182 protein-coding genes, 1 tRNA gene and 3 pseudogenes (2 of these 186 only partly in view) are annotated in these 230686 nt (G+C 60.1%); 98 read left to right on the top strand and 88 right to left on the bottom strand.

What is annotated here, in order from left to right; translation table 11 throughout:
* The 3 genes in view from CKW21_RS12580 to CKW21_RS12570 are tightly spaced (at most 1 nt apart) and all read left to right on the top strand, a layout consistent with a single transcriptional unit that may run on beyond the window.
* Positions 1-525 carry the 3' end of an efflux RND transporter periplasmic adaptor subunit gene (locus CKW21_RS12580; protein WP_095194290.1) on the top strand. Its footprint begins 696 nt before the window's first position, so the window shows 525 of its 1221 coding nt (coding positions 697-1221); its start codon lies beyond the left edge, outside the window; it ends in the stop codon at positions 523-525.
* A complete protein-coding gene (locus CKW21_RS12575) occupies positions 522-3719 on the top strand; it encodes an efflux RND transporter permease subunit (protein ID WP_095194289.1) in 3198 nt (1065 codons plus the stop codon). Before CKW21_RS12580 ends, CKW21_RS12575 begins: the two co-directional genes overlap by 4 nt.
* 1 nt (position 3720) lies before the next feature.
* Positions 3721-5142: an efflux transporter outer membrane subunit gene (locus tag CKW21_RS12570; protein ID WP_095194288.1), complete on the top strand. Its 1422-nt coding sequence runs from the start codon at positions 3721-3723 to the stop codon at positions 5140-5142.
* A 134-nt stretch (positions 5143-5276) separates the two neighbouring features.
* Here the strand turns inward: CKW21_RS12570 and CKW21_RS12565 are convergent, their stop codons facing one another.
* The 4 genes from CKW21_RS12565 to arcD (CKW21_RS12550) form a co-directional block, all read right to left on the bottom strand.
* Entirely contained in the window at positions 5277-7058 is a 1782-nt protein-coding gene (locus CKW21_RS12565; protein ID WP_095194287.1) for a SulP family inorganic anion transporter, read from the bottom strand.
* Positions 7059-7100: 42 nt separating this feature from the next.
* Positions 7101-7922, bottom strand: a complete 822-nt coding sequence (gene ppk2, locus CKW21_RS12560) for a polyphosphate kinase 2 (protein WP_095194286.1) — start codon at positions 7920-7922, stop codon at positions 7101-7103.
* Between the two features lie 86 nt (positions 7923-8008).
* Positions 8009-8668: a hypothetical protein gene (locus tag CKW21_RS12555; protein ID WP_095194285.1), complete on the bottom strand. Its 660-nt coding sequence runs from the start codon at positions 8666-8668 to the stop codon at positions 8009-8011.
* A gap of 129 nt (positions 8669-8797) precedes the next feature.
* Positions 8798-10225, bottom strand: a complete 1428-nt coding sequence (gene arcD / locus CKW21_RS12550; protein WP_095194284.1) for an arginine-ornithine antiporter — start codon at positions 10223-10225, stop codon at positions 8798-8800.
* A gap of 420 nt (positions 10226-10645) precedes the next feature.
* Between arcD (CKW21_RS12550) and arcD (CKW21_RS12545) the strand changes: the two genes are divergently transcribed.
* From arcD (CKW21_RS12545) to CKW21_RS12525, 5 genes are all read left to right on the top strand, one after another.
* On the top strand, positions 10646-12073 hold the full coding sequence (gene arcD / locus CKW21_RS12545) for an arginine-ornithine antiporter (RefSeq protein WP_095194283.1): 1428 nt from the start codon (positions 10646-10648) through the stop codon (positions 12071-12073).
* A 31-nt stretch (positions 12074-12104) separates the two neighbouring features.
* Complete coding sequence (gene arcA, locus CKW21_RS12540) at positions 12105-13361, top strand: arginine deiminase (protein WP_095194282.1); 1257 nt, start codon at positions 12105-12107, stop codon at positions 13359-13361.
* Positions 13362-13386: 25 nt separating this feature from the next.
* Positions 13387-14397 (top strand): ornithine carbamoyltransferase, encoded by a 1011-nt coding sequence (locus CKW21_RS12535; protein ID WP_095194281.1) that lies wholly within the window; start codon positions 13387-13389, stop codon positions 14395-14397.
* A gap of 156 nt (positions 14398-14553) precedes the next feature.
* Positions 14554-15483 (top strand): carbamate kinase, encoded by a 930-nt coding sequence (gene arcC, locus CKW21_RS12530; protein WP_095194280.1) that lies wholly within the window; start codon positions 14554-14556, stop codon positions 15481-15483.
* A gap of 65 nt (positions 15484-15548) precedes the next feature.
* Positions 15549-15911, top strand: a complete 363-nt coding sequence (locus tag CKW21_RS12525; RefSeq protein WP_095194279.1) for a DUF5064 family protein — start codon at positions 15549-15551, stop codon at positions 15909-15911.
* A gap of 116 nt (positions 15912-16027) precedes the next feature.
* Here CKW21_RS12525 and CKW21_RS12520 read toward each other — a convergent pair whose 3' ends face one another.
* From CKW21_RS12520 to CKW21_RS12490, 7 genes are all read right to left on the bottom strand, one after another.
* Positions 16028-17674, bottom strand: coding sequence for a fatty acid--CoA ligase (locus CKW21_RS12520; protein WP_095194278.1), 1647 nt, complete (start codon positions 17672-17674; stop codon positions 16028-16030).
* A gap of 171 nt (positions 17675-17845) precedes the next feature.
* On the bottom strand, positions 17846-19624 hold the full coding sequence (locus CKW21_RS12515; protein WP_095194277.1) for an acyl-CoA dehydrogenase C-terminal domain-containing protein: 1779 nt from the start codon (positions 19622-19624) through the stop codon (positions 17846-17848).
* A gap of 76 nt (positions 19625-19700) precedes the next feature.
* Positions 19701-22190 carry an RND family transporter gene (locus CKW21_RS12510; RefSeq protein WP_095194276.1) on the bottom strand — a complete coding sequence of 830 codons (2490 nt, stop codon included), beginning with the start codon at positions 22188-22190 and terminating at the stop codon, positions 19701-19703.
* 30 nt (positions 22191-22220) lie between these two features.
* A complete protein-coding gene (locus CKW21_RS12505; RefSeq protein WP_095194275.1) occupies positions 22221-23294 on the bottom strand; it encodes a YCF48-related protein in 1074 nt (357 codons plus the stop codon).
* 65 nt (positions 23295-23359) lie between these two features.
* On the bottom strand, positions 23360-24718 hold the full coding sequence (locus CKW21_RS12500; RefSeq protein ID WP_095194274.1) for a DUF1329 domain-containing protein: 1359 nt from the start codon (positions 24716-24718) through the stop codon (positions 23360-23362).
* Positions 24719-24757: 39 nt separating this feature from the next.
* Positions 24758-26773 (bottom strand): DUF1302 domain-containing protein, encoded by a 2016-nt coding sequence (locus CKW21_RS12495; protein WP_095194273.1) that lies wholly within the window; start codon positions 26771-26773, stop codon positions 24758-24760.
* Between the two features lie 110 nt (positions 26774-26883).
* Complete coding sequence (locus tag CKW21_RS12490) at positions 26884-27450, bottom strand: alpha/beta hydrolase (protein ID WP_095194272.1); 567 nt, start codon at positions 27448-27450, stop codon at positions 26884-26886.
* A 258-nt stretch (positions 27451-27708) separates the two neighbouring features.
* Here CKW21_RS12490 and CKW21_RS12485 point away from each other — a divergent pair, with 258 nt between their 5' ends.
* Positions 27709-28764: an AraC family transcriptional regulator gene (locus CKW21_RS12485; RefSeq protein ID WP_095194271.1), complete on the top strand. Its 1056-nt coding sequence runs from the start codon at positions 27709-27711 to the stop codon at positions 28762-28764.
* A 1137-nt stretch (positions 28765-29901) separates the two neighbouring features.
* Here the strand turns inward: CKW21_RS12485 and CKW21_RS12480 are convergent.
* The 7 genes from CKW21_RS12480 to CKW21_RS12450 form a co-directional block, all read right to left on the bottom strand.
* The gene (locus CKW21_RS12480) at positions 29902-30912 is read right to left on the bottom strand and encodes a YeiH family protein (RefSeq protein WP_095194270.1); all 1011 of its coding nucleotides are present in this window, start codon (positions 30910-30912) and stop codon (positions 29902-29904) included.
* A complete protein-coding gene (locus CKW21_RS12475) occupies positions 30909-31235 on the bottom strand; it encodes a Rieske 2Fe-2S domain-containing protein (protein WP_095194269.1) in 327 nt (108 codons plus the stop codon). Before CKW21_RS12475 ends, CKW21_RS12480 begins: the two co-directional genes overlap by 4 nt.
* The gene (locus CKW21_RS12470) at positions 31232-31894 is read right to left on the bottom strand and encodes a DsbA family oxidoreductase (RefSeq protein WP_095194268.1); all 663 of its coding nucleotides are present in this window, start codon (positions 31892-31894) and stop codon (positions 31232-31234) included. The genes CKW21_RS12475 and CKW21_RS12470 overlap by 4 nt, the downstream gene beginning before the upstream one ends.
* Positions 31891-33219 carry an MFS transporter gene (locus tag CKW21_RS12465; RefSeq protein WP_095194267.1) on the bottom strand — a complete coding sequence of 443 codons (1329 nt, stop codon included), beginning with the start codon at positions 33217-33219 and terminating at the stop codon, positions 31891-31893. The genes CKW21_RS12470 and CKW21_RS12465 overlap by 4 nt, the downstream gene beginning before the upstream one ends.
* A 90-nt stretch (positions 33220-33309) precedes the next feature.
* Positions 33310-34362 carry a 3-keto-5-aminohexanoate cleavage protein gene (locus CKW21_RS12460; RefSeq protein WP_095194266.1) on the bottom strand — a complete coding sequence of 351 codons (1053 nt, stop codon included), beginning with the start codon at positions 34360-34362 and terminating at the stop codon, positions 33310-33312.
* An 86-nt stretch (positions 34363-34448) separates the two neighbouring features.
* Entirely contained in the window at positions 34449-35297 is an 849-nt protein-coding gene (locus CKW21_RS12455; protein ID WP_095194265.1) for a TauD/TfdA family dioxygenase, read from the bottom strand.
* Between the two features lie 14 nt (positions 35298-35311).
* A complete protein-coding gene (locus CKW21_RS12450; RefSeq protein ID WP_095194264.1) occupies positions 35312-36292 on the bottom strand; it encodes a quinone oxidoreductase in 981 nt (326 codons plus the stop codon).
* A gap of 253 nt (positions 36293-36545) precedes the next feature.
* Here CKW21_RS12450 and CKW21_RS12445 point away from each other — a divergent pair, with 253 nt between their 5' ends.
* The 3 genes from CKW21_RS12445 to CKW21_RS12435 all read left to right on the top strand — a co-directional run bounded on the left by CKW21_RS12445 (position 36546) and on the right by CKW21_RS12435 (position 40526).
* Positions 36546-38045, top strand: coding sequence for a PLP-dependent aminotransferase family protein (locus tag CKW21_RS12445; RefSeq protein ID WP_095194263.1), 1500 nt, complete (start codon positions 36546-36548; stop codon positions 38043-38045).
* Between the two features lie 122 nt (positions 38046-38167).
* Positions 38168-39226, top strand: coding sequence for a sugar phosphate isomerase/epimerase (locus CKW21_RS12440; RefSeq protein ID WP_095194262.1), 1059 nt, complete (start codon positions 38168-38170; stop codon positions 39224-39226).
* Positions 39227-39260: 34 nt separating this feature from the next.
* Positions 39261-40526, top strand: coding sequence for an MFS transporter (locus tag CKW21_RS12435; protein WP_095194261.1), 1266 nt, complete (start codon positions 39261-39263; stop codon positions 40524-40526).
* A 60-nt stretch (positions 40527-40586) separates the two neighbouring features.
* Here the strand turns inward: CKW21_RS12435 and CKW21_RS12430 are convergent, their stop codons facing one another.
* Positions 40587-41531: a DMT family transporter gene (locus CKW21_RS12430; RefSeq protein WP_095194260.1), complete on the bottom strand. Its 945-nt coding sequence runs from the start codon at positions 41529-41531 to the stop codon at positions 40587-40589.
* A 133-nt stretch (positions 41532-41664) separates the two neighbouring features.
* Here CKW21_RS12430 and CKW21_RS12425 point away from each other — a divergent pair, with 133 nt between their 5' ends.
* A complete protein-coding gene (locus CKW21_RS12425; protein WP_095194259.1) occupies positions 41665-42546 on the top strand; it encodes a LysR family transcriptional regulator in 882 nt (293 codons plus the stop codon).
* On the opposite strand, the gene CKW21_RS12420 is transcribed toward CKW21_RS12425, so the two are convergent.
* Together CKW21_RS12420 and CKW21_RS12415 are read right to left on the bottom strand one after the other, a co-directional pair.
* On the bottom strand, positions 42524-42988 hold the full coding sequence (locus CKW21_RS12420; RefSeq protein WP_095194258.1) for a MaoC family dehydratase: 465 nt from the start codon (positions 42986-42988) through the stop codon (positions 42524-42526). The genes CKW21_RS12425 and CKW21_RS12420 overlap by 23 nt on opposite strands.
* Positions 42989-43060: 72 nt before the next feature.
* A complete protein-coding gene (locus CKW21_RS12415) occupies positions 43061-44137 on the bottom strand; it encodes an AI-2E family transporter (protein WP_095194257.1) in 1077 nt (358 codons plus the stop codon).
* A 177-nt stretch (positions 44138-44314) separates the two neighbouring features.
* Between CKW21_RS12415 and CKW21_RS12410 the strand changes: the two genes are divergently transcribed.
* Positions 44315-45649: an OprD family porin gene (locus CKW21_RS12410; RefSeq protein ID WP_095194256.1), complete on the top strand. Its 1335-nt coding sequence runs from the start codon at positions 44315-44317 to the stop codon at positions 45647-45649.
* A 1306-nt stretch (positions 45650-46955) separates the two neighbouring features.
* On the opposite strand, the gene CKW21_RS12400 is transcribed toward CKW21_RS12410, so the two are convergent.
* The 7 genes from CKW21_RS12400 to fdnG form a co-directional block, all read right to left on the bottom strand.
* Positions 46956-47051: transfer RNA gene (locus CKW21_RS12400), tRNA-Sec, on the bottom strand.
* A gap of 6 nt (positions 47052-47057) precedes the next feature.
* Positions 47058-48965 (bottom strand): selenocysteine-specific translation elongation factor, encoded by a 1908-nt coding sequence (selB, locus tag CKW21_RS12395; RefSeq protein ID WP_095194255.1) that lies wholly within the window; start codon positions 48963-48965, stop codon positions 47058-47060.
* Positions 48962-50392, bottom strand: coding sequence for an L-seryl-tRNA(Sec) selenium transferase (gene selA, locus CKW21_RS12390; RefSeq protein ID WP_095194254.1), 1431 nt, complete (start codon positions 50390-50392; stop codon positions 48962-48964). Before selA ends, selB begins: the two co-directional genes overlap by 4 nt.
* A 118-nt stretch (positions 50393-50510) precedes the next feature.
* Positions 50511-51452: a formate dehydrogenase accessory protein FdhE gene (gene fdhE / locus CKW21_RS12385; protein ID WP_095194253.1), complete on the bottom strand. Its 942-nt coding sequence runs from the start codon at positions 51450-51452 to the stop codon at positions 50511-50513.
* 4 nt (positions 51453-51456) lie between these two features.
* Positions 51457-52125 carry a formate dehydrogenase subunit gamma gene (locus CKW21_RS12380; RefSeq protein ID WP_095194252.1) on the bottom strand — a complete coding sequence of 223 codons (669 nt, stop codon included), beginning with the start codon at positions 52123-52125 and terminating at the stop codon, positions 51457-51459.
* Positions 52122-53069, bottom strand: a complete 948-nt coding sequence (gene fdxH, locus CKW21_RS12375; protein ID WP_095194251.1) for a formate dehydrogenase subunit beta — start codon at positions 53067-53069, stop codon at positions 52122-52124. Before fdxH ends, CKW21_RS12380 begins: the two co-directional genes overlap by 4 nt.
* The gene (fdnG, locus tag CKW21_RS12370; RefSeq protein WP_141232950.1) at positions 53070-56135 is read right to left on the bottom strand and encodes a formate dehydrogenase-N subunit alpha; all 3066 of its coding nucleotides are present in this window, start codon (positions 56133-56135) and stop codon (positions 53070-53072) included.
* A 335-nt stretch (positions 56136-56470) separates the two neighbouring features.
* On the opposite strand from fdnG, the gene CKW21_RS12360 reads away from it, so the two are divergent.
* The 3 genes from CKW21_RS12360 to CKW21_RS12350 all read left to right on the top strand — a co-directional run bounded on the left by CKW21_RS12360 (position 56471) and on the right by CKW21_RS12350 (position 60313).
* Positions 56471-57625: a MalY/PatB family protein gene (locus CKW21_RS12360; protein ID WP_095194248.1), complete on the top strand. Its 1155-nt coding sequence runs from the start codon at positions 56471-56473 to the stop codon at positions 57623-57625.
* 228 nt (positions 57626-57853) lie between these two features.
* Positions 57854-58711: an SDR family oxidoreductase gene (locus CKW21_RS12355; RefSeq protein ID WP_095194247.1), complete on the top strand. Its 858-nt coding sequence runs from the start codon at positions 57854-57856 to the stop codon at positions 58709-58711.
* A 237-nt stretch (positions 58712-58948) separates the two neighbouring features.
* A complete protein-coding gene (locus CKW21_RS12350; protein ID WP_095194246.1) occupies positions 58949-60313 on the top strand; it encodes a sodium:proton antiporter in 1365 nt (454 codons plus the stop codon).
* On the opposite strand, the gene CKW21_RS12345 is transcribed toward CKW21_RS12350, so the two are convergent.
* The 3 genes from CKW21_RS12345 to CKW21_RS12335 all read right to left on the bottom strand — a co-directional run bounded on the left by CKW21_RS12345 (position 60291) and on the right by CKW21_RS12335 (position 66241).
* Positions 60291-62213: a PAS domain-containing sensor histidine kinase gene (locus CKW21_RS12345; RefSeq protein ID WP_095194245.1), complete on the bottom strand. Its 1923-nt coding sequence runs from the start codon at positions 62211-62213 to the stop codon at positions 60291-60293. The genes CKW21_RS12350 and CKW21_RS12345 overlap by 23 nt on opposite strands.
* A 96-nt stretch (positions 62214-62309) precedes the next feature.
* Entirely contained in the window at positions 62310-64577 is a 2268-nt protein-coding gene (locus CKW21_RS12340) for an ATP-dependent DNA helicase (protein WP_095194357.1), read from the bottom strand.
* Positions 64574-66241, bottom strand: coding sequence for a VRR-NUC domain-containing protein (locus CKW21_RS12335; RefSeq protein WP_095194244.1), 1668 nt, complete (start codon positions 66239-66241; stop codon positions 64574-64576). Before CKW21_RS12335 ends, CKW21_RS12340 begins: the two co-directional genes overlap by 4 nt.
* 195 nt (positions 66242-66436) lie before the next feature.
* Between CKW21_RS12335 and CKW21_RS12330 the strand changes: the two genes are divergently transcribed.
* Entirely contained in the window at positions 66437-66661 is a 225-nt protein-coding gene (locus CKW21_RS12330; protein ID WP_095194243.1) for a YgdI/YgdR family lipoprotein, read from the top strand.
* Between the two features lie 109 nt (positions 66662-66770).
* On the opposite strand, the gene CKW21_RS12325 is transcribed toward CKW21_RS12330, so the two are convergent.
* From CKW21_RS12325 to CKW21_RS12295, 7 genes are all read right to left on the bottom strand, one after another.
* Positions 66771-68624, bottom strand: coding sequence for a polyurethanase (locus CKW21_RS12325; RefSeq protein WP_095194242.1), 1854 nt, complete (start codon positions 68622-68624; stop codon positions 66771-66773).
* Positions 68625-68729: 105 nt separating this feature from the next.
* On the bottom strand, positions 68730-70430 hold the full coding sequence (locus CKW21_RS12320; protein ID WP_095194241.1) for a polyurethanase: 1701 nt from the start codon (positions 70428-70430) through the stop codon (positions 68730-68732).
* Between the two features lie 52 nt (positions 70431-70482).
* Positions 70483-71850 carry a TolC family outer membrane protein gene (locus tag CKW21_RS12315; RefSeq protein ID WP_095194240.1) on the bottom strand — a complete coding sequence of 456 codons (1368 nt, stop codon included), beginning with the start codon at positions 71848-71850 and terminating at the stop codon, positions 70483-70485.
* Positions 71851-71852: 2 nt separating this feature from the next.
* The gene (locus tag CKW21_RS12310) at positions 71853-73202 is read right to left on the bottom strand and encodes an HlyD family type I secretion periplasmic adaptor subunit (RefSeq protein WP_095194239.1); all 1350 of its coding nucleotides are present in this window, start codon (positions 73200-73202) and stop codon (positions 71853-71855) included.
* Positions 73199-74974, bottom strand: a complete 1776-nt coding sequence (locus CKW21_RS12305; protein WP_095194238.1) for a type I secretion system permease/ATPase — start codon at positions 74972-74974, stop codon at positions 73199-73201. The genes CKW21_RS12310 and CKW21_RS12305 overlap by 4 nt, the downstream gene beginning before the upstream one ends.
* Positions 74975-75124: 150 nt before the next feature.
* Entirely contained in the window at positions 75125-75538 is a 414-nt protein-coding gene (locus CKW21_RS12300; RefSeq protein ID WP_095194237.1) for an AprI/Inh family metalloprotease inhibitor, read from the bottom strand.
* A 72-nt stretch (positions 75539-75610) separates the two neighbouring features.
* Positions 75611-77068, bottom strand: coding sequence for a serralysin family metalloprotease (locus CKW21_RS12295; RefSeq protein ID WP_095194236.1), 1458 nt, complete (start codon positions 77066-77068; stop codon positions 75611-75613).
* 583 nt (positions 77069-77651) lie between these two features.
* Between CKW21_RS12295 and CKW21_RS12290 the strand changes: the two genes are divergently transcribed.
* Complete coding sequence (locus CKW21_RS12290) at positions 77652-78308, top strand: hypothetical protein (protein WP_095194235.1); 657 nt, start codon at positions 77652-77654, stop codon at positions 78306-78308.
* Positions 78309-78351: 43 nt separating this feature from the next.
* Here the strand turns inward: CKW21_RS12290 and CKW21_RS12285 are convergent, their stop codons facing one another.
* From CKW21_RS12285 to CKW21_RS12270, 4 genes are read right to left on the bottom strand one after another with little or no spacing between them, the layout of a single operon-like run.
* Positions 78352-79437, bottom strand: coding sequence for a polyamine ABC transporter substrate-binding protein (locus tag CKW21_RS12285; protein WP_095194234.1), 1086 nt, complete (start codon positions 79435-79437; stop codon positions 78352-78354).
* Positions 79438-79483: 46 nt separating this feature from the next.
* On the bottom strand, positions 79484-79825 hold the full coding sequence (locus CKW21_RS12280) for a cupin domain-containing protein (RefSeq protein WP_095194233.1): 342 nt from the start codon (positions 79823-79825) through the stop codon (positions 79484-79486).
* A 43-nt stretch (positions 79826-79868) separates the two neighbouring features.
* Positions 79869-81275, bottom strand: coding sequence for an FAD-binding oxidoreductase (locus tag CKW21_RS12275; protein ID WP_095194232.1), 1407 nt, complete (start codon positions 81273-81275; stop codon positions 79869-79871).
* A gap of 50 nt (positions 81276-81325) precedes the next feature.
* Entirely contained in the window at positions 81326-82141 is an 816-nt protein-coding gene (locus tag CKW21_RS12270) for an AraC family transcriptional regulator (RefSeq protein ID WP_095194231.1), read from the bottom strand.
* 252 nt (positions 82142-82393) lie between these two features.
* Here CKW21_RS12270 and CKW21_RS12265 point away from each other — a divergent pair, with 252 nt between their 5' ends.
* Positions 82394-82666 carry a DUF1652 domain-containing protein gene (locus CKW21_RS12265; RefSeq protein WP_095194230.1) on the top strand — a complete coding sequence of 91 codons (273 nt, stop codon included), beginning with the start codon at positions 82394-82396 and terminating at the stop codon, positions 82664-82666.
* Between the two features lie 223 nt (positions 82667-82889).
* On the opposite strand, the gene CKW21_RS12260 is transcribed toward CKW21_RS12265, so the two are convergent.
* A complete protein-coding gene (locus CKW21_RS12260; RefSeq protein WP_095194229.1) occupies positions 82890-85364 on the bottom strand; it encodes a UvrD-helicase domain-containing protein in 2475 nt (824 codons plus the stop codon).
* 279 nt (positions 85365-85643) lie between these two features.
* On the opposite strand from CKW21_RS12260, the gene CKW21_RS12255 reads away from it, so the two are divergent.
* Positions 85644-86339, top strand: a complete 696-nt coding sequence (locus CKW21_RS12255) for a pirin family protein (protein WP_095194228.1) — start codon at positions 85644-85646, stop codon at positions 86337-86339.
* 208 nt (positions 86340-86547) lie between these two features.
* Here CKW21_RS12255 and pgm read toward each other — a convergent pair whose 3' ends face one another.
* The 4 genes from pgm to CKW21_RS12235 all read right to left on the bottom strand — a co-directional run bounded on the left by pgm (position 86548) and on the right by CKW21_RS12235 (position 92865).
* Positions 86548-88194: a phosphoglucomutase (alpha-D-glucose-1,6-bisphosphate-dependent) gene (gene pgm, locus CKW21_RS12250; protein ID WP_095194227.1), complete on the bottom strand. Its 1647-nt coding sequence runs from the start codon at positions 88192-88194 to the stop codon at positions 86548-86550.
* Between the two features lie 125 nt (positions 88195-88319).
* On the bottom strand, positions 88320-89720 hold the full coding sequence (locus CKW21_RS12245; RefSeq protein WP_095194226.1) for a PLP-dependent aminotransferase family protein: 1401 nt from the start codon (positions 89718-89720) through the stop codon (positions 88320-88322).
* 58 nt (positions 89721-89778) lie between these two features.
* Positions 89779-91269 (bottom strand): hypothetical protein, encoded by a 1491-nt coding sequence (locus tag CKW21_RS12240; protein ID WP_256590204.1) that lies wholly within the window; start codon positions 91267-91269, stop codon positions 89779-89781.
* 573 nt (positions 91270-91842) lie between these two features.
* On the bottom strand, positions 91843-92865 hold the full coding sequence (locus tag CKW21_RS12235) for a zinc-dependent alcohol dehydrogenase family protein (RefSeq protein ID WP_095194225.1): 1023 nt from the start codon (positions 92863-92865) through the stop codon (positions 91843-91845).
* A gap of 269 nt (positions 92866-93134) precedes the next feature.
* Between CKW21_RS12235 and CKW21_RS12230 the strand changes: the two genes are divergently transcribed.
* The 6 genes from CKW21_RS12230 to CKW21_RS12205 all read left to right on the top strand — a co-directional run bounded on the left by CKW21_RS12230 (position 93135) and on the right by CKW21_RS12205 (position 101182).
* A complete protein-coding gene (locus CKW21_RS12230) occupies positions 93135-94052 on the top strand; it encodes a LysR family transcriptional regulator (RefSeq protein ID WP_095194224.1) in 918 nt (305 codons plus the stop codon).
* Between the two features lie 91 nt (positions 94053-94143).
* Positions 94144-94314 carry a YhfG family protein gene (locus CKW21_RS12225; RefSeq protein ID WP_095194223.1) on the top strand — a complete coding sequence of 57 codons (171 nt, stop codon included), beginning with the start codon at positions 94144-94146 and terminating at the stop codon, positions 94312-94314.
* A complete protein-coding gene (locus CKW21_RS12220) occupies positions 94311-94922 on the top strand; it encodes a Fic family protein (protein WP_095194222.1) in 612 nt (203 codons plus the stop codon). The genes CKW21_RS12225 and CKW21_RS12220 overlap by 4 nt, the downstream gene beginning before the upstream one ends.
* A 381-nt stretch (positions 94923-95303) precedes the next feature.
* Entirely contained in the window at positions 95304-96557 is a 1254-nt protein-coding gene (gene mexE / locus CKW21_RS12215) for a multidrug efflux RND transporter periplasmic adaptor subunit MexE (RefSeq protein WP_095194221.1), read from the top strand.
* A gap of 15 nt (positions 96558-96572) precedes the next feature.
* On the top strand, positions 96573-99761 hold the full coding sequence (locus CKW21_RS12210) for an efflux RND transporter permease subunit (protein WP_095194220.1): 3189 nt from the start codon (positions 96573-96575) through the stop codon (positions 99759-99761).
* Positions 99761-101182 (top strand): efflux transporter outer membrane subunit, encoded by a 1422-nt coding sequence (locus CKW21_RS12205; RefSeq protein WP_095194219.1) that lies wholly within the window; start codon positions 99761-99763, stop codon positions 101180-101182. The genes CKW21_RS12210 and CKW21_RS12205 overlap by 1 nt, the downstream gene beginning before the upstream one ends.
* Before the next feature lie 597 nt (positions 101183-101779).
* On the opposite strand, the gene CKW21_RS12195 is transcribed toward CKW21_RS12205, so the two are convergent.
* Genes CKW21_RS12195 through CKW21_RS12185 form a run of 3 tightly spaced genes read right to left on the bottom strand, consistent with a single transcriptional unit; the run spans position 101780 to position 105075 of the window.
* Positions 101780-102745: an HlyD family secretion protein gene (locus CKW21_RS12195; RefSeq protein WP_095194218.1), complete on the bottom strand. Its 966-nt coding sequence runs from the start codon at positions 102743-102745 to the stop codon at positions 101780-101782.
* Between the two features lie 4 nt (positions 102746-102749).
* Complete coding sequence (locus CKW21_RS12190; protein ID WP_095194217.1) at positions 102750-102950, bottom strand: DUF1656 domain-containing protein; 201 nt, start codon at positions 102948-102950, stop codon at positions 102750-102752.
* Positions 102940-105075: an FUSC family protein gene (locus tag CKW21_RS12185; protein ID WP_095194216.1), complete on the bottom strand. Its 2136-nt coding sequence runs from the start codon at positions 105073-105075 to the stop codon at positions 102940-102942. Before CKW21_RS12185 ends, CKW21_RS12190 begins: the two co-directional genes overlap by 11 nt.
* A 214-nt stretch (positions 105076-105289) precedes the next feature.
* On the opposite strand from CKW21_RS12185, the gene CKW21_RS12180 reads away from it, so the two are divergent.
* The 4 genes and pseudogenes from CKW21_RS12180 (at position 105290) to CKW21_RS12170 (ending at position 109743) form a co-directional block, all read left to right on the top strand.
* Entirely contained in the window at positions 105290-106345 is a 1056-nt protein-coding gene (locus tag CKW21_RS12180) for a lipopolysaccharide assembly protein LapB (RefSeq protein WP_095194215.1), read from the top strand.
* A gap of 22 nt (positions 106346-106367) precedes the next feature.
* Positions 106368-106445, top strand: a pseudogene (locus tag CKW21_RS31770) (outer membrane lipoprotein carrier protein LolA); the annotation flags it as partial.
* A gap of 128 nt (positions 106446-106573) precedes the next feature.
* The gene (locus tag CKW21_RS12175) at positions 106574-108076 is read left to right on the top strand and encodes an ATPase domain-containing protein (protein WP_095194214.1); all 1503 of its coding nucleotides are present in this window, start codon (positions 106574-106576) and stop codon (positions 108074-108076) included.
* A complete protein-coding gene (locus CKW21_RS12170; protein WP_371917521.1) occupies positions 108076-109743 on the top strand; it encodes a response regulator in 1668 nt (555 codons plus the stop codon). Before CKW21_RS12175 ends, CKW21_RS12170 begins: the two co-directional genes overlap by 1 nt.
* A gap of 140 nt (positions 109744-109883) precedes the next feature.
* Here the strand turns inward: CKW21_RS12170 and CKW21_RS12165 are convergent, their stop codons facing one another.
* The 5 genes from CKW21_RS12165 to CKW21_RS12145 form a co-directional block, all read right to left on the bottom strand.
* Positions 109884-110261: a response regulator gene (locus CKW21_RS12165; protein WP_095194212.1), complete on the bottom strand. Its 378-nt coding sequence runs from the start codon at positions 110259-110261 to the stop codon at positions 109884-109886.
* 77 nt (positions 110262-110338) lie between these two features.
* Complete coding sequence (locus CKW21_RS12160) at positions 110339-111520, bottom strand: hybrid sensor histidine kinase/response regulator (RefSeq protein WP_095194211.1); 1182 nt, start codon at positions 111518-111520, stop codon at positions 110339-110341.
* Positions 111514-112107, bottom strand: coding sequence for a chemotaxis protein CheB (locus CKW21_RS12155; protein WP_095194210.1), 594 nt, complete (start codon positions 112105-112107; stop codon positions 111514-111516). The genes CKW21_RS12160 and CKW21_RS12155 overlap by 7 nt, the downstream gene beginning before the upstream one ends.
* Positions 112104-112937 (bottom strand): protein-glutamate O-methyltransferase CheR, encoded by an 834-nt coding sequence (locus tag CKW21_RS12150; RefSeq protein ID WP_095194209.1) that lies wholly within the window; start codon positions 112935-112937, stop codon positions 112104-112106. Before CKW21_RS12150 ends, CKW21_RS12155 begins: the two co-directional genes overlap by 4 nt.
* Positions 112937-116428, bottom strand: a complete 3492-nt coding sequence (locus tag CKW21_RS12145) for a response regulator (RefSeq protein WP_095194208.1) — start codon at positions 116426-116428, stop codon at positions 112937-112939. The genes CKW21_RS12150 and CKW21_RS12145 overlap by 1 nt, the downstream gene beginning before the upstream one ends.
* 249 nt (positions 116429-116677) lie before the next feature.
* On the opposite strand from CKW21_RS12145, the gene CKW21_RS12140 reads away from it, so the two are divergent.
* The 10 genes from CKW21_RS12140 to CKW21_RS12095 all read left to right on the top strand — a co-directional run bounded on the left by CKW21_RS12140 (position 116678) and on the right by CKW21_RS12095 (position 128462).
* Positions 116678-117043 (top strand): response regulator, encoded by a 366-nt coding sequence (locus tag CKW21_RS12140; protein ID WP_095194207.1) that lies wholly within the window; start codon positions 116678-116680, stop codon positions 117041-117043.
* Between the two features lie 67 nt (positions 117044-117110).
* Positions 117111-118400 carry a glycosyltransferase gene (locus tag CKW21_RS12135; RefSeq protein WP_095194206.1) on the top strand — a complete coding sequence of 430 codons (1290 nt, stop codon included), beginning with the start codon at positions 117111-117113 and terminating at the stop codon, positions 118398-118400.
* A 174-nt stretch (positions 118401-118574) separates the two neighbouring features.
* Complete coding sequence (locus CKW21_RS12130; protein WP_095194205.1) at positions 118575-119480, top strand: AraC family transcriptional regulator; 906 nt, start codon at positions 118575-118577, stop codon at positions 119478-119480.
* 343 nt (positions 119481-119823) lie between these two features.
* Positions 119824-121134 carry a sugar ABC transporter substrate-binding protein gene (locus CKW21_RS12125; RefSeq protein ID WP_095194204.1) on the top strand — a complete coding sequence of 437 codons (1311 nt, stop codon included), beginning with the start codon at positions 119824-119826 and terminating at the stop codon, positions 121132-121134.
* 250 nt (positions 121135-121384) lie between these two features.
* Positions 121385-122284: a carbohydrate ABC transporter permease gene (locus tag CKW21_RS12120; RefSeq protein WP_256590212.1), complete on the top strand. Its 900-nt coding sequence runs from the start codon at positions 121385-121387 to the stop codon at positions 122282-122284.
* 10 nt (positions 122285-122294) lie between these two features.
* Positions 122295-123125, top strand: a complete 831-nt coding sequence (locus CKW21_RS12115; RefSeq protein WP_095194202.1) for a carbohydrate ABC transporter permease — start codon at positions 122295-122297, stop codon at positions 123123-123125.
* Positions 123126-123282: 157 nt separating this feature from the next.
* Entirely contained in the window at positions 123283-124386 is a 1104-nt protein-coding gene (locus CKW21_RS12110; RefSeq protein WP_095194201.1) for an ABC transporter ATP-binding protein, read from the top strand.
* 17 nt (positions 124387-124403) lie between these two features.
* Positions 124404-125876 carry a mannitol dehydrogenase family protein gene (locus tag CKW21_RS12105; RefSeq protein WP_095194200.1) on the top strand — a complete coding sequence of 491 codons (1473 nt, stop codon included), beginning with the start codon at positions 124404-124406 and terminating at the stop codon, positions 125874-125876.
* A gap of 131 nt (positions 125877-126007) precedes the next feature.
* Positions 126008-127504 (top strand): xylulokinase, encoded by a 1497-nt coding sequence (gene xylB, locus CKW21_RS12100; RefSeq protein WP_095194199.1) that lies wholly within the window; start codon positions 126008-126010, stop codon positions 127502-127504.
* Positions 127505-127517: 13 nt separating this feature from the next.
* Positions 127518-128462 carry a carbohydrate kinase gene (locus CKW21_RS12095; protein WP_095194198.1) on the top strand — a complete coding sequence of 315 codons (945 nt, stop codon included), beginning with the start codon at positions 127518-127520 and terminating at the stop codon, positions 128460-128462.
* 102 nt (positions 128463-128564) lie between these two features.
* On the opposite strand, the gene CKW21_RS12090 is transcribed toward CKW21_RS12095, so the two are convergent.
* Positions 128565-129866 (bottom strand): OprD family porin, encoded by a 1302-nt coding sequence (locus CKW21_RS12090; protein WP_095194197.1) that lies wholly within the window; start codon positions 129864-129866, stop codon positions 128565-128567.
* Positions 129867-130311: 445 nt separating this feature from the next.
* Here CKW21_RS12090 and CKW21_RS12085 point away from each other — a divergent pair, with 445 nt between their 5' ends.
* Together CKW21_RS12085 and CKW21_RS12080 are read left to right on the top strand one after the other, a co-directional pair.
* Positions 130312-130584: a DUF2790 domain-containing protein gene (locus tag CKW21_RS12085; RefSeq protein WP_095194196.1), complete on the top strand. Its 273-nt coding sequence runs from the start codon at positions 130312-130314 to the stop codon at positions 130582-130584.
* An 87-nt stretch (positions 130585-130671) separates the two neighbouring features.
* Positions 130672-131067: a hypothetical protein gene (locus CKW21_RS12080; RefSeq protein WP_095194195.1), complete on the top strand. Its 396-nt coding sequence runs from the start codon at positions 130672-130674 to the stop codon at positions 131065-131067.
* Here the strand turns inward: CKW21_RS12080 and CKW21_RS12075 are convergent.
* Positions 131064-131336 carry a DUF1652 domain-containing protein gene (locus CKW21_RS12075; protein WP_095194194.1) on the bottom strand — a complete coding sequence of 91 codons (273 nt, stop codon included), beginning with the start codon at positions 131334-131336 and terminating at the stop codon, positions 131064-131066. The genes CKW21_RS12080 and CKW21_RS12075 overlap by 4 nt on opposite strands.
* A 347-nt stretch (positions 131337-131683) precedes the next feature.
* A complete protein-coding gene (ilvA, locus tag CKW21_RS12070) occupies positions 131684-132694 on the bottom strand; it encodes a threonine ammonia-lyase, biosynthetic (protein WP_095194193.1) in 1011 nt (336 codons plus the stop codon).
* A 247-nt stretch (positions 132695-132941) separates the two neighbouring features.
* Here ilvA and CKW21_RS12065 point away from each other — a divergent pair, with 247 nt between their 5' ends.
* Positions 132942-133277: a DUF2834 domain-containing protein gene (locus CKW21_RS12065; protein WP_095194192.1), complete on the top strand. Its 336-nt coding sequence runs from the start codon at positions 132942-132944 to the stop codon at positions 133275-133277.
* A gap of 124 nt (positions 133278-133401) precedes the next feature.
* Here the strand turns inward: CKW21_RS12065 and CKW21_RS12060 are convergent, their stop codons facing one another.
* Together CKW21_RS12060 and CKW21_RS12055 are read right to left on the bottom strand one after the other, a co-directional pair.
* Positions 133402-134325, bottom strand: a complete 924-nt coding sequence (locus CKW21_RS12060; protein ID WP_095194191.1) for a magnesium transporter CorA family protein — start codon at positions 134323-134325, stop codon at positions 133402-133404.
* 7 nt (positions 134326-134332) lie between these two features.
* Positions 134333-135907 carry a RimK family protein gene (locus CKW21_RS12055; protein ID WP_095194190.1) on the bottom strand — a complete coding sequence of 525 codons (1575 nt, stop codon included), beginning with the start codon at positions 135905-135907 and terminating at the stop codon, positions 134333-134335.
* Between the two features lie 92 nt (positions 135908-135999).
* Here CKW21_RS12055 and rimI point away from each other — a divergent pair.
* Positions 136000-136449 (top strand): annotated as a pseudogene (rimI, locus tag CKW21_RS12050) (ribosomal protein S18-alanine N-acetyltransferase); the annotation flags it as partial.
* A gap of 142 nt (positions 136450-136591) precedes the next feature.
* Here the strand turns inward: rimI and CKW21_RS12045 are convergent.
* Positions 136592-137743: a PQQ-dependent sugar dehydrogenase gene (locus tag CKW21_RS12045; RefSeq protein WP_095194189.1), complete on the bottom strand. Its 1152-nt coding sequence runs from the start codon at positions 137741-137743 to the stop codon at positions 136592-136594.
* A gap of 28 nt (positions 137744-137771) precedes the next feature.
* Positions 137772-138128: a hypothetical protein gene (locus CKW21_RS12040; RefSeq protein ID WP_095194188.1), complete on the bottom strand. Its 357-nt coding sequence runs from the start codon at positions 138126-138128 to the stop codon at positions 137772-137774.
* A 191-nt stretch (positions 138129-138319) separates the two neighbouring features.
* Between CKW21_RS12040 and CKW21_RS12035 the strand changes: the two genes are divergently transcribed.
* Positions 138320-139180, top strand: coding sequence for a Ku protein (locus tag CKW21_RS12035; protein WP_095194187.1), 861 nt, complete (start codon positions 138320-138322; stop codon positions 139178-139180).
* Positions 139181-139283: 103 nt separating this feature from the next.
* On the opposite strand, the gene lpxO is transcribed toward CKW21_RS12035, so the two are convergent.
* Positions 139284-140183 (bottom strand): lipid A hydroxylase LpxO, encoded by a 900-nt coding sequence (lpxO, locus tag CKW21_RS12030; RefSeq protein WP_095194355.1) that lies wholly within the window; start codon positions 140181-140183, stop codon positions 139284-139286.
* A gap of 383 nt (positions 140184-140566) precedes the next feature.
* Here lpxO and CKW21_RS12025 point away from each other — a divergent pair, with 383 nt between their 5' ends.
* Positions 140567-142153 carry an ABC-F family ATPase gene (locus tag CKW21_RS12025; RefSeq protein ID WP_095194186.1) on the top strand — a complete coding sequence of 529 codons (1587 nt, stop codon included), beginning with the start codon at positions 140567-140569 and terminating at the stop codon, positions 142151-142153.
* Between the two features lie 275 nt (positions 142154-142428).
* The gene (locus tag CKW21_RS12020; protein WP_095194185.1) at positions 142429-143616 is read left to right on the top strand and encodes an MFS transporter; all 1188 of its coding nucleotides are present in this window, start codon (positions 142429-142431) and stop codon (positions 143614-143616) included.
* 25 nt (positions 143617-143641) lie between these two features.
* Here CKW21_RS12020 and CKW21_RS12015 read toward each other — a convergent pair whose 3' ends face one another.
* Both CKW21_RS12015 and CKW21_RS12010 read right to left on the bottom strand, forming a co-directional pair.
* On the bottom strand, positions 143642-144679 hold the full coding sequence (locus tag CKW21_RS12015) for a dienelactone hydrolase (protein WP_095194184.1): 1038 nt from the start codon (positions 144677-144679) through the stop codon (positions 143642-143644).
* A 176-nt stretch (positions 144680-144855) separates the two neighbouring features.
* The gene (locus CKW21_RS12010) at positions 144856-145467 is read right to left on the bottom strand and encodes an FMN-dependent NADH-azoreductase (protein ID WP_095194183.1); all 612 of its coding nucleotides are present in this window, start codon (positions 145465-145467) and stop codon (positions 144856-144858) included.
* A 540-nt stretch (positions 145468-146007) separates the two neighbouring features.
* On the opposite strand from CKW21_RS12010, the gene CKW21_RS12005 reads away from it, so the two are divergent.
* From CKW21_RS12005 to CKW21_RS11980, 6 genes are read left to right on the top strand one after another with little or no spacing between them, the layout of a single operon-like run.
* On the top strand, positions 146008-146430 hold the full coding sequence (locus tag CKW21_RS12005; protein WP_095194182.1) for a nuclear transport factor 2 family protein: 423 nt from the start codon (positions 146008-146010) through the stop codon (positions 146428-146430).
* Entirely contained in the window at positions 146427-147188 is a 762-nt protein-coding gene (locus CKW21_RS12000; RefSeq protein WP_095194181.1) for an SDR family oxidoreductase, read from the top strand. Before CKW21_RS12005 ends, CKW21_RS12000 begins: the two co-directional genes overlap by 4 nt.
* Positions 147185-148432: an NAD(P)/FAD-dependent oxidoreductase gene (locus CKW21_RS11995; protein ID WP_095194180.1), complete on the top strand. Its 1248-nt coding sequence runs from the start codon at positions 147185-147187 to the stop codon at positions 148430-148432. Before CKW21_RS12000 ends, CKW21_RS11995 begins: the two co-directional genes overlap by 4 nt.
* Positions 148429-149220, top strand: a complete 792-nt coding sequence (locus CKW21_RS11990; RefSeq protein WP_095194179.1) for a DUF1365 domain-containing protein — start codon at positions 148429-148431, stop codon at positions 149218-149220. The genes CKW21_RS11995 and CKW21_RS11990 overlap by 4 nt, the downstream gene beginning before the upstream one ends.
* Positions 149221-149230: 10 nt before the next feature.
* On the top strand, positions 149231-150472 hold the full coding sequence (locus CKW21_RS11985; RefSeq protein ID WP_371917520.1) for a class I SAM-dependent methyltransferase: 1242 nt from the start codon (positions 149231-149233) through the stop codon (positions 150470-150472).
* A gap of 2 nt (positions 150473-150474) precedes the next feature.
* On the top strand, positions 150475-150972 hold the full coding sequence (locus CKW21_RS11980; RefSeq protein ID WP_095194177.1) for a DUF2878 domain-containing protein: 498 nt from the start codon (positions 150475-150477) through the stop codon (positions 150970-150972).
* Between the two features lies 1 nt (position 150973).
* Here the strand turns inward: CKW21_RS11980 and CKW21_RS11975 are convergent, their stop codons facing one another.
* The 3 genes from CKW21_RS11975 to CKW21_RS11965 all read right to left on the bottom strand — a co-directional run bounded on the left by CKW21_RS11975 (position 150974) and on the right by CKW21_RS11965 (position 153349).
* Positions 150974-151498: a DUF3833 domain-containing protein gene (locus CKW21_RS11975; protein WP_095194176.1), complete on the bottom strand. Its 525-nt coding sequence runs from the start codon at positions 151496-151498 to the stop codon at positions 150974-150976.
* 19 nt (positions 151499-151517) lie between these two features.
* The gene (locus CKW21_RS11970; RefSeq protein WP_095194175.1) at positions 151518-152069 is read right to left on the bottom strand and encodes a chalcone isomerase family protein; all 552 of its coding nucleotides are present in this window, start codon (positions 152067-152069) and stop codon (positions 151518-151520) included.
* Between the two features lie 329 nt (positions 152070-152398).
* Positions 152399-153349: a LysR substrate-binding domain-containing protein gene (locus CKW21_RS11965; RefSeq protein ID WP_095194174.1), complete on the bottom strand. Its 951-nt coding sequence runs from the start codon at positions 153347-153349 to the stop codon at positions 152399-152401.
* A 233-nt stretch (positions 153350-153582) separates the two neighbouring features.
* Between CKW21_RS11965 and CKW21_RS11960 the strand changes: the two genes are divergently transcribed.
* Positions 153583-153942: an MmcQ/YjbR family DNA-binding protein gene (locus CKW21_RS11960; protein WP_095194173.1), complete on the top strand. Its 360-nt coding sequence runs from the start codon at positions 153583-153585 to the stop codon at positions 153940-153942.
* Positions 153943-154094: 152 nt separating this feature from the next.
* Here CKW21_RS11960 and CKW21_RS11955 read toward each other — a convergent pair whose 3' ends face one another.
* Entirely contained in the window at positions 154095-154523 is a 429-nt protein-coding gene (locus tag CKW21_RS11955; RefSeq protein ID WP_095194172.1) for a DUF1294 domain-containing protein, read from the bottom strand.
* The gene (locus tag CKW21_RS11950; protein ID WP_095194171.1) at positions 154520-155350 is read right to left on the bottom strand and encodes an undecaprenyl-diphosphate phosphatase; all 831 of its coding nucleotides are present in this window, start codon (positions 155348-155350) and stop codon (positions 154520-154522) included. The genes CKW21_RS11955 and CKW21_RS11950 overlap by 4 nt, the downstream gene beginning before the upstream one ends.
* A 205-nt stretch (positions 155351-155555) precedes the next feature.
* Here CKW21_RS11950 and CKW21_RS32310 point away from each other — a divergent pair.
* From CKW21_RS32310 to CKW21_RS11905, 10 genes and pseudogenes are all read left to right on the top strand, one after another.
* A pseudogene (locus CKW21_RS32310) lies at positions 155556-156344 on the top strand (cache domain-containing protein); the annotation flags it as partial.
* A 171-nt stretch (positions 156345-156515) separates the two neighbouring features.
* On the top strand, positions 156516-157250 hold the full coding sequence (locus CKW21_RS32305) for a methyl-accepting chemotaxis protein (protein WP_371917519.1): 735 nt from the start codon (positions 156516-156518) through the stop codon (positions 157248-157250).
* Between the two features lie 172 nt (positions 157251-157422).
* Complete coding sequence (pnuC, locus tag CKW21_RS11940) at positions 157423-157986, top strand: nicotinamide riboside transporter PnuC (RefSeq protein WP_095194170.1); 564 nt, start codon at positions 157423-157425, stop codon at positions 157984-157986.
* Positions 157983-158507, top strand: coding sequence for an AAA family ATPase (locus CKW21_RS11935; protein ID WP_095194353.1), 525 nt, complete (start codon positions 157983-157985; stop codon positions 158505-158507). The genes pnuC and CKW21_RS11935 overlap by 4 nt, the downstream gene beginning before the upstream one ends.
* A gap of 326 nt (positions 158508-158833) precedes the next feature.
* Positions 158834-159274, top strand: coding sequence for a hypothetical protein (locus CKW21_RS11930; RefSeq protein ID WP_095194169.1), 441 nt, complete (start codon positions 158834-158836; stop codon positions 159272-159274).
* A gap of 1 nt (position 159275) precedes the next feature.
* Positions 159276-159848, top strand: a complete 573-nt coding sequence (locus CKW21_RS11925) for an adhesin (RefSeq protein WP_095194168.1) — start codon at positions 159276-159278, stop codon at positions 159846-159848.
* 52 nt (positions 159849-159900) lie between these two features.
* Positions 159901-161382 (top strand): heme utilization protein, encoded by a 1482-nt coding sequence (locus CKW21_RS11920; protein ID WP_095194167.1) that lies wholly within the window; start codon positions 159901-159903, stop codon positions 161380-161382.
* A gap of 62 nt (positions 161383-161444) precedes the next feature.
* Positions 161445-162125: a C39 family peptidase gene (locus CKW21_RS11915; protein ID WP_095194166.1), complete on the top strand. Its 681-nt coding sequence runs from the start codon at positions 161445-161447 to the stop codon at positions 162123-162125.
* Positions 162126-162172: 47 nt separating this feature from the next.
* Entirely contained in the window at positions 162173-162919 is a 747-nt protein-coding gene (locus CKW21_RS11910; protein WP_095194165.1) for a hypothetical protein, read from the top strand.
* Positions 162920-162965: 46 nt separating this feature from the next.
* Positions 162966-164246, top strand: a complete 1281-nt coding sequence (locus CKW21_RS11905; RefSeq protein ID WP_095194164.1) for a hypothetical protein — start codon at positions 162966-162968, stop codon at positions 164244-164246.
* Between the two features lie 151 nt (positions 164247-164397).
* Here CKW21_RS11905 and CKW21_RS11900 read toward each other — a convergent pair whose 3' ends face one another.
* Positions 164398-165723, bottom strand: a complete 1326-nt coding sequence (locus CKW21_RS11900; protein WP_095194163.1) for a sigma-54 dependent transcriptional regulator — start codon at positions 165721-165723, stop codon at positions 164398-164400.
* Positions 165724-166066: 343 nt separating this feature from the next.
* Between CKW21_RS11900 and CKW21_RS11895 the strand changes: the two genes are divergently transcribed.
* The 3 genes from CKW21_RS11895 (at position 166067) to nhaB (ending at position 169485) form a co-directional block, all read left to right on the top strand.
* On the top strand, positions 166067-166333 hold the full coding sequence (locus CKW21_RS11895; protein WP_095194162.1) for a hypothetical protein: 267 nt from the start codon (positions 166067-166069) through the stop codon (positions 166331-166333).
* Between the two features lie 281 nt (positions 166334-166614).
* Positions 166615-167904 carry a hypothetical protein gene (locus CKW21_RS11890; protein ID WP_095194161.1) on the top strand — a complete coding sequence of 430 codons (1290 nt, stop codon included), beginning with the start codon at positions 166615-166617 and terminating at the stop codon, positions 167902-167904.
* A 78-nt stretch (positions 167905-167982) separates the two neighbouring features.
* Positions 167983-169485 (top strand): sodium/proton antiporter NhaB, encoded by a 1503-nt coding sequence (gene nhaB, locus CKW21_RS11885; protein ID WP_095194160.1) that lies wholly within the window; start codon positions 167983-167985, stop codon positions 169483-169485.
* A 123-nt stretch (positions 169486-169608) separates the two neighbouring features.
* Here nhaB and CKW21_RS11880 read toward each other — a convergent pair whose 3' ends face one another.
* The 3 genes from CKW21_RS11880 to gnd are packed head-to-tail and all read right to left on the bottom strand — an operon-like array spanning position 169609 to position 172927.
* The gene (locus tag CKW21_RS11880) at positions 169609-170430 is read right to left on the bottom strand and encodes an HAD family hydrolase (RefSeq protein WP_095194159.1); all 822 of its coding nucleotides are present in this window, start codon (positions 170428-170430) and stop codon (positions 169609-169611) included.
* Entirely contained in the window at positions 170427-171950 is a 1524-nt protein-coding gene (gene zwf / locus CKW21_RS11875; protein WP_095194158.1) for a glucose-6-phosphate dehydrogenase, read from the bottom strand. Before zwf ends, CKW21_RS11880 begins: the two co-directional genes overlap by 4 nt.
* A complete protein-coding gene (gene gnd / locus CKW21_RS11870; RefSeq protein WP_095194157.1) occupies positions 171947-172927 on the bottom strand; it encodes a phosphogluconate dehydrogenase (NAD(+)-dependent, decarboxylating) in 981 nt (326 codons plus the stop codon). The genes zwf and gnd overlap by 4 nt, the downstream gene beginning before the upstream one ends.
* A 272-nt stretch (positions 172928-173199) precedes the next feature.
* Between gnd and CKW21_RS31500 the strand changes: the two genes are divergently transcribed.
* The 4 genes from CKW21_RS31500 to CKW21_RS11855 all read left to right on the top strand — a co-directional run bounded on the left by CKW21_RS31500 (position 173200) and on the right by CKW21_RS11855 (position 178123).
* Entirely contained in the window at positions 173200-173376 is a 177-nt protein-coding gene (locus CKW21_RS31500) for a DUF6026 family protein (protein ID WP_170948657.1), read from the top strand.
* 200 nt (positions 173377-173576) lie between these two features.
* The gene (locus CKW21_RS11865; RefSeq protein ID WP_095194156.1) at positions 173577-175322 is read left to right on the top strand and encodes a phosphoethanolamine transferase CptA; all 1746 of its coding nucleotides are present in this window, start codon (positions 173577-173579) and stop codon (positions 175320-175322) included.
* Between the two features lie 237 nt (positions 175323-175559).
* Positions 175560-177800, top strand: a complete 2241-nt coding sequence (locus tag CKW21_RS11860) for a TonB-dependent siderophore receptor (protein ID WP_095194155.1) — start codon at positions 175560-175562, stop codon at positions 177798-177800.
* 107 nt (positions 177801-177907) lie between these two features.
* Positions 177908-178123, top strand: a complete 216-nt coding sequence (locus CKW21_RS11855; RefSeq protein ID WP_095194154.1) for a hypothetical protein — start codon at positions 177908-177910, stop codon at positions 178121-178123.
* Positions 178124-178203: 80 nt separating this feature from the next.
* On the opposite strand, the gene CKW21_RS11850 is transcribed toward CKW21_RS11855, so the two are convergent.
* The 5 genes from CKW21_RS11850 to CKW21_RS11830 form a co-directional block, all read right to left on the bottom strand.
* Positions 178204-178695, bottom strand: a complete 492-nt coding sequence (locus CKW21_RS11850) for a GNAT family N-acetyltransferase (protein ID WP_095194352.1) — start codon at positions 178693-178695, stop codon at positions 178204-178206.
* Positions 178696-178959: 264 nt separating this feature from the next.
* Positions 178960-179541, bottom strand: a complete 582-nt coding sequence (locus tag CKW21_RS11845; RefSeq protein ID WP_095194153.1) for a DinB family protein — start codon at positions 179539-179541, stop codon at positions 178960-178962.
* Positions 179542-179575: 34 nt separating this feature from the next.
* Entirely contained in the window at positions 179576-180694 is a 1119-nt protein-coding gene (zapE, locus tag CKW21_RS11840) for a cell division protein ZapE (RefSeq protein WP_095194152.1), read from the bottom strand.
* Positions 180695-180724: 30 nt separating this feature from the next.
* Positions 180725-181066: a nuclear transport factor 2 family protein gene (locus tag CKW21_RS11835; protein ID WP_095194151.1), complete on the bottom strand. Its 342-nt coding sequence runs from the start codon at positions 181064-181066 to the stop codon at positions 180725-180727.
* A gap of 51 nt (positions 181067-181117) precedes the next feature.
* Positions 181118-181834, bottom strand: coding sequence for a YafY family protein (locus CKW21_RS11830; RefSeq protein ID WP_095194150.1), 717 nt, complete (start codon positions 181832-181834; stop codon positions 181118-181120).
* A gap of 339 nt (positions 181835-182173) precedes the next feature.
* On the opposite strand from CKW21_RS11830, the gene CKW21_RS11825 reads away from it, so the two are divergent.
* The gene (locus CKW21_RS11825) at positions 182174-183226 is read left to right on the top strand and encodes an aldo/keto reductase (protein WP_095194149.1); all 1053 of its coding nucleotides are present in this window, start codon (positions 182174-182176) and stop codon (positions 183224-183226) included.
* 163 nt (positions 183227-183389) lie between these two features.
* Here CKW21_RS11825 and speB read toward each other — a convergent pair whose 3' ends face one another.
* Together speB and CKW21_RS11815 are read right to left on the bottom strand one after the other, a co-directional pair.
* Positions 183390-184349, bottom strand: a complete 960-nt coding sequence (gene speB, locus CKW21_RS11820; protein ID WP_095194148.1) for an agmatinase — start codon at positions 184347-184349, stop codon at positions 183390-183392.
* 13 nt (positions 184350-184362) lie between these two features.
* Positions 184363-185454, bottom strand: a complete 1092-nt coding sequence (locus CKW21_RS11815; protein WP_095194147.1) for a polyamine ABC transporter substrate-binding protein — start codon at positions 185452-185454, stop codon at positions 184363-184365.
* Positions 185455-185555: 101 nt separating this feature from the next.
* Between CKW21_RS11815 and CKW21_RS11810 the strand changes: the two genes are divergently transcribed.
* The 3 genes from CKW21_RS11810 (at position 185556) to CKW21_RS11800 (ending at position 188905) form a co-directional block, all read left to right on the top strand.
* Positions 185556-186449, top strand: coding sequence for a LysR family transcriptional regulator (locus CKW21_RS11810; RefSeq protein ID WP_095194146.1), 894 nt, complete (start codon positions 185556-185558; stop codon positions 186447-186449).
* A gap of 207 nt (positions 186450-186656) precedes the next feature.
* Positions 186657-188129 carry a nucleobase:cation symporter-2 family protein gene (locus CKW21_RS11805; RefSeq protein ID WP_095194145.1) on the top strand — a complete coding sequence of 491 codons (1473 nt, stop codon included), beginning with the start codon at positions 186657-186659 and terminating at the stop codon, positions 188127-188129.
* A gap of 230 nt (positions 188130-188359) precedes the next feature.
* A complete protein-coding gene (locus CKW21_RS11800; RefSeq protein ID WP_095194144.1) occupies positions 188360-188905 on the top strand; it encodes a GNAT family N-acetyltransferase in 546 nt (181 codons plus the stop codon).
* 135 nt (positions 188906-189040) lie between these two features.
* Here the strand turns inward: CKW21_RS11800 and CKW21_RS11795 are convergent, their stop codons facing one another.
* Entirely contained in the window at positions 189041-189964 is a 924-nt protein-coding gene (locus tag CKW21_RS11795) for a carbon-nitrogen hydrolase family protein (RefSeq protein ID WP_095194143.1), read from the bottom strand.
* Between the two features lie 208 nt (positions 189965-190172).
* On the opposite strand from CKW21_RS11795, the gene CKW21_RS11790 reads away from it, so the two are divergent.
* Entirely contained in the window at positions 190173-191117 is a 945-nt protein-coding gene (locus tag CKW21_RS11790; RefSeq protein WP_095194142.1) for a transporter, read from the top strand.
* 43 nt (positions 191118-191160) lie between these two features.
* Complete coding sequence (locus tag CKW21_RS11785; RefSeq protein WP_095194141.1) at positions 191161-192069, top strand: LysR family transcriptional regulator; 909 nt, start codon at positions 191161-191163, stop codon at positions 192067-192069.
* Positions 192070-192072: 3 nt separating this feature from the next.
* On the opposite strand, the gene CKW21_RS11780 is transcribed toward CKW21_RS11785, so the two are convergent.
* Entirely contained in the window at positions 192073-192327 is a 255-nt protein-coding gene (locus tag CKW21_RS11780; protein WP_077044866.1) for a hypothetical protein, read from the bottom strand.
* 163 nt (positions 192328-192490) lie between these two features.
* Here CKW21_RS11780 and CKW21_RS11775 point away from each other — a divergent pair, with 163 nt between their 5' ends.
* Complete coding sequence (locus CKW21_RS11775; protein WP_095194140.1) at positions 192491-192808, top strand: YqjD family protein; 318 nt, start codon at positions 192491-192493, stop codon at positions 192806-192808.
* A gap of 125 nt (positions 192809-192933) precedes the next feature.
* Here CKW21_RS11775 and CKW21_RS11770 read toward each other — a convergent pair whose 3' ends face one another.
* Positions 192934-193977, bottom strand: a complete 1044-nt coding sequence (locus CKW21_RS11770; RefSeq protein ID WP_095194139.1) for an Ldh family oxidoreductase — start codon at positions 193975-193977, stop codon at positions 192934-192936.
* Between the two features lie 219 nt (positions 193978-194196).
* Here CKW21_RS11770 and CKW21_RS11765 point away from each other — a divergent pair, with 219 nt between their 5' ends.
* Positions 194197-199008, top strand: coding sequence for a dermonecrotic toxin domain-containing protein (locus CKW21_RS11765; protein WP_095194138.1), 4812 nt, complete (start codon positions 194197-194199; stop codon positions 199006-199008).
* Positions 199009-199217: 209 nt separating this feature from the next.
* A complete protein-coding gene (locus CKW21_RS11760) occupies positions 199218-200222 on the top strand; it encodes a FecR family protein (protein ID WP_095194137.1) in 1005 nt (334 codons plus the stop codon).
* Positions 200223-200277: 55 nt separating this feature from the next.
* Here CKW21_RS11760 and CKW21_RS11755 read toward each other — a convergent pair whose 3' ends face one another.
* Positions 200278-202623: an acylase gene (locus CKW21_RS11755; protein ID WP_095194136.1), complete on the bottom strand. Its 2346-nt coding sequence runs from the start codon at positions 202621-202623 to the stop codon at positions 200278-200280.
* 248 nt (positions 202624-202871) lie between these two features.
* Here CKW21_RS11755 and CKW21_RS11750 point away from each other — a divergent pair, with 248 nt between their 5' ends.
* On the top strand, positions 202872-203243 hold the full coding sequence (locus CKW21_RS11750; RefSeq protein ID WP_095194135.1) for a fe2+ zn2+ uptake regulation protein: 372 nt from the start codon (positions 202872-202874) through the stop codon (positions 203241-203243).
* Positions 203244-203377: 134 nt separating this feature from the next.
* Here the strand turns inward: CKW21_RS11750 and CKW21_RS11745 are convergent, their stop codons facing one another.
* Positions 203378-203566 carry a hypothetical protein gene (locus CKW21_RS11745; RefSeq protein WP_095194134.1) on the bottom strand — a complete coding sequence of 63 codons (189 nt, stop codon included), beginning with the start codon at positions 203564-203566 and terminating at the stop codon, positions 203378-203380.
* A 172-nt stretch (positions 203567-203738) separates the two neighbouring features.
* Between CKW21_RS11745 and CKW21_RS31495 the strand changes: the two genes are divergently transcribed.
* The 16 genes from CKW21_RS31495 (at position 203739) to CKW21_RS11670 (ending at position 228117) form a co-directional block, all read left to right on the top strand.
* The gene (locus CKW21_RS31495; RefSeq protein ID WP_170948656.1) at positions 203739-203879 is read left to right on the top strand and encodes a hypothetical protein; all 141 of its coding nucleotides are present in this window, start codon (positions 203739-203741) and stop codon (positions 203877-203879) included.
* 295 nt (positions 203880-204174) lie between these two features.
* On the top strand, positions 204175-204621 hold the full coding sequence (locus CKW21_RS11740; protein ID WP_095194351.1) for a DUF411 domain-containing protein: 447 nt from the start codon (positions 204175-204177) through the stop codon (positions 204619-204621).
* Entirely contained in the window at positions 204621-205055 is a 435-nt protein-coding gene (locus CKW21_RS11735; RefSeq protein WP_095194350.1) for a YqaA family protein, read from the top strand. The genes CKW21_RS11740 and CKW21_RS11735 overlap by 1 nt, the downstream gene beginning before the upstream one ends.
* An 83-nt stretch (positions 205056-205138) precedes the next feature.
* Positions 205139-206164, top strand: coding sequence for an alpha/beta fold hydrolase (locus tag CKW21_RS11730; RefSeq protein WP_095194133.1), 1026 nt, complete (start codon positions 205139-205141; stop codon positions 206162-206164).
* 13 nt (positions 206165-206177) lie between these two features.
* Entirely contained in the window at positions 206178-207131 is a 954-nt protein-coding gene (locus CKW21_RS11725) for a D-2-hydroxyacid dehydrogenase family protein (protein WP_095194132.1), read from the top strand.
* A 604-nt stretch (positions 207132-207735) separates the two neighbouring features.
* Complete coding sequence (gene glgA / locus CKW21_RS11720) at positions 207736-209322, top strand: glycogen synthase GlgA (RefSeq protein WP_095194131.1); 1587 nt, start codon at positions 207736-207738, stop codon at positions 209320-209322.
* Positions 209323-209334: 12 nt separating this feature from the next.
* On the top strand, positions 209335-211131 hold the full coding sequence (gene treZ / locus CKW21_RS11715) for a malto-oligosyltrehalose trehalohydrolase (protein WP_095194130.1): 1797 nt from the start codon (positions 209335-209337) through the stop codon (positions 211129-211131).
* Positions 211128-213206: a 4-alpha-glucanotransferase gene (gene malQ, locus CKW21_RS11710; RefSeq protein WP_095194129.1), complete on the top strand. Its 2079-nt coding sequence runs from the start codon at positions 211128-211130 to the stop codon at positions 213204-213206. The genes treZ and malQ overlap by 4 nt, the downstream gene beginning before the upstream one ends.
* Positions 213203-215977, top strand: coding sequence for a malto-oligosyltrehalose synthase (locus CKW21_RS11705; protein ID WP_095194128.1), 2775 nt, complete (start codon positions 213203-213205; stop codon positions 215975-215977). Before malQ ends, CKW21_RS11705 begins: the two co-directional genes overlap by 4 nt.
* Before the next feature lie 20 nt (positions 215978-215997).
* Positions 215998-216321 carry a DUF2934 domain-containing protein gene (locus CKW21_RS11700; protein ID WP_095194127.1) on the top strand — a complete coding sequence of 108 codons (324 nt, stop codon included), beginning with the start codon at positions 215998-216000 and terminating at the stop codon, positions 216319-216321.
* A gap of 206 nt (positions 216322-216527) precedes the next feature.
* Positions 216528-218684: a glycogen debranching protein GlgX gene (glgX, locus tag CKW21_RS11695; RefSeq protein ID WP_095194126.1), complete on the top strand. Its 2157-nt coding sequence runs from the start codon at positions 216528-216530 to the stop codon at positions 218682-218684.
* 285 nt (positions 218685-218969) lie between these two features.
* Positions 218970-219728: a PIG-L deacetylase family protein gene (locus CKW21_RS11690; RefSeq protein ID WP_095194125.1), complete on the top strand. Its 759-nt coding sequence runs from the start codon at positions 218970-218972 to the stop codon at positions 219726-219728.
* Positions 219729-220043: 315 nt separating this feature from the next.
* Positions 220044-220844, top strand: coding sequence for an endonuclease/exonuclease/phosphatase family protein (locus tag CKW21_RS11685; RefSeq protein WP_095194124.1), 801 nt, complete (start codon positions 220044-220046; stop codon positions 220842-220844).
* A gap of 285 nt (positions 220845-221129) precedes the next feature.
* Complete coding sequence (locus CKW21_RS11680; protein ID WP_095194123.1) at positions 221130-223679, top strand: autotransporter outer membrane beta-barrel domain-containing protein; 2550 nt, start codon at positions 221130-221132, stop codon at positions 223677-223679.
* A 314-nt stretch (positions 223680-223993) separates the two neighbouring features.
* The gene (locus CKW21_RS11675; protein ID WP_095194122.1) at positions 223994-225061 is read left to right on the top strand and encodes an autotransporter outer membrane beta-barrel domain-containing protein; all 1068 of its coding nucleotides are present in this window, start codon (positions 223994-223996) and stop codon (positions 225059-225061) included.
* Between the two features lie 407 nt (positions 225062-225468).
* Complete coding sequence (locus tag CKW21_RS11670) at positions 225469-228117, top strand: autotransporter outer membrane beta-barrel domain-containing protein (RefSeq protein WP_095194121.1); 2649 nt, start codon at positions 225469-225471, stop codon at positions 228115-228117.
* Positions 228118-228363: 246 nt separating this feature from the next.
* On the opposite strand, the gene glgB is transcribed toward CKW21_RS11670, so the two are convergent.
* On the bottom strand, positions 228364-230598 hold the full coding sequence (glgB, locus tag CKW21_RS11665) for a 1,4-alpha-glucan branching protein GlgB (RefSeq protein WP_095194120.1): 2235 nt from the start codon (positions 230596-230598) through the stop codon (positions 228364-228366).
* Between the two features lie 2 nt (positions 230599-230600).
* Positions 230601-230686, bottom strand: the end of a protein-coding gene (treS, locus tag CKW21_RS11660; protein WP_095194119.1) for a maltose alpha-D-glucosyltransferase. It continues 3271 nt past the right edge of the window; only the last 86 of its 3357 coding nucleotides appear in the window; its start codon lies off the right edge, out of view — the gene reads right to left on this strand; its stop codon occupies positions 230601-230603.

The following is a 230686-nucleotide window of genomic DNA, read 5'->3' as shown; positions in this document are numbered from 1 at the left end:
GCCGGGCGACTCAAATTCCCGGCCAGCAGCGATTTTGAAGTCGAAGTGGTGTTGGCCGATGGCACCGTGGTGCCTGATCGCGGCAAGGTGAATTTTCTCGCGCCATCGTTCAGCCAGGAAACCGGTACCTTTCTGGTTCGGGCGGTGCTGGCCAATCCGAAAGGACTGCTGCGTCCCGGTCAGTTCGTCAGGGCGCTGGCCAAGGGCGCTACCCGGCCCAATGCCATTCTGGTGCCGCAGAAAGCCGTGCTCGAGGGGGCCAGGAGCCATTTCGTCTGGGTACTCGATGCCGAGGGCAAGCCCGAACAACGGGTGGTCGAAGTGGGTGAATGGCAAGGCGATAACTGGTTCATCAGCAAGGGCTTGCGCGCCGGTGAGCGCATCGTGGTCGATGGCGCGATCAGGGTCACACCCGGAGGGCCGTTGAATATCGTCGACGCGGCCGGCACCACTGCGCCACCCGCCGCCGAAGGCGAAACGGTGAAAGCCGGTACGAAAGGTACGACCGGCGGAAAAGCGCCATGAGCATCTCCCACTATTGCATCGACCGGCCGATCTTCGCCTCGGTGATTTCCATCATCATCACCCTGGCCGGCGCTGTGGCCATGCTCCAGCTGCCTGTCGCCCAATACCCGGACATCACGCCACCGCAGATCACCGTCGCGGCCACCTACCCCGGTGCCGATGCGCAGGTGGTGGCCAATAACGTGGCCGCGCCGATCGAACAGCAGGTCAACGGCGCCGACAACATGATCTACATGAACTCGTCGAGCTCCGCGACGGGCAACATGACCCTCAACGTGTTCTTCGAGATCGGCACCGATCCTTCCCTGGCCCAGGTGGATGTGCAGAACCGGGTCAACCTGGCCCTGCCGCAACTGCCCTCCGCGGTGCAGAGCCAGGGCATTCAGGTGCAGAAGAAGTCGTCAGCCTTCATGATGGTCCTGGCGGTGTACTCCGCCGGCGACCGCTATGACAGCACCTACGTGGCGAACTACGCCAACCTCTACATCCTGGATGCGATCAAGCGCATCCCCGGTGCCAACCAGGCCAGTATTTTCGGCACCCCGGACTACGCCATGCGCATCTGGCTCAAGCCTGACCGCATGGCCCAACTGGGCATCACCGCCGCAGACGTGCAGAAAGCCGTGGCCAACCAGAACCAGCAGTTCGCGGTCGGCCGGGTCGGGCAATCCCCCACGGGGCAAGCCGTCGAACAGTCGTTCGCCGTGACCACCAAGGGGCGTCTGACCGAGCCGGTGGAGTTCGAGAACATCATCTTGCGCGCCAGCAACGACGGCGCCGCCATCGTTCGCCTCCGGGATGTCGGGCGTGCCGAACTCGGGCAGAAAGACTACTCGCTGCGCAGCACCTACCAGGGCGGCCCGGCGACCTTGATTGCCGTGTATCAGCAACCCGGCGCCAACGCCCTCGACGTTTCCGCCGCCGTGACCAAGACCCTGGCGGACATGAAGGCGACCTTTCCCGAAGGCATCGAATACAAGATCGTGATGGATACCACGGCCTTCACCCGTGCGTCGATTTCCGAGGTGATCCACACCTTCTTCGAAGCCCTGGTGCTGGTGGTCATCGTGGTCTACCTGTTCCTGCAGAGCCTGCGTGCCACCCTGATCCCGGTGCTGGCGGTACCGGTGTCCATCGTCGGTACGTTCATCGGCATGTCGGCGCTGGGATTTTCGGTGAACATGCTGACATTGTTCGGCATGGTGCTGGCCATCGGTATCGTGGTGGACGACGCGATCGTGGTGATCGAAAACGTCGAACGCAACATGCACGTGCACAAGATGAACCCCAAGGACGCGGCCAAGCGCGCGATGGACGAAGTGGCCGGGCCGGTGGTGGCCATCGTGCTGGTGCTGTGTGCGGTGTTCATCCCGGTGGCGTTCATGGGTGGCATCACCGGCCAGCTGTATAAACAGTTCGCGATCACCATTGCCATTTCCGTGGTGATCTCCGGCCTGGTGGCCCTGACCCTGTCGCCTGCCTTGGCCGCGTTGCTGCTCAAGCCTCAGCACGGCGACAAAAATGCCTTTTTTCGCTGGTTCGAACGCAGCTTCGAACGCATGACCGAGGGCTACTCCAACGCGGTGGCGTTCATGATCAAGCGCTTTGTGCTGGCACTGTTGCTGTTTGCCGGCATGATTGTGCTGATTGTATTGATGGGCCAGCGCATCCCCAGTGCCTTCCTGCCGCCGGAAGACCAGGGCTATTTGCTGGGGGCCATCATCATGCCCGATGCGGCGAGCCTGGATCGCACCGGCGAGGTCGGCAAGGTGGCCAGTGACTTCTTCATGAACGATCCGTCCGTCGAAGGCGTGGCCATCGTCAACGGTTACAGCCTGCTGGACGGCCAGAACAAGAACAACGCCGCCGCCTTCTTCGTCGGCTTCAAGGATTTCGAAGGGCGTTACAAGGACTCGGACACCATCAAGGAACAGAGCGCCCCGGCGGTCATCCAGAAAGCCGCCCATGCGTTTTCCACGGTTCAGGGCGGGATCATTCTGCCGGTCAACCCGCCGTCCATTCCCGGCCTGGGCACCACCGGCGGCATGGAGGTCTGGGTGCAGAGCAAGGGCGACGACAGCATCGACCAACTGGCGGAAATGGTCGGCAACCTTGTGGCCAAGGCCCGGCAGCGCCCGGAACTCGGCGCCATCACCTCCACCTTCAACGTGCACTCCCGGCAGCTGATGGTCGACGTGGACCGGGAAAAGGCCGAGACCCTGGGCGTGCCGGTGGAAGATGTCTACAGCGCCATGCAGACCATGTTCGGCTCGCTGTACGTTTCGCAATTCAACAAATTCAGCCGGTTGTGGCAGGTCATCCTGCAGGCCGAGCCGTCCTATCGCCTCAAGGCCGAGGACCTGCAACAGATCTACGTGCGCAGCAAAAACCTCGGCATGGTGCCGCTGAAGGCCGTGCTGACCACCCGCTACGTCACCGGGCCCGACCTGCTGACCCGTTTCAACAACTTCCCGGCGGTAAAACTCACGGCCAACGCGGCGCCCGGCTACAGTTCCGGCCAGGCACTGGCAGCCCTGGAGGAAATCAGCGCCGAGATCATGACCAATGACTATTCGCTGGCCTTGAGCGGTGAGGCGTTCGAGGAGAAAAAGAGCGGTGGCGCCTCGTCCCGGGTGTTCATCTTCGGCCTGGTGATGGTGTTCCTGATCCTCGCGGCGCAGTACGAAAAATGGTCCCTGCCCGTCGGCGTACTGCTGGCGGTACCGTTCGCGTTGTTCGGTGCGCTGCTGGCAGTGCTCATCCGGGGCTTGAGCAATGACGTGTATTTCCAGATCGGCCTGACCATGCTGGTGGCGCTGGCGGCGAAAAACGCCATCCTGATTTTCGAGTTCGCCGTATTGAACCGGGAAAACGGCATGTCGGCCTATGACGCGGCAATGACGGCGGCGAAGGAGCGTCTGCGGCCTATCGTGATGACGTCACTGGCGTTCATCCTCGGCTGCGTGCCGCTGGCCATTGCCGTCGGCGCCTCCGAGAACAGCCGCCACTCCATCGGTACCGGGGTGATCGGCGGGATGTTGGCGGCGACGGTGATCGCGATCTTCTTCATTCCCTTGTTCTACTACCTGGTGGAGCGGATGTTCGCGAAAAAGGACGAACCCCAGACATCCGCTCAAACGTCGTCTGCGCAGCTCCCCGACGGCGCGGCGCAGAACCGGCATGAGGGGGACTGAGATGCGCAAGCCCCCTCTTCCACTGTTGTTGTGCCTGGGCCTGGCCGGTTGCATGGTGGGGCCGGATTACCAACACCCGGAAATCGACACCCCCGCGGCTTATCGCTATGCGGACAAGGAAGCCAGGGACCTGTCCAACACGCTGTGGTGGGAGCAATTCCGGGACCCGGTCCTCAACGATCTGATCCGCACTGCATTGCTCGAAAACAAGGACATCAAGATCGCCGCCGCGCGGGTGGAGCAGTTCCAGGGCCGTTATGGCGAGACACGTTCGCTGTTGTTCCCGCAAGTCGGGCTCGGCGCCCAGGGCCAGCGGACCCGTTCGCCACGGGACAACGGTCCGGTGCCGCTGGATTCCTCCGTCGACCCGGTGTTCAACAACTATCAGGCCATCCTCAGTGTGAACTGGGAACTGGATATCTGGGGCCGTTTGCGCCGCCTCAGCGAATCCGCCCGGGCCGATCTGCTGGCCTCGGAAGAAGGTCGCCGCAGCGTCCTGTTGAGCCTGGTCTCCTCGGTGGCGTCGAGTTACGTGACCCTGCGCGATCTGGACCGGGAACTGGAAATTGCCCGCACCACCGCCAAGGTGCGTGGAGATTCCTACGAGATTTTCAAACTGCGCTACGGCGCCGGCACCATTTCCGAAATGGAACTGGCGCAGAACCAATCCGAATATGAGCGGACCCTGGCCTCGGTGGCGCAATTCGAACCGCTGGTGGCGCAGCAGGAAAACGCGTTGGCCGTTCTGCTTGGCCGCAATCCGGGGCCGATCATTCGCGGGCGTGACCTGGGGCAACTGGTCCTTCCATCGGTGCCGGCGGGCCTGCCTTCGGACCTGCTGGAACGGCGACCCGACCTGCGCCAGGCCGAGCTGAACCTGATCTCGGCCAACGCCCTGATCGGCGCCGCCAAGGCCCAGTATTTCCCGACGATTTCCCTGACCGGCCTGCTGGGTTCGGTCAGCAACCAGCTCTCGGACCTGTTCACCGGGCCCGCCGCCACCTGGTCCTATGGCGTGGCCGCGAGCATGCCGATCTTCACCGCCGGCGGCATCGCCGGGCAGGTGCAACAGGCAGAAGCGTTCCAGCAACAAGCCTTGCTGACGTACCAGCAGGCCATTCAATCGGCCTTCAGGGATGTGGAAAACGCCTTGATCGCGTCCAGTAAATCCCGCGAGCAGATGGCCTCCCAGGGGCGGCAGGTCGACGCGCTGCGAACCTACGCGCGGTTCGCGCGGCTGCGCTACGACAACGGCTACACCGACTACATCGAGGTGCTGGACGCCGAGCGCAGCCTGTTCGATGCCGAGTTGAACTACACCCGGACACGAGCCTTGGTGTTCACGTCCATGATTGATTTGTACAAGGCAACGGGTGGTGGGTGGGTGAGCAAGGCCGATGAGCTGAGCGTGTCCGGCAAATAACCCGACTTGCACTACTGTAGGAGCGAGCTTGCTCGCGAAAAACCTAAAGGCGCCACTGGCCATCTGATTTTACGCGTTATCGTTCACGTTCTTCGCGAGCAAGCTCGCTCCTACAGGTGGAGATTGCGCGCGGGCTATTCCCGATCCTCCTGCTCCCACTCCACCGGATGAAGTTCAAGATAACGGCTGACCGCAGCGCCCAAGGTCGCAAAAAACGCGTCTTCGCCAAACCGCGTGAACAGTCCGAAGCGCTTGAGCTTGTCCTTGACCGGATCCTTCATCTCGGCCACGCACAATTCGATGCCCGCCGCGTGCAAGGTTTCGTCCAGTTCGGCCAGCATGTCGGCAGACGTCACGTCGACACTGGTGACCGGCTCCGCCGCCACCACCAGCCAGCGCACGGGCGTGGGCGAGTCGGCCACGGCGTCCAGTACCCGGTCATGGAACAGTTCGGCATTGGCGAAAAACAACGGTGCATCCCAGCGAAACAGCACCAGGCCGGGGATCAGGCGCGCGTCGGGATAGCGTTTGGTGTCGTGATAGCCCTGCACGCCCTCGGCCCGTCCAAGGACCGCAGAGTACGGCCGCCAGGCATCCCACAGGAATTCGATGACCGCGATGACAATCGCCAGGCCGATGCCCTCGATCGCCCCCAGCACCGCCACGCCCACCGTACAGACGATCGACAGCCAGAACTCCCAGCGCTGCATGCGGTAGATGCGGCGCAGGTCGCTGACTTCGATCAGGCCGATGGCCGAGGCGATCACCACCGCCGCCAACGCGCTGGTGGGCAGGTTCTGCAACAGGTCCGGGGCCACCATCAGCAATAGGGCAACCGCCAGCGCGCCGACGACACCGGTCAGTTGGGTTCTGGCCCCCGCCGCCTCGGCCACAGGGGTGCGCGATGAACTGCTGCTGATCGGGAAGCCCTGGAACAAACCGCCCGCCAGGTTGGCGATACCCAGCCCGACCATCTCCTGGTTCGGGTCGACGTAGGTCCGGGTGCGCGCCGCGTAGACTCGTGACAATACGCTGGTGTCGGCGAACGAGACCAGGGCGACGGCGCAACCGCCGATCAACACCGGGACGATATCGGCGCGGGTGATCCAGGGAATGTCAAACGCCGGCAAGCCTTGTGGCAGTGAGCCGAGTACCGCCACACCTTGCGCCGCCAGATCCAGCATCCCCACGGCGACGGTGGCCGCCACCACGGCGATCAGGATGCCTGGCACGCGTTTTTTGTCCTTGAGCAGCAGGATCACCACCAGGGTCGCCGCGCCGACTGCAAACGTGACCCAATGAGTCTTGCCCGCCATCACCGCCGAAACGATGGCCCAGAGGTTTCTCAGGGGACCGTCGGTTTCGATCGAGAAGCCGAATAGCTTGGGCAGTTGGCTGATCAGCACCGTCAGCGCGATGCCGTTCATGTAGCCATAGCGGATGGGTTTGGACAGCAACTCGGTAATAAAACCCAGCCGCGCCACGCCGGCCAGGATGCACACCGTACCGGACACGATCGCCATCATGCCCGCCAGGGCCACCGCACGCTGCGGATCGCCGCCGGACAACGGCAAGATCACGGCGAGGATCACCGCCGCCAATGACGAGTCCGGGCCCAGTACCAGAATCCGGCTGGGACCGAACAGCGCATAAGCCAGCAACGGAACGATGGTCGCATACAGCCCATAGATGCCGGGTACGCCCGAGGCCACGGCGTAGGCGATACCGACCGGCACCAGCATGGTGGTCAGCACCAGGCCGGCGACGATATCGTGCTGCAACCACGCCATCTTGTAACTGCGCAGGGTTCGCAGCCCCGGCAGCCAGCGGCGCCAGCCGGTTTGATCGGCGCCCGACTCCTTGCGCGCGATCCGGCCCGGTTCCGGCAGCGGTGGCGAAGCATCTGAATGGCTCATAGCCCCTCGTCAAAAAAACGCAGATTCGCTTGAACGGAGCACTCAGAATTTTTCCGGAATGCGCCGGAACGGGTAATCCGGTTCACGGTAACCGCCCGGTTTCTGTCGCTTGGGCAACGTTACCTGTTCGCGCTTCACATCTTTGTAGGGAATGCGGCTGAGCAAGTCGGTGATGATGTTGAGGCGGGCCCGGCGTTTGTCGTTTGAATCGGCCACCAACCATGGCCCATAGTCGGTATCGGTCGCCTGGAACATGTCGTCGCGGGCACGGGAGTATTCATACCAGCGGCTGTAGGACTTCAGGTCCATCGGTGACAGTTTCCAGATCTTGCGCCCGTCCTTGATGCGCGCCTCGAGTCGGCGGGTCTGTTCTTCCTGGCTGACCTCCAGCCAGTACTTGAGCAGGATCACACCGGATTCGACGATGGCGCGCTCCACCAGGGGAACCGACTTCAGGAACTTGTCCAGCTGATCGTCGGTGCAAAAACCCATTACGCGCTCGACGCCCGCGCGGTTGTACCAACTGCGGTCGAAGATCACCACTTCGCCGGCCGCGGGCAGGTGCGGCAGGTAGCGTTGCATGTACATCTGGCTCTTCTCGCGTTCGGTCGGCGCAGGCAACGCGACGACGCGAAAGACCCGCGGACTGACCCGGTCGGTCAGTGCCTTGATCGTCCCGCCCTTGCCGGCTCCGTCGCGCCCTTCGAAGACGATACAGACCTTGATGCCCTCTTTAACGACCCATTCCTGCAACTTGACCAGCTCAACGTGCAAGCGCCGCAACTGATCCAGATAGTCCTGGTTCTTGAGTTTCGGGCTTTGCGCGGACGGCTTTTTCTGCGGGTTTTTTTTATCTTTTGCCATGATCAATACCTCACGAATGCAGGTCACTGACAACCGACGGGACGACCCTGCGGTACGGCTACAGGCTCTTGAAGAATGATGTCTGTTCAACCGCCGAGCGCGATGATCGCGACGATCAGCAACGAACCGGCGATGGCCAGGGTAATGGCGCCCAGCAAAGGTCTTACACCTGCGTAGCGCGCAAGAATCCAGCCCGCCACGAACAGCATCCCGACGCCGATCAGATTGGAGACGCGCACCGCCAGCATTGTCTGGTCCAGCACCATGAAAGGCACCACGAGCGGGAACGTCGAGAGTACGACCAGCAAAAACACGCCAAAAGCGCCCTTGAAATCATCCGTGCCAAGGCGTGGTGCTGAGGCGGCGGGTGCCTCGAGCAAGCGTTGGCGCAACATTTCCAGCCCGTCGGCGCCGGCCGCCGAAGCGATCCGCGGTGGCAGCGCATCAGCAATCAGCGTTTGCCCGGTGGTTGCATCCACGCCGCCGCGCAGGCTGGCAAGCAGTGTGCGGTTGCGACTGCGCTCGATCAGCACCCGCAGCAAATACATGGCCGCATCGGCGAGCCCCCAGGCGAGGTTGCAGCCGAGCGCGGCAATCATCATGACCCGTTCAGCTTCCTGATCCGTCGTCACCACGCTGATCGTTCCGGTGAAGGTCATCGCCATGAGCAGGCCGAAGATCACCTCCGAGACGCGGTCAATGGGATCGAGCACCGGTGCGCGCTTTTTTTCTGCAATGCTTTGCATGGGTCCAACCTCGTCGGACTCGGGTCCTGGTGTTGCCGTCCGGGTCCCCTGCCAACCGATACTGAACCGCTTTGACAGGGTAGGCCGTTTCCAGCCCCACTTCAGTGTAGTTTGAAACCTCCGCAGCGCTCACAACGACAAAAGACCGTTATACAACCCATAAGCCGCCAGCCCGGCCCCGGTGATCACACAGGTGAAGATTGCCTTTTCGATAGGGGTAAACAACGGCTGGCCTTGCTCATGTTTGGCCTTGGCGAACAAAATCACTCCGGGTGCGTACAGCAATGCCGAGAGCAGCAGGTATTTCACCCCGCCGGCATACAACAACCACGTTGCGTAACCGAGCGCTACGCCGCCGATCAAAAGATCCTTGGCCCGTTCCGACGAAGCATTTTCATAGGTTTCGCCGCGCCCGCTCAACAGCACCGCATACGCCGCCGACCACAGGTACGGCACCAGGATCATCGAGGACGCGAGGTAGATCAGGCTGGTGTAGGTACCGGCGGAAAACAGTGTGATCAGCAGGAAAAGCTGAATCATCCCATTGGTCAGCCACAACGCATTGACCGGCACGTGATTGGCGTTTTCCCTGGTCAGGAAGGCCGGCATGGTCCGGTCCTTCGCTGTGGCGAACAGTATCTCGGCGCACAGCAGCGCCCATGACAACAAGGCACCGAGCAGGGAAATCGCCAACCCGATGCTGATCAGCAACGCTCCCCAGGGGCCGACAATGTGTTCAAGCACCGCGGCCAGCGACGGGTTCTGCAGGTTGGCCAATTGCGGCTGGCTCATGATCCCCAGCGACAACACGTTCACCATCACCAGCAGTGCCAGCACGCCGAAAAAGCCGATGACCGTTGCCCGGCCGACATCCTCACGTTTCTCTGCCCTGGCCGAATAGACACTGGCGCCTTCGATGCCAATGAAGACGAAGACCGTCACCAGCATCATGTTGCGTACCTGGTCCATCACACTGCCGAAGTTGGGGTTGCTGCGCCCCCAGATGTCGCGGGTAAAGACGTCGGCCTTGAAGGCCACGGCGGCAATGACAATAAACATGATCAGCGGCACGACCTTGGCCACGGTGGTCAGCTGATTGATGAACGCCGCTTCCTTGATGCCGCGCATGACCAGAAAGTGCACCGCCCACAACAAGACCGAGGCGCAACCAATGGCAACCGGTGTGTTGCCTTGGCCAAATACCGGAAAGAAGTAACCGAGGGTGCTGAACAAGAGTACGAAGTAGCCCACATTGCCCAGCCAGGCGCTGATCCAGTAGCCCCAGGCCGAGGAAAATCCCATGTAATCGCCGAACCCGGCCTTGGCGTAGGCATACACGCCGGAGTTCAGCTCCGGCTTGCGATTGGCCAGGGTCTGAAAGACGAAGGCCAGGGTCAACATACCAACGGCGGTGATGGCCCAACCGATCAGCACGGCGCCGGCATCGGCTCGCTCCGCCATGTTCTGTGGCAAAGAGAAAATCCCGCCACCGATCATGGAGCCCACTACCAGAGCGATCAGCGCACTCAAGCGAAGCTTTTGCGTCGGATCCGACATCGCTGTACTCCCTGCCTGTCACGCAACCGTCCAAAACTGGTTTTAAGCTAAGCAGCTAAAGCGTAATAACGTTCGTCAATTAATGTTCATTTATCGCGGATTTTTTATACCTAATCACGCTAAATCTGTCGCATTTAATAGCGTTCTTATTGGAAGTAGATAAAAGTCACTATTGGCTTGAACCGAACTTTACAAAACACGAAAACAAACTAGCGTCTAAACTTCAATGAACCCCATAAATAGAAACCACACTTTGCCAAGGCCTCTGGAAAGGGCTTCCTCGGCATCAATACTTATCGACTGAGTTTTATTCAATCAGTCATTGACGCGCCTTGGTGATCCGGCATTGACCCAAGTCAGGTGTTTGATTAGTGAAGAAAACTATTCTGTTTTCTCTCTTTTCCCGCAATGGAGGCAACCATGTCAGAATCCCCCGGAAAATTGCGTCTCGGTGCACTTATAGCCTTGGTTGTCGGCTCGATGATCGGTGGCGGGATTTTCTCCTTGCCGCAGAACATGGCCGCCAGCGCTGACGTCGGTGCCGTACTGATCGGCTGGGCGATCACCGCCGTGGGTATGTTGACTCTGGCCTTCGTTTTCCAGACCCTCGCCAACCGCAAACCTGACCTTGATGGCGGTGTCTACGCCTATGCCAAGGCCGGGTTCGGTGACTACATGGGTTTTTCATCGGCCTGGGGCTACTGGATCAGCGCCTGGCTGGGAAACGTCGGCTACTTCGTACTCTTGTTCAGCACCCTGGGCTACTTCTTTCCGGTATTTGGAGAAGGTAATACGCCTGCCGCCGTGATCGGCGCATCAGTGCTGCTGTGGGCCGTGCATTGGCTCGTGTTGCGGGGGATCAAGGAAGCAGCGTTCATCAACCTGGTGACCACGGTAGCCAAGATCGTACCGTTGCTGCTGTTTGTGCTGATTGCGCTCTTCGCTTTCAAGCTGGATATCTTCACCGCCGACATCTGGGGCTTGAAAAACCCCGACCTGGGCAGCGTGATGAACCAGGTGCGCAACATGATGCTGGTCACGGTGTGGGTGTTCATCGGTATCGAAGGCGCGAGCATTTTCTCGGCGCGTGCGGAAAAACGCAGTGATGTCGGTAAAGCCACCGTCATCGGTTTCATTTCCGTGTTGCTGATCCTGGTTTTGGTGAACGTGTTGTCGCTGGGCATCATGACCCAGCCGGAGCTGGCGAAACTGCAGAACCCGTCGATGGCCGCCGTGCTCAAGCACGTAGTGGGTGATTGGGGTGCAATATTGATCAGCGTCGGCCTGATCATTTCGCTACTGGGGGCACTGCTGTCGTGGGTGCTGCTGTGCGCGGAGATCATGTTCGCCGCGGCCAAGGACCACACCATGCCGGCGTTCCTGCGAAAGGAAAACGCCAACCATGTACCGGTCAACGCCCTGTGGCTGACCAACGCCATGGTGCAGTTGTTCTTGATCATCACCCTGTTTTCCTCCAGCACCTACCTGTCGCTGATTTACCTCGCCACCTCAATGATTCTGGTGCCGTACCTGTGGTCGGCGGCCTACGCCTTTCTTCTTGCAATGCGTGGCGAGAGTTATGAAAACGCCGGGGCTGAACGCCAGAAAGACCTGTTCATCGGCGCTATCGCACTGATTTACGCGATCTGGCTGATCTATGCCGGCGGCGTCAAATACCTGCTGCTGTCCGCCCTGCTCTATGCCCCCGGCGCGATCCTGTTCGCCAAGGCCAAGCTCGAAGTCAACAAACCGGTTTTCACCCACGTCGAGAAGCTGATTTTCGCAGCCGTCGTCATAGGCGCCCTGGTGGCCGCCTATGGGCTGTATGACGGTTTCCTGACCCTGTAGTAAATGATTTGTCATCCGGAGGATTACTGTGATGTCCAAGGAAAAAGTTAAGTACGGCGTTCACTCCGAAGCCGGCAAATTGCGCAAAGTCATGGTTTGCTCTCCCGGACTGGCCCATCAGCGGCTGACCCCGAGCAACTGCGACGAGTTGCTTTTCGACGATGTGATCTGGGTCAATCAGGCCAAGCGCGATCACTTCGATTTCGTCACCAAAATGCGCGAACGTGGTATCGATGTACTGGAAATGCATAACCTGCTGACCGATACAGTCCAGAACCCTGAAGCCCTTAAATGGATTCTGGATCGCAAGATCACCTCCGACACTGTAGGCCTCGGCCTGACCAACGAGGTGCGCAGCTGGCTCGAAGGCCTGGAGCCACGCAAGCTGGCCGAGTTCCTCATCGGCGGCGTGGCCGGTGAGGATCTACCGGAAAGCGAAGGCTCCGCCGTGATCAAGATGTACCGCGATTACCTGGGCCACTCCAGCTTTCTGTTGCCGCCATTACCCAACACCCAGTTCACCCGCGACACCACCTGCTGGATCTACGGCGGCGTAACACTCAACCCGATGTACTGGCCGGCTCGGCGGCAGGAAACCCTGCTGACCACCGCCATCTACAAATTCCACCCCGAGTTCACCAACGCCTCCTTCGAAGTCTGGTACGGCGATCCGGACAAGGATCACGGTCAGTCCACACTCGAGGGCGGTGACGTCATGCCGATCGGTAACGGCGTCGTGTTGATCGGCATGGGCGAACGGACATCCCGTCAGGCCATCGCCCAGCTGGCGCAGTCGCTGTTCAACAATGGCGCAGTGGAAAAAGTCGTGGTCGCCGGCTTGCCAAAATCCCGCGCGGCGATGCACCTGGACACCGTATTCAGCTTCTGCGACCGCGATCTGGTCACGGTCTTCCCGGAAGTTGTGCGGGAAATCGTGCCATTTGTCCTGCGTCCCGACGACAGCAAACCGTATGGCATGGATGTTCGACGGGAAAACAAATCGTTCATCGACGTGGTTGCCGAGTCCTTGAATCTGAAGCAATTGCGCGTGGTGGAAACCGGCGGCAACAGCTTCGCTGCCGAACGCGAGCAATGGGACGACGGCAACAACGTGGTGGCGGTGGAACCTGGCGTGGTCATTGGCTATGACCGCAACACCTACACCAACACCCTGCTGCGCAAGGCCGGTGTGGAAGTGATCACCATCAGCGCCGGCGAACTCGGGCGCGGACGCGGCGGCGGCCACTGCATGACCTGCCCGATCATTCGCGACCCGATTGACTACTGACCTATAAACCTTAGGAGATCAAAAAATGGCGTTCAATATTCATAATCGCAACTTGCTGAGCCTGGAACACCATACCGCTCGCGAATTGCGCTATCTGCTCGACCTGTCCCGCGACCTCAAGCGCGCCAAGTACACCGGCACCGAACAACAGCACCTCAAGGGCAACAACATCGCGCTGATCTTCGAAAAAACCTCGACCCGCACCCGCTGCGCGTTCGAGGTCGCGGCCTATGACCAAGGCGCCAACGTCACCTACATCGACCCGAACTCCTCGCAGATCGGCCACAAGGAAAGCATGAAGGACACCGCTCGCGTGCTGGGGCGCATGTACGACGCGATCGAATACCGTGGCTTTAAACAGGAAATCGTCGAGGAACTGGCGAAGTTTGCCGGCGTGCCGGTGTTCAACGGATTGACCGATGAATACCACCCAACGCAAATGATCGCCGACGTGCTGACCATGCGTGAACATGCCGACAAGCCGATCCATGAAATCAGCTACGCCTATCTCGGCGACGCTCGCAACAATATGGGCAATTCCTTGTTGCTGATCGGCGCCAAGCTGGGCATGGACGTGCGCATCTGCGCGCCGAAGGCCCTGTGGCCGGCGGACGACCTGGTGGCTCGTTGCAAACAATACGGCGAAGAAAGCGGCGCCCGGATTACCCTGACCGAAGACCCTAAAGCCGCGGTCAAGGGTGTGGACTTTATTCACACCGACGTTTGGGTGTCGATGGGCGAGCCCGTCGAAGCCTGGGCCGAGCGCATCCAGCAATTGCTACCGTACCAGGTCAACGCCGAACTGATGAAGGCCAGCGGCAATCCGCGCACCAAGTTCATGCACTGCTTGCCGGCGTTTCATAACAGCGAAACCAAGGTCGGCAAGCAAATTGCCGAGCAATACCCGAACTTGAAGAACGGCATCGAAGTGACCGATGACGTGTTCGAGTCACCGGCCTGCATCGCTTTCGAGCAAGCGGAAAACCGCATGCACACCATCAAGGCGATTCTGGTGTCGACTTTGGCTGATCTTTAACGGCTCACCCGGGTTTGCTCTTTGTGGGAGCGAGCCTGCTCGCGAAAACGGTGGATCATTCAACATCGTTGTTGACTGGCACACCGCTTTCGCGAGCAGGCTCGCTCCCACAGGAGACCGAGTCACCGCTTACTTCTCTTTAAGAAGGACTGCATCATGCGTATCGTCGTTGCTCTGGGCGGTAACGCCCTGCTCCGCCGGGGTGAACCCATGACGGCGGACAACCAGCGTGCCAACATCCGGATCGCCACCGAACAGATCGCCAAGATCCACCCCGGCAACCAACTGGTGATCGCCCACGGTAACGGTCCGCAGGTCGGCCTGCTGTCGCTGCAAGCGGCCGCCTACACTTCCGTTTCCCCCTATCCGCTGGACGTGCTCGGCGCTGAAACCGAAGGCATGATCGGCTATATCATCGAACAGGAACTGGGCAACCTGCTGGCCTTCGAAGTGCCTTTCGCCACACTGCTGACTCAGGTCGAAGTCGACGCCAATGACCCGGCGTTCCAGAATCCGACCAAACCCATCGGCCCGGTCTATACCAAAGCCGAAGCGGAGAAACTCGCCGCCGAAAAAGGCTGGGCGATTGCCCCGGACGGCGACAAATTCCGGCGCGTGGTGGCCAGCCCCAAACCCAAGCGCATTTTCGAGATTCGCCCGATCAAGTGGTTGCTGGAAAAAAACAGCATTGTGATCTGCGCCGGCGGTGGCGGCATACCGACGATGTATACGTCGCCGGGCAAGCTCGAAGGCGTGGAAGCGGTCATCGACAAGGACCTGTGCTCGGCGCTGCTGGCCGAACAGCTGGAAAGCGATTTGCTGGTCATCGCCACCGACGTTAATGCGGCTTTCATCGATTACGGCAAACCCACCCAGAAAGCCATTGCCCAGGCCCACCCCGATGAAATCGAAAAACTCGGCTTCGCCGCCGGTTCCATGGGGCCCAAGGTCCAGGCCGCCTGTGAGTTTGCGCGCAACACGGGGAAAGTCGCAGTGATCGGTTCGCTCTCGGATATCGAGGCGATTGTGCAGGGCAAGGCCGGCACCCGCATCAGTACGGAAAAACCTGGCATCAGCTACGTTTAAAAAAATAAACTCCCAGGGCAGATCCAGGGTCTGCCCTTCTCCAAGACCTTCAAAGGAGAGACGACATGGCTACGTTCGAGCCCGGTCATTTGCACATCGAGCGCCACGCGCTGAACAAGGACGATGTCAGTTACAACATCCATATCGACTACGAGGTGGCGCAGGACCCCAAGGAAGGCAAAGGCATGCTGTTCAAGATGCATGGCACGATCCAGGGCAAAGAGGTCAACGACCCCTTCTTCCTGCCCAAGGATCAGGCCTACAACTTCGCCAGCAACGTGACGAAAATCGCGGAAAAGTACGGGATTCCCAAGGCGCTGAGCAGCATTGGGTCGATTCACAAGTACTACGACGCGATGTTCGAAGATGTGCGGGTGCAGTTGAACATGAAATCCGGCGACCCGGTAAAGCCCGAACACCTGGAATAACCCACTCCCCCTGTGGGAGCGAGCCTGCTCGCGAAGACGGCTGATCATTCAACATCCATGCTGACTGACCTACCGCTTTCGCGAGCAGGCTCGCTCCCACAGTGGATCATCGTCGCTTACAGACTCATCTCCTGCTCCCTGATCAGCTTCTTGTTGATCTTCCCGACACTGGTTTTCGGTATGTCCGCCACCACCCTGATCTGCCTCGGGATCGCCCACTTGTTGATGCGGCCGCTCTCGACGTATTGAAGCAAATGAGCCGCCAGCGTTGACTCGGTAAGACACTGTCCCGGCGCGCAAACAACCAGCGCCACCGGCCGCTCCCCCCACTGCGCATCAGGAATGCCGACAACCGCCACCGACGTGACGGCCGGATGCTCGCTGATCAGGCTTTCCAGCTCCAATGAGCTGATCCACTCGCCGCCCGTCTTGATCACGTCCTTGATCCGGTCCTTGATTTCCACGACACCCAGGGCATCGATCGAAGCAATGTCGCCGGTGTGCATCCAGCCGTTTTCCCACAGTTGCGCGCCTTGCTCGGGCGCTTTGAGGTAACCCTGGGTCAACCACGGGGCACGGACCACGATTTCGCCCAGCGCCTCGCCATCCTGAGCGACCTCGTTGCCGCCGGCATCGATGATCCGCAGGTCGACCATCGGCACCGCCACCCCGGTCTTGATCCGCGCGGCCACCTGATCTTGCGCCGGTTGCGCAAGTTCGGCGTCGCTCAGGTGGGACAGGCACAGCAATGGACAGGTCTCGGACATCCCGTATCCGCTGTGCACGCGCATACCCCGTTCCGTTGCCTGGGCGGCGAGCCCGTGGGTCAAGGCGCTGCCGCCCAGGAGCATTTTCCAGCCACTGAAATCGGTTCGGGCCGCTTCGTCACAGCCCAGGATCATTTGCAGAATCGTCGGTACGCAGTGGGAAAAGCTGACCTCTTCTTCGCGGTACAGACGGACCAGGCTATTGGGCTCGTAGCGACCGGGGTAAACCTGCTTGATCCCCATCAAGGTCGCGACATAGGGCACGCCCCAGGCATGAACGTGGAACATCGGGGTAATGGGCATGTACACGTCATCGGAACGCAGCAACGGCAGGCCCTGGTACACGCCGAGGGTGCCGACGGCGTTGAGCGTATGCAGCACCAACTGGCGATGGGTGAAGTAAACGCCCTTGGGGTCGCCGGTGGTGCCGGTGGTATAGAACAGGGTCGCTACCGAGTGTTCATCGAAGTCCGGGAAGTCGAAATGCGGTTTCGCACCCGCCAGCAGGCATTCGTATTCACCCACCACCGGCAGCGTGGTCGCGGGCGCTTCGCCGTCACTGAGCTGGACAAAGCCTTTGACGGTCGTCAGCTGATCGTGAATCTGCTCGATCAACGGCAGGAAATCGTCATGAACCAGCACCAGATCATCCTCGGCGTGGTTCATCGTGTAGAGCACCTGCTCGGCGGACAGGCGAATGTTCACCGTGTGCAGCACGGCGCCGATCATCGGCACGGCAAAAAAACATTCCAGATAGCGGTGGCTGTCCCAATCCAGCAAAGCCACGGTATCCCCGGCCTTGACCCCGGCTTTCGTCAGCGCGTCGGCCAGGCGTTTTATCCGTTCGTTGAGTGTCTGGTAGTTGTAGCGCAGCTTGTCCGCGTAGACGATTTCCTGATCGGGGCAATAGCGTCCGCCCGAGAGCAGCAGGCTCTTGATCAACAAGGGATAGGTGTAGGCGTCTTGCGCGGGCGCGATTATTTTTGTGGTCACCACAGTGAACTCTTCCTGATGCTGTTGGTTGTCAGAGCTGCGATGCGGCGCCCCTTGTGGGAGCGAGCCTGCTCGCGAAAGCGTCGGGTCAGTCAGCATTGTCGTCAGCTGACCCATTGCATTGGCGAGCAGGCTCGCTCCCACAGGAGGTCGAGTCGCATGGATAGTCGCTGATCAGAACTGCGATGCGTCGAGCAGAAACAGCGACTCGCTGCCGGCTTTCACCGAGGCGCTCAACGAGTGGATCCGCGGCAACAGACGGGCGAAATAGAACCGCGCCGTGCCCAGTTTGCTCGCATAGAACTCGTCCTGCGCCTCCTTGCCGAAAGCTGCCTTGGCCATCAAGGCCCACATGTAGGCGTAGGCGGTGTAGCCGAACACTTGCAGGTACTCCACCGAAGCGGCGCCGATCTCTTGCGGATTGTTTTGGCAGCGATCCAGCACCCAGGCGGTCAGTTCGTCGAGGTTATCCAGGGCCGCGTCGAGCGGCTTGACGAATTCCGCCAGCTCGGTACCCGCCGTGGTGGTGAAGTGGCGGATTTCATCGGCGAACAGCTTGTAGGCCGCGCCGCCGTTACCCACGATCTTGCGCCCGACCAAATCCAGCGCCTGAATGCCGTTGGTGCCTTCGTAGATCTGGGTGATACGCACGTCGCGCACCAGTTGCTCCTGGCCCCATTCGCGGATGTAGCCGTGGCCGCCGAACACTTGCTGGCCGTGCACGGTGGTTTCCAGGCCAAGATCGGTGAGGAACGCCTTGGCCACCGGGGTCAGCAGCGCCACCAGGTCTTCCGCACGTTTGCGCGTGGTGGCGTCTTCGCTGAACTTGGCGGTGTCCAGTTGCATCGCCACGTAGGTCGAGAAAGCACGGCCGCCTTCGTTGGAAGCTTTCATGGTCAGCAGCATGCGACGCACGTCCGGGTGGACGATGATCGGGTCGGCCACCTTGTCCTTGTTCTGCGCGCCGGTCGGGGAACGGCTTTGCAGGCGGTCACGGGCGTAAGCCAGCGCATTTTGATAAGAACGCTCGGCCGTGGCCAAGCCCTGGATACCAACGCCCAGGCGTTCGTAGTTCATCATGGTGAACATCGCCGCCAGGCCTTTGTTCGGCTCGCCGACCAGATAACCCACGGCTTCATCGAAGTTCATCACGCACGTGGCCGATGCCTGGATGCCCATCTTGTGTTCGATCGAACCGCAATTCACCGGGTTGCGTGCACCCAGGCTGCCGTCGGCATTGACCAGGAATTTGGGCACCAGGAACAGCGAAATGCCTTTCGGCCCCGCCGGCGCGTCCGGCAGCTTGGCCAGCACCAGATGGATGATGTTTTCGGTGAGGTCGTGCTCGCCGCCGGTGATGAAGATCTTGGTGCCGCTGACCTTGTAGGAACCGTCGGCCTGAGGCTCGGCCTTGGTGCGGATGATCCCCAGGTCGGTGCCGGCGTGCGGCTCGGTCAGGCACATGGAACCGGTCCAGACCCCGGCATACATGTTCGGCAGATAGGCGGCTTTCAGCTCTTCGCTGGCGTGGGCATTGATCGACAGGCAAGCCCCGGCGGTCAGCATCGGGTACAGGCCGAAGGAAAGATTGGCCGCGTTGACCATTTCCTCGACCTGAGCCGAAATCGCCTTGGGCATGCCCATGCCGCCGTAGGCCGGATCACCGCCCACGCCGACCCAGCCACCCTCGGCAAAGGCACGGTAGGCGTCAACAAAACCGTCAGGCGTAGTCACCTCGCCGTGACTCCAGGAACAGCCCTGCTCGTCGCCACTGCGATTGAGGGGGGCGATGAGGCCGGCGGCTACTTTGCCGGCCTCTTCAAGCACCGCGCTCGCGGTGTCTTGATCCACCACCTCGGCCAAGGCAGGCATGGCGGCCCACAACGTGGAAACATTGAAAACTTCGTTGAGTACGAACCGGATGTCGCGCAGCGGCGCTTGGTAATCAGACATGTTTGAAATACTCAGGCAATGTCAGGGCATCGACGATGCCCTGGTCAATGGAAGTGGCACTCTTATGAGAGGACGCTCAGGAGTGGACGCCGACAAGCTCCGTCGAACGTTCAGCGGACGTAGACGGAACGGGAGTGATGTTTCGCAGCAGAAAGAACGACAGCGCCGGAATCAGGATCAAGGCACCGAGCATGTTCCACAGGAACATGAAGGTCAGCAGGATGCCCATGTCGGCCTGGAACTTGATCGGCGACCAGGCCCAGCACACGACACCCGCTGCCAGAGTGATGCCCACCAGCCCCACCACCCGGCCGGTGAACGACACCGCGTTGCGGTAGGCCTGTGCCAAGGGCATGCCCTGGCGCTGGTATTGCAACTGCACGCTGAGCAAGTACAGCGCATAGTCCACACCAATCCCGACCCCCAGGGCGATGACCGGCAGGGTCGCCACTTTTACGCCGATGCCCATGGCGACCATCAACGCCTCGCAGAGGATCGACGTCAGCACCAGCGGCAGCAGCGCCACCAGGGTTGCACGCCAGCTGCGGAAGGTGATCAGGCAAAACAGCGTCACCGCCGCGTAAACGTAAAGCAGCATGGTGTGGTTGGCTTCACGCACCACGATGTTGGTTGCCGCTTCAATCCCGGCAGTGCCGGCGGCCAGCAGGAACTGCCGATCCTCGGTACTGTTTTCCCTGGCGAACCGGTCGGCGACAGCCACCACCGCGTCCAGGGTCTCGGCCTTGTGGTCCTTGAGGAAAGCAATCACCGGCATCAGCGAACAGTCGGTGTTGAACAGCTCCGGCGCATTGACCGAGGCCTGTTGCGCCGCATAGTTCAGTACGTTCTGGTTGCGCTGGATGCTGTTGAGCTTGGGGTTGCCTTCGAAGGTACCGGCGGTGATCTGGCGCACCGCGTTGACCAGCGAGGCCGTGGCTTGCACGCCCGGTTGCTGTTGCAACGCCCAGGCCAGGCGATCGGCCAGGATCAGCGTCTGGTAATTCAGGCAACCTTCGGGCGCGGTCTTGATCATCACCGCGAACAGGTCGCTGGACAGCGCATAGTGGCTGGTGATGTAGGCGTTGTCGCGGTTATAGCGCGAGTCGGCACGCAGCTCCGGCGCGCCACTGTCGAGGTCGCCGATCTTCAGTTGCAGGCTGACCATGAAGCCGCCAACGCCCAGCACCAGGGCGACCAGGACCGCGCCCGTGGCCCATTTGGGTGTGGTGAAGCGGTCGAGCATGTCCCACAACTTGCCAAAGCCCCGATGCTCGGCGGCCCGGGTGTCGATTTTCAATGCACGGGCGGCGGCCTTGCTGCCCACGCCGATGTACGACAGCGCCACCGGCATCAGCAACAGCGACGTGAAGATCAGCACCGCCACGCCGATACTGGCGGTGATGGCCAGGTCCTGGATCACCGGAATGTCGATCAGCATCAGCACCGCGAAACCGACGGCGTCGGCCAGCAGCGCGGTAACCCCGGCAATGAACAGACGACGGAAGGTATAACGCGCCGCCACCAGTTTATGGGTGCCTCGGGCGATGTCCTGCATGATGCCGTTCATCTTCTGCGCCGCGTGGGACACGCCGATGGCGAAAATCAGGAACGGCACCAGCACGGAGTAAGGATCGATGGCGTAACCCAGCCAGGCGACAATTCCCAATTGCCAGACCACCGCGATCAGCGAACAGCCGACCACCAGCAAGGTGCTGCGCACACAGCGGGTGTAGAGGTAGATGATGACCAGCGAGGTGACCACCGCCAGGCCGAAGAACATCATCACCTGGATCAGGCCGTCGATCAGGTCACCCACCAGTTTGGCGAAGCCGATCACCCGCACCTTGTAGTGCCCCGTGCCCTCCTCCCCGGCCTTGCGCGCCGCGCTGTCACCGGCGAACTCGATCTTGTCGCGCAAGCGCTCTTCAAGCATCCGTGAAAACTGGTGATAGTTGATACCGCTGCCGGTGGCCGAGGCCTTGTCCAGCAGCGGGACAATGAGCATGGTCGATTTGAAGTCGCTGGCCACCAGGCTGCCGACAATGCCGGCGCGGTTGATGTTCTGGCGCAGTTGTTCGATATCTTGAGGTGTACCCTGATAGGCATCGGGCATCACCGGGCCGCCCTGGAAACCTTCTTCGGTGGCTTCGGTCCAGCGCACCGCCGGGCTCCACAGCGATTTCATCCAGGCGCGATCGACGCCCTCGGCGAGGAACAGTTCGTCGTTGACCTGCTTGAGCACGTTCAGGTACTCGGGGTCGAAGATGTCGCCCTGGGTGTTCTCCACCACCACCCGTACCGAGCTTCCCAGGCCGCGCAACGATTGGCGGTTCTCCAGGAAATTCTGAATGTACGGCTGACTCTGCGGGATCATCTTCTCGAAGCTGGGGCGCAATTCCAGGCGGGTTACCATCATGTAGCCCAGTACCAGGGTGATCGCGGCCATCAACAGCATAAACAGCGGCCGGTGGTTGAACACCCATCGTTCCAGCCGGTTGCCGGAACGGCGATCGAAGTCACGCAAGTCGCTGATCACCGGCATGGTGTCTTGCTCAATACTGCCCATAGGAGGGTACCCGCTCTGATTTAACTGTTTTTATTCTTTGGAAAGCACGCGTGCGCCACGACTGCCCACCACAATCAACGCGCCGTCGGCGGCCTGGACGGCACCGGCCACGGGTGACTGATTCTGCTGGGCGAGCAACTGCAACTGCGTCCCGTGATCCGGGCTGAGCAACAGGTGCCCGGCCTGGGTGAACAGCCGGAAGTGACCGTCTTCACCCAGCGTGGCGGCCGTGATGCTGACCTGCAGGCCGCTGTTGAGCAGCGTCCAGTTGATACCGCCATCGGTGCTGCGCAGCACATGCCCACGCAAGCCGTAGACCAGCACTTCGCCGGGCTTGCCGATCACCCCGAAAAAGCTGCCCTGATAGGGTGTCTGCAACGCCATGAAGTGTTGCCGGGCGTCATTCCATTTCAGTAGCAGCCCTTGCTCGCCGGCGATGTACAGCCCGTCGCCCGTGGCGGAGATGGCGTTGAGGTGAAAGCCCTGCGGGTTGTCGGTACGGTCCTGGAACGGCGTCCAGTGTTTGCCACCGTCTTCGGTGCGCAGGATCAGGTTGAACACACCCACCACGTAACCCAGGTTGTCATTGGCGAACCAGACATCCAGCAGTGGCTTGTCGGCGCCCTCCTCGGTCAGCCGCTGACCTTCGGCGACCAGCAGCGGCCATTGCTCGTTGCCCGGCTCGGCCTGGGCCAATGCGGCATAATGCTTGACCAGCAAGGCACCGATCTGGCGGCCATCCAGTTGCTTTTGCCAGGTCGCGCCGGCATCGCTGCTGTGCAACACCACGCCGTCGTTGCCGACCGCCCAGCCCTTCATCGGCGAAGGGAAGTACACGGCATTGAGGTCGGCACTGACCGGCACGGCGGCTTGCTGCCATTGCTGGCCGGCGTCATCGGAATAAAGAATGTGGCCACGCTGCCCCACGGCAACCAGTCGCTCGCCGGCACGGGTCGTGTCCAGCAATGGGCTGCGCACGGCCAGGGTACTGGGGGTGGCGGGCAGATCGAGCACGTCAACGTAGGCGGCAGCCTGAGCGAATCCATGCAACAGAGCCAGCGCGGCGCCCAACAGCAGCGGCACACACTTCTTGAACGAACACATACGACGTCCCCTTGAAAAAACGGCGCCGGGTGCACGCAGTGCAACCCGGCGTTGAAACCCGATGCTTAGCGGATACCGGCGCCCGCCAGGGACTCCGGCGACCACTGCGCCTTGGACAGCGAGTCGATGTAGCGGATGCCGCCGTAAGGACCCACTACACCGTTGATGTTGTAGGAGCCGCCGACCAGGTCGTAGATCATGAAAGGCGTGGAATCCGGTACCTGCTTGTCATAGCTCTGGCTGAGGAAGGCAAAGGAACCACGGTAGAGCTGACCACGAGCGTCGTACTGATCGGAAGCCAGTGCCGCCCAGCTGTCTTCATCCAGGTAGAAACGACGCTTCTGGTAGACGTGACGCGCGCCGGCCTTGAGGTTGCCCTCCACCACCCAGACGCGGTGTTTCTCCCAGCGCACGAAGTCCGGCGCGATGTGGTTGGCGGTGGTCAGGCTTTTCGGGTCCTGGGCGTAGGTCAGCTTGTAAGTGTTGTACGGCACGATCATTTCCTGCTTGCCGACCAGTTTCCAGTCGTAGCGATCCAGCGCGCCGTTGAACACGAACACATCGTCATAGGTGCCCGCGCCGGCAGTGCCCGGGTTAGGCGTGTCGTAGGCCAGGTTCGGCGCCAGTTTGACCCGACGTTGCCCCGGCAGGTACTGCCACGCGCGGCGTGGCTGTTCCAGCGGGTTGGCGGCGTCCTTGAGCATGATCGACTCACCGGCCCGGCGTGCGGGACCGGTGTAATACAGCTTCATCTGGTAGTACACATCGGCGCTGCTGATTGTCTGCGCCATGTTTTCGTAGATCGGGTAAGTGATGAACGCCTGCCCGGTGGTCGCAAGGCTTGGCACACCGGCCGAGTCGACGTTCCAGGAGTCGTACTTGGAGTTGATGTTGACCCCCTGGTAACGCAGCAGGAAGTTCCACATCGCCTCGCTGCCCGATTGCGGAATCGGGAACGGCACGCCGGGCAACACGTTATCGATGGCCAGGCCACCTTCCAGCGACTTGGCGCCGGTGGCGTTTTTCACGCTGTTGTCCAGCACCGTCTGCGGCAATGCCACGGTGCGGTGGGTCGGGTAGACATCGACACGGAAGGTGGGGAAACGCTTGGCCAGTTCGACGGTGGTGGCCGAGAGCATGGTCTTGTACTGGTCAACGTTTTTGCCATTGATCACCAGCAGCGGTTTTTCGCTGGCAAACGGGTCCGGACGCATGCTGTCGCCGGCCTTGAAGCTGGCCGGGGCGGTGGTCAGGCCACCGGAATAGGCCGGAATGGAGCCATCGGCGCTGGCGGCTTTTTCGGCGCCCACCAGGGTCAGGCTGCTGCCGAGCTTGCCGGCTTCCTGAGTCGATACGGCGGCTTGGGCCTGGGCGGCCATGGCCATGGCCAGCGAGGCGGCCAACAGGGTTTGCACGAATTTCATGGTTTCTAACTCCTGCTTAGTGACTAAGCATTGGGTGAATCAAAAGGTGGTTTTCAGCGTCAGGTACAGCGCGCCACGGTCTTCGGTGGTCGCGCCGCCGCCCGAGAAGGCTGAATAGCCACCGGCGTAGCACGCATAGTTTTCGTTACCGCTGAAGGCGTTCGGCGTGGAGCCGTCGCCACTGCCGGCGTTTGCCGCACCAGTGCTGTTACCGCTGACGTTGCACTTGTCAGCCTTGCCGAAGGCGTCCACGTACTTGAGGTCGACGAAGTACTTGTTGTAAACGACGGCACCGACGCCGATCGCATAGTTGCCGGTGTCTTTCGCACCGCCGCCCGACACCGGTGACACACCGTCGAGGCCAACGTTGACCGACATCGGCATATTCATGTCCACGCCCGGGAACACCTGGTACCAGGTCGGGGTGAAGTTGACCGCGATGCCCCAGTTGTCACGGGTCGGCGCGTCGATACCGCGATAGCTGCTTTTGCCCTTGTAGAGCGCTTCGTTCTTGCTATCGAGCTTGAGCAGGTTGCTGTAGTACAACTCGGTGAGCAGCACGGCCGAATCGAACACCGGGGTCTTGGGCAGGGTCATCAGACCGTTGATTGTCCAGTGCAGGGTGTCGCCGGTGGCGCTCATGCTGTCGCCATCTTGCGGGGTGTCGTAGATCACGCCGGTGGCTGCCGTGCGTGGCGGCAACAGGCCAAGACCCTGACCGAGCCCCAGCGGGCTGGTGGTGCTGACGATGGCCGGAATGCTCGCCAGCGGCATGTTGTGGCGGATGTTCAGGTCACTGCCGACGCTGATGCCGCCGACATCCTTGGACAGGCTGAAGCCGAAGATGTCGATCTTGTCGGAATAGGCCAGTTGATAGGTGGCGGTGCTCAACGAGTTCAGCGTGTTGACCACGGCAGGCACCTGCCCCGCCGGCGGCGTGCCGTTGGGGTTGGCCGAACTCAAGCCTCTGGCGTCGAGCCAGGCCTGGGGCAGGATGTCGGAAGTCTGGCGGTAGTAAACGCCGAGCGTGCCGTCCAGCCAGGCAGGCGACCATTTCGCCATGACGCCCCAATCGCCGTGATGGTCCGGTTCCAGGTCGTTGCCACGTCGCACGTTGGTCAACGCGTTGCAAGGGGCCAGGCCACACCCGAGCGGGCTGCCGGGGGTGATGGAGTTGGTGTTGCCCAGCAGGAACGACTGCGCACCGGTGCCCACCAGATCGGAACCGCCATAGTAAGTGCCCGCTTCAGGCAGGCGTGCTTCATCCCAATCCAGGAAGTACTGGGCACCCACGGTCAACTCAGGGTTGAGGGTGAACGACATCGACACCTGATTGCGCGGCACGAACAGTTCCTTGGCTTCGGTACCCGGCGATGCCGCCAGCTTGGCCAGGTCCAGCCCGGATTGGCCGTAGCTCATCGAATGCACCGGGTTGAGGATGGTTTCACCCCAGAACACGTTGTGCTGCCCGGCCTTGATGCTGAACATCGACTCTTCGCCCACTTCGGTGCTGTAGAACACGAAGGCGTCGAGGATTTCACCGGAGGGACCGGTGTAATAACGCTGGGCATAGTTGCTCAGGTGCGGACTGCCAAAGCCGACATTGTCGCGAGTGACGGGCGCAAGCCGTGGGTCGTTGGCGACCAGACCCGACGTGCCGCCGTTGCCGTTGACGAACGGGTTGGAATTGGAGCCGGTGTTTTCATAGGCCTTGTCGTACCAGCTGGCGGCGCTGACGCGAAAACCCATGCTTTGCTGGTAAACCACATCCATCTCGGTCAACAGGTCGACACGGTTGGTGATGTTGGTCCCGGCCTTGCGGAAGTTGTAGTCGCCGTCGTTGTTGTTCGGCGTGCCGAGCATGCGTTTGTCGGCACTTTCGGTGCGAACGCCGTAGTTGTACTTCACGGTGTTGTCGAAGCGCACGGACCAGTCCGGATTGCCGGTGTCCAGCTCCATCGCTTGGGCGGCCGGCATGGAAGCCGCCAGGATGGCCAGGGCCAGCAGGCTGCGATGCGAAGGGCGTGTGTGGCCGTGACTCTTATTGTTGTGCATTGCGTTGTCTCCGCCTTTTTGTATTTGTTTTAAGCGCAGTGGTCCCCGCTGACTCTTGGTGGGAGAGCCAGTGCCTTTGAGGCGTGAGGACGATTGACGGGTGATTGAATCTAGCGATCCAGGTCCAGAATGAGTGCTTCTGCCTGGGGCCACGGGCCGTAGCCCGACGCCGGATTGAGGTGGCCGACGGCACCGAGGTTGACCAGCTCCGCCTCCCAGTCCCGGGCCAGGCGCGAAGCCGCGTCGAAGCTGGCGAGGTGATCGTCGGTGCTGGCAGCGACGAGGCTGCGAAAGGGTAACGCTCCTTGCGGCAGAGGGGTCCAGCCGTGGTCGCGAAGGGTTTGCGGGCTTGGGTAACCTTGCGGCCATTGGGCCGCCAGGTCCGGCGGCGCGGCCAACAGTGCGCCCTTGATCGGGCGACTGTAGCGAGCAGCCCAGTGCGCCACCATCAGAACGCCGGCACTGTGGGCGACGAGGATCACGGGGCCGTCGATTTGCTCCAGCTCCTGCTGGATCGCCCGTACTCGGGCAGTGCAGTCGAGCTTGTCGGTCTCAAGTGGTGGAACGCTGCGAACCTTGCTCAAACGGGCTTCAAGCAGTGTTTGCCAATGTTCGGCAACATGCTCACGCAGTCCCGGTACGATCAGAACGGTGGCGGCAGTTTGCAGTTTGTCCACTTGGATACCCTCGGCTTCTCAGTGACTCGCCTGGCTGTTTCGCCAGAATCTTTTTGTAGGACTGACATTAAAGAGCCGGGGTGGGCTGCGCTTTTCATTTGACGACAGTGACTTTTCTTTTGATGACAGCTTTACTTGAGCTGCCAGGTGGTCGCGCGGAAGCTGCTAACGTGGCGTTGTAACCTGTTCACTTTCTGACGCGCTGGCTATATTCGGCCGCGCTCGTTTCCATCGGAACCCCTGCAGGAACGCCTCTGCATGCCTAAGCTCGTTCGCGCCGCTGTCTTGACCAACTACCTGGATGTTGCTCATTACCTGGGGTTCAACCCACACGATGTGCTGGCGGGCGTCGGCCTGAGCAAGGCCCGTCTGCAAGCGCCCGAGCATCGGATTCCGATCGATGCGGCGGTTCGCCTGCTGGAAGAGTCGTCTGTCGCCAGCGGTTGCCAGAGCTTCGGCCTGAGCATGGCCGAATCGCGTCAACTCTCGGATTTCGGCGTCGTCAGCCTGCTGCTGACTCACCAGCGCACGTTGCGTGATGCGTTGCAGGTGCTGGTGCACTACCGGCACCTGATGAACGAATCGCTGGCGATCTTCATCGAAGAAGCCGGCAAGATGGTGATCATTCGCGAGGAAGTGGTGACCGACTCACCCATGCCCTGCCGGCAAGCCAATGAACTGGCCATCGGCGTGATGTTCCGGCTGTGCGCCGCGCTGCTCGGTGCGCACTGGCAGCCCTACAGCGTGAATTTCACGCACCAGCCTCCCGACAATCTGCAACTGCATCGGCGCCTGTTCGGCTGCAATCTGGAGTTCGGCAGCGAGTTCAATGGCATTGTCTGCCCCGATGCCAGCCTCGACATCGCCAACCCCCATGCCGACCCGGCGATGGCGCGTTACGCCCAGCGCTATCTGGATTCGCTACAAAGCCATGAAGGGCCCTCGACGCTGTTCGAGGTGCGCAAAGCCATTTACCTGCTGCTGCCCATGGGACGCGCCACCATCGAGCAAATCGCCCAGACCCAGGGCATGAATGTGCGGACCCTGCAACGTCGCCTCAAAGACGATGGCTGCGCCTTCAATGACCTGATCAACGACGTGCGGCGCGATCTGGTGCTGCGGTATCTGGAAAACCCGAACTACTCGCTGGGCCGCATCGCCGACATGCTCGGCTACTCCATGGCCAGCTCTTTCACGCGCTGGTTCATCAGCCAGTTCGGCATGCCGCCGGCGACGTGGCGCAGTACGCAAAAGCGTGGCACGTTGAAAGCAATAGCTGACACGACCACCCTCCCCGATCCGGGTAAAAACTGAACCCTGTGGGAACGGCGGTGCGATGATTCGACTTGCTCGCGAAGGCTGCGGGTTAGGCGACGTATTTTTTTGTGTACATATCCATTCCTGCGGTAACGGCGGCTGGCGGTTTCGCTCTTACAGCGACTCACTTTTCCAAACGCCGAAAAGTAAGCAAAAGGCTTCGCCCCGGCGTACGGCACCTCGCTGAGGCTCGGCGTTCCCTCGCTACGGTGTCCATCAGGGGGCATCGCCTCCGGTTTGCTTCGCTGCACCTCCTCTCGATGTGTGCGGCTTCGCCGCACGGCGCTGCGCGCCTAACCCCCTGATGAACACCTACGCTCAGCCTGCCGAAGGGGCGAAAGATCAAAAACCAAAGCAGAGCGAGGCGGCCTGACAGCCGACCTGACTTTGACGGATATCCTCATACCCCTGTGGGAGCGAGCCTGCTCGCGAAGGACGTCAACGATAACGCGCCCTGTCTGAATGATTGCGTTGCCTTGATGTTTTTCGCGAGCAGGCTCGCTCCCACAGGGGATCCGGATACATCTGCAAGAGATTGGTCGGCTGTCAGGCCGCCTTCGCGAGCAAGCCCGCTCCCACAATGGGGCGACGTACACCCGCTGCTTCTCACCACTCATCAGGCCGAGCGTTAGCTCGCCTTCCGCTTTTGATCTTGATTCACCCGCCCCTTCGGCAGGCTGAGAGGAGGTGTTCATCCGGGGATTGGCGCGCAGCGCCGTTCGACGCAGTCGAACACATTGCATGTAGGTGCAGCGAAGCCAACCGGAGGGCAATGCCCCCGGATGAATGCCGGAGCGAAGGAACGCCGAGCCCCAGCGAGGAGCCGGACGCTCGGGGCGAGCCTTTTTTTGCTTATCTTTTTTTTGGCGTTTGAAAAAAAAGTAAGTCGCCGTAAGGGCGAAACCGCCAGCCGCCGTTACCGAAGAAACGGATATGTACACCATCCAAAACCCCGGTCGCCTGAAACATAGCCTTCGCGAGTAGGCTCGCTCCCACAGGGGGGTATCAGGAATCACAAAAAAAACGGCGACCGCTGGTACGGTCGCCGCAAAAACCGGGGCCTTTGACGCCGGTGGAGTGCCGCACTGCGCCGGAGTGAGCGCAATGCAGCGCCGCGAGTAAAACGGTACGGAGTTACATCCCCCAGTGCAGCAACAGCAGCACAAGAACCACGAGGAATACGGTTTCCCCAACCATCAGCAGGATCGGCTTGATGCCCACTGCCGCCAGTTCCTTGAGCTGGGTCTTCATGCCCAGGGCGCTGATGGACACCACCAGGCACCAGCGTGACAGTTCATTGACCGAGCCCTGCACCACCGGGGCCACCCAGCCGGTGCTGTTGAGGCAGGCCAGCAGCAAAAAGCCGACCGCGAACCACGGCAGCAGCGGCGGCCGTTTGCCGGTGGGATCGGCGCCCTGCATACGCGTGACCATCGCGGCACAAACGATCACCGGCAGCAGCATGGCGACCCGCATCAGCTTGACCACCGTGGCCGTGTCGCCGGTCTCGGTCGACAGGCTGTATCCGGCGCCGACCACCTGGGCGACATCATGGATGGTCGCCCCCAGGAATACCCCGGCCACCTGGGGCGACAACGACAGCCAGTTGGCAATCATCGGGTACAGGATCATCGCCAGGGTCGACAGCGCCGAGACCCCGATCACCGTGAACAAGGTGGCGCGTTCCTTCTGCGGGTGGTTCGGCAAGGCCGCGGCCAGCGCCAATGCCGCCGAGGCACCGCAGATCGCGGTGGCGCCACCGGTGAGCATGCCGAACAGTCGCTGGAAGCCCAGCGCCTTGGCCGCCACTACCGAAACGCCGATGGTCACCACCACCAGAATCACCACCAGCGCAAAGGGTTTCCAGCCCAGTGCGGCGATCTGTTCGAGGGTGATGCGCATGCCCAGCAGCGCTACGCCGATGCGTAATACGGTGCGTGCGGTGAACTCGATGCCGGCCTTGCAGGTGCCTTCGCCGGCGAGGAAGTTCAGCGCCATGCCGAGCAACAGGGCAAACAACATGACCGGCGCACCGTAGTGCTCCGACAGAAAGGTCGCCGCCGCCGCGACAATCAGGCTGACGATGAACCCCGGCGCCAGTTCGCGCGTACGGCTGTGGATGCGGGTCAGAGCGATGGCGCTCATGGCGCGGCCTCCTCGGTGATGATGACAATGAATACCTGGCCGTCGACTACCTCGACCGGGTAGTTGGCGACCTTGAGCTTGTTGGAGTTGAGCAAGTAGCCACTGGCCAGATCGAAACGCAGGCCATGGGCACAGCATTGAATCACCCGACCGTCGAGGCGACCGCCGCACAACGAGGCGCCCTGGTGCGGGCAACCGTCATCGATGGCGAACAACTCACCGTCGATGTTGAACAGCGCGATGCTCTTGTCATCGAATTCGAAGAGCGCACGGCCCCCGACCTGCGGGAGTTTTCCGGCAGGCACATGGACTCGCAGGTTCATGAGGGTTGTCGCTCGCCGGCCCGTTCGAGCAAGGCTTCGTACATGACGCCAAACAGCGCTTCGGGGGGCTGTGCGCCCACCACCGTCACGCGCCGGTCAAACTGGAAACAGGGCACGCCGCCGACAGCCCCGGGGTTGCCGACAAAAGGCTCGCCGTTGCCGTACAGACAGTCCGCCACAAAGCCAGCCTCAAAACCGCACGACTGGGCGATGGCGAGCAACGTTTCGCGGTTGCCCAGATCTTCGCCGTGATGGAAATACGCGGCGAACAGACGATCGAGCAAGGCATCGCGCTGCCTGGAATTACCCAGCACGCTGACCCGCTCCAGCAGGCGATGGGCATCGGCGGTGTTGGGCATCGTGGCAATGCGCCTGAAATCGATGGCCTCCCCCACCGCCAGCGCGGCCTGTTGTACTTGGGATTGGCGCAACTGCACCTTTTCAGCACTGCCCAGACGCTTGCGGTAAAACGCGTCGAAGGGTTCACCTTGTACCGACAGTTGTGGCAACAGCTGCACGCCGTGCCATACCGTGGTGAATTCCACCTCCGGTTGTCGGGCGCGCAACAGTTCCTGCGCGCGCTCCAGTTGGCGCTTGCCGATCAGGCACCAGGGACAGATAAAATCGAAGAACACATCAATACGCAGACGACCACTCACAACTTCACCTCTAACACGGATTCGCCCACCGACTCGGACACCCGCTCACCCCTGAGCCGGGCGATGTCCCGGTGGTAATGACACTTGGCATAAAAGAACACCGCCGCGGCCGCGAGGCTGACCAGCGGCACAAACTGGAAGGCAGCCTGCAAGCCGATCAGGTCCGACACCTTGCCGGTGATGAACGGCCCCGGCGCCAGGCCGAGCATGTTGTTGGCCAGGGTCAGCGTGGCGAACGCGGTGCCATGGACCGAGTAGTGGGTCAGATTGGCAACCATTGCCCCGGCGGGCCCGGTGGTGCCAGCGGCGATCAGCATGCCCAGGCAGATCAGCGCCAGTTGTGCGGGGCCTGCCGGCAGGGCGAACGCCGCCGACAGCAACAGGCAACTGCCCAGGCAGAACGCGATGGCCAGGGCGACCTTGCGCTGGGGCGAGTGACGACACAGACGGTCGCTGAGCATGCCGCACAGAATCATCCCGGCACCGCTGCACAGCACGATGACCGCCGCCATGCCGCCGGCTTTGTCCGTGCCCATCTGGTAGTAGCGGTTCAGGTAACTGGGCATCCACACAATCACGGTGCCGGCGACGAACAGCTGCAGGCCGCTGCCAACGTAGGTGGCGATCACCGAGCGACTGGAAAACAGCGTGCGCAACGGCTGACTGACCTTGGCCGAGGCCTTGTTCAGTGCCTGTGCAGCGCGTTGTGGAGCAATGCGTGCTTCCTTGACGATGAGCGGATACAGCACCGCCAGCAGCAGGCCGAACAGCGCCATGCCGGCGAACGACCAGCGCCAGCCCAGCTTCGCGGCGATAGCCCCGCCCAGGGCCATGCCCAGCACCGAGCCGAACATGCCGCCGGCCATGAAGGCACTGGCCAGGGTGGCGCGCATGTGCTTGGGAAAGACTGAAATCACCACCGCGATGCCGACGCTGCCGTAGGCCGCTTCGCCGACGCCCACCATGAACCGGGCGATGAACATCTGCTGGTAGTCCTGCGCCAGTGCGCAGCCCAGCGTTGCAAGGCTCCACAACAGCGCCATCAACGCCAGGCTCTTGACCCGGCCGAAACGGTCGGCCAACAGCGACAGCGGAAACGTCAGCAGCCCGACCATCAAGGCCACGATGCCACTGAGCAGGCCGAGCTGGCCGTCGCTCAGTGCCCATTCGCCCTTGAGCATCGGGAACACCGCGTTCAGCACCTGGCGCGACATGTAATCGGAAATCAACAGGCCGAACGTCAGGGCAAAGACGATCCAGGCGTATTGGCGCGAAACGCTGACGGTACCGTCGTCATCGTCGGCGGCGATTGGGTGAAAGGCCATGCAGCCTCCTCGAAACTTTGTTTTTGTTGTTATCGAGCGTGATGCGGTGCAGCGAGCGAGAGGCCATCGACCTCCCGCCCCGGCTGTCGGTCAGCCGCGCTGCGGCACACCTTTTTGCCCGGCCTTGCGGTTGGGCGACATACCGTTGGCCAGCAGAGTTTCTTCGATGCTCTGATACTGCACACCGATCCGGTAGATCTCCCGGGCCTCTTTGCCGGAGGCAATTTCGCGCCCCAGTTCGTGGGCGACCCGCACGGTTTGTTCGATCTGCTGCACCGAGCTGAAGCGCTTGCCCTTGTGATCAATGATAGTGTCTTCAATGCCCACGCGCGGGTGCATGCCCATGGCCAGCGCCATGGTGTTGAACGGCAGCACGTTCTTGAGCAGCGATTCCGCGGTCAGGGTGCAGCCGTCCGGTGCGCGATGGATGAAGTTGAAGAAGTTGAACGGGTTCGGGCCATCGAAACCACCGCCGATGCCAATCCAGGTCAGGTTCAACGGCCCCATGTACAGGCCCTTGCGCACCATGCGCTCCAGGGTTTCCATGGCGTGCATGCCGGTCAGCTGGAAATGCGGCTGAATGCCATTGTCCATCAGGCGCTTGAGGTGCTCGGTGACCCACGCCGGCCCGGCCGGCACGGTCATCTCGCTGTAGGCCGCCTGATAGGCCGGATTGGCCAGGGAGGTGCCTTCCAGGTACTCCGGATAGAGCAACTCCATGATGTTCATCTGGGTGGTGTTGATCGCCACCGTGACCTGATCCGGTTTTGGCGTCAGCTCGGCCAGCATGTGACGGGTATCGTCGGACAACCATTTGGCCGCCTCGCCATCGCTTTCCGGGGCGAAGGAAATCGAACCGCCGACCTGGATGATCATGTCCGGCACGGCTTCACGCACACCGGCGATCAGCTCGTTGAACTTGGACAGGCGCTTGGAACCCTTGCCATCCAGTTCACGTACGTGCAGGTGCAGGACGGTTGCACCGGCTTCGTAGCAATCGACCGCCTTCTGCACCTGCTCATCCATGGTCAGCGGAATGTCTTCAGGAAAGTCTTCCGGCATCCATTCAGGGCCGTACGGGGCCACGGTGATGACCACCTTTTCCATGTTTTCCGGGTGTAGGGAATCGTCGAAGAATTGCATGAGTTACTCCTGTTCTTATGGTTTTCCGCCCAGCCGGGAGCCTGCCCGGTGGGCGCAGTTACGAGTGCGAATGCAGAGGTGGTCGATCAGTACGTCTTGTCGCCGATAATCCCGGCGCGCTCCATCTTGCGATGACACGACGGGTAATCCATGACGGCGTAGTGCTGGGTGCTGCGGTTGTCCCAGATGGCGATGCTGTTGGGCTTCCACCGCCAGCGCACCTGGTACTCGGGAATGTAGGCCTGGCTGATCAGGTAGCGCAGCAACTCACTGGCGCCCGGGTTCGCGTCCTGGCCAAAGCGCACACGCTCGGGGGTGTGGTAGTTGCTGAAGTGGGTGGTGAAGGCGTTGACGAACAGTACCTTCTCGCCGGTTTCCGGGTGCGTGCGCACCACCGGGTGTTCGGCATCCGGGTACATGGCCTTGAGCGCCAGGCGCTTTTCGATCGGCATCGCCGCGCCGAAGCTCGCCTCAATGCTGTGCCGGGCGCGCAGATCAGCGATCTTCGCCTTCACGTCTTCAGGCAAATGTTCATAGGCTTCAACCATGTTCGCCCACATGGTGTCGCCGCCGACCGGTGGGCATTCCACGCAGCGCAGCACGCACCCCATCGGCGGCGCCTCGCGCCAGGTGGCGTCGGTGTGCCAGGCGTTTTCGTAGCGGTCCATCGGCTGGTCCGGCTTCTTGTAGATTTGCACCAGGCCGGGATGATCCGGGTCGCTGCCGGCCACCGGATGGTCCTCCAGCTCGCCGAAGCGCCGGGCAAACGCCACGTGCTCGGCGCGACTGATGTCCTGGTCGCGCAGGAACACCACGCGATGGGTGAGCAACTGCGCACGTATCTCGGCAAACAGACCATCGTCATGAATGGCATCGGCCAGGTTGACGCCGATCAGTTCCGCGCCGATGTGGCAGGTCAATTGTTCGACTTTCACGGCAGGCTGCTCCCTTAAATGACGAAAATCGACGAGCCGGTGGTCTTGCGCGATTCCAGGTCACGATGGGCCTGCACGGCATCCTGCAAAGCATAGTGCTGGTTGATCTCGATCTTGATCCGGCCGCTGCCGACGTGATCGAACAACTCGCCGGCCAATGCGGCTTTTTCCGCAGGATCGGCGATGTAGTCGGCCAGTGCCGGGCGGGTCAGGAACAGCGAGCCTTTCATCGCCAGCATCACCGGATCAAAGGCCGGGATCGGGCCGGAGGCCGTACCCACGCAGACCATCAGGCCACGACGCTTCAGCGAATCCAGGGAACCGGCGAAGGTGTTCTTGCCGACGCTGTCGAACACCACGTTGACACCGACGCCGTCCGTCAATTCGCGAACACGCTGGGCGACGTCTTCATGGCTGTAGTTGATGACATGGTCGCAACCGTGCGCCCGGGCGATGTCGCCCTTGACCTCGGTGGACACGGTGCCGATGACCGTCAGGCCCAGCAGCTTGGCCCATTGCGACACGATCAGGCCGACGCCACCGGCGGCGGCATGCAGCAAAATGCTGTCCCCGGCCTTGAAATCGTAGATACGTCGCATCAGGTACGAGGACGTCAGGCCACGCATGGTCATGGCCGCGGCGGTTTCGAAACCGATGGTTTCCGGCAGCTTGATCAACGGCGCGGCCGGGATCAGGCGCTCGGTGCTGTAGGCGCCCAGCGTATTGAGAAACCCCGTGTAGGTAACGCGATCGCCCACTTGCACATTGGTCACACCGTCCCCGACGGCCTGAACCACGCCAGCGGCTTCGACACCCATGCCGTTGGCCAGCGGAATCGCGTAGGTGCCATTGCGAAAGTAGGTGTCGGCATAGTTCAGGCCGACCGCTACGTGACGCAGCCGAACCTGACCGGGTCCGGGATCGCCCACCTCGACGTCTTCATAGCGTAGGACTTCGGGACCACCGGTTTCGTAGAAGCGGACGGCTTTGGCCATGTTTTCTTATTCTCCAGTCTGCAATATGGGCGTGCTGCATCGAATTGCGCTGACTGGACTGTAGGTCCAATGGCTGGCTGATCGCTTCTCATATGACGACAACGACTTTTCATTTCATGACAGCGGATCGAACGGTGTGCCCGGGATCGGCGCCAGCGATGGATGACTTATCCGACGCCTGTCGCTACCCTTGCGCACCTCGGTGCCTGACAGTGTTCGAGGCCGAATCACCTTTCATCCAGACGAGCATGTCATGAAATCCCCTGCAGGTTTGCTGCTGTCGGGTATCGAGCTGGACCGCTCCAGTTCCATTCCCCTGTACCGTCAACTGTATTTGCAGATTCGCAAACAGATTCTCGGTGGAAAGCTTCAGGCCGGCGTGCGTCTGCCGTCGACCCGCACCCTGAGCCAGGAACTTGATCTATCAAGGATCACTATCCTCAATGCGTTCGATCAGCTGATTGCCGAAGGTTTTCTCGCTTCACGCACCGGTGCGGGCACCTACGTCGGCAGCGAGTGGGACAGCAATGACAGGGCCGACGCTGATCAGCAACGGGAGCCGCCGCGCCTGTCCGATCTGAGCCAGTCCATGCTGTCGCTGCGCAGCAACCATTTTCGCGGCATTTCCTATGCCGACTGGGATCCGGCGAGCCCGACCTCGTTCCTGCCCAGCCACAGCACGTATGACGCCTTTCCCCAGCAGGTCTGGAAACGGTTGATGAACCGTCATTTGCACAAGCCGACCAAGGCCATGCTCGGCTATGGCGAACTGCAGGGCTTGAGGGAACTGCGCGAGGCGATTGCCGAATACGTGTTTGACGCCCGTGGCATCGAGTGCACGTCCGCGCAGGTGGTGATCGTTTCCGGCGCCCAGCAAGCCTTCAATCTGCTGTCCATGCTCCTGCTCAACCCCCAAGACAGCGTGTGGATGGAGGATCCCGGGCATATCGCCGCGCGGATCGCTTTCCAGGCCCATGGTTGCCAGTTGGTGCCGCTGCCTATCGACGAGCAGGGGATCGATATCCGGCAAGGTCTTGCGCAATGCCCTGAGGCACGCCTGGTCTTTACAACACCGTCGCGCCAGCACCCGCTGGGAATCACCATGAGCCATGGGCGGCGACTGGAGCTGATCGATTGGGCCGCGCGTCATCAGAGCTGGATCATCGAGGACGATTGCGACAGTGAGTTGCGCTACGGCAGCCGCCCCCTGCCCGCGCTGCATGCCATGGATCACTGGAACCGTGTGATCTATGTCGGGACTTTCAGCAAAGTGCTCTACCCGTCTCTACGGCTGGGTTACGTCATTTTACCGCCAGCGTTGGTCGAACCGTTTTGCACCATACGCGCGGTCATGGATCGCAGTCCGCCCACGCTGCTCCAGGCCGTCACCGCCGACTTCATGCGCGAAGGTCATTTCCTCGGCCACATCCGCCGGTTGCGTGCTCTCTACCAGGCTCGCCAGGCAACACTGGTGGAAAAGTTCCAGCACCGCCTGGGAGGTTTTTTCAATATCACTCCGGTGGAAGCCGGCATGCACGTGATCGCCTGGCTGCCCCCCGAAGTCAATGGTGACACCCTCGCCAAGGACCTGGCACGGCACAATATTCACACCTACCCCTTGAGCGATTATTGCCTGGCGCATGAGCTGCCACCCGCACTGCTGATCGGGTTTGCCGGCACGCCCGAGCACCTGGCCGAAGAACGGGTCGAAGCACTTGCCCAGGCGTTGAGCGAGCTGGGGTATATCGCCTGAACCGCCTGGCGACGAGGAAAGTGGTCTTATCATTTAAATAGTAATGGATCTATCGAGAGTTCCTGGCCGGCGCGATAAAGGCTGCGCCGGCAGACCCGGCGTCTGAACCAGGAACGACTCCAATGAACAATAAGATCCAGGACCGATTCAATGCCCTGCTCAGCCACAAGGCTGCCGAGGCCGGGGCACCTCCCACACTGAGCGAAGCGCTGGCCCGCCAGTTACTCGACCGACTCGGGCAACTGCGTCTGTTTGCCCATGCCTATCCCCTGCTGACCAACCTCACCCATGGCCTTGTCACCCCCGGCGACCTTCTGGACTTCGCCTATCGCCATGAGTTGCAAGGCCTGAGCCTGCACCTGCTCGACGGTGAAGAAAACAGCCTGAGCCAGATGACCGCCACGCAACTTCAGGCCTTTGCCGAAAAAGCCGATGCGCTGGGCCTGGATGTACATCTGGAGATCAGCAGCACACGCAAACACGATGTCGATCAGGTGATCGCCATCGCCAGGGCGTTGGGGACCCGCAACATACGCGTTTACTCACGCTACGAAGGCGCGCTTTCCCGGGTCATGGACATGATCGAATCTGACCTGCATTACCTCGCGCAGCAGGCTGACGAGCATGACCTGTACTTCGACTTCGAGCAGCACGAAGAACTCAAGAGCGCAGAAATCGCGCAACTGCTGAACCGACTCAACCACCCTCGGCTGCATGCCCTGTTCGACTTCGGCAACATGATCAATGCCTGCGAACAACCGATACAGGCGTTACGGAGCCTGGCACCGCACATACGCCAGGTGCATCTGAAGGGGGTGCGTATCGTTCCCGAGCAAAACGGCTTCGGCCATTACGGCGTGCTGCAGGGGAGTGCCGAAGACGACCTGCCGAATGCACGCATGTTGTTCGAACTGCTCATGCTCGGCGACTCATCCCCGCAAGTCATCGCGTTCATCCTCGAGCAGGAAAACCATTACGTCGCCCCGGCATTCCGCCAGATCGACGAAACCGCCGACCCGTTTATCGCGTACCGGGAGATGAGTGAAACGGCGTTGCCTGCCGGGTTCTCGCTGGAGCGGATGCTGGCCGACGAACACCGCTGGGCGAACAACCAGATCGCCTATGTACGCGGTTTGCTGGCCGAGTTCCGAACGCTGGCCGAGTTGACCCTGGCCAAGTGACACGCGCTTTTACCCATTCGTCTGGAGAATAAAAATGACAACGCACGACAAAGCCAAATGGCTCAGATTCCTGATTCTCATCCTCGGGGGCGGCACCATCTACAAACTGGCGAACCTCAAGGACGCCTTCTATGTGCCCATGCAAGAGTTCATGGGGTTGACCCACACGCAAATCGGATTGTTGCTCAGCGCCAATGCCATCATTGCCACCGCGCTCTTTGTCGTCGGCGGCATGCTTGCCGACCGTTTCGATACACGCAAACTGATTCCCGTCGGCCTGCTCGGTACCGGCAGCCTGGGGCTCTACCTGGCCAGCTTTCCGTCCTTCAGCAATCTATTGATCGTGTTCAGCCTGCTGGCTGTCTGCGCCGACTGCATCTTTTGGCCGTCACTGCTCAAGGCCATCCGCAACCTGGGTGACGACAAGGAACAAGGCCGGTTGTTCGGTCTGCTGGAAGGCGGGCGTGGCGTGATCGATACCCTGGTCGCCTTCTCTGCATTGGGTGTCTTCATTGCCATGGGCTCGGGTGCGGCGGGTTTGAAGTCCGCGATCCTGTTCTACTCGGTCATCGACATTCTTGCTGGAGTCCTGACCTGGTTCCTGCTCAAGGGCAATAGCGAACAGACGATTGCCAAGCCGAGAAACGGTCTGGGGAATCTTCTGGAGGCGGTCAAGGTACCGGGTATCTGGCTGGTGAGTCTCAACGTGTTCATGGTCTATATCGTGTATTGCGGTTTGACTTATTTCATTCCCTACCTCAAGGAGGTGTATGGACTGCCGGTGGCACTGGTGGGCGCCTACGGCATCATCAATCAGTACTTCCTCAAGATTCTCGGTGGCCCCGCCGGTGGCTTCATCGCGGACAAGCGGTTCAAGAGCACCAGCCGTTACCTGAAGTGGGCATTCATGGCGTTGCTGCCGTTGATGGGCGTGATCATGCTGATCCCGAAAAGCCCGAGTTTCATCTACGCGGGCATGGCGGCCACCCTCTCCTTCGCCTTGATTGTCTTTTCCATGCGCGGCGTGTTCTGGGCCCCCATGGGCGAAGTCGGCATTCCCCAGCACATCACCGGCTCGGCCTTCGGTATCGGATGCCTGATCGGTTACGCGCCGGGCATGTTCGCCTACGTGATCTATGGCGCTATCCTCGATCACTTCCCGGGTCAACAGGGTTACAACTATGTGTTCGGCTTGATGAGCCTGCTGGCCATTCTCGGGTTCATGGTCTCCAGCCTGCTGTATCGGGCCGTCCTGAACAAACCGGGCGCCCCTGAAGGCGTAGCCGTACCGCAAACCTGAGCCTCCTCGATACGAGCGGTAAGAGGCCGGCAACAGGCCTCTTCTGGCTACTGGCTCCGGTCATGCCGCACTGTTGCGGCATTGACTGGCTACGACCACTGGCGGTTTGACCCCACCCAGCACCAACCCCGAAGCAAACAACACCCCGAGGATCACACCGCCCGCCCCCAACAGTTGCCAGACATTCGGCCACACGCCCATGACCGATGACACCAACATGGTGAATACCGGCGCCAGGTTGAAGAAAATCGAGGTCCGGGCGGCGCCGATGGCATGGATTCCTTTGAACCACAGCAAATAGGCCACCACTGACCCGCCGATCGCCAGGTACACAACGGCTTCATGCACGGCAAGCGATGCTTGCCGGATGCTGGCGATCGGGTCTTCAAAAAGGAAGCCCAGTACGATCAGGCCAAGCACACCGAACAACATGGAGAAACTGGTGGTTTCCAATGGCGTCGCGTCTTTGACGAACCGCCGGGTGCCGACCATGTTCGCCGCCCAGGCCATGCTGCCGGCCAGGATCATCGCGTCACCGCTGACCACCTTAAGCCCCAGCAATACCTGGATATCGCCACGGGTAATCACCAGGCCGACACCGAGCAAACCCAAGGCCAGGCCGATGGCACGGCCGCGATCGATCCGTTCGCCTTCCAGCAGCACGGCAAGGATCATGGTCCACAGCGGCGTGGTCGCCAGGATCAGCGCGCCGTTGATAGGCGTGGTGGTTTGCAGGCCGAAAAACGTTGCGACACTGAACCCGGTAAATCCGAGCAGCCCCAGACCGATGAACGCCAGCAGGTTGTTCTGCAGCACACTGAACCGTAGCTTGCCCACCAGGCCGAAGATCAGCAGCAATAACAGGGTCGAGATGGAGAAGCGCTCAATGGATGCGCTCAGCGGTGCCATGCTCTTGATGATGTAGGCCCCGGCGTTGAAGTTGGTGCCCCAGAAAAACGTGGCACCCAGGATGCCGGCATAGGCCAGCGGGGTTGCTTTGCTCATGGTTGTTTCCTCGCCAATCGCTCGACAAACTGCCGATCGTTCGCACCTGCACTTCAGGCGCCGGACTATTCTTGCAAGCCTGGCGATGGGGAAAAATTCCCTGTTTGTTCACCTTATCTGTGAGAAAACGCCCATGTTCGATTGGGAGGATTTGCGCTATTTCATTGTTTTCGCCCAGGAGCGATCGCTCTCGGCGGCGGCGCGAAAGCTGAATGTCGACCACGCCACGGTAGCGCGGCGTATCAGTGCGCTGGAAAGCTCGCTGAACGTGAAACTGGTGGACCGACGCCCGCGCTCGTATGTACTCACGGTGGATGGCGAGCGCATCGCCCAGTCGGGACAGCGCATGGAAAGCGAGTCGTTCGCAGTGCAGCGCACCGCGCAAACCGGCCAGGAAAGCCATGCCGGCGAAGTCACCGTCAGCGCTCCGCCGGCCATGGCCTGTGCGTTGATCGCACCGCGTATCAAGCTGTTGCGCGAGCAATACCCGCTATTGTCGTTGCAGTTGATTGGCAGCCTGGGCAGTGCCTCTTTGTCGCGTCGTGAAGCCGATATCGCCGTGCGCCTGAGCCGGCCCAAGGAACCGGACCTGGTGGTGCGCAAGGTCGCCACGGTGTCATTCGCGCTGTATGGCTCGCAGGATTACCTGGCCAACACAGCCCCGCAGGATCGGGTGTTCATTGCCTACGACGAGAGTCTCGATCAAAGTCCGCAGCAGGTCTGGCTCAAGGAACAGGCGGGAGATCGACCGATCCTTCTACGCAGCAATGATCTGAATATCCAGGCCAATTTCGTCCAGGCCGGTGCCGGTATCGCGGCCCTGCCCGGTTTTCTCGGCGCGCGTTACGGCCTGCAAGCCGTTGAGGCAGAGGGACCGCGACTGGAGCGTGACGTGTGGTTGCTCGTGCACAATGATATCCGGCACATCCCGTCCGTCCAGGCGGTGATGAGTTTCCTGGTGTCCTGCTTCGAGCGAATCAACCAATGGCCGCTCAATCCGGTGCCGGTTCCCTGAACACCAGCAGTCTGCCGGTGGCCCGCTGAACCGTTTTGCCATGCTGATTGCGGGTTTCCATCAACATGGTCACCACGCCCCGGTCGGTCTTGGTGGCGGACGGTTCGATGGCTTTCACGGTCGTCGTCAGCCGCAATTCGTCCTCCGCATGGGTTGGGTGCGGCCAGTTCAGTTCGATGCCCAGGCCGATGATGCCGTCGGCCAGCGGCACACTGTCGACCAGGAGTTTCATGGTCAACGCCGCGGTGTTCCAGCCGCTGGCCGCCAGCCCGCCGAACAGGCTCATGCGGCCGGCCTCGTCATCAAGATGGAAAGGTTGCGGATCGAACTGTTGGGCAAACGCCAGCATCGCGTTTCGGTCGACGCGAAGGGTGTCGCTTTCAAACACCTGCCCCAGTTGCAGGTCATCGAGGTAGAGCTTTTCCCAGGCATGAACGGTCATGATTCAACCCTCTGCAAGTGCCACCCGTGCGGCAGTTCATGATACTGCGCAAACCGGGGTTATGGACCTTCCCTACTCTTGTGGCCGAACCTCCACCCACTGCCAGAACAGTTGGTAGCCGACCGCCAGCACCACCGGGCCGATGAACAGACCGATGATACCGCTGGTGACCATGCCGCCCAGCGCGCCGATCAACACCACCGGCATCGGTACGTCGACCCCGCGCCCCAGCAGCAACGGTTTGAGCACGTTGTCCACCAGCCCGGCGACAAAAACGTAGATCGCAAACACGATAGTCACCGTACTGGCGCCCTCGGTGGCAAACACATAGGCAATCACCGGTAGCGTGATCAATGTCACCGGCAATTGCATGATGCCCAGCAACAGCACCGCCAGCGCCAGCAGCCCGGCGCCGGGTATGCCCTTGAATACAAATCCCACGCCCACCAGCAGCATCTGGATGAATGCGATACCGACCACGCCAAGCGCCACGGCGCGGATCGTGGCGGTGCAGAGCGCGGCGATTTTCGGCCCCCTGTCCGGGCCACTGACCCGCGAGGCGATCTGTACCGACGCACGGCTGCCGGCTTCGCCGTAGGCCATGAAGATCCCGGCGATGATCAGGGCGAAGATGAAGGTCAGAAAACCCATCCCGACACCGGCCAGTTTGCCCAGCAGCGTCAGGCTTACACCTTTGATTTGCGGGATGTATTTCTCGGTCAATCCGGGCAGATCGGTGGAGGCCTGCAACCAGATGGCCGACAGCGGCTTGCCGATCAGCGGCCAGCCGGCAACGGACTCGGACGGCGGGGGAATTTGCAAGCCTTCGTTCTTGACGACCGTCATGGCCTGTTCCACCGAGTCGGCAATCGAGGTGCCCAACAGGTAGATCGGCACCATGAGGATCACGATGGATACCAGCACGATCAAGGTGGCAATCCGCCCTTCCTTTTGCCCCAGCGGCCCCATGAGCTTTTTCTGCAACGGGTAGAGCGTGATGGCCAGGATCAGCGACCACAGCATCAAGTCGCGGAACGGACTGAAAATTTCAAAGCAGAACAGCACCAGAACCAAAATCAACCCGGCGCGGATCAGGACATCGAGCAACCCGCGGGACAAGGCCTTCTCTGAGAGCGGACTGGGCACCATTGATATCTCCTGGCAGTTCACTGCGAAGATGGGGAGTCGGTTTGCCCAGCATAGACGCTCAACCGGCACTGCGTTTTTCTTGAACAGCATCGCAACTCAGCACACCGGCTCAATATTCGCGCTTGAATTCAAGTCACGATGCTTTGCTCCAGGAAACAACCGCGACTGGATTGGCTCATGACGTTTTTCTCACACGATTGCGCTGCCCGACTGACTCTGTGGCTACCACTGTTATTCGCCAGTTGGGGCGTCATGGCCGATGAGCCGGCGCAGAACGCCCAGGGCTTTCTGGACGGTGCATCACTTGACGTGCTCAGTCGAAATTTTTACCTCAACAGCGACTACCGCTCTCCTTCACCCTCGGGCAAAAGCTATCGGCAGGAGTGGGCACAAGGCTTTATCGGCACATTCCAGTCAGGATTCACGCCCGGCACGATTGGCGTAGGGCTCGATGCCCATGCCTTTTTGGGTTTGAAACTCGATGGCGGCAAAGGTCACTCCGGCACAGGGCTGTTGCCGGTCGACAGTGACGGGCGCAGTGAACCCAATTACTCCAGCGCTGGCGGTGCCCTGAAAATCAACGCGTCGAGAACCACGCTGGCCTATGGTGAGATGCTGGTGGAAACCCCGGTGTTCGACACCGCGGACAAGCGACTGCAACCGGAATATGCCACGGGGTTTGTGTTGAACAGTCGAGAAATCGATGGTTTGAATCTTCAGGCCGGGCACTTCACGGCCTTCAAGAATCAGGACAGTTCATCGTCCAAGGGCGATTTTTTCGGTTATGGCGCCAATACCGAAGCGGGCGGTATTTCGTTCCTGGGCGCCGACCTGTTCACCCAGCGCCCCATCGGCGGTGCGTTGTATGCCTCGGAGCTGACCGACACCTGGCACCAGTACTACGGCAATCTGCACTGGAAGCAAAACCCATGGTTCCTCGATGCCAACCTCTATCACACGCGGGATACCGGCCAGGCGCTGGCGGGCGCCATCGACAACACCGCGTTCAGCCTGTCAGGCAGGTACACCGTCGACGCGCAGGCTTTTACCCTGGCCTGGCAAAAAATCAATGGTGACACACCCTTCGACTTTGTCGGTGGCGACTCGATCTACCTTGCCAACTCGATCAAATACGCCGACTTCAACGGCGCGGGTGAGCGCTCATGGCAGGTACGTTACGACCTCGACCTGGGCACGTTTGGCCTCCCCGGCCTGAAGTTCATGACGCGTTATGTCAGGGGCAGCGGGATCGACGGCACCCACGCGCCCAAGGGCGGCGCCTACAACCCGTTCGATGCGTCAGCCGGTGAGTTCGTACCGCAACAAGGCGCTGACGGACGGCATTGGGAGCGTGACATTGACCTGCACTACATCGTGCAGTCCGGAGCGGCCAAGGGCTTGTCCCTGCAGGTGTCCCATGTGTCACATCGTGCCAACGCGGCCCAGGCCGGCGATGACATTGACAGGATCTACGTCGTCATCCAGTACCCGCTGGGCTTCGGGCCTTTCTAACCAGAAATCGGGGGTACAGCCGCAAAAGCCAGGTCGGCTGTCAGGCCGCCTTCGCGAGCAGGCTCGCTCCCACAGGGGATCTTCAGCGGGCACAAACAGTGTGTGCGACACACATCGAAGGTGGGAGCGAGCCTGCTCGCGAAAAACGTTGGGGCAACGCGATCATTCGGTTAGCCCGCGTTATCGTTGACGTCCATCGCGGGCAAGCCCGCTCCCACAGGGAAATGAGCACTCTGCCAAAGCCAGGTCGGCTATAAGGCCGCCTCGCTTTGGCTTTACGCGGTGCCCGCCCTCCCGAGAGGCCGAGCGCAGGTTCTGCGCAGTGGGCAACCCGGCATGGATGCCGGGTTAGCCGCGCACGGCCAGGGATGGCCGATCGCGGCGGGCCCACGGAGCAGGACCGGAGCGAGGGCATGCCGAGCCACAGCGAGGCACCGAACGACAGGGGCAAGAGCGCTTGGTTACTTGGCGCTTCTCCAAGTGACCCGCCGTAAGGGCGGAACCAATAGTGGCCGTTACCGCAGGAATGGATATGTACTCGGCCAACAGCATCCAGGTCGGCTGTCAGGCCGCCTTCGCGAGCAGGCTCGCTCCCACAGGGGATCTTCAGCGGCCACAAACAGTGTGTGCGACACACATCGAAGGTGGGAGCGAGCCTGCTCGCGAAAAACGTTCGGGCAACGCGATCATTCGGTTAGCCCGCGTTGTCGTTGACGTCCATCGCGGGCAAGCCCGCTCCCACAGGGAAATGAGCACTCTGCCAAAGCCAGGTCGGCTATAAGGCCGCCTCGCTTTGGCTTTACGCGGTGCCCGCCCCCTCGAGAGGCCGAGCGCAGGTTCTGCGCAGTGGGCAACCCGGCATGGATGCCGGGTTAGCCGCGCACGGCCAAGGATGGCCGATCGCGGCGGCCCACGGAGCAGGACCGGAGCGAGGGCATGCCGAGCCACAGCGAGGCACCGAACGACAGGGGCAAGAGCGCTTGGTTACTTGGCGCTTCTCCAAGTGACCCGCCGTAAGGGCGGAACCAATAGTGGCCGTTACCGCAGGAATGGATATGTACTCGGCCAACAGCATCCAGGTCGGCTGTCAGGCCGCCTTCGCGAGCAGGCTCGCTCCCACAGGGGATCTTCAGCGGGCACAAACAGTGTGTGCGACACACATCGAAGGTGGGAGCGAGCCTGCTCGCGATGGCGGCAGTCCGGTCGACAATGCAGCGCCTGATCCACCGCCATCGCGAGCAAGCTTTGCTCCTGCAGAATCAGATCGAGGGGACAGCCGCGAACATCAGGTTGGTTGATTGAAAAGTGGCGGAAGGCAGCCGGAGTCGAACCGGCCCGGGAACGGATGCCGTCCCCAACCGGGTTTGAAGCCCGGCCGCGCCACCGGGCGCGATTGCCTTCCTGATTATCAGTGATCTGCTCGCCGGGCCAACGCATTGTCCTGGCGGATATGACGCTTGTCGCCAAACCGGCGGGTCAGGCCGAGCCGGTCGAAGTACTCGAGAATCTGAATGCTGCGCTTGCGCCCCAGGCCCACCGCATCGCGAAATGCCGCCACCTGGATCACCGGATTGGCGTCGGCCAGTTGCAACAGCATAGCCGCCAGACGACGGATCATCGTGTCGGTATAGAACAGATCCCGCACCACCTGATGCATCAGCCCCAGCCGGGCCATTTTGCGCAGCAGCGAGCGCACCGTGGCTTCGTCATGCCCCAGGTCGCGCACCCACGGCGGATCGAAGCCGCCCGCCTCGAACAACGGCTGCAATTGCTGCCACAGGCTTTCATCCTCTTCACTCAGGCGTACCTGATGATCGGGCCAATGCAGCCATGGCCCGCTGGCGGCGATGGCACCGCTGGCGAGCAATTCGTCGAGCAGGCTGATGAAGGTCGGGCGGTCGAGCGCCGTCCCGGTGAAACGGCGCAGACGATCACGGTCCGGACCCGTTTGATCCGGCTCCAGTTCATGAAAGCGCGCCAGGTGTTGCAGCAGATCGGCTTTCAGGGCCTGCCAGCAGGCAGCGTCGAACAACACCGGCCCTTGCCGCGTTTCGATCAAGCGCACGTCATCAGGCAACACCCAGCTTGTCCGCGGTTGATTGAACTGGCGCTCCAGTCGTTGGGGATCGAGTCCAGTCGCACTGTTGGCCAGCAGTACCGGCAGCAGGGTTTCCAGTCGAGCGCTGCTGGCCAACGCATGTAGCTGCACCATCCGTTGGGGACTGCGACGGTGCCGGGTCGGTGCGAACGGGTCGAGTACCCGTCCGCCGCCCAGTGTGCGTTGGGCACTCTGGTCGCGCAGGATCAACGGATCACCCTTCACGGCCTGCACCGGCCTATTAAGCAAGATTTGCGCGAACATCCTCTCGCCCGGCGCCAGGCTGGCGTATTCGAGCAAGGCCACGTGTCCGCTCACGTCTTGAGTGCCAATGTGCACATGCACCGGTTGGAAATGTTCAAAGGAACGGGGCTCACCGGGCAGTAACTGAAAGTCGATGTCCAGTCGTTGCGTCGGTGCGTACAGCCATTCGGCCACCAGCCATTGACCACGATGAATCTGCTCCAGTGCCAGGCGTTCGGCATGCAGGTTCAACGCGACGCGCTGGCCGGCCATGGCGCTTTCGGCGGTTTGATTCTGCGCATGCAAGCCCCTCACCCGTACCGGTTTTCCAAGGGGACCCAGCAGCAATGTATCGCCCACCGCCACCTGCCCGGACAGCGCGGTGCCGGTGACCACGATACCCGCGCCGGCCACGCTGAACGCCCGGTCGATCCACAGGCGAAAGCCGCCATCCAGGCTGCGTTGCTGCACGTAACGCTGGGCATCCAGCAAGGCTTGACGCAGGGTTGCGATGCCCTGGCCGGTCACGCTCGACAAGGCAATCAACGGCGCATCCGCATAGGGACCGGGCGCCAGCAAGGCGCTGATTTGCTCGCGCACGGCTTGCACCCGGGCAGGTTCGACCCGATCGCATTTACTGATGGCCACCAAGGCCCGCGGGATGCCGAGCAATTCGACGATCGCCAAATGCTCACGGGTCTGCGGCATCACACCGTCATCGGCCGCCACCACCAGCAGCACCAGATCGATGCCCTGCGCGCCGGCGAGCATGTTATGGGTGAAGCGCTCATGGCCGGGCACGTCGATGAAACCGCTCAAACCCGCGCCCGGTTCAAGCTCGGCGTACAGATAACCCAGGTCGATGGTCATGCCGCGTTCGCGCTCTTCCCGGCGTCGGTCGCCGGTCTGCCCGGTCAAGGCCTGGAGCAAGGCGGTCTTGCCATGATCGATGTGCCCTGCGGTGCCGACAATCACCCTGCCCGGTCCCCGATCTGCAACCGGTCAAGCTGCGCCAGCCACGCCGGTTCGTCGTCCAGTTGCCGCAAGTCCAGCCACAAGGCGTCGTCATCAATGCGCCCGACCACCGGGATCGGCAAGCCGCGCAAGGACTCTTCCAAACCATGCAGACAGCGCCCGCGAAGACGTTTGGAGCTATGCGGACGCAGACACAGCGCGGCACTGGGCAAACGCGCCACCGGTTGGCTGCCACTGCCGATCATCCCCAGCGCCGGCACCGCACTGACGCTCCAGGCAGCGCCCAGCACCCGCGCCAGTGACGGTTGCAGGCGCTCTGCCTGGGCGAGGATCTCCGCCTGGGGCCGTGTCAGCAGACGCAGGCTTGGCAGGCGTTCGGCCAAACGATCCGGGTTGCGGTACAGACCCAGCACGGCTTCGAGGGCGGCCAGGGTCAGCTTGTCGACACGCAGCGCGCGCTTCAGCGGATTTTTCTTGATCCGGGCGATCAGGTCCTTGCGCCCGACAATCAACCCGGCCTGCGGCCCACCGAGTAATTTATCGCCGCTGAAGGTGACGATGTCGGCCCCGTCGAGCAAGGCCTGACGCACCGTGGGTTCGGCGGGCAGTCCCCAGCGTGTGAGGTCCAGCAGACTGCCGCTGCCCAGGTCTTCGAGCAGCGGCAAGCCATGTTGATGCGCCAGTTGTGCCAGTTGCGCCGTGGGCACCCGGGTGGTGAACCCCTGAATGTCGTAGTTGCTCGCATGCACGCGCATCACCAGACCGCTGCGCGGGCCAATGGCGGCTTCGTAGTCGCGGGCGTGGGTACGGTTGGTGGTGCCGACTTCGTGCAGCTTGACCCCGGCGCGGGCCATGATGTCGGGAATCCGAAAGGCGCCGCCGATCTCGATCAGCTCGCCCCGGGAAATGATGCCTTCCTTGCGCGCCCCCAGACTGTTGAGGGTCAGCAACACAGCGGCGGCATTGTTGTTGACCACGGTCACCGCTTCGGCGCCGGTCAGCTCGCGGATCAACCCTTCGATCAGATCGTCGCGGTCACCGCGCTTGCCGCTGTGCAGGTCGAACTCCAGATTGAGCGGGTAGCGCGCGGCCATGTGTACGGCCTCGATGGCTTCCTCAGGCAGCAAGGCGCGGCCCAGATTGGTGTGTAGCACGGTGCCGGTCAGGTTGAAGACCCGGCGCACATGGCTGCGATGCTGATTGGCCAGGCGTTCTGCGACCCGGCCTGCCAGTACCTCGGGGCTGGTTTCAACGGCTTCGACCTGGCCCTGGCGTACGCTTTCCCGCACTTCATCGAGCAATTGCCGCAAAGCGGCCAGCAATGCCTCACGCCCGTAGCGCTCGGCCAAGGGGCCGTACGCCGGGTGGCGCAACAGGCTGTCGATGGAAGGCAGATGCGGGATTTGACTGACAAGGCTTGCGGGCATCAGGCGCTCCGGAAAGCGAAGGGGTTGGAGGGCAGTGGTCAGTTTCGAGACTGGCGGCGTCTGACCCGGCCCCTTCGCGAGCAGGCTCGCTCCCACATCCAGAGTGTAGACCCTGTACTCACTCGTCTCCCGGTGCAAGCAACAGATTCGGCGCCAGCCGCTGGTAGCCGTCCTGGGCCAGGCGCATGTCCAGCATCAGGCTGGCCAGGTCCGCCGACAGCGCTTCGGCGTGGGCGTCGTTTTCCAGATAGAGCAGCTTCAGATAGGCATTGCAGCCCGGACAGACCTCGGCCCGCAGCGGCGCCTGATTGGCGGCGTGGCGATCGTCTTCGAGGCTCAGGTACTCCAGGCCTTTGCTTTGCTCGCAATACACACACTTGACCCGCACCACGTGCCATTCACAGGCGCACAACGAACAGACCAGGTAGCGCAAACCGTTGTGCTTGCCGCGATTGCGGATGACGCCGGCCATGGCCGGCGAACCGCAGGCCGGGCACTGGCTCAGGCTGGTGCCTTGTGTCAGTTGCAGATTCGGCGTGCTCAGCAGCCAATGGCTCCAGGCGGTTTGCAAGGCCGCGCCGAGAAACGGCACCAAAGCTGCCGGCACCAGCGAATACTGGCCACTGACCAGTGCCACCGCCCAGGCCCGGCGGTGTCCGGGGGCGGCTTGACGCAAGGTGTCCAGCGCCTCGGCCACGGCGGGTTGCTCGGGGGCGGTGTAGCGTTGCAAAAAGGCATCGAAATAGGCCTGCCAATCGTCCTCGCGGCTCAGGCTGTCGGCGGCGAATGGCGGCAGTCCGTGTTGCAGGCACAGCTCGATGCGTTGTCGGTCGAGGGGCTCGCCGAGCGGCGGATCATCCAGCACTTGCTGTTGCGCCCGGCACACCCCGGCCAGCAGTTGCAGGTAATCGGCCAGCGGATGCCTCACGTCCTGATGCCCTTGGGCCAGATACTCGAGGCGCTCGGCGCGCAGGCTGAACAGGTTATGCGGCGGCAGGTGCAGAAACGGCGGCGAACCCGCCGCCGCTTCGATTTGTCCGGGTTCGAGGATGGTCGCCAAGTCGCTATCCTTTTTTATCCAAAGGCATTTTGTTCAACGGCGGCTCGGGGCGCTCGTCGCGGGTCACTTCCCGGTACCACAGTTCATGATGCCTGCGCGCCCAGGCGCGGCTGACCCAGCCATGCATCATCGCGCTGACCGAGCCCTTGATCCAGATTCCGGCGTAGATGTGCACGATGATGCTCAGGATCAGCACGAAACCGGCCAGTGCATGCAGCAGCATCGCCCAGCGAATGCTGGTGATGCCGAAGTACTCACTGAAGTACGCGCGCCAGATCACCAACCCGGTGAACAGCAGCACCAGCATGCACAGCAGTAAAGTCCAGAACAGCAACTTCTGCCCGGGGTTGTATTTGCCGATCGGTGGTACGCCCTCCTCTTCGTTGCGCATCACCCGGTCGATGCGCCGCAGCCACAACCGGTCATTGCTGATGAAGTAATTGGCACGCCAGAACTGCACCACCAGGCCGAGAAACAGCAGGAACATCACCACGCCCATGAACGGGTGCAGGATGCGCGTCCAGGGGCCGCCGCCGAACAGATTGCTCAGCCAGAACAACGCCGGATGAAACAGCGCCAGCCCGGACAACCCGGCCATCAAAAACAGAATCGCCACCAGCCAGTGATTGGTGCGCTGGTTGGCGGTGTAGCGAAGGATCTGCTTGCGGATCATGATCGGTCCCCTGTCTTCGGAGGGTGCTTGGGATCATAGGTGTGCACCGCTGGATCGACTTCATGCACCGCCGGGTCCGGGCCGTGGGGCAGCTCATCCTCTTCGACCACCTGCGGCCCGACGCGCACGTAGTGGAAGAACCCGGCCAGCACCGCCGCGCCCATCGCCAGCAGCGCCAGGGGTTTGCTCAGGCCTTTCCACAGGCCGACCAGGGGGCTGATCACCGGGTCGCCCGGTAACCCGGCATACAGTTTCGGCGTGTCGGCGTGGTGCAGCACGTACATCACATGGGTGCCGCCGACGCCAGCCGGGTCGTACAGACCGGCGTTATCGAAGCCACGGCTCTTGAGGTCGACGATACGCTCGGCGGCATGTTCCTTCATGTCTTCCTTGGTACCGAAGACGATGGCGCCGGTCGGGCAGGTTTTCACGCAGGCCGGTTCCAGCCCTACAGCCACCCGGTCCGAGCACAGCGTGCATTTGTAGGCCTTGTGATCCTTTTGCGATATGCGCGGAATGTTGAACGGGCAACCGGTGATGCAGTAACCGCAGCCGATGCAGTGGTCCTGGTCGAAATCGACGATGCCGTTGGCGTGCTTGATGATCGCCCCGGGACTGGGGCACGCCGCCAGGCAACCGGGTTCGGCGCAGTGCATGCAACCGTCCTTGCGGATCAGCCATTCGAGGTTGCCGGCATCGGTTTCGTGCTCGGTGAAACGCATCAGGGTCCAGGTTTCTGCGCTCAAATCCTGCGGATTGTCGTAGGTCCCCAGGTTATGGCCGACCTCGTCGCGCAGTTCGTTCCATTCCGAGCAGGCGACCTGGCAAGCCTTGCAGCCGATGCACTTGGTGGTGTCGATGAGCTTGGCGACTTCCTCCAGGTTACGTACCGAAGATGGCACGGTGGTGGTGGCCGAGCGGGCAATGATGTCTTGGCTGGCCATTTAGATTTTCTCCACGTTGACCAGGAATGACTTGGATTCCGGGGTCTGGGTGTTGCCATCGCCGAGGAACGGCACCAGGGTGTTGGTCAGGTAACCGTGGCGCGTGAGGCCGGTAAAGCCCCAGTGCAGCGGGATCCCGATCTGGTGCACCACCTGATTGTTGACCTGCAACGGCCGGATTCGCTTGGTCACCACCGCCACCGCTTCGATGTGCCCGCGCTTGCAACTGACGCGCACACGATCACCGGCGACGATGCCTTTCTCCTTGGCCAGCACTTCGCCGATTTCGACGAACTGCTCAGGCTGACTGATCGCGTTGAGCCTGCAGTGCTTGCTCCAGAAGTGGAAATGCTCGGTCAGCCGATAGCTGGTGGCGGCGTACGGGTAATCCTTGGCCACGCCGAGCGAGTCCCATACCGAATCGAAGACCCGTGCCGCCGGGTTGCTGGTGGCATTCTTGTTTTGCGGGTGCAGCGGGTTGATGCCGATCGGCGTTTCGAAAGGCTCGTAGTGTTCGGGGAACGGGCCTTCGTTCATCTTGTCGACGGCAAAGAAGCGCGCCACGCCTTCGGGGTTCATGATGAACGGATTCATCCCCGCTTCCGGCGCCACATCGGCCTTGTAGTCCGGCACATCGGTGCCGCCCCAGGCTTTGCCGTTCCACCACACCAGGCGTTTTTTCTCGTCCCACGGCTTGCCTTGCGGGTCGGCCGAGGCGCGGTTGTAGAGAATCCGCCGGTTGGCCGGCCAGGCCCAGGCCCAGCCTTGATGCTGATGCATGCCGAACGGATCGTTGTTATCGCGCCGGGCCATCTGGTTGCCCGTCTCGGTCCAGCTGCCGCAGAAAATCCAGCAACCGGACGCGGTGCTGCCATCGTCCTTGAGCTGTCCGAAGCCGGAGAGTTGCGCATTGGCCTTGATCGCCGCGCCCGTGGCGTCGGTGAAATCGGTGGTGGCGCTGCCGTTGATTTCTTTTGCCAGTTCCTCCGGTGAAGGCTCGTCGGCAATCTTGTAGGGCCACGACAGCTTGAGGATCGACTCGGCCCAGGCACCGCCGTTGGCCTGGTAACGCTGACGCAGGCGCAGGAACAACTCGCTCATGATCCGCACGTCGGTGCGCGCCTCGCCCGGGCCGTCGGCACCTTTCCAGTGCCATTGCAACCAGCGGCTGCTGTTGACCAGCGAACCGTCTTCCTCGGCGAAACAGGTGGTGGGCAGGCGAATCACTTCGGTCTGGATATCGGCGCTCTTCACATCGTTGTACGGCCCGACATGCCGCCAGAACTCCGAGGTTTCGGTGGCCAGCGGATCCATCACCACCAGCCATTTGAGCTTGGCCAGCGCCGTCATCACCCGGTTCTTGTCGGGCAACGCGGCAATGGGGTTGAAGCCCTGGCACATGTAGCCGTTGACCTTGCCCTGGCCCATCAGGTCGAAGACCTTGAGGATGTCGTACTGGGGAATGTCCAGTTTCGGCAGGTAGTCGTAGCCCCAGTTGTTCTCGGCCGTGGCATTGGCGCCGTACCAGGCTTTCATCAGGCTGACGTGGAACTTGCCGTAGTTCTGCCAATAGGACAGCTGTCCGGGACGCAGCGGTGTTTGCGTGCGTTTGACGATATAGGCCTGGTAATCCTGCTCGGCATCGCCGGGCAGCGTGAGGTAGCCCGGCAGCGAGTTGGACAACAGGCCCAGGTCGGTCAGCCCCTGGATGTTGGAGTGCCCGCGCAAGGCATTCACACCGCCGCCCGGCATGCCGACGTTGCCCAGCAGCAGTTGCACCATCGCCGCGCTGCGGATGATTTGCGAGCCGATCGAATGCTGGGTCCAGCCCAGGGCGTAGAGAATCGTCATGGTCTTGCCCGGTGTCGAGCACGTGGCGATTTCTTCCCAGATTTTCTGCATGGCATCGACCGGCATGCCGCAAATCTGGCTCGCCAGTTCGAGGCTGTAGCGGCTGTAGTGCTGTTTCATCAATTGATAGACGCAGCGCGGGTCCTGCAGGGTCGGGTCGACCTTGACGAAACCGTCTGCACCGAGTTCATAACCCCAGCCGGATTTGTCGGTATAGAGACGCTTGGCCGCGTCATAGCCACTGAAAATGCCATCCTCGAAGCCATAGCCGGCTTTGACGATGAATGACACGTCGGTGTAGTTGCGCACGTATTCGTGCTGGATCTTGTCTTCAGTCAGCAGGTAATTGATCAGCCCGCCCATGAAGGCGATGTCGGTGCCGGTGCGGATCGGCGCGTAATAGTCGGCCACCGAGGCGGTCCGGGTAAAACGCGGATCGACCACGATCAGCCGCGCCTTGTTGTGCGCCTTGGCTTCGGTCACCCACTTGAAGCCACATGGGTGCGCTTCTGCTGCGTTGCCGCCCATCACCAGAACCAGATTCGCGTTGGCGATATCGGTCCAGGTATTGGTCATGGCACCACGGCCGTACGTCGGGGCAAGACTTGCCACCGTCGGGCCGTGTCAGACACGCGCCTGGTTATCAAACCCCAGCATGCCGAGACTGCGAATGACCTTGTGGGTGATGTAGCCCGCTTCGTTGGACGCCGCCGATGCCGCGAGGAAACCGGTGGTCAGCCAGCGGTTCACCGTCTGGCCCTGGGCGTTTTTCTCGATGAAGTTGGCGTCGCGGTCGGCCTTCATCAGGTCGGCGATGCGATCCAGCGCTTCATCCCAGGAAACACGCGTCCACTCGTCGCTGCCGGGTTTGCGCACTTGCGGGTATTGCAGGCGTCCGGGGCTGTGAATGAAGTCCAGCAGGCCGGCGCCTTTGGGGCACAGGGTGCCGCGGTTGACCGGGTGGTCGGCGTCACCTTCGATGTGAATGATGTTTTGCGCGACATTCTTGGCCGCATCGCCCTGGCTGTACATGATCAACCCGCAGCCGACCGAGCAATACGGGCAGGTGTTGCGGGTTTCATGGGTGTGGGCGAGCTTGAAATGACGCACCTGTTCGGCAAAGGCAGGCGTCGGGGCCATACCCAACGCGCCCAGGCTAGAGCCTGCAAGGCCGATACCGGCGACCTTGAAGAACTGACGACGGCTGAGGTCCATCGTGCACTCCTGATCAGTTGGAAATCCGGTGCTTTGCCGGATTTTTCTGGACAATCACGGTCGCGGCAGACGGGCTGCCGACATCTCAAACTTTAGTCAACACACTGACAATCTGTGTGAAAACCGACCGTCGGCCGTTTGTCGAACCCTGTGGGAGCGGGCTTGCCCGCGATAGCGGTCGGTCAGCCAACATCAATTTTGACTGTGCCGCCGTCATCGCTGGCAAGCCAGCTCCCACAGGGTGTGTGTTTTATGACTATTGAGCAGGCTCGCCCCCAAAGGGGATTGGCGCTTATCATGGCGCCATATCCAACCCTGCCGTTACGAGACCACGCATGACTTTCGATTTTGATCAGGTGTTCGACCGCCACAACACCGGCAGCACCAAATGGAGCCGCTACCCGGCCGACGTGTTGCCGATGTGGGTCGCCGACATGGATTTCGCCGCGCCACCGATGATCATCCAGGCCCTGCAAAAGCGTCTGGAACACCCGATGGTCGGCTACAGCGTAGCCCCGGACAACCTGCGCGAGGCCATCGTTGCCGACCTGTGGAACAAGTACGCCTGGCGTGTCGAGCCGCAAGAACTGATCTTCCTGCCGGGGGTCGAGTCAGGCTTCAACATGGCGCTCAAGGCGCTGGTGCAACCTCAACAGAATGTCGTGGTGCAGGTCCCGAACTACCCGCCGCTGCGCCATGCGCCGGGCCATTGGGGCCTGAACAAGGTCGAGCTGAATTTCGACACGCAAGCGGACGGCACCTACGCCACCCCGCTGCACACCCTGAGCCAGTCGCTGCGAGGCGGTGGCGCCCTGCTGCTGAGCAACCCGCACAACCCGCTGGGCAAAGCGTTCCCTCGGGAAGAACTGCAAGCCATCGCCGACATCTGCCAGGAGCACGACGCCTGGATCATCTCCGACGAAATCCACGCCGAACTGTGCTTCGACGGGCGCAAACACATTCCGATGGCAACCCTTAGCCCACAAGTCGCCCAGCGCACCATCACCCTGATGTCGGCCAGCAAGGCCTACAACATCGCCGGGCTGAAAACCTCGTTCATGATCATTCAGGACCGCCACCTGCGCGAGCGGGTCAACCACGCCCGTTGCGGCATGGTCGACAGCGTCAACCCGCTGGGCCTGGAAGCCACCCGGGTGGCCTACAGCGAGGCCGGTCCCTGGCTGGCCGAGTTGAGCGCTTACCTGCAAGGCAACCGCGACTACCTGGTCGACGCCGTGCGCAGCCGCCTGTCGGGCATCACCATGAACGTGCCGCAAAGCACCTACCTGGCCTGGCTCGACTGCACGGCGCTGGGGCTGGACAACCCGCAGCAGTTCTTCCTCGAACAGGCAAAAGTCGGACTGAGCCCGGGCCTGGATTTCGGCGATGACTGCAAACAGTTCGTGCGCCTGAACTTCGGCTGCCCACGGTCCTTGCTGGAGGAAGGGATCGCGCGGATGGAGCGTAGCTTGCGTAACCTCAAGGCGTGATTCGCCATCTGAAACGCTGAAACTACTTGTGGGAGCGGGCTTGCCCGCGATGACGCCGGCACAGTCAACGTTCGTGTTGACTGACACTCTGCTATCGCGGGCAAGCCCGCTCCCACAGGGTCCGATGCGTTTGTAATTGCCTTGCAAGCCATCTGAAACCCAACCGAACTCCAGCCAATACACCACGGTCAACCCTTTGACTCCCCACGCTGAGACTGGAGATCAATGATGACCGACTATCCAAAACCACCCTTCCCCAAACAACAGCAGCCCGTCCCCGGCTCCCAGCGCAAAATGGACCCGTACCCGGACTGTGGCGAACAAAGCTATAAAGGCTCGGGACGCCTTGAGGGCAAGATTGCGCTGATCACCGGTGGCGACAGCGGGATCGGCCGTGCCGTCGCCATTGCCTTCGCCCGCGAAGGTGCCGATGTCGCCGTTGCCTACCTCGATGAACAGGAAGATGCCGAGGAAACCGCCCGCTGGGTCGAACAGGCGGGTCGGCAATGCCTGCTGCTGCCCGGCGACCTGGCGCACAAGGTGCATTGTCGGGCGCTGGTGGAAAAAACCGTCGAACACTTCGGCCGCATCGACGTGCTGGTCAACAACGCCGCGTTCCAGATGACCCATGAGAGCCTCGAGGACATACCCGATGAGGAATGGGTGATGACTTTCGACGTCAACATCACCGCCATTTTCAGGGTTTGTCAGGCTGCGCTGAAACACATGAAGCCCGGCAGTTCGATCATCAATACCAGTTCGGTCAATTCGGACATGCCCAACCCGACCCTGCTCGCCTATGCCACGACCAAAGGCGCAATTGCCAACTTCACCGCGGGCCTGGCACAAATGCTCGGGCCAAAGAATATCCGTGTGAACAGCGTGGCGCCGGGGCCGATCTGGACGCCCTTGATTGTCTCGACCATGCCGGAGGAAACGGTGCAGAACTTCGGTGGCAACACACCGCTGGGGCGGCCGGGGCAACCGGTGGAGGTTGCGCCGATTTATGTCCTGCTGGCCTCGGATGAAGGCAGCTACATCACCGGCCAGCGCTTTGGCGTGACCGGGGGCAAACCGATCCTTTGACGTCGGGGGTCTAATGAAAAATGGAACCCTTGGACGCGTCGAGTGCTCCACAGCTTACTCGGCCACGACGTGATCCTGTAGGAGCGAGCTTGCTCGCGATGGACTGAAGAGCGCCGCATTTAGCCAGTAAGCACGCGTTATCGTTAACGGCCATCGCGAGCAAGCTCGCTCCTACAGGTTTACGCCATGGCGGGGCTTTCGCTATCTGGAGGTCGTCATGTCCGCAGCTTTGCAGCCATGAGCTTTATCGCCTGGGTTGCGGTGTTGGGAGCCGTGCTGCTGACGCTGGCACTCACCTCGTCATACCTGCGCTGGCTGCCGGTGACCACTTCGGCCGTGTGCCTGGCCCTGGGGGTGGCGATCGGGCCGGCGGGCCTGGGCTGGCTCCGGCTGGATATCAAGGATGCGGCGGTCTGGATGGAGCACCTGACGGAAGTGGCGGTGTTGTTTTCGCTGTTCGTCTGCGGGCTCAAGCTGCGACTGCCGCTCAAGGACAGGAAGTGGCGGGTGGCATTCGGCCTGGCGGGGCCGGTGATGCTCCTGAGCATCACCGGCGTCTGCCTGTTACTGCACTTTGCCTTCGGCCTGGCGTGGGGGCCGTCATTGCTGATCGGCGCGATTCTGGCGCCCACCGACCCGGTGCTCGCATCCCTGGTGCAGGTCAACGACGCCAAGGATGACGACCCGGTACGTTTCGGGCTCTCCGGCGAGGCCGGTCTCAATGACGGCATCGCTTTTCCGTTTGTGATCCTCGGTTTGCTGTTCTTGCAACAAGGCGAGGGTTCGTCCAGTGCCTGGCTGGATGATTGGGCGCTCAAACGTCTGTTATGGGCTGTGCCCGCCGGCTTGCTGATTGGCTACTGCATGGGACGCGGCATCGGGCGCCTGACCCTGTCGATGCGTATCCGCAATGCCGACAGCACCCTCTCCCCCAACGACTACCTGACGTTCGCCCTGATTGCGCTGGCCTATGTCGCGGCCGAGGCGGTTCATGGCTACGGCTTTCTCTCGGTGTTCGCCGCCGGTCTGGGCTTGCGTCGGGCCGAGGTCAAGTCAACGGGGCACACTCAACCGCCGGCCGAGCACTTGGTACAAGCGGTGGTCGGTCATCAGTATGTCGAGCCCGATGCCGCGGTGCATGGCGATGTGGCGAATCTGGAGGAGAGCCAGGTCGCCGCCGGCATCATGATCGGTGACATGCTGTCTTTCGGCGGCCTGGTCGAACGGGCCATGGAAGTGTTTCTGGTGACCCTGCTCGGAGTGGTACTGATCGGGCACTGGGACTGGCGTGCACTGGCGATCTCATTGGTACTGTTCTGCGTGATTCGGCCCCTGAGCGTCGCGCTCGTGCCTTGGGGCAGTTTGCTGAACGGCCGGCAACGTCTTTTGATCGGCTGGTTCGGGATTCGCGGTATCGGTAGTTTTTACTATCTGTTCTACGCCTTGAACCACGACCTCCCGACAGCAGTGGCCGGCCTGTGTACCGACCTTACGCTGTCGGTGGTGGCGCTGAGCATTTTGCTGCACGGCATCAGCACCCAGCCGATGCTGGCACGATACGAGCAACACAACCGCCGGCTCACTTCATCGTCGCTGCGATGATGTCCACCAGGTTTATCTGGGTAAAGGGTTTGGACAGGCGCGGGAGTCTGGCCGCAAAGCCATCCAGGCGTTCGGCATACCCCGTGGCAAGGATGATCGGCAGGTTCGGCATCATGATCTGGATGGCCTGCGCCAGTTGCGCACCATTCATTTGCGGCATGGCCATATCGGTGATGACCAGATCGAAGTGCTGCTCGCTTTTCAGTAACTGCAACGCCTGGGCAGCCGATTCGGCAATACTGACATGATGCCCCAGGTCTTCCAGCAACAGGCAGGTGCTGGTCAACACCAGGCTATCGTCATCGACCACCAGTACATTGAGTCGCTGAACCTGCGGTGCGTCCGGCTCCGTGGCCTGTCGTCCGGTCACCGAACCGGCCTTGGCCACCGGCAGCCAGAGTTCGGCGGTGGTGCCTTTGTCCTTCTCGCTTTTGAGCAGGAAGCGCCCCCCCATCTGTTCGATAAAGCCATGCACCATCGATAGCCCCAGTCCCGTCCCCTTGCCGACACCCTTGGTGGTGAAAAACGGGTCCATTGCCGAAGACAGGGTGGCGTCATCCATGCCTTCCCCTGTGTCTGTGACGGAAAAGCACACGTAGCGCCCCGCTGCCAGGGCTGAATGGGGATGATCCAGGACCACTTCCGTGCGCGTGCCAAGCACGAGGGTTCCGCCATTGGGCATCGCATCGCGCGCATTGGTCGCCAGGTTGAGAACCGCCAGCTCAAGCTGATTGACGTCGGCCAGCACCGGCTCGGGTTCTGGCGTAAAGCGGGTTTCGATTTTCACCGTAGGCCCCAGGGAGCTGCGCAAGAGTCCGGTGATGCCCTCCACCAGCTTCGGTATTTCGACGGCTTCGGCCTTGAGTTCCTGGCGCCGGGCAAACGCCAGCATGCGCTGGGTCAGGGAGACGCCACGCAAGGCGCCCTGGACGGCGTTGTCCAGCAGACGGGTCAATCTCGGATCGTCTGGCATGCGCTTACGGACGATTTCCAGATTGCCGAGAATCACGGTCAGCAAATTATTGAAGTCGTGGGCAATCCCGCCACTGAGCTGGCCGATGGCTTGCATTTTCTGCGCCTGGAACAGCGCCTCGCGGGTTTGCTCGAGAGTCTGCTGCGCTTGTGCCGCCTCGGTGATGTCGCGGGTGATCTTGGCGAACCCGAGCAATGTACCCGTATCCCCCCAGATCGGGTCCACCACCACATGGGCGAGAAAGCGCGTGCCGTCCTTGCGCAGGCGCCAGCCCTTGTTTTCGAACCGCCCTTCGCGCACCGCAACGTCCAGGGTGCGCAGCGGCTCGCCGGCTTCGCGATCCTCGGGGGTGTAAAACATCGAGAAATGCTTGCCGATGACTTCATCGGGCAAATAACCCTTGATGCGTTGGGCTCCCGGGTTCCAGTTGCTGACGCGCCCGTCCGGGGTAAGCATGTAGATGGCGTAATCGGTGACGCTTTGCACCAGCAAGCGAAATTGCTGTTCGCTTTGCTTGAGGGTTTCCTCGGCCATTTTGCGGTCGGTCAGGTCGCGGGTGATCTTGGCAAACCCCAGCAACCGGCCCGAAGGATCGCGGATCGGATCGATCACCACATGGGACCAGAAGTGCGTGCCGTCCTTGCGCACACGCCAGCCCTCGCCTTCGAAACGTCCTTCGCGAATCGCCGTGTCCAGCGCCCGTTGCGGCAAACCGGCCTGGCGATCCTCGTCGGTGTAGAACCGCGAGAAATGCTGACCGAGAATCTCGGCCTCCTCATACCCCTTGAACCGCCTGGCGCCGGCATTCCAACTGGTAATGATGCCGTCGGGATCAATCATGTAGATCGCGTAGTCGACCACCGCATCGATCAGCAGACGGAAGCGCGTCTCATCGCTCACGTCCACTTTGGTTCGATCCTCGCTCATTGGGTTCTCGCGTCATGATTGTTTTTCTGGAGTATGCGACAAACTGTCGATTTGAAAAGCCGAAACTTCGGCGCTCACCCGACCACCCTTGATGCCTCAAGCAAGCGATTTGCCAATCGACCACCAGCGCGGCAGCAACTGCCTGACCTTGCTCTCGCCAAAGCGGTCATCGATCAGCATCACCACGCCCTGGTCCTGCTGGGTGCGGATCACCCTTCCGGCGGCCTGCACCACTTTCTGCACACCGGGAAACAGATAGGTGTAATCGTAGCCGGCGCCAAAAATCGCGGCCATGCGCCCTTTCATCTGTTCGTTGACCGGATTGAATTGCGCCAGTCCCAGGGTGGCGATGAACGCGCCGATCAGTCGCGCACCGGGCAAGTCGATGCCCTCGCCGAATGCCCCGCCCAGCACCGCAAAACCGATGCCTTCGCTACCTTCGGTGAACTGATCGAGAAATTGCTGGCGTTGCGCTTCTGCCATGCCCCGGGACTGCGACCACTGCCTGATCCCCGGATGTCGTTCGGCCAGCAACAGCGACACTTGCTGCAAATAATCAAAGCTGCTGAAAAACGCCAGGTAGTTGCCCGGGCGCTGGCCGAACTGGTTGGCGATCAACTCGACAATCGGCGCCACGGACGCCTGGCGATGGACGAACCGCGTGGATATCCGGCTGACGATGTGAACCTGCAACTGGTCGGCGTCAAATGGCGATTCGACGTCGATGCTCACGGTGTTCGCCGGCGTCCCCAGCAGATCGGCGTAGTAGTGGCGCGGGCTTAGCGTCGCCGAGAACAGCACGGTGCTGCGTGCGGCCGTCAGGCGCGGCCCGATGAAGCCGGCAGGCACCACGTTACGCAGGCACAGCTGCGAGCGCTGTCGTTTGCGCTCAAGGTCGCGTTTGCTGATATCGAACAGGAAATGTTCGTCGAAGAGCTCAGCCACGCGGCTGAACTGCAACAAGTCGAAGTAAAAACCCTGGAGCGTGCTGTCCAGCCCCTGCGGGTGATCGTTGAGGTAGTCGCCGATGCTGGCACTGCAGGCTGACATCGCCTGGAGCAGTTTTTCCGGGGTCTTGTCATAAGCCTGATAGGCGCCCTGCTGCTGATTATGCAGGGCGTTCCATTCGCGATTGACCCGCTGGAGGGGCTTTTTCAACGGCTCGGGAGCGCTTTTTCGTACCGTGTCGAGGGTCGCCTGATCGAGGCTGGCGCTGTACATCTGGCGTGCGCGCTCCACCAGATTGTGGGCTTCGTCCACCAGCACCGCGACGTTCCACTGGTTGGCCTGGGCCAACCCGAACAGCAACGCGCTGAAGTCGAAGTAATAGTTGTAATCGGCAACGACCAGGTCGGCCCAACGGGCCATTTCCTGACTCAAGTAATACGGACATACCCCATGCGCCAGGGCGATGGTGCGCAATGCATTTTGATCCAGCAGGTTCAGTTCACTGGCGGCCTGGCGCGCGGCCGGCAAGCGGTCATAGAAACCCTGGGCCAACGGGCAGGATTCGCCATGGCACGCCTTGTCCGGGTGCTCGCAGGCCTTGTCCCGGGCAATCATCTCCAGAACGCGCAAGGGCGGGGCATCGGCACTGTCAATGATGACCTGCGCCGCATCCAGGGCCAGTTTGCGCCCCGGGGTCTTCGCCGTGAGAAAGAACACCTTGTCCAGCCGCTGTGGCGCCAGGGCCTTGAGCATCGGGAATAGCGTGCCGACGGTCTTGCCAATCCCCGTCGGCGCCTGGGCCATCAGGCAACGGCCGGTGCTGACGGCCTTGAACACCGATTCGGCGAGATGACGCTGCCCCGGTCGAAAATCGGCATGGGGAAACCTCAGCGCCTGCGCCGCCCGGTTGCGCCCCTCGCGATGGGCCATTTCCCGCTCGGCCCAGTGCAGGAACCGGGTGCAATGTTCTTCGAAGAATTGCTGCAGCTGCGGGGCGCTGAAAGTCTCGACCAGACAGGTTTCCTTTTCGCTGACGATGTCGAAATACACCAGCGCAAGGTTGATCTGGCCAAGCTCACGTTTGCGGCACATCAGCCACCCGTAGATTTTCGCTTGGGCCCAGTGCAGTTGACGGTGATTGGCCGGCTGCTTGCTCAAGTCGCCGCGGTAGGTCTTGACCTCCTCCAGGCAGTTTTGCGCGGGATCGTAGCCATCCGCCCGCCCCTTGACCTTCAGATTCTGATAGAAGCCTTCGAGCGCGACCTCGCTCTGATAGCCCTCGCTGCGCCGGGACGCCACCGTGCGATGGCCGAGGATGCCCTCCAGCGCGGTCGGCGACGGCGTGAAGCGCAGGTCGAGGTCGCCGACCTTGGCAGTGAACTCACACAGCGCCCGCACCGCGATGCTGTAGCTCAAGCGCCCTGCTCCGCCCATTGCACGTAGCACACGGCAATCGGCATGCAGTGCTCATGGCAGAACTCCAGCCAGCGCAGTTGGTTGTCCTGCAGACGATCCCCCGGGCCTTTGACTTCGATCATGCGGTAGGTTTTTTGCTCAGGCCAGAACTGGATCAGGTCCGGCATGCCGGCGCGGTTGGCCTTGATGTCGAGCAACAGTCGGTTGAACCAGTGCTTGAGGTGCTCGGCCGGCAAGCAGTCCAGGGCTAGCTCCAGCAATTCGTCGCTCAGTACGTTCCAAAAGACGAAGGGCGATTGCACGCCCCATTTTTCGCTGTAGCGCCTGCGAATGGTCGACAGATAACGACCGTCGTCCAGTTCCGCCAGGCAGGCTTTGAACAGATCGGCCCTTCGCTCATGGAAGTCCTCGTTGAGCAAATCCACCGGACCGCGCTGGAACGGATGGAAAAAGGCTCCCGGCAGCGGTGCGAAAATGGCTGGCCAGCACAACAGGCCGAAGAGTGAGTTGATCAGGCTGTTTTCGACGTAATGCACCGGCGCCGACGCTTGCGCCAGGTGCCCCTGAACGTAAAATTCCACCGACATCTCCGGGTCGGTCCTGGGCAGTTGCAGCTCCAGGCGCACCATTTCCCGCGCGGACGGACGCTTGACGGGTGGCCCGCCCAGCTTGCGCCGCAGCCGGGGCAACATGCGCAGCAATTGCTGTTGTTCGGCGGCGCTTTGTGGCGATTGTTCGGCCTGGGTGGCGAGGGCCAGGGCCAGTTCATATTCCCCGCAACGCTCCAGCACGCGGATCAACCGCTGACGCGAGCCCGGATAGGCGCATTGGCGGTACAACGCCAGCGCCATGGAGAAGTCCGCCATGCGTTCGCAATGCTGGGCGATCTGGAACAGCAGCTTGTCACGACGCCTTTGCAACCAGGGGTTGCTCAGCGTCAGCCCGTTGATCTGCTCGACCACCTCGACCACCGCCACTCCAGCCTCGAAGTGTTGCTGGTATTGATGAAGGAACATGCAGGCATCCACGTCCTCACGGCTGCGAAGCCCTCGGGAATCCGCGCAGAACTCGACTTTTTCGTAGGTAAAGATGCCCAGGTCGGCCAGCACGAACTCCGACCAGTCCTGGTAAAGATTGCCGAAAAACATCAAGCGCAAGCGATCGCAAAGGCCCATGATGGTCAAACTGAACAGGCGCTCGTTCAGCGACGGGCACCATTGAGCGAAGCTGCGCGACTCGGGAAATTGCTCGATCAGCGCCGGCAGCCAATCGAGCTTTTTGCCCTTGGGCTGCTCGATCGCGCTACCCAGGCATTCAACGATTTCGGCCTTGAGCAACAGCTCGAACACCTCCTCGACCGACAACGGCAGCTGTTCATCGACCCAACCCAGCGCCACTAGCGGTTCGGCTGCGCTGGCGATGTCACCGATTTCAACGTAATGCAGTTTGCTGCACCTGAAATGAATGCCCTTGCGCATCACCATCCTGACCAGCAATGCCCGGGATTCACGGGGCAAGCCATTGAACGCGTCGATGAACCGTTGCTCCTCGACGCTCAACACATCGGCATAGCGATGCTGAAGCCAATCAAGCACTTGCATGAAGTTGTTCAAGTAATAGAACGGATCGTCGAGGGGGTTTGCGGTCACGGGAAAATGGGCCATGGCGAGCGAGTACTGGTTATGCGTACAGATACCAGCAACGCCCCGCCCGGTGCAATCGGAAAAGGATGGGCGGAGGCGTTGTCAGGAAATTTTTTCCGCCGCGTCGAACTTTCTGCCGATCCGTTGCACCAACCGCGATAGAGGTGCTGTCGAACGCGACAGTCGCTGCGTTTTTTTGAAGTGTTAGAGGTGGATATGAACATCAAGACTCTGGGTTTTCCCTTGGCGGCAGCGGCTTTTATGATGCTGACCGGGTGCTCCACGCCAACGGTGGTCACCCTGCAGAATGGCACCCAGTATTTGACCAAGGACATGCCGAAAACCAAGACCAAGGACGGCTTCTTCGAATTCGAGGATATTTCCGGGGCGAAGGTCAAGGTCAAGGCTGATGAAGTGACCACGATTCGCCAGGAAGACTGACGACCGCGTTATCGTTCTTCGCGAGCAGGCTCGCTCCCACAGGGAGGCGTGTGATCCTTGTGGGAGCGAGCCTGCTCGCGAAGAGGCCCTTACAGGCGCCCAATCACCCTCAGGCGATCACAATCCCCGCGCCCGACAAACTCTCCAGCCCCACCCCGACCAACGTCACCGAATCATTGCCGAAGCTCAACACCGTATCCTGCCCCACCACCGAGGCATGGGCCCGGAAGTCGTCGTTCGGCGTCACACCCTGTACCCCGAGAAACACCAGTTTGTCGTTGGTCTGATAGCCCAGCACCCGGTCGTGGCCGAACGTGCCGCTGAACAGGAACGTATCGATCCCGCCCCCCGACTCCAGCAGGTCGTTACCGGCCCCGCCGACCAACACGTCGTTGCCGTTGCCGCCCATCAGATGATCATTGCCATCGAGGCCGAACAACCAATCGCCGACCGCTTGTGCCTTGAGCATATCGTTGCCCGCGCTTCCCTTTGCCGACGACGCGTACTGTGTCAGCTGGTTGCCGGCCGCCAGCCCGTTGGAGGTGACGCTGTGGATCACCTCATTCTTGAACAGCCCCCATAAAAAGCCCGGTTCCTTGCTGACGATGCTGCCGATGTCGCGGGTGATGCTGATGCCGCCATTGGCATCGCGGATGTACAGGTTGCCGGCACCGTCGTTGGCAAAGTCGAAATTGTTCACCGACTGCTGCAAGTCGAGCACGTTGTAACCCTTACCGCCCGCCAGGATGTTGTAGCCACCGGCATCGCGAAAGGTGTCGTTGCCGTCGCGGCCTTCCAGATAGTCGTTACCCTTGCCACCCTGGATCAGGTCGTTGCCGTCGCTGCCGATGATGAAGGTGCTGCCCTTGTGGGCCTCGGCATTGCGGTTCAGGTCCTGGACCCAGGTATTGGCCCGCGCCGGGTCCGACAGATTGGCGACGATGATGGTCGAGTCTTTGCGGGTAAGGTCATAGAACCCGGACTCCAGTACCCGGGTCATGCCGTCGCCGTAAGCGGTCGGCAGGTGGGAAATCCAGGTCGGGATGTTGAGGATGGAAAACGGCAACAGATTCCAGGCGGTCGACGCGTAGTGGTCATTGAAGCTGACGATGTTGTTGGTGGCCGAGGCTTGATCGGCATCGTGTACGCCGACCGAGGCCAGGTTGAACGTCGAGCCATCCAGCGCACGGAACACCGGATCGTTTTCGTAGCCGACGTTCAGCACCTTGTCGCTGCTGCCTTGAGTCGGCGAGGCATAGGCGATGTAGTTGGAATCCTGGAAGAAACCACCCCACTTTTCGCCGCTCAAATCCGCCAGGCTGTTGACCGCCAACCCGCCGAGGCTGTGGCCGCTGACCAGCACGTCCTTGCCGGACAGCCCATTGGCCCGGGCAAACGCCGCGACGTCAGCGAACAGCTGGCCGAACGCTTCGCCCGCGTAGTTTTTCGCATAATCCTGTGGCCCCAATGCCGCCAACAGGTCGTTGATGACATCGCCGATGGAATCGCTGATCTGGCTCTCACGAGGACCACTGGTGCCGCGAAAGGCGACGCCGATTTCCGTGAGATGCCCCTGGGCATCGTATTTGCCGAGGATTTCCACCTGAGCGCTGGTATAGCCGGCCTTTTCGCCGAAGAAAGTCCCCCGGGCATCGACTTTGCCGTCGTAGCCCAGTTGCGCGGCGGTGATGGGTGTCCAGCCGGCTTTCTGCACCGCGTCCAGGGCGGCTTTTTCCGAATCGGGATTCCAGGGAATACCGGGAATCACCCCTTGCGAATCGCTGCCGCCGATCAGCGCCGTCACCAGCGTTGCCGGCAGGCCCACGCCGAAACCGTTGTGCTGGTAACCGGTGGCAAAGCCGTTGTCGAGGTTGTGGTAGGAATACAGCGTGATCGCCATCGCGTCGCTGAACAACGCTTTGGCATCTGCTGAACCCAGGTTCTTGTAGTCGTACACACCCATGGTTATTGCCTCTCTCTCTTTGTTGGAATTGTCAGAGATAGCTCACAGCCGGGACACCTCGGTCACGAGGCGCCCCGGAGCCTCCATTGCTGTTACAAAAACCTGTTACGCAAACACAAAGCCGGAAGTCGACAGGTTATCCAGGCCTACGCCGACCAGGGTCACGGAAAAATCGCCAATCTTGAGCACCGTGTCTTGACCGGCCTGGGAAGCATGCTGTCGGTAGTCATAGCCCTGCCCGGCGCCTTCAACGCCCATGAACACCAGGGTGTCGCTGCCCTGATAGCCATTGATCGCATCGAATCCGAAGGCGCCGCTGAACAGGTAGGTATTGCTGCCGTCCCCGGTGGAATGCATCACATCGTTGCCGGTGCCGCCGACGAAGGTCACGTGGCCCTTGTCGCTGCGCAACAGGTCATCGCCACCGTTGCCGAACAGCCAGTCGCCTTCGACGCCGGCCAGCAGCGTATTGCCCTGGGCATCACCGTTTTGCGAATGGCTGTAGCGGGTCAATTCGGCGCCGTTGAGCAGGCCGTTATCAGTCACGCTCCAGGTGATGTCTTTGGAGCTCCACCATGATCCGGATTCCTGGCTCACCAGCGCGCCGATGTCCCGGGTCAGGCTGATGCCGCCATAGGCGTCACGCACGAACAACGTGCCATCGCCATCGTTGGCGATGCTGAAGTTCTGCAGCGGCTTGAGCAGTTCGAAGGTGTTGTTGCCCTTGCCGCCCAGCAGCAGGTTGAAACCGCCATCGTCACGGAAACGGTCGTCGCCATCGCGGCCTTCGATGAAATCATTGCCGGCACCGCCCTTGAGCAGGTCGTTGCTGTCGGTGCCGATGATGAAGGTGCTGCCCCCGTGCGGCTCGCCGCTGCGCCCCAGGTCTTCGACCCAGGTGGCGCCACGGGACGACGCCGACAGGTTGGAGACGATCAGGGTCGAATCCTTCCCGGTCAGGTCATAGAAGGCCGAATCGATCACCCGGTTCAGCCCGTCGGCATAGCCCAATGAGCCATGGGCGCTCCAGTTCAGCGGGTTGAGGATGCTGAAGGGCACCAGGTTCTGTGCGGTGGAGGCGTACTGATCGTTGAAGTTGACGATGTTGTTGGTGGCCGAGGGTTGATGAGCGTCATGCTTGCCCAGTGAGCCACTGCTGAAGGTGGTGCCATCGAGCACCCGGAACACCGGGTCGTTTTCGTAACCGATGTTGAGCACATTGTCACCGGTGGCGCTTTGCGTCGGCGAGGCGAAGGCGATGTAGTTGGCATCCTTGAAGAAGCCGCCCCAGTTGTTGCCGCTCAACTGCGCCAGGCTGTTGACCCCCAGCCCGCCAAGGCTATGCCCGCTGACCAACACATCCTTGGCGCTCAAGCCGTGGGCGATGGCGAATGCAGCGACGCTCTTGAGCAGGTTGTCGAAAGCGTTCTTCGCGTAGTTGCTCGCGTAGTCCACCGGGCCGACTGCCGCCAGCAGGTTGTTTTTCATGTCGCCGAATGTGTCGCTGTAGCCCAGGCCGCCGGTGCCACGAAAGGCGATGCCCAGGCCGATCAGGTTCCCCGTCCCATCGTATTTACCGAGGATTTCGGCTTCGGCGCTGGTGAAGCCATCCTTCTCGCCAAAGAAGGTACCTTGGGCGCCAACCTTGCCCTGATAGCCCAGCGTCGTGGCGCTTATCGGCGCCCACCCACCGGCCGGCAATGGCTGGCCGGTGGGTGTGTAGGCATAGAGCGTCAAGGCGATGGCATCGCTGTACAACGTTTTGCCGGCCTCGCTGCCGGCGTTTTTGTAATCAAACAGTCCCATGTCGTTACCTCTCCATTCATTTGCGGCTGCATCATGCTTTTTGTAGGGGCAATCATCGACTTTGAGGACCCTGCCCGAACGCTTCGTCGACCCTGGCCAGATCCTGCTCACTCAAGGTCCCGGCGTAGTAATGCAATTTGGTCCAGGCCATCAGATAGTCGTAGCGGGCCTGGGCCAGGTCGCGGCGGGTGGTGAAGAGTTGTTGTTCGGCATTCAGTGCATCGAGGTTGACCCGTTCGCCGCCGAGGATGCTTTGCCGGGTCGACACCACCAATGCTTCGGCGGAGACCAGGGCTTTCTGATAGGCGCGCAGTTTGCTCACCCCTGACAGGCAGGCGCTGTACTGTCGGCGCAGCTGGATCAAGGTCTCGCGGGTCTTGCCGTCCAGTTCGTACTCGGCCTGCTCCATCGCGCGGCTGGCCTGGCGGGTCGAGGCCGACACACCACCGCCGGCGTACAGCGGCACATTGATTTCGATGCCAATGGTGTTGGTGTCGTAGCGCTGGTTGTAGGTGTTGCCGCTTTCCGATTCGTTCTGGCGCACCGTGGCGTAGGCGCTGACCTTGGGCAGATGCCCGGCCCGATTGCGTTCGACTTCATAACGCGCCACTTCCAGCGCCTGGCGTTGGGAAGCCAGATTCGGGTTGTTGGCCACGGCCATTTCATGCCAGGTGTCGTAATTGGCCGGTTGCAGGGTGAACGTCTGGAAGTGTTGATCCAGTGGGGCCAGATCGGCGATGTCGATGGCCGGCACGCCGATCAGCGCACCGAGTTCACGCAGGGACGCATCCTGTTCGTTGCGCGCCTCGATTTCCTCGGCGGTGGCCAGTTCATAGCGCGATTCGGCTTCGAGAATGTCGGTGCGTGTGCCTTCGCCTTGGCGAAACATCTGCTCGTTCTGCTGGAACTGTTGCTCGAAGGCTTTTTTCTTGGCTTGGGCGATGTCGATCTGGTCCTGGGCAAACAATGCCTTGGTGTAGTTTTCCAGCACCCGCACCAGCAACTCCTGGCTCTTGCCGCGAAAGTTTTCGTCGGCGAACAACGCCTGCGCAACGCCCTTGCGATAAGCCGCATAGGCCTCGTAGTCGAGCAACGGCTGTTGCAGGGTCAGGCTGGAGCCGTAACTGCTGTAGTTGCGGTCATCGCTCTGGTGTTGCCTGCGCTCGTCGAGGTAGGTGACCTTGGAATTGTTGCGGCCCTTGTTGTAGTTGTAACCCAGTCTCGGCAGCAGCCCGGCGCGGCCAATGGCACGGTTCTCAAGGCCTGCATCACGTTCCTTGATGGCCCCGAGGAATACCGGATCATTGCGTAATGCCTGTTCATAAATGTCGAACGGTCCCATGGCCGCCACGGCCGGGTTGCCCGCGAGCAGCATCAACGCCGCCCCGAGCATCGAAAGCTTTTTCATACAGCCGAACATCCTTATTCCTCGGTCAACGCAGAGCCGGCCCGGTCGAGCAGCGGTTTGAACAAATAGTTGAGGAGCGAACGTTCACCGGTGCGCACGAACATTTCCGCCGGCATGCCGGGCTTGATCACCAGGCCGTTGAGCTTTTCCATGGCCTGGTCGCTGACACTGCTGCGCAGCACGTAGTACGGTGCGCCGGTTTTCTCGTCGACCATCTGGTCGGCGGACACCAGGCTGACTTCGCCTGGCACGCGTGGGGTGCGGCTCTGGTTGAACGCGGTGAACAGGATGTCCACCGGCAAGTGCGGGCCGACCTTGTCGATGAGGTTGACCGGCAGGCGCCCTTCCACTTCCAGGCGTGTGTCCTGCGGCACGATCTCCAGCAGGTTTTCGCCCTGACGCACCACCGCGCCTACGGTGTGCACGCTCAGGTTCACCGCAATGCCATCCGCCGTGGCGATGATCTCGCTGTGCTGCAGGTCGAATCCGGCGGAGGTCAACTGTTCTTCCAGCGTCACGCTTTTGAGCTGGGCATCGGCCAGTTGGCTGCGCACTTCTTTCTGGTATTCCTCGATGTGCTGTTGCAGCTTCAAGCGCGATTCGACAATGCCCTGCTCCACCCGACCGCTTTCGCCGAGGTTTTCCGCCAACTGTTGCTGCACCTGCGACAGTTGCCGCTGATAGTCCATCAATCGGTTGCGCGGGATGTAGCCGTTTTCCGCCAGTGGCGTCAGATTGCTTAGTTGTTGTTGCAGGGAGTCGGCCTGAGCGTTCAGGTCAGTTCGGGCACGGCGCATGCCGGCCAGTTGCGCACCGGCGCCTTCGATGCTGGCGCGCAAGGCGGCCTGCTCGCGGGCAAAGGCATCGCGACGGCTGCTGAACAACTGACGCTGGCCTTCGAGTACCAACGCCAGGCGCGGGTCGGGATCGTTACTCAGCTCGGTGGGAAAGTTCACCTGCTTGAGGTTGTCCCGTTCACTTTGCCAACGGGCGAGACTTGCCCAGGCCATGCGGTACTGCGCCTGCAGCGATTGCACATCCGCGGCGACCTGGGTCTCGTCGAGCCGGAACAGCGGCTGGCCCTGTTTCACCGACTGGCCTTCGCGTACCAGAATCTGGCTGACCACGCCGCTACTCATCGACTGCACGGCCTTGCGCTTGCCCGAAACCACCACCGTTCCCTGTACCGGTATGCCCTGATCAAGGGGCGCGAGGCTGGCCCAGGCAAAGAAACTGCCGGCGCCGACGATCGCCAATACCCAACCCAGGCGGACAAAGTAACGCGCATCGTGTTCAGGGCGTTTGGCCAGGTAGTCTTGCTCCATCGCCGCTTCGTTTTGAGGGTTCATGGGTGTGCTGCTCATGCGCCGCAACTCCTTGTCGTCGGCTGAGACTGCCAGCTCATGCTGAGCCCGCCCGGCGCTTGCACGGGTCTTTCCTGTTGGGCTTGCTGAGCCCCCGAGAGTGCCTTGAGTACCTCCTGGCTCGCACCGAACGCCTGCAAGCGCCCCTCGTTGAGCACCAGCAACTTGTCGGCCTGGGCCAGCGCGGAGGAACGATGGGTCACCAGGATCACGCTGGTGCCCTGGGCCTTCAACTGTGCAATCGCGCCGGCCAGCGCCGCTTCGCCCACGGTGTCGAGGTTGGAGTTCGGCTCATCCAGCACCACCAGGCTCGGCTGGCCGTATAGTGCACGCGCCAGGGCCACCCGTTGTTTCTGCCCGCCGGACAGGCCACTGCCGTCTTCGCCAAGCACGGTGTCGTACCCTTGCGGCAGGCGCAGGATCAGTTCGTGAACCCCGGCCTGCTGCGCAGCGGCCACGACTTTTTCCGGGTCGGCTACGCGAAACCGCGCAATGTTTTGCGCGATGCTGCCGCTGAACAACTCGATATCCTGTGGCAGATAGCCGATGTAGGGCCCGAGGTCGTCGCGGTTCCAGCGGTGGATGTCCGCACCGTCGAGCCGCACCGTCCCGCCGAGGGTCGGCCAGACGCCCACCAGCACCCGCGCCAGTGTCGACTTGCCGGAACCGGAAGCGCCGAGCACGCCCATCACCTCACCCGCCGCCAGGTGGAAACTGACCCGATGCAGCGTCGCCGCCCGCTGCCCCGGAGGCCCCGCGCTGACCTGTTCAAAAGTGATCTGACCTTTGGGCGCCGGCAGCGCCATGGCCTCGTCGCTCGAGGGAAAGGCTTGCAGCAAGGCGTCGAGACGGTGGTAGGCGAGCTTGGCGCCGCTCCATTGCTTCCACACGGCGATCAACTGATCGATAGGGCTCAGCACGCGGCCCATCAGGATCGAACCGGCAATCATCATCCCGGCGGTCATGTCGCCCTTGATGACCAGCAAGGCACCAAGGCCCAGTACCAGCGATTGCAGGCACAGGCGCAGGGTTTTGCTCAAGGAACTGATGACGGCGCCGGTATCGCTCGCCTGGTTCTGCAGGCCGAGGAAGCGTGAATGCAGCTGGAACCAACGATTGCGCAACACCCCCAACATGCCCATGGCCTGAATGGTCTCGGCGTTGTGCAGGTGACTGGTGGCCAGTTGGCTGGATTGCTGGGAGTACGCGGCAGCTTCGGCCAACGGCTGTTTGGTCATGGACTCATTCAGCCAGGCCAGCGCAATCAGCAACAAAGCCCCCGCCGTGGCAAAAACACCGAGCCAGACGTTGAATAGATAAATCACCAGCAGGTACACCGGAAACCACGGCGCATCGAAGAACGCGAACAATGCCGGACCGGTGACAAACTGGCGAATATGTGTCAGATCGCCCAGTGCCTGTCCGGCGTTGCCTTCGCCCTTGAACAGGTTGCGCTCGAACGCCGCTTGATACACCCGCAGGTTGAACCGTCGCTCCAACTGACTGCCGATACGGATAACGATGAAACTGCGAACCGCCTCCAGCAAACCGATAAAGGCAAAGAATCCGACAATCATCAGCGACAACATGACCAGCGTCGTTTCATTCTGCGAGGACAGTACCCGGTCATAGACTTGCAGCATGTAAATGGAGGGCGCCAACATCAGAATATTGATCAGGGCGGTAAAACAGCCGACGCTGATCAAGATGCTCTTATAGTCCCCCAGTGCCTTTATTAAGGGTGCGGTGGCTGGGGCCTTCGCCATCTTCATGGATAATTCCTGAGTTGATATCCATCGCCACGCCTGGGCGCAGTTCCAATGAACTGTCCACGCGCGGTCGATATATGGTTTTTCCGTTGATCGTTTGCAACTAACAAGCAATGTTCAGTGATGCATGAGTGTCGAGGACTGCTTATGTAACTAATGCACCGCCCGCTCGAAAGTAATGCGCTGACCCGACGGCAACGTGCCTTGATAAAACCCTTCCTGCCGGCGGCTGAAGAACAGGATCTTCGAGCCTTCCTTGCCGGTGATTGCAATACCGTCCGGTTCGGGGAACCAGCCGATTGCCTGCTCGCCCACCCAGGCGCTGAAGCAGTCCGCGCCAGCGCCGAGCGTCTGGTTGGGGTGCAGGTCGATCAGGCATTGAGTCGGCGCAACGACGGGCGATTTGTCCGTGTCTTGCGCGGTATTCAACGTGGCCAGCCACTGGCCGGCCAACGCCGAGGGATCCGCCAGTTTCAGAATGTTTGCCATGGTTGCATCTCCAGAAAAGATCATCAGCACTGCCATTAGCCACGTGCTTGCCCTGCAGGAAAAGGCGCTGTGCGTCATGGTTTTTTGTACTCCGGGCCGCGACCCTGAGAGAGCGGCGCATCGAGCGCCGCCCTCCTTGTTCACCTCACATCAAGCCACGATGTCCGAGTACGCCGCCTGGCCCACGGTGCTGACCAGGAAATCAGCCACGCCATGCCCGGAGAAGTCGATCGACAACAGGCTGTTGCCACCCGACGTGCTGAGCACCGCATCGCCCACCGCCCCGGTGAAGGCGCTGACAAAGTGCAGCCCCGCGCCGTTGGTGATGCCGGTCAGGTCGATCTTGTCCAGGCCGCTGACAAAGTCGAGGATCTGGTCGACCGCGCCAGGCCTGGAGTCACTGCTGGCCGCAAACACGAAGGTGTCGGAACCTGCGCCGCCCCACAGTTTGTCAGCACCGCCGGCGCCAAAGAGGATGTCGTTGCCGGCACCGCCCTTCAGCTCATTGGACAGGTTATTACCGATCAGCAAATCGCTGCCCGAACCGCCAATGGCGTTCTCGACGGCGACACCCTTGGCGATGGAGACGTTGCCCACCAGGCCGCCAACGTCGGAGAACGACGCTTCGTTGAGGTTGATCTTCTGGTTCTGGGTAAACCCGGAGAAGTCCAGGGTGTCCTTGCCGCCGGCGTCCCACACCGAAAACACCACTTTGTCAGCCGACGAAGACGCGCTCAGGAAGTCGCGGCCGGCGTTGGAATTGAATCCATAGGTGGTGTCGCCGGTGCGGGTCGTGGTATTGGCGCCGTAGAGCTGCTGAATGGCGGCGATATCGTCCATCAGCGGGCCGGACGAATAGGCTTCGACGCCGCCCTTGCTGAAGTTCTGGCTGGTGTTGCTTTCACTCCAGTAGCTCATGACGCTGTAACCGCGGGTGTCTTGCCCGTAGGAGGCGTCATTGTAGGTCGGCGCCCCTTCGCCCGCGTTGTAGTCGCCGGGGTGAGCCAGGCCCAGGGAGTGGCCGATCTCGTGGGTCAGGGTTTGCCGGCCATAATTGTTCAGCTCCGGCGTCTTGTTGGCCGTGTAGCTGCTGTTGATCAGGTACCAGGATGTCCCGTCGTAACCGGCCCCGGTGCCAGGCAGGTAAGCAAACGCCGCCGCACCGTCCTGGCCGCCGCTGTAATTGCCGAAGGTCATGTGGCCGTCACCGCCACTGGCCTTCTCGGTGAAAGTGAGCTTGGCCACATCGGCCCAGGATTGCATGGCGAGCACGGCCTGGGCTTTCTGTTGCGCGCTGAACTGACTGAAACCGGTGATCCCGTGCTTGTACATCGTGCTCGAAGATGCCGACGTCAGGAAGGTATAGGTCAGTTCGATCTTGCCGCTACCGTCCTTGTCCTGGTAAGCAGCGCCGTCGCGCAGCAATTGGTCGGCGGCCTGGTCGACGGAGAACGAGGGTTTGCCATTGACCGTGAGGTTGCCGCCCCGATCATACTGATGGCTGAAGCTATTGACCTGATTGAATGCAGAACTGCTTGCAGCTAATGCTGACAGCGGCAAAAACGCCTGTTCGGCGGTATCAATAGCGTAGCTTTTTACTTTCGACATAAACACACTTCCTTGTTTAGCTATGGAACAGTTTTTGTCTGATAGCGACAATCCCTGGCGAGATCGTCCTATCACTCGCCCATTGAAGGCGAACGAAAACTGACACAATTTGAAATCTAACGTCCACTACTTTTTTGGCGTCAAATTTAGTGTGTTTTGGGAAGTGCCCGGAAACATTAGGCGCGATAAGAAAGCCTGGTATTAAAAAATATTGAGAGCGCGTAATTGTCGGACAATCAACAATTTAATTATTAAATAAAGATAAGTTGTTCGAGGTACGAAACGTCTGACTATTGATGTTTAAACCGATGAATTAATCACCCTTGATACCGAGTTATCGTTCTTCGCGAGCAGGCTCGCTCCCACAGGATATGCGCCAACCTTGTGGGAGCGAGCCTGCTCGCGAAGAGGCCACAACAGGCCCGGCATTAGCTTCAGGCAAACGGTGTCCAGCCCTGGCCAACCGGCGCTATCGATCCGGCGACCCCTCTTCGGTGTGGCAGGTTTCGCACACTGCCTTAAACTGCGATACAGCCCTGTGAACGAAAGACGGGCCTCACGAAATGATCCGGGTGAAACCGACATGAAAATGGTCACGCCCTTTTTGGCCGCTCTCATCGCCGCCAGCGCGTGTGCGACAACGAGCCTTTGTGCAAATGCCGGGACTTATACGGTCATCACAACCAGCTTCGACTGCGCCAGGACCAGCGCACCTGCCGAGAAGCTCATCTGTCGCGACCCGCAACTCAAGCAGATGGAAATCGAGCTGACACGCCTTTATCGCCTGGCGCTCACGGACGATCATTCGGTACCACGTCCGGACAAGGTCGAGATCGAACAACGGTTCTGGGTCGACGCCCGCAACCAGTGTGGCGCCGGAGCAGACGCCAAGGCATGCCTGATCCAAAGCTATGCCGAGCGGGCGCACCAGCTTCGCCAGGGTTCGGCCATCGTGCGAACCAAAGACCCGAGCAGACTCACAGACGGCCCGGTCGCCTTTCGTTGCGCCGGGCTCAACGCGCTGGTTGCCGCCACGTTCTTTAATGTGCAGCCGCGTGTCGTGTACCTGAAATGGGCAAACGTCTCGGCCACCCTTCTCCAGGTGCCGAATGATTACGCCACCCAATACAACGGCAAGGATTACCGGGGTACCTACAGTTTCTGGCAAACCGGCAACGAGGCTTTGTTGCAGATACCGGGCTCCAGCCAAATGACTTGTACGCCGGAGCCCGTCGGCTGATCGCGCCACGGGACGTCCTGTCCCGATGGCGCGACCCAACCGGTCAGCTGCCGGTGCGGATCTTGTTCCACACCCGGGTACGAATCCGGTCGATGTTCAACGGCATCGCTTCGAGCGCGAACAGTTTCCCCATCATTTCCGGACTCGGGTAAACCTTGGTGTCATTCTTGATGGCCGGATCGATCAGGCTGTCTGCCTGTTCGTTGCCATTGGCGTAGTGCACATAGTTACTGATGCCGGCCATTACGTCCGGGCGCAGCAGGTAGTTCATGAAGGCGTAACCAGCCTTTTCGTCCGGGGCGTCGGCGGGCATGGCGACCATGTCGAACCAGATCGCGGCGCCTTCCTTGGGAATCGAATAACCAATGTCGATACCATTTTTGGCTTCTTTGGCGCGATTCTCCGCTTGCAGGATGTCGCCAGAGAATCCGACCGCCACACAGATATCGCCGTTGGCCAGGTCGCTGGTGTACTTGGAGGAGTGGAAATAGCTGACATAGGGCCGGACTTTCATCAGCAGCGCTTCGGCCTTTTTGTAATCTTCCGGATTTTTACTGTGGTGCGGCAGGCCCAGGTAGTTCAGCGCGGCGGGCAGCAGTTCCGGGCCGTTATCGAGGATGGCCACACCGCATTTCTGCAGTTTTTGCATGTTTTCCGGCTTGAAGATCAGGTCCCAGGAATCCACGGGCGCGTTATCCCCCAGCACCGCTTTGACCTTGGCGATGTTGTAGCCGATACCGGTACTGCCCCACAGGTACGGGAAGCCGTGCTCGTTGCCCGGATCGTTGGTCTGCAAGGCATTGAGCAGCACCGGATTGAGGTTCTTCCAGTTGGGCAATTGGCGCTTGTCGAGTGTCTTCAGTGCTCCGCCTTCGATCTGTCGCGCCATGAAGTGGTTGGACGGGAACACCACGTCGTAACCGGATTTGCCGGTCATCAATTTGCCGTCGAGGGTTTCGTTACTGTCGTAGACGTCGTAGGTGAAGGCGATGCCGGTTTCTTTCTGGAAGTTCTTCGTGGTGTCCGGCGCGATGTAATCGGACCAGTTGTAGATCTTGACGGTTTCCGCTGCCTGACTGATTGCAGCGGCGAGCATCAGTGGTGCCAGGGTCAGTGTCTTTCGGAGCATGGGGCGATTCCTGTGCAGGTTTTTTTGTTGGCAGGCAATCAAGGATTCAAAAAATCAAAACGTAGCTCTTGCGCACGGTCTCCTGGATACCCCAGATACCGAGGGTGTTGGCCGGCAACATCAGTGCGTCACCGGCTTCTATGTGCAGGGTTTCACCGTCGTCCGGGGTGAAGGTGCAGCGGCCCTGGATGAAGTGACAGAACTCCTGGGCGACGATCTGCCGCCGCCAACGACCGGGCGTGCATTCCCAGACGCCGGTTTCGACGCCGTCATCGCGCTCCACGCTGGTGGTCGACGCCACCGCCACGGGTGCACCCAATGGCACGGCGACCGGGTTCGACTCTTCCAGCTTCAGGGTTGCGGTGTTCTTGAATTGCGTGATGCCCATGGGAGTACCTGTCGATGAAGCCTAGGGATGAAGTGCGCGCGGTTTACTGCATGAAACTTTCCATGAACCCCGCGACCCCGCTGGCGAGCCTGCGCCGCCAGGGTGCGGAGGCCGGGTTGGCCAAGGTCTGGTCTTCGTGAACGAAACTGCGGATGATCGCGTTGTAACCGAGCCAGCGGCACGGTTCGGGCTCCCAGGCCTTCAGCGCGTCGAGCCCGCCCTGGGGAATGACCCACGGCTGGCGAACCAGCTCGGTGTCGCGCTCCAGAATCAGGTCTGCCAGGGTTCGCCCACCCAGGTTGCTCGCACCGACGCCTTCCCCGCCGTAACCGCCGGACAACGCTATGCCGCTGGCGCGATCACACAGCATGTGCGGTTTGAAACGCCGGGACATGCCCAGATTGCCGCCCCAGCCATGGGTGATCCGCACGTTCTTGAGTTGCGGAAACAGTTCGCCGAACAGATAGCGTCGCAGTTCGATCTCGCTGCGGGTCAGGTCGAAGTCATGGCGCAACCGGCCGGCAAACTGGTACCCGCCCCGAGCACCAAAGATCAACCGATTGTCGGCCGTGCGCTGGCCGTAAGTGACCTGACGGCTGCTTTCACCGAAGGCCTGACCGTGACTGAGACCGATCTCGTCCCACGTAGCGGCAGACAGCGGTTCGGTGGCGACGATCAGGCTTTGTACCGGCAACTGATAGCGCCCCAACGGCGGCAGCGTGACGGCATAGCCTTCCACCGCCGGCACCACCCAGCGGCTGCGCACCGAGGCTTGCGCCGTGCGCAGGCTGCCGGACTGCCACTGTGTGACCGGGCTGTTTTCGTAGATCCTGACCCCCATGCGCTCGACCGTGCGTGCCAGGCCGCGCGCCAGCTTCGCCGGGTGCAGGGTCGCGACGTGGGGCGCATGGATGCCGCCGTAGGGTTTGGCGATGCGGATCTGTTGCGCCAGCTGTTCCGGGCTGAGCCAGCGGTAATCGTTTTCGTTGAGGCCCTGGCGATAGAGTTTGTCCAGGTACTGGCGCAGACTGGCTTCCTGCTCCGGGTAGCGGGCGGCACAATACAACGCTCCGCCCTGGCGCAAATCACAGTCGATACCTTCACGTTCCAGGACAATCCGTACTTCTTCGGGGATGTTGTGCAGCAAGTCGTAGGACGCCCGGCGCCGTTCCGGTGAAAGGCCTGCCAGCAGCCGGTCTTCACCCAACAAATTGCCCATCAGCCAGCCGCCATTACGGCCCGAGGCGCCAAAACCGGCGGTTTGCGCCTCGATGATGGCAATGCTCAGGTCCGGTGCCTGACGCTTGAGGTAGTACGCGGTCCACAGCCCGGTGTACCCGGCACCGATGATCGCCACGTCGATGTCCAGGTCCTGCTCCAGCGCCGCACGCGCCAGCAGCGGCTCGTCGAGTTGGTCCATCCACAAACTGATACTGCGCCATGCCGGCATGCAAGACTCCGCCACTCAAACTTCGATGGCGTTGATCCTAGTGCGCGGGGTCAGTGACTGTCTTGCGCGCGTGCACGCAAAGAAATTTGCTTGGCGTAGGCCTTGGGCGACTGACCGGTGTGCTGGCGAAAACAGCTGTAGAACGCCGACAGTGAGTTGAAGCCGGCGGCGAATGCCAATTCGTCGATGCGCAACGGCGACGCCGCGCTTTCCAGCGCCGCCAGCAGGTGCTGCAGGCGGGCCTGGTTGACGTAGCGATAGAAGCTCTGGCCGAGCACCTGGTTGAGCAGATAGGAGATCTGGTTGCGACTGTACCCGCACTCCTTCGCCACCCGTTGCAGATCGAGCTCAGGGTCGAGATAAGGTTGCTGGCGCTGGAAGTACTGTTGCAGGTCGTCAGCCATGAAACTCAATTGGCGTGGCGACAAGCCGAGGCGACTGACCGCCGGGCGTTGCTTGCCGTCGGTTTTGCTGGTGGTTGGCTCGTGAACCAGCGAGGCATACTCGTTGACGCGCCAGATCAGTCCATCGCGCACGGTGATGGCCTCGCTGGCGCGAAACGATACCAGGCCTTCGCCACCGCGCAGGGTGATGCGGTACTGAATGAATGCCGTGTTGCCATCCAGGCGAATGCGGTCCGAGTGCTCCAGCGCTTCATCCGGATCGCGGGGCATGCTGCTGCGTACGTACTCGCGCAGCTCGTCCAGGCCCATGACGCGGTTCTGGAAAAAGTCGCTGTACTGAATCTCAGGGTGATACAACGCCATGACCCCGTCCAGATCCCGGTGTTTCCAGCGCAAGTGATAGCGCATGACCGTCTCGCACGTGGCCTGGGTTTGCAGCGGACCATCATCCTCGGCGTGCATAAAGGTCTCGACGAAAAAAACCGAGCTTGCCGAAGTTTCCTGCCCGCTTCAATGGCTGTCCGGCCAGGGGAACCGCGCTCGAACAGTGACCTGAATCAAAAAAAATGCAGCAATCGCCAAACGGACTGAAAAAAACACATTTTTTTCACATCCGGATGCTACTTTTAAAGTCTGTCACTGGTTGAGCCAATGAAGGCTCTTCCCTCCTAACATGAGCTAAAGGAAGCGCTCGATGAAGAAGGCGGGCAACACATGAATAAAGGGTTCAGCAAGGTCACTTTTCCAAATGCCTGCCAGCTGATGCGCTGGCATTTTCATCCCATGGGTTTCGAGGCGAGCATGGATGCCCCGGGCAGCATGATAGCCCGTCTGTTTGATCGGGCCAGTGGCGAGACCATGATCGCCATTGCCGGCATTCCTTGTGCGACGGTCATGAATGCCGCCGATGTCGAGCGAATAATCGAAGCGGTAGAGGATGAACTTGAAGCGTTCATTCCACCGATGGCGCTCAGAAGTTATGCATGAAGCCTGATAGCCAACAAAAAGCCCACTGAATGTGGGCTTTTTCATGCCTGATGCAAAACACTGTGGGAGCGAGCCTGCTCGCGAAGAGGCCGTGTCAGTCAACATCAATGGTCAATGCCAGACCGCCTTCGCGAGCAGGCTCGCTCCCACAGGGATTGGGTGCATCCGCCAAAATCAGGTCGGCTGTAAGGCCTCCTTCGCGAGCAGGCGGCCCATATTGACTTCAAACCGCAGTCTTGGCCTGCCGATGATCAGCAAAGAACGCCTTGCCCTTGCCGATCCGGTCGGACGCCTTGGGCGTGTTGGCAGCCTGGGTATCCTGCCCGTCGACATACCAGTAGCAATGACTCACCGCCCGGGTGATGCCGACGTAAGCCAGGCGCAGAATTTCGTCCTTTTGCGCGTTATCGTACGGTTCGCTGTCACCGGTCTTGCCCAGACCCGCCATGCGGTACACCTGATTCTTGTAAGGCGAACTGGTCAGGTGCTGACAATCACCGAGCAGGAATACCGCATCAGCCTGGAGGCCCTTGGCACTGTGATAAGTCAGTTGCTTCAAGCGCCGCGCTTCGTAGGGCAAGCTAGAATCCACATTAACTACAGACTTAATATGCTCTTCTATCAATAACTTATCGCTGCTTTTTCGATAAAGCATCAAGATTGAATCGCCCTTTCGATAATGCTCGATCAAGCGTTTGGCCATGCCCTGGTCATCCCGATCCAGCACGTTGACCGGCAGCAAATCCCTCGGCTCGCCACTGGCCTTGGCCTTTTTGCCGGCGATCGCCGGCGCAGCGCGCACGATGTGCTCGGCGGCGTCGATGATGTGCTGGTGGCTGCGGTAGTTGTCGCTGAGCATGATTTTGGTGGTGCTCGGCGAAGAGAATTCCTTATTGAACTCCATGAAAAAACTCGGCGAACTGCCGCGCCACCCGTAAATCGATTGCCAGTCGTCGCCGACACAAAGCAAAGACGAACGCTGGGCTCCGCGTCCTACGTGCATGGCCGGCCCGCGACTGCGGATCTCGGCCAGGCTGGCGCGGATCCAGGAAACGATTTGCGGGGAGACGTCCTGGAATTCGTCGATCATCAGGTGCGACAACGGTCGCAGCAGCTCATCGCTGAGCAGCTTGAGATTTTCCGGGGAGTGCTCGCTGAACAGGGCAAACATCCGGTTGTAGGTCATGATCGGCGGCTTCTGGTCCAGCAAATGGTCTTCCAGAGCGCGCCAGTACAGGCTCAGGGCCTCGAAGAAAAACCGGTCCGGGTCGTCCTTGGCGAAGCTCATCTGGCTGACGGCGTTCGGTACATCCAGGCCGAGGTTCTCGATAAACCCGGCGGCGGCGACAAAACAATCCAGCAGCGGCGCAGACGCCAGTTCGCCCTTGACCTTGTAATCGAAGCCCGGCCCGGCACTGGCATCGCCGGCCAGTGACGCCAGGACACGCTTCGATGACTCATAACTATCCAGCCATATCAGTGGCTTACGACAGAAAGCTTGAAACAGGGTGCGCTTTACTGCCCATTCTGCGCGTACCGTCAGCTTGGCGTTCGGGCGGGTGACCTGCGGGTTTTCCCGTGGATCGAACCCCAACACGACCCACGCGTCCAGGGACGGAATGTAACCGTGACTATGGAATGTCGAGCCGTTGATATCGAAGGTCTGGCGATTCGGCTCAATGCCCCTGATCGGCCAGGCCTTGGCGCGAAACCACAAATCTTCGATCGTGTCGCACAGCTCTTCATCGCGCTTGGCCGCCAGTTCGGTTACGGCCATGCGTTTCTGCACATCCGGGTGATCGCGCTCCAGTTCCTTGAGCTGCAAGGCGTGGCGCGACAATGGCTGGATCAATTCGCGAAAGCGTTCATCGCGGGTGTACAGGGCGTGGTAACAGGCATTGAGCTGCTGGCGCTGGGCGTCGTTGATGCGCAGGTCGAACGGGTTGCTGTCCACCTGTTCATCATCGCCTTGCGCGCGAAGGCTGAGGTTTTCGAAAGCTTGCAGGCGCTCGAACCCCGGCAGGCTGCGCACCATCGGCAGAATCCGCGAGTGAAAGGTACGCACCAGATCCCGCGCTTCCTTGAAACTGAGCGCCCGCCCCCAGAGCGCGAAGATCTCGATCAGCTTACTGATGAAATCCTTGCGTGACTCGCGGGTGAAGGTCACCACGGTCATGGAGCTGAGCTCGAATCCCAGATAATGCGCCAACAGCACAATGCGCAGGACCAGCGTTGTCGATTTACCGGCCCCGGCACCGGCGATCACCGAGGTTGAGGGCGTATCGCTGAAAATCATCTTCCACTGGGCGGCGCTGGGTTGCGCATGGGCCGGCAACAGTCGGGCGACATCGGCCTTCATGCGCTTTTTCAGCTCGGCGGTCAGCGGCAGGCGCCAGTCGTCGAACAGGTGATCATCAATGTTCGGCGGCCGATGCTCGGTAGAGCGCGAATCGCGAATCAGCAGCACCTGTCGGCCTTCTTCCAACCCTTCGAGCTTGCCTTCCTTGTAGCCGTACTCCACCCCGGCAATGTGCCCGCTGCGGAAACCATCCGCCTGGCCATGCAACCAGGACGCGCGGTGTTGTGCACGCAGGCGCGTCAGGCCGTGGCCGAAAAAACGGGCAGCCAGGCGCTTGAGCAGCGGCATCTCGGCCAGTGGACGAAGTTCAGGCGGAAGATCGGGGGTGTGTTGCGACACGCGGACGGACTCCAGGGTGTGAGGCTGTTGAAGGCTATGGTGTCTGCATTTGCCTTTGAGTTCTAGTGAAATGCTTATGACTCATTGGCTTATGCGTTGAAGTGAAAGCTGGATGAGAGTGTTTCGAGATGACTTCACATCAAACAATCCGATAGTTATGAGGCATTTTTTACGCTTTTTATCGATTGTTGGCTGAAGGATGATGCCCGTCATCAACCACCGGTCTCGCTTCATGGCCCAGGCGCCTTGCCCCATGGCGAACCTTTCCAGGAGACGATCATGCTTGAACTCAGACCTTTCAACTCGCTCGGTGGCGCACACCACGGCTGGTTGGATGCCCATCACCACTTTTCGTTCGCCGAGTACTACGACCCCCAGCGTATGAACTGGGGCAACCTGCGGGTGTGGAACGACGACGTGATCGCCCCTGGTACCGGTTTCCCGCAACACCCTCACCGGGACATGGAAATCATTACCTATGTGCGTGAAGGCGCCATCAGCCATCAGGACAACCTTGGCAACAAGGGCCGCACCGAAGCGGGTGACGTTCAGGTCATGAGTGCCGGCACCGGCATCGCCCACAGCGAATACAACCTGGAAGCGACGCCGACCAAGATTTTCCAGATCTGGATCATTCCCAACGAATCCGGCCTGGCACCGTCCTGGGGCGCCAAACCCTTCCCCAAAGGCCAGCGCGAAGGTTTTGTGACCCTGGCCAGCGGCAAGTCGGGCGACGATCAAAGCCTGCGTATTCGCGCCGACGCGCGGCTGGTGGCGGCGAATCTGAAGGCTGGGGAAACCGCCGAATATCATCTGGACGCTGGCCGTCGTGCGTACCTGGTACCCGCGACCGGTATCATTGAAGTCAATGGCTTGCGTGCACAAGCTCGAGACGGTGTTGCGGTAGCCCAGGAGCAGGTGCTGCGAGTAACGGCGATCGAGGACAGTGAAATCGTGTTGGTGGATCTGGCTTGATCCGGTAAAGCCGGGCCAAAAAAGGGGCGACCAAATTGGTCACCCCTTTTTTTTCGTCAAGCCCTTTGTGGCGAGGGGATTTATCCCCGTTGGGTTGCGAAGCGACCCCAAACCCGGCAAATGCAGTTCTTCTGATACACCGCGTCTGCAGATTTACGACTGCTACGCAGCCGAACGGGGATAAATCCCCTCGCCACAGGGCCGTCACTTATTTCGCGGAAATCGCGCCATCCACAAGGGTTTGGGCTTCCGCCACCAACTGCTTGAGATGCGCATCACTGACAAAGCTTTCCGCATAGATCTTGTAGATATCCTCGGTACCCGACGGACGCGCCGCGAACCAGCCGTTTTCGGTCATGACCTTCAGGCCGCCAATCGCCTGGTCGTTACCCGGCGCGTGGCTGAGGATGCTCTGGATCGCCTCACCCGCCAGTTCGGTCGAGGTGACTTGCGCTGGCGACAGCTTGCTCAGCAGGGCTTTCTGCTCTGGATTGGCCTTGGCGTCGACGCGCACCGAGAACGGTTCGCCCAGCTCATCGGTCAAGGCACGATAGGCCTGGCTAGGGTCACGACCGGTGCGGGCGGTCATTTCGGCTGCCAGCAGCGCCGGGATCAGGCCGTCCTTGTCGGTACTCCAGACACCACCGTCCTTGCGCAGGAACGATGCACCGGCGCTTTCTTCGCCACCAAAGCCCAGGGAGCCGTCGAACAGGCCATCGGCAAACCACTTGAAGCCAACCGGTACTTCGTACAGGCGACGACCCAGGCGCTTGGCCACGCGATCGATCAGGCCGCTGCTGACCACGGTTTTGCCCACGGCCGCATCGGCGCGCCAGTGCGGACGGTTCTGGAACAGGTAATCGATAGAGACTGCGAGGTAGTTGTTCGGCGCCAGCAAGCCGCCGGATGGGGTGACAATACCGTGACGGTCGTGATCCGGGTCGCAGGCAAACGCCACGTCGAAGCGCTCTTTGAGGCCGATCAGGCCTTGCATGGCGTGAGTGGACGACGGGTCCATGCGAATCTGGCCATCCCAGTCGACGGTCATGAAGCGGAAGGTCGAATCAACCTGCTTGTTCACCACGTCCAGATCCAGGCGGTAATGCTCGGCAATCGCCGACCAGTAGCGCACCCCTGCTCCACCCAGCGGATCGACACCCAGACGCAGCTTGGCATCGCGGATCGCATCGAAATCGATCACGTTGATCAGGTCGGCGACGTAGGTGTTCACGTAGTCGTGACGATGGGTGGTTCTGGCCTTCAGCGCCTGCTCATAGCTGATGCGTTTGACGCCCGCAAGCTTGTTGGCCAGCAGTTCGTTGGCCTTGGCTTCGATCCACTTGGTGATGTGGGTATCGGCCGGGCCACCGTTGGTAGGGTTGTACTTGTAGCCACCACTTTGCGGCGGGTTGTGGGACGGCGTAATGACGATGCCGTCGGCCAGGCCCGAGGTGCGTCCGCGGTTATAGCAAAGAATCGCGTGGGAAATGGCCGGCGTCGGCGTGTATTCGTCGCCTTCGGCGATCATCACCGTCACGCCATTGGCGGCCAGCACTTCCAGGGCGCTGGCGCCGGCCGGCGTGGACAGCGCATGGGTGTCGATGCCGACGAACAGCGGACCGTCAATGCCCTGGGCTTCGCGATACAGGCAGATCGCCTGACTGATCGCCAGCACGTGCCATTCGTTGAAACTCAGGTCGAAGGAGCTGCCTCGGTGCCCGGACGTGCCGAACGCCACGCGCTGGGTCGAGATGGCGGCATCAGGCTGGCCGGTGTAATACGCCGTTACCAGTCGCGGGATGTCGACCAACAATTCTGCCGGTGCCGGTTTACCCGCAAAATGACTGAGTGTCATGCAAAACCTCTGGAATAGAGTGGTTCAGGAATTGGAACGCAGTTTACTGGCAGTTTGACCGCGGCGCGACGTTATCGATCCCGGCCCTGCCCACCCGCCATGTTATAAATCCCGAACTACCCTGCTCAGTCGATCGACTCGCGGCGCAACGCATCCCCCAACAAGCTCAGTGCGGTGGCCAGGTCATGATCGCTGCCGACGCTGTGACTCAAGCGCAGGTGCTGCGTATGCAGGCCCTGGAGACTGAACAGTTCTCCCGGCGCAATCACCACCTGATGCTTGAGCAGGCGCTGGAACACCTGGCGTACATCGACCCGGCGCATCGAACGCACCCAGACGGTTGCGCCACCTTCAGGCTCGACGAATTGCAGGGCATCACCCAGTCGCTCGCACAGCAGCTGGATCATCTGCACCTTGCTGTCCTTGAGCCGGCGTCGCAACAACTGCAAGTGCTGATCGATGCGCCCGTTGCTGTACAGGCGGGCAATGGCTTTCTGGCGAATCGGTGACAGGCGGAAGGCGCGCAGCAGAAACTGCCGTTGCAACGCGGCGCCCAAATGGCGCGAGAGCAGATAGCCGTAGGGGGCTTCCGGCCCGATGATTTTCTCAAATGTGGAAAACACCATCAGCCGTTCCGGGGCCAGCAGATCGCGAAACCGCAGTCCGTCGGGCTCGAAATCAAGCTCACCGTAACAATCGTTTTCCAGTACCCAACAGTCATGACGCTCCAGCAATTGCGCGACGGCTTGTCGGTTGTCGTCCGGTGCACGGCTGCCACGGGGCATGTTCAACCCGGATGAAACCATCACCAGACGCACCGGTTCGTTTTCCAGCAACTCCTTGAGGCGTTCGTGGTGCAGGCTTCCATTGGCCAGCAAGGGCCATTCGATCACCCGCACACCCGCGGCCTGGAACAAGCGCAATATCGCCCAATCACAAGGCGACTCCACCACCACAGCAGCATCCTTGAGGCACAGCACGGCCATCAGAATTTCCAGCACACCGCGAAGATCCGCACCGATGTAGACGTCATCGGCATGCCAGCAGCGGACAGGTGAGGTGGTGTAGCGTGCGGCCAGCGCCATGCGTAGCTCGAGCTCACCGCAGGGCTGCGAATTCGGTTGCGGCTGGCGCGGGTACTGGCGCAACAGCTCTCTTTCCAGCAACAGCAATGGACTGTCGATCGGCTGCAACAATGCCGGGTCATCGCTACTCAACACCAGCATTCCAGGGCGACGAGCGTTGATATAGACGCTTTCGAGCAAGTCGTTACCACTGTAGAGCCTGCCGATGGACGGCGTCGGCAGCGCGTAGTAGCCAGACTTGGCCACCGAATACACCCGCCCTTCTTTCTCCAGTAGAGAGTACGCGTACTGGATGGTCGAGATCGACACGTTCAGGCGCTCGGCCAGTTGGCGCAAGGACGGCAAGCGCAGGTGTTCATCGCTGGCGGTTTCGCCGATCAGGCTGATCAGGTAACGGTATACCGCCTGGTAGGCGAAGTCGGTTTCACGGGGGCCTTTCATGGCAAGGGACCGTGGGCGTGACAAGCCAGGTCACGCGGGGCTGTCAATCCATGCACTTTCAACGACCTGCCAACCCTTCATCCGTCATCGAGGTGTTTACCTTGCCCTCGTCGGCTTCGCCCTCAACGTCCGGATCATCGGTCGCCGATTCAGCGGCCCTGTTCTCATTTGCAGGCAGCGGTCCCATGCGATAGAGCTTGCCGATGAGACTGACCGGCAAACCGCTGACATCGACCATCCATTGCATGACCTGATCCGCGGCCGGCTGCCCCTGCATGGCCCGGTGCAATTCCGGCATGGCCACCAGCATGCCGGGGTGGCATTGGCGCAGAAAACGCTCGAGTGTTGCGGCATTGTCACCAAAAGGGGCAAACAACAGACACACCATTTGCGCCTCGCTAAGACCCAGACTGCGTTGCGCCTCGGTCGCGGCCCGAGCGCGCAGGTCCGCCAGCGTCGCCGGATTGCCGAATACCTGCTCCGCCAATTCGCACAAGCGCTCCGGCAGGTGCTTGCGGCGCATCATCACCAAGGCTCGTTGCAGATATTCGGCGACACCCCCCTCGTAGCTGCGACCGTGTACGAAGCAGGCTTGCAGCCCGCGCAGGTGTGCCGAGACCGGAAGGCTGACGTATTCGTTGTCGCTGAGCTGCGCCGCCAGTTCGTCTGCCTGGAATCCGAGAAATTCGGTAAGCAACGGCCAACGCTCCTCCAGATTGCTTACCAGCATGTCGTGGATATCGATAAACGTTGTGCGGCGGCAGGTTTCGAACTGTTCGGCCGGACGCCAGGATTGCTGGTCGTCCTCGGTGTAAAACCGCTGGTAGTCTGCGCTGCCCAGTTCATCGAGCAGCGCGAACAAACCGGCATAACCCGGCTCGTGATGCTCCGAAACCTCAAGTCCAGCCTTGACGGCTGCGCGCTTCAAACCCTCCATGAATTGCTTTTGCCGACGAGGTGTATCGCTGCTCACCAAGGCATCGACACCATGGTTCCAGCGGGCGATTTGCCCATGGAACTCCCCGGTGGCCAGATAACCGTCATCCCACAGATCAAGCGGTCCGTCCAACGCCCGGCGATGCCCCAGCATCAACAGATTGGTCCGATTGGATTCACGCCCGGCCGGAGAAATCGGCGCCGCATGGTCAAATGGCAATACTTCCCGGTTATCGGCCATGAGCACTTCAACCCGTGGATCGTCATAGATGAATAACGCGTTGCAGGTGCGATGGATGTTTTCCAGCGCCGTCGGGTTACTGCCGTTCAAGCGTAACGTCGCCACCCGTAACTGAAACGTCGCCGGCGCCCGGCTGGCGATGGTCAGTTGCGCGGCACGCAGCAACGCCAGGGTGTAGCAACTGTCACGGGAACCTGACTGGATCGCCAGCACTTTGAAGTCGCCTATCTGCTCCATGCCCCCGGCGGCCACCCCCAAGCGTTGAATCAACAACTGCAGTGCCGTGCGTTCGGCGCGGGACAAGAAACCCAGCAATCGTTGCAGTACTTGTTGATAGACATAGTTCATCGCTTGATCATGAATGTTGGTCATCTTTATTTACCTGATGCTCGTAAGTTCGATACTGCACAAACAACTGCACGCACAGCGCAGGGAATGGCCTGAAATGATTGGATGAGTGGATTTATTGCCGAATGCTAACACTGAAATTTTCAGCTCGGCATTTCAGGTTCTGAAAGGGTGCAGACACCTTTGAACACCCGTGGACGGCTCAAAAGCCCGGGCTTAAGGGTTTGTTGCTTCGATAGGCAACATCCTAGGAAACGCCCTACAGAGTCCCACAGATGTTTAATACAGAAAATAGAGAAAGAAGTTGCCAACAACTGTTCTGCAACTACATAAAAGTGCGCTTTATTTTGAGTAGACAGCCGTACAGCGCATTGAAAAGTATCGGTCCGATACCCGTCCATGACTCGTTCCTTGAGATGAAAGTAATCATCCAATTATCAGGCCTTAGTTGCTGAATAGAAGCTACAGATCGAGCGCAAAAACCAGTTCAGTTGCTGAACGGCCCCATCGACAGGTCAACGGGATGTCGGGTGCAGGAAAGTGATGAAAAAAAAGTCCGTGGGGGCACGGACTCTTTAAGGGGAAGTTGAAGCTCGGTCAGGCGGGTTCGACCTGCAGGGCGACCCGTTCACGGCAAGGGCATTCGCCCATGTAGCGATGCGCTTCGACAAACTCGGCAAACGGGAAGACCCGGGTCTTGAGCGGCAGCAGAACGCGGTCGGCGGTCAACTGGTTGATGTCACGCAAGGCACGTTGCAGCGCGACCTGATCCTGGATGATGCCCAGTTCCGGCTTGCCGGTGAAGTTGCCGATGCAGTGCACAAAGAACTGAATGTTCTTCTGGAACGCCGCGCAGGCCGGGAATGGCGTCTGGTTGCCGCCTTGCAGGCCGTACAGGACCAGACTGCCGCGCGGTGCCAGCACATCGCCGAGCAGCGACATCTGCGGTCCGCCCAGACCATCGAACACCACGTCCACGCCGCGATTGTCGGTGATCTTGTTGATCCGCATCAGCAGATCTTCTTCTTCGGTGACGATGACCTTCTCCGCCCCCAGCGACAGCAGATACTCACGCTCCTCCGCCGTCTTGGTCGCGGCAATCACCCGTACACCCAAGGCTTTGCCCAGCTGTACGAACGATGGGCCGGCGCAGTGGCTGGCGTCGGTGACCAGGGCAAATTGCCCGGGTTTGACCCGCGCCAGATCGACGTAGGCGAAATAGGCGATCAGCAGCGGCGTGTAATGCACGCTGGCTTCGATCGAGCTAAGCACGTCCGGGTAGCGAGTCAGCGACGAGCGTGGCAGAACGATCTGTTCGCCGTAGACCGGATAGTCGTTCGGACTCTCGGCCGGGAAGCTGGCGACCTTGTCACCGACAGCCAGGTCGTCGACACCCTCCCCGACGGCGGTGACGACACCGGCCATTTCCTGGCCCAGGCCAGAAGGCAGGCGAGCATGGGAGGAAGCCAGGTTCTGGCGCCAGAGAATGTCGTACCAGCTGATGCCAATGGCTTCGACGCGCACCTGCACTTCACCCGGTGCAGGCAAAGCTGCCGCATGCTCTTCGCATTTGAGCACCTCGGCTGGACCAAACTTGTGAAAACGGATCGTGCGGGACATCGCAAACCTCGCCAAATAAACCTCTAATGCCATGAACTCTAGCTGGGCTTTCAACCCAACACTATCAGTGGCTATTAATAGTCGACATGCCTGTCATTGATTCCGCAGCAGCGGCAACATCGTCAAATGTCGTCAGAAACCGAAGCAGCATTTGTAGGAAAACTGAATTACTCGGTGCAGAGTACCAGCCTTTCCCCGTAATATTCCTGCTGGCCATTGTTCTCATATGGCCGCTCACGTCAAGTTTGCTGACTCTGCCAGGACTCCAGATGAATCGTAATGACCTGCGTCGTGTCGACCTGAACCTGTTGATCGTATTCGAAACCCTGATGCACGAACGCAGTGTGACCCGCGCTGCGGAGAAATTGTTCCTTGGTCAGCCGGCCATCAGTGCGGCGCTCTCGCGCCTGCGTGGCCTGTTCGATGATCCGTTGTTCGTGCGTACCGGCCGCAGCATGGAGCCGTCCGCGCGCGCCGTGGAGATCTTCGCCCTGCTCTCTCCGGCGCTGGATTCGATCTCCACCGCCGTCAGCCGTGCGGCGGAATTCGACCCGGCCACCAGCACCGCAGTGTTTCGCATCGGGCTGTCGGACGACGTCGAATTCGCCCTGCTGCCGATGCTGCTCAAGCGCCTGCGCGCCGAATCCCCGGGAATCGTGCTGGTGGTGCGACGGGTCAACTACATCCTGATGCCGGGCTTGCTCGCATCGGGGGAGATCTCGATCGGCGTCAGCTACACCACCGACCTGCCGGCGAACGCCAAGCGCAAAGTACTGCGCCGCAGCTCGCCCAAACTGCTGCGCGCCGACACCGTGCCCGGGCCGCTGAGCCTGGACGACTTCTGCGCGCGCCCCCATGCGCTGGTGTCATTCGCCGGGGACCTGAGCGGCTTTATAGATGAAGAGCTGGAAAAACTGGGGCGCAAACGTCACGTGGTACTGGCCGTGCCGCAGTTCAACGGGTTGAGCACGTTGTTGAGCGGAACCGATATCGTTGCCACCGTGCCTGATTACACGGCCGACGCGCTGACGGCGGCGGGCGGTGTACGGGCGGAGGATCCGCCGATGCCGGTGCAAAGCTTTGAGTTGCACATGGCCTGGCGTGGGTCCCAGGATAATGATCCGGGGGAGCGGTGGTTGCGTTCGCGGATTCAGATGTTCTTCGGGGATCCGGATAGCCTGGCGTAACCCGGAAGCATTTTCCGAAGCCGAGACGACAGTCCCTAATGAGGGCCTCAATCGGCTACAATAGCCAGACACTGACATCAGGGTGCCGAATATGGAAAAGCTGAGTTTGCAGACCAAGAAAGCCTGGTTCGCCAAGCACCGTAAAGCCAACTTCGCAGCCAGCCTGCGCCTGGAAGGCTTCCTGCCGTCCCCGAGTGACGGCGAAATCAAGCTACCTACCCGCGAAGCCGCCCTGAAGGCTGTACGGCACATCAAAGCTTGAGTAACGACAAGTACGGTACTGATCAAGCCCCGGATTGCTATCCGGGCACCGACGTACTGATAAATCTACTAAACCTGCGTGACTCCAACGATCTCGACGAAGCCGAACGTTACCTCAACGAAATTGCTTCAGCGCAGATGGAGTTTGTTCTACCCCCTTACAGCCTCAAGACCTTGCAGCAGGTGCATCGCACCCTGTTCGGAAAAATCTATAGCTGGGCTGGTGAACTCCGAACTCTCGGGATCAGCAAGGGCGACACAAGGTTCTGTGTTCCCGAGTTTATCGAAGGGGAAGTCAAAAAAGAGTTTTCGAAAATGGCCAAAGCGGGATGGTTCGAGGGGTATTCCCGAGACCTCCTGGTCTCATCGATCGCTGAGTCCTACGGCACGCTGAACATTGCTCATCCCTTCAGGGAAGGTAATGGTCGAACCCAGCGCATTGTGTTCGAATTCATCATCTTCAATGCGGGCTACTCAATAGATTGGGGTCTCGCCGAACGGCAAGAGTGGATTGACGCATGTATTGCCCCCTTCTACGGCGATGATCGGCCTCTAATCACAATATTTGACCGATGCATCGGGTCGACTATTGAGGAAGTGGACTTTTAAGACACGCCAAAACAAAGGCGCCCCCCAAATGTGCCCTTACCCGCTGTGCTGCACGCAGGGGATCCGGATAGCCTTCAGATGATAATCGAATCTGATGGCCTCTTCGCGGGCAAGCCCGCTCCCACAGGTTATGCGCAAACCCTGTGGGAGCGGGTTTGCCCGCGATAAGAGCGACTCGGCCCCATGCCCGACCTTTACCACCATGGAAAGACTGAATTTCCATTAACCCCATTGATCAAGTTCCAGCCAAAGGCGCAGGCTAGAGAGCTAACTCGGCTCTCATATCATTCCGAATGATAGTTACCTTCGCCCCATTCGATTCGTGCGATACCAACCCGCCGAGCATCATTCGCCAATCTCAATACATTGGCGGATGCATCCATGGAACAGTCACTCAAACATTTGCGCTTCCCGTTGGCCCTGTTGGCCGTAGTGGTGCTCAGCGCATGCGGCAAGGCGCCGGAAACGGCCGCCACCCTGCCCGCTGCCAAAGTCAGCGTGGCCAAGGTGCTGGAGCAACCGGTCAACGAGTGGGACGAGTTCACCGGGCGCCTTGAAGCACCGGAAACCGTAGAGATCCGTCCACGGGTGTCCGGGCAGATCGATGAAGTGGCTTTCACTGAAGGCGCATTGGTCAAGAAAGGCGACCTGCTGTTCCAGATCGACCCGCGTCCGTTCCAGGCCGAGGTCCGCCGCCTTGAAGCCCTGGTTGCCCAGGCCCGCGCCAATGCCACCCGCAGCGAAAACGAAGCCCAGCGCGGTGAGCGCCTGCGCACCAGCAACGCGATCTCCGCCGAGTTGGCCGATTCGCGCACCAGCGCTGCCCAGGAGGCTCGCGCCGCGGTCGGCGCCCTGCAAGCGCAGCTTGATCTGGCGAAGTTGAACCTGAGCTTTACCCGCGTCACCGCACCGATCAGCGGCCGCGTCAGCCGTGCGGAAATCACCGCCGGCAACCTGGTGACCGCCGACACAACCCCGCTGACCAGCGTGGTCTCCACCGACAAGGTCTACGCCTACTTCGATGCCGACGAGCGTGTGTTCCTCAAGTACACCCAGCTCGCCCGCCAGGGCAAACGCGGCGCCACCACCCCGGTGTACATGGGCCTGTCCAACGAAGACGGCAACCCGCACCTGGGCCAGATGAACTTCGTCGACAACCAGGTCAACCCGAAGACCGGCACCATCCGTGGTCGCGCCGTGTTCGACAACAGCGACGGCAGCTACACCCCGGGCCTTTATGCACGCCTGAAACTGGTGGGCAGCGGCACCTACAACGCCATGCTGATCAACGATGAAGCGGTCGGTACCGACCTGGGCAAGAAATTCGTGCTGGTGATGGATGCCGACAACAAGACCGCCTACCGCGCAGTCGAGCTGGGTCCGAAAATCGAAGGCCTGCGTATCGTGCGCAACGGTTTGAACAAGGACGACACCATCATCGTCAAGGGTCTGCAACGGGTACGTCCAGGTTCGCCAGTCACCCCTGAAGTGATCCCGATGGCCAGCGAGCAAACCCTCGCTGCCCTGGCACAACAACGACAAGCGCTGGAAGCCAGCAACCTGCCCCAAGTCGCACCTGCCAAGGTCGCGCCGGGCACGGCTGTGAAACTGGCTGCTGCGAACCCACGCGGATAAGGGATAACGACTCCGATGAATTTTTCCCAATTCTTCATTACACGGCCGATCTTCGCAGCGGTGCTATCGCTGCTGATCCTGATCGCCGGCTCTATCTCGCTGTTCCAGTTGCCGATCAGCGAATACCCGGAAGTGGTGCCGCCGACCGTGGTGGTGCGCGCCAACTTCCCGGGCGCCAACCCCAAAGTCATCGGTGAAACCGTGGCCGCTCCCCTGGAGCAGGCCATCACCGGCGTCGAGAACATGCTGTACATGTCCTCGCAGTCCACCGCCGACGGCAAGATCACCCTGACCATCACCTTCGCGCTGGGCACCGACCTGGACAACGCACAGGTGCAGGTGCAGAACCGCGTGACCCGGACCGAGCCCAAACTTCCCGAGGAAGTGACGCGCATCGGTATCACCGTGGACAAGGCTTCCCCCGACCTGACCATGGTCGTGCACTTGACCTCGCCGGACAAACGCTACGACATGCTGTACCTGTCCAACTACGCGATCCTGAACATCAAGGATGAGCTGGCGCGGCTCGGTGGTGTCGGTGATGTACAACTGTTCGGTATGGGCGATTACTCGCTGCGGGTCTGGCTCGATCCGAACAAGACCGCTTCGCGCAACCTGACCGCGACCGATGTGGTCAGTGCCATTCGTGAGCAGAACCGTCAGGTGGCCGCCGGCCAACTGGGCGCGCCCCCGGCTCCGAATGCCCAGAGTTTCCAACTGTCGATCAACACCCAAGGCCGTCTGGTTTCCGAGGAAGAGTTCGAGAACATTATCATTCGTGCAGGCGACAACGGTGAAATCACTCGCCTGAAAGATATTGCCCGAGTCGAGCTAGGCTCCAGCCAATACGCCCTGCGTTCATTGCTGAACAACCAGCCGGCCGTGGCGATCCCGATTTTCCAGCGCCCGGGTTCCAACGCCATCGAAATCTCGAACGAAGTTCGCGGCAAGATGGAAGAGCTGAAGAAGAGCTTCCCCCAAGGCATGGACTACAGCATCGTCTATGACCCGACGATCTTCGTGCGCGGCTCCATCGAAGCGGTGGTTCACACCCTCTTCGAAGCGCTGATCCTCGTGGTGCTGGTGGTGATCCTGTTCCTGCAAACCTGGCGCGCCTCGATCATTCCGTTGGTGGCGGTGCCGGTGTCGCTGATCGGTACGTTCGCCGTGATGCACCTGTTCGGATTTTCGCTCAATGCCCTGTCGCTGTTCGGGCTGGTACTGGCCATTGGTATCGTGGTCGACGATGCGATCGTCGTGGTAGAGAACGTCGAGCGAAACATCGAGCTGGGCCTCGAGCCGATGGACGCCACCAAAAAAGCCATGGGCGAAGTGACAGGTCCCATCATCGCCACGGCGCTGGTGCTCTGCGCGGTGTTTGTCCCGGCGGCATTCATCTCTGGCCTGACTGGACAGTTCTATAAGCAGTTCGCCCTGACCATCGCCATTTCGACGGTGATCTCGGCCTTCAACTCGCTGACCCTGTCGCCTGCACTGGCCGCGGTATTGCTCAAGGGTCATGACAAGCCCAAAGACCGTTTCTCCAGGGTACTGGACAAGATTTTCGGTGGCTGGTTGTTCCGCCCGTTCAACCGCTTCTTTGAAAAAGCCAGCCATGGTTATGTCGGCACGGTTGCCCGCGTAATCCGCAGCAGCGGTATCGCCCTGCTGTTGTACGCAGGCCTGATGGTCCTGACATTCTTTGGTTTCTCCAGCACCCCGACCGGTTTCGTACCCGGCCAGGACAAGCAATACCTGGTGGCGTTCGCGCAATTGCCGGATGCGGCGAGCCTGGACCGCACCGAAGACGTGATCAAGCGCATGTCCGACCTGGCCCTGAAACAGCCAGGCGTGGAAAGCGCGGTGGCCTTCCCTGGCCTGTCGATCAACGGTTTCACCAACAGCCCGAACGCCGGCATCGTGTTTGTGACTCTCAAGCCGTTCGACGAGCGTAAAGACCCGAGCATGTCCGCTGGCGCCATCGCCGGTGCCTTGAACGGCCAGTACGCCGGGATCCAGGAAGCCTACATGGCGATCTTCCCGCCACCGCCGGTACAGGGTCTGGGCACCATCGGTGGTTTCCGCCTGCAGATCGAAGACCGGGGCAACCTGGGTTACGACGAGCTGTACAAGCAAACCATGAACGTCATTGCCAAGAGCCATAACGTGCCGGAACTGGCCAACCTGTTCACCAGCTACACGGTAAACGTGCCGCAGGTCGATGCCGCCATCGACCGCGAGAAAGCCAAGACCCACGGCGTGGCCGTCAGCGACATCTTCGACACCCTGCAGATCTACCTGGGTTCGCTGTATGCCAACGACTTCAACCGCTTCGGTCGCACCTATCAGGTCAACGTTCAGGCCGAACAGCAGTTCCGCCTCGAATCCGACCAGATCGGCCAGCTCAAAGTACGTAACAACAAGGGCGAGATGATCCCGCTGGCGACCTTCATCAAGGTCAGCGACACCTCGGGTCCGGACCGCGTGATGCACTACAACGGCTTCATCACCGCTGAAATCAACGGTGCGGCAGCCCCCGGCTACAGCTCCGGCCAGGCCGAAAAAGCCATCGAGAAACTGCTCAAGGAAGAACTGCCCAACGGCATGACCTACGAGTGGACCGACCTGACGTACCAGCAGATTCTGTCCGGCAACACGGCGCTGTTCGTGTTCCCGCTCTGCGTATTGCTGGCGTTCCTGGTGCTCGCGGCGCAGTACGAAAGCTGGAGCCTGCCACTGGCGGTGATCCTGATTGTCCCTATGACCCTGCTGTCGGCCATCACCGGTGTGATTGCGTCTGGAGGCGATAACAACATCTTTACCCAGATCGGCTTGATCGTACTGGTGGGGCTTGCCTGTAAGAACGCGATTCTGATCGTCGAGTTCGCCAAGGATAAACAGCAAGAAGGGCTGAACCCGCTGGCGGCGGTGCTGGAAGCTTGCCGCCTGCGTCTGCGGCCGATCCTGATGACCTCCTTCGCGTTCATCATGGGTGTGGTGCCCCTGGTGTTCTCCAGCGGTGCCGGTGCCGAAATGCGTCATGCCATGGGTGTGGCGGTGTTCTCCGGCATGCTCGGGGTGACCTTCTTCGGCCTGCTGCTGACGCCGGTGTTCTACGTACTGATTCGTAACTTTGTCGAGCGCGGTGAAGCGCGTAAAGCCGCCAAGGCGCTGAAACTGCAACCGCAGCCGGAGTCGCACTGATGAGTCTGAAAGCCTTTCTGCCGAGCCTGCTGGTACTGGCGCTGAGCGCCTGTGCCGTCGGCCCGGACTACAAGACCCCAGCCACTGAACCTGCCAACATCACCACGGCCACCGATGGCGCGGCCGGCCAGAAGAACTTCGACCGTTCGCGCTTCGAAGGCATCTGGTGGCAACAGTTCGAAGACCCGACCCTCAATCAGTTGGTGACCGAATCCCTCAAGGGCAACCGTGATCTGCGCGTCGCCTTTGCCCGCTGGAAAGCGGCCCGGGCGATTCGCGATGACGTCAGCAATGACGCCATGCCGACCATCACCAGCCGTGCCAGCAGTGATTTGGGCAAGGGGCAGATTCCTGGCCAGACCACCCAGCGCGTCAATAGCGAGCGCTACGACCTGGGCCTGGACATGGCGTGGGAGATCGACCTGTTTGGCCGCATCCAGCGCAACCTGGAATCGGCCAACGCCGAACAGCAGGCGTTTGAGGCCGATCTGTACCAACTGCAAGTGACCATGATTGCCGAATTGGTGGATGCCTACGGTCAGTTGCGCGGCGCACAGCTGCGGGAAAAGATCGCCCTGGCCAACCTGAATAACCAGCAGGAGTCGCGCAAGATCACTGTCAGCCTGCGCGATGCCGGCGTTGGCGATCAGCTCGATGTCGAGCGTGCCGATGCCCGCCTGGCTTCGGTCGAAGCCAGCGTGCCGCAATTGCAGGCCGAGCAGGTGCGGCAGAAAAACCGTATCGCCACGCTGCTGGGTCAGCGCCCGGACAAGTTGAACGTGGACCTGAGCCCGAAAGACTTGCCCGCGATTGCCAAGGCCCTGCCGATCGGTGATCCGGGTGAGCTGCTGCAACGCCGTCCGGACATTCTCAGCGCCGAACGCCAACTGGCCTCGGCCACGGCGCGTATCGGCGTGGCCAAGGCTGATCTGTTCCCGCGTGTCAGCCTCAGCGGCTTCCTCGGGTTCACCGCCGGGCGTGGTTCGCAGATCGGCTCCTCGGCGGCCAACGCCTGGGCGCTCGGTCCGAGCATCACTTGGGCGGCATTCGACCTGGGCAGTGTGCGTGCCCGCCTGCGTGGTGCCGATGCCGATGCCGAAGGCGCGCTGGCGAGTTACGAGCAGCAGGTGTTGCTGGCCCTGGAAGAATCGGAAAACGCCTTCAGCGACTACGGCAAACGCCAACAGCGCCTGATCTCGCTGATACGTCAGAGTGAATCGAGCCGTTCCGCTGCCGACCTCGCCGAAGTCCGCTACCGCGAAGGCTCCGCCGACTTCCTCGTGCTGCTCGATGCCCAGCGTGAACGCCTGGCGGCGGAAGACACCCAGGCCCAGGCCGAAGTCGATCTGTATCGCGGCATCGTCGCGATCTACAAGGCCCTCGGTGGCGGCTGGCAGCCGGAGACAGTCGCCAGCAAGTAATCGTTTTTACAGAGCTCCTTTGGTTGGCCGCAACCAACCAATTCTTTGCCCCGCGCCCCATTCCGGTCGCGGGGCTTTTTTTTGAAAGCAATGTAAATCCCTGTGAGAGCGAGCCTGCTCGCGAAGACGCCGGCACATCCTGCATCGCTGGCGCTTGACCCACCGCTTTCGCGAGCAGGCTCGCTCCCACAGGGAACTGTTGTTGAAGTTGATTGTGGGCTCGACACACAACCAGTGTGGGAGCGAGCCCGCTTGCGAAGACGCCGGCACATCCTGCATCGCTGGCGATTGACCCACCGCTTTCGCGAGCAGGCTCGCTCCCACAGGGGACTGTTGTTGAAGTTGATTGCGGGCTCGACACACAACCAGTGTGAGAGCGAGCCTGCTCGCGAAGACGCCGGCACATCCTGCATCGCTGGCGGCCGACACACCGCTTTCGCGAGCAGGCTCGCTCCCACAGGGGACTGTTGTTGAAGTTGATTGTGGGCTCGACACACAACCAGTGTGGGAGCGACCCTGCTCGCGAAGACGCCGGCACATCCTGCATCGCTGGCGCTTGACCCACCGCTTTCGCGAGCAGGCTCGCTCCCACAGGGATCATTGGCGATCCTGGATATTACGGTTTTCCTGGACGGTCACCGTGGCGGTTGTACCGGCACGCAGTTTGTCTTTGCCGGCATAGTCCGCATCGATCTTGATCCGCACCGGCACACGCTGTGCCAGTTTCACCCAGGTGTAACTGGGGTTGATATTGGCCAGTAAACGCCCACCCGGCAGGTTTTCCCGGTCGGCGATGGCGAAGGCGATGCTTTGCACGGTGCCGCCGAAACGTTCGCCACTCATCAATTCGATGTCGACCCGGTCACCCTCTACGATTCGCGGCAGTTTGGTTTCTTCGAAATAGCCACTGACATAAAACGAGTCGCTGTCCACCAGCGCCACCAATGGACCACCCGCTGTCGCGTAGTCGCCCTGACGGGTCAGCAGATTGGTCACATACCCGCTAACCGGCGATTCGACCCGGGTGCGTTCAAGGTCGTGCTCAGCCTCGGCCAACGCGGCAATAGCCAGTTGCACGTTGGCCTGGGCAAATCCCAGGTTGGCCTGGTTGCGCAGCAAATCAGCCTGGGCCACCGACACCTCGGTGCTGGATTTCTCCCATTCTTCGCCAGAAATCGCCGAACGTTCCTTGAGGGTTCGCCGGCGGCGCTCTTCGCTTTGACGCTGACGCAGCAGCGCCTGGCTGGCGACAATGGCCGCTTCGGATTGCCCAAGCGAAGCTTTGGCCACTTCCACCGATCGCTTGGCATGGTCCACCGCCAGGGCGTAGCGCGAAGGATCGATTTCCAGCAGCAACTGGCCCTTCTCCACATGCTGGTTGTCGTGCACGCCGAGGTTGACGATGCGTCCGGCGACGTCGGCAGACAAGGTCACCACATCGGCACGCACCCGTGCATCCCGGGTCCAGGGGGCACGGGTGTAGTGCTCCCAGGCGAACCATCCGAGCACAAAAGCCAGCACCACCACCGCCAGGGTCGTGAGTTGAGCAAGGATCTTCTTCAAGGCATCAGGCTCCCATCACCAGAATCAACGTCGCGCACACGCAGGCGTACAACGCGCCTTCGAACAAGGCTTCATGCCAGACGAATTGCAGCACGCCCAGGCGCCGCAGGATCCAGTCCAGCAGCAGGAAAATCGGCAGGCCCAGCAGCAGCGCCTGGGCAATCGGCGGCAGGTAGACACCGCCTATTTCAAGATCAATGGGCAAGCGCCGGTACTCCTTGCGATGGGACAGGTTCAAAGTGACCACGATGGCGTTCCAGAAAGGACACCACGATCAACAACGCCACGCGCATGCGAAACACCGACCATAAGTGTTCATGGACGCTGGAGTGCAGTGCATCCAGCTCATCGCCCAAGGCGTGCAGGCTGTCGAGTACGTAATCGACTTCAATGCCGGGGCGACCGGCGATCAGCCGCCCGGTATCCCGAACGGTGTCGAACAACCGGGTTTGGGTTTGCGAACTCAGCAGCACATTGTTCTGCCCCTGCTGTCGGAGCTGGTTCAGGGCGATGCCCAGGGCCAGGCAGCCGAGACTGACTTCGAACAGGTCGCGCGATGGTTTGTCCTGGATGGCGGGCAACAACCCCAGCATCATGGTCAGGCGGTCGACCATGCGACTCTCGAAGGCAAACTGGTTTTCATCAGTGGCCGGGATTTTCTGCAAGGCATAGACCTGCTCGCAGTTTTCCTGATGCAATCGACGAATGCGCAGCGCAGGCCTGAAGGGGAAGATCAAGGCATACACACTCAACGCCAGCGCGGCGGCGCACGTGTAGGCACCGGCAAATTCGAACCACTGGATCGCGGTGTTCTGCCCCAGTCCGGTGTTCTGCGGACCCAATAGCAGAAAGGTCGACAGCCCGAGACCGATCCCGGTGCCGGTGGTGGGCGGGCTGGACAAGCCCACCGCGACGGCATACAGCAAAGGCGCCAGCAACAAGGCCAACAGTTCGAAACTGCTGATCATCGGCACCAGCGAAAACTGGAGCACCGCCGACACCACCAGTGCCAGCCCCAGGCCCCGGGCATAACTCTGGGCTGCCAGCAGCGGCCGGGGAAACGTCGCCATCAACGAGCAGAGGATCCCCGCCACGATCATCCCGCCCCGCGCGCCGTCCCAACCGGTTTCGATCCAGATCAGGCCCGCCACCATCAGCGCGCAGTAAGCACGGATGGCGTTCATTGCCGCCAGGGTGTAGTCCAGGTGCAACGGGTTCGCCTTGCCGCGAAACATGCTGCTGGCCTTGCGTCCACTCTGGATCGCATCGCTCAGTTCCAGGATGGTTTCAAGCTGTTGCAGCATCCGCGCCTGTTCCCAGCGCAATGACCATGACAGCGAGCGTAATGTGGCCTTCAGAGGCTCGATCAGTTGCTCCGAGCGGTAAGCCAGGGCATCGAAGCGTTGCTGCAAGGCGGCAAACCGGCGCCGCTGCTCATCAGGCAAGGCGCGTCCTTGCCGGGCCAGTTCATCGAGAAAGGCCAACTCTTCGCTGAGCAATTGCTGTATTTCAGCCGGGATCTCGCCTTCCCAGCGTTCAAGCAACAACTCGCGCTGGTGACGCAAGGCGGTGAGCCGCGCCGTCAGCAACAACAGTTGATTGCCGAGCAATTGCACCAGATCGTCGGCGCTGCGCAACCGCGGGGCGTCGTAATACAAATGCCGACGTACCCCCTCCAGCGCGCTGATCTGCCCGAGCAACTGCATTTGCCGACGGTGGAAGTCGGCCTCGCTTTCCTCGGTACGAATGACGGCGCCGGCATGGGTCGCCAGCAGCTTGATCACCTGATCGATCCTGGCGAAGTAATCCTTGGCCACGGCTTCCGGGCGCGCGGTCAGCAAACTGACGACACACACGCAGGCCACCGCCAGCAGCGTTTCGGTCACCCGAGTCACGGCCAGCAGGAAGGTGCCGTCCGGATCGGGCACCGCCAGCAGCCCTACCACCACCGCCGTGTAGCCGCTGAGCACAAAGGCCTGGGAACTGGTGTAGCGCAACAAGGTGCCACCGGCGGTACACAGCGCCAACCACAGCGACAACGTAATAAGGAAAGGCACCGGTGCCTGGGGGAATATCGCCATGATCACCACCGCCACGATCGCGCCCAGCGTGGTACCGATGACCTGACCGAAACTGCGGGCCAGGGTCATGCCGGCCAGGGGCTGGCTGACAATAACCACGGCCATGATCGACCATTTGGGCTGTTCGAGGTCGAAGATGAAAGCCAGGTACAGCGTCAACAGCCCGGCCGTGATGGTTCTCATGGCGAACAGCAACACCCCGGGGCCTGGGTGCAGGATTGCCTTGAAATACTGAAGCAACGGTTGCATGGGAAGGCTCGTGGACGGCTATCCAGCAAGCGTAGTCACTACCTGGATGCCTCGACAGGTTTTGGCGTTGACGACATCGGCGGGCAAACTCGGTGAATCACCGGCAAATTCACCCGACGTCAGATCAGGGGCTGCGGCGTCAACGTTTGACTCACAGCCCCTCCTGACCGAAGCTGCTCACTTTGCAAAAGCTTGCCAGCTCCCGGATTCCTGCATGCCCCAGTCCCGCCGCTACCTGCTCATCAGCCTCTGCGCCCTGCTCATCGTCGGCCTTGCGTGGTTTTCCCTACGCAGTACAACCCCTGTGGTGCCTGAGGCGATCAAGCGCGGCTACAGCGAAGCACTGGCCCAGGCCCGCGCCGGCCAGCCCGGCGCTGCGCGGGTGCTTTACCAGCAATTGGCCCGCCCGGACCTTTCGCCCAAGCGGCGCGTCTGGCTGCATGCCGAATTGCCCAACTACCCCAGCTCCGTGGCCTTGAAGCTGGCGGATGCGGACTTGCAACACGAAGTGCCTGAGGTTCGTATCGCAGCGATCAAGAGCATCAGCGGCTTGGTGCCCAGCGGCCAGCGCAGCCTGTTGCTCGGGCCATTGCTCGATGACAGCGAGCAAAGCGTGCGGCTGGCTGCCGTCAACGCATTGCTGGGGTTGTCGCCGGATGACCTTGGCTTGTACTTCGGGCCGCTGGAACAGGCCATCGATGCCTGGCAGCAGGTGCTCAAAAACACCCCGGAAAGCGCCGACACCCACTACCAGCTGGCTCGCCTGTATTTGCACAATGCCGAATTGAAAGAGGCACAACAGGAACTCGACCACACCTTGCGCCTTGCCCCCGACAACCTGCCGGCGCTGGTGATGCAGATCGAAGTACTCGATAGGCAGGGCCAAAGTGACGCGGCCCGCCAGCTATTGGCCAAACAGCTTAAAGCACAACCCGATTCGGCTTATCTGCAACACGCCCTGGGCCTGTGGTTGCTGCATCACGGTCAAAGCGAATTCGCCCTGCTCGGCCTGTCCAAGGCCGTCGAGCTTGAACCGGACAACAAGGATTACCGCTATGACCTGGCGACCACACTGCACGGCGAGCAGGAGCTGGAGGCCGCGCAAAAGCAGTTGCAGGAAATCGTCCAGCGCCACCCCAACGATCGCAAGGCCCGGGTATTGTTGATCAATTACTGGAAAGAAAGCGGACAGTTGCAGAACGTACAGATACTGCTGGCGCAACTGGAACAGCAAAATCCGGACGATCCGGCTCTCCAACAGGGGCTTTAAAGACTGTAGGAGCTCGCTCGCGATGGTGGTCAACGATGGCGCGGGATGCCTGACTCTCCGCGAAGCCCTCAGGTTTTTCGCGAGCAAGCTCGCTCCTACAGGTCAGTAAACACATCTCGGTACAAAAGGTTGAACGCTCGTCGCGACCAAAGGTCAAGTGAACAGGTAGCACGTTCAGGCACCTGACGCCTGCTGCCTCGCTTCCCCCTAGTCATGAGAGGGCATTCTTTGTCTACAGCCAACGAAATGATCAGCGTAAAAGCCGCCACCGGGATCGAAGGTCTGGATGACATTCTTGATGGTGGCCTGTCCCGTGGCCACGTGTTCCTGCTGGAAGGCGAACCCGGAACCGGCAAGACCACTGTCGCCCTGCACTTTCTGTTGGCCGGGGCCCAGGCTGGCGAGCGCTCGCTTTACATCACGTTGTCCGAAACCGAACGCGAACTGCGTCAGGGTGCCCGTTCCCATGGTTGGGAACTGGACCAGAACGTGTCCATTTTCGAACTGACGCCGCCGGAAAACCTGCTCAATGCCGAGCATCAGCAGACGCTGCTGTACTCCTCCGACCTCGAGTTGGGCGAAGCCACCAGGCAGATCTTCGAAGTGGTCGAACGGGTCAAACCCACCCGCGTGGTCCTCGACAGCCTGTCCGAGATTCGCTTGCTGGCGCAGAGCTCCCTGCGCTATCGCCGACAGATTCTCGCGATCAAGCACTACTTCGTGCGCTACGACGCCACCGTCCTGCTGCTGGACGACCTGACCACCGAATCCCTCGACAAAACCGTGCACAGCGTGGCCCATGGGGTGATTCGCCTGGAGGAGCTGACCCCCAATTACGGCGCCGAACGCCGACGCATCCGGGTGGTGAAGTACCGGGGCCAGAAATACCGCGGCGGTTTTCATGACTTCACCATCATGGGTGATGGCGTGCACGTGTTCCCGCGGCTGGTGGCGGCCGAACACCGCGGCGCCTACCTGCGTCAGCAGTTGACCAGCGGCATCCGGGAAATGGACGCCTTGCTCGGCGGCGGCATCGAGACCGGGTCCAGTACCCTGATCCTCGGCCCGGCCGGTACCGGCAAATCCCTGATTTCGATGATCTTCGCCGCCGCTGCCGTGGCCCGGGGCGAAAAAGCCGCGCTGTTCATTTTCGACGAAGAACTGGGCTTGTTGTTCGAGCGCATGAAGCCATTGGGCATCGACCTGCAGGCGCTGCAAGACACCGGCAATCTGCTGATCGAACAAGTGGATGCCGCCGAACTGTCCCCCGGCGAGTTTTCCCATCGGGTGCGTCGTTGCGTCGACGAGCGCGACATCAAGACGGTGGTGATCGACAGCATCAATGGCTATCAGGCCGCGATGCCGGAAGAAAACGCCTTGGTGCTGCACATGCACGAGTTGCTGCTGTACCTCAACCGCAAAGGCGCGGCGACGTTCATGACCGTCGCTCAACACGGTCTGGTCGGCGACATGCAGGCCCCGGTGGACATCACCTACCTGGCCGATACGGTCATCCTGCTGCGTTACTTCGAAGCGCTGGGCAAGGTGCGCCGGGCCATCTCTATCATCAAGAAGCGCACCGGCAGCCATGAGTCGACCATCCGTGAATACCGGATCAGCGTCAAAGGCATGACCATCGGTGAACCGCTGGAAGCTTTCCAGGGTGTACTGCGTGGGGTGCCGACTTACCATGGCGCGAGCATGCCCTTGCTCGGGGATGAACAGCCGTGATGCTCCAGGAAGCGACGTCCGAGCGCGCGATCATTCTCGCGCCACTGGGTCGCGACAGCCAGATTGCGCTGATGATGCTCAATGAAGCGGGTTTCGACGGGGTCATCAGCCGGGATCTGCGCGAGCTCTGCAACGAACTGGAGCAAGGTGCAGGCTTGCTGCTGGTGTCCTCGGAAGCCTTGCTGGGCCAGGATCTTGAACCGCTGCTCAGGCTGATCGAACAGCAACCTGCCTGGTCCGATCTGCCGATCGTCTTGCTGACTCACCATGGTGGCCCGGAACAGAACCCGGCCTCGCGTTTCGGCCCGCAACTGGGCAACGTCACGTTCCTTGAGCGCCCTTTTCATCCGGTCACCTTGATCAGCCTGGTGACCACCGCCTTGCGCGGCCGCCGACGACAGTACGAAGCCAGGGATCGGCTGGTCGATTTGAGCCAAAGCGAACTGCGATTGCAAAACACCCTGGAAACCCTGGAGCAGCAGGTTGAAGAGCGCACCGCACAGTTGCGTCATAACGAAGAAGTGCTGCGCCAGTCGCAGAAAATGGAGGCGGTCGGGCAACTCACCGGCGGTATCGCCCACGACTTCAATAACATGCTGACCGGCATCATCGGCAGCCTGGAATTACTGCGCCGGCGCCTGGCCCGGGGGCGCCTTGAGGATCTGGACAGCCTGATCGACCTCGGCGTGACCTCCGCCAACCGTGCGGCAGGCCTGACCCATCGCCTGCTGGCGTTTTCTCGTCGGCAGTCGCTGGATTCCAAACCCGTGCAGATGAATAACCTGGTGGTGTCCATGGGCGAGTTGTTGCAACGCAGTGTCGACGAAAGCATTCGCCTGGACATGCAGCTGAGCGAGCAACTGTGGGTGGCCGAGGCTGACCCGAATCAACTGGAAAGCGCCCTGCTCAATCTGGTGATCAACGCCCGGGACGCCATGCCCGATGGCGGCAACCTGGTGGTCAAGACTTCGAACCGGCATCTGGACGCGCAATTCACCCAACCTCACAGCAATCTTGATCCGGGCGATTACGTGGTACTCAGTGTGACCGATACCGGCTGTGGCATGCCGCAAAGCACCATCAACCGCGCCTTCGATCCCTTCTTCACCACCAAACCCATCGGTCAGGGCACGGGGCTGGGGTTATCGATGATCTACGGCTTCAGCAAACAGTCGCGCGGACACGTGGCCATTCAAAGTGAAGTGGGTAAAGGCACCACAGTGAGCCTGTACCTGCCGCGTTTCGGGGGTGAAGTGCCACGGGACCTTCCGGTTGAAAGCTCGCATCCGCTGTTTGCCAGCAACGGTGAAACGGTGTTGATCGTCGAGGACGATCCCGCGGTGCGGGTATTGGTCAGCACGGTGTTAAGCGAACTGGGCTATGCCTTTGTCGAGGCCGGCGATGCGGACAGCGCGATGCCGATCCTTGATTCCGGGCAACGTATCGATCTGATGATCAGCGATGTCGGGCTTCCTGGGATGAATGGCCGGCAACTGGCGGAAATCGGCCGGCAGCACCGGCCTGAACTCAAGGTGTTGTTTATCACCGGTTACGCCGAACACGCGGCCGTGCGCGGTGGTTTCCTCGATTCAGGCATGCAGATGATCACCAAGCCGTTCACCTTCGACCTGTTGACGGCGAAGGTGCGGGAGATGATAAGAATTTGATGCCCTGCCGGAAAATGTGGTCAATTGTGGGAGCGAGCCTGCTCGCGAAGACGGCGGCACATCCTGCATCATTGGCGATTGACCCACCGCTTTCGCGAGCAGGCTCGCTCCCACAAGGTTCATTACCAGGCTCACAGTCGTCAGGACAGCATGTCCTGCATGATTTCCTGCAACACATCCAGGTCGAACGGCTTGGCCAGGATGGGTGCTGTACGGGTGATCGGGCTGTCAGTTTCGCGGATTTCCTGCGGGTAGCCGCTGATGAAAATCACCTTGAGTTCCGGCCGCAGCTTCACGGCGGGTTCGGCGATCTGTACGCCGGAGATACCGCCCGGCAGCCGGAAGTCCGTGATCATCATGTCCAGGTGCGGCTTGCTGGCGAGGATTTCAAAGGCCTGTTCGCCGTTTTCCGCCTGCAATACCCGGTAACCCTCCCCCGACAGATAGGCCGACAGTACCATCAGAATCGAGGGGTCATCTTCGACGATCAGTACGACATCTTGTGCATCTTCACTCATGGGAAGCCTTTGTTCGGTCAATAGCTGCTGATACGACCGTGGGGTCGATCAGAGGTTGCGTTTATCGGGCTGTTTTCCTACAGCGGCAGACAAACGCGAAACAGGGCGCCTTCGCCAATCCGGCTTTCGACGGTAATGGTACCGCCATGGGCGGTGACAATCTGTTCGGAAATAAACAATCCCAGGCCCAGTCCGGCGACGGCATGCTTGGCCGACACCCGCTCGAACTGCTGGAAAATCCGTTGCTGGTTTTCTTCACTGATGCCGATCCCGAAATCACGGACCTCTACCCGGGCCTCAGCGTTGTCACTGTACACCTTCACGGTGATCGGGCTCTTGGCTCCGTATCGCAGGGCGTTGGTCAGCAGGTTGGAAATCACCTGCTCAATGCGGAACTCATCCCACTTGCCAATCACCGGTTGCTCGGCTTCAAGCGTCACGGAAGCCTCGGCGGCCTCGATCTGCTGGGAAAAATTCTGTAACAAACTACGAACCAACACCGACAGATCAAAGCAGGTCGGCCGGATCGACAGCTTGCCGGTGCGAATGCGCGACACATCGAGCATGTCTTCGATCAAGCGGATCAGGCTTTTGATCTGCCGTTCGTCGCGGTCGACCATGGCGTGCATTTTATCGAGGGTAAACGCGGCAGCGTTGTCCCGGGCCAGGTGCATCTTGCGCAACTGGGTTTCCAGGATCAGGCCATTGAGCGGTGTGCGCACTTCGTGGGCGACGATGGACATGAAGTCATCGCGCATGCGCACCGCCTGCTCCAATTCCCGTTGCGTGCTTTGCAACTGCGCCAGCAAAGCCTCTTGTTCGCGGCGACTCTGTTCCAGCGCTTCGACCTGCTGTTTCATGGCCTTGCTCTGGCGAAACAACTCGACAAACACATTGACCTTGCTCTTGACCGCATGAATGTCTAGCGGCTTGTGCAGGAAATCCACGGCACCGCTTTCATAACCCTTGAACGCGTAGTTCAGTTCACGGCCGGCGGCGCTGACGAACACGATCGGTATGTTTTTGGTCTTTTCCGTACCACGCATCAATTCGGCCAGTTCGAAGCCGTTCATGCCCGGCATCTGCACATCGAGAATGGCCATGGCGAATTCGTGTTGCAGCAGCAACGACAGGGCCTCGTCGGCCGACTGTGCTTTGAAAACGATACGATCTTCGCGCTTGATCAGCGCTTCAAGTGCCAACAGATTCTCCGGCAGATCGTCAACGATCAGCAGTTTGGCCTGGATATGACTTAGCATGCGATTCGTTCCAGCTCGACAAGCAGACGGCCGATGCCGCGGATAGAGAGAATATGGTCGGGCTGGTGAATATCCAGCGCGGCCTGGGGCATGGTCGCGACCTGGGCCTCGTCCGGGTCCTGCACGATTGTCAGGCCACCATGGCGCTTGACCTGCGTCATGCCGTGGGCGCCATCGCGGTTGGCACCAGTCAGCAACACCGCGGCCAGGGCCGGGCCGTAAGCGTCGGCGGCCGATTCGAACAGATAATCGATGGCGGGCCGCGAATAATGCACACGGTCCTCCAGGCTCAAGGAGAAACTGCGGTCCCGCTCCACCGACAAGTGATAACCGGGCGCTGCGAAATACAGTGTTCCGGCTTCGATCGGTGTCTTGTCACTGGCCTCCATGACCGGCAGGGCAACCCGCCGGGCGAAGACTTCCGCCAATTGACTGCGGCGCTCGTTCGGCAGATGCAGGACCACGATGATGGGCAGCGCGAAACCTTCCCGCAGCGGCCCGAGAATACTCAGCAGCGCCTCAACGCCACCGGCCGAGGCGCCGATCACGATCGCTTCTATAGAAGGCAAACCTGTTGCACCGTTCATGATTTTCGGTAGATCCGTTCTTGTTTGACCAGCGGCTCGAACTGATTGCCGAAGGCCGAAAAATCCGGGGTTTCCTTGCTGCCCAGCACCAGGAAGCCCCGGTGGCACAGGGACTCGTGAAACAGTCCGAATGCACGATCCTGGAGGCTTTTATTAAAATAAATCAATACGTTACGACATGAAATTAATTGAGTTTCTGAAAATACACTGTCCGTTGCCAGGCTGTGATCGGCGAAGGTCACGTTCTCACACAACGACTTGTCGAAAATCGCATAACCATAAGCCGCCGTGTAGTAGTCGGCGAACGAACGCTGGCCACCTGCCTGCTGGTAATTAGCAGTGTAGGCGCGGACATTCTCCATCGAGAAAATCCCTTGCTTGGCTTTTTCCAGCGAGCGCGGATTGATGTCGGTAGCGTAGATGATGGTGCGATCGAGCAGGCCTTCTTCGCGCAGCAGGATGGCCATCGAATAGACCTCTTCGCCGGTGCTGCAACCGGCGATCCAGACCTTGATCGATGGATAGGTCTTGAGCAGTGGCACGACCTCCCGGCGAATCGCCAGGAAGTGCGAAGGGTCGCGGAACATTTCGCTGACCGGAATCGTCAGCAACTGCAGCAACTGCATGAAGGCGGCGGGATCGTGCAGGACCTTTTCCTGCAAGGCCGAAATGGTATTGCACTCGAACTGGCTCAACGCGTGGGTCACCCGGCGCTTGATTGACGCGCCGGAGTAATCGCGAAAATCGTAGCTGTACTTGAGGTAGATCGCCTCGATCAGCAGCCGCAATTCGATCTCGCTATTTCGCTCCACTGAAAAATTGCCCTCCACTAGATACGTTCCATTTTCGGTAACCACACACGAATCAGCGAAAACAGCCGATCCAGGTCGATGGGCTTGGCCAGGTAGTCGTTGGCTCCCGCTTGCAGGCAACGCTCCTGATCGTCCTTCATGGCCTTGGCCGTCACCGCAATGATCGGCAGCTTGCGCCAGCGCGGGTCCTTGCGGATCTCGATAGTGGCTTCGAAACCATCCATCTCCGGCATCATCACGTCCATCAACACCAGGTCGATGTCTTCGACTTCATTCAATCGTGCAATCGCTTCACGTCCGTTTCGGCCGATGATCACCACGGCTCCCTTTTGCTCCAGCGCACTGGTGAGGGCGAAGATGTTGCGTACATCGTCGTCCACCAGCAGCACTTTGCGACCTTCGAAGACCTTGTCGCGACTGCGCGCGGTCTTGAGCATGGTCTGGCGTTCATGGGACAGCCGGGATTCGACTTTGTGCAGAAAGAGTGTCACCTCATCGAGCAAGCGCTCGGGCGAGCGTGCGCCCTTGATGATGATCGAACGTGAGTACTTGCGCAGTTCGGCCTCTTCGTCCCGGGTCAGGTTGCGCCCGGTGTAAACGATGACTGGCGGAAACGAGCAGATGTCCTCGGTGGACATCCGCTTGAGCAGGTCGCCGCCGAGCATGTCCGGCAACTTGAGGTCGATGATCATGCAGTCGAAGATTGTCGTGCGCAGCAGGTCCAGCGCCTCCTGGGCGTAACCGACTGCGGTGATCTCGATGTCATCGTCGCCGATCAGCCGTGAAATGCTGTCGCGCTGCAAATCATCGTCTTCCACCAGCAGCACGCGCTTGACCTTCTGGGTCAATTTCGCTTCCAGGCGCGCAAACACGTCCTTGAGTTCTTCACGGGTGGTCGGTTTGACCGCATAACCGACGGCGCCCATGTGCATCGCCGCTTCCACCCGATCTTCGACCGAAATCACATGCACCGGAATGTGCCGGGTTTCGGCGTGTTCCTTCAGGCGTTGCAGCACGGTCAGGCCGGAATGGTCCGGCAGGCGCATATCGAGCAGGATCGCATCGGGAACAAATTCCCGGGCCAGGTCGTAGCCTTCGTCCGCGCCGTGGGCCACCAGGCACTGATAACCCAATTCATGGGCAAGGTCGTAGAGGATGTGCGCAAAGTTTGGCTCGTCTTCCACCACCAGGATGCAGCGGGTAGTGAACGGCGCCTTGCCGCGGTCATCGTTGAAACGCGGGATATCGACTTCGGCGATCAATGGCTTGAGCGGTGCCGGCGCCGGATTCGGAACGTGCGCCAGCGGCCTGGTTTGCATCGGTTCAACGGGCTCGTCCCCCGGTTCAACGTATTGTTGGGGCAAGATCAGGGTAAAGGTGCTGCCCTGCCCCGGCGTACTGAACACACTGATGGAACCGCCCAGCAATGCTGCCAGGTCGCGGGAAATCGACAGGCCCAGACCGGTGCCGCCGTAACGGCGGTTGGTGGTGCCGTCGGCCTGGCGGAAGGCTTCGAAGATACTTACCTGCTGATCCTCGGCGATGCCGATCCCGGAATCGCGAATGATGAACGCAACACCGTCGTGCGGTGCCGAGGCCACGCTCAAGCTGACGTGCCCCTTATCGGTGAATTTCACCGCGTTGGACAACAGGTTCTTGATCACCTGCTCCAGACGCTGGCGATCAGTGAACATCATGGCCGGCGCCCCATCCTGCAACTCGACGTGGAACTGCAGTTGTTTGTCCGCCGCCAGTGGTTCAAACATCCCGCGCAAACCATCCACCAGACGTGCCACGCTGGTGTTCTCCGGGCGGATTTCCAGCTTGCCGGCCTCGACCTTGGAAATATCGAGGATGTCGTTGATCAGGTTGAGCAAGTCGTTGCCTGCGAAGTAGATCGACTCGGCAAACTTGACCTGTTCGGCGCTGAGGTTTTCCTGGGGGTTTTCCGCCAGCAACTTGGCGAGGATCAGCGAACTGTTCAGCGGCGTGCGCAGTTCGTGGGACATGTTGGCGAGAAATTCCGACTTGTATTTGCTCGAGCGCTGCAACTCCTCGGCGCGCTCTTCGAGCTGGGCCTGGGCCTGATTCAGTTCGGTATTCTTCAGGTCCATGGCGTCGCGTTGTTCGGCCAGAACTTCGGCCTGTTCGGCCAATTGTTCGTTGGTCTGCTCCAGCTCGACCTGCTGGGTTTCCAGGTGCGCCTGGGACTCCTTGAGAATCCGCGACTGCTCTTCGAGTTCTTCGTTGGCGGTCTTGAGTTCTTCCTGCTGAACTTGCAACTCTTCATTGAGTTGCTGGGTTTCAGCCAGCACTTCCTGCAAGCGCTGGCGATAGCGCGCGGCTTCGATGGAGGTGCCGATGTTGCCGGCAATCAGCTCGAGCAATTCGATGTCACGCTCGTCCGGCAGGCGCAGGAAACCCAGCTCGATGACCCCGTTGACCCGATCATCATCGCTGGTCGGCACCACCAGCACGCTGCGCGGCAGGCCTTCACCGAGACCGGAACTGACCTTGAAGTAGTTGCTCGGCACATCGTCCAGGCGAATCAGCCGCGCCTGTTGCGCCGCCTGGCCGACAATCCCTTCATCGCCGTAAATCTGTTGATCCCGCTCCTCTTGCTCGCGGGACAGGCCGTACGACGCCACGCGCGTGAGTCCGCCGTGCTCCTCACGCACGTAGATGGCCGCTACTGCGGTGCCCAGGTACTGCGCGCAAAACTGCAGAATGTTGCGTCCCAGCAAATTAAGGGACAGTTGGCCCAGCACTTGTTCGGCCAGTTCGGTCTGACCATTGCGCAGCCAGGCCTGGCGCTCCAGGCGCTCGGCGCTGGCCTGCTGCCTGGCAAGGTTGACGCCGTACTGCTCTGAAAGGCTCATCAGATCGCGGCGACCGATATAAGCCAGCAACCCGCTGATGGCAGCGATGAACAACAGATAAAGGGCAATGCTCCAGATCGTGGTGCGGCGTACTTCCTCGTTACGGGCGGCGCGCAGCTGTTGCTCCATGTCGATCACATCTTCGAACTGCTTGCGGATCTCATCGGTCAGGCGTTTGCCCTTTCCGGCCCGCACCGCGCTGCGGTAGTCACCGCTGGTGCGCTGCAAATCGATCATGGATTGCGCGTAGTCGGCCCACTCCACCTGCAAGGCTTGCAGGCGGTGCAGGCGGTCGGTCTGCACCGGATTGTCGGCGGTCAACTCCAGCAAGGTATTGAGCACGACCTCGATTCGCGGCTTGGCCGTTTCATAGGGTTCGAGAAACTTGTCGTCACCACTGAGCAGGAAACCGCGCATGCCGGTTTCCAGATCGACCGTCAGCTTGACCGCTTCATTGGCGTTATTGATCACCCGGTCCGTGTGCTCGACCCACTGGATCGTCGACAGCAGGTACGTGATCAGCGACACGAAAAAAACCGCACTGATGGCGCCGACGCCCAGCGGCAGGCTGATGTTGCGGCTCAGGAGTTTACGAAATCGTTGCTCATCAACCGAAGACACGGAGGTCATAGTCAAGCCTTGTTGAACGGGTGAAAAACAAGGAGTTTGCCCCAAAACCGACGCATCGATCCAACTTTCTCACGGGTTATGGCGCAAAGTCCTACATTCAGCTGCTACCGCACCAGAGGATGCGGTTATCCTTTCCACTATTCTTTTTATAGCGCGTTGGGAACTTGTCGGGATCCGCCACTTACTCATGCAATAGGGTCGGCGATTTCGATTGACCGGCAACCACCCAATTACCTCGAGACTTTCACTATGCCTGCCAACGCCTCCACCATTCTGGTTGTCGAAGACGACTCCATCGTGCGCATGCTGATTGTCGATGTGCTGGAGGAGCTGGAGTTCAAGGTGCTGGAGGCCGACGGCAGTGAGCAGGCTCTGGCATTGCTCAACGACCTGAATCGCCACATCGACCTGATGATGACCGACGTCGGGCTACCGATAATGGACGGGCGGGAACTGGCCAACGAGGCGCGTTCGCTGCGCCCCACGCTGCCGATCCTGTTTGCCAGCGGTTATGCCGAAAACATTGAGGTGCCTGCGGACATGCATGTGATCGGTAAACCGTTCTCCATTGATCAGTTGCGTGACAAGGTCAAAAGTATCCTCGACAAATCCTGATACCCGCCGTGGTTTAATCACTCCCCTTTTTCCCCTGCCCTTTGCCCGTTTCAAGGAATCCCCGTTCATGAGTCAGCCCCGCGCAACCAAAGTCCTGGTCATTGGTTACGTCTGGCCCGAGCCCCGCTCTTCCGCAGCAGGCGGGCATATGATGCAAATCCTCGAGAGCTTCCGGCAGCACAGCTGGGACATCACCTTCAGCAGTCCCGCACGCTCCGGCGAACACCGGGCAGACCTGGCAGCACTGGGCATTGACGAAGTACCGATCGAGCTGAACGACAGCAGTTTCGACACTTTTATCAGCGAGTTGGCCCCGGATGTGGTGTTGTTCGATCGCTTCATGATGGAAGAACAGTTCGGCTGGCGCGTTGAAAAATACTGCCCCGATGCGCTGCGGGTGCTTGAGACCTCGGACCTGCAAAGCCTGCGCGACGCCCGACACCAGCGGCTCAAGCAGCGTTTGAAGGCCAGCGATGATGCCAATGATTTCAGCGAACTGTTCGCACCGGCGTTGCGTGAAGAGTTTGAGTTCATGGCCGACACGGATCTGGCTAAACGGGAGATCGCGGCGATTTATCGTTGCGACTTGAACCTGATGATCTCCGAGGTGGAAATCGAATTGCTGGTCGAGCAATTCAAGTTGCCCCGGGATCTGTTGCACTGGTGTCCGTTGATGGTTGATCTGCCGAGTACGGCGCCCGTGCCATTCGAAGCGCGTGCGCACTTTCTGCATATCGGCAACTTCCGCCACGCCCCCAACTGGGATGCGGTGCTCTGGCTGAAAACCGCAATCTGGCCGCTGATCCGTGCGCAACTGCCCGGTGCTCAATTGCACATCTATGGCGCCTACACACCGCCCAAGGCGACTGCCCTGCACAACCCGGCCCAGGGTTTCCATGTGATGAACTGGGCGGAGGATGCGCTGCAGGTCATGTCGGCGGCACGGGTGTGTCTGGCGCCGCTGCGTTTCGGTGCCGGGGTCAAGGGCAAGATTGTCGATGCGATGCTCACTGGCACGCCCAATGTCACGACGCCGGTGGGTGCAGAGGCGATGCATGGCGAGGAACCATGGCCGGGGGCGGTGACCCGCACGGCCCGGGCATTCGCCGACAGTGCCGTGCAACTCCACCAGGACAAGCGCCGATGGCTGGATGCGCAGGCACAAGGACTGCAGCTGCTGGTCAATCGTTACCAGCAGCGTGTTCATGGTCCTGCCTTGATTGCCAGGATTGAGCATTGCCTGGAACATCTGCCGCCCATCAGACGGAATAACTTCACCGGCAGCATGCTGCGTCATCATCAGCACAAGAGTACGCAATACATGGCGCAATGGATCGAAGCGAAAAACCGTCTGTAGGAGCGAGCTCTGCTCGCGAAAAACGTCTGGACACCGCGATCATTCAGGCAGGGCGCGTTATCGTTGACGACCATCGCGAGCAGAGCTCGCTCCTACAGGGGGTGATCCGTCGATTGGCATGGCTGCCCCGAACGAGGCATGATCAGCGGGCGATAACAACAAAAGCGTCCCGATATGAACCGCACTGCCAAAGTGACCGACCCTTCCTATGAGCTGATGGACGACCACAACGGGTTGTCCATCATCTATCGCCAGCATGGCTTCCCCTGCCCCCTGGTGCGCTGGCATTTCCACAAGGAATACGAACTGCACCTGATCGTCGCCAGCTCCGGCAAGGTATTCATCGGCGACTACATCGGTAATTTCTACCCTGAAACCCTGTTCCTCACCGGCCCCAACCTGCCCCACAACTGGATCAGCCAGGTCGCCGAAGACGAGGTGGTGGCCAAGCGCGACATGTTGGTCAATTTCACCGACGAGTTGTTCGACAGCGGCTATCAGGTGTTCGCCGAGCTCAAGACCCTCGCGCCGTTGCTGGAGCGTGCGCAGTACGGCATCGAATTTCGCTGCAAGCAGACGATTCGCAAAGCCATGGAGCTGATGCAGCGCATTGCCGATACCACAGGAATGACCCGCCTCGGGCACTTTTTCATACTGCTGGAAGTGCTCGCGGCCTGCGACGATTACCAGTTGCTGTCCGGCGCGACCACGCCGCAACTGGCGGACGAGCACAACATCGACCGCACCAACCGGGCGGTGGATTACATCTTCGCTCACTACGCCCGGGACTTGACGCTGGAGGAAGTCGCCGAGCATCTGGGCATGAAGCCGACGTACTTCAGCCGGGTGTTCAAACAGGCCACCGGACGCTGCTTCATCGAGTTCGTCAATCGCCTGCGCATCAGCAAGTCCTGCGAGCTGCTGGCCGATGGCGACAAACCGGTGACCGATGTGTGCTTCGAATCAGGCTTCAACAACATTTCCAATTTCAACCGGCGCTTCCAGCAGCTCAAGGGCATGACCCCGTCGCACTATCGGCGGTTGGTGGTGCAGCGGCTGACCGAGCAGAACCTCACCTGAGCACACCCCTGTGGGAGCGAGCCTGCTCGCGAAAGCGATGTGTCAGGCGACAGGTTTTTTGACTGAAATACCGCATTCGCGAGCAGGCTCGCTCCCACAGGTTATGGCCTGTTTTCACAGCTGAAACCTGTACGTATCCGATACCGCCCCCTCGCTGAAAAGCCCTTCTCTACGTTAACCACCCCCAACCCCAGTGCAAAATAGTATCAATCCAAGTGCGAGGGATGATTTGTCTCGCCCTCAATTGAAGGCTGTAATCAGCGCACATTCTTCCTGCCGTCGGAAGACACAAAAACAATAACTGTCCTTCTGTATCCCGCCGGGTGCAGAAAAGGAGTGCACGATGCAACCTTCTGTAAAAGCTCTGCTAGCCCTCACCTGCATGACCCTCAGCAGCGTCAGCCTCGGCGCCCAGACCCTGACCATCGCCACCGTCAACAACAGCGATATGATCCGCATGCAGAAGCTCTCGAAAACCTTCGAGGCCGAGCATCCGCAGATCAAGCTCAATTGGGTGGTGCTCGAAGAAAACGTCTTGCGTCAGCGCCTGACCACCGACATCGCCACCCAGGGCGGGCAGTTCGACGTGCTGACCATCGGCATGTACGAAGCCGCACTCTGGGGCGCCAAGGGTTGGCTGGAACCGATGAAGGATCTGCCTGCCAGCTATGCCCTCGACGATGTGTTTCCCTCGGTGCGTGAAGGCTTGTCGGTGAAGGGTTCGCTGTATGCCCTGCCGTTCTATGCCGAAAGCTCGATCACCTATTACCGCACCGATCTGTTCAAGGACGCCGGCCTGACCATGCCCGAGCGCCCGACATGGACCCAGATCGGCGAATTCGCCAGCAAGCTCACCCACAAGGATAAAGAACAGTACGGCATCTGCCTGCGCGGCAAGGCCGGCTGGGGCGAGAACATGGCATTGATCACCACCGTCGCCAATGCTTACGGCGCACGCTGGTTCGACGAGCAGTGGAAACCGGAATTCAGCGGCCCCGAGTGGAAAAACGCGCTGAACTTCTACGTCGACACCATGAAACAATCCGGCCCTCCGGGTGCTTCGAGCAACGGTTTCAACGAAAACCTGGCGCTGTTCAACAGCGGCAAATGTGCGATATGGGTCGATGCCAGCGTCGCCGGCTCGTTCGTCACCGACAAGACCCAGAGCAAGGTCAGCGACCACGTCGGCTTCACCTTCGCGCCCGATGAAGCCACCGACAAAGGCTCGGCCTGGTTGTACTCCTGGGCACTGGCGATCCCGACCAGTTCCAAGGCCAAGGACGCGGCGAAAACCTTCAGCGCCTGGGCCACGTCCAAGGAGTACGGCGAACTGGTGGCCAAGACAGACGGCATCGCCAACGTACCGCCCGGTACCCGGGCCTCGACTTACAGCGAGGCCTACATGAATGCCGCGCCGTTCGCCAAAGTCACCCTGGAATCGCTCAAGGCGGCGGACCCGGGCAAGCCGAGCGCCAAACCCGTGCCGTACATCGGCATCCAGCTGGTGACCATCCCCGAATTCCAGGCTGTCGGCACCCAGGTCGGCAAACTGTTCTCGGCGGCATTGATCGGCCAGACCACGGTCGACCAGGCCCTGGCCGCCGCCCAGCAAACCACCGAACGCGAGATGAAGCGCGCGGGTTATCCCAAATAACAACAGTGCGGTGGTTGCGACTGTCCTGATTACCCGGACACCGCGTTGCCTCCATCGCGGGCAAGCCACGCTCCCACAGGTCCAATGACGTCATTGTGGGAGCGAGCCTGCTCGCGAAAGCGGTGGTCCAGTCGCAGAAGATGCATCGGCAGTCCCGGCCCCTTCGCGAGCAGGCTCGCTCCCACAGTGGTTCATTTGTCTGTTTCTTATCGGTGTTTACGCCATGAATACTTCAACTGCCAAAGCTCACATGGAACTCCCCCAACCGCTGCGTAAAAGCCGGTTGACCAACCCCGGCTGGTTTCTGGTCAGCCCTTCGGTGGCGTTGCTGCTGTTGTGGATGATCGTGCCGCTGGGCATGACTGTTTACTTCTCGATGATCCGCTACAACCTGCTCTACCCCGGCGAAAACGAATTCGTCGGGCTGGAGAACTTCACTTACTTCCTCACGGATTCGGGGTTCATGCCCGGTGCCACCAACACCTTGCTACTGGTGGGCAGCGTGCTGTTGATCAGCGTGGTGCTGGGGGTGTTGATCAGCGCGCTGCTGGAGGCCAGTGACTTTCTCTGTCGCGGCATTGTGCGGGTCTTGCTGATCTCGCCGTTCTTCATCATGCCCACCGTCGGCGCGCTGATCTGGAAAAACCTGATATTCCATCCGGTGTCGGGGATTCTCGCCTACGTCTGGAAGCTGTTCGGCGCGCAACCGGTGGACTGGCTGGCGCACTACCCGCTGCTGTCGATCATCATCATTGTCTCGTGGCAATGGCTGCCCTTCGCGATCCTGATCCTGATGACCGCCATGCAGTCCCTCGACCAGGAACAAAAGGAAGCCGCGCGCCTGGACGGTGCCGGACCGATCGCGATTTTCTGGCACCTGACCTTGCCACATCTGGCGCGGCCGATTGCGGTGGTGGTGATGATCGAAACCATCTTCCTGCTCTCGGTATTCGCCGAAATCTTCACCACCACCAACGGCGGCCCCGGCTACGCCTCGACCAACCTCGCCTACCTGATCTACAACCAGGCGCTGGTTCAGTTCGACGTCGGCATGGCATCTGCCGGCGGCTTGATTGCGGTGGTGATTGCCAACATCGCGGCCATCGTCCTGGTGCGGATGATCGGCAAAAACCTGACCGACAAAGCCTGAGGCCCGCGCCATGACCCTACAACAATCCCGCCGCCTGCAAAGCCTGCTGCTCGGCACCCTGGCCTGGGCCATCGCCATCCTGATCTTCTTCCCGATTTTCTGGATGGTACTGACCAGCTTCAAAACCGAAATCGACGCCTTCGCCACGCCACCGCAGTTCATCTTCACGCCAACGCTGGAGAACTACCTGCACATCAACGAGCGCAGCGACTACTTCAGCTTCGCCTGGAACTCGGTGGTGATCTCCTTCAGCGCCACGGCCCTGTGCCTGCTGATTGCGGTGCCGGCGGCCTACTCCATGGCGTTCTACGAAACCCAGCGCACCAAAGGCACACTGCTGTGGATGCTCTCCACCAAGATGCTGCCGCCGGTGGGCGTGTTGATGCCGATCTACCTGCTGGCCAAGAGTTTCGGCCTGCTCGACACACGCATCGCGCTGATCGTGATCTACACCCTGATCAACCTGCCGATCGTGGTCTGGATGATTTACACCTACTTCAAGGACATTCCCAAGGACATCCTCGAAGCCGCCCGCCTGGACGGCGCCACCCTGTGGCAGGAAATGCTCCGGGTACTGCTGCCGATCGCCAAGGGCGGCCTGGCGTCCACCGTGCTGCTGTCGCTGATCCTGTGCTGGAACGAAGCGTTCTGGTCGCTGAACCTGACCTCGTCGAAAGCCGCCCCACTGACCGCGTTGATCGCCTCGTATTCGAGCCCCGAAGGGTTGTTCTGGGCCAAGTTGTCGGCGGTCTCGACCCTGGCCTGTGCACCGATCCTGATCTTCGGCTGGATCAGCCAGAAACAACTGGTGCGTGGTCTGTCGTTTGGCGCCGTGAAATGAAGATCGATCCGATTCCTTGTGGGAGCGAGCCTGCTCACGAAAGCGGTGCGCCAGTCAATGTTGATGTCGACTGACACACCGCATTCGCGAGCAGGCTCGCTCCCACAGAAAAGCACGCCCGGCTCAACTGAATAAAAACAAGCGGAGGCCCATCACCATGGCCAACCTGAAAATCAAGAATCTGCAAAAAGGCTTCGAAGGCTTTTCCATCATCAAGGGCATCGACCTGGAAGTGAACGACAAGGAATTCGTGGTGTTCGTCGGCCCGTCGGGTTGCGGCAAATCCACCCTGTTGCGCCTGATCGCCGGCCTTGAGGAAGTCAGCGGCGGCACCATTGAACTCGACGGGCGTGACATCACCGAGGTCAGCCCGGCCAAACGCGACCTGGCGATGGTGTTCCAGACCTATGCCCTGTATCCGCACATGAGCGTGCGCAAGAACATGTCGTTCGCCCTCGATCTGGCTGGCGTGCCGAAAGCCGAAGTCGAGAAAAAAGTCGGCGAAGCGGCGCGCATCCTCGAGCTGGGGCCGATGCTGGAACGCAAGCCGAAACAGTTGTCCGGTGGCCAGCGCCAGCGCGTTGCGATTGGCCGGGCCATCGTGCGCAACCCGAAAATCTTCCTGTTCGATGAGCCGTTATCCAACCTCGACGCCGCCCTGCGGGTGCAGATGCGCCTGGAGCTGCTGCGCCTGCACAAAGAACTGCAAGCCACCATGATCTACGTGACCCACGACCAGGTCGAAGCCATGACCATGGCCGACAAGGTCGTGGTGCTCAATGGCGGCAAGATCGAGCAGGTCGGCTCGCCCCTGGACCTGTATCACCAGCCGGCCAACCTGTTTGTCGCAGGCTTTCTCGGCACACCGAAGATGGGTTTCCTCAAGGGCCAGGTCACCCGGGTCGACAGCCAGGGCTGCGAAGTGCAACTGGAGGCCGGCACCCGCATCAGCCTGCCGCTGAGCGGCGCCAACCTGAGCGTCGGCGGCGCCGTCACCCTGGGTATCCGCCCGGAACATCTGGAGTTGGCCAAGCCGGGCGACTGCACCTTGCAAGTCACCGCCGATGTCAGCGAACGCCTGGGCAGCGACACCTTCTGTCACGTGCGGACCGCTTCCGGCGAAGCCCTGACCCTGCGCGTTCGCGGTGACCTGGCCAGCCGCTACGGCGAAACCCTGAGCCTGCACCTGGATGCCGGCCACTGTCATTTATTCGATGCCAACGGCGTGGCGCTGACCCGCCCGTTGCGCGCTGCCGCCTGACTTATCGAGTGCTTGTGATGAAACTGAACAAACAAAACCTCAACCGTCTCGCCCCCGAGGTAGTGCTGCCCGCCTACTCCCTGAGCGACACTCGCCAGGGCATCGCGCATATCGGCGTCGGCGGTTTCCACCGCGCCCATCAGGCGTATTACACCGACGCGTTGATGAACCTGGGCGAAGGCCTGGACTGGGCTATCTGCGGCGTCGGCCTGCGTGCCGAGGATCGTCGCGCCCGGGACGATCTCAAGGAGCAGGACTGCCTGTTCACCCTGTTCGAACTGGGTGATACCGACGACACCGAAATCCGGGTGATCGGGGCGATCCGTGACATGCTGCTGGCCGAGGACAGTGCCCGGGCGCTGATCGATAAACTCGCCGATCCGCAGATCCGCATCGTTTCGCTGACCATCACCGAAGGCGGCTATTGCATCGATGACAGCTCTGGCGAATTCATGGCCCATCTGCCGCAGATCCAGCACGACCTGGCGCACCCGGATGCACCGAAAACCGTGTTCGGTTTCCTTTGCGCCGCGCTGGCCAAACGCCGGGCGCAAGGCACACCGGCATTTACCTTGATGTCCTGCGATAACCTGCCGCACAACGGCGCGGTAACCCGCAAGGCATTGCTGACCTTTGCCGCGCTGCGGGATGCCGGGTTGCGGGACTGGATCGAGGGCAACGTGAGCTTCCCCAATGCCATGGTCGACCGCATCACGCCAATGACCAGCACCGAACATCGCCTGCAACTGGCGGACAAGCACGGCGTGGACGATGCCTGGCCAGTGGTCTGCGAGCCGTTTGTGCAATGGGTGCTGGAAGACAAATTCGTCAACGGCCGCCCGGCCTGGGAAAAGGTCGGCGTGCAGTTCACCGACGACGTCACGCCTTACGAAGAGATGAAGATCAAGCTGCTCAACGGCAGTCATCTGGCGCTGACGTATCTGGGCTTTTTGAAGGGCTATCGTTTTGTTCACGAGACCATGAACGACCCATTGTTCGTGCGTTACATGCGCGCCTACATGGACCTAGACGTCACACCGCAACTGTCGCCGGTACCGGGGATCGACCTGACCGAGTACAAGAACACTCTGGTGGCGCGCTTTTCCAATCAGGCCATTGCCGATCAACTGGAGCGCGTGTGTTCGGATGGTTCGTCGAAGTTTCCCAAGTTCACCGTTCCCACGATCAACCGCTTGATCGCCGATGGCCGGGAAACCAGGCGTGCGGCGCTGGTGGTGGCGGCCTGGGCGTTGTATTTGAAGGGCGTGGATGAGCATGGCGACACTTACTCGATTCCTGATCCGCGGGCGGCGTTCTGTCAGGCATTGGTGGCCGACGATGCATTGATCACCCAGCGGTTGCTGGGGGTCGAGGAGATTTTTGGTTCGGCGATACCGCGTTCGGCGGAGTTTGTCGCGGCGTTTGAGTGGTGTTGCAACAGTTTGCGGGAGGTTGGGGTGACGCGGACTCTGGAGCGGGTGCTGGCTTAAGTAAGGCAGTGGATGCACTGCCGTCTTCGCGAGCAGGCTCGCTCCCACAGGCGAATGCATTTCAAATGTGGGAGCGAGCCTGCTCGCGAAGGGCTTCACCGAGATCGACCTGACACACCAAGGACTTTTCCATGGCAACCCGACAACTATTCCTGGGCATCGACTGCGGCACCCAAGGTACCAAAGCCCTTATCCTCGATGCCCTCAGCGGCCAGGTCCTGGGCCAGGGCTCGGCGGCGCATACGCTGATCAGCGGCGCCAACGGTCGTCGCGAGCAAGACACCACGCAATGGCTGGAAGCGTTCACCCTCGCCACCCGCCGCGCGCTGTTGGCGGCCAATGTCGACGGCATGGACATCCTCGGCATCGGCGTTTCCGGCCAGCAACATGGCCTGGTGCTGCTCGACGATCAGGGCCAGGTCCTGCGCCCGGCCAAACTCTGGTGCGACACCGAAACCATCGCGGAAAACGATCGATTGCTGGCTCATCTGGGCGGCGAAAAGGGCTCGCTGGAACGCCTTGGCGTGGTTATCGCACCGGGGTACACCCTGTCCAAGCTGCTGTGGACCAAAGAGCAACACCCGGAAGTCTTTTCCCGTATCGCCCGCATCCTGCTGCCCCATGACTACCTCAACTATTGGCTCACCGGCCGCAGTTGCAGCGAATACGGCGATGCTTCCGGCACCGGCTACTTCAACGTGCGCAGCCGTCAGTGGGATTTGCAGTTACTGCGCGACATTGACCCCACCGGGCGCCTGCAAGCCGCGCTGCCGGAACTGATCGACGCCCACGCGGCTGTCGGCACCGTACTGCCGGGTATCGCCGAACACCTGGGCATCAACCCGCAAGCGCTGGTGTCCAGCGGCGGCGGCGACAACATGATGGGTGCCATCGGCACCGGCAACATCCAGCCCGGCGCGATCACCATAAGCCTCGGTTCATCCGGCACGGTTTACGCCTATGCCGACCAGCCGAAAATCAGCGCGGATGCGTCGGTCGCGACCTTCTGTTCTTCCAGTGGCGGCTGGCTGCCGCTGATCTGCACCATGAACCTGACCAATGCCACCGGCGTCATTCGTGAACTGTTGGAACTGGACATCAAACCCTTCAACGACCTGGTGAGCCAGTCCCCCATCGGGGCCGAAGGAGTGTGCATGCTGCCGTTCCTCAACGGTGAACGTGTCCCCGCCCTGCCCCACGCCACCGGTAGCGTGCTGGGCTTGACCATGACCAATCTGACCCGGGCCAACCTGTGCCGTGCCGTGGTCGAAGGCACCACGTTCGGATTGCGATATGGGCTGGACCTGATGCGCCACAATGGCTTACAAAGCCGCAGCATCTGCCTGATCGGCGGTGGCTCGAAAAGTCAGGTGTGGCGCCAGATCGTCGCCGATACCATGAACAGCCCCGTGATCTGCACCGAGCAAAGTGAAGCCGCCGCCCTTGGCGCGGCGATTCAGGCGGCCTGGTGCAAGTCCTGGGCAAACGGGCAAGAGGACAGTCTGGCCGATCTGTGCGCGCGTTGCGTGAAACTCGACCAGGCCAGTGAAACCCTGCCGATTGCCGAAAACGTAACAGCCTCGCAAAAGGCCTATGAACGCTATCAACAGCATGTCGCAACCCTTTAAAGAGTGAACAACTATGTATCTGGTGTGTGGCGAAGCGCTGTTCGATTTCTTCAGTGAAAACGATGCCAGCGGTCTGGCTTCAAAAGTGAATTTCAAGGCCATTGCCGGCGGCTCGCCGTTCAACGTCGCCGTGGGTTTGCGTCGTTTGGGCGTGGACGCCGCGCTGCTTGCCGGGCTGTCCACCGACTACCTGGGTCGGCGTTTGCTGCAAGTGCTGCAGGAAGAAGGTGTGCGCACGGACTATCTGCTGGATTGCGCCGCGCCCACGACCCTGGCGATGGTCGCGGTCGGCGCCAATGGCTCGCCGCACTACAGCTTCCGGGGTGAAGGCTGCGCTGACAGGCAGTTGAGGCCCGAACATCTGCCGACGCTCGGGCCTGAGGTGCGCGGACTGCATATCGGCTCGTTCTCGCTGGTGGTGCAACCGATTGCCGATACCTTGCTGGCACTGGTGCAGCGCGAAAGCGGCAAGCGACTGATCAGCCTCGATCCCAACGTGCGGCTCAATCCGCAACCGAACATCGAGCTGTGGCGTTCGCGGATTGCCACCCTGGTCGAGCATGCCGACCTGATCAAGGTCAGCGATGAGGACTTGAGCCTGCTGTATCCCGAGCAGGATCCTGCGCGGGTCATCGACGGCTGGCTGCAGCATCGCTGCCAGTTGGTGTTCCTGACCCGGGGTGGTGAAGGTGCGACGGTGTTCAGTCGTGCGTTTGGGTCATGGTCGGTGCCGGCCTGTTCGGTGCAGATCGCCGATACCGTGGGGGCTGGCGATACGTTCCAGGCGGCGTTGATTGCCTGGTTGACCGAGCAGCAGATGGATTCGGTGGAGGGTTTGCAGCGGCTCAGTCGTGAGCAGATCGACGGCATGGTTCGGTTTGCGGTTCAGGCAGCTGCTCTGACTTGCGGCAAAACCGGGCCGGATTTGCCGTATCGGCATCAGTTAACGCTTCAGTGAAGCTGATGGCCTCTTCGCGAGCAGGCTCGCTCCCACAGGTTTTGTGTTCACTGAAGATCCAGTGTGGGAGCGAGCCTGCTCGCGAAGGCATTCTGCCAGGCGCTACAAAACCGAAAAGTTGTAGCTGATGATCAACCGGGTCTCATCCACATCCCGGGCGAATTTTTCGTAGTTGGTCCGATACGTCGCGTTGCGCAAGCGCAGGCTGACATCCTTGAACGCCCCGCTCTGCACCACGTACTTGAGTTCGCTGTCGCGCTCCCACTCCTTGCCTTCCTGATCGCTGCCCGGCACCTTGATGTGGTCGCCATTCACGTAGCGGGTCAGGAACGTCAGGCCGTTGAGGCCGATGGCCTTGAAATCATAGTCGTAACGCAACTGCCATGAGCGCTCTTGCGCGGCGGCAAAGTCGTTGACCTGCACGTAGTTGACCAGATACGGATTGGTGCCATCCAGGTACGGCATCGAGTTGTCACCGTTCATACGCTGCCAACCGGCGCTGAACGTATGGCCGCTGATGGCGTAGGCAAGCATCCCGCTCAACGCCCGGTTGTCGATGGAGCCCGCGCGGGCCGCGCCGCTGTCGGCACTCTTGAGCAAGCGCAAATCGGCCTTGAGCACGCCGCCGCCCAAGGGCTGGTTGGCCAGCAAGCCGAGAAAATGCTGGCGGTAGATGTCTTCGAGTTCGGCGTAGTGATACTGGCCGGTCAGGCGTTCATTGATCTTGTAGTCAAAGCCATACATATCGAAATGATCGGCTGTGATGTTGCAGGCATAGCGCTTGTTCTTGCAGTGCACGCGGATGTCCTGGGAATCCGTGGAATCCCGGGCGGTGTACTTGTCCAGGCGCGCGGCCATGAAGGACAGATCCTTGACCTCCCTGGACGTAAGCATCGCGCCGTTGAACATCGTCGGCAGCAGACGTCCGTCGTTGTATTTGAGCAACGGCACGTCCGGCAACAACGCGCCGTACTTCAACACGCTTTGCGAGACCCGGACCTTGGCGGTCAGGCCGAGCTTGGCGTATTGGTCCACCGAGCCTCGCGGGTTACTGCCGCTGGAGGGTAGCAGGCCGCTGTTGCTACGGTCCGGGCTGGAGTCGAGCTTGATACCGAGCATGCCCAATGCATCGACACCAAACCCGACCGTACCCTCGGTGTACCCCGATTGCAGGTTGAGAATAAAGCCTTGGGCCGACTCTTCGCGCTTGGACGCGCCTTGCTCGGTAGACGTGTGCCCGTCACGAAAATCACGATTGAAATACACCGTGCGCGATTCGATGTTTGCCTTGCTGTCATCGATGAAACCGCCCGCTTGAGTCGGTCCGGTAAAACCGGCACACAGGACTAAAGCGCCGAAGCCGAGTGACTGGCGCGCGGTGATCAAGGTAAAGGGGGGACGCATGAAAAACTCCAACAGTGCTGCGCGGACGCCAGGGCGCACGCAGCCAAAAATAGCCTTCGCCCGGACCAGTGGCTGGCCGGGGAAGTGAACACGCGGGGGTGAGGGGCAATGATGGCAGAGGGCTTTTCCTGAATGCAGACGACTTTAGTCTGAACGGGATTGGAATGCTGTAGGAGCGAGCTCGCTGGCGAAAAACCTTAGGCCGCTGCTGGGCCTCTGACCTCACGCGTTATCGTTCACGTGCATCACTAACCATGCTCGCTCCTGCAGGAGAACCGCCAAACGGTAGTGGCAAAGCGACAGGTGGCGTTCAGGTGGGTTAACCAATGCTTAATCGTGCGGTCCAACACTTACTGGACCGCACGCCTTCAGAGTCCTCTGACGCCCAGTGCGGCAGGTTCGACGACACGTCGAGCAACCTTGCGACTGCACTGGAGATTGCCTCATGAACTCGCGCGCCCTGCTCGTTTCCGCTGCCTTTGTGTGTGTCTCGTTTACCGGTCTGGCCCAGGCCAACGACACCACCTCCTCTCAAGCCGTGCCCTCTTACCACTACGGCATGCCTCTGCATGTAGGCAAGGTCATTGCGCTGACCGAACCCGACACACTCGACTGTGAAGTGATCACTGCGAAAATGACCTACATCGATGATCAGTCGGGTAAACCTGCGGAGCTCGCTTACCGGAAACTTTCTGACGCCTGCAGTTATCAGAACTGACGGAAAAGTCTGAAATAACGCCTTGCGGTATTCGCGTGAGGGATCTGACGCTATGCTCTGGATCCCTCACTGCCGCAAGGATCAGCCATGCAGTTCTCGTTTCGCACGTTGTCGATTTTTACCGCCGTTTTGTGTCTGTTGCTGGCCTTGATCTGGGGTGTAATACCCGACTGGATGCTGGCCACCTGGGATATCGACTATTCACTGGCGGCAGGTCTGATTGCCCGACGCACGGCGGTGCTGTTTCTGGCGTTGGGCGTGATGTTTTATCTGGTGCGCAACGAAGCGCCCTCTGCGACTCGCAATGCGCTGAGCAATGGCTTCATGGTCGGATGCTGGGGGTTGGCGGTACTGGGCTTCGGTGAATGGCTCAATGGCCATGCCGGACCGGGTATCTTGCTTGCGGTCGGAGTGGAACTGGCGCTGGGCCTGGCTTTTTTTCAGACCCGGCGCGTGTCGGTGGAGTTCGAAGCCGCGGGTTAAAGTGCTTTACGCATCGGCTGGGTATGCCCGGGTTCGATGTAGTGATGCTGGAGATCGGTGCGCAACCCTGCGATCAGTTCGTTGATTTCCCGACAGCCATTGAGTCGCCGGGCATCGATACCCGTCTTCAACAGATCCAAATGGTCGGTTTCCCCATCGGCGTACACTTTTACGGTCATCGACAAATCCGGCGACAGCGTGCATTGGCAGCGTCTCGGCAGGAAACTGCTTTCAATGATATTGCGAAGTTCCAAGGCAGAAAGAAACATGGCGACCCTCTCCTTTTGTGAGACTGCCAATCAACCATCGGCGCTGACTCATTTGATATCCCGGTCAGCTCAAGAACAGATACAGCATAAAACATGCCTTGGAATGCGCCCGGTTGTTCATCGGTAAATCAAGGTTTTGTGTAACCTCGCATTAACACCTGCCATGCAATTTGCAAAAAAGCGCCTGCGATCACCGTGCAATTTGCACACACTTGCCTGTTTGCAATAGTTGAGACGGCGTAAAAAATTCGACCTGCGGCGTCGGGTCAGCTCGACAAAGCTGTCATGGAGTAACCGGATTATCGTGCCGGAGCGGACCTTCATGTGTCCGCTGCTGACCACCACCTTCACGCCGGAGCGTCACTTAACCCGGCGCGTTCTGCCACATACCGCAAACTGTCGAAATTGATGTTGGCGCCAGAATCTATGGCCACGAGGCTCTGGCCCCGGGCGCCGGTGCACGCTACGTACTGCTTGATCCCGGCTACGGCCAGGGCGCCGGAAGGCTCGGTGATCGAACGGGTATCGTCGTAGATATTCTTGATCGCGGAGCAAAGTTCATCATTGCTGACTGTCAGCACTTCATCGACGCAAAACCGGCACAATTCGAAGCCATGGGCACCGATTTGCGCGACCGCCACGCCATCGGCAAAGGTGCCCACGGTGGGCAGGACCACACGCTCATCGACTTGTAGCGCTGCGCGCAAGCAAGCGGAATGTTCTGACTCTACGCCGATGATGCGCACTTCAGGCCGCAGGTATTTGACGTACGCCGCGATGCCGGCGATCAAGCCGCCACCTCCCACCGGGACAAAGATCGCGTCCAGCGCCCCCTGATGTTGGCGCAGGATCTCCATGGCGACAGTGCCCTGTCCGGCGATCACATCCGGATCGTCGAAGGGCGAAACAAAGGTCTTGCCGGTTTGCTGTGCCAGTTCCAGCGCATGGGTCAAGGCAAACGGAAAGCTCTCACCGTGCAGCAATGCCTCGGCGCCGCGACTGCGCACGCCCAGCACCTTTAACTCCGGCGTGGTGGCAGGCATGACTATCGTGGCCTCGATGCCTAACTCCCGAGCTGCCAGTGCCACGCCCTGGGCATGATTGCCGGCCGAAGCGGTGATCACGCCGTGAACTTTTTGCGCGGTGCTCAGGTTCACCAGTTTGTTGTAGGCACCACGGATCTTGAAGGAAAAGGTCGGCTGCAGATCTTCGCGCTTGAGCAGAATCTTATTGCCCAGCGCCTGGGACAACGCGGGGGCCGGTTGCAGCGGCGTACACACGGCCAGTTCGTAGACCGGCGCGGCGAGGATCTTTTTGACGTAATGCTCTAGCAGGGTCTGTTGGGCGGTGGCGCTCATGTTCGTCTCCTGATATTGATCAGAACCCCGAGACAGAAAATGAAAACCCGCCTCTAGGGCGGGTTGGGTGCTGCAGTCGTGAGCTAGCCCGCCAAATGAGGAATGGCGGTAATAATGCTTGGCTGGCAGCGCAATACTGTGGAAGTCATGCCCGAAAACTAGCCGGGTGCTGATGGCAAGTCAATGGCTAATGTCCATCGGCGGCTGTAGGCTGGCAATTCTGCTCATCGTCCCAAGGAGGGAAACCATGAAGCCTGTCGCCCTACCCCTGATTGCCCTGATTGCCTTTGCCGGCTACACCGTTTCGGTGATGCTCCAGGCCGAACAGTCTTTGATCGATTTTGGCATCAGCCTCATGTCACGCCCGGATACAGCGCAGGTGGTCATTGATCTTTATTTGCTGGCGACGCTGGCCGGCATCTGGATGTACAAGGATGCGCGCAAGCGCGGGAAATCGGGGTGGTCGGTGGTGCCGTATCTGGTGGTTACTGCTGTATTTGTGTCGGTTGGGCCGTTGTTGTATCTGGTGGTGCGTAATCTCAAGGACATCAAAAAATCGGTGAGTGTTTCGCAACAGGGCTGATCCCGAATTTGAAGTACTGTTGGTATTGCCTTCGCGAGCAGGCTTGCTCCCACGGAAAGCAGTAACGCCGCAGATCCCTGTGGGAGCGAGCCTGCTCGCGAAGACGGTCTTACAGTCACCTGATTCACTTCGCCAAGCGCTTCAGCCCAAGCACCATCACCCCCGCCCCCAGCATCATTGCGCTCAGAAACATCGGATAGGAAACCCACCACGGCGTACCTGCCGTCATCATGCTGAACTCGGACATGCCGCCAATGCTCGCGATCAGGTTCAACGGCAGGAATACCACGTTGATCAACGTCAACTTGCGTAGCAGGTTGTTCATGCTGTTGTTCATCAGGTTGCCGCGCGCGTCGATCAGCCCGGAGAACACCGTCGAGTAGATTTCAGCCTGTTTGTAGCACTGGTTGTTTTCGATGATCAGATCGTCGATCAGGCCAATGGCATGGGCGTCGAAATGTTCCTTTTGCGCATGGTTGCGCAGCCGGGTCAGGACTGCACCATTGCTGTGGATGGCGTTGATGTAATAGATCAGGCTTTCGCTGAGATTGAACATCTGGATCAGGTGCTGATTCTGCATCGATGCGTTGAATTTCTGTTGCAACTCCCGGGCAACCAGCTTGATGACTTTCAGGTGACCCAAATAGTGATGGATGTTGTTGAACAACAGATCAAGTAACACATCCTGCGGCGTGTTCAATGCCTTTCCCCTGCCGAGCCCATTGAGCGGTGCGTCGTCAGTGGCGATTACCAGCAGGCGATCCGCACAAAACAGCAGGCCGCAGGACGATACTTCGAAAGACAGACTACCGGCACCCGAGTAGTTTTCCGGGCGCTTCCAGATCAGGAACAGGTTGTCGGGGTGGAACTCGATCCGTGAAACCTCATCGGGGTCAAGCGCCGAAGCCAGGGCATGCTCATCAAGCTTGAAGTGACTGTGCAGCAGGTCCCGCTCGGCGGCATCGGGGTTGCTGAACAACATGACGTCGGCATCCAGGCGATCAACGGCGTGCAACGCGCCATCCGCCAATTGAAAACGCTTGATCATCGGCCGCTCACCAGGCCTGGCCGCGACGTTTAAGCTCCAGGCGGCGAACAAACTCTTCCAGCACCAATGAATACAGGTCGTCCTGCAGGTAGGCGTCTTCGATGCCGGCGTCCAGGTTCGGGTTGTCGTTGACTTCGATCACCACCACTTTGTCGCCGGACTGCTTGAGGTCGACCCCGTAGAGGCCATCGCCGATCAGGTTGGCGGTTTTGACCGCCAGTTCCACCACTGCCCGCGGCGCTTCGTGAACCGCCAGGGTGCGGCATTCGCCGTTGATGGCCTGGCCCTTGGCCTTGTGGTTGTAGATTTGCCAGTGGCCCTTGGACATAAAGTATTGGCAGGCAAAGATCGGTTTGCGGTTGAGCACACCGATGCGCCAGTCGTATTCGGTGTAAAAGAACTCCTGTGCCAGCAACAGTACCGAGTGTTCGAACAGCTCGGCGGTGGCTTCGAGCAGCGCTTGCCGGCTTTCGACCTTGATCACGCCTCGGGAGAAACACCCGTCGGGGATTTTCAACACCAGCGGAAATCCCAGCCGTTCGCCAACCCGTTCGAAGTCTTCCGGTCGCTCCTTGTAGAGGATTTCGGTGGCGGGCATGCCCAGTTGATGGCTCTTGAGCAGGTCGGTCAGGTACACCTTATTGGTGCAACGCAGGATCGACGCCGGGTCGTCCATCACCACCAGTCCTTCGCTCTCGGCCTTCTTGGCGAAGCGGTATGTGTGGTTGTCGACGCTGGTGGTCTCGCGGATCAACAGGCCGTCGTACTCGGCAATCCGTGCGTAATCCTTGCGTTCGATCAATTCGACGTCGATACCCAGCGTCCTGCCGACCCTGACAAAATTGTCCAGCGCCTTGGCATTCGACGGCGGCAAAGCCTCCTGGGGATCGTGCAGGATGGCCAGGTCATAACGGGCCAGCCGTCGTGAACGCGGCAGGCGCCAGATCTTGCGACTGAAACTGTCCAGGGAATGGGCGAATTGATCTTCCTGATCCTCTCGCAACTTGTGCAGTGCGCCGGACTTTATGCCTTCGATGTGCCAGCCATTCGTTCGGCGAAATTCAACTAACAAGATAGGGCAGGCAAAGACTTCGAATAACTGTCGGGCCAGATCCTGCAAGGGTTCAATATGGGTCTTGCCGAAATAAAGTGTCAGGGTAAAACCCTCGGTGTCGCTGTAAGCATGATGGCTGAGGGCTTTTTCCAGGGCTTTATCCAGATCGTCCAGCGCCAATCCATACAGGGATTTCCGGGTCAGTTCGCTGATAGTCCGCACCGACGGAATGACCTTGTGCCCGCGGGCTTCGCCCAGCAGCGAGCAGTAATAACCGTGCCCCAGGTACTTGTAGCTGCGGCACAGGTTGATGACCTGAACGCGCTTGCCTTGCTCATTGTCGCGGGTTTGTTCCAGGTATTCCTGAGCCGTGACGATGTCTTCGCTGGGAAAATAAGAGGCCCAGTCTTCCTTGCGTTCGACGATGATAATCAACTGGCTCGAAGTTCTGCTGGTGTCTTTTAAATAAGTTGCCGCTGGCAAAGTTTGCTCGGATACTTCGCGCCAATGACCTTGTACCGCTGACATAGTGATTGATCCGTTGGAGAACAAGACCTTTCCTATTAAGCACGAGATTTTTTGAAAGTCTCGTTCCGTTACGCAACTTTTACGGCGGTCATATGAATACCCTTTTTCGTTCGGCGGTAATCAAAGACTTACCCGCTTTATTGCAACTGGAAGAGCAATGCTTCACCACAGACCGGCTCAACCGTCGCAGCTTTCAATGGATGATCAGCCGCGCCCACGGACAACTGCTGGTGGCCCAACGCGGTGAGCATCTGTTGGGTTATGCGGTGGTGCTGTTCCACCGAGGCACGTCGCTCGCGCGTCTGTATTCGATTGCCATCGCGGCCCAGGCCCGGGGCAATGGACTGGGCAAGCAGTTACTCGATCGCGTCGAAGCCTGCGCTCTAGAGCACGATTGCGCCTATTTGCGCCTGGAGGTGCGGATCGACAATCCAGGGGCGATTGCTCTGTATGAGCGTAATGGTTACCAGCGCTTTGCCCTGGTGAAAGACTATTACCAGGACCATGCCGATGCATTGCGCCTGGAAAAACGCATCCTGCGGCGAGGGAGCTTGTCGGATCGCCGCACCGTCCCGTTCGGCGGCGCAGCCGTCGCAAGACCTGTTTGCACGATGAGCCAGAAAGAATGCCGGGGGGCGCTTCGCACCCCAACGGGAGCAAGCTCCCTCGCCACAGGATCAAAAGCTACTTGAGGCCGATCTTGTACAACGCCCCGTTCTCTTCATCGGTCAGCACGTACAAATACCCATCCGGTCCCTGCCGTACATCGCGGATGCGCTTGTTGAGTTCGCCCAGCAAGCGCTCTTCGTGAACGACCTTGTCGCCGTCAAATTGCAGGCGGATCAGTTCCTGGGTCACCAGTGCGCCGATAAATGCGTTGTGCTGCCAGGCCTTGAAGCGATCCCCGTCGTAGAACGCCATGCCGCTCAGCCCCGGGGATTTTTCCCAGACATGGTGCGGCCGGAGGGTGCCCTCGGCGGTTTTTCCGTTGGCTTCCGGGATCGGCAGGCCGGAATAGTTGATGCCGTGGGTGGCCAGCGGCCAACCGTAATTCTTGCCACGTTCAATGATGTTGATCTCGTCGCCGCCCCGGGGACCGTGCTCGTTTTCCCAAAGGGTGCCGGTCCAGGGATTGAGCGCCGCGCCTTGCGGGTTGCGAACGCCGTAGGCCCAGATCTCCGGGCGCACACCCGCCTGACCGACAAAGGGGTTGTCGTTCGGCACCTTGCCATCCGGGTAGATCCGCACGACCTTACCTTGCAGTTTGTCGAGATCCTGGGCGGTCGGGCGATCATTGTTTTCGCCCAAGGTAATGAACAGATAACCATCGCGGTCGAACACCAGTCGCGAACCGAAATGGTTGCCGACGGAAAGCTTGGGTTCCTGACGGAAAATCACGGTGAAATTCTTCAGGTTCGCCAGATCTTCGGACAACTGCCCGCGACCGACGGCCGTGCCGGCCTTGCCACCCTGACCGCCACCTTCGGCGTACGACAGATAGATCGTGCGGTCCTGCTTGAAATCCGGTGACAACGCCACATCCAGCAAACCGCCCTGCCCTTTGGCCCAGACCTTGGGTACGCCGTTGATGGGTGCCGAGAGTTTGCCGTCGGCGCTCACCACTCGCAGGTTGCCGGGTCGTTCGGTCACCAGCATGCCCTTGCGGTCAGGAAGGAATGCCAGCGCCCAAGGATGCTCCAGCCCCTGGACGATCGGCGTGACCTCCAGGGTGCCCTGCTCGCTTTTCAGGTCCTGGGAAGGCGCCGCCAAGGCAGGCAGCGTGGCGGCCAGTAAAGCGCCGGCGCATGCAAAGGCCGGGAGAGATTTGCAAAACATGGACGGTTCCTTTTGTCATGTAGATGGTTCAGCGATTGCCGGTGGCAGCATCTCGATGAGGTGGATTGGGTATGAATTTCGGCGCACTGGCAGGGGGCGACTGAGTTTGCGGATAGCGATTGCCAATGCCGCCGTTGTCGAGGGTCGGCGGTCGCGGCACCGGCACGGTATTGGGCCCGCGAATGGCCGGCGCGCTGGGTTGGGTGCCCTGCATGCTGTTGGGGTTGGCACGGCGGATCGGGCTGTTGTAGGGATTGTTGTTGCTGTTTGGCAGGTTTTGGGCGACCTGCAACGGTTCTCGCGGCGAAACGCCCTGCGCGAGAACCTGATGGCCGAGAACGCCGCTCAAGGCCAGCAGGATGAGGCCGGGTACGCATCGGTTCATGGGAAGCCTCTCGACGAATGCGTGAATAGTGTCTTCGATAGCACGCTACGCCCAGGGTTCGGATTTGTTAACCAAAACCTCCACAGCGAGATGTAACACGAAGTTGATCCAGCACTGGAACGGACTGCAAGTCACTGAAACTTTTGCACAAGGGCGCGGGTCACCTGAACATCACTTGCGAGTAGACGACCATGGCACGGGCAATCTGGAAAGGCGCAATCAGTTTCGGGCTGGTGCATATTCCTGTGGCGCTGGTCTCGGCGACTTCATCGCAAGGGGTGGATTTCGACTGGCTCGACAGTCGCAGCATGGACCCGGTGGGCTACAAGCGCGTGAATAAAGTCACCGGCAAGGAAGTCACCAAGGAACACATCGTCAAAGGTGTCGCTTACGAAAAAGGCCGCTACGTGGTGCTCAGCGAAGAGGAAATCCGCTCCGCACATCCGATGTCGACCCAGACCATCGATATCTTTTCCTTTGTCGACAGCGAGCAGATTCCGTTGCAGAACATCGACACGCCTTACTACCTGGCACCGGACAAGCGCGGCGGCAAGGTCTACGCACTTCTGCGTGAAACCCTCACCAAAACCAACAAAGTCGCGCTGGCGCGCGTGGTGCTGCATACCCGTCAGTACCTCGCCGCCTTGATGCCGCTGGAATCGGCCCTGGTGCTGGTGAAACTGCGCTGGCCGGCGGAAGTGCGCAGCCTGGATGAGCTCGCCCTGGGTCCGGACGTGACCAAGGCCGAACTGGCCAAGGGTGAACTGGACATGGCCAAGCGCCTGGTGCAAGACATGAGCGCCGAGTGGTCGCCGGACGATTATCGGGATGAGTTCGAAGACAAGATCATGGCGTTGGTGGACAAAAAGGCCCATGAAGGCAAGATCGAGGATGTTGAAACGGATACGGGGGAAGAGGCTCGCAAGACGGCGGATGTGATCGATTTGACCGAGTTGCTCAAGCGTAGCCTGGGTGGCAAGGGGGCAGATAAGCCAGCCTCCAAGCCCAAAGCTGCAAGCAAACCTGCGGCAAGAAAGAAAGTCAGCAAGTGATCTGTTGAATGTCCCGGCCTCTTCGCGAGCAGGCTCGCTCCCACAGGGGATTTGCGGTGCACGCAGGCCCCATGTGGGAGCGAGCCCGCTCGCGAAGGCTTTTTCAGATCAGGACAAAGATCGCCAGCAAACCACCAAAGATCGCCCACTTCTGCAGGTAATAGAGTTTGCGGTTGCGCTTCTTCAGTTCCTTGCCATGCAGGCGAATCTTGTAGATCTTGCCGAACAGACGATTGATGCCACCGGTCTTGTCGCCCGCCTCGTTCGGAGCGCCGGCGGCCGACATGACGGTGCGGCTGAACCAGCCATTGAACGCTGCCGCCCAACGGTACTTCATCGGACGCTCGACATCGCAGAACAGAATGATGCGGTTCTGCCCGGTGGTGTTTTCGGCGTAATGAATATAGGTCTCGTCGAACATTACCGCTTCACCGTCGCGCCAGTGGTAGTTCTGGCCGTCGACATTGATGTAGCAACCGGCGTCGTTGGGCGTTTCCAGGCCCAGGTGGTAACGGTAGGAACCGGCATAGGGGTCTCGGTGACGCACCAGTTTGGAACCCGGGGGCAACTCGGCGAACATGGCAGCCTTGATCGAGCCAATGCTCTGCACCAGCTCGGTGGTGCGCGGGCAGAGTTTCATTGCCGACGGGTGGCTGTCGCCGTACCACTTGAGATAGAAGCGTTTCCAGCCGGTCTTGAAAAACGAGTTGAAGCCGACATCGTCGTACTGGTTCGAACGCTTGATCTCACCGGCCCGCAGCAGGTTCTGGCCTTCGGCGCGAATTTCTTCCCAGTGGGCCTGCAATGGACTCAGGTCGGGGAAATCCGCCGGATTGAGGTAAGGCTTGTTGGGGATCTTCGAGAACAGATAAAGGAAGCAATTGATCGGTGCGAGAAACGTCGAGTGATCGCTCAATTGGCGGCCGAGTTTGTGACGCACGCGACCACGCAGGTGAACGTAAGCAACGGATACAACGTAAATTGCGGCAATGATGAGTTTCACGGAAATCGTCACACGTCAGAAGTGAACAAACTGCGCCCCCTGCCAGCCAGCAACCTGCGGGTCTTGTGCAGCGTCTGAAAACGAAACAGCGGTCTCTGCGCCCGTCCTTGAGCGACGCCGGACATCGGCATCCGGTCGAAAGATGGCATTTTAGCCATCGTCTGTAACCAATTGTTAGCGTTCAAGTGTGAAAATCTGTCCACCGGGAATGGTCAAAGCAGCGCTGCGGTCTTATTGCCCTATCGTTTAAAGAGCCAGACCAGTACAATCGCCGCCAAACTTTACGCGCCCCCCCTTGGTTGATGACGGGTATGACCCCGGCCTCAGCGCACTTCGACTCGGCCGCACCCCTTGCTACTCAGAATGCTTCGCAGGAAAAACCTTTGATCTCTACAGCTAACATCACGATGCAGTTCGGCGCCAAGCCGCTTTTCGAAAACGTCTCGGTCAAGTTCAACGGTGGCAACCGTTATGGCTTGATCGGCGCCAACGGTTGCGGCAAGTCGACATTCATGAAGATTCTGGGCGGTGACCTCGAGCCATCCGGTGGCCAGGTCATGCTCGAGCCGAACGTACGCCTGGGTAAATTGCGCCAGGACCAGTTCGCCTACGAAGAATTCACCGTGATCGACACCGTGATCATGGGCCACGAAGAGCTGTGGAAGGTCAAGGCTGAGCGCGACCGCATCTACTCGCTGCCGGAAATGAGCGAAGAAGACGGCATGGCCGTGGCCGAGCTGGAAACCGAGTTCGCCGAAATGGACGGCTACACCGCCGAATCCCGCGCCGGCGAACTGTTGCTGGGCCTGGGCATTCCCCTGGAACAGCATTTCGGCCCGATGACCGAAGTCGCACCAGGCTGGAAACTGCGCGTGCTGCTGGCGCAGGCGCTGTTCTCCGATCCGGAAGTGCTGTTGCTCGACGAACCGACCAACCACCTGGACATCAACACCATCCGCTGGCTGGAAACAATTCTCACGGCGCGTAACAGCACCATGATCATCATTTCCCACGACCGTCACTTCCTCAACAGCGTCTGCACCCACATGGCCGACCTGGACTACGGTGAACTGCGCCTGTTCCCGGGCAACTACGACGAGTACATGACCGCGGCGACCCAGTCCCGCGAACAACTGCTGTCGGACAACGCCAAGAAAAAAGCACAGATCGCCGAACTGCAGACCTTCGTCAGCCGCTTCTCGGCCAACGCCTCGAAAGCCAAGCAGGCCACTTCCCGCGCCAAGCAGATCGACAAGATCCAGCTGGCCGAAGTCAAGCCATCGAGCCGCGTAAGCCCGTTCATCCGCTTCGAACAGACCAAGAAACTGCACCGCCAGGCCGTGACCATCGAGCAGATGTCCAAGGGTTTCGACGGCAAGACCCTGTTCAAGAACTTCAGCTTCACCGTCGAAGCCGGCGAGCGCGTAGCGATCATCGGCCCGAACGGTATCGGCAAGACCACCCTGCTGCGCACGCTGATGGGCGAACTGAACCCGGACGCCGGTTCCGTGAAGTGGACCGAAAGCGCGGAGCTGGGCTACTACGCCCAGGACCACGCCCACGACTTCGAAGACGATGTCAGCCTGTTCGACTGGATGGGTCAGTGGACGCAGGGCGAGCAGATCATTCGCGGCACTCTGGGTCGCATGCTGTTCTCCAACGACGAGATCCTCAAGTCGGTCAAGGTCATCTCCGGTGGTGAGCAAGGTCGCATGCTGTTCGGCAAGCTGATCCTGCAAAAACCGAACGTACTGGTGATGGACGAACCGACCAACCACCTGGACATGGAATCCATCGAGGCGCTGAACCTGGCGCTGGAGAACTACCCGGGCACGCTGATCTTCGTCAGCCACGACCGCGAGTTCGTATCGTCCCTGGCCACCCGCATCATCGAGCTGAGCCCCAATGGCGTGACCGACTTCAGCGGCACCTACGATGACTACCTGCGTAGCCAGGGTGTGGTGTTCTAAGGGCAGCTATCAGTTTCAAGCTGCAAGCTGCAAGAAAAAGCCCTGTCCTGGTGATGGGGCTTTTTGCATTTCATGACCTGATTTTTTTTGCCAAGACCATTCGCGAGCAGGCTCGCTCCCACATTTGGAATGCATTCCCCTGTGGGAGCGAGCCTGCTCGCGAAGCGGTCCTTATGAACAACGATGATTTAGAGACAAGTAGTTAGCCTGCTTCCTTTTATCCCGCCGCCAAGCCATCATGCAGTTCTCCCACCGCCGCCCGCGAACGAGCCCTCATGTCTGCGCAGCAACAGCCACCGCAAAGCTCCATGGCGATCACCCTGCAGATCGTCTCTATCGTTTTCTATACCTTTATTGCCTTCCTTTGCATCGGCCTGCCGATTGCGGTGTTGCCGGGGTATGTTCACGAGCAGCTCGGGTTCAGCGCAGTCATCGCGGGATTGACCATCGGTTCGCAGTACCTCGCCACCCTGCTCAGCCGGCCCATGGCCGGGCGCATGTCCGACAGCATCGGCACCAAGCGCGCGATCGTTTACGGCTTGTCCGGCATTGTGTTGAGCGGCGTGCTGACGCTGCTGTCGACGATGTTGCAAAGCTTGCCGTTGCTCAGCCTGCTGATCCTGATCGCCGGCCGCCTGTTGCTCGGCATCGCCCAAGGCTTGATCGGGGTCGGCACCATCAGTTGGTGCATGGGCCAGGTGGGTGCCGAACACACGGCGCGCTCGATTTCATGGAACGGCATCGCGTCCTATGGCGCAATTGCCATCGGCGCGCCGCTGGGTGTGGTGATGGTCGATCAACTGGGGTTCACCAGCCTGGGGATCGCCCTGTCGGTGCTGGCCGCGCTGGGGCTGCTGTTGATCCGCAACAAACCTTCGGTGCCGGTGGTACGGGGTGAACGCCTGCCCTTCCGGGCCGTGTTCGGGCGCATTGCGCCCTTCGGTGCGAGCCTGAGCCTGGCCTCCATCGGTTACGGCACCCTGACCACCTTCATCACCCTGTATTACGTCAATCGCGGCTGGACCGGCGCGGCTTACTGCCTGACGGTATTCGGCGTGTGCTTCATTCTGGCGCGGTTGTTGTTCATCTCCAGCATCAGCCGCTTCGGTGGATTTACCTCGGCCATTGCCTGCATGACCATCGAAACCGTCGGTCTGGCGCTGCTGTGGTTCGCGCCGTCGACGGGCTACGCCTTGATCGGCGCCGGGCTGACCGGATTCGGCCTGTCGCTGGTGTATCCGGCCCTGGGCGTCGAGGCGATCAAGCAAGTGCCCAACTCCAGCCGTGGCGCGGGGTTGAGTGCCTATGCGGTGTTTTTCGATCTGGCGCTGGCCATTGCCGGGCCATTGATGGGCGCGGTGGCGCTGAACCTGGGGTATTCGTGGATTTTCTTTATCGCGGCGTTGCTGTCGGTGAGTGCGTTGGCGTTGACATTGCTGCTCAAGCGCCGGGCGATGGATTAAGGCCCACCGCAATCCCTGTGGGCATCTATTGATCCGCGGTCTGCATCCCCGCCCGGGTCGCCTTGCCCAGGGTATGGGAGAAGAAGCGCCCGGCCTCGGAAATCAGATTGCGATGAATGTCTTCACGGTCGACGCCATCGGCATCGGTGCACAGTGCCGGCATGATCACGATCTGTTCGTCGTTGCACGGCGCCATGAACACGAAGTGCCCTGCCCCGGCCAGTAATTTGAAGTCTGGCGTGACTGGCAGTTTGCGCGCCAGTGCGGCGGCGTTTTTGTCGAAGGGCACCAGTTTGTCGCCGTCACCGCTGTACAGCAGTACCGGCACATGCACGTCGGCCAGGGTATGACGACCGAACTTGAGGCTCAGCGGCGCCATCAGCAACAACGCACGGACGCGCGGGTCAGCCACCGGTTGCAAGTCATCACGGTCGACGATCAGCTCGCCCTGGGTATTACAGGCATCGCGGTCGTCCGGACGTTCCTGACAGTAACGGCGCAGGCGATCCAGGTCCGGTGTCGCGCCAGACAGTATCAACGCTGTCTCTCCACCCGCCGAATAACCGATGACGCCAACCTGATCGGCATTGACGAACGGCGCCAGCATGCGGTCGCCCAGCGTTGCAGTGATGGCTTCGGAAATCTGGATCGGCCGGCCGTAGAGGTTGCTGATGGTGCCGAGCCGACTATGGTCTTTAGAGTTGTCCCCCGGATGAATCACCGCCACCACCACGAACCCCTTGCGTGCCAGCGACGTGACCAGGTCATGCAGGGCCAGCGGGGTTCCGGTGTTGCCGTGGGACAGCATCAGCAGGGGAAAACGGCCCATGGCGACTTTGGTGTCTTCGCCGGCCTCGACCGTGTACCCCTCAAGCTTGCTGGCGTGCTCTTTTTCGCTGGACGGATAGAACGCGATGGCGCGCATCGGTTGCAGATCAAGGGGATCGAGGAAACTCATCTCGTGGTAGCCGACGCTCCAGTGAGGATGCGGCGCAGGGGCGGCGTGCACTGAATTCAGGCTGCTGAACAGACACATCAGTAATGTTGCACAAAGACGCATCATGGGATGCCCCACCCTGTACCGAACCGGAGACGTTCACCCTCGACTGCATAACCCGGGCCATACCGTTGAAATCATGCAACAGCTAGAAACAAAAAACTCCGCACCTGACCCTTGCGTGATCAGAATACAGAGTTTTTTGGGGATTGCCTGCGTCGTTCGACGTCTTTACGCACGCCTTACGCGGCGGCGAACAGTTGCTCACTGATTTGCGTGTGGGCGTCGCTCATGGCTTTGATACGCACTTCGTCACCGTAGGCCAGGCCGTGGGCGCGGACGAATTCGATATCGGTGATGCCGAGGAAACCGAACATCACTTTCAAGTACTCTTCGTGGGCAACGCCGGTCGCCTGGCCCGCATGCAGACCACCGGAAGTCGAAACGATCACCACTTTCTTGCCACCGCACAGGCCTTCAGGACCGGCTTCGGTATAGCGGAAAGTCTGGCCGGCAACGGCGATGCGGTCGATCCAGGCCTTCAGCTGAGTCGGGATGGTGAAGTTGTACATCGGTGCTGCAATCACCACGGCATCGGCGGCAAGGAATTCGGCCAGGGTCGAGGCGCTCAGCTCGGCTTCGTGCTGTTGTGCGGCGTCGCGCAGTTCAGCGGTCGTACCGGCTGCCACCAGGGTGGTCGAGGAGAAATGGCTGATGGCATCGGCGGCCAGGTCGCGGTAGGTCACCACGGCCGTTGGCTCGGCGGTTTGCCAGGCTTTCACAACTTCGCTGCTCAGCTGACGGGAAGCCGAGTTGTCACCAAGAATGCTCGAATCGATATGCAGCAGTTTCATGTGGGATCTCCAGGTGAGGATCGCCGCCAGGGCGATCTGATGGAGACAATCCTACAGACGAAACCAATAGTTGATTAGGCTGCATAAATGCGAAAGTTTGTCCTGCCGATAGAACAATCGAGGTTCACCTGCAATACCGTCAAGGCCCAAGAGGTTAGCTGATCGGTCACCTCTCCCCGCTGACTATTGAGCATCAAATCCCAGCGCAGCCACCCGTGCATCCGACCAAAATCCCTGATTGCCGTCGCGGTATGTTGATCCGGACATTGGCAGAAATAGTTGTACAAAAAAATTGACTTGTACAGTGCGCACCCTATCCTTTAAAAGCTGTACAAGAGTTATCAAATTGTACAAGTAAAGAGAAGGGGTAGAGCTCCATGGTCGATCGCGCGCACACCGGAAAGACCAGGATCAGCGCCCCTTGCATGCGAACTGATCCATCCCGCCTGGCGAGTGATCCGCGACCCGCCTCTGTTGTCGCCGCGCCCCCCTTACGGTCCTTGAATTTGCCCGAGGCCCGACGGGCAATGGAGACGCAACGTGTCTGACTTCCTGCGATGTTTCGCCCAAGACTTCGGAACGCTGAACGCCGGTAATCTGCACACGCTCAAGGCGCTGTACAGCCACGATGTGCGCTTCAGTGATCCGCTCCATGAGATCCAAGGCCTGACAGCGTTACACGACTACTTCACAGAGCTGTATGCCAACGTCAGCGAACTTGGCTTCACGTTTCACGGCCATGACCAGATGCAGGAAGGTGCCGGCTATTTGCGCTGGACCCTGCATTACCGTCATCCCCGTTTACGCCGTGGCCAACTTATAGAGGTTGTTGGCTGTTCTTATCTGCTATGGCACGAGAAGGTGTATCAGCATCGCGACTATTTCGATGCAGGCGCCCTGCTCTACGAGCATCTGCCGTTAATGGGGACCGCCATTGGCTGGCTGAAAGGGAGGTTGGCATGAAACGCATCTGGCTCACTGGAGCCAGCAGCGGCATTGGCGCCGCCCTGGCGGATATTTTACTGACCCAAGGTCATTTCCTGGCCGTCAGTGCCCGCAATGTAAAGGCCTTGGAAAGCTTGCACAGGAACTACCCGCAACAAGTACTGCTTCTGCCAGGTGACCTGACTGAGCCTGACGTGGTTCAGGCCATGGGGCAGCGAATCGGGCAAGTCTGGGGTCATCTGGATCAGGTCATCCTCAACGCGGGCACCTGCGAGTATTTGGATGCAGGCGTCTTTGAAGCCAACATGATTGAACGCGTGATGCGGGCCAATTTGTTTTCCGCTGCTTACTGCGTGGAAGCTGCCCTACCGCTGTTGCGCAAGGCTCAGCGGCCTCATCTAGTGGCAGTGTGCAGTTCGGTGACCTACCTGCCGTTACCGCGCGCCGAAGCTTATGGCGCCTCCAAGGCGGCAATGCGTTACCTGTTTCAATCGTTACGCATCGACCTGGTACACGAGGGTATCGACGTCACGCTCGTCAGCCCGGGCTTCGTCGATACGCCACTCACACAACAGAACGATTTCCCGATGCCGATGCGTTGGCCGGTCGGTAAAGCCGCCGCCTACATCACCACCCGGTTGGAAAAACGGCCATTGGAAATCGCCTTTCCCGGTTCATTCATTGCTGCTCTTCGCGCATTGGCCATATTGCCTCAGCGCCTGCAACTGGCATTGGGCAAATGCATGGTGCGTCCGGTTAAAGAAGAATCTTCATGAGAACAGCCATCATCGGCAGCGGTATTTCCGGCCTGACCTGCGCCTACCTGCTCCACCGCCAGCAAGACGTCACTGTATTCGAGGCCAGTGACTGGATCGGTGGTCATAGCCATACGGTTGACGTCGAAATAGAGGGCGAACGCTATGCCATCGATACTGGCTTCATCGTCTTCAACGACTGGACCTATCCCAACTTCATCCGTCTGCTGGATCAACTCGGCGTAGCCTCGCAACCCACCGAGATGAGCTTTTCGGTTCAGGATCCGCGTACCGGCATTGAATACAATGGCAGCAACCTCAACCAGGTGTTCGCCCAGCGGCGCAATCTGCTTTCACCTGGATTCTGGGGCATGTTGCGTGAAATTTTGCGCTTCAACAGCCAAGCCCTGCGTGACCTGGACGAACAGCGCATAACTGCCGAGACCACGCTGGGTGCCTATCTACGGGAAAACCGCTACGGCCAACGTTTTATCGAACACTACATAGTCCCTATGGGGTCGGCTATCTGGTCGATGTCAGTGGGCGAGATGCAGCGCTTTCCGCTCCAGTTTTTCGTACGTTTCTGCAAAAATCACGGGCTCCTGTCCCTTGCCAATCGGCCACAATGGCGTGTGGTCAGCGGCGGTTCGCGCAGCTACGTATCCGCCTTGAGTGCCGGCTTTGTCGAACGTATCCGCCTCAACTGCCCGGTGTATCGGGTGGAGCGTGACTTAGGTGGGGTCACCCTGCACTGTGCGACAGGAAGCAAGCGCTTTGACAACGTAGTGTTCGCCTGCCACAGCGACCAGGCATTACGCCTGTTGGTCGCTCCCAGCCAAGCCGAACGGGAGATACTCGGCGCGCTGCACTACGCCGAAAACGATGTGGTGCTGCACAGCGATACCCGTCTGTTGCCGAACCGTCGCCGAGCATGGGCGAGCTGGAATTACCGCCTCGGTGACTCAGCCCAGCATCTGGCCGCTGTCACCTACAACATGAATATCCTGCAAGGGCTACAGAGCAACACCACCTTCTGCGTCAGCCTGAACCAGACCGCGGCCATTGACCCGAGCAAAATCCTCGACCGTTTCCGCTACGCCCACCCGCAATACAGCCAGGCAGGAATGGTTGCTCAGGCACGATGGCAAGAATTACAAGGCGCCCAGAACAGCTATTACTGCGGCGCCTACTGGGCCAACGGTTTCCACGAGGACGGCGTGGTCAGTGCCTTGCGAGTGGCAGCCGCGTTCGGAGAACGACTGTGAACAGCGCCCTGTACCGCGGCTGGGTCAACCACCGCCGGCTGCTGCCGCGCGCCCATGGGTTTCGCTACCGCATGGGTATGCTCTACCTGGATCTGGCGGAACAACAACAGGTGCTGGCCTTGTCCTGGCTGGCCGGACATTCGCGCTGGGCTGCCTTTGCCTTCCGCGAAACTGACTACCTGCCGCAGTCAACGCGTCAGGGCATGTCCCTGATCGATGCCGTGCGCCAGCGTGTGGAACAGGCCCTCGGGCACGCGCCGCAGGGAAGAATCTGTCTGCTCACCCAGCCGCGCAGCTGGGGGCTGTCTTTCAATCCGATCAGCTTGTTTTATTGCTTTGAATCGGACGGCAGTCTGGCCGCCATTCTCTGCGAAGTCAGTAATACCCCTTGGCGAGAGCGTTACCACTATGTGCTGCCGACCAACGCCACCGGTGACTCAGGCCACAGGGTCGCCAAGAGCTTTCACGTCTCGCCCTTCCTGCCTCGAGACCTGGAGTACCGCATGCGGTTTTCAGCTCCCGGCCAGGCGCTGCACGTGACCATGCAGGATTGGCAAGGTGAGCAAAAAGTATTTGAGGCGGGCCTGGGTCTGGAGCGTGTCGAACTGACGCGCCAAAGCCTGCATCGCCACCTTCTGGACTTTCCCTGGATGACCGGCAAGACCCTGCTCGGCATTTACTCGCAAGCCCTGCGTCTGCTGCTCAAGCGTCTGCCACTGTTTTCCCATAAAGCTGCCGTCGGTGAATATCGCACCGCGAATCTGGAGTCTCGCCATGACGAATCCTAGCTTGACCCCAATGACCTTTGGCTCTGCTGCCAACGGGATAGGCGCGCGCGTATTGAAGAAAGGCGTCTTGCGTCAGCTGGCGCACCTGCGCAACGGTCATTTGGTAATCATCGTCGACGGTGAGCCACTGAGTTTTGGCCAGCCTGGTGCGACGCCACATGGCGAAATCGAAGTGCACAATGCGGCGCTCTGGCCCATGGTGGCGGTCAATGGCTCAATTGGCGCCGGCGAGGCTTACATCCACGGATACTGGAGCAGTCCCGATCTGACCGCCGTGATCCGCGTGTTCGTTGCCAACCTCGAAGTGCTGGATGGAATGGAGCGCGGCCTGGCTCGTATAAGCCGTCCTTTGGTAAAAGCGCTGCATTGGCTCAACCGCAACACCCGCCAAGGCTCGCAACGCAACATTTGTGCGCATTACGATCTGGGCAACGCGCTGTTCGAACAACTGCTGGACCCCAGCATGATGTACTCCGCCGCCATGTTCCGCTCAAACAACGATAGCCTCCAACAAGCTCAAATGTACAAGCTGGAGCGCATCTGCCAAAAGCTCGATCTCAAACCCAGTGACCACCTGCTGGAGATCGGCACCGGTTGGGGCAGCATGGCCATTTATGCGGCCACCCGATACGGCTGCAAGGTCACGACCACCACGCTGTCGCGTGAGCAGTTCGCCTACACCCAGCGCCGTATCGAAGAGCAGTGCCTGCAAGGCCGGGTTACCCTGCTGTTGCAGGACTATCGTGACCTGGCGGGCAAATACGACAAGCTGGTGTCGATCGAGATGATCGAGGCCGTCGGCCACCGCTTTCTGCCCACTTACTTCAAACAGTGTGCCCACCTGCTCAAGGAACACGGGCTTATGCTATTGCAAGCCATCACCATTCGAGACCAGCGCTACGAGCAGACGAAAAAAACAGTCGACTTCATCCAGCGCTATATCTTCCCGGGCGGTGCCTTGCCTTCGGTGAGCTCCATGCTGCACACCATCAGTCGCGACACCGACCTGAACCTTCATCACATGGAGGACTTCGGCCTTCATTACGCCCGTACCCTTCGCCTGTGGCATGACAATCTGCGACGTAGCCGGCACAACCTGGAAGCGTTGGGTTACGACCAGACGTTTTACCGCCTGTGGGAGTTTTACCTGTGCTACTGCGAGGGCGGCTTTCTGGAACGAAGCATCGGCACCGCGCACCTTTTACTCGCCAAACCCGGAGCACGGCCGCAGCCCTTCGGTCTGGAGGCGTGAACGTGCGAGGCCGGTCGTTGCTCAACGCAGGGCTTTTCCAGCTCGGCTGGTTCGCCTGCGTTTTGGGTGCGCAACGGCCGTGGCTATTGCTGATTGCAATAACTTGTCTGGCGATACACCTGCTTTGGATTTCAAAGACCCCCAATGAGTGGCGCTTGCTGTTATGGGTGGCCGCCTGCGGTTGGATTCTGGACAGCGCTCTACTGCACCTCGGGGTATTTCAGTTTCCCGGTGCCACGCTTGTTTTACCCCTTTGGCTGGCAATACTTTGGCTTCTCTTCGCCAGTACTTTGCGTCACAGCCTGAGCTGGACAAAGCGCCCCTGGTGGATGGGCAGCCTACTGGGGGCGTTTGGCGGGCCTCTCTCTTACTGGGGCGGCGCCAGGTTAGCGGACGTGGGCCTGCCGCTGGGTGTTTGGCCCAGTGTCCTGATACTCGCATTGATATGGGCGCTATTGATGCCGGCATTGCACCGGATAGCCCTGGAGTCTGCGCGTTGACTCAAGACTGCTTGCGCAAGAATAAGGTGATCTGGCCAACTTCCACTTCGAATTTGGTCATGAACGAGCGATTGATTATGGTGTTCTTGTCCATCAAGTACATCCAGTCGTCTAAATGAACCTCATACTCCTTGCCATCCACCGGCAACCTCAGCACATAGCGCCAGCGCAATGTATTCCCTGCAACCTCGCCATGCGCTTCGCCCACCACGTCGCCAGCGGTTCCACGCCATTGGCCAGGTCCGGCCGGGGTCAGCGTCCACACCCGTTTTTGCTGAGTACCGTCGCTGTATGTAAATGACTCGTCGAGGATCAACTGGTTACCGGCGGAATGGCCATTGATCTCTACGTGGAAGCGTTTGGTGACCTCACCTGAGCGCTTTTGAAACATGCCCCAGGCTTCGACCCGCCCCTCGAAGAATTCGCGCAAATCAAGCTTGGGCATTTCCTGGCTGTAGGTCTGCACATCCACCCGGCTGCAACTTGCAAGGCTGATGCACAACGCCAAGATCCATATCCTCAACATGTGCATTTCCTCTACGGTTTCAGGGTTTTGCGGCGCCCAGCAATTGGGCGCGCAACTGCGGGTTGCGGGTTCGGGGATCAAGCCAGATGGCAAAAAAAGCTTTGGCGAACGCGTCATCCCGCACCACATGCCGTAGATTCTCGCCGACGTAAAAACGTGCGCCCTCAGCAGGCAAATAGACGCCTGTGATGCGATCACCGGCGCGCACATCGACAAACGCCTGCCGCATCTCCTGCTCCCAACGGGCCATCAACTCCGAATTCGGAGGCGTGGGCGACAGGCGTCTGATCTCCTTGATGCTGGCCTCGACCAGATCCTCGCGACTAATATCGCGGCGGTAGGTCAGCTCCAGCGCAAAAGGCCTATTCACACCGGTCGGATCGCCGGCAATCAGGCGTGGGCTCCAGAATTGCGCGTTGTAGATGGAGAAACCGAATACGCGCAGCTCCCCGCTACCCACCCGACGAGCATCGGGTAAAGCCTCGCGCCAATCAGCAAACAGGTCTGCGCTCAGGAGCATCGGAACGAGACAGATAAGGTGGCGGAATAAGCGGTCCTTCTGCGGGGTCATGCAAAGGCCTCGATAAGACTCAAGAGACGCCCTTAAAAGCTATACCAAATTATTATTTTGTACAGCTTTTATCTCGAGACTGGCCCCGCTGAAAAACGCGCACACCAGAACCTCAGAACTGAAGGGACCATTGCCCCCTCATCCTCTCACTATTTTTTTGAGGAGCTGCATCCCGTTCGTTCTCAAGCGGGTAGTACAGATGAGTAGCCATCGCTGCTCAGCCTTTCACTCGCCGTCACCTGTGTCCTGATCAAGGTACGGTTCAGGGCGCTGCGGATGTCTTCGCAGGGCTCTCCTGGCGGCTTTGGCAAAGTCATCCACATTTGCACCTACCGCATGGCCGGATGCGCCTTCCCGGCTTTCTCGCAAGCGACCCTGTCCGCTTCGGCGTTGGCGCCAAAATCCACAGCCAACTTATCGATCAGACCGCGGACCGAAGGCAACAACCCCCTGCGAGACGGGAAGACTGCATGGATAAGTCCACTACGAAGTACGAACTCAGGCAGTACTTCCACCAAGAGCCCATCATGTATGGCATGGCGAACCATGATCTCAGGCATTTGCACGACCCCTACCCCCTGTATGGCGGCGCGGTGCAGTGCATCAAGGTCCGAAGTAACAAATCTTGGCGCGTGGACGGCCTCGATCAGTTGATCTTTTGCGCCTAAAAAAGTCCACCTGTGCTCACGGTTGGGTGGGCCAAGATCCATGCTCGGCAAACGTGCCAAATCCTTGGGTGTTTGCAGTGTCAGCCCTTCAATCAACGATGGCCGCGCGACCAGCTTCTGATGGCTGTCACCCAACACTCTCATCACCAGGTTGTCGTCCTCCAGTGGCGGAAAACGCACTCTCAGCGCGATGTCATACCCCTCACCCAACACATCAACGCGACGATTTGTACTATCGATATGCACCTGAACTTTAGGGTGCAGTACCATGAATTCCGCGATGATGTCACTGACCCCCATGGCACCCAAAGCCGGTGGGCAACTGATACGCACGATTCCCTGAGGTTCGGAGCGCGAATGCTCGACCACTTGTTCGGCTGCATCGGCTTCAACAAGCATCGCCACGCAATGGCGATAGTAATCCTGACCGATCTCTGTGACCGTGAACTTGCGGGTTGATCGCTGGATCAGGCGGACACCGAGCCGCTCTTCAAGCGAGGCAATGCGCCTGCTCAGTTTCGATTTCGGTATGTCGAGTTTTTTACTCGCACTTGTGAAACCGTTGTGGTCGACGACCTGAACAAAAAAGTACAAATCATTGAAATCGTACACGGAGCAATTTACTCGCAGTCTGAATACAGGGCGGAGTATCGCAGGTGATAGAACGTGTTTCACATACCCCGCCGGGAGAAACCGCTCTAAGGGAGTGCGGAGGCTGCAGTAGGCCCTCTACCGGACTTGACGCACGATAGCGTGAGCATGATCGCTGGTGACTCGCCGCCCGCAATACATGCCCGGCTCAACCCTTTGATCGATACATTCAATGCCCATGGAGACTGTTTGTCATGAAGGCTGCACGCATGAGTGATGCGCAGGTCGCGGCCTTTTGCCTGGCCTTGCCCGGTGCTCGAGAGGATTACAAATGGGGTGGCGTGCGGGTGTTTTCCGTGGCCGGCAACAAGATGTTCGCCTTGCAGAACCTGCGTGGCGAATCCCTGGCGTTCAAGGTCGACAAGGATCTGTTTCTGGGTCACTGCGACCGTCCCGGCATTCATCCGGCGCCTTATCTGGCGCGGGCCCAGTGGATCATCATGGCGACACCCTACCCGCTTGGCGCCGAAGAGTTGCAGGGCTTGTTGCGACGATCCCATCAACTGGTGGTCGGCAAGTTGCCCAAGCGCACGCAGGTGGGGTTGTTGCTCTAAACCCCGGTCGTTAATAAGACGAATATTTTGTGGCGAGGGAGCTTGCTCCCGTTGGGCCGCGAAGCGGCCCCCTCTTACCCCAAAAAGAAGGGGACTGCTGCGCAGTCCAACGGGAGCAAGCTCCCTCACCACAGGGGTTGCATCAATTTCTTTCAGAACAAGGCGAACAGATGGGCGCCGAGAAACAGCATGTCGATCCAGAACACCTGATGCAGCAGCACGATGAGCCAGAACACCAGTTGAAAGGAAAACTTGCGCGTCTTGTGCCGAAACATTTGCTGCGCCAGTAAGGCGCCCGGCCAGCCACCGGCGAACTCCAGCGCATGCAGGACGTTCTCCGGGGTACGCCAGTGATCGGCGCGCGCCTTGCGCTTGTCACTCCAGTAGAGCAAGAACGCCAGCACGCTGACGATGCCGTAGGCCGCCAGGGGGATCAGCGAAACCCCTCGCAGCCACATCGACATCGAACCGAACAGCGGCAGCGCGCACAGGATCGCGAACACCAGCAACTTCAACCGAAGATTACGGATCTCGCCTCCCGATGGGCGTGCGGAGTGTTTGCGCGCGCCCGAGTCACTCATGGCTTGGCCGCGGTCCAGTCGACCCAACCGAACTGCCAGGTGGCCAGGATGACCAGCCCGAATGCGATCCGATACCAGGCAAATGCCGCATAGCTGTGGCTGGCAATGAACTTGAGCAAGCCCCTGACGGCGATCATCGCGAAGATGAACGCGGTGACGAAGCCGATGGCGAATACCGGGAAATCGGCCGGTACGAACAGCTTGTGGTACTTGTAGCCCGAGTACACGGCGGCACCCACCATGGTCGGCATCGCCAGGAAGAACGAAAACTCGGTGGCGGTCTTGCGCGACAGGCCGAACAACAAACCACCGATGATTGTGCAGCCGGAGCGCGAGGTCCCCGGAATCATCGCCAGGCACTGGGCGAAGCCGACTTTCAGGGCATCTTTCCAGGTGATGTCGTCCACTGTTTCGGCATGTACCTCATGCTGACGATTTTCCGCCCACAACATGACGATACCGCCCACCACCAACGCGGCGGCCACCGTGATCGGGTTGAACAGATAGTGATGGATCAAGTCGGCGAAGATCACCCCCAGAACCACGGCGGGAAAGAAGGCAATCAGCAGGTTCGCGGTAAAGCGTCGTGCGCTGGGTTGCGTCGGCAAACCAATGACCACATCGAAAATCTTGCGGCGAAATTCCCACACCACCGCCAGGATCGCCCCCAGCTGGATAATGATGTTGAACGCCATGGCGCGCTCGCCACCGAAATTGAGCAAGTCGGCCACAATGATCTGGTGCCCGGTACTGGAAATGGGCAAAAATTCTGTCAGCCCTTCTACAACCCCAAGAATCAATGCCTGAAAGGCAGTCCAAAGATCCATCAATCCCCCAAAGGCTGTGCGTCAACGCATGCCCCGTCAGTATTTTTCAAAGCGTTCAGCGTAGTTGAAAACCCGCGTGCACAAGATACCCGCAGGCCGGGGAAAATTCCGTGAAAAATCAATTTGCATTCAGGTTTTTCCGCGCGGGGCCGAAATCCTGTGAGAGAAGCCCGATTGGCGTTGCCGTGTTCTCGGGCCGGACAGGATGCTGGCGATCTCTTCTTACAAGAACAACCACAAAAACAAGAATCTGGAGCACCGCGTTATGAACAGCTTGCGCAATATGTCGATCAGTCGGCGTTTGTGGCTCATCTTGATCGTGGCCGTCGTGATGCTATTGGCATTGGGCGCCTTGATGCTCAAGCAGATTCACGAAGACCTCAATGAGGCCAAGGCGCAGAAAACCCAGCATGTGGTGCAAACCGCCAGTGGCATTCTCACCTACTACCACGGCCTGGAAACCGCCGGCACCCTTACCCGCGAAGCTGCGCAGAAACAGGCGCTGACCGCCGTTCGCGGACTGCGCTATGACCAGAACGATTATTTCTGGATCAATGACCTGACGCCGGTGATGGTCATGCACCCCGCCAACCCGAAACTCGATGGCCAGAACCTCTCGGCGATCCGCGACCCGGACGGCTTTGCGGTATTCAACGAAATGGTCGCCGTCGCCAAGGCCAAGGGCGCCGGCATCATCAACTATCGCTGGCCGAAACCGGGTGCCAGCGACCCTGTGGAAAAGACCTCCTACGTCAAACTGTTCGAACCCTGGGGCTGGGTGATCGGCTCGGGCGTGTACATCGATGACATGCAGGCCGAGTTCTACGGCCAGGTCTGGGAAGCATCGGCGATCGGCCTGGCCATCGCACTGATCATGGCGGCGCTGGTGATCGTGATTGCCCGCAGCATCGTCCGCCCGCTTCAGGAAACCGTGAACGCGATGGCCAATATCGCCAGCGGCGAAAGCGACCTGACCCGCAGCCTCGACACCCACGGCCAGGATGAAGTCACGCAACTGGCGCGACACTTCAACGCCTTCACCACCAAACTGCGGCTGGTGATCGGTGAGTTGCAGGTGTCCGCCAGTGCCCTGGGGCAATCGTCCAGCGAGCTGGGCAACGACGCCACCCAGGCCCAACAACGCAGCCAGCAACAATCGCAACAGATGGAACTGGTGGCCACCGCGATCAATGAAGTGACCTATGGCGTGCAGGATGTGGCGAAGAACGCCGAGCATGCCGCCAGCGAAATGCGCGATGCCGAAGCCCAGGCGCAACAAGGCCAGATCAACATCGACGGCAGTCTCAAGCAAATCGATACCCTGTCCTCCACCATCGATCAGGCGGTGGAAGTGATCCGCACACTGGCCAGCGAAAGCAACCAGATCGGCAGCGTCCTGGAAGTGATCCGCTCCATCGCCGAGCAAACCAATTTGCTGGCCCTCAACGCCGCGATCGAAGCGGCCCGCGCTGGCGAGCAAGGTCGCGGGTTCGCGGTGGTGGCCGATGAAGTGCGCCTGCTGGCCCAGCGTACCCAGAAGTCCACAGCAGAAATCCAGTCGATGATCGAACGCCTGCAAAGCCACTCCGAGGCAGCGGTCAAGGTGATCGGCGACAGCAGTCGCGCTTCGCAACTCACGATCGAACAAGCCGGTCTGGCCGGCGCCAGCCTGAATGCCATCGGCCAGGCATTGCGCAACCTCAACGGACTGAACGCATCGATTGCCAGCGCGACCTTGCAGCAGGCGCATGTGGTCGAGGACATCAACCAGAACGTCACGCAAGCAGCCGGGCTTTCCCACAGCACCGCGCTGGCAGCTGAACAGTCCAGCGTGGCGAGCGTGCGGCTCAAGGATTTGAGTGAGCAGTTGAACGGGTTGCTCAGGCAGTTCCGCGTATAAGCCGAAGAATCACCTGCATGACCCCTTGTGGGAGCGAGCCTGCTCGCGAAAGCGGTGGGTCAGTCGGCATAGATGTTGGCTGGGTTGGCCTCTTCGCGAGCAGGCTCGCTCCCACAGGAGGGTGCCTGAGGTTACAATCCGCCCCCTCTCTGACTTCCCTCAAGGAACCTGCATGTCCGGGCTTGAACTGTTTGCCGCCACTCTCGGTGTCATTGCCGTCTGGTTGACGGTCAAGCAGAACCCCTGGTGCTGGCCGATCGGCCTGGTCATGGTGCTTATCTATAGCTGGATCTTTTTCGAAGTGAAGCTGTATTCGGACATGCTGCTGCAAGTGATCTATGCCGGCCTGCAGATCTACGGCTGGTGGCAATGGACCCATGCCGGCGATGCACGGCATGGGCGCGAGGTCAGCTGGCTCGACGGTCGATACGTAGTGTTCGGCCTGGCCCTCGGCGCGATTGGCAGCCTGCTGTTGGGCGCCGCCATGGCCCACTGGACCGACGCCGCCCAACCCTGGCTCGATGCCGCACTCACGGGTTTCAGCCTGGTGGCGCAATTGTGGATGGCGCAAAAACGCGTGCAGTGCTGGCCGCTGTGGATTGTCCTGGATGTGATCTTCGTCGGGTTGTTCGTCTACAAAGCGCTGTACCTGACGGCCGTTTTGTATGGATTGTTCCTGCTGCTGGCTGTGCAGGGCTGGCGCGAATGGCGCGCGGCCCCGGCGTTGCGCACATGAAAGTCCTGGTGCTCACAGGGCCGGAATCCAGCGGTAAAAGCTGGCTTTCGAACGAGATTCACGCCAACTTTGGCGGCATATTGGTCAATGAGTACGTTCGGCACTTCATCGACAGCAAAGCACGCGAAACCCGCTATGATGACATTTCGTCAATAGCACATGGCCAGCTGACTTGGGAGGATGAAGCACGCGCCAAACAGCCGTCACTGCTGATTCTTGATACGCACCTCTTGAGCAATATCCTTTGGAGTCGCACGTTGTTTGGCGATTGCCCGAAGTGGATCGAGCAAGCATTGCTGGCACGGCATTACGATCTGCATCTGCTGCTGAGCCCTGAAAACGTGGCCTGGCATGACGACGGGCAGCGTTGCCAGCCGCAACTGGTAGAACGCCAGGCGTTTTTCCACGCCAGTCGCCAATGGCTCGACCTGCACCGCCAGCCATATCAGGTCCTGCAAGGGGATTGGCAACAGCGCCAGGACGCGGCATTAGAGGCAGTGACACGCTTGCTCAAGACCTGACAGGGGTGCCCGCCCTGGCGAACTGTCCATTCCTGAAACACTCATCCTGCGCAAACCCGCGAGATAAAGCCTTCCGGGCAATTCGGCAAGAAATGTTAAGCCACTGATACAACTTGCCTGCAGCGCCCGTAGCGAGCTATGGCGCCAGCGGAGACGGCGTTCTAGAGCGGTTCTGTCTCAGTGGCTTTACATTTTTTTTTGACTACTTCGACAATTAAAGCCAACCCGCTGTTTTCAATGGAAAAACCAAAAACGGCACACCTTCTGCTCTGTACCTCGCACCGCTGATAAGGGCCAGCGTTGCACTCACAGAAGGAATTGCCGCCGTGGGGAAATTCAATAATAAAAGCTTCTATAGCCTCCTGCTGATCGGATGTGCACTGGGCTCAAGTGTCTGCGTGCCTGTACAGGCCGACAACGGCATCATTGTGATCACCCGTGATGTCAAAACGCGCATGGCCACCCGTGCGCCGGTGATTCCCGACCCCAACCCCACCACTGTCAACGCCAACCCGTCGCAACAGATCCTCAAACAAACGAACGAGTTGAACGACGGCGACTTTGCAAGCGTCACCAGTGGCACAGGCATCTCCGGCCTGATCAATCAGGGCACCGGCAACCTGGGCGGCAACATCAGCAACCAGACCCAGCTTTCCAACCTCCCCGCCGGACGTTCGGGCAACTCCGGCAGCGGTATCGCCAACATGGTCAATTCAAGCGTCCAGCGAGGCCTGGGTGCGCTGAATATCATGACGGGAGACCGTTAAGATGAATCGTACGCTGCTGATTCTCGCCATGTTTTGCAGTGCATCGACCTTTGCCCAATCTCCCGTCATCAATAACGCCGAAATCGACGGTTCGGGCATGCAGTATCAGGGCAACCTCGCCGTCAACCAGGCGGCGGGCGATCTGCAACAACAAGCCAACGCCCGGGCCTTCGCCAATGGCCACAATGCCAGTGCCAGCACCCAGATCCGCCAACGGTTGCGTACGGTGGTCGACCCCAATATGGAAGCTCGGTCCAGCATCCAGGGCGCGTCCTTCAGCCATGGCAACGGCGCACTGGGCGTTAACCAGAGCTCGGGTGCCAGTAACCAGCAAGCCAACGCACTGCGCATCAGTATCAGTACTCAGCCGCAAAGTATCGACGACAGCGTCCTCATGCAACAGAACGTGGCGCTGCTCAACAACTCCGATCCAACTGACTCCACACCCGGCTTCCGCCAGGTCACCACCAGTGACCAGGCTTTCACCGGTAGCCGTGGGGTGATTCAGTTGAATCAGAGCGCCGGGGTGGGAAACCGAATGGCCAACACCCTGAGCGTACGGGTCGTGGATTGACCCAAACAGGTAGGAAACAACACTTAACCTAAAATAAGTACGGAGAATCACCATGAAACCTTCGATGGCACTCAAGCCTCTGGTTTTCGCAATTGCTGCGGTCATGGCTGTTGCTGTACAAGCTGGACAAAACGATAGGGACCGTGGCCACGGCCACAACAATGGCCATCATAACGGCGGCCACCACACCCCTCCTCCAACCAAGATCCCTGTCTATGCGACTGCCAATGCCTGGGATAAGCAGAGCAGTACCAACAACCGCATCTACAACGAAGGGGTTGAGAACAGCGCCGAGATGAGCAGCTCTGCCGATGGCACCAGCGGCAACGTCGGCGTCAACGTGGCAGCAGGCGCAGGCAACCAGCAAGACAACGCGGCCGCCATTGCAAACGCAGGCGCCGACTCCAGTCTGGATAACAGCTTCGTGTTCGGCAATGCGTCCGCCACCGCCAGCGTCCGGCAGTACAGCAACAACAACAAGGTGGTCAACTACGGCGTAACAAACTCTGCCACGATGAGCGGATCGGGTAATAACGGCAGCGGCAACATGGGGATCAACATTGCTGGCGGCGATTTGAACCAGCAGAAAAACACCATGGCAATTGCCAACTCCAATGCACCACTGGGCAGCGCAACCGCCACCGCCTCTGCCGATCAAAACGGTCCTGGCCTCGTAGTGACCAACTCCGCCGATCGGACCTATCGCCTCGATACGATCACCCTCACCACAACCAAAAGCGGTAGTTTCTCTCGCGATAAGTCCTTCGAGGCCAGCGGCAGTCAAAGCGCTTCTTCGAGCTGGAACAAAGCCGGTTCCAAGAGCTCTGAAGCCAGCGGCTCCTTTAGCGCTGATATAAGCGGTTCTCACAGCAGCAGTGCAAGCGGTTCCAACAATAGTGCTTCGAGTGGTTCCAACAGCAGCAACTCGAGTGGTTCCAACAGCAGCAGTGCCAGCGGTTCTTCGAGTGCTTCGTTGACTGCTTCTCTGGGTGCTACTTTGGACGCTGAAGCAGCGGCTTCCAGTTCCACTACCTTCAACAATGGCTTTGGCGATCGCACCCGTAGCAGGAGTTCCGAGGCATCGCTCAGCGCATCGCTTGACGCAACACTTGACGTAGCGGTAGATAAGTCGTTCGACAAATCGCGCGAATCTTCGTTTGACCGGTCGCGCGATTCCTCGTACGACAGGTCGCACGAATCCTCGTACGACAAATCGCGCGATTCCTCGTTCGAAAAATCGATCGATAAATCGTACGAGAAAGCGAACGCCTCTTCCTTCGAAAAATCGGGCAGCAAATCGTCCGAATCCGAGTGGGAAAAAGCGAAAGCCTACAGTGAAAGCAGCTCTTATGATTTGAGCAACTCTGTCTCTTATCAAGTGCTGACTCCAACCGGCTGGGCCAACCCTGTCACCAACACTGCAACCCTGAGCGGTTCGGTGAATGGCGGCAGCGGCAACCTAGGCGTCAACGTAGCGGCCGGTGTGGGTAACCAACAAAGCAACTCGCTGGCCATCTCCAACACCTCGTTCTAATGCTGTCTCTGGAGGCCCCCTCACGGGGGCCTTTTTTCAAAACATCCAGGGGGCGTCCAATCATGCGAATTATCGCCTTGGCATTTTTGCTTTGCGTGTCCAGTGTGATCGAGGCTGCGCAACTGCCGCTTTCCATCCTGCCGGGTGGCGCGGTGGTGTATAAGCCGATCCAGAGCATACGCGAGCGCAAGTTTGCCGACCTGGTGCAACAGAAAACCGATTTCAGTTGCGGCGCGGCTGCGCTGGCGACCGTATTGCGTCAGGCCTATTGGCTGGACGTGAATGAAGAACAGATCATTGAAGGGATGCTGGCACACGCCGATCAGGATCTGGTCCGCGTTCAGGGCTTTTCCATGCTCGACATGAAGCGTTACGTGGAAAGTATCGGCATGCGGGCCCGTGGCTATCGGGTGGCCACTGAAACGCTGAACGACATCAAGATACCGGTTGTTGTACTCATGGATATCCGTGGCTACAAACACTTTGTGGTCATGCAAAGAGTCCACAACGGCTGGGTGTATATCGGCGATCCGGTACTCGGTCATAAACGCTACAAGGTCGAAGACTTTGTCAAAGGCTGGAACGGAATCATCTTTGCCGTCATCGGCCAGGGCTACGACAAAAACAATGCGTTGCTCGACCCACCTTTACCCCTGACCGCCAAGAACCGCATCAACGCCTTCAGCCCGGTGCAGGACGCTGAGTTGATGGACTTCGGATTCATCCAGAGCGACTTCTTCTAATAACACTTCTTCTAATAAAAGGGAGCACGACGCTCCAGGAGCATTCAATGAAGACTCCAATCTGGCTGGCAATGGTTTGCCTGACCGCCAGCCTGCCAACCCAGGCAGAATTTTTCAAACCCATCGAACTGAAAGATCAGGAACTGGCGAACCTTCGCGGCCGCTTTGTCATGCCGGGACGGGTCATCAGTTTCGGCGTTGTCATGACCAGCACCTGGCAAAATGCCAACGGTGATGTGATCGGGGCACGTTCCTCGATGCAAATTCAGCAGTCGACCATCAAGCCGCAGTTCTATGTGTCGATGATCGACGAAAATGGTACCGGCTCTGCGCGTTCGCAAAGCACCGGTACCGGCACCGTTGCTGGCGGCAATGGCCTCAACAGCACCCAAGGGGTCACTCAAGTGGTGCGTGCTGCCGGTGACAATAATACGGCCTACAACAATGTTGATATCAACGTCGAAAAGGCTAATCAGGCACCCGTAACGCAACAGCAGGGCCAGGCATTGGCCGCAGGCTCGACCTTGACCGGCGCCAACGGTGCAGGCTCGATGAGCATTTCCTCGACCGGCAATGGCGTGCAACTCAATATCGTGGCCAACAACAATCAGGGCAGTACCGTGCAGCGCCTGGCCCAGGGTGGGCTGATGCAGAATACGACGTTGCTGGGCGGCAGCAACCAGGTCCGCAACCTCACATCCTTCAATGTCGTGTTGCGTGACAACGTAACCACGGCCGGGTCGTTGAACGGCAATCTGGATCAGCTCAAAGGTCTTCGCACTCTCGGATTCTGATCTACGCTCAGTCTCATCAGATGTAGTCAGAAGGGACGGCTAACCCATGCACCGATCGATAACGTTCAGAGCTATCGTTTGTTTGAGCGGCCTGGCCCCGGCAACTTTGCTTTACGCAGCAACGGATCCCCAGGTTGAAGCACTAAAACAAGAACTCATGGAGTTGAAACAGCGTTACGAAGCACAACAGAACGCACTGATGGTACTCGAGCAGCGCGTTCGCCAAGTCGAAGCGGCACCTGCGTCACCTGCTCCCAAACGCCTGACCAAATCCCCTGCCGAAACCACCCGGGGTGGTCAGGCAGTGGCCGCGGGTGCGCCCGGAACCACGGGCAGTTCCTACGGGCAGTCGCTCAAGGATGACTCGGAACCGGCACAAAGCGTATCGAACCTGTACGACGAAGCCAGCGGGTTCTTCGGTGGCGGCAAGTTCAGCGTCGAAACCGGCCTGACCTATACCCACTACGATACCCGGGCACTGACGCTCAACGGCTTCCTGGCACTGGACTCGATTTTTCTCGGCAACATCAACCTCGACCGCATCAAGGCCGACAACTGGACACTGGACCTGACCGCCCGCTACAACGTTGCACAACGCTGGCAGTTCGACATTAACGTTCCCGTGGTTTATCGCGAATCGACGTATTCCTCCGGAGGCGCCGGTGGCGCAGGCCCGGTTACGTCTGACGCCAGCGTCACCCGCGACCCGACCATCGGCGATGTGAACGTTGGCGTGGCCTACAAGTTTCTGGATGAGTCGGAAAGCCTGCCCGACGCAGTCGCTACACTGCGCATCAAGGCGCCGACCGGCAAAGACCCCTACGGCATCAAGCTGGTCAATGACCCTGGCAACGATAACCTCTCGGTGCCCGAGGACTTGCCTACCGGCAATGGTGTCTGGGCCATCACCCCGGGTATCTCGCTGGTCAAGACCTTCGACCCGGCCGTACTGTTTGGCAGCCTGTCCTACACCTACAACATGGAGGACTCTTTCAGCGACATCAGTCCTCAGGAAGGCTCCAAGGTCAAAGGGGACGTGAAGCTGGGTGATTCCTGGCAGATCGGCGCCGGCATTGCATTCGCCTTGAACGAGAAGATGAGTATGTCGTTCTCGGTCACCGATCAATTCGCCCGCAAGAGCAAGATCAAACCGGACGGCGGCGATTGGCAGTCGATCACCAACAGCGATTACAACTCGGCCAACTTCAACATCGGCATGACCCTGGCAGCCACCGACAACCTGACCATCGTTCCCAACCTGTCCATCGGTCTGACCGAGGACTCGCCAGACTTTTCCTTCAGCCTGAAATTCCCGTACTACTTCTGATCCGACACCCACAAAAAAGCCCCGCGTAGCGGGGCTTTTACTGTAGGAGCGAGCGTGCTCGCGATGGTCGTTAACGATTACACGGGATGCCTGACACCCCCGTGGCGTCCTCAAGTCCATCGCGAGCGAGCTCGTTCCTACAGTAGAGGGTTTACCGGATCTGATGCTTGTGCAACAAACGGTAGAAGGTAGGCCTGGAGATCCCCAGCACCTTGGCGGCGATACTCAAGTTGTCGCTGTGGCGGTTAAGTACATCGCACAAGGCCTGGCGCTCTGCCCGGTGCTTGTACTCTTCCAGTGTGCCCATCGGCGGGGCAATACCCTGATGGCTGATCAACCCCAGGTCCCGCGCTTCGATCTGTCGACCCTCGGCCAGTACCAACCCGCGACGTACCCGGTTGGCCAGTTCACGAACATTGCCCGGCCAGTCATGCTTGCCCATGGCAACCAAGGCGTCTTCACTGAAGCTGCGTGGGCGGCGGCCGGTTTCATGGCTGTAGAAATGGGAAAAGTGGTTGGCCAGCAGCGACAGATCACCATTGCGCTCACGCAAGGGCGCGGTGGCGACCTGCAACACGTTCAGGCGATAGTACAGATCTTCGCGAAAGCGCTTCTTCTCGATCGCGGCTTCGAGATCGACATGGGTCGCGGCCAGCACCCGCACATCCACGGGAATCGGCTGACTGCCACCTACCCGCTCGATGTGCTTTTCCTGAAGGAAACGCAACAGGTTCGCTTGCAGCTCCAGGGGCAGATCACCGATCTCATCGAGAAACAGCGTGCCACCATTGGCCGCTTCCAGCCGTCCGACCTTGCGTTGATGGGCCCCCGTAAAGGCCCCCTTCTCATGGCCGAACAATTCGGACTGGATCAGGTGCTCGGGAATCGCGCCACAGTTGATCGCGACAAAGGGTTTGCTGTGGCGCAGGGATTGCCGATGCAGCGTGCGGGCGACCAGTTCTTTACCTGTCCCGCTTTCGCCGCGGATCAATACCGGCGACTCGGTGGGCGCCAGTTTGCTTAGCAGCTTGCGCAATTCGCGTATGGGCTTGCTGTCGCCCAACAGTTCGTGCTCGGGCTGATCGATATGCACCGTGCCCTGCCCGCGCAGGCGCGCCATGCCAAAGGCCCGCCCCAGTGTGACCTGGACCCGGGAGACATCGAACGGCAAGGTATGGAAGTCGAAAAACCACTCGCAGACGAAGTCCCCGACATTCTGCAGGCGCAGGACTTCCTGATTAAGGACGGCAATCCACTCCGTACCACTGCGGCTGATCAGCTCTTTGACGGCATCCGGGCGTTCAAGGTGAAAAGGCTGCAGGCGCAACAGGCCCACATCACAGGTTCGGTCGGCGGCGTTTTCCAGCGAGCAGCTGTCAACATCCCAACCCACGGAGCGTAATCCCGGCAATACTCGATGGCAGTCGTCGCAGGGATCAACCACTAATAGACGTCGTAAGGCAGGCGCTTCGTTCATGACTGTTCCTTGGCGCCAAATTCTAGGAAATTTTATTAAAAACAGTCATTTGGCGGACCTGGCTGTAACATTAGCAAGAATTTGACGTGGCCTTGTACCGTTTGACTATAGAGTCGTTGGGTAAATAGTTATAAGAACCGGCATTGTTAGTTACCTAACGACTCCAACCTTTCATTCAGCTTTCAAAACATGTGCTTGCGATGTGCATTTGAACAAAAGTTGAAATTTCTTTTATTTGTGTGTGACCCGAACCCCGGTTGCGGACATCAGTACAAGTAACCTGCCGAACGGTAAGCCCAACCGTCGGCACATCACTTGATTGGGCATACTGAGAGAACATCCTATGAACGCCCCGCTCCGTATCAACGAAGCTCTTTTGATTGCCGACCGCGCATTCCAACCTTTCCAATGCGTGGCCTGGGCGCCGCAGGACGGCAATGGCGAACTCTGCCTGACCGTCATCGACCGAACCAACAACAGTATAGGCCGCAAGCAGATCCCGAGCAGTGCCTATACCGACCCTGAGCAGCTTCAACGCCTGCTTGAACAGGCTCGTGAAGAGTTGAGCCAGGAAGGTTACAAACTGCAGTCGTGGTCGATGCCGCACTGATCATTTTTGCGGATTACTTCGGTAATCCGCGCCCTCCTTTTTTGCCGTTAGTTGCCTGGTTTTCATTTCCAACTGCACGTGTCTCGCATCGTTATTTGAACTGGCTCACATTAATCCTTTGCACGCTTGCCATTGGTTCGAAAAGACACTGTTGTGGCACACAACGACCCTCCGCCTGTTATTTCTGCCAGTTGTGCATCCGGGCATTCAGGGATTGAATGATCTTCTAATAAGTCGCCAACCAACTTCTGGACAACGACGACTCGCAAGGAGATGCGTGCATGTCAATCCAGTCCGTTTTAGCCGTCCCGACCGCATTAAGTTACGCTGGCAAGCTCGATATCAGCTTCGCCACCCAAGGTAAAACCCAGGTGTACTTCGCCGGCAGCACTTCCAGCCTGGCCAACGACGTCACCATCGATTCCCAGGGACGTTTGCTGGTGGCGGCAAAAGTCGGTACGCCAAGTGGCAGTCGTTTTGGCCTGGCCCGTTTGCTGGAGGATGGTTCGGCGGATCTGGCATTCGGCTACAAAGGCAGTGTCATCGGGCAGTTCGAACCGGGCTTTGAAGCCATGGCCGGCAAGGTTCACGAATTGCCCGACGGGCGGATTCTGCTGACCGGCCTGCACTATGAAAATGCCCACCGCACCCTTCCCGCCGTAGCATTGTTCGATCCACAAGGTTGTCCGGTCCAGCAGTTTGGCGACAACGGTTACTGTGTGGTGCGACTGCCGGGCAATCTATCCCACGGGATTCGCGATGCCTGGCTGCCTCCCGGAGTGCCGGGGGCCGAAGCCTGTGATGCCGGCGTCCAGCAAGACGGTAAAATCGTGCTGGTGGCCAACCATCATTTCGAACTGGCCGATCACGCCGGCATGCTCATTCGGCTCGACACCAACGGCGAGCTGGACAACACATTCAACGGCCGTGGCTTTGTGATCGTCAGGCACTTGCTGATGAACACCTGGCTCAATAGTGTCAGGGTGCAGCGCGACGGCCGGATCCTGGTGGGTGGTTCGATCAACTTCCCCGAAGAGGGCTTGCTGGCCCGCTATAACCCCGACGGCAGCCTTGACGATCGCTTTGCCGTGGATGGTTTCATGAGCTTCAAGGCTCAGGGACAAAGCGCGCAAGTCAGCCAGATCGTCCAACTGGAAGATGGCGATATGCAATGTTTCGGCAGCAGCCGCGATCCCATGCGCTGCCTCTCCCTGAAACTTCACATCAATGGCCGCCCGGACAGGCATTGGAACGACGGCCAGGCGCAATTGCTGGAAATCGGCCGCAGCGGATGCCAGTGGACCGCTGCCCAGGCACAGCCCGATGGCAGCGTGATCACGGCCGGTGCAACCATTGGCGGTGTCGAGGCCGACTTTATTCTGGGTCGATATCTGGCCGACGGGCAGCTCGATCGCAACTTCGGCGACGGTGCCGGATGGGTTCGCACTCGACTTGGCCGCAGTCTCGATACGGCAACTTCATTGGCCATTCAGGCCGATAAAAATATCGTCGTGGCCGGTTATTCACTGGACGGTAACTATCATGCAGTCGTTGCACGTTTTCTAGGCTGATCCATCTTATTGTTCCTGCACTTGATCTTCTCTTTCGCTTACGGCAACTTGCGCGCTTCTTAATACAAGGAGTAGCCGATGTCCGGTTCCATGGCCCAGGCGTTCGCGCATAACTTTCTCGGCAACTCACCACGCTGGTACAAAATCTGTATTGTCGGTTTTCTTATTATCAATGCAGTGGTGCTGTGGACCGCAGGTCCGGTGGCGGCGGGTTGGCTGCTGGTGCTGGAGTTCATCTTCACCCTGGCCATGGCGCTCAAATGCTATCCGTTGATGCCCGGGGGATTGTTGCTGGTCGAAGCACTGTTGCTCAAGATGACCTCGCCCCAGGCGCTTTATGACGAACTGCTGCACAACTTTCCGGTGATCCTGTTGCTGATGTTCATGGTGGCCGGGATTTACTTCATGAAAGACCTGCTGCTGTTTCTTTTCTCGCGCTTGCTGCTTGGCGTGCGCTCCAAGGCCATGCTGGCATTGATGTTCTGCTTTTTGTCGGCGTTTCTGTCAGCGTTTCTCGATGCCTTGACCGTGACCGCCGTGATCATCAGTGCGGCTGTCGGTTTTTATTCGGTGTATCACCGTGTGGCCTCAGGCACCGATCCGCGGCAGGACAGCGAATTCAGCGACGACCGTCACCTGCCCAAACTCCATCATGAAGACCTCGATCAATTTCGCGCCTTCCTGCGCAGTCTGCTGATGCACGGTGCCGTCGGCACGGCCCTGGGTGGCGTCTGTACGCTGGTGGGCGAGCCGCAGAACCTGTTGATCGGACATGAGATGGGTTGGCACTTCGTCGAATTCTTTCTGAAGATCGCGCCGGTTTCGCTGCCGGTATTGGTGGCCGGCCTGGTGACCTGCGTCCTGTTGGAGAAACTGCGCTGGTTCGGTTACGGCACGTTGCTGCCCGACAACGTACGGGCCGTGCTGGCCGATTATGCCGCCCAAGACAATGCCGAGCGCACCGCGCGCCAGCGTGCAGCGCTTATCGTGCAGGCAGTTGCAGCACTGATCCTGATTGCCGGGCTGGCGTTTCATGTCGCGGAAGTGGGTTTGATCGGTTTGATGGTGATTGTGCTGATCACCGCGTTCACCGGGATTACCGACGAACACCGTCTCGGCACTGCCTTCAAGGACGCGATGCCGTTCACCGCCCTGCTGGTGGTGTTCTTCGCCGTGGTGGCAGTGATCCACGATCAGCAACTGTTCAAGCCATTGATCCAGTGGGTACTGGCCCTGCCGGTCGATCAACAACCGGGCATGCTGTTCATTGCCAATGGCCTGCTCTCGGCGATCAGCGACAACGTGTTCGTCGCGACGATCTACATCACCGAAGTGAAACAGGCGTTCATTGCCGGGCACATGAGCCGAGAGCATTTCGAGACGCTGGCCATCGCGATCAACACCGGCACCAACCTGCCTAGCGTGGCCACGCCCAATGGCCAGGCGGCGTTTCTGTTTTTGCTGACGTCGGCGATTGCCCCGCTGATTCGCCTGTCTTACGGGCGCATGGTGTGGATGGCGCTGCCGTATACGGTGGTGATGGGTGTGTTGGGTTGGTACGCCGTGAGCTACTGGCTGTAACCCCCCGACCCAAAAAATGTGGGAGCGAGCCTGCTCGCGAAGGGGCCAGGTCAAGCAACATTAATGTTGAATGACACACCGCTTTCGCGAGCAGGCTCGCTCCCACATTGGTTTTTGTGCGAACTATCGAGGGAGGATGTACCGCTCGATTGCCAGTGCCGCGCCCTCTTCGGCATTGCTTGCCGTGACCACATCCGCCTGACGCTTCACCGCCTCTTCCGCCTGCCCCATGGCGATCGACAACCCGGCACAATGGAACATCGCCGGGTCATTGCCACCATCCCCCATTGCCGCCGTCTGCGCCAAAGGCACTGCGAGGAATTCGGCCAGCGTCTTCAGCGCCTCACCCTTGTTGGCCTGCATCGCGGTCACGTCCAGATACACCGGTTGCGAACGCGAGACCTGGGCCTGGCCTTCGACTTTCGCCAGCAACTGAGCCTCGAGCTCAATCAGCAACTCGGTGTTGTTGCTGGCGGCGACGATCTTGTTGATGCGGGCCAGGTACGGCTCGAAGCTTTCGACCGCCACCGGCGGGTATCCCAGCCCGTGCTGTTCGCGGGGCACCATGGGGCCGGTCGGATCTTTGACCAGCCAGTCATCGCCACTGAATACCCAGACTTCGATCTCCGGTTGATCGGCGAACAGCGCCAGGGTCGTCAATGCTGCCGCCGTCGGCAAGTAATGCGCGACGAGCAAACTGCCATCCGGATGAACAAGGGTGCCGCCGTTGAAGGCCGCCGTGGGCAGGTCGACGCCCAAGGCCTCGATCGCCTGCAGCATGGCTCTGGGCGGACGCCCCGTGGCCAGGCTGAACAACACGCCGGCTTCGCGCAACGAACGGACCGTGTCGATGGTGCGCTGGCTGAGGCTGTGATCGGCCAGCAGCAAAGTGCCGTCCATGTCGCTGAGCAAAAACCGGATGGGCTGTGGCGTGGCGTCACTCATCCGAGGCCGTGCCAGACGCGACCGTCGCGAGTCAGCAGCTCTTCGGCAGCCTTCGGCCCGTCTTCACCCGCAGCATAGCCTTGCACCGTGGCATCTTCCTGCCAGGCGTCGAGGAACGGCTGCACTGCGCGCCAACCGTTTTCGATGTTGTCGGCACGCTGGAACAGCGTCTGATCACCGGTCAGGCAATCGTAGATCAGGGTTTCGTAGCCGGTGGACGGCTGCATCTCAAAGAAATCCTTGTAGGCAAAACCCAGTTCGATGTTGTCCATCTTCAGGGCCTGCCCTGGACGTTTGGCCAGCAAATCGAACCACATGCCTTCGTTGGGCTGGATCTGGATGCGCAGGTAGGTCGGCGCAAGCTCATCGACCTCGGTATCGCGGAACTGTGCATACGGCGCCGGTTTGAAACAGATGACGATTTCGGTATCGCGCACGCTCATGCGCTTGCCGGTACGCAGGTAAAACGGCACGCCCACCCAGCGCCAGTTGTCGATCATGACCTTGAGCGCCACATAGGTTTCGGTATTGCTGTCAGGCGCGACCCTGTCTTCCTGGCGATACCCCGGCAGGGATTTGCCACCGACTTCCCCTGCGGTGTATTGACCGCGTACCGAATTGGCCCGGGCCTCTTCGACCGACCAGGGACGAATCGCGCCGACCACCTTGGCCTTCTCGCCACGGACCGCATCGGCACCAAAGGCAGCCGGTGGTTCCATGGCCACCATCGCCAGCAACTGGAACAGGTGATTGGGCACCATGTCCCGCAGGGCGCCGGTGTTTTCGTAGAAACTGCCACGGGTCTCGACGCCGACGGTTTCGGCGGCGGTGATCTGTACGTGGTCGATGTAGTGATTGTTCCAGAACGCTTCGAACAGGCTGTTGGAAAACCGGCTGATCAGAATGTTCTGTACGGTCTCCTTGCCCAGGTAGTGATCGATGCGGAAGATCTGCTTTTCCGACATGACCTTGAGCAAGCAGGTGTTCAAGGCTTCGGCCGTTGGCAGATCGGAACCGAAGGGTTTTTCGATCACCACCCTTCTGAATGCTTCCGGGCTTTCTTCGAGCAAACCGGATGCGCCGAGACGGCGCACCACCTCACTGAAAAAACGTGGCGCGGTGGCCAGGTAGAACACCGCGTTGCCCGTGCCGCTGGCGGCGATTTTTGCCGCCAACGCTTGATAGGTGCTGTCGTCCAGGAAGTCGCCCTGGACGTAGCTGATGCCTTTGGCAAGTTTGTCCCACAAGTCTGGATCAAGGGATTGATCACCCTTGCCGACTTTGCTGGCCACTTCGCTGCGGATGAAGTCTTCGAGTTTTTTCGCGAAACCTTCATCGCTGATGGCGTTGTGGTCAACGCCGATGATCCGCAGTCCGTCCCCGAGTAAACCGTCGCGCTTGAGGTTATACAGCGCCGGCATCAGCAGGCGCTTGACCAGATCACCATGGGCGCCGAACAAAAACAGCGTGGTAGGTGGCGCGGGTTCAGCCTTGGATTTTCTGCGGATCACATGGGTCATTTTTTCGCAGTCTCCACATGGCCGCCGAAGCCGAAGCGCTGGGCCGAAAGGATCTTGTCACCAAAGGTGCCCTGCCCGCGGGAGCGATAGCGCGAGAACAGTGCGGTCGTCAGCACGGTTGCCGGTACCGCTTGCTCCATGGCCGCTTCGACGGTCCAGCGACCCTCCCCGCTGTCCGCCACCGAACCGGAGTAACCGTCGAGTTTCGGATCGCTGGCCAGGGCATCGGCGGTCAGGTCGAGCAGCCAGGACGAGACCACGCTGCCACGGCGCCAGACTTCGGCAATGTCGGCAACGTTCAGGTCGAAGCGCTGGTCTTCCGGCAGATTGGTGCTGGATTTGGTCTTGAGGATATCGAAGCCCTCGGCGAAGGCCTGCATCATGCCGTACTCGATGCCGTTGTGGATCATCTTGACGAAGTGCCCGGCGCCGGCGGGACCGGCGTGGATGTAACCGCGCTCGGCACGATCGTCATCGGATTTGCGGTCCTTGGTACGCGGGATATCGCCCATGCCCGGAGCCAGGCTGTCGAACAGTGGATCAAGACGTTTAACGGTCTCGGCATCGCCGCCGATCATCATGCAGTAACCGCGCTCCAGCCCCCAGACACCGCCCGAGGTGCCGACGTCGATGTAGTGCAGGCCTTTTTCCGAAAGGGTCTTGGCCCGGCGGATGTCGTCCTTATAGAAGGTGTTGCCGCCGTCGATGATGGTATCGCCGGCTTCGAGCAAGGTGCTCAGGGTGTCAATGGTTTCTTCGGTCGGTGCGCCTGCCGGCAGCATGACCCACACCGCTCGCGGTTTGGCCAGGCCAGCAACCAGGGCTGGCAAATCGGCAACGCCAGTCGCGCCCTCTTCGATCAAGGTCTCGACGAAGGCGGTATTGCGGTCGTACACAACGGTGGTATGGCCGTTGAGCATCAGGCGCCGCGCAATATTGCCGCCCATGCGGCCCAGTCCAATAATCCCGAGTTGCATGTGCTGATGCTCCCTACTACAAATAAATGTGTGTCAAAGGTTATAGCCCAACGCGACTAATGTGGGTTAGTCCAGAGCGCTGGCTTGAAGTTTCCGGGCATTGTGCCCGATCCAGACAGATAACGTCGGGAATCGTACCGAAGACACAACGACCATGAAAAATAAAAAAGTTCCCTTCACGGGCAAAAGAAATCAAAATTGGCGCCGATAGTAGATCAGCCGCTGATTTCACGCGGATCTACAGTTGAGACACGCCATTTGCGAGGTGAGCAATGGGCACAGTACACACCGCACTGCCAGCACAAACCCTTTATGTCACGATCCGTCGCGATGAATTGCGCCAGTTGAAAGACGAACGCGACCAGTTGAAACAGGAGCTGGCGCAACTGCGCTTGTTGATCCAGGGCCAACAGCCCTTACCCGTGACCCAAGGCGCTCCCCACGCCTGACGCCCTCGCCTGAATCGGAAGCGGCACTGCCCTGCTTCCGATACGCCTTCGCCCTTCGCCCTCTCTGGCAAACTCACGAAGTTTTCACATCCACTTGTTGATACTCCGGTTCATTGTGGCCGCTCGGTATCCGGGCAGCCCCCGTTCGTCGGCGACTTTAGTGCTCTGGCGGTGGATGTGATCATTGGCTGGAGCATTGAATGGCTTGGTTTAAACGCAGCGACAAGTCTGCGGACGGTTTCGATTGGGCAGGGTTTTTCTGGCTGTTTCTGTTCTTCTGGTATTTCTCCGGCATCACCCAACTGCTGATCCAGCTGACGGGCACTTCCGGTTTTACCGGCTTCCGCCAGGCGTTTGTGATGAGCGCCATCTGGCTGGCGCCGATGCTGCTGTTCCCCAGACAAACCCGTGTCATGGCTGCGCTGATCGGCGTGGTGCTCTGGGCCTGTTCCATGGCCAGCCTGGGTTACTTCTTCATCTATCAGCAGGAATTCTCCCAAAGCGTCATCTTCATCATGTTCGAGTCGAACGTGTCTGAAGCCGGCGAATACATGACCCAATACTTCGCCTGGTGGATGGTGGCCGCGTTCCTCGCGCACACCGCGTTCGCCTGGTTCCTCTGGACACGCTTGCGCCCGGTGTACATGCCCCGAGGTCGGGCCATGGTGGCTGCAACTGCCATTCTGGTGGCCGTGATCGGTTATCCGCTGATCAAGCACACCTTGCGTACCGGCAGTTTCGCCAGCGGCTTCGAAAAGTTCGAAACGCGCATCGAGCCGGCCGTGCCATGGCAAATGGCCGTGGCCTATCACCGCTACCTGGATACCCTGGCGGGGATGCAGGAAATGCTGACAAGTGCCAGCAAGATCCCGCCACTGCACAATCTCAAGGATACGATGGCCAACCAGCCGGCAACCCTGGTGCTGGTGATCGGCGAGTCCACCAACCGCCAGCGCATGAGCCTCTACGGCTACCCGCGGGAAACCACCCCGGAACTGGACAAGCTCAAGGATCAACTGACGGTCTTCGACAACGTCATCACGCCACGCCCCTACACCATCGAGGCGTTGCAGCAGGTGCTGACCTTCGCCGATGAAGACAATCCGGACCTGTACCTGTCGACGCCGTCCCTGGTCAGCATGATGAAACAGGCGGGCTACAAGACCTTCTGGATCACCAACCAGCAGACCATGACCAAGCGCAACACCATGCTCACGACCTTCTCCCAGCAGGCCGACGAACAGGTGTACCTGAACAACAACCGCAACCAGAACGCCGCGCAGTACGATGGCGATGTGATCGAGCCGTTCAACAAGGCCCTGGCCGACGCGGCGCCGCGCAAGCTGATCGTGGTGCATCTGCTCGGCACCCACATGAGTTACCAGTACCGCTACCCTTCGACCTACGACAAGTTCAAGGATCGCAACGGCGTCCCGCCCGGCGTGCGCGACGATCAGTTGCCGACGTACAACAGCTACGACAACGCAGTGCTGTACAACGACTTCGTGGTGTCGAGCCTGATCAAGGACTACGCCAAGTCCGATCCGAACGGCTTCCTGCTTTACCTTTCCGACCATGGCGAAGACGTTTTCGACTCCCCTGGCCACAGCACCCTCGGGCGCAACGAGAGCAAACCGACGGCACCGATGTACACCATTCCGTTCATGGCCTGGGCCTCGCCGAAATGGCGTGAAACCCACGACTGGAATTTCGCCGGTGAGCTGGGGCGGCCGTACAGCAGTTCGCACCTGATCCACACCTGGGCGGATCTGGCAGGCCTGAGTTTCGATGAACTCGACCACAGCAAGAGCCTGGTCAGCGACAGCTTCAAGCCACGACCCTTGATGATCGGCAACCCGTATGAGCGTCAGCAGCGGCCGCTGATTGACTTCAGTCTGATCAAGCCCAAGACGAAGCCGGACACGGCGGAAGTCGTACTGAAGTAACGGTTTCAACACAATCAAAACCTGTGGGAGCGAGCCTGCTCGCGAAGGCGGAATTTCAATCGACATCATTGTCGACTGACCTACCACTTTCGCGAGCAGGCTCGCTCCCACAGTGTTTTCTCGGTGTCAGCAAGACCTAGAAGATAATAATTATTCTCGTTAACCCCTAAATCCCTCCCCCCTCCTTCGTCTTTGAACAAACGGAAATTTTTCAACGACGACAAGGAGTCGGCTGCGATGTTCGCGCCTATCACCCGTTCCATGACTTTTACCCTTGGCCTATGCGGTGCCGCATTGAGCCCGGACTTGCTGGCTGAAACCGGGCCGGAAACAGCGCCATTGGCGTCTACGCTCATGCTCGGCGCCACCAACGTAACCGCCCAGAGCCTGGGCAGCACCACCGAAAACACCGACTCATACACCACCGGTTCCATGAGTACGGCCACCCGCCTGAACCTGTCGATCAAGGAAACCCCGCAATCGGTTTCCGTGGTCACACGCCAGCAAATGGACGATTTCAAACTCGGCACCCTGTCCGAAGCCATGAGCCAGACCACTGGCGTAGTGGTGCAGCACAACGACTCGGACCGGGTCAGTTATTCTTCGCGTGGCTACTCGATCAACAATTTCCAGGTCGATGGCATGTTGAACACCTTCAGCTACATGAAGTCCGACTCCGACACCATCATTTACGACCGTATCGAAGTGGTTCGCGGTGCGACGGGCTTGACCACCGGTGCCGGCGATCCTTCGGCCACCATCAATATGGTGCGCAAACGGCCGACCGCGCAGTGGCAAGCAAAGACCGGTGTCAGCGGTGGCAGCTATGACGATTACTACAGCTACCTCGACGTCGGCGGACCGCTGGCTTTCGACGGACGCCTGCGCGGGCGCGGCGTGGTGGCCTACCGCGACAGCGATTCATACCGAGACAAATACCAGCAACAACGGGAAGTCGGTTACGGGGTCCTCGAAGCCGACCTGACCGACGACACCCTGCTGGCGGTGGGTTACGACTATCAGAACAAGCATGTCCAGGGTACGTCCTGGGGCACTGTGCCCTACTGGAACTCCGACGGCAGCAAGGCCAACCTCGGACGCTCGACCAACATGGCCACGTCCTGGAGCTCCTGGCCACTCAAGGACAAGACCGCATTTGCCAACCTCGATCATCAACTGGGTGGCGGATGGCAGCTCAAGGCGGCTTACACCCACCGCGAAAGTGACACCGACGGCAAGATCTATTACGCCGGCGGCGGTTTCCCGAACGCGGATCGCAGCGGCATGATTGCGAACGTCAGCCATATGATCGGCACGCAAAAGATGAAGGCCTATGACTTCAACGTCTCCGGGCCGTACTCGCTGCTCGGTCGCGAACACGAACTGATGGTCGGTTACGGTGAGGCCGAACGACGCGAGGATTCGCCTTATCTGGTGGACGGCCCGGGAGCGGCGGATTATGAGAATGTTCCTGACTGGAAATACATGGGCAACATCGGCAAGTTTCCCGACACCGTCACCGGCCTGACAGGCTCGAAAGACTACACCCGGCAGAAGGCCGGTTATCTGGCGACGCGCCTGAGCCTCACCGATGAACTGCACGCGGTTCTCGGCAGCCGCTACGGCAGCTGGAAAACCTCAACCACCACCAACAGCTACGACAACAACTTGCAACTGTCGAGCGTCGATCACAGCAGCCAGCAACAGAACGACATGTGGACGCCCTACGCCGGCCTGCTTTACGACCTGACCCCGGAGTACACCGTTTACGTCAGCTACACCGATATTTTCAAACCGCAGACCGAGCGCGACAGCAGTCGCAAGTACCTTGAACCGGTGGTTGGCAGCAACTATGAACTGGGCCTCAAGGGCAGTCTGCTGGAAGAACGATTGAACCTTGCGACCGCGCTGTTCTGGAGCAAACAGGACAACGTCGCCGAACTGGACGACTCGGTGCCGCCGGACCCGGTGACCGGCGAAGAGTTCTTCAAGTCGGGCGGCAAAGGCAACAAGGTGCAAGGCTTCGAAGCCGAGCTGTCAGGTGAGGTCATGGCGGGCTGGAACATGAGCGCCGGTTACACCTACACCCACTCGGTCGATGGCGAAAAGCAGCGCATCAACACCAACCAGCCTTTGAACATGTTCCGATTCTCCACCGCCTTTCATTTGCCCGGCGAATGGCAGGCGTTGACCGTGGGCGCTGCCGTGAATTGGCAGAGCGACGTCTATCGAGCCGGCAACCGCCCGGTCGGGCGCCGTACCGATGGCAGCCTCATCACCGAGCGCACGAACATCCGCCAGGAGGCCTACACCGTGGTCAATCTGATGTCGCGCTACGCGTTCGACCGGCACCTGTCGGCCTCCCTGAACGTCAACAACCTGTTCGACAAGAAGTACTACGACAACGTCGGTTTCTACAACGGCGTCTACTGGGGCGACCCGCGTACGGTGACCTTGAGCCTGGACTGGAAACTCTAGGGGTTATTAATTCCCATTTAACGGAATCGGCGGATAATGAGGCTTCGACTTTGATCTGTTGACTCATGGACGAAAGGCATCCGACATCTGTAAGTGGGAGGCACACCATGAAACGTACTACGCTGATTCTCGCTGTCCTCACAACACTAGGCTCCGCCGGCGCCTTTGCCGAAGGTGGCGCTGAACGCATGAGGTACTACTACGAGACGCTGCGCTATAACCAGCAAGTGGCGCTGGGCAACATCACACCAAGCCAGGCCAGTGAACTGCGGGTCCCGGACGATCAAACGGCACAAATGACCGAGTCCTATAGACCGAAATGATTGTTACACCTCTGACTGCTTGCTCTTCAGTCAGAGAAAACCGTTGGGCGTCCTGATGGACGCCCTTTTTTATGCGCGGATCAAAGTGATTTGATCCAGAACATCATGCGCCCGTGCGCCGGGTCGAACTCGCCCGGGGCGAAGCCGAACTTGCCGTAGGAGGCTTGCGCCACTGCATTGCCTTCCAGCACTTCCAGGGTAATTCTGCAGCAGCCACGCTGACGGGCAATGTCCTCGACCTTTTGCAGCATTCGCTGGCTCAGGCCCAGTCCGCGAAACTTCGGCACCACGGCCACATCGTGCACATTGACCAATGGCCGGCAGGCAAAGGTCGAGAAGCCTTCAAAGCAATTGACCAATCCGGCCGGCTCGCCGCCGACAAAGGCCAGTACGCTGAATGCGTGGGGACGCTTGGCCAACTCGCCTGGCAGCTGTTCCAGCACGTCATCGGTTAGAGAGTGTCCGCCGCCCATCGGGTCCTGGGCGTAGCTGTTCAACACCAGGCCGATGGCCTCGGCATGTACCGGGTTGGTGTAACTGGCTTGCAGCACAAGTATTTCCGCGAAATCCATTTCCATCCTCGATCACATTCATTTGGCCCCAGTGCGCAGATCGCCCTGGAAGGCCTGGCGACGATATCGCGGGCGTGTCCGTTTGAAAATCAAAAGATCGCAGCCTTCGGCAAGTGGATCCTTCGCGATATGGAACGTCCTTGTACTCCTGTGAAAGCGAGCCTGCTCGCGAAGGAGGTCAACAACCATCTGCTTTTTGTCCGAATGACCGCGTTGCCCAGCCGCTTTTCGCGAGCAGGCTCGCTCCCACAGGGACATGCACCTTTAATGCCCCCAGATCAAGGCTTCGGTCCATCCCAGCTCGGCAAAATCCTCAGCCCGCAGGTGCGATTCGCCCGCACAGAAAAACTCGTCCAGTTGCGGCGGTTTCACCGATGTGCCGCTGAGCATGGCGTGCACCTGTCCCCGGTGATGGATCTGGTGCTCGAATAGGTGCGACAGCAGACGCAAGCGGCTGTCATGTTGCGGCGTGTCCCGGGCGATGGTCACCACCTTGCCCAGATCGGCATCGCGCATCTGCTCGCAGTAGGCAATTAACCGCCGGTCGACATGAGCCTGCTCCCGCTTGAGATCCAGGGCCTGGGTGAACGGCTCGTCGTCCTTGAAAAACAGGTAGCAGTCGGGGTGTGGATCAGCGCCGCGCAACTCGCGCTCAAGCGCATCCACGTAAAACCAGTCGCAGGTCAGGATGTGGTTGAGGGTGGCGCGGATGCTTGGAAAGAAGCTGACACGCGGGGCAACCAGATCACCGGGGCTCAACTGACACCAGGCCTTGGCCAGTCGATGATTGGCCCAGGCGTTCTGATAAGCCATGGTCAGCAAATGGTGGGACAGAGGCTGGTTCATGCTGAAACCTCCTGAATCTCATATCTCCCAAGCCTTAGACTTGTGCGAAACGCTCCAGCTGCATTTCCTGCAGGCGGCTGAGGGTACGGCGGAACGGGAATTCCAGGTAGCCCTCGGTGTAGAGCGAATCCATCGGCACCTGCGCTTCGAGGTACAGCGGTACCTTGCGGTCGTAGCACTCGTCCACCAGGGCAATGAAACGCCGCACGCCGTCGTCATGCACCGATAACTGCGGCAATTCGCGATCCCCGGCTTCCACCCGCACGGCGCCGTCCTCAGTACCCCGGGCGATGCGTCCGGCGCGTTTTTGCGCGCTCAGGTTGGGGACGTCACTCAACAGGATAACGCTGAAGGTGTCGCACAGGGCCATGAAATCCATCGCGGCAAACGGCTGTTCACACAGATCGGCGTAACGACACCAGAGCACTGTTTTGCTTGCCTGCACCACCTCGAGCGAACGGTAACCGACCTTGACCGGTTCGCTGGACACCGCTTGGCCGACGGTCAACAGCCTGAACACATCGTCCAATGCGCTGGGCTGTCCGGGCGTGGCGACCCAGTAACGTTGCAAGCCTTGCCCCGGGTGCAGACGATGATCTTCGCCACCGTCCACCGCAATCACCTGCATGTGCTGCTTGATCGCAGCGATGGCGGGCAGGAAACGGTCGCGGTTGAAGCCGTCGGCGTATAACCCATCAGGCGGCAGATTGGAGGTGCAGACCACCACCACGCCCTGCTCGCACATCACCTGAAACAAGCGCCCGAGAATGATCGCGTCACCGATGTCATTGACGAACAATTCATCGAAGCACAGCACCCGCACTTCTTCGCTCAACTCGCGGGCCAGCGCTTTCAACGGGTCGGCGGTGCCGGTGAGCTGAAACGAGCGCTGATGCACCCAGCCCATGAAATGGTGAAAGTGCTGGCGCCGGGCCGGAACCTGCAAATGCTGGTAAAACTGGTCCATCAACCAGGTTTTACCGCGCCCGACCGGGCCCCAGAGGTAAACGCCAGTGATCGGCTTGCGGCCTTCATGCAGCGCTTCATGACACTTCTGCAAAGCCCAGACGGCATGTTCCTGGGCTTCGTCCTGGACGAAGCCCTTTTGTTCAATGGCGTACTGCCAGGCGCTGAGGGGGGAGTCGACATTCATGCGCGGCAGTATGCCACCCGCGCACGATGACTACAGTGAAATGTCCAGCCGGGCAATCTTGCCCTGCTCATTCAGGCGAAACATGTAGCGCAGTTCCAGGGGGCTGCCGGGAAACGTGCCGGAGATCAGGCCATTGACCAGCACCTTGCCGGTACGCTGTTGCACCTCCAGTACTTCGACCCGAGGCTGGTAGCGTTGGCCGGTGTCCTGCATCCATTGGGCGATGGCTTGGGTGCCGATCCGGTGCTGGCCCTCATCGAACACATTGGCATCTTCGGCGAAGAAACTGCCGACCCGCGAGGTGTCGCGGGCATTGGCGGCGGCAATGTAGGCGGCGATGGCGGGCGCCAGTGCAGAGGCGGGATTGGACATGTTGCGGCTCCTTGTTTGTTGGTTCTGGAGCCATGCTAAAACAGGACGCTGTCAATTCTTGTCAGGAGTGAAACGCCCGGATTCATCCAGTTGCATTTGCTTGCGCCAGGTCCGCAACAGGTCACTGCGCCGCCCCGGGTAGCGCTCGCCCAGCTCACTCGCCTGCGATATCCGGTCGGTGCGAAAAGTCCGATAAGCACTGCGCAACTCACACCAGGCCACGATGATCCGCACCTCGTTAAGAAACCCCAATGCCAATGGCCAGATCAGCCGTTGACTGGGCACTTGTTGGGCGTCGGCATAATCGATGTGCAGCTTGGACTGATCACGAATGGCCTGGCGAAACACATTCAACGGCACCGCATTGGGTGCGAAACCATACCCCGGCGGTCCCGGCATCACGGTCGGGTTGCGTAACGCGTCCAGCGCTTCCGGTGCGAGTACCGCGGCAATCTTGGCCAGCGCATCGGCCGCCGCTTTGCTCAGCACTTCATCCCCCCGCTGATCCACATAGCGCAGCCCCAAAACAATGGCTTCGGTTTCGTCGGCATTGAGCATCAACGGCGGCAGGAACAAACCGCTGCGCAGTACGTAACCAATCCCCGCCTCACCGTAGATCGGTGCGCCCAGCGCGGTGAGTTCGGCGATGTCGCGGTACAGCGTGCGTTCAGAGATATCCAGTTCGCCAGCAAGCGTGGCCGCCGTCACTGGACGGCTCTTGCCGCGAAGCACTTGCAACAACGTCAGTAAACGGGTGGTTCGCGACACGATTGGCAGGTCCTGTCCAGAGAGTCGAGGGAGCTTAGCAGAGGCCCCTGTCAGAAACTGTCAGCAGCAAGGTGGAAAAACCACATGCCTGAGCAAAGCTTGCTCCTGCAGTGGATCGGGTACATCTGCAAAAGCCAGGTCGGCTGTCAGGCCGCCTTCGCGAGCAGGCTCGCTCCCACAGGGGAATGAGCGCGACGCAAAAGCCATCATCGCGAGCAAGCTTTGCACCGACAGGCGGAACAAGGGAAAAGGAGCTTGACGCTGAATATTGCCGGGACCATATTAAATAGATGTTGTTTATAATCTATATTCACCTCGACGTACCTTCAGGAGTCTCCCATGCATTACAAAGTGTTTGGCCGTAAAACCGGCTTGCGGGTTTCCGAGCTGGCGTTGGGCGCCGGCAATTTCGGCACCGGCTGGGGCCATGGTGCCGAACGTGATGAAGCCAAGGGCATTTTCGACGGTTATCTGGAGGCTGGCGGCAACTTCATCGACACCGCCAACGGCTACCAGGGTGGCCAGTCCGAAGCCATGCTCAGCGAGTTCATCGCCCCGGAGCGGGATCATCTGGTCATCGCCAGTAAATACACCTTGGGGACTACACCGGCAGCCGGCATTTCCCACACCGGCAACAATCGCAAGAACATGGTTCGCGCCGTGGAAGAAAGCCTGAAGCGCCTGAAAACCGATCATCTCGATCTGTTCTGGGCGCACATGAGCGATGGCGTGACGCCGATGGAAGAGATCCTGCGTGGTTTCGACGATCTGGTACGGGCCGGCAAGATCCATTACGCCGGGCTGTCGAATTTCCCGGCGTGGCGCATCGCCCGTGCCGATCTGCTGGCCGAGGTACGCGGTTTTGCGCCGATTGCCGCGATTCAGGTCGAATACAGCCTGGCCGAGCGTACCGCGGAGCGCGAGCAACTGCCGATGGCCGAGGCGTTGGGCCTGGCCGCCACCCTCTGGTCGCCGCTGGGTGGCGGCTTCCTCACCGGCAAGTACCGCAACTCCCAGGGCGATAACCGCGCCACTAAACTCGGGATGTTGGTTCACGCCGAGAAAGGCGCCCGGGAAACCGCCCTGCTCGACACCCTGCTGGCGGTCGCCGCAGAACTGGCGGCCAGCCCGACCCACGTGGCCATCGCCTGGTTGCGCGAACAAGCCAGACGCTCGACCACCACACTGATTCCGATTCTCGGCTCACGCACTCGCGAACAACTGGACGCCACCCTGGGGGCGTTGAACGTGCAGTTGAATGCCGATCAACTGGCGCGGCTCGATGGCGTCAGCGAGGTGGCTAAAGGTGTGCCCCATGAATCGATCAGCGGTTCCTTTGCACGGTTCAGTGGCGGCGTGACCCTCGACCTGCCGAAAATCCCGGTGGCCTAAAAAAGCTTCGCGGGCAAGCCCGCTCCCACAGGATTTTTTGCAGAACCTGTGGGAGCGAGCCTGCTCGCGAAGAGGCCGTGTCAGCCAACATCTACATCAATTGACACACCACTTTCGTCGGAACGCCGCCCGGAGCCGGCTCGCTCCCACAATGGTTTGTGTTTTACCGGTCAACCTTATGCTTGGCCGCATAAAGGCACAGCATTTCCATCGCCAACGTCGCCGCCGCCAACGAGGTGATTTCCGCACTGTCATAAGCCGGCGCCACTTCCACCACGTCCATGCCCACCAGGTTGATCCCGCGTAGACCGCCGAGGATCTCCAGCGCCTGCACCGTGCTCAAGCCGCCACACACCGGCGTTCCGGTGCCCGGAGCATAGGCCGGGTCAAGACAGTCGATATCGAACGTCAGGTACACCGGGTGATCGCCGACCCGCGCCCGAATGACTTCGACAATCGCATCAACGCCACGTCGATGCACCTGCCGCGCATCCAGCACCTCGAAGCCCTGATGATTGTCGTTGGTGGTGCGCAAACCGATCTGCACCGAACGCGACGCATCGACCAGGCCTTCCCTGGCGGCGTGCCAGAACATGGTGCCGTGGTCGATGCGCTTGCCCTCTTCGTCCGGCCAGGTATCGCTGTGTGCATCAAAGTGGATCAGCGACAGCGGACCGTGCTTGCGGGCGTGAGCCTTGAGCAGCGGATAGGTGATGAAGTGATCACCGCCGAACGTCAGCATCGCACTGCCCGCGTTGAGGATGTGTTCGGCGTGGGCTTCGATGCTTTCCGGGGTCGACTGCGGCGAACCGTAATCGAAGTCGCAATCACCGAAGTCGACGACCGCCAGATGATCGAACGGATCGAAGGTCCATGGCCAGTGGCGCTCCCAGGCAATTCCGGTGGACGCGGCGCGAATTCCCCGCGGCCCGAAGCGCGCGCCGGGGCGGTTGCTGGTGGCGGTGTCGAACGGCACGCCGCTGACTGCCACGTCGACGCCGCGCAAATCGCGGCTGTAGCGGCGACGCATGAAACTGGTGATGCCGGCGTAAGTGCTTTCGGCGGCGGTGCCATACAGGCTGTCGCGGGTCATGGCCTGATCGTTTTGCATCGGGACGTCCATCTCGGGTTCCTTATTATTGGCGGCTACGAAAAGCGGTCCACATGCGAGTGCGCTGGCGCATGTCCTTGAGGCTCATGCTGCGATCGGCGTACAGCCGCTCGCGAACCTCATGCGGCGGGTAGATGTCCGGGTCGGTGCGCACCGCCTCATCCACCAACGGCGTCGCGGCCTGGTTGGCGGTGGCAAAGAACAGGGTGTTGGTCAGCGCCGCGACCGATTCCGGACGCAACATGAACTCGATGAACTGGCGCGCCGCTTCGGGGTGTGGCGCGTCCTTGGGAATCGCCAGGTTGTCCTGCCACACGAGGGTGCCTTCCTTGGGAATCCGGTAGGCGATTTCGTAGGGCTTGCCGGCCTTGCGTGCCTGATCGGCGGCCATGCTCGCATCGCCGTTGTAAGCCAACGCCAGGCAGACACTGCCATTGGCCAGATCATTGATCTGCCGCCCGCTGGCCACGTACAGCACCGAAGGCTGCAGCTTATGCAACAGCGCCTGGGCCGCTTCGAGATCGTCCTTGCTGGTGCTGTAGGGATCCTTGCCCAGATAGTGCAACGCCAGGCCGATCACTTCCTGGGGCGAGTCGATGATCGCAATGCCGCAGTCCTTGAGCTGGCTGGCGTATTCGGGTTTGAACAACAGATCCAGGCTGTTGAGCGGCACGTTCGGCAAGCGTTTCTGTACCGCCTCGACATTCATCCCCAACCCCAGGGTGCCCCAGGTGTAAGGCACGCCATAGCGATTACCGGGGTCCACCGCCGCCAGTTTTTCCAGCAAATCCGGATCAAGGTTGGCGTAGCCCTTCAGACCTTCGTGGGGAATGGCTTTCAATGCGCCAGCCGCCAGGCCACGCGCCAATACGCTGGACGACGGCACCACGACGTCATAGCCGCTGCCGCCGGTGAGCAGTTTGGTTTCCAGCACTTCCGGCGCGTCGAAGGTGTCGTAGCGCACATGAATGCCGGTTTCCTGTTCGAAACGCTGCAGGGTTTCAGGGGCGACGTAATCGGCCCAACTGTAGAGATTGACAACGTTGTCCTCGGCCTGGGCCGCTGCGGCCATGGCAAGGAACAGCGCGGGGACACACATCTTGAACACGGTAGCCATGACGAACACCTGACCGGAGGAAGTGGTTGCAGGATGCGTCGTCGGATACATTGATAAAATATAAAGATTATTAACCTGACATTACCCAGGAGTAATGTTTGATGCTCGGTCAACTCCACGATCTGGATCTGCACCTGTTGCGCCTGTTTGTCAGCGTGGTGGAGTGTGGCGGCTTCAGCGCGGCCCAGGGTGAACTGGGCCTGAGCCAGTCCAGCATCAGCCAGCAAATGGCCAAACTGGAAACCCGCCTCGGCTATCGGTTGTGCAGCCGTGGCAAGGGCGGATTCAGCATCACGCCCAAGGGTGGACAACTGCTCAGCGCCACCCGAGGGCTGTTCGAATCCATCGAAGCATTCCGTCACCAATCCAACGGCGTGGCCGGGCGCTTGATCGGCGAGGTGCGCCTGGGCTTGTCCGAAGCCCTGGACCCATCGGTGTTGCAACGGGTGGCCGAAGCGATCCGGCGTTTTCGCGAACGCGACGAATCGGTGCGCATCGAATTGATGAGCGCCATGCCTGGCGAAATGGAGCGTTTGCTGCTGCAACAGCGGCTGGACCTGGCCATCGGCTATTTCTCCCAGGTGCAGAGTGCTTTTGACTATCGCGAACTGTTTACCGAAACCCAGCACCTGTACTGCGCGGCGGGCCATCCGCTGTTCAACAACGACGCGCCGGATGACCTGGCGCTGCAAGCTTGCGACCGGGTCGATCACCCTTACCGCTTCCTGCGTAGCGACGAGCCATTCCAGGGCAAGCTGTGCTCGGCGCGGTCGGAACAGGTCGAAGGCACCCTCGCCTTCATTCTGTCCGGCAAGCATGTCGGCTATCTGCCTGAGCACTTTGCTCGTCACTGGGAAGACAAGGGGCTGCTGCGGGTGGTACGCCGCGAAGGCATGAGCTTCGACGTAGCGTTTCACCTGGCCCGGCACCGGGCGCAGGTGCCGGGGGATGCGCAGAAGGCGTTCGAGGAAGACTTGTTGGCGGCGTTTGCCTGATTTGAAGGTGAACCATATTTCTGTGGGAGCGAGCCTGCTCGCGAAGGCGTCCTGACAGGCAACATCGATGCTGGATGTTCCGGCCTCTTCGCGAGCAGGCTCGCTCCCACAAGGATTGTGCTTGTGCTAAGAGGCTCATCGCTCGCCACAAAATAGTCTTTCTGGCATCCTGCGCCTCCATTTTCTGACCCGGCCCACCCCTGGACCATGAACGCCTCTGAAAAACTCCCTGCCCCACGCCACAATGACCTGATCTATGGCCTCGACGACCGCCCGCATCTGACCGCCACCGTGTTCGCCGCCCTGCAACATGTGCTTGCCAGTTTCGTCGGCATCATCACGCCGACGCTGATCATGGGCAGCGCCCTGGGCCTGCAAAGCGAGATTCCCTACCTGATCAGCATGGCGCTGTTCGTCTCGGGCCTGGGCACTTTCGTGCAGGCGCGACGCTTCGGTCCGATCGGTTCCGGCCTGCTGTGCCTGCAAGGCACCAGTTTCTCGTTCATCAGCGTGATCCTCAGTGCCGGTTTCATGGTCAAGGCCCGGGGTGGCGGCACCGATGAAATCCTCTCGACGATCTTCGGCGTGTGCTTCTTCGCCGCGTTCATCGAAGTGGTATTGAGCCAGTTCATCGGTAAGTTGCGGATGCTGATCACCCCGGTGGTGACCGGCACAATCATCACGCTGATGGGATTGTCGCTGATCAAGGTCGCCATGACCGATATTGCCGGCGGTTTCGGCGCCACCGACCTCGGCGCGGCCAGCCACCTGGGCTTGGCGGCGCTGGTGCTCGGGACCATCGTGGTGTTGAATCGGGTGGACGTACCCTTCCTGCGTCTGGGCGCGATTGTCATCGGCCTGACCCTCGGCTATGTCGTCGCCTGGCTGCTGGGCCACGTCGATTTCGCCAGCCTGCCCGCCGTACCGCTGATGAGCGTACCGGTGCCGTTCAAGTACGGTTTCTCCTTCGATTGGGTGGCGTTCGTGCCGGTGGCGGTGATTTTCCTGGTGTCGCCACTGGAAGCGGCCGGCGACCTGACCGCCAACTCGATGATCTCCCGGCAGCCGGTCAAAGGCCCGCTCTACATCCGCCGGATCAAGTCCGGGCTGTTGGCCGACGGTCTCAACTCGGCCATGGCCGCCGTGTTCAACAGCATGCCGATGGTGACTTTCGCCCAGAACAACGGCGTGATCCAGTTGACTGGCGTAGCCAGCCGTTACGTGGCGTTTTTCATTGCCGGGCTGCTGGTGGTACTGGGGCTGTTCCCGATGATCGGCGCGGTGCTGCAACTGATGCCCAAGCCGGTACTCGGTGGCGCCGAACTGGTGATGTTCGGCACCGTGGCCGTGGCCGGCATCAAGATCCTGGCCGAAGCGGGCCTGCATCGACGCAACATGCTGATCGTGGCGATTTCCATCGGCATGGGCCTGGGTGTGGCGGCCGTGCCGGAAGTCTTGCGCGAGCTGCCCAAGGCATTGCACAACATCTTCGAATCGCCAATCACTGTCGGCGCGCTGTGCGCGATCCTGTTGAATATCTTCCTGCCCGAGGAATTCATCGAGCTGGAAGAAGATGACTTTGATCCGGAAGCCTCGATCCTGCAGGTCATGGAAAACCCGGATATCCCGGCCAAGGGTGAATCCGCTACAGCTGCGGTTGTCGCAAGGTTGAACAGTTAGATAAATGCTCGAGTCCTGCAGGAGCAAAGAATCGTTCACACATCCAATGTGGGAGCGAGCCTGCTCGCGAAGAGGTGGACACATCCGACATTGATGTCGACTGTTACACGGTCTTCGCGAGCAGGCTCGCTCCCACAGAGGTAATGCGGGGGGCTTGTTCGGCACGATGTGATTGGTGGACAGTAGCAAGCCGATAGCCGCTACATCTGAACCAGGGAGCTGCGAAGAACATGGACGCCACACCTGCCCTTTACACCGAACGCTTGATCCTGCGCCCGCTGGAGCTGGCCGATGCCGAGGCCATCCAGCAACAGTTCCCGCACTGGGAAGTGGTGCGTTACCTCAACGCCCTTGTGCCGTGGCCCTATCCCGCCGACGGTGCGCTCACCTACCTGCGCGACAATGCCCTGCCGGCAATTGCCCGTGGCGAGGAATGGCACTGGACGATTCGCTTGAAATCGGCACCCGGGCAGTTGATCGGCAACATCAGCCTGATGAACGAACAGGACAACAACCGAGGTTTCTGGCTTGCTCCAAAGTGGCAGGGTCAGGGCTTGATGACCGAAGCCAGTGAAGCAGTCACTGCCTACTGGTTCGAAACCCTGGGACAAGACGTCCTGCGGGTACCGAAAGCGGTGCCGAACATGGGTTCGCGCAAACTCTCGGAGCGCACCGGTATGCGTTTGATCGGCACCGATGGGGGCGATTTTGTCGGCGGGCGATTTGCCAAAGAGATCTGGGAAATCACCCGGCAAGAGTGGCTACAGCGGCGCTAGCGAACGCTTGCAGGAGCAAAGGGCCGTTCACACCCATCCACTGTGGGAGCGAGCCTGCTCGCGAAGAGGTCGGCACACTCAACATTAATGTCGAATGTTGCGCCGCCTTCGCGAGCAGGCTCGCTCCCACAAGGGTTACGAGGTGAAAAGGACACCCGGTTTAGCCCGCTCATCCACCGTCAACTCAAACACATCCGGGCGCGCGTAATGTCCGACCACGTCGTAATCGTACCGGGCGCGGATCAAGTCATCGGTGTCGATTGGCGCCGTGATCAAACCGGCCTCGCCACGCAATGGCCCGGCCAGGATGTCGCCCGTGGGACCTACGATCACGCTGCCGCCGGCAATCAACGGTCGATCCGCCGGCCAGTTCGCCACTTCAATACCCAAGGCCTGCGGCGAATCCTGAACCTGACAGGCGCTGACCACGAAGCAGCGGCCTTCATGGGCGATATGGCGCATGCTGATCTGCCACATCTCCCGCTCGTCCACCGTCGGCGCGCACCAGACTTCCACCCCTTTGGCATACATCGCGGTGCGTAGCAGCGGCATCATGTTTTCCCAGCACACCACCGCGCCGATCCGCCCGACCTGACTGTCGATCACCGGCAGGGTCGAGCCATCGCCCTTGCCCCAGATCAGCCGCTCCGTGCCGGTCGGCATCAGCTTGCGATGCTTGCCTGCCAGCCCCGCCTGCGGGTCGAAATACAACGCGGTGCAATACAACGTGCTACCCGCCCGCTCGATGACGCCGATGACCAGATTCGCACCCGTGCGCGCAGCCAGGCCGGCCAGCGCTTCGGTTTCTGCGCCGGGGACATCGATGGCATTGGCAAAATATCGGGCAAACGCCTCGCGCCCTTCCGGCAGCCTATAACCCAGCTGCGTGCCGAAGCCCTCGCCTTTCGGGTAGCCGCCGAGCAGCGCCTCGGGCATCACCACCAGGGTGGCGCCGGATTCGATAATCGCGTGTTCATAGGACAGGATCTGTTCCAGAGTCTGTGCCTTGCCACCGGGCAAGGCTCCGATTTGCAGGGCGGCAACAATTGACTTGGGCATTGAGAAAGCTCCATTGGCGTCTGGTGTTGCTCATTTTCAAGCGCCACGGGGCCATGAATAAAGCCCCATTCATTGCTGAATGATATGAGCCAGATAAATATCGACGACTCCGTGAAAAACGGATCGCCTGGTCAATGATTCTTCGAACACCGGCTACTCTCTACTTCGCTGTGGCAAAACACAGCGGTATCGGGATTCGAGGATCAGGATGAAAAAAACCAAAAGACACCTGCTGGCCCTGGCGACCTTGTTGCCAGCCGTCCTTGCCCAGGCCGATGACGGCGGCATCAGTTTCTGGTTGCCAGGCCAGTTCGGCGCACTGGCCGCGGCGCCTACCGAACCCGGCTGGAGCCTGCCGCTGATTTACTATCACCTCAGCGCCGAAGATGACGCCAACAAAGGCATTCCACGCGCCGGACGAACCACCTTTGGTCTTGATGCCAAAGCAGACCTGTTGTTCGCCTTCCCGACCTATACCTTTGCCGAACCTTTGCTCGGCGCCCAGGCCGCCATTGCGTTGGGCGCCGCGGTCGCTCGCTCCGAAGCCAATGTCGATGTAACGCTGACGGGGCCACGGGGCCGTACCTTTTCCGGCGGCACGGACGACAGTTTGAAGGGGGCCAGCGATCTCTATTTATTGGGCACCCTGAAATGGAACCAGGGCGTTCACAATTTCATGGTCTACAGCATGGGCAATATTCCGGTCGGTGCCTACGACCCGGATAGGCTGGTCAACATCGGCCTGGGTCATGCGTCTCTGGATGCGGGGGGCGGCTACACCTGGTTTGACAAGAAGAACGAGTTCTCCGCCGTAGCCGGCATGACCTACAACTGGGAAAACACCGACACCGACTATCAGAACGGCATCGATGCACACCTGGACTTGAGTGCCTCGCACTTCATTACCGACCAGACCCACCTGGGCCTCGTCGGCTACGTTTTCCATCAGGTCACGGGCGACAGCGGAAGCGGTGCCGTGTTGGGTGATTTCAAGTCCAAAGTCAGTGCCATCGGCCCTCAGGCCGGACACTTCTTCAAGGTGGGGAAAACGCTCTGGTACACCAACCTCAAGGGCTACTACGAGTTCGACGCGAAGAATCGGCCGGAGGGCTGGAACGCGTGGCTTACCCTGGTGGTTCCCCTATCCGAGTGACTTCCACATATCATGAACAGTGCTCCACTCACTGCTTAATGATATGAACCCAATGAATATCACCAACATCGATCTCAACCTGCTCAAAGTCTTCGAGGCGTTGCACGAGGAATCCAGCGCCAGCCGTGCCGCACTGCGCCTGGGTGTAACGCAGTCGGCCGTCAGCGCGGCCCTGCGTCGGTTGCGCGAGGTGTATGGCGATCAACTGTTCGTACGCACCGGTCGTGGCCTGTCGCCAACGCTCCAGGCCAATCAACTCAAGCCGGTGGTCAGCGATGCCCTGAACAAATGCCGCCAGAGTCTGGCAATGGTCGACCCCGGCGCCAGCCATTACGACGGCCGCTCCGTGACCGTGGGCATGTCGGATGATTTCGAGGTTGCCTACGGCCGGCGATTGATCGAAGAAGTCGCCCGCCGCGCGCCGAAGCTGCGCCTGATCTTCCGCCAGACACACAGCCAGATCGTTGCCCAGGCCCTGATGGAGCGCAGCATCGACCTGGCGATCACCGCTGGCGGGTTTGCCGAACGCCTGCTCAGTCGCCAGGTGTTGGGTGAAGGGAGTTACGCGTGTCTGGTGGATCCGCTGAGCCTGACCGCAGACCAGCAAAACATCAGTCTTGAGGAGTTCGTTGCCCGCGAACACATCCTGGTGTCGTCGGGAGGCTTCATCGGCATCACCGACGAAGGACTCGCGGCGTTGGGCATGAGTCGGCGCGTCTGTGCCTCGACCACCCATTTTGCGGCATTGCCGCACCTGCTCAAGGGCAGTCAGGCGGTGGCCACCATTCCGACCCACGCGGCCCAAGGCATCGCGACGTTCAGCGGACTGGTACTGCTGCCCTGCCCCCTTGCGTTGCCTCGCTACCCGATCGAACTGGGCTGGCGCACCAGCGCCCAGCTCGATCCGGTGGTGTTAAAAGTGCGCGAGGCGATCGTCGCGAGCTTTACGTAAGCGTTACTTGTTGGCGGCCATCAGGCGATTGACTTCGCTGCGCACCATGTTCGAGAACTCCGGTGGCGACATACCATCGAGTTCGGCGCGGACCCACTCGGCCCATTTGCCTTTGCGTTTGGCGCGCTCACCAAACAACCGGGCGGCTTCGCCCTTGGCTTTGCCCAGGTTGTTTTGCCAGAGTTCGAACAGACGGGATTTTTCATCTTCAAGCGCAGCGCGCTCGGCAAGGGATTTGTCGGCCAGATTGAAGCTCATGGGAATTTCCTGCTGCGTAAATAGGCGACATCTTACACTGTAGGAAGAATCGTCCTGAGCAGGATTTGCATCCGGATCGAGTCTGCGCGCAAAGTCGCTGCAACTTTTTCAATCGCAGCGCACTCCATTGTTCACTGTCCACTCACCTGCAAGGAGTACTTCAATGGCCCGCAAAACCGCCGCCCAAGCCGCCGAAGACCAAATCAAGGATCAAGCCTTCAGCGAGCTTCAGGCTCTGATCGAAGAGTCGGAAAAACTGCTCAAAAGCAGCGCCTCACTGGTGGGTGAGGAAGCGGAGACACTGCGAGGGCAAATCGCCCTGAAACTCCAGCAGGCCCGGGACTCGGTGACCAGCGTGCGTAACCGGACACTGCCCGCGGTCGAAGCCACCGAAACCTACATCGGCGGTCATCCCTGGCAAACCGTGGCGGTTTCCGCCGGTTTCGGTCTGGTGGTGGGGTTGCTGCTGGCCCGCCGGTAAACAGCACACGCAAAATTCAGAATTGGATTGCAATCCCCCTGCTCGCGAAGACGGCGTATCAGTCGACATCAATGGTGCCTGACACACCGCTTTCGCGAGCAAGCCCGCTCCCACATTGATTGCGTTTAACTCAAACCAGCCAGTTCCCGCAGATTCGCCAGCGTCTGCGCATCCAGCGCAATGCCGTTGTCCTGCGATTTGGCACGTTGATAATGGCGTCGATCCCCCGGCAATCGTTTCAATCCCACGCCATGCATCTGCCGCACCAGCTCCTGGCTGCGCTCGGCAAAGCTCTGCCCGGCGGCCTTGCTCGGGTCGATGACGATCAGCAACTGACCGGTCCACGGCGTCTTGGCGCCGGGGTGATTTTTCCAGTCGAACTCGAAAGAAAAATTGCCCCCGGTCAACGCTGCGGCCAACAGCTCGACCATCATCGACAACGCCGAGCCCTTGTGCCCGCCGAACGGCAGCAACGCGCCGCCTTCGAGAATCGCTTTCGGATCCTGGGTCGGCTGACCGAGGCCGTCCACGCCCATGCCCGGTGGCAAGCGCTCGCCCTTGCGTGCGGCAATCTGCACATCGCCATGGGCAATGGCGCTGGTGGCCAGATCGAACACAATCGGCTCGCCGTCGGCACGAGGCGCGGCAAAGGCGATGGGGTTGGTGCCGAACAACGGGCGGTCGGCGCCGTGGGGCACCACACAGGTCATGCTATTGACCACACTGAGCGCCACCAGTCCTTCATAGGCGAACGGTTCGACGTCCGGCCACAGCGCAGCGAAATGGTGCGAGTTGCGGATGGCCAGCACCGCGATGCCGGCACTGCGGGCCTTTTCCACCAGCAAGGCACGTGCCGCCGCGAGCGCCGGTTGCGCAAAGCCGTTGCCGGCATCGACCCGCACAAACCCCGAAGCCACATCCTCGACCAGCGGAACGGCCTTGCCATTCACCCATCCGCTCTGCAACGTCGATACATACCCGGGCATGCGAAACACCCCGTGACTGTGGGCACCGTCGCGCTCGGCGCCGGCACAATTTTCGGCCAACACCCGAGCGACGTCGGCCGAAGTGCCGTGACGCAGGAATATCTTCTCAAGCAATGCTGTCAGCTCGGCGAGGGACAGTTTTTGCGAGACATCAGTAGACACATGATCGAGTGGTGCAGACATCTGAAGCTCCAGACTAATTATTGGAGGGAACAACAGCATAGGTAGACCGCCGATTAACAACGCGCGGCGAGCGACCTGTCAACCCTTCGCTTGCGCCTGTTTGCACAAACACCGGTTGCCCGTGCGTTAACTATCTACCGCCTGCGCCCTGGTACCGTTTTCTAGTCTCGACGCTCCATCCATTGGCGCTCTGCGTAGTGCCTTGCACGAGACTCGACAATGTCTGCATCCGTTACTCCACTGTTTTTCCCTGAAGCCCTGAATTCCCCCGGGCGTTGGACTGAACTGGGCAAAACCCATGGGTTGACGCAAAAGGATTTCGAATGGTTCAGCCACGTGAAACTGGCCAGCCATGCGTTACGCAATCAACAAAAATCGCCGATGCTCGCCGAAAGAATCCTGGTCGGTACGGGCGAGTTGTCTCTCCCCCTGGCAGGCTGTTTTGTGCTGAGCGCCACGCCCGATGACAAAGGCGAGATTCTCTACACGCCTTATGCAGGCATAAAGAAATTCAAGAGTCGCACAGCGCTGTCCACACAAATCAAAAACCAATTGGATAGCGCGGAAGAAGACGATGACTTGTTTGCATTCATGTCATTGTCCGCACGCAGGACGCTGGCCGAAGTCACTGATATCACCGTGAAGTTCGAGACCATCGACGGGAACGTATTCGGCGATCAGAGCGCCGTGATCAAAACCAACCAGCGCGGCAACGATCAAGCCATGCTCGATGAACTCAAAAAGCTGCCATCGCTCACAGCCCTGCTCGACACCGTACTTGATGAATTACTGCAGTCAGACTTTCCGGGTGTGAAACAAAGCGAGATGCAGGTCAACTTTTACTCCGAAGCAGCCACCGAGAACATCGAGGGCACCACATCGACACGACGCTGGATCAAATCCATGTCCCTGGGTGAGTCGGTGCTGTTGTACTACCGTCATCAGCAATGGCCCACCGGGCACTACCCAGAGTTTTCTCACAGCAAAAAAACGCCGGTGAAGCAGGACCTGCAACGCTGGGAAACGGCGGTAAAAACCGCCTCAAGCAGTTTGATCAGTCAGTTGTCGAAAGAACTGCAAAATTACTGGGACAAGGCGAGTGTCGACGGAGCAACCCGTCGCGAGTTCTTTTCCCGGGCCATTCTTGAGAAAGCGCTGGCCGAACTGCTGCTCAAGCGCGAGGCTGGGGTCATCACCCCTGAGCAAAGCCGAACGTTGCACTCGCTTTTCGAGTCTTCCTCCGCCCTGACCCTCGAAACCGTGCGGTTGTGGGAATACCAGCCGAACTTCGTAGAACTCGCCGGGTCGCTGATGATCAGCAAGGACAGCGCCCATGCTTTCCTCTACACCCCTAGCCGGGGATTGCTGGTCCTGAAGGACTATCAGGACCTGAAGAACACCCTGGTGACAAAATCAATCTCGGCCGGTCACGACGATGAACTCTACGGTCTCATGAGTCTTGAGGAGCGCCGCCTTTTCATCGGCTTCCATCAACCGCAAATCTCCGGTGCCGCGATAACCGGCTCGGTGTTCAAGACGCTGTTTGAGTCAATCATCAGCAAACAAGTGCAAAATATGGACTATGCCCTGCAGGTACTGCGGCAAAGCGATGACGCGGTGGACATCCATGCCTTGTTCGACAAGGCGTTGGACATACGCTCAATGGTCGGCGAGCAACTTCTGACGCTGGACGCCGATGAACGCTGGAGCACCCGACCGGCCTGGTTGGACAATTTCCAATCTTCGATGGTGCTGGCCGATACCGCGGCGATTTACGTCAAGACCCTCACGTCTATCGAATCGCCGATCAACAGTGAATTCGCCGGCCAACCGATCAACACGAAGGCCGCACAGCGAGCGTATCTGGAAAACATGAAACCACGGCTGGCCCATGCGCTTTCCGTGGGCGTACGCGCAGAGGCCGCCCTGCGCGAACTGGGTGGCACCTTGCGCAATACCGATTGGCATCTGGTCGATAACGTTTTCAACCCGGAGCGGGCCGACCGCAAAACGCGCCGGGTGATCAATAGATTCCGCCCGGACGTTTTTTCCCTGGTGCTGGAGTGTTCCGGCCAGAAGAACGTGTTGCCTTTGGCCCATTGCGTGCTGTTGACCGAACGGGGCGGACTCGATATCCAGCATTCCGGGCGAGCCATCCTGTGGACGCCGGCGGCCGGGCTGGAGGTGTTCGCCACGGTCGGCATCGCACGGCAGCAACTCGACCTGCGCCTGCGCGATGCTGAAAAACGCCTGGAACTGCTGGAGAACCTCAGCCCCGACCAGTATCAATTCCACCGTCGCTACACGCTCAACAGGCTGCAACTGATCGAAGGCAACGTTTTGCAGCATGTGGCGCAATCCGCCATTGATCACTTCCTGGGGCGGTGTGAATCCATACGCTCATTGGACGTGAGCGACACACTACAAAACAAGGCGCTCAAAAAGCTGACGCAGACCCCCATCGATATCAACTTGCGAAGAGCCGCGTCGATCGCCGAGGCCATCACTCGCCAACATTCCCTGCCGGGATGGCTGGGCATGGCGTCCGTCGAAGAACAACAGTTGCACCTCGAATTGTTGCAGCAATACAGCCACAACGTGACCGACGACAAGGACTACCTGCACGGCGTGCAAACGCTGGCGGACTATGTTCGTCAGACACTCCGATCGCTGCTGACGAGCCGCTTCCCCGGACAAACCCTTGATCCCGACAAGATCGAGATTTCCCCGCAACTGGCCTTGGCGGGGCCTGCGCAAAGCCTGACCGATTTTGCCTTGAACCACGTCAACATCGCCCAGGGCACGGGGTTTCGGGTCGCCTCGAAAACCGCTGACGCCCTGCCGGCCGGTCTGAACCAGGCGGCCGTCAGGCAGTTGTTACTGTCACTGAATATCCGGCAAGATTTTGGCAAAAAACTGACGGACGCACTGTCGGGCACCGATGCCGCTGAACGAACGTTGCGATTTACCCAACAACTGCCGTGGCAACTGTTGCAGCACGCCCATGCCTTGAAACTGCAACGGCATCTGTCCACCAACGGTTTCGACTTGATCCGCCAGGTCCTCGATATGCCGGATGCCACCGCCCGCCACACGGTCAAAGGCGCCCACGCCATCATCAGGCCGCTGGAACTGATCAAGACTGCCGGCGCCACCGCCGTCAAAGCCCTGGGCCTGTACCTGATTGGCCCCGGGACCGGACAAAAAGGATCGCATATCCTGTTTGCGCCCTATCGCACGGGGCCGGTATTCGCTGAGTTCGACACCGAGGCCGAACTTGTCGCGGCAATCAACACGCCTGGGGAGCTTCAGGATCTGATTATCCGGCGTCTTCCGGAAAATCAGCAGGTATCGTTTCGCAGCCTGTTCGAGTCAAACATCGGCGAAACCAGTGAAATCACCCTCGGTTCCACCGCCATCGAGGGCAACGTGCTCATCCAGTTTTTCAATGACAACGCCAGCCTGCTTGCGCAGATGCTCGGCAGCCAGTCGAAACCAAGCGAGCAGTCGGACTGGCACGTGGTCAAACAGTTGTTCAGCTCCGGCATCAGACAAGTCTCAAGCCTCTTGCCGGGCAAACTTTCGCGCATCCCGTATTTGTGGCAAAGCTTCAAGGATTTCAAGGACTCCGCCGAAGCGTTGCAGGACCATCATTGGAAACGTGCAGTGCGGGGCTTTATCGCCGGAGCCGCGCAAATGATTTCGCTGGGCAGGCTGGAATTGGAGGCTTCGCCGATCCCTGAGCAATCGGCTTGCGACACCGCGCCGGTCGATACCACTGTAGTCGCGCAGCCATGGTCGCAGGTGAAATCCACCTCACCTCTGCGCACTCTGCTGCAGCATTTTGAAGTCTCGTCCGTTCAACTGAAGGATCTGAAACAAGACAGCGCCAACGGGACGTACCTGGATGCAACCGGCAAACATCAATATGCCCCCATTGCAGGCAAGGTCTATCCCGTACAAAAAGCCGACAAGGTATGGCGGGTGATCAAAGACAAGCAAGAAGGCCCTGCTCTGCTGGCCACCTCTGATAAACAACTGGTCATCGATCCGGGCACGCGCGGCATTGGCTACGGAAAAGCCTTGTCTAAAGTGTCGAAAAAGCATGACGAATTTGTCACCAGCTACCAAGCGCGGCAGGTTTTGAACATAGAAGCACGAGGGATGACGGAAATTCGTGCCAAATTCCCGGCCAAGGCTGCCATGCTGGTTAGCGCAATTGATCTGGCGCGCTTTTACGCATTCAACGCCCTGCACAACCTCAGTCAACTCAGGGGGCTCACCCCGGGCACACGACTGGAGACATTCCTTAAAGAGTTCTTTGATGTCAGCAACGTCGATGCGAACCTGCTGGACAAGATCAAGGAAGCCATCGTGCCTGTCTGCAACGACCTGGTGGATCCCGATAACGACCTGCTCAATGACGAACGTCTGGTCGTCGGTTCAAACAGAAACGTGAATTCCGATGTGATCGCTTTCACCGACGCAAACGACCCACTCAAGCGCGTGCATTTCTCGGAGCATTTTTTTGCGCCTGGTCTTGATTGGTATGAATACTCGTTGACTGAACCTTTTGATGTCATCACCCACAGTCAGGCTTCCACGATCACGCACGAAATATCGCATCAGAGCAAAAAAACGGTGGATATCGTGTACGTGGAGTCGAGGCGCCCGTTCAGTGATCTTGTGGAGACCCTGACCGAGCAGGGCCAGGAAATGAAACAGGAGCAGATCGAGCTTCAGCGAAATGCATTGTCGTTGGACACCCCCAGGGAGAAGTTGTTTTCCAGATGGAACGATAATCTGAATGAGTGGATCGATTTGGATTTTACTGATATCGACCACGATGCAGTCGACGCGATCCTGGAAATAACCGGTCGCGACACAATCGACGAAGCGCGGGATGACTTCCTGGATGAAAATAACGCAGAGCCTCGAATCAACATCATTTTGCGCAATGCCGACTCGATAGCCCGGCTGATAAGCGAAATGGGTCGGCAACTGGACCCGATGCCGGCGGCCAATCCCTGATGGTCAACGCCGCCTGTAGGAGCGTGCTCCTACAGGCGTGATAGATCGTTTTGATCATTTTTTCACGTCGTTTACGGATAATGCTGCCCATGGGCGCTGCCTTTGCGCCCACGCACGCGAAAAAATCTGCACTTTGATGTTTAATTGCCATGATCGATGTTCTCGCAGGCTGCCCTCAAGGTTAGAATGGCGCAAATCAGGATGAGTCAATGACCGACAGCCCTTTCTCACAAGCCGAATACGACGCTATCACCGATGCCGCTGCGCACTGGTGCATGCGCTTGCACGCTGATGACTGCACGCCACAAGAGCGCGTGGCGTTCGAGCAGTGGCGGGATGCACATCCGTTGCACGCCTTCGAGTACGAGGCGATGTTGGAAATCTGGGAAGTCGCGGGCGATCTGCCGCGCCCGGAGCCTGCCGTGGTGCCGTTGGTTCAAGTGAAACCGCAAACCCCATGGCGCACCTTCGGCATGGCCGCCGCTGTCTGCGCGCTGGCGCTACCGTTGGCGGCCTATAGCGGCTGGAACCTGGGGTGGCTACCCAATTCGTATGAGCACTTCGAGGCCAGCGACAATGTGCGCAAAGTCACCTTGAAGGACGGCAGCCATGTCGAACTGAACCTGGGCAGCGAGCTGACTTACAGCAACTACAAGGATCGTCGTCAGGTCACCCTGGAAAAAGGCGAGGCCTTTTTCAGCGTTGCCCACGACACCAGTCACCCGTTCGTAGTGAAGGCAGCCGAAGGGAAAATCAGGGTCACCGGGACCCAGTTCAACGTCTGGATGTATGAAGACCAGGTGAAAGTGAACCTGATTGAAGGCTCGGTGCTGGTCAGCAGCAACGATGACTTGCCGGGGGACGGTTTGAGGCTGGGTCCGTCGATGCAGGCAAGCTATGGCCATGGCGATTTCATTCCACGGATCAGCCAGACCTACGACAATGACAACTCGCTGGCCTGGCGCAGCGGCAAACTGGTACTCGACAATCTGGCGCTCAACGACGCGCTGCCGCTGATCAATCGTTACCTGGAAACGCCCTTGGTCGTCGCCGACAACAGCACCGGCGCGATCCGCATCGGCGGCATCTACAACATCAAGGAACTCAACACCCTGGTAGCAACGCTGCCCAAGGTGCTGCCGATCTACCTGACGCGCAACAAGGACGGCAACCCGGTCCTCAATTCGATTCCGCAGCGCACTCCAAAAAGCTGAAGGCCGCCACCCTTGCGGGGAGCGGCCTTCATGCATCATTCAAACACCTGTCACTTTACTGCGCCGCCACCTTCCCGGCCTTCTCCTCCTGTTCGCGAATTGTTTGGGCCTGGTAGTTGGGATCCGACGTGATCTGCTGCTCGGTGAACGGCAACACACTCAACTGTTTCTTGGAAAACGCCAGGGTCTGGTCATTGGCGTGTTTCGACGCCGGATCACTGGACAGCGAGAATGCCAGCACCCCGTGAGCCTGCGGTCCCTTTTCGTCGAAGGTCACCACCTGCAAGTAGCTGGTGCCACTGACGACTTCGCGCTTGCCGTCGCTTCTGGGCACGCTCTGAATGGCGTTATACACACCCAGCGTCCCCGGCCCGCCATGGATCGGCGTTTGCCGGCCACCGCTGCTGACCACCTGGATATCGCCCCAACGGCTGTTCGGCTTCAGTCCTGACGCATTGACCTGCTCGACCGACGCCAGCATCGCCTGGCGCAACGCCTGCGCCACCTCAGGCCGGTCGACCGCCAGGCCACGCGGGGTGTGTTGCGGGTCTTTCGGATCGAACGCCACGCGCCAGACATCAGGGGCCTGTTCGAGAGGCTCCATGACATTCTGGAAATGCACGAAGCCCAGGCCACTGTCGAGATTCGCCTTGCGATCCCAGGCCTTGAGACTGGCACACAGCGGCGCCAGGGCTTTGCCATCGGCCCCCAGATCGGCCGCGCAGAATTGCAGCAGGTCCGGCATGACTTGCGCGGCCTGATACACCTGATCATCCATCACCATGTGTTGCAGATCCGTTGCCTTGAGCGGGCCGGCCTTGGCCAGTGTACTCAGGCGATCCAGGGCAAATCGCGAGCGCAAGCCCAAGGGCTGGCTGTCCTGGCTGATCAATGGCGAAAAACCGGTCAGCGGCTGCGCCGGGTTGGCCATCCACGCAGAATCATTGGAGTGCTGCACGAAGTCCCTGCGCAGCAGTTGCGGCAACTTGTCCGAGGCATAAATGCCCTTTTGCGCCGCCTGCGGGTCGATGTCCCAGGCGCAGGCACTGTTGGAGCCGTCGAGAACGATCATCTGCAAGCCAATGCGCGGGTCGCTGCACTGTGCCAGCTTCTCGGCGCTGACGTTCGGCACCACCGACAGGTTCATGTACAGCGTTTGCCCCTGATCGTCTGCCGCCAGGGTGTTGACCCACGGAATACCCTGGATCTTGTGCACCGAATCCTGAAACTCCTTGAGGTTGTCGGCACGGTTCATGGCGTACCACTGTTGCAGTACGCGGTCGTTATCCAGGTTGGCGTCGCGCAAGCTGTAGGCGAACTGATTGTCCCAGTCCAGTTTCCCGGGCCACTGCACGATCGGGCCGAACTGCGAGCTGTAGACCACATGGGAAACCGCCTTGACCGAACCGTCCGGCTGCCTCACGTCAACCGTCAGCGTCTGTTTGTGCATGGGCAAGGATTTGCCGTCGAGCAGGTACCGGGTCGAATCCTTGGGGTCCAGTTGCAGGCGGTACAGAGTGAAATGCTTGGACGAATCCACGGTGTGGGTCCAGGCCAGGTGCTGGTTGAAGCCGATGTTGATCAAAGGTAGCCCCGGCAACGCAGCGCCCATCACGTCCAGTTTGCCGGGAATGGTCAGGTGCATCTGATAAAAGCGCATGCCGCCGACCCACGGGAAGTGCGGATTGGCCAGCAACATGCCGCGCCCGTTGAAGGAACGCTCGCCGCCTACCGCTACGGCATTGCTGCCACGGTCGAGGGCAAACCGTTGCATACGCGAGTCGGCTACCTGAAACGCCGACTGTTTTCCGGCATTCGTCGTGGCGGCAGCCGGTGGTGTGGCGCCCGCCAGCGCTTCGGCAAACTGACCTACGCCACCTTCCACCAGCAGGCGACGGGTCAGCTTGACCAGATCTTCGGCGGTGATTTCCCGCACCCAATCGCCCTGGCACTGCTGCGGCAGCCCCTGGGTCCGACGCTCTGTCAGGGACCGGTTATATCCGGCCACATAGCCCTCGACCAGCGCGCGCACCTCCGGGGGTTGCGCCTGCCAGAACCCGGCAACGGCCTGGGGCGTGTTCAGCCAGGTGAAAAACAGATCGCTGACCCGGTTCTCACGCTCTTCCACCGTGAACTGATCCGGACCGAAAAATCGCGAACGTTGACCGTTCACCGTGACGATCTCATTGGCCAGCAAACACAGGTTATCCTGAGCATAGGCATAGCCGATTCCGTAACCGAGCCCCCGCTCGTTCTCGGCCCGAATATGTGGCACGCCGAAACTGGTCCGGCGGATATCGGCACTGGCCTGCTCAGGCTGGCTGCGGGCGTTCGCCGCAAGACTCAGCCCCAGAAACACACCTGCCAGGCTCAACCTGGTTAACTGGCTGGAAATAATCACACTCGCTCCTGATCGAAAAACGATGGTCACAGTTCTGCGTACTGACACGCACTGCGCATCCTTTCAGGGACGAATCAAACGGCAAAAATTTAGGAGAAAAGACCGCGATCCAGCGGCGGCTTACAGACCGCTAACGCCATGATGACGAAATTTCTACATTTAAGTCTTCATGATTTGCGTGGCTCATACGTCTTGTTAGGCAAGAGCGCCCATTTTTCCTGATCAGGCTCTGAAAAGGAGTTTTTGCAATGTACAACTCGCAACTGCCAACGGACGGTAGCAACACGCCAAAGAGCACTTCCATCGGGGTCGGAGTCTTCGACCAACGTACCGAGCGCCACGGCAACGAGCGGATTCGCTTCCTGCTCAAAAGCTTTGGCCTGCGAACCAGTCTGATTCGTCTCAAAGTCATCGACGCCCTGCTGACGGCCGCCGAAAACGACCGCAGCCTGGGTGTGCGCGGGGTGCACAGTCACTTGCTGGAACTGGATATTCCCCTGTCCTTCCTGAGCGTGCGCGAAGTGTTGAAACGCCTGTGCAGCGAAGGCGTGATCGTGCTCAACGAAGACAAAAGCTACAGCCTGGACCCGCGGGCTGCTGCCGTTTTGGAGCACCACTGACAAGCCTCACGCTCACATTGCCATGTAGGAGCTGCCGGAGGCTGCGATCTTTTGATAGTTTAAACCACATCACAAGATCGCAGCCTCGTTGCACTCGACAGCTCCTACGCCGGTAGCGGGAGCACCTTCAATAGTCAGGGCTTGACCTTGCGCCGCATCACACCATTGATGACCACCACGACCACCGCCACGCCAATGGCGATGTACTGGAACAGTTTTTCGCTGATAACCCCGGTGTTCTGCAAATAAGTCAGGCCAAACATGATCCCCAGCACGGCCAGGGCGATCAGAAGGGAATATTTCAAACGTTGCGACTGGGTCATGGGCCTTTTCCTGAATGTAAGCCTGAAACTGAAAAAAATGTATCCGCTTTGTATCCGCACGCATGCCAAGCCCCTACCGTTTTCCGGGGATGGGGCGCAGCAAACAGGGTCTCATGTTACAGCCGATGAAGCGTTTTGGCTTCATTGCGGCGATAACCATGAGGATTTTCAAATGTTGCGTCGAATCACACTGCTGATTCCCCTGCTGGCCCTGCTTTCCCTGAGCGGCTGTATCGTCTTCCCCCACGGTGGCTGGCACCATGACCGTCACTACGACGACCGGGGCGGACCGGGTTACTACCCGCATCGTTAGCAAACCGGATCTTCTGCAGAAGCTGAGCTTGCTCGCGATGGACGTCAACGATAACGGGGGCTACCCGATGATCGCGTTGCCCGAACGTTTTTTGCGAGCAGGCTCGCTCGCACAGAGGCAATGCCTCGGACACATAACTGACAAATCTGTAATGTCGCCTTCATCTGACTGACAGCGTTGATCTAAGATCATGAAGCTGCCGAGCTTGTAGTAATTCGAAACAAACCTTGAAGGTATGGCCGGAAAAACCGGTCAAAATGCGTTTTTTCGCCCGCAATCCGAGACCCGTCACGACATGCGAACTCCTCTGCGTCTGGCTGCCTTGAGCGCCCTGTTCATTTCCTCCCTGGTCCAGGCCGCCGACCTGATCCCGATTGAAGTTCACCGCGACGCCAATTGCGGTTGCTGCAAGAAATGGATCAGCCACCTGGAGGCCAACGGTTTCAAGGTCGAGGATCATGTCGAAGCCAACATGAGCCTGTTCAAGGAAACGCATGGCGTGCCACCGCGCCTGGCGTCTTGCCACACCGGTTTGATCAACGGCAAATTCGTCGAAGGCCATGTCCCGGCCGACCAAGTATTGGCCCTGAGCAAGCGCGATGACCTTCTGGGCGTGGCCGCACCCGGCATGCCCATGGGATCACCGGGCATGGAAATGGACGGCATGAGCGATGCCTATCAAGTGATCGGCCTGAAAAAGGACGGCACGGATGTCATCGTGGCGGACTACCCCGCCCATTGATCTTCGGCGCCTACATCAGTTTGTTTCTGGCGGCCTTCGGTGCCGCCACACTGCTGCCCCTGCAATCCGAAGCCGTGCTGGTCGGCCTGTTGCTCAGCGACCGGTATTGGCTGTGGTCACTGCTGGCGGTGGCGACACTGGGCAATGTCCTCGGCTCGCTGGTGAACTGGTGGCTGGGGCGTGCCATCGAGCGCTTCCGCGACCGGCGCTGGTTTCCGGTCAGCCCTGCCCATCTGGAAAAAGCCCGAATCCATTATCAGCGCTATGGTCATTGGTCGTTGCTGCTCAGTTGGCTGCCGGTGATCGGCGATCCGCTGACCCTGGTTGCCGGGGTGATGCGCGAACCGCTGGGGCGCTTCCTGCTGATCGTGACCCTGGCTAAAGGTGCCCGTTATGGCGTGCTGGCCCTGGCCACGGTGGGCTGGATGGGTTGAACCAACCGGCGTGGCCATTGCCTGTTTAATGTCGCCCTAATCATGCCGATCCAGCATCGGCGGATTTCCAATGGAGCTCCCCCATGCCTTTGCCCCTCACCCGCTGGCTGCCCGGTCTGCTGCTGACCGCCGCCCTGCCCGTCATCGCTTACGCCGAGGCCCCGGCATATGGCCCCGAACTGCAAGGTTTCGAGTACCCCTACACGGTCAAGCATTTCGCCTTCGAGTCCCAGGGTAAATCCCTGCAGATGGGGTACATGGACGTCGCCGCCCATGGCAAGGCCAACGGGCGCAGCGTGGTGCTGATGCATGGAAAGAATTTTTGCGGCGCGACCTGGGAAACCTCGATCAAGGCCCTGAGCGACGCCGGTTACCGGGTCATCGCCCCGGATCAGATCGGCTTTTGCACTTCCAGCAAGCCGGACCACTATCAATACAGCTTCCAGCAACTGGCGAACAACACCCAGCAATTGCTCAAGGCCCTCGGCATCCAGAAAGCCACCCTGCTCGGCCACTCCACCGGCGGCATGCTCGCCACTCGCTATGCCTTGCAATACCCCGAACAGGTCGAACAACTGGCCCTGGTCAACCCTATCGGCCTGGAGGACTGGAAAGCCCTCGGCGTACCTTATCGCACGGTGGATCAATGGTACGAGCGCGAGCTGAAGCTCACGGCCGAAGGGATCCGCAACTACGAACGCAACACCTATTACGGCGGACGCTGGAAGCCTGAGTTCGACCGCTGGGTGGACATGCTCGCCGGCCTGAACAAAGGCCCGGGGCATACGCAAGTCGCGTGGAATTCGGCCTTGATCTACGACATGATCTTCACCCAGCCGGTGTACTACGAATTCCAGAACCTGAAGATGCCGACGCTGTTGCTGATCGGTACGTCCGATACCACGGCCATCGGCAGTGATATCGCCTCCCCGGAGGTCAAGGCGAAACTCGGCCACTACGACGTTCTCGGCAAACAAGTGGCCAAACTGATCCCCCAGTCGACCCTGGTGGAATTCCCCGGCATGGGCCACGCACCACAAATGGAAGAGCCGGCGGAGTTTCACAAGGCGTTGCTTGACTGGCTGAACAAAACCAACCCCGTGCGTTAATGAGGTAAGGCTGATGGCGGTGCAGATTGCGGTGATTGACGATTGGCAGGACGTGGCCCGAAACGTGGTCGACTGGTCCCTGCTGGAGGACATCGGCCAGGTGAGTTTCATCCACGACTACCCGACCGACAGTGAAAGCCTGGCGCAGCGCCTGGAAGCCTTTGAAGTGATCTGCGTGATGCGCGAACGCACCCGGTTCGATGAGGATCTACTGCGCCGCTTGCCCAACCTCAAGCTGCTGGTGACCGGCGGCATGCGCAACGCTGCGCTCGACTTCAAGGCCGCTGCCGCCCTGGGTATTCAGGTGTGCGGCACCGACAGCTACAAACACGCAGCGCCCGAACTGACCTGGGCCTTGATCATGGCCGCGACCCGCAACCTGGTGGCCGAAGCCAACGCATTGCGCGACGGCAAGTGGCAGCAAGGCCTGGGGGGCGACCTGCATGGCAAGACCCTGGCGATCCTCGGCCTGGGCAGCATCGGTCAGCGAGTAGCACAGTTCGGTCAGGTATTCGGGATGCGCGTGATTGCCTGGAGCGAAAACCTCACCGCGGAGCGAGCCGCGCAAGTGGGCGTGACTTATGTCAGCAAGCAGGAGCTGTTCGAGCAGGCTGACGTATTGTCGGTGCATCTGGTCCTCAGCGACCGCTCCCGAGGGCTGGTGGATGCCGAGGCGTTGGGCTGGATGAAACCCACGGCACTGCTGGTCAACACCGCGCGCGGGCCGATTGTCGATGAGGCTGCGCTGATCAAGGCTTTGCAGAAACGACGCCTGGCGGGTGCGGCGCTGGATGTGTTCGATGTCGAGCCGTTGCCGCCTCATCATCCGTTCCGGACCCTGGAGAATGTACTGGCGACGCCGCATGTGGGGTATGTCAGCCAGCAGAACTACCAGCTGTTTTTCTCGCAGATGATCGAGGATATACGGGCCTGGTCCGAAGGTGAGCCGATTCGATTGCTGAACTGACTCCGCGTTTTCGTTCATTCGCGAGCAGGCTCGCTCCCACAATGGATCTTCTCTGGACACAGGTTTAGGGACCGACAGAGATCCCCTGTGGGAGCGAGCCTGCTCGCGAAGAGGCAAGAACATTCACTGCACAACCCAAGCCGCGCACCGCAATGGTGCAAACAAACTGTTCACCCACGCACACCGATGTGACAGTTCTGCTTCATTTTCATCCGATTTCACAAAAAAACCTGCCCTTCGTCGGTGCGCAAGCCTCGTAATCCGGCACGTCCGTACCTCTTTAAACCGATTGTCGAACAATTTTGCCATCCGGGCTTTACCGCTCTAAGTTCTGGTCTAGGCTCACTTTCGCGGGGCGAAACCGGTCGGTCACAAAGCGGAAAAATAATCGAAACTTTTGCCGTTCGTGGTCGGTCGACTGAAAGGAAGGTGCGTTGCGACTGGTGCAATCCTTGCAATGGCTACTCCACCCAAACTGCTTCAGCGCATTGGGCAGCGCTTGCTCACCGATGTGCAGCGCTTTTGCGCCCGGCCACAGGATGTTTGGCCAATGAAATACCGTTTGCCAGAGCTAAGAATTAGATCAACAACACGGGAGATTCATATGATCAGTGCGGTTTTAGATGTTCAGGGAGAACGTGCTCATCAGCATGTCGGCGAATCGAGCGCCGTAAGTGCTCCCGCTGCCCAGTCGATCAACGTTACCGGCACCAGGACGCTGAGCCCGGTGGCCAAACAGAATCCCAATCGGAAAAAAGTGTTGTTCGTCACATCGGAGATTGCCGACCTGGTGAAAACCGGGGGACTGGGTGACGTTTCCGCCGCCCTCCCACGGGCCATGACCCATCTGCACGACGTGCGGGTGCTGATTCCCGGTTACCCGCAGGTGCTGCACAGCGAAAACCCGATTCACATCATTGGTGAACTGGGCGGGCATGCCGCGCTGCCACCCTGCAAGATCGGGCGCATGGACATGCCCGATGGCCTGGTCATTTACGTGTTGATCTGCCCTGAACTCTACGAGCGCGAAGGTTCTCCCTACGGCGCCAACAATGGCCGCGACTGGCCGGATAACCACATTCGCTTCGCCCGCCTGGGCCTGGCCGCAGCCGATATCGCCGCCAACCTCGCACAAATTCACTGGTGCCCGGACCTGGTGCACGCCCATGACTGGCCCGCCGGTCTGGCGCCCGCCTACATGCACTGGCGCGGGCAGCGCACACCAACTTTGTTCACCATCCATAACCTGGCTTATCAAGGTGTGACCAGCCTGGGTTCGTGCCCTGAACTGGGCATCCCCCATCACGCGCTGCAACAGGAAGGCATGGAGTTCTACGGCAAGATGTCGTTCCTCAAGGCCGGCATGGCCTATTCCAGCCATATCACCACGGTCAGCGCCACCTACGCCCAGGAGATCACCACCCCGGCGTTCGGCTGCGGTCTCGACGGATTTCTTGCCGCCAAGACCCAGCAAGGCCTGCTCAGCGGCATTCCCAACGGCATCGATGAAAGCTGGGACGCCGCCACCGATACGCACCTGTTCCGTCCCTTCGGCATCGGCGACTGGGAAGGCAAGGCGGTCAATGCCGCCCATGTGCGTCAGCTGTTCGGCCTCGACGACTCCGAAGGCCCGCTGTTTGCCGTGGTGTCGCGCCTGGTCTACCAAAAAGGCCTGGATCTGACCGAAGCGGTTTCCGAATACATCGTCAAATCCGGCGGGCAGATCGCGATCATCGGTCGTGGCGAGCCAGAAGAAGAACAAGCCATGCGCGAACTGGCCCTGCGCTTTCCCGGGCAGATCGGCGTACGCATCGGGTTCAACGAAACCGATGCCCGCCGCATGTTTGCCGGCAGCGACTTCCTGTTGATGCCTTCGCGCTATGAACCCTGCGGCCTGAGCCAGATGTATGCCCAGCGTTTCGGCTCGTTGCCGGTGGCGCGCAATACCGGCGGCCTGGCCGACACCATCGAGAACGGCGTGACCGGTTTCCTGTTCGACGAATCCACGGTGGAGAGTTATCAGGAGGCCCTGAGCCGAGCGTTCCATGTGTTTGCCTTCCCCGACCTGCTGAACGCCATGCGCTGCCGGGCCATGACCCAGCCTTTCAACTGGTGCCAGGCGGTCGAACCCTACGCCGAACTCTACGAACAGCTTGTGGCTAAAGCCCTGGGGAAATCGAACAAACAGTAAGAGGCTTTCAAGATGCCGTTACGGACCCTTGAGACCTGGCCCCACGGCGCAATCATGCTGGACGCTGAACACACGCAATTCGCGTTGTGGGCGCCAGATGCGTTCTACGTCAGTGTCGAACTGGAAAATGGACAGTCCTTGCCGTTGCTGCCTCAGGCTGACGGCTGGTTCGTGATCAACACCCGCTGCCCGGCAGGCACGGGTTACCGCTATAGCATCGACGGCGAACTGGAGGTGCCGGACCCGGCCTCCCGCGCCCAGGGCGGGGATATCGACCAGCGCAGCGTGGTGGTCGATCCCCATGCCTACTGTTGGCAACACAGCACCTGGCAGGGCCGTCCGTGGAACGAGGCGGTGATATACGAGTTGCACGTCGGTGCGCTCGGCGGCTTCCAGGCCGTCGAGCAGCATCTGGCGCGCCTGGTTGAACTGGGGATCACCGCGATCGAACTGATGCCCGTGGCGCAATTTCCCGGCGAACGCAACTGGGGCTACGACGGGGTCCTGCCCTACGCGCCCCAGGCATCCTACGGCTCGCCCGAACAACTCAAGCATCTCATCGACACCGCCCATGGACACGGCCTGGCGGTGATTCTCGACGTGGTCTACAACCACTTCGGCCCGGACGGCAACTACCTGCACCGCTACGCCAAAGGCTTCTTCAATGAAGACAAACACACACCTTGGGGAGCGGCCATCGACTTCCGCCGACGCGAGGTGCGCGACTTCTTCATCGACAACGCCTTGATGTGGTTGCTGGAGTATCGCTTTGACGGCTTGCGCCTGGATGCCGTGCATGCCATCGAAGACCCGGACTTTCTTCAGGAACTGGCGCAACGGGTACGCCAGCAGGTCGACCCGCCGCGTCACGTCTGGCTGATGCTGGAAAACGAACACAATCAGGCCAGCCTGCTGGAGCAAGGTTACGACGCTCAGTGGAATGACGATGGCCATAACGCCCTGCACGTACTGTTGACCGGTGAAACCGACGCCTACTACGCCGACTATGCGCATAACCCCACCGAACAACTGGCCCGCTGCCTGAGCCAGGGTTTCGTATTTCAAGGTCATATCAATCGCCATGGCAAACCCCGTGGAGAACCCAGCGGGCACTTGCCGCCCAGCGCCTTCATTCTGTTTTTGCAGAACCACGACCAGATCGGCAACCGCGCCTTTGGTGAGCGCCTGCATCAATTGGCCCATCCCGATGCCTTGAAAGCCGCCACCGCGCTGTTACTGCTGTCGCCGATGATTCCGCTGCTGTTCATGGGCGACGAGTTTGCCGCCGAGCAGCCGTTCCTGTTTTTCACCAGCCACCATGGCGAGCTGGCCCGGCTGGTGCGTGAAGGACGGCGCAACGAGTTTGCCGCATTCAGTGCATTTGCCGATCCACACAAACGCGAACAGATTCCCGATCCAAACGCACCAGAAACCTTCGAAGCGTCCCGGCCTTCGCTGAGCGCCGGCGGCGCTTCGGCCATTCACGATCTGTATCGCCGGCTCTTGCAGATTCGCCATCAGCAGATCATCCCGCGCCTGCCGGGCGCCCAGGCATTGGGTGCCGAAAGGCTGGCCGACGGCGCGGTCTCGGCACGCTGGTTGCTGGGTGACGGCAGTCTGTTGCGCATTGACCTGAACCTCGGCAACACGCCGGTGGTCCACACCCCACAGGCCGATGCGGTGCTGTTGTTCGAGCATCCTCCAAACGCCTTCGGCCTGTTGGACCAGGGCACGCTTGCCCCGTATTGCGCGCTAGTCACCCTCAAGGCCGCAGCCCCTTTGCTACCCCCGGATGGAGAGCCTCAATGAGCGATGCGCAGCTTGAAATACTGGCGGGCCATGCCGGTCTGGCAGTGGACTGGATCGACGCCAATGGTCGCCCGCAAAAAGTCGCCCCTTCGGTGTTGCGCAATGTCCTGACCGGGCTCGGCCACCCGGCCGGCAGCGCACAGGAAATCGACGCCAGCCTGCTCGAATTGCAAGAGGTGCAACAGACCCGTCACCTGCCGCCGTTGCTCACCGCCGACGTCGGTGTCGGGCTCAGCCTGGCGCATTACTTCGAACCGCAAACGCCGTGCGAGATTCACCTCGAAGACGGTTCGGTACTCACCCTCAAACTGGACGCCGAGGCGACGCTGCCCGGGTTGATTCCGGTCGGTTACCAGCAGGTCAGCATCGAAGGGCAAACCTTCACCCTGGCCGTGGCGCCTGAGCGCTGCTACAGCGTGGGCGATGCCGTTGAGAACCCGACGCCTCGCGCCTGGGGCCTGAGCGCGCAGCTGTACGCTTTGCGCCGCGCCGGCGATGGCGGGTTCGGCGATACCCAGGCCCTGGAAGACCTGGCCAGGGTCGCGGGTGAACGTGGTGCCGAAGCGCTGGCGATCAGTCCGCTGCACGCCATGTTCGCCAGCGACGGCCAACGCTACAGCCCCTATTCGCCGTCCAGTCGCTTGTTCCTCAACAGCCTGTACTGCGCGCCCGGCGCAATCCTTGGCGAACGTGCATTACGCGCCGCCATCGACGCCACCGGCCTGGCTGACGAATTGCGGCATCTGGAAAACCTGCCGCTGATCGACTGGCCGGCCGCCGCCGAAGCCAAGCATCGGCTATTGGAAGCGCTGTATGACGGCTTCGTCCAGGGTGAACACCCGTTGCACGCCGACTTCAGCAGCTTCCGCCACGCCGGAGGCGAAGCCCTGGAAAACCACTGCCGGTTCGAAGCCATTCAAGAGGCGCGCGCCGCCAAGGGCGAAGACCTCGACTGGCGGCACTGGCCCGAACAATGGCGTAACCCGCGCAGTATGGCCCTGGCCGAATTCGCCGAAGAAAATGCCGGACGCATCGGCTTCTTCGCGTTCTGCCAGTGGCTGATCAGCCGTTGCCTGGAACGCGCGCAAGCCGCTGCACGCAGCGGCGGCATGAGCATCGGCCTGATTGCCGACCTGGCCGTCGGTGCCGACGGCGGCGGTAGTCAGGCCTGGAGCCGTCAGGACGAACTGCTCGCGTCCCTCACCGTCGGCGCGCCACCGGACATTCTCAACCGCAGCGGCCAGGGCTGGGGGATTTCCGCATTTTCCCCCGAAGGCCTGGTGCGCAACGGTTTTCGCGCCTTCATCGAAATGCTGCGCGCCAATTTTGCACACGCCGGTGGCCTGCGCATCGATCACGTCATGGGACTGCAACGCTTGTGGGTGATCCCCAATGGTGCACCGCCCGCCGATGGCGCTTACCTCTATTACCCGGTGGACGACCTGCTGCGCCTGCTGACCCTCGAGTCCCATCGCCACCAGGCCATCGTTCTCGGTGAAGACCTCGGCACCGTGCCGGACGGCCTGCGGGAAAAACTCATCGCCCGTTCGATGCTCGGCATGCGGGTGTTGTTGTTCGAACAGGACAACACCCACTTCAAGCCGATCCTCGACTGGCCGGACAACGCCCTGGCGACCACCAGCACCCATGATTTGCCGACCCTCAATGGCTGGTGGCATGGCCGTGATATCGACTGGAATGCCCGCTTGGGCCTGATCGACGCCAACACTGAAATCGAGTGGCGCCACCACCGTGAACGGGAACGCGAAGGCCTGCGCCGCACATTGAGCCAGGACCCGCAGAACTTCCGCGAAGAATCCCATGAGACCGACCAGGTGCTTGACGCCAGCGTGCGTTTCCTTGGCCATACCCGCGCGCCGCTGGTGTTGCTGCCGCTGGAAGATGCCCTGGGTATCGAACAACAGGCCAACCTGCCCGGGACCATCGATACCCACCCCAATTGGTCGCGACGCTTGCCGGGATATAGCGAAACCCTGCTCGATGAACCCGACGCGGCCCGACGCCTGGAACTGCTTGCTTGCGCAAGGCTTCAGGCGGCCGAGCGTGACCAATGACCGAAAAGCCAATGCAACCGCTGCGAGCCACCCTGCGCCTGCAGTTCCATAAAGGTTTTACCCTCGATGATGCGGTTCCACTGGTGCCGTACTTCGCCCGCCTCGGCATCAGTCACGTGTATGCCTCGCCGCTGCTGAGTGCCCGTGCCGGCTCCATGCATGGCTACGACGTGGTCGATCCGACCACGGTCAACCCGGAATTGGGTGGCGAAGCGGCGTTGCACCGCCTGGTCAGTGCATTGCGCAGCCAGAACATGGGGCTGGTCCTCGATATCGTTTCCAACCACATGGCCGTCGGCGGCAGCGACAACCCCTGGTGGCTGGACCTGCTCGAATGGGGGCGACTGAGCCCCTATGGCGAATTCTTCGACATACAGTGGCATTCACCCGACCCGTTGATGGAAGGCCAACTGCTGTTGCCATTTCTGGGCAGCGACTACGGCATCGCACTGCAGGATGGCACCTTACCCCTGCGTTTCGATGCGCTGCGCGGCGCCTTTCACGTCGAGCATTACGACCATCACTTCCCGATCTGCCCCAGCCATTACGGCGAACTGCTCAAGACCGATGCCGAACCACTCAAGTCACTGGCCGACCGTTTCAGCACGCTGAGCTATCAGACGGATGCGCACAGCCTGGCGATGCCCCTGAAAGACGAACTGCGCGAACTGGCCAGCGATCCGCAAATACGCCAGGCCATCGAACACAATCTGAAAAGTTACGACTCACTGACCCCTGAAGGCTTGCAAAACCTGCACAGTCTGCTGGAACGCCAGAGCTATCGTCTCGCCAGTTGGCGCACCGCCGCGGACGACATCAACTGGCGGCGTTTTTTCGATATCAACGAACTGGGTGGGCTGCGGGTGGAACGCCCGGCGGTGTTCGAGGCAACCCACGCGAAGATCTTCCAGTTGGTGGCACACGGCCTGATCGATGGCCTGCGCATCGACCACATCGACGGCCTCGCCGACCCTCGGGGTTACTGCCGCAAATTGCGACGGCGCGTCGACCGCCTGGCACCGGGCCGGCACCTGCCGATCTATGTCGAGAAGATCCTCGGCGAAGGTGAAACCCTGCACCGCGACTGGTCGGTGGACGGCACCACCGGCTACGAATTCATGAACCAGTTGTCGCTGCTGCAACACGCTCCCGAGGGCGAAAAAACCCTGGGTGAACTCTGGCAGCGCTACAGCGAGCGTCCGGCCGATTTCAGCCAGGAAGCGCAATTGGCGCGCCAGCAGATCCTCAACGGTTCTTTGGCCGGGGATTTTGAAAGCGTCGCCCAGGCCCTGCTCCAAGTGGCCCGGGAAGACCTGATGACCCGCGACCTGACCCTTGGCGCGATCCGTCGCGCGTTGCAGGCGCTGATCGTGCATTTTCCGGTGTACCGCACCTACATCAGCCCCCTCGGCCGTTCGATCCAGGACGAAGCTTTTTTCCAGCACGCCATGGACGGTGCGCGGCAAACCCTCAGCGAGGCGGATTGGCCGGTGCTCGACTGCCTGGCCGGCTGGCTGGGTGGCGAGCCCTGGCGCAAACGCCCCGCAGGACGGGTGCGCAAGCGGCTCAAGCATGCCTGCGTGCGCTTTCAGCAGCTGACTTCACCGGCGGCGGCCAAAGCGGTGGAAGACACCGCGTTCTATCGCTCGGCCGTGCTGCTGTCGCGTAATGACGTCGGATTCAGCACCGAACAGTTCAGTGCACCGATCGCCGACTTTCACACCGCGTGCGCCCAACGCCTGGCCGAGTTCCCGGACAACCTTCTGGCCACCGCCACCCACGATCACAAACGTGGCGAAGACACCCGCGCGCGCCTGGCGGTATTGAGCGAACGCAGCAGCTGGTACGCCGACCAGATCGGCCTGTGGCGTGCCCTCGCCCGGCCCCTGCGCTTTGATGATCAATCGCCATCTCCGGCCGACGAGTTGATCCTGTATCAAGCGATCCTCGGCAGCTGGCCGCTGGATTTGCGCAGCGATGATCAGCCCGCGCTGGAGGACTACGCCAAGCGACTTTGGCAGTGGCAACGCAAAGCCCTGCGCGAAGCCAAGTTGCAAAGTAGCTGGAGCGCGCCAAACGACCCCTACGAACAAGCGACCCAGGCGTTTGTCCGGGGCCTGCTGCTGACACCGGAAGGCGAGCTGCTGCGCTCGGCCCTGGGCAAAGCCGCGCAAGCCATCGCCGTCCCCGGCGCACTCAACGGTTTGGCGCAAACCTTGCTGCGCATGACCGTGCCAGGGGTGCCGGACCTCTATCAGGGCAATGACTTCTGGGACTTTTCCCTGGTCGATCCGGACAACCGCCGGCCGGTGGATTACCCCAGCCGCCAACAGGCCTTGCAGCAATCGGTGGAGCTTGCTGATCTGCTGGCGAACTGGCGTGACGGGCGCATCAAGCAGACCTTGATTGCGCACACATTGAGCCTGCGCGCCGAGCATCCGGAACTGTTTCGACGGGGCACTTACCACCCCCTCGAAGTACTCGGCAGCCAGGCGCATCGCGTACTCGGATTTGTTCGAGAACAGGCGGGTAAACGGGCCATCGTGATCGTGCCGATCCGCTGCGCATCGCTGCTGGAAAACAGTGCCGAACCGCAGGTGAGCGCGCTGCATTGGGGCGATACACGGGTCCATTTGCCGCTTGCTACCGCCGGGGAAAATCTCAAGGGACTTTTTTCAAGCGTCGCAGTCACAAAACACAGGGAGCTGACGATCAGCGCCGCGCTGGGGGACTTCCCGGTCAATCTCATTATTCAAACTACCCACACTTGAGTTGAATCAGGAGCATTGCGATGAGTACCGACGATAAACGCATCCGCGAGTTTGCCTATCAGATCTGGGAGTCGGAAGGTAAACCCGAGGGCCAGGAAGCCCGGCATTGGGAGATGGCGCGCAAACTGGCCGAAGCCGAAGCCCTGGCGCCGAAAAAATCACCCAAGGCCGCGGGAAGCAAAACGGCGGCCAGTAAGCCTGCTGCCGGCAAATCGCTCAATGGCAAGGCTGAGCCAAAAACCAAAGCCAAGGCCAAACCTGCCGCTGCCTCCAAGGTGATTCCACCGGGCGAGAAAGCCGCGGAAAAAAAGCCTCGCGCCGCGCGTAAACCGCCTGCGGTCTGACCCGTCGCGTTGGTCCTGAATGACCTTGTGGCGAGTCTTCTCGCCACCACGCAGGCGCTCGTCGGGCATATACCCCCTGTGGGAGCGAGCCTGCTCGCGAAGACGGAGTCACAGCCAACATTGGTGTCGACTAACACGACGCTTTCGCGAGCAGGCTCGCTCCCACATTTTGACTGCGCCGTTGTATCCCCTTTGCAGGAGCACTTATGACCCGTCCAAAGAAAGACACGCCGACACCTCAAGAGCCATCGCGCATCCGAGAAGGCCTGCCCTTTCCATTGGGTGCGACCTGGGACGGTCTTGGGGTCAATTTCGCCCTGTTTTCCGCCAATGCCACCCGTGTCGAACTGTGCATTTTCGACGATGCCGGGGAAGTGGAGCTTGAACGCATCGAACTGCCGGAATACACCGACGAGATCTACCACGGCTACTTGCCCGATGCCCATCCGGGGCTGATCTACGGCTACCGCGTGTACGGCCCGTACGACCCGGCCAACGGTCATCGCTTCAATCCCAATAAGCTGCTGATCGATCCCTACGCCAAACAACTGGTGGGCAAGCTGAAATGGTCCGAGGCCTTGTTCGGCTACACCATCGGCCACCCCGACGCCGACCTCAGTTTCGACGAACGCGACAGTGCGCCCTTCGTGCCCAAATGCAAAGTCATCGACCCGGCACACACCTGGGGCCACGACCACCGGGTCAGCGTGCCGTGGGACAAGACGATCATTTATGAGACCCACGTGCGCGGCATCAGCATGCGTCACCCTTCCGTCCCCGAGAACGTGCGCGGCACTTTCGCCGGATTGATGGTCGACGACGTGCTCGAACACATCCGCAAGCTCGGCGTGTCCACCGTGGAGTTGCTGCCGATCCATGCCTTCGTCAATGACCAGCACCTGCTGCACAAAGGCATGACCAATTACTGGGGCTACAACAGCATCGCCTTTTTCGCCCCCGACCCGCGCTACCTGGCCAGCGGCAAGATTGCCGAGTTCAAGGAAATGGTCGCGCACCTGCACGAAGCCAACCTGGAAGTGATCCTCGACGTGGTCTACAACCACACCGCCGAGGGCAATGAACAAGGCCCGACCCTGTCCATGCGCGGCATCGACAACGCCTCCTACTATCGCCTGATGCCCGATGACAAGCGCTTCTATATCAACGATTCCGGCACCGGCAATACTTTGGACCTGAGCCACCCCTGCGTGCTGCAAATGGTCACCGACTCCCTGCGCTATTGGGCCTCGGAAATGCACGTGGACGGATTCCGTTTCGATCTGGCGACCATCCTGGGGCGTTATCACGATGGCTTCGACGAGCGCCACAGTTTCCTTGTGGCCTGCCGCCAGGACCCGGTGCTGCGTCAGGTCAAGCTGATCGCCGAGCCCTGGGACTGCGGCCCCGGTGGCTATCAAGTCGGCAAGTTTCCGCCCGGCTGGGTGGAATGGAACGACAAGTTTCGCGACACCGTGCGCGCCTTCTGGAAAGGCGACGACGGGCAACTGGCGGACTTTGCCAGCCGCATGACCGCTTCGGGCGAGATGTTCAATCAGCGCGGCCGACGCCCCTATTCCTCGGTGAACTTCATCACCGCCCATGACGGCTTCACCCTCAACGACCTGGTGTCGTACAACGATAAGCACAACGAAGCCAACGACGAAAACAACCAGGACGGCAGCAATAACAACCTGTCTTGGAACCACGGCATCGAAGGTCCTACCGACGACCCGGAAATCAACGAGTTGCGCCTGCGGCAGATGCGCAACTTCTTCGCCACCCTGTTGCTGGCCCAGGGCACGCCGATGCTGGTGGCCGGCGATGAATTCGCCCGCACCCAGGATGGCAACAACAATGCCTATTGCCAGGACAGCGAGATCGGCTGGGTCAACTGGGACCTCAGCGAAGATGGCAAGGCCCTGCTCAAGTTCGTCAAACGCCTGATCAAGTTGCGCCTGGCCTACCCGATCCTGCGCCGCGGGCGCTTCCTGGTGGGCAATTACAACGAGGACATCGGCGTCAAGGACGTCACCTGGCTGGCCGCGGACGGCAGCGAGATGACCACCGAGCATTGGCACGATGCGCACAATCGCTGCCTGGGGATGCTGCTCGACGGTCGCGCCCAGGAAACCGGCATCCGCCGCAAGGGTGCCGACGCCACGCTGTTGCTGGTGGTCAATGCCTACCACGACATCGTCAACTTCCTGCTGCCGGAAGTGCCCGACGGCGGTTTCTGGACCTGCATGATCGACACCAATCAACCGTCGATCCGCGGTCAGGAGCGCTTCGAGTTCGGCCACGAATACTCGGTCACGGGCCGTTCGTTACTGCTGTTCGAATTGCAGCATGAGGAAGAGGAGTGAGCTGAGTTGAGTTAAAACCTGTGGCGAGGGAGCTCGCTCCCGTTTGAGTGCGTAGCACTCACAAAAATCGCAATGGTTGTCAGATTTTTGGGGTCGCTGCGCAGCCCAACGCGAGCAAGCTCGCTCGCCACAGGAATAGGGAAGACTCGAAACAATCCGGACAGAAAAACGTACCGTCTGGAACATCGAGGCGACGAATAGCGCTACATGAGCAATACTCTGCTCGCGGCGATTCCAGGGTTCGGAACGCGGCCAATTGCTATCAACGAGAACAAGGACGTAGCCATGAAACCGCTCTCTCTCCTCGAAAACAGCCAGTCGGCACAGATCTGGAACAGTGCCCCGCAACTGGACAACGTCCCGGTCATCAACACGCAATCCCTGGTCCCGCCGGGCGCACGCGCCGTGGTGATTGCCCCGCATCCCGGCGATGAAGTGGTGACCTGCGGCGGCCTGCTGCAGCTGCTCAGCAGCATGGGCCATCCGCTGCAATTGATTTCAATCACCGACGGCAGCGCGAGCCACCCGGGGTCGCAGCAGTGGTCGGAGAAACGCCTCAGCGTGTTCCGCGCCCAGGAAAGCGTCGAAGCCTTGCGCCGGCTCGGGTTGCCGATGCACAGCCTGAAGTGGATTCGCGGCGGCTTCACCGACAACGCCCTGGCCGAGCATGAACAGCAATTGACGCGGTTCATCGCCCGCTACCTGCGGCCCGGCGATGTGGTGTTCAGCACCTGGTCCGAAGACGGCAACAGCGACCACGACGCCGTCGGCCGTGCCAGCGCCAACGCCGCCGCCATCGCCGGCGCCGACTTCAATGAAGTACCGGTCTGGGCCTGGCACTGGCCGACGCGCGATCATGGCCTGATCCCCTGGCACCGCGCGCGCAAGGTACGCCTGGACACCTGGACCGTGGCGCGCAAAAGCCATGCGACCCATGCCTACGCCAGTCAGCTGGACGGCGAGCCGGCCATCGGCATCGCCCCGCTGTTGCCACGGATACTGCTGGAGCGGATGCGGCTACCTTATGAAATCGTCTTCGTCTGAACTGTGGGAGCGAGCCTGCTCGCAAAAGCGCTGGGTCATTCGCCATCGATGTTGGATGTGAGGGACTCTTCGCGAGCAGGCTCGCTCCCACAGGGGATATTTGTTGAATTTGATTTTGTGCACGACACAAAACCAGTGTGGGAGCGAGCCTGCTCGCGAAGACGACGGCACATCCAACACCGATGCTGACTGACCCAGCGCTTTCGCGAGCAGGCCCCCACATTTAATCGATGCGGCGCCGAAATCATCCAGACTGAACTGCCCGCCTCCACATCAGTCGCATGCATAAGCCAGCTTCGATTCAGAGGAGTGAAAGTGACCAGTACCTCCAAGCCGCAGACGGTCGAGTCAGCGACGTTGAACCAAACGCCGGCCATTCATCGACTGCGTGTGCTGACCGTCAACACCCACAAGGGCTTCACCGCCCTCAACCGGCGTTTCATCCTGCCGGAATTGCGCGAAGCGGTGCGCAGCACCTCGGCGGATCTGGTGTTTTTGCAGGAAGTGGTGGGCGAACACGATCGTCACTCCTCGCGTTACAACGATTGGCCTTCGACTTCGCAATACGAGTTCCTGGCGGACAGCATGTGGAGCGACTTCGCCTACGGCCGCAATGCGGTCTACCCGGACGGTCACCACGGCAACGCGTTGCTGTCCAAATACCCGATCCGCGAATACCGCAACCTCGACGTTTCCATCACCGGCCCCGAACGACGCGGGCTGCTGCATTGCGTCCTGGACGTGCCGGGTCACGCCGAAGTCCATGCGATCTGCGTGCATCTGAGCCTGCTGGAAAGCCATCGCCAACTTCAATTGCAGTTGCTCTGCCAACTGCTCGAATCCCTGCCCGACCACGCACCGGTGATCATCGCTGGCGACTTTAACGACTGGCAGCTGCAAGGCAACGCCGCCCTCGCCCGTCGCGACTACCTGCACGAAGCCTTCGAACGCCACCACGGCCGCCCGGCAAAAACCTACCCGGCGCGGTTTCCGCTGCTGCGCCTGGATCGCATTTATCTGCGCAATGCCAGTAGCCATGAACCGCAGATCCTCGGGACCAAACCCTGGACGCACCTGTCTGATCATTTGCCATTGGCCGTGGAAGTACACCTGTGAACCCGTGCCCGTCATGTCGAAAAACATCAAGAACCGTCAACTGAATCGTTAAACCTGTTACTTCTGACAGTAGCGACGCCAAAAAACTATTGCTACGTTGCACACGTCCGTATTGCCTGAGCGCACGGACATGCGACTTACAGTAGCCGTCGTTGCTGAAGTTTTTTGATTACGGGTCATTGCTGTCCCGATGCCGTCTCGCAACTCGCGCTGCCGAGGGTGTCTGAAGCCTTGCCATTTTTGACAAGTGGCAACTCAGTCGCCGAATCCCAAGCGGAGACGAGCATGAATTTTTCCAGCCAACTGCCCAAGTACCGTTACAGCGCCTGCGCCGTTTCAATCTGGCTGTGCATCGGTTGGCCGCAACCGGTACAAGCGGCCTGCACCCTCACACCCACCGCCGGTAATGACAATCATGTCTGTGACAGCGGTAGCAGTGGAGCGCTGAGCGACCTGACGGGCAACAACAGCTTGACCTTCCCTGCCAATGGCACCGGTGTGATCAATGACAATGTCACGTTTGGGGGCGGCAGCGATACGGTCGACATGAAATCCGGGCGCATCGTCGGGGCGCTCAATCAGGGGGACGGGGCTGACAAGCTGATCATCGATGCCGGGGAGATTACCGGAGCGGTCCAACAGGGTAATGGTGTCGATGATTTCACGATGCGCGGTGGCACTATCCAGTCTCTGGCTCAAGGCGACAGTCGTGACTTTTTCCGGATGACTGGCGGCACCATCCGCGGTGCCTTCGAAGATGGCGATACCGCTACCATGGATGGCGGCACCATTGGCAGGGTCGACATGAAGCTCGACAAGAACTTCTTCCACCTGTCTGGTGGGCAGATCCTTGGCAACCTGATTACCGGTTTCGACATTGATACCATCATCATTACCGGGGGCAAGGTCGGGGGCAATATCAGCGTCAGTGGTGGCAACGACAGCATCACGGTGTCCGGAGGCGAGGTCGTCGGCGAGATCCGTACCAGCGTCGGCAACGACACCTTCCTTTGGGAAAAAGGAGGCATTCTGCACTCGGCAATCCTGATGGAAGGCGGCGATGACACGGCGACGCTGCGCAATCTCGACGCAAACCCCCTCGCCCAGAACCCGAGCCTTAACGGTGGCGCCGGCAACGACGTACTGACCTTTGATAACACCAAAACCGCCGGGGCCGGTCGCTACGTCAATTGGGAAACGGTCAACCTGAACAACAGCTCGCGACTGGATCTCGCCGACAACTTCGTTCTGGGTGACAGCGCCAGTGGCACAGGCATTCTCAATATCGATCAAAGCAGCACCCTGGCGTCGACACAAGGCAGCATCTCGCCCTTCACGGCTGGCCAGGCTGCTACCTTGAACAACGCCGGGACCATCGACCTGAGCAGCGGCAATTCACGCACCAGCGACACGCTGACGGTACAGGGCAATTACACAGGTAGTGGCGGTCAGTTGCTGGTGCAAAGTGTGCTCGGTGACGACAGTTCACCCAGTGACAAGCTGGTGGTCAAGGACGGGACATTGACCGGCACTACATCGATCAGCGTCAGCAATGTGGGTGGCGGCGGCGCGGAAACCTTGCAAAACGGCATTCAAGTGGTTGAGACCCAAGGCGCGGCGATCAGCGACAGTGGCGCCTTCAAGCTCAAAGCCCCGTTGTCGGCAGGCGCCTACGAGTATGTCCTGTACAAGGGCGGCGTCACCGCCGGCAGCGAAAGCAGCTGGTACTTGCGCTCCTCGGTCGTGGCTGCACCGCTGGTCTCGGTCCCCAACCCCGACCCGACCTTACCGCCAATTCTGGTGCCTCTGGTCGCGGCACCGGTGGCCGCTCCCGGAAGCCCGTCATTGCCAACGCCCCCACCCGGTGCTGCGCCAATTCCGTTGTACCGCCAGGAAGTGCCCGTCTGGTCGGTATTGCCACCCGCCGCCGCGAAACTGGCCCTGACGGCCCTCGGCACTTTCCATGATCGCCAGGGCGATCAACGCCTGCTGACAGAAACCGGTTCATTGGGTGCGGGCTGGGGCCGGGTCTACGGCAAGGACTTCGATCAGACCTGGGCCGGCACCGTTACGCCACGGCTCGACGGCTCGATAAAAGGGTATCTGGTGGGCAATGATTTATACAGCTCACAAACTTCCGGTGGGCAAACCCAGCGAACAGGTTTATTCGTCGGCGACAGCCGATTAAAGGGGGATGTCGATGGATTCAATCAGGGTTATCAAAATAAACGTGCCGGCAAAGTGGAACTTGAAGGCAAAAACCTCGGCCTGTACTGGACCCTGATAGATCCCATGAGTTGGTACGTCGATCTGGTAGCGATGTACACCTGGCTCGACGGTGAGAGCCGCTCCGACCGAGGCCTCAAACTCGACAACAAGGGGCATGCCCTCACACTTTCAGCAGAGGCCGGTTATCCAATTGCAATTACCGACAACTGGGACATCGAGCCACAAGCGCAAATTATCCACCAGAAGGTCACGCTCGACAGCCAGGACGACGGCATTTCCCGAGTGTCTTTCGATTCGGACCCGGCCTGGACCGGGCGAATCGGCGCGCGACTCAAGGGTCGTTACAACGCCGGCGGCCTGCCGCTGCAACCCTGGCTGCGTGCCAATCTGTGGCGCAGCTTATCCGCCACCGACACGGTCACTTTTGCCGGTGTCACCGATATCGACACCCAGCAAAAATCTTCCTGGGCCGAACTGGGCATTGGCGCCGACCTGACGCTCGCCAAAAACATCAGCGTTTACGCCAATGTCGGTTACAGCAGCAATTTAGACAGCAATCAGCAGCGTGGAACGGCCGCGACTGTGGGTGTAAGGATCAGTTGGTAATACCGAGCAACCGCTCTAGCCCGCACCTTTTTTTGACGTTTCCACCATTAAACAAGAACTTAGGGATGCGCCGTAAATCAGTCACTTATAAGACCTGAAATACCCCTACCACTTATCGGCCATTTTCTTGACGCAGTGGCTGGGGTCTTCTTGACTTCACCGTACTACCCCCGGAAACACTATCAGGGGCAAGCCCCCAAGACTCCCGAGAACACGGGCGGCCCCCGGCTTGCCTCCTTACATTCGGTCGCCCCTCGCTCGGGGTAGGAGAGACGCCAAGGCATGTACGGCACGCGATTGCAAGGTAGCCCGCCATGAAAACCTCACTCACCCAACAAGAGATCAAAATCACTTTTTGCACTGTCTCGAGTTCACTCCTGCTGTGCTCCTCCATGGAAGTGCAGGCCTCACCGGCCGAGCAAGAAACAACCCCCTGGTACCGCCAGGACATCCCGGTGCTCACCCTGCCCGCTCTCGCCACCCCGTACCCCGGCCGATTCAGCCCTGCCCCCGACCTGCGAAGTAGCCACTTCACCACCGAAGACGCGACACCCTACGCCTGGGATCAGATTTATGGACAAGCCTCACGCCAGGCACAAACCGACGCCCTGACCCAGGGATTCACCAATGCCGGCTCCGGCGATATCAAAGGCCCGGCGATCCTGACCCTGCACAGCAACAGCGGCCACACCCAACGGGTCGGGCTGATTGGCGGCACCAGCCAGATTCAGGGCAACAGCCATGGCCTGCTGACCAACCGCGGCCAGTCCGACCCGCACACCGACACCCTGAACCTGCAAGGCGAAAGCCTCGGCGCCTATTACAGCCTGACCGGCCCGCAAGGCTGGCACGTCGACCTGTCGGCCAGCGGTGGCCGCGTCAACGGCTTCAGTCGCAACGAACAAGGCGTCCGCCAGGCCGCCGAAGGCAGCGCGGTGACGCTGTCGGTGGAAGGTGGCTTCCCGATCGGCATCAGCGAAAACTGGGTGGTCGAACCCCAGGCGCAATTGATCAACCAGCGGATCACCCTGGATACGCCCTATGCGGGGTCAGGCAACGCCTCCTCCAGCGACCTGACGTCGTGGAGCGGCCGGGTCGGCGCCAAATTGAAAGGTAGTTACGACATCAATGGCCTGGGCGTCGAACCCTATGTGCGGACCAACTTGTGGCACACCGTGTACACCGGCAACACCGTGACCCTCGATCAGGTCGACAAGATCAGCAGCAGCCGATATTCCTCGACGGTCGAAGTCGGCCTGGGCCTGGTCGCCCGGGTGACGCCAGCCGTCAGCCTGTATGTCAGTGCCGATTACAGCAGTGATGTGGACGACAATGACTTGAACGGGGTGATTGGCAGCCTGGGGGTACGGATGCGCTGGTGAATTAAAACCTCAAGAGTTGTGTTGTCTGGTATGACGCTTTCGCGAGCAGGCTCGCTCCCACAGGTTTCACGGTGATCCCTGTGGGAGCGAGCCTGCTCGCGAAGATAGCGACGCGGTTTCGGATCAGCCCTGCAGACTCAACATCAACAGTCCGCATGCAAACCCTCGGCTGATCACCCCTCAACACCTGTTATTTCTGACAGTAGCGCCTCAACCCACCTGTTGATACCGTGGAAAAAGCACTGTGCATCGTGATGTGCGGTCGAATAAGCCATGCCAACAGCTTGCATTGCCCGATGTTTTCCGACGCAGGAAACCCGTAGTCCCTGATCCGTATCGCTCTTGACGTTGCCATGGTCCGCCCCGCAGGTGCGGGGCCGGCGCGTCCTATCGAGCGAGGATGGATCATGAGCACACCCGTTTCGTCTCTCAAGCACCTGAGCTTTGCTGTCGTGTGGTTGTTGGCCCTGATCTGCTGGCCGCTCACCACTCACGCTGCCTGCACGCTCGTCCCCACCGCCGGTGATGACACCTTCACTTGCGACAGCGGCACCAGCCCCGGGCTCACCGACACGGGCGGCAATAACAGCCTTTCCTTTCCCGCGGCCGGCACCGGGATCATCAATGACGATGTCACCTTTGGCCCTGGCGCCGATCTGTTGCACATGAGCTCCGGCACCATCGCCGGATCCGTGGACATGGGCGACGGCGCAAATATCGCGCAACTCTTCAATGGCACCATTACCGGATCGTTCCGCCAGGGCGATGGCAACGATACTGCACAGGTCAGTGGTGCCAGCCTCACAACCTTCACCCAAGGAACCGGCAATGACAGTTTCACTATCAGTGGCGGGTCCGTCAGGTCGCTGGACCAAGGGGATGGCGGTGACAGCTTTACCATGAGTGCCGGCACCATCACTGACCTCCTTGAAAACAGTGAGCAAGCACTCATGAGCGAAGGTTCGATTGGCCGGGTCGCGATGAACCTGGACCATAACTCGTTCGAAATGCTGGGTGGGCGGATCGTCGGCGACCTGGACGCCGGCACCGACGACAACAACGTCATCATCAAGGGCGGTAAGGTTGGCGGCAATATCATTGTCAGTGGCGGCGGTAACCTCATCACGGTGACCGGGGGTGAAATCGTTGGACAGGTCCGCGGGGGTACCGGTGATGACTTGTTCTCATGGAACACTGACGGGCTTATTCGATCGGCCATCCTGATGGGTGCCGGCGACGATCAAGCGCTGCTGCTCAATCTCACTGAAACCACCTTATCGTCCCCGTCCAGCATCGATGGCGGCCAGGGCAACGACACACTGACGTTCGACAACAGCCGGTCCGCCAATCCGGGTCGCTATCCCCATTGGGAAACGGTGAACCTGGACAACGGATCGCACTTTGACCTGGACGGCGATTTCGTCCTGGGCGACAGCGTTTCGGCTACGGGTGAGTTCAACATCAACGGCAGCAGTGTGTTGCGGGTCGACCAAGGCAGCATCACCCCTTTCAGCGCCGCTCAACTCGCCACCTTGCACAACAAGGGCCTGATCGACATGACCAGCGGCAGCGCTGCAGCCAGCGCAAGCAACCAACTCACGGTCACGGGCAATTACATTGGCGACAATGGCCAGCTGCACCTCAATAGCGTGCTGGCCAGCGATGACGCCGCCAGCGACAAACTGGTGGTGGATCGAGGCACGCTGCAAGGCTCCACCACCCTCAGCATCGTCAATCTGGCGGGTTCAGGCGATGTGACCCGACAGAACGGCATCCTGGTGGTCGAAGCCCGCAATGGTGCCACGGGCGGCGCTCAGGTTTTCACCTCCGCCGGGGCCGTTTCCGCAGGGGCACATGACTACTACCTGTTCAAAGGTGGCGTTACGCCGGATACAACCCAGAACTGGTATTTGCGTTCAGCCGTCGTTTCGCCACCCCTGCCCGAACCGATAACCCCATTGCCTGGAGTGGAAGACCCAGCCGTGCCCTTGCCTGAACCGGAAGACCCGCCCGTGACGCTTCCCGCGCCCATCAAGTTGCCCACGATCGGACCGTACTTACCAGAGCTGCCGGAAACCAAACCCGGCCAACCACCGATCCCGCTCTATCGTCAGGAAGTCGCGGTGTATTCGGCGCTGCTGCCTGCCGTCAACCAGATGGTTCTGGCCGCACTTGGCACCTTCCACGAGCGTCAAGGCGATCAGAACCAACAGCAACAGGACGGCGCCCTCCCGGCGGGCTGGGGTCGGGTGTATGCCGGCAACAGTCGCCAGAGCTTTGCCGGCACGGTCAACCCACGCCTGGACGGTTCGGTTTCGGGTTACCAGGTCGGCAGCGACCTCTACGGATGGACCACCGATGATGGGCAGACCCGGAAGGTAGGTGTGTTCGTCGGTCACAGTCGCTTGCAAAGCGACATCGACGGCTTCACCGGCGGCTTCCAGCATCGCGACGCCGGCAAAAGCACAGTGCGCGGCGATAGCGCAGGCCTGTACTGGACACTCATCGATCCCTACGGCGGGTACATCGACAGCGTGCTGATGTGGACGGACCTGGATATCAACAGCGAGTCCAATCGCGGGATCAAACTCAACACCCGGGGCCATGCCACGACACTGTCGTTGGAGGCCGGTTACCCGTTGCAGGTCTCCCAAGGCTGGATCCTGGAGCCGCAGGTACAGCTGATCAGCCAACACCGCACGCTGGAGGGTAAAAATGATGGCATCGCCGATATCGATTTTGACTCCGACAATAGCGTAACGGCTCGCCTCGGCGCCCGGCTGCGCGGCACTTATCAGGTGGCCGGCATGCCCCTGCTGCCCTACGTGCGAACCAATGTCTGGCATACCTTGTCCGGCACCGACCGGGTGATGTTCAACAATGTCACGGCGATCGACACGCAGCAGAAGTCCACGACCCTGGACCTGAGCATGGGCATGACCGCGCAAGTGTCGAAGGCTTTAAGCCTGTATGGCGAGGCTGGATACGATACCCAGCTGGACAGCAACGCGCTGAATGGACGCAGGATGACGCTCGGGCTAAGACTGGATTTTTGATGGAACACACACCGACGCCTTCACGAGCAGGCTCGCTCCCACAGGTTCAGGGTTGATCCCTGTGAGAGCGAGCCTGCTCGCGAAGGTAGCGACGAGGTTGCGGATCAACCCTCCGGACTGAGCATCAACACCGCCAACGGCGGCAGATTCAGCACCAGCGACAACGCCTGGCCATGGCTCCCACAGGTTCAGGGTTGATCCCTGTGGGAGCGAGCCTGCTCGCGAAGGTAGCGATGAGGTTTCGGATCAACCCTCCGGACTGAGCATCAACACCGCCAACGGCGGCAGATTCAGCACCAGCGACAACGCCTGGCCATGGCTCGGCGCTTCCTCGGTCGACGCCCCGCCGCTATTGCCATAGTTGGAACCGGCATAGGTCGACGAATCGCTGTTGAGCAACTCGGTCCAGCGCCCGGCAAACGGCACGCCGACCCGATACGCCTCACGGGGCACCGGGGTGAAGTTGGCCACCACCAGCACCGGCCGACCTTCCTTGCTCCAGCGCAGCCAGGCGTAGACGCTGTTGATCGCATCGTCGCCAATCAGCCACTGGAAACCTTGCGGTACGTCGTCCTGTTCGTGCAACGCCGGCTCTTCCCGGTACAGACGATTGAGGTCGCCGACCAGTTTCTGCACGCCCTTGTGTTCCGAGTATTGCAGCAAGTACCAGTCCAGTTGCTGGTCGTGGTTCCACTCGCGCCACTGGCCGAACTCGCACCCCATGAACAACAGTTTCTTGCCCGGATGTGCCCACATGAAGCTCAGGTAGGCCCGCAGGTTGGCGAACTTCTGCCAGCGGTCGCCGGGCATCTTGTCGATCAGCGAATGCTTGCCGTGCACCACTTCATCGTGAGAGATCGGCAGGATGAAACGCTCGGACCAGGCGTACACCAGGCCGAAACTCAGTTCGTTGTGGTGATGGGCGCGGTACACCGGATCCTGCTGGATGTAATGCAGCGAATCGTGCATCCAGCCCATGTTCCATTTGTAGGCGAAGCCCAGGCCACCCTGTTGCGTACTCTGGCTGACGCCTGGCCATGCCGTGGATTCCTCGGCGATCACCAGCGCACCCGGCGCCTCCAGGGCGACCACGTCGTTCAGATGACGCAGGAAGTCGATGGCTTCGAGGTTTTCCCGACCGCCGTGGCGGTTCGGTACCCATTCGCCAGCCTTGCGCGAGTAATCGCGGTACAGCATCGACGCCACCGCATCGACCCGCAGGCCGTCGACGTGAAAATGCTTGAGCCAGTGCAGCGCCGAGGCCAGCATGTAGCCGTGCACCTCGGTGCGCCCCAGGTTATAGATCAGCGTGTCCCAGTCCTGATGAAAGCCTTCCTGCGGGTTACCGTATTCGTACAGCGCGGTGCCGTCGAACTGGGCCAACCCATGGATATCGGTCGGGAAATGTGCCGGTACCCAGTCGAGAATCACGCCGATTTCAGCCTGGTGGCAGGCATTGACGAAGGCCGCGAATTCATCGCCGCTGCCGTAGCGCGCGCTGGTGGCGAATTGCGACAGCAGTTGATAACCCCACGAACCCCCGAACGGGTGCTCCATGATCGGCATCAGTTCGATGTGGGTGAAACCCAGTTCCTTCACATACGGGATCAACCGCTCGGCCAGTTCAGGCCAGGTGTACTGGCGGGCCACTTCACCCAGATCGTCCAGTTCGCATTGCCAGGATCCGGCGTGCAGTTCGTATATCGACAGTGGCGCCGTCGGACGTTGCCGTTCACCACGGGACTGCATCCAGTCCTGGTCCTGCCAGTCGATCTTCAGCGGTGAGGCGACTTTCGAGGCGGTGTCCGGCGGCAGTGAAGTGGCCAGCGCCATCGGGTCGGCCTTGAGTGGCAGAATGCCGTGCGCACCGAGGATCTCGTATTTATAGGCCTCCCCGGCCTGCAGGCGGGGAATGAATATTTCCCAGACCCCGGTGGGATGACGCAGGCGCATGGGATGCCGGCGACCGTCCCAGTTGTTGAAGTCACCGACCACCGACACCCTTCTCGCATTTGGCGCCCATACGGCGAAACGCACGCCGTCGACACCGTCGACCGTTTTCAGTTGCGCGCCGAGGCAACTGCTCAGGTCCCGGTGATTGCCTTCGGCAAACAGATACAAGTCCATCTCGCCGAGCAGCGGGCCAAAACTGTAGGGGTCTTCGGACAGCTGTTCACCACCGGCCCAACGGGTGCGCAGCTGATAGGACTGCGCCCGGTCGAAGTGACCTACGAACAGTCCAGGTGTCTGGGTGACTTCAAGGTTGCCGAGTTCTTCCCCGGAGTCCCTCGCCACCACTTGTACGCTCAAGGCGTCCGGCAGGTAAGCCCGAATATACTGTCCGCCGGCACCATCGCCGTGGGGGCCGAGAATTGCAAAGGGGTCGTGATGCTCGGCGCGCACCAGGGCATCGATATCCCGTGCCCTGGGCAACAGTGCTTCTTTGTGATGATGACCCTGTTCCTTGTTCGAGAAACTCATGACTACTCTCCACCAAGATCGGAAAAGGGTTTGAGCCCACTCAATAACCCGTACAGACCGTGCAACGGCACGGTGAGCCAGGTGGGGC

Origin of the sequence: Pseudomonas sp. Irchel 3A7 (assembly GCF_900187565.1) — a bacterium.
Lineage (GTDB): Bacteria > Pseudomonadota > Gammaproteobacteria > Pseudomonadales > Pseudomonadaceae > Aquipseudomonas.
The sequence above is the reverse complement of the archived record's forward strand: the minus strand, read 5'-3'. Positions and strand labels throughout refer to the sequence as shown.

Coding starts and splice junctions, on each gene's coding strand:
- CKW21_RS12575 (WP_095194289.1), top strand. CDS start 522: ATGAGCATCTCCCACTATTGCATCGACCGGCCGATCTTCGCCTCGGTG.
- CKW21_RS12570 (WP_095194288.1), top strand. CDS start 3,721: ATGCGCAAGCCCCCTCTTCCACTGTTGTTGTGCCTGGGCCTGGCCGGT.
- CKW21_RS12565 (WP_095194287.1), bottom strand. CDS start 7,058: ATGAGCCATTCAGATGCTTCGCCACCGCTGCCGGAACCGGGCCGGATC.
- ppk2 (WP_095194286.1), bottom strand. CDS start 7,922: ATGGCAAAAGATAAAAAAAACCCGCAGAAAAAGCCGTCCGCGCAAAGC.
- CKW21_RS12555 (WP_095194285.1), bottom strand. CDS start 8,668: ATGCAAAGCATTGCAGAAAAAAAGCGCGCACCGGTGCTCGATCCCATT.
- arcD (WP_095194284.1), bottom strand. CDS start 10,225: ATGTCGGATCCGACGCAAAAGCTTCGCTTGAGTGCGCTGATCGCTCTG.
- arcD (WP_095194283.1), top strand. CDS start 10,646: ATGTCAGAATCCCCCGGAAAATTGCGTCTCGGTGCACTTATAGCCTTG.
- arcA (WP_095194282.1), top strand. CDS start 12,105: ATGTCCAAGGAAAAAGTTAAGTACGGCGTTCACTCCGAAGCCGGCAAA.
- CKW21_RS12535 (WP_095194281.1), top strand. CDS start 13,387: ATGGCGTTCAATATTCATAATCGCAACTTGCTGAGCCTGGAACACCAT.
- arcC (WP_095194280.1), top strand. CDS start 14,554: ATGCGTATCGTCGTTGCTCTGGGCGGTAACGCCCTGCTCCGCCGGGGT.
- CKW21_RS12525 (WP_095194279.1), top strand. CDS start 15,549: ATGGCTACGTTCGAGCCCGGTCATTTGCACATCGAGCGCCACGCGCTG.
- CKW21_RS12515 (WP_095194277.1), bottom strand. CDS start 19,624: ATGTCTGATTACCAAGCGCCGCTGCGCGACATCCGGTTCGTACTCAAC.
- CKW21_RS12510 (WP_095194276.1), bottom strand. CDS start 22,190: ATGGGCAGTATTGAGCAAGACACCATGCCGGTGATCAGCGACTTGCGT.
- CKW21_RS12505 (WP_095194275.1), bottom strand. CDS start 23,294: ATGTGTTCGTTCAAGAAGTGTGTGCCGCTGCTGTTGGGCGCCGCGCTG.
- CKW21_RS12500 (WP_095194274.1), bottom strand. CDS start 24,718: ATGAAATTCGTGCAAACCCTGTTGGCCGCCTCGCTGGCCATGGCCATG.
- CKW21_RS12495 (WP_095194273.1), bottom strand. CDS start 26,773: ATGCACAACAATAAGAGTCACGGCCACACACGCCCTTCGCATCGCAGC.
- CKW21_RS12485 (WP_095194271.1), top strand. CDS start 27,709: ATGCCTAAGCTCGTTCGCGCCGCTGTCTTGACCAACTACCTGGATGTT.
- CKW21_RS12480 (WP_095194270.1), bottom strand. CDS start 30,912: ATGAGCGCCATCGCTCTGACCCGCATCCACAGCCGTACGCGCGAACTG.
- CKW21_RS12475 (WP_095194269.1), bottom strand. CDS start 31,235: ATGAACCTGCGAGTCCATGTGCCTGCCGGAAAACTCCCGCAGGTCGGG.
- CKW21_RS12465 (WP_095194267.1), bottom strand. CDS start 33,219: ATGGCCTTTCACCCAATCGCCGCCGACGATGACGACGGTACCGTCAGC.
- CKW21_RS12460 (WP_095194266.1), bottom strand. CDS start 34,362: ATGCAATTCTTCGACGATTCCCTACACCCGGAAAACATGGAAAAGGTG.
- CKW21_RS12450 (WP_095194264.1), bottom strand. CDS start 36,292: ATGGCCAAAGCCGTCCGCTTCTACGAAACCGGTGGTCCCGAAGTCCTA.
- CKW21_RS12445 (WP_095194263.1), top strand. CDS start 36,546: ATGAAATCCCCTGCAGGTTTGCTGCTGTCGGGTATCGAGCTGGACCGC.
- CKW21_RS12440 (WP_095194262.1), top strand. CDS start 38,168: ATGAACAATAAGATCCAGGACCGATTCAATGCCCTGCTCAGCCACAAG.
- CKW21_RS12435 (WP_095194261.1), top strand. CDS start 39,261: ATGACAACGCACGACAAAGCCAAATGGCTCAGATTCCTGATTCTCATC.
- CKW21_RS12430 (WP_095194260.1), bottom strand. CDS start 41,531: ATGAGCAAAGCAACCCCGCTGGCCTATGCCGGCATCCTGGGTGCCACG.
- CKW21_RS12425 (WP_095194259.1), top strand. CDS start 41,665: ATGTTCGATTGGGAGGATTTGCGCTATTTCATTGTTTTCGCCCAGGAG.
- CKW21_RS12420 (WP_095194258.1), bottom strand. CDS start 42,988: ATGACCGTTCATGCCTGGGAAAAGCTCTACCTCGATGACCTGCAACTG.
- CKW21_RS12415 (WP_095194257.1), bottom strand. CDS start 44,137: ATGGTGCCCAGTCCGCTCTCAGAGAAGGCCTTGTCCCGCGGGTTGCTC.
- CKW21_RS12410 (WP_095194256.1), top strand. CDS start 44,315: ATGACGTTTTTCTCACACGATTGCGCTGCCCGACTGACTCTGTGGCTA.
- selA (WP_095194254.1), bottom strand. CDS start 50,392: ATGCCCGCAAGCCTTGTCAGTCAAATCCCGCATCTGCCTTCCATCGAC.
- CKW21_RS12380 (WP_095194252.1), bottom strand. CDS start 52,125: ATGATCCGCAAGCAGATCCTTCGCTACACCGCCAACCAGCGCACCAAT.
- fdxH (WP_095194251.1), bottom strand. CDS start 53,069: ATGGCCAGCCAAGACATCATTGCCCGCTCGGCCACCACCACCGTGCCA.
- CKW21_RS12360 (WP_095194248.1), top strand. CDS start 56,471: ATGACTTTCGATTTTGATCAGGTGTTCGACCGCCACAACACCGGCAGC.
- CKW21_RS12355 (WP_095194247.1), top strand. CDS start 57,854: ATGACCGACTATCCAAAACCACCCTTCCCCAAACAACAGCAGCCCGTC.
- CKW21_RS12350 (WP_095194246.1), top strand. CDS start 58,949: ATGAGCTTTATCGCCTGGGTTGCGGTGTTGGGAGCCGTGCTGCTGACG.
- CKW21_RS12345 (WP_095194245.1), bottom strand. CDS start 62,213: ATGAGCGAGGATCGAACCAAAGTGGACGTGAGCGATGAGACGCGCTTC.
- CKW21_RS12335 (WP_095194244.1), bottom strand. CDS start 66,241: ATGGCCCATTTTCCCGTGACCGCAAACCCCCTCGACGATCCGTTCTAT.
- CKW21_RS12330 (WP_095194243.1), top strand. CDS start 66,437: ATGAACATCAAGACTCTGGGTTTTCCCTTGGCGGCAGCGGCTTTTATG.
- CKW21_RS12325 (WP_095194242.1), bottom strand. CDS start 68,624: ATGGGTGTGTACGACTACAAGAACCTGGGTTCAGCAGATGCCAAAGCG.
- CKW21_RS12320 (WP_095194241.1), bottom strand. CDS start 70,430: ATGGGACTGTTTGATTACAAAAACGCCGGCAGCGAGGCCGGCAAAACG.
- CKW21_RS12315 (WP_095194240.1), bottom strand. CDS start 71,850: ATGTTCGGCTGTATGAAAAAGCTTTCGATGCTCGGGGCGGCGTTGATG.
- CKW21_RS12310 (WP_095194239.1), bottom strand. CDS start 73,202: ATGAGCAGCACACCCATGAACCCTCAAAACGAAGCGGCGATGGAGCAA.
- CKW21_RS12305 (WP_095194238.1), bottom strand. CDS start 74,974: ATGAAGATGGCGAAGGCCCCAGCCACCGCACCCTTAATAAAGGCACTG.
- CKW21_RS12300 (WP_095194237.1), bottom strand. CDS start 75,538: ATGACGCACAGCGCCTTTTCCTGCAGGGCAAGCACGTGGCTAATGGCA.
- CKW21_RS12295 (WP_095194236.1), bottom strand. CDS start 77,068: ATGTCGAAAGTAAAAAGCTACGCTATTGATACCGCCGAACAGGCGTTT.
- CKW21_RS12290 (WP_095194235.1), top strand. CDS start 77,652: ATGAAAATGGTCACGCCCTTTTTGGCCGCTCTCATCGCCGCCAGCGCG.
- CKW21_RS12285 (WP_095194234.1), bottom strand. CDS start 79,437: ATGCTCCGAAAGACACTGACCCTGGCACCACTGATGCTCGCCGCTGCA.
- CKW21_RS12280 (WP_095194233.1), bottom strand. CDS start 79,825: ATGGGCATCACGCAATTCAAGAACACCGCAACCCTGAAGCTGGAAGAG.
- CKW21_RS12275 (WP_095194232.1), bottom strand. CDS start 81,275: ATGCCGGCATGGCGCAGTATCAGTTTGTGGATGGACCAACTCGACGAG.
- CKW21_RS12270 (WP_095194231.1), bottom strand. CDS start 82,141: ATGCACGCCGAGGATGATGGTCCGCTGCAAACCCAGGCCACGTGCGAG.
- CKW21_RS12265 (WP_095194230.1), top strand. CDS start 82,394: ATGAATAAAGGGTTCAGCAAGGTCACTTTTCCAAATGCCTGCCAGCTG.
- CKW21_RS12255 (WP_095194228.1), top strand. CDS start 85,644: ATGCTTGAACTCAGACCTTTCAACTCGCTCGGTGGCGCACACCACGGC.
- pgm (WP_095194227.1), bottom strand. CDS start 88,194: ATGACACTCAGTCATTTTGCGGGTAAACCGGCACCGGCAGAATTGTTG.
- CKW21_RS12245 (WP_095194226.1), bottom strand. CDS start 89,720: ATGAAAGGCCCCCGTGAAACCGACTTCGCCTACCAGGCGGTATACCGT.
- CKW21_RS12240 (WP_256590204.1), bottom strand. CDS start 91,269: ATGACCAACATTCATGATCAAGCGATGAACTATGTCTATCAACAAGTA.
- CKW21_RS12235 (WP_095194225.1), bottom strand. CDS start 92,865: ATGTCCCGCACGATCCGTTTTCACAAGTTTGGTCCAGCCGAGGTGCTC.
- CKW21_RS12230 (WP_095194224.1), top strand. CDS start 93,135: ATGAATCGTAATGACCTGCGTCGTGTCGACCTGAACCTGTTGATCGTA.
- CKW21_RS12225 (WP_095194223.1), top strand. CDS start 94,144: ATGGAAAAGCTGAGTTTGCAGACCAAGAAAGCCTGGTTCGCCAAGCAC.
- mexE (WP_095194221.1), top strand. CDS start 95,304: ATGGAACAGTCACTCAAACATTTGCGCTTCCCGTTGGCCCTGTTGGCC.
- CKW21_RS12210 (WP_095194220.1), top strand. CDS start 96,573: ATGAATTTTTCCCAATTCTTCATTACACGGCCGATCTTCGCAGCGGTG.
- CKW21_RS12205 (WP_095194219.1), top strand. CDS start 99,761: ATGAGTCTGAAAGCCTTTCTGCCGAGCCTGCTGGTACTGGCGCTGAGC.
- CKW21_RS12185 (WP_095194216.1), bottom strand. CDS start 105,075: ATGCAACCGTTGCTTCAGTATTTCAAGGCAATCCTGCACCCAGGCCCC.
- CKW21_RS12180 (WP_095194215.1), top strand. CDS start 105,290: ATGCCCCAGTCCCGCCGCTACCTGCTCATCAGCCTCTGCGCCCTGCTC.
- CKW21_RS12170 (WP_371917521.1), top strand. CDS start 108,076: ATGCTCCAGGAAGCGACGTCCGAGCGCGCGATCATTCTCGCGCCACTG.
- CKW21_RS12165 (WP_095194212.1), bottom strand. CDS start 110,261: ATGAGTGAAGATGCACAAGATGTCGTACTGATCGTCGAAGATGACCCC.
- CKW21_RS12160 (WP_095194211.1), bottom strand. CDS start 111,520: ATGCTAAGTCATATCCAGGCCAAACTGCTGATCGTTGACGATCTGCCG.
- CKW21_RS12155 (WP_095194210.1), bottom strand. CDS start 112,107: ATGAACGGTGCAACAGGTTTGCCTTCTATAGAAGCGATCGTGATCGGC.
- CKW21_RS12145 (WP_095194208.1), bottom strand. CDS start 116,428: ATGACCTCCGTGTCTTCGGTTGATGAGCAACGATTTCGTAAACTCCTG.
- CKW21_RS12140 (WP_095194207.1), top strand. CDS start 116,678: ATGCCTGCCAACGCCTCCACCATTCTGGTTGTCGAAGACGACTCCATC.
- CKW21_RS12135 (WP_095194206.1), top strand. CDS start 117,111: ATGAGTCAGCCCCGCGCAACCAAAGTCCTGGTCATTGGTTACGTCTGG.
- CKW21_RS12130 (WP_095194205.1), top strand. CDS start 118,575: ATGAACCGCACTGCCAAAGTGACCGACCCTTCCTATGAGCTGATGGAC.
- CKW21_RS12125 (WP_095194204.1), top strand. CDS start 119,824: ATGCAACCTTCTGTAAAAGCTCTGCTAGCCCTCACCTGCATGACCCTC.
- CKW21_RS12120 (WP_256590212.1), top strand. CDS start 121,385: ATGGAACTCCCCCAACCGCTGCGTAAAAGCCGGTTGACCAACCCCGGC.
- CKW21_RS12115 (WP_095194202.1), top strand. CDS start 122,295: ATGACCCTACAACAATCCCGCCGCCTGCAAAGCCTGCTGCTCGGCACC.
- CKW21_RS12110 (WP_095194201.1), top strand. CDS start 123,283: ATGGCCAACCTGAAAATCAAGAATCTGCAAAAAGGCTTCGAAGGCTTT.
- CKW21_RS12105 (WP_095194200.1), top strand. CDS start 124,404: ATGAAACTGAACAAACAAAACCTCAACCGTCTCGCCCCCGAGGTAGTG.
- xylB (WP_095194199.1), top strand. CDS start 126,008: ATGGCAACCCGACAACTATTCCTGGGCATCGACTGCGGCACCCAAGGT.
- CKW21_RS12095 (WP_095194198.1), top strand. CDS start 127,518: ATGTATCTGGTGTGTGGCGAAGCGCTGTTCGATTTCTTCAGTGAAAAC.
- CKW21_RS12090 (WP_095194197.1), bottom strand. CDS start 129,866: ATGCGTCCCCCCTTTACCTTGATCACCGCGCGCCAGTCACTCGGCTTC.
- CKW21_RS12085 (WP_095194196.1), top strand. CDS start 130,312: ATGAACTCGCGCGCCCTGCTCGTTTCCGCTGCCTTTGTGTGTGTCTCG.
- CKW21_RS12080 (WP_095194195.1), top strand. CDS start 130,672: ATGCAGTTCTCGTTTCGCACGTTGTCGATTTTTACCGCCGTTTTGTGT.
- CKW21_RS12075 (WP_095194194.1), bottom strand. CDS start 131,336: ATGTTTCTTTCTGCCTTGGAACTTCGCAATATCATTGAAAGCAGTTTC.
- ilvA (WP_095194193.1), bottom strand. CDS start 132,694: ATGAGCGCCACCGCCCAACAGACCCTGCTAGAGCATTACGTCAAAAAG.
- CKW21_RS12065 (WP_095194192.1), top strand. CDS start 132,942: ATGAAGCCTGTCGCCCTACCCCTGATTGCCCTGATTGCCTTTGCCGGC.
- CKW21_RS12060 (WP_095194191.1), bottom strand. CDS start 134,325: ATGATCAAGCGTTTTCAATTGGCGGATGGCGCGTTGCACGCCGTTGAT.
- CKW21_RS12055 (WP_095194190.1), bottom strand. CDS start 135,907: ATGTCAGCGGTACAAGGTCATTGGCGCGAAGTATCCGAGCAAACTTTG.
- CKW21_RS12045 (WP_095194189.1), bottom strand. CDS start 137,743: ATGTTTTGCAAATCTCTCCCGGCCTTTGCATGCGCCGGCGCTTTACTG.
- CKW21_RS12040 (WP_095194188.1), bottom strand. CDS start 138,128: ATGAACCGATGCGTACCCGGCCTCATCCTGCTGGCCTTGAGCGGCGTT.
- CKW21_RS12035 (WP_095194187.1), top strand. CDS start 138,320: ATGGCACGGGCAATCTGGAAAGGCGCAATCAGTTTCGGGCTGGTGCAT.
- CKW21_RS12020 (WP_095194185.1), top strand. CDS start 142,429: ATGTCTGCGCAGCAACAGCCACCGCAAAGCTCCATGGCGATCACCCTG.
- CKW21_RS12015 (WP_095194184.1), bottom strand. CDS start 144,679: ATGATGCGTCTTTGTGCAACATTACTGATGTGTCTGTTCAGCAGCCTG.
- CKW21_RS12010 (WP_095194183.1), bottom strand. CDS start 145,467: ATGAAACTGCTGCATATCGATTCGAGCATTCTTGGTGACAACTCGGCT.
- CKW21_RS12000 (WP_095194181.1), top strand. CDS start 146,427: ATGAAACGCATCTGGCTCACTGGAGCCAGCAGCGGCATTGGCGCCGCC.
- CKW21_RS11995 (WP_095194180.1), top strand. CDS start 147,185: ATGAGAACAGCCATCATCGGCAGCGGTATTTCCGGCCTGACCTGCGCC.
- CKW21_RS11985 (WP_371917520.1), top strand. CDS start 149,231: ATGACCTTTGGCTCTGCTGCCAACGGGATAGGCGCGCGCGTATTGAAG.
- CKW21_RS11975 (WP_095194176.1), bottom strand. CDS start 151,498: ATGTTGAGGATATGGATCTTGGCGTTGTGCATCAGCCTTGCAAGTTGC.
- CKW21_RS11970 (WP_095194175.1), bottom strand. CDS start 152,069: ATGACCCCGCAGAAGGACCGCTTATTCCGCCACCTTATCTGTCTCGTT.
- CKW21_RS11960 (WP_095194173.1), top strand. CDS start 153,583: ATGAAGGCTGCACGCATGAGTGATGCGCAGGTCGCGGCCTTTTGCCTG.
- CKW21_RS11955 (WP_095194172.1), bottom strand. CDS start 154,523: ATGAGTGACTCGGGCGCGCGCAAACACTCCGCACGCCCATCGGGAGGC.
- CKW21_RS11950 (WP_095194171.1), bottom strand. CDS start 155,350: ATGGATCTTTGGACTGCCTTTCAGGCATTGATTCTTGGGGTTGTAGAA.
- CKW21_RS32305 (WP_371917519.1), top strand. CDS start 156,516: ATGGAACTGGTGGCCACCGCGATCAATGAAGTGACCTATGGCGTGCAG.
- pnuC (WP_095194170.1), top strand. CDS start 157,423: ATGTCCGGGCTTGAACTGTTTGCCGCCACTCTCGGTGTCATTGCCGTC.
- CKW21_RS11935 (WP_095194353.1), top strand. CDS start 157,983: ATGAAAGTCCTGGTGCTCACAGGGCCGGAATCCAGCGGTAAAAGCTGG.
- CKW21_RS11925 (WP_095194168.1), top strand. CDS start 159,276: ATGAATCGTACGCTGCTGATTCTCGCCATGTTTTGCAGTGCATCGACC.
- CKW21_RS11920 (WP_095194167.1), top strand. CDS start 159,901: ATGAAACCTTCGATGGCACTCAAGCCTCTGGTTTTCGCAATTGCTGCG.
- CKW21_RS11915 (WP_095194166.1), top strand. CDS start 161,445: ATGCGAATTATCGCCTTGGCATTTTTGCTTTGCGTGTCCAGTGTGATC.
- CKW21_RS11910 (WP_095194165.1), top strand. CDS start 162,173: ATGAAGACTCCAATCTGGCTGGCAATGGTTTGCCTGACCGCCAGCCTG.
- CKW21_RS11905 (WP_095194164.1), top strand. CDS start 162,966: ATGCACCGATCGATAACGTTCAGAGCTATCGTTTGTTTGAGCGGCCTG.
- CKW21_RS11900 (WP_095194163.1), bottom strand. CDS start 165,723: ATGAACGAAGCGCCTGCCTTACGACGTCTATTAGTGGTTGATCCCTGC.
- CKW21_RS11895 (WP_095194162.1), top strand. CDS start 166,067: ATGAACGCCCCGCTCCGTATCAACGAAGCTCTTTTGATTGCCGACCGC.
- CKW21_RS11890 (WP_095194161.1), top strand. CDS start 166,615: ATGTCAATCCAGTCCGTTTTAGCCGTCCCGACCGCATTAAGTTACGCT.
- nhaB (WP_095194160.1), top strand. CDS start 167,983: ATGTCCGGTTCCATGGCCCAGGCGTTCGCGCATAACTTTCTCGGCAAC.
- CKW21_RS11880 (WP_095194159.1), bottom strand. CDS start 170,430: ATGAGTGACGCCACGCCACAGCCCATCCGGTTTTTGCTCAGCGACATG.
- zwf (WP_095194158.1), bottom strand. CDS start 171,950: ATGACCCATGTGATCCGCAGAAAATCCAAGGCTGAACCCGCGCCACCT.
- gnd (WP_095194157.1), bottom strand. CDS start 172,927: ATGCAACTCGGGATTATTGGACTGGGCCGCATGGGCGGCAATATTGCG.
- CKW21_RS31500 (WP_170948657.1), top strand. CDS start 173,200: ATGGGCACAGTACACACCGCACTGCCAGCACAAACCCTTTATGTCACG.
- CKW21_RS11865 (WP_095194156.1), top strand. CDS start 173,577: ATGGCTTGGTTTAAACGCAGCGACAAGTCTGCGGACGGTTTCGATTGG.
- CKW21_RS11860 (WP_095194155.1), top strand. CDS start 175,560: ATGTTCGCGCCTATCACCCGTTCCATGACTTTTACCCTTGGCCTATGC.
- CKW21_RS11855 (WP_095194154.1), top strand. CDS start 177,908: ATGAAACGTACTACGCTGATTCTCGCTGTCCTCACAACACTAGGCTCC.
- CKW21_RS11850 (WP_095194352.1), bottom strand. CDS start 178,695: ATGGATTTCGCGGAAATACTTGTGCTGCAAGCCAGTTACACCAACCCG.
- CKW21_RS11845 (WP_095194153.1), bottom strand. CDS start 179,541: ATGAACCAGCCTCTGTCCCACCATTTGCTGACCATGGCTTATCAGAAC.
- zapE (WP_095194152.1), bottom strand. CDS start 180,694: ATGAATGTCGACTCCCCCCTCAGCGCCTGGCAGTACGCCATTGAACAA.
- CKW21_RS11835 (WP_095194151.1), bottom strand. CDS start 181,066: ATGTCCAATCCCGCCTCTGCACTGGCGCCCGCCATCGCCGCCTACATT.
- CKW21_RS11825 (WP_095194149.1), top strand. CDS start 182,174: ATGCATTACAAAGTGTTTGGCCGTAAAACCGGCTTGCGGGTTTCCGAG.
- speB (WP_095194148.1), bottom strand. CDS start 184,349: ATGGACGTCCCGATGCAAAACGATCAGGCCATGACCCGCGACAGCCTG.
- CKW21_RS11815 (WP_095194147.1), bottom strand. CDS start 185,454: ATGGCTACCGTGTTCAAGATGTGTGTCCCCGCGCTGTTCCTTGCCATG.
- CKW21_RS11810 (WP_095194146.1), top strand. CDS start 185,556: ATGCTCGGTCAACTCCACGATCTGGATCTGCACCTGTTGCGCCTGTTT.
- CKW21_RS11805 (WP_095194145.1), top strand. CDS start 186,657: ATGAACGCCTCTGAAAAACTCCCTGCCCCACGCCACAATGACCTGATC.
- CKW21_RS11800 (WP_095194144.1), top strand. CDS start 188,360: ATGGACGCCACACCTGCCCTTTACACCGAACGCTTGATCCTGCGCCCG.
- CKW21_RS11795 (WP_095194143.1), bottom strand. CDS start 189,964: ATGCCCAAGTCAATTGTTGCCGCCCTGCAAATCGGAGCCTTGCCCGGT.
- CKW21_RS11790 (WP_095194142.1), top strand. CDS start 190,173: ATGAAAAAAACCAAAAGACACCTGCTGGCCCTGGCGACCTTGTTGCCA.
- CKW21_RS11785 (WP_095194141.1), top strand. CDS start 191,161: ATGAACCCAATGAATATCACCAACATCGATCTCAACCTGCTCAAAGTC.
- CKW21_RS11780 (WP_077044866.1), bottom strand. CDS start 192,327: ATGAGCTTCAATCTGGCCGACAAATCCCTTGCCGAGCGCGCTGCGCTT.
- CKW21_RS11775 (WP_095194140.1), top strand. CDS start 192,491: ATGGCCCGCAAAACCGCCGCCCAAGCCGCCGAAGACCAAATCAAGGAT.
- CKW21_RS11770 (WP_095194139.1), bottom strand. CDS start 193,977: ATGTCTGCACCACTCGATCATGTGTCTACTGATGTCTCGCAAAAACTG.
- CKW21_RS11765 (WP_095194138.1), top strand. CDS start 194,197: ATGTCTGCATCCGTTACTCCACTGTTTTTCCCTGAAGCCCTGAATTCC.
- CKW21_RS11760 (WP_095194137.1), top strand. CDS start 199,218: ATGACCGACAGCCCTTTCTCACAAGCCGAATACGACGCTATCACCGAT.
- CKW21_RS11750 (WP_095194135.1), top strand. CDS start 202,872: ATGTACAACTCGCAACTGCCAACGGACGGTAGCAACACGCCAAAGAGC.
- CKW21_RS11745 (WP_095194134.1), bottom strand. CDS start 203,566: ATGACCCAGTCGCAACGTTTGAAATATTCCCTTCTGATCGCCCTGGCC.
- CKW21_RS31495 (WP_170948656.1), top strand. CDS start 203,739: ATGTTGCGTCGAATCACACTGCTGATTCCCCTGCTGGCCCTGCTTTCC.
- CKW21_RS11740 (WP_095194351.1), top strand. CDS start 204,175: ATGCGAACTCCTCTGCGTCTGGCTGCCTTGAGCGCCCTGTTCATTTCC.
- CKW21_RS11730 (WP_095194133.1), top strand. CDS start 205,139: ATGCCTTTGCCCCTCACCCGCTGGCTGCCCGGTCTGCTGCTGACCGCC.
- CKW21_RS11725 (WP_095194132.1), top strand. CDS start 206,178: ATGGCGGTGCAGATTGCGGTGATTGACGATTGGCAGGACGTGGCCCGA.
- glgA (WP_095194131.1), top strand. CDS start 207,736: ATGATCAGTGCGGTTTTAGATGTTCAGGGAGAACGTGCTCATCAGCAT.
- treZ (WP_095194130.1), top strand. CDS start 209,335: ATGCCGTTACGGACCCTTGAGACCTGGCCCCACGGCGCAATCATGCTG.
- malQ (WP_095194129.1), top strand. CDS start 211,128: ATGAGCGATGCGCAGCTTGAAATACTGGCGGGCCATGCCGGTCTGGCA.
- CKW21_RS11705 (WP_095194128.1), top strand. CDS start 213,203: ATGACCGAAAAGCCAATGCAACCGCTGCGAGCCACCCTGCGCCTGCAG.
- CKW21_RS11700 (WP_095194127.1), top strand. CDS start 215,998: ATGAGTACCGACGATAAACGCATCCGCGAGTTTGCCTATCAGATCTGG.
- glgX (WP_095194126.1), top strand. CDS start 216,528: ATGACCCGTCCAAAGAAAGACACGCCGACACCTCAAGAGCCATCGCGC.
- CKW21_RS11690 (WP_095194125.1), top strand. CDS start 218,970: ATGAAACCGCTCTCTCTCCTCGAAAACAGCCAGTCGGCACAGATCTGG.
- CKW21_RS11680 (WP_095194123.1), top strand. CDS start 221,130: ATGAATTTTTCCAGCCAACTGCCCAAGTACCGTTACAGCGCCTGCGCC.
- CKW21_RS11675 (WP_095194122.1), top strand. CDS start 223,994: ATGAAAACCTCACTCACCCAACAAGAGATCAAAATCACTTTTTGCACT.
- CKW21_RS11670 (WP_095194121.1), top strand. CDS start 225,469: ATGAGCACACCCGTTTCGTCTCTCAAGCACCTGAGCTTTGCTGTCGTG.
- glgB (WP_095194120.1), bottom strand. CDS start 230,598: ATGAGTTTCTCGAACAAGGAACAGGGTCATCATCACAAAGAAGCACTG.